This window comes from Actinoplanes sp. NPDC049316, assembly GCF_040677315.1.
In the GTDB taxonomy this organism is placed as follows: Bacteria; Actinomycetota; Actinomycetes; order Mycobacteriales; family Micromonosporaceae; genus Actinoplanes.
Genome location: NZ_JBFAQM010000002.1, coordinates 283530 through 508201 on the forward strand (window position 1 = coordinate 283530; position 224672 = coordinate 508201).

The window sequence follows — 224672 nt, forward strand, 5'->3', positions numbered from 1 at the left end:
CCGGCTCAGTGCCGGCGGCTATCTCGTCGTCCTGGAATCCCCAGGCGCGCAGGATCCGGGCGACGTCGCCGGAGGCTCGGAGTCTTTCGGCGGCGCTGGTGTAGGCCTCGATGAGGCTGCGATCGCCGGGGTCGAACGCCATCGCGCCGCGCTCCAGGCGGGGTTCGCCGTCGACGACGGGGGCGAAGGCGGGCGTGGCCTCGAGGGCCCCGGGCGCCGCGGTGCCCACCAGGCGGCGGGCCGACAGGCTGGTCAGCCCGAAGGCGGTGATGTCACCGGTGATCAGCGCCGTGGTGAGATCGTCGGCACGCCGGAAGGCCACGATCCGCTCCGCGGGGACACCCGCCGCCGCGGCGTAGCGGGCTTCCACGGCGCCGGCCAGGACCCCCAGCCTGGCCTCGGGCCGGGCGGCGACGGAGCGGTAGTCGGACAGCTGCAGCGGGTTTCCGCTCCGAACGGCCAGCGCTTGCCGCAGCACGAAGTCGGGCCGGGCGAAGGCTGCCTGCCGGCACCGTTGAGCGGTGATCGACATGCCGGCGGCGACGATGTCGGCGGTGCCGGAACGGACGGTGTCGATGAGGCTGTCGAAGTTCATCACCAGCGGTTCGACCCGCGGGATGCCGATGGCGTCCAGCACCACCCGGGCGATCTGCGGCATGGCTCCGGTGAGGTCGCCGTTGCCGTCGACGAAGCCGAACGGTTCCTCGCCGGCGACCGCGAGCCGGGCCACGCCGGCCCTGCGGAGCCGGGCCAGCCGATCGGACTGCGCGGATGACCCGGGCCCGGAGCAGCCGGTCGCCAGGGTTGTGGCGGTCAGCGCCGCCGCGCTCAGGAGGGAGCGGCGGGTGAGGCCGGTACGCCGGTCAGCGGGCATCCGCGAGCGCCTCCGCGACGGTACGGGTCAGGTCGGCGGCCGGGAACGGCTTCGTCAGCAGCGTGGTGCCGGCGGGGACCTGTCCCCGATGGGTGAGCTCGCCGTCGGCGTACCCCGACATGAAGACGGTCGGGAGGGCGGGGTCGAGTTCCGCGATGGCGCGGGCCAGGTCGGGACCGCTCCGGCCGGGAAGCATCACGTCGGTCAGCAGAATCGAGATCGAGGACCGTTCCTCGGTGTAGCGCTTCTCGGCTTCCTCGGCGGAGCCGCACGCGACCACCCGGTAGCCGTTGCGCTGCAGGATGCGCTGCGCGAGCTGGCGTACCTGCGGGTCGTCCTCCACCAGCAGGACGGTCCGGTCGTCCGTGCACGGCGGCGGAGCGGCGGCCGTGGACTCGGCGGCCGGGACCGACGGCGGGGCGGCGCTGGGCTCCAGCGCGACGGTGAACGTGGAACCCCGGCCGGTCGCGCTGCTGACGCTGATCTCGCCGCCGGCGCCCTCGACGATGGCGTGCACGGTGGCGAGGCCGAGGCCGGTGCCGCCGTGGTCGCGTTTGGTGGAGAAGAACGGATCGAAGACCCGGCCCAGCGTCTCCTCGTCCATCCCCGCGCCGGTGTCGCCGACGCTGACGAGGACCCGCTTGTCGCCGGCCACGGTGACGGTGATCCGGCCCCCCGCGGGGGTCGCGTCGCGGGCGTTGGTGACCAGGTTGACCAGGATCTGCTCGAGCGCGGTGGGTTCGATCGCCGCGCACAGCCGCTCGTCACCGCCGGACGGCAGATTCACCGCGAGGTCGATGTCCGGCCCGGCGATCCGCCGGAGCAGTCCGGTCAGGGCGGACACCGTGCCGGCGACGTCCACGACCACGCCGGCGTCGCTGTGCTGCTGGCGGCTGATGGCGAGGATCTGATCGACGAGGGCGGCGGCGCGTTCGGTCGCGCGCAGGCACTCGTCGAGGGCCTCGCGGTCCTCCTCGGCGAGGTCGTTGCCGCCGGTGAGCACCAGGTCGACGTACCCGCCGATGGGGGTGAGCAGATTGTTGAAGTCGTGGGCGACGCGGGCGGCGAGCCGGCCCAGGGCCTCCATGCGGTGCGCCTGGGCGAGCTGGGTCTGCAGTTCGTGCCGCTGGGTCTCGTCGGAGAGCAGCAGGAGCCGGCCGCGGCCCCGGAAGGTGTCCGTGCAGTACGCGATGACCCAGCGGGGCCCGCCACTGGTCTCGATGGTCATCGGCTCGCCGTCCAGGTCCTCGTCGGCGTCGAGCGTGATGGTCTCACCGTCGTCGCGGTGGGCGACGAGGTGCAGCGGACGGCCCAGGACGGAGTCGCGTTCGTGGCCCAGCAGTCGGGCGGCCGCGGAGTTCTCGTATTCCACCGTTCCGTCCGGGCCGACCTCGAGGATCGGGATCGGCGACGTGTCGATCAGGCGGTTGCGGCGGTCCTCGCTCTCGGCCAGCCGCTCGGCCATGATCACCGCCCGGCGCCGCGAGCGGGCCTGCACGAAGACGGTGACGAGCAGCACCGCGCACACGAGGGCGGCGGCGGTCAGCAGGAGCGCGCGATAGGTCTGCTCCCCCGCGCTGAGGACCGGGTTGGTGGGGGTGTAGGCGATCTGCCAGCGACGCCCGTACGCCGCCAGCTCCGCCGTGCGCTCGGCCGTCCAGTCGCCGCCCACCGACTCGGCGAGCCGGGTGGGCGGGCCGGAGATGTCGGTGATCCGGACCTTGCCGGTGACCTCGGACCGCCCGTACAGGCCGTCGAGGAAGCGCTGCGGGTCGAAGTGCAGCCCGACGTAGCGCCCGCTTCCGACGGCGCGGACCAGCAGCATGGTGCCGGGATTGTCGCCGGTGCCGGTGACCGGACCGCTCAGCGCCGGCTTCTTCGCCTGGGTGGCGACGTCCAGGGCCGTCGCCACCTGCGGTGACGCGCTCACGTCGGTACCGGCCGGATACGTACGGGTGGATCGTGGCTGGGCCGCACGGATGACGGCGGACGGGCCCGTACGATCGATCACCACGATGCTGAGGACACCCGGATACCGGCGCGGGAGATCGAAACCGCCGGACACCGCGGCGAGGGCGGGACCGGTCTCCTGCCCTGCGGCGAGCGCCGCGCTCCCGGCGGCCAGGACATCCGCGTAACGGGCCAGCTCGTTGTCCACGGCACCGGCGTCCGCGCTCATCGCGGCGTCCACGGCGGCGGCCTCACCGTGCCGAGCCACTGCACCGGACCAGAACCAGACACCGACCATCATCGCCACCGCGGCGGCGCCGCCGATCCACGGCAGAGCCCGCTGCCCTCGGCGCAGTGCCTGCAACCGGCGCGGACCCATCGCGACATCACCTCCGACAGGAGGTATATCCCAGCAAAACGCTCAAACCAGCCGAACCATAAAATATGGGCCGGTCGGCCGAAAAGTATGAGGATACGTATACCGCCGACGGCCTCTTGTCACTCCGTCGGGCTATCGGATCTGCGCGCATTCGCGCGTAAGTTCGGCAGTCGTCACCATGGCTGGAGTTGAGAGGATGTGGCCGGGTTGGCGCTTCTCGAAAGTCTCGCTCTCGGTGATCACATCTGCTGGACCGTCGGCGACGGCGACGTACGACTGGACTCGCTGACCGCTCTGGTCGAGGCCGGTCTCGGCCTGGGGCACCGCGTCCTCTACTGCGGCGACGACGGCGGCGAGGTCTTCGGCGCGTTCGAGCGCCGCGGGGTGGCCGCCGGCGAGGCCGTGGCGGCCGGCGATCTGCGGGTGGCACCCATCGGGTCGTCCTATCTGGCCCGTGGCGTCTTCGACCACGGGGCGGCGCTGGGTTTCCTCCGGCGGGAGATCGATGATGCTCGCCGGTCGGGCTACCCGGGCCTGCGGCTCATCAGCGACATGTCGTGGGCCGGCCGGCCCGTGCCGGGGGCCGAGCGGCTACCCGGCTGGGAGGCCCAGGCGAACATGATCTTCGCCGAGGGCTACGCGCTGGGCGTCTGTGCGTACGATCCTCAGGCTTTTGCCGCGGCACGGCTGCGGGAGCTCGCCCGGGCCCATCCCGGCACCGCCGGGGCCGATGCGCCGTTCGACCCCGATTCCATTCTGCGGATGCGGCGCACCGGGCAACCGTTCGGGATGCGTCTGGAAGGCGAGGCGGACCTGTCCAACGCACCGGCGCTGAGCGCCGTCATCGACCATCTGCTGGACAGCCCGCCGGGCCCGGACGCGACGGTGACCATCAACGTGGACGGCCTCCGTTTCGTCGACACGGCGGCGGCCCGGATCCTGTTGACGGCGGCCGACCGGGCCGCGGGCCGGCTGCGGATCGCCGGCCGCTCGCCCGCGCTCGGCAGGATCCTCGACGTGCACGGCAAGCGTCGCACGGCAGCCGCCAGATGAGGGAAAGCCGCCCAGCGTGCTGAGAGAGAAGCGCTGAATGACCGTCGAAGCCCGGAACTTCCACCACCCGGCTCTGCTGTATCACGGAAGCGCGGAATACGTCGCGGGCGTGAGCGATTTCGTCCGTTCCGCCGTGCACGACGGCGATCCCGTCCTGGTCGCCGTCCCCGGGACGAACCTCGAGCTGCTGCGCGACGCCCTGGGTGACCTCGGCGACCGCGTCACCCTGGCCGACATGACGGTGGCCGGCCGCAACCCGGGCCGGATCATCCCCGGCGTGCTGCTCCGGTTCGCCGCCGATCACGCCGGCCGCCGGTTCTCGGTCGTCGGCGAGCCGATCTGGCCGGAGCGCACGGAGCTGGAGTACGCGGCCTGCGCCATCCACGAGGCGCTGATCAACGCGGTGTTCGCCGGCCGGGACGCCGCGATCCTGTGCCCGTACGACGTGAGCCGGCTCGATCCCGCGGTGGTCGCGGACGCATGGTCCACCCACCCCACGCTGATCGAGGACGGCACCCTGCTCGACAGCGACCGCTTCCTCGATCCGGAGGTGACGGCCGCCGGCTTCAACCGGCCGCTCCCCCCGCCCCCGCCGGACGCGGAGACCCTGGTCTACGAGGAGACGATCGCCGCCGTGCGCTGCTTCGTGCGGCGGCTCGCTGCCGTGCATCTGCCGGAGGCTTCCGTGGAGGATCTGGTGCTCGCCGCGAGCGAGGTGGCCGCGAACACGGTGGACCACACGTCCGGTCCCGGCAAGGTCACGGTCTGGACCGAACCCGGCGTCGTCGTCTGCCAGCTTCAGGACACCGGCCACCTGACCGATCCGCTCGCCGGCCGCATCAGGCCGCCGCACATCCGCCACCGCGGCTTCGGACTGGTTCTGGCGAACGAATTGTGCGACCTGGTGCGGATCCATTCGGGCCCGTCCGGCACGACGGTCCGGTTGCACAAGCTGCGCTGAGCCAGGTGGGGACTTACGTCTCTACCCGGTGGCGGCGGCCCGTCACTAGCGTCCTTGACGAACCAGCAAGCCGACGGCTTGAGGAGGTCGCCATGGCCGCTCCTGTCGTGCATTGGGAGATCGGTGGCCCGGACATCGCCGCCCTCCGGGAGTTCTACGCGAAGGCTTTCGGTTGGACGATCACCGACGCGGGACCCTCCTACTGCCTTGTGGACGCCGCCGACGGCGGGGTGGGCGGCGGCCTGATGCGCACCGCCGGGGAGATGCCGCCGTACGTGACCGTCTACGTGCAGGTCGAGGATCTCGCCGGGGCCCTGGCCGACGTGGGTGCTCTCGGGGGGACGACCGTCGTCCCGCCCACCCGGATCAATGACGCGGCGTCGTTCGCCGTGTTCCGCGATCCGCAGGGCAACGTGGTCGGGCTGCTCGAGGCGACCGGTCCGATCGCCGGGTGACGCGATGGGTACGGCGCTGCGCATCGATCAGCTGCGCAAGGCGTACGGGGCGACGACGGCGGTCGACGGGCTCGATCTGCACGTGGACGAGGGCCAGATAGTCGGCATTCTCGGGCCCAACGGCTCGGGCAAGACGACGACCGTCGAGTGCGCGTACGGCCTGCGCAAGGCCGACTCCGGCACGATCCGGGTGTTCGGCGTGGATTCGCGTGCCGAGCCCGACCGGGTCGCCCGGCTGGTCGGCACCCAGTTGCAGGACTCCGCCCTTCCCGACCGGATCAAGGTGTGGGAGGCGGTGCACCTGTTCGCGGCGCTGGCGCACCGGCCCGTGGACGAGGCGGAAGCGCTGCACCGGTGGGGTCTGACCGGTAAGCGCAACGCGAGCTTCGCGAGCCTCTCCGGCGGTCAGCGCCAGCGTCTGCTGGTGGCGCTGGCGCTGGTCGGAAAGCCACGACTGGTCTTCCTCGACGAGATGACCACGGGCCTCGATCCGCAGGCCCGCCGCGAGGTGTGGGATCTGGTGGCGGAGGTGCGCGGCGGCGGGACGACCGTCGTGCTGGTCACCCACTTCATGGACGAGGCGCAGCGGTTGTGCGACCGGGTGGTCGTGCTGTCCCGGGGGCGGAAGATCGCCGAGGGTACGCCGGCCGACCTGATCGACCGCTGCGGCGGCGGCACGGTGGCCCGTTTCCCGGTTCCCGCCCAGGGCCGCCTGCCGGGTCTCGAGGGGCTGCCCGGGGTGCGCACGGTCGCCCGGGTCGACGGCCGGGTCGAGGTGCGGGGCCAGGGCCCCTTCCTGGTCGCGCTCGGCCATGCCCTCACCCTTGCCGGGCAGCCGGGCGTACGCCTGGACGTGACGAGCCCGAGCCTCGAGGACGCCTACGTGCGGCTGATCGGGGAGCAGGAGACGCCATGAGGGCCGTACGCGCGCTGACGTGGATCGAGCTCAAGCTGTTCCTGCGGGAGCCGGTGACGGTGGTGTTCACGCTGGCGCTGCCGCCGCTGATCCTGTACGTCCTGTCCGAGGTGTTCGGCGACGTGCCCGATCCGGGCGGCACCACGTTCCGCGGTGTCGGCGGCGCGACCTATTACCTGCCGGCCTACATCGGGCTGGTGGTGGCCTCGCTCGGGCTGATCGGGCTGCCGGTGCACCTGGCCGCGTACCGCGAGCGTGGCGTGCTGCGCCGGTTCCAGGCGGCCCGGGTTCCGGTACGCGCGCTGCTGACGTCCCAGGTCGTCGTGCTGGCGGCCGGGGTGGTCGCGGGTGCGGTGCTGCTGATGGCCCTCGCAGCGGTGCTGTGGGACGTGCGGTGGCCGGCGTCCTGGCCCGGCGTCGCGATCGCCGCGGTGCTCGGCACGGTCGCGTTCACGGCGGTCGGGATGCTGCTGGGCGCGGTCATGCCGACGGCACGGGCGGCTCAGGGCATCGGTCTCCTGCTGTGGTTCACGATGATGATGGTGTGCGGCGCCGGGCCGCCGCCGGAGGTGCTCAGCCCGGTCCTCGCGCGGACCGGCGACGTGCTGCCGTTGAAGCATCTCGTCGTCGCGCTGCAGGATCCGTGGCTGGGCTTCGGCGTGAACTGGGTCGAGATGGCCGTACTCGTGGCGATCAGTGTGGCCGCCGCCGGGCTCGCGGCCCCCGCCCTGCGCCGGCGGACGTGATGGCCGTGCCGCACATCCCGCGTGACCCCGACGACGACCACACCGAGGCCATGGCCCGGCGACGCCGCGCGATGCTCACCGAGCTGACCGGGGCGAGCCTCGACGCCGTCGCCGGGGCGGCGTTCGACCCGGCCGCGGCGCGCGGCAACGTGGAGAACTTCATCGGCGTGGCGCAGGTGCCGATCGGCGTCGCCGGACCGCTGCGCATCCGCGGGGAGTACGCCCGCGGCGACTTCATCGTTCCGCTGGCCACGACCGAGGGAGCGCTGGTGGCCAGCTACAGCCGCGGCATGCGGCTGCTCACCGAGTGCGGCGGGGTGTCGACGGCCGTCGTCGAGGAGTCGATGCAGCGCGGTCCGGTGTTCTCCTTCGCGAGCGCCGCGCAGGCCCGCGACTTCGGCGCCTGGATCAGGCAGCGGTTCACCGAGATCAAACGGGTGGCCGAGGGCACGACCCGGCACGGACGGCTGCAGGACATCGGCCAGTTCCAGGTCGGCCCGCTGCGCTACCTGCGTTTCGACTTCACCACCGGCGACGCGGCCGGGCAGAACATGACCAGCCGGGCGACCGCGGCGGCGTGTGAGTGGATCGCGGCGACGCATCCGGCGCATCCGGTGTACCTGCTGTCGGGCAACATCGACACCGACAAGAAGCATTCGCACATCAACACGCTGCTCACCCGGGGCCGCCGCGTCGTGGCGGAGGCGGTGCTGCCGCGTACGGCGCTGCTCGACGCCATGGGCGTGGACACGGCGGATCTGTTCCGGTGGCGGCAGGCGAGCGCGACCGGCACGCTGCTGGCGGGCGCCGCCGGCAACGGCGCGCACGCGGCCAACGGGCTGGCCGCGCTGTTCATCGCCACCGGGCAGGACGCCGCGAACGTCGCGGAGTCGCACGCCTCGCTGACCTACACCCAGCTGCTCGATACGGGCGACTACTACTGGTCCGTGACGCTGCCCTCGCTGATCATCGCGACCCGCGGCGGCGGCACCGGCCTGCCCACCCAGCGCGAGTGCCTCGAGCTGCTCGGCTGCCACGGCTCCGGCAAGGCTCGCAAGCTCGCCGAGATCTGCGCGGCCACCGTGCTGGCCGGGGAGGTGTCCCTGGCCGCGGCGGTGATCCACGGCGACTGGGTCTCGGCACACGAACGGCTGGGCCGCAACCGCCCCGCGGCCCGGCCCTGAGGCCCGAGGAGGAGCGATGGCCGTACGTGAAACGCAGGCGCGCCCGGTGCAGGCCGACCGGGGCTGGGGTCTGCTCTTCCGCGCCGGGGCCGTCTCGGCGGGCCTGGCCGTCCTCGCGTACGCCGCGGCGCTGGTGATCATGTCCGTGTCGAGCTCGCCGCCCACCTCCGGTGGCGCCGGCATGCTGGAGTTCGTGCACGCGCATCGGACTGTCTACATCGTCCGCCAGCTGCTGTGGCTGTCACCCAGCCTGTTCCTGATGGTGGTCTTCCTGGCCCTGACCGTGGCGGTGTGGCCGAGGGGCAAGAGCCTCGCGGCCCTGGCCGGGCTGATCGCGATCACGTCCTGGGCGGTGTCGTTCGCCTGGCCCACCACCGGTGACGGCTCGCTGGCCATGGTCGTGCTCAGCGACAAGTACGCCGACGCGGCCACCGCCGGAGCGCGCGCTCCCTTCGCCGCCGGCGCGGAGGTCCTGATCGCCCTCAACGACGTGCCGGCGGTGATCGGGGTGCTGCAGACGCTCGGCATCCTGCTGATCTCGCTGCTGATGCTCAGCGGCCCGTTCGGCGCGGGGGTCGCCTGGTTCGGCACGGCCACCGGCGCGATCGGCGTGCTCTCCGAGGTGCTGCGGCCGGTGCTCGGCTGGGCGTACGCCATCTACGGCCTGATGCTGTTCGCCTGGCTGATCTGGATCGCCGTCGTCCTGTGGGTCAGCCCCCGCGGCTCAGGATGATCGGCGGATGCGCCGGGGCGAACGTCCCTGGCCCCGAGTCGCCGGCGCAAAACACCCTGAAGTCACGACGATTGATTTCGGGAGGGCGTCATGAGTCCCAGCGGCGACCGACCGGCGATCGGGCAGGCATCGGTGACCCTCGTCCGGTCGCAGCCGTGGTGGAAGCGCGGCGGCAGGAAGCTCTTCGCAACGGTGATCGCCGCCGGCGCGCTGGTGGGGGCGATCACCACCGTCCTGACCTTCCGCCTGCCGCACGACGTGGAGGACGCCGCGGCGTTCACCGGCATCACCGTCGTGGAGGGAGTTCCGTTCAGCGAGTACAAGCAGAGCCTGGTGGCACCGCATCCGCCCGCGCAGGGACTCGGTGCGCTCACCGTGGTCGCCCGGGCGCAGGCCCAACCCACCCCTGAGGTTTCGGCGTCGACGGAGACGGCCGCGCCTCCCGACGGCACGACAACGACGGGGACCGTTGAGCCGCCGGCCACCACGGGTGCCCCTCAACCGGGCGACGACCAGGTCGTCCCTCTTTTCGGTCCGACCACGACATCTCCGCACACTCCGGCCGCGACCGTCGCGATGGAGACCCCTCGCATGGGAGTCGCGCGGAGCGCCATGCTCCGGGTGCACAGGGAAGTGCAGGCCGCGTGCAGCGAACGGCTCGACCCGCGATTCTGCGACACCACCATGAGAGCGATCACCGAGCTGGACATGGCCAATGGAAACAACGCGGATGAGGCCGTGGCGCGTCAAGTCGCGATGGTGAAGAACCTGCGCACCACGCGGCCGTCGAGGGGGGCGAAACCCGAGCCGGTCGGAGCCGTCGTGACGGCTGGCGTCGATCTCAGGGGACTGCGCGGACGGCCCGTTCACCTGACCTGGTCACTCTGGGAGAAGAACAAAGACACGCAGCTGTACCGGCAGTGGCTCAACGACCGGCTCGCCTACCGGATGACCGCGTCATCGGACCACGACACCGCAAGCCTGGATTTCTGGATCCCGCTGCCGGATTCCCGCGGCTCGTTCGTCGTGCGCTCCCGGCTCGTCTCGGGAGAGTCAACGCTTGCCGACGTCGCCAGCCGGTCGTTCCACTGACTCCCGGCCGCAGGTGAAGCGGGCCGCGCCCGCGGCCATCTCGATGCCGCCGAGGATGTGGGCGCGCAGCAGCGGCTCGGAGTAGTACTCCGCTTTGTGGCCCATCGCGGTGTAGAAGGCGCGGCCGCCGTCGTACGGGTGGCACCAGGAGATCGGGTGGTGCGGGCCCATGCCGGGTGAGCCGCCCGGGACGCTGTAGCCGCGCGGGTCGTAGGTGCTCTCGTCCACCTCGGCGAGGACGCGGACGGTGCCGCGCGGGTTGGTGCGGAAGTTGTACCACTCCTCCTCGCGCTGCCAGCGGCGTGGCAGCGGCCAGGTGGCGGCGGTGCCGCGGGTGAGCACCTCGACCGTGGCGACCTGGAACTGGTCGTTGACCGCGCCGGGGTGGTCGCGGAAGTACGCGCCGACGAGCCCGCCGTACCAGGGCCAGTCGTATTCGGTGTCCGAGGCGGCGTGGATGCCCGCGTAGCCGCCGCCGGCGCGGATGTAGCGCTCGAAGGCGCCCTGCTGCGCCTCGTCGAGGACGTCGCCGGTGGTGCTGAGCCAGATGACCACGTCGTAGCGGGCGAGGTTGGCGTCGGTGAACGCGGCGGCGTCCTCGGTGGCGTCGACCCGGAAGTGGTGCCGTGCGCCGAGCTGCCGGATCGCGGCCACCGCGGCCGGGATCGAGTCGTGCCGGAACGCCGCCGTCTTGGAGAAGACGAGCGCGCTGAACCGGGGGTGCCCGGACGTGGCCCCGGCCGGTCCCGCCGGGCCCGCGACGGCCAGCCCCACGACCACGGCGAGCAGAGACCTCAGCAACCGCTTCATGAACCCTCCCGAGCGCAGGCATGGGCGTGTCATCGAAGCTTATGACTACGCGTACGGTCGTGCCATGGACGAACTGGGCAGACTGCTGCGCCGGGCCGCCGAGGAGGCCGCCGGATACCGTGCCTCGCTGGCGGATCGGCCCGTACGCGCGGCCCGTGACGTCGCCGACGTCCGGGCTGCGTTCGGGGGCCCGCTGCCGGCGTACGGATCATCGGCGGACGAGGTCCTCACCGACCTGCTGGCGGCGGCCGACGGAGGTCTCGTGGCCACGGCCGGGCCGCGGTTCTTCGGGTTCGTCATCGGCGGCGCGCTGCCGGCCGCCACCGCGGCGGACATCCTCGCGGCCGGCTGGGACCAGTGCGCGTTCAACGCCGTGCTGTCGCCGGCCGCCATCGCGGCCGAGGAGGTGGCCGGCGGCTGGCTCAAGGAGCTGCTCGGCCTGCCCGCCACGGCGTCGGCCGGGTTCGTCACCGGGGCGCAGGCGGCCAACACGGTGGGCCTGGCCGCGGCCCGGCATCACCTGCTGGCCGAGGCCGGCTGGGACGTGGAACGGCGGGGGCTGCCGGGAGCGCCGCGGCTGCGGGTGATCGCGAGCGTCGAGCGGCACGCCACGGTGGACCGGTCGCTGCGGCTTCTCGGTCTCGGTTCGGACGTCGTCGAGCCGGTCGCGGCGGACGCCGGCGGCGCCGTCGACGTCGGCGATCTGGCGCGGGTGCTGGCCGCCGGGCCGGGCGGGCCCGCCATCGTGTGCCTGCAGGCGGGCAACGTCAACACCGGCGCCTGCGACGACCTGCGCGCGGCCTGCGAGCTCGTGCACCGGTACGGCGGGTGGGCGCACGTCGACGGCGCGTTCGGGCTGTGGGCGGCCGCGTACCCGGGCACCCGGCATCTGGTCGACGGCGTGGAGCTGGCCGACTCGTGGGGCTGCGACGGGCACAAGTGGCTCAACGTGCCGTACGACAGCGCGTTCGCGTTCTGCTCGCGTCCCGCCGTGCAGGTGGCGGCGATGTCGTACGCGGCCGCGTACCTGGTCGGCTCGGGAGCCGGCTCCGGTGGCGCCGACTACACCGCGGAGTCGTCGCGCCGGGCGCGCGGCTTCGCCGTCTGGGCCGCGCTGCGGGAGCTGGGCGCCGACGGGGTGAGCGAGCTGGTGGAGCGGTGCTGCCGGCTGGCTCGCCGGTTCGCCGAGGGGCTGGCCGCGGCCGGGTTCGAGATCGTCAACGACGTGGTGCTCAACCAGGTGCTGGTCGGCTTCGGCGACGACGCGCGTACCGACCGGATCATCGCGGCCGTGCAGCGCGACGGCACCTGCTGGCTCGGCGGCACGACGTGGCGGGGCCGGCGCTTGATGCGGATCTCGGTGTCCGGCCACGCCACGACCGAGGCGGACGTGGACCTGTCGGTGGCGGCGATCAGCCGGATCGCCGCGCAGGAGCGCGCCTGACGGCCGGCGTCACGCCTTCTTGGTGACCACCCCGGTGACGCCGAGGCGCTCGGCGCGGGCGTGGGCCGCCTCGGTGTCGACCGACCAGGCCAGGACCAGGTCCGTGGCCCGGAGCAGCTCGGCCACCACGGGCGCGGTCAGCAGCCGCAGCCGGATCGAGACGCCGTCCACCCGTTCCCGGCGCAGGCGGGTCCGCAGCCGGGCCAGCTGCGGCGAGTTCGCGACGGACAGGATGCGGCGTACGTTCGCGTCCCCGGCGAACGCGTCCAGCATCGGCCACACTTTCGTGCACACCGCCACCGGTACGCCGGGACGGCGGGTCCGCAGCGTCTCGGCGACGCGGGCCGCGACCGTGCGGGACCGGCCCTTCAGGTCCAGCAGCAGCCGTGGATCCCCGCCGGCAACGGCGAGGATCTCGTCGAGCTCCGGCACCACGACGTCGCGCCGCCGGGTCACGCCGCTCGCCCTGTCCCAGTAGAGGTGCGGCCCCAGCGTGCGGCTGTGGCGCATCTCCAGGGCGCCGCGGTAGAGGTGCACGTCCGCTTCGACGAGGTCGGCCCCGGACGCGAGCGCGGACCGCAGGCCGGCCACGGTGTTGCCGGCTCGGTGGGCGACGACGAGCATCCGGTGATCAGGCATGCCCGTACGCTATCCGCGGCCTCCCACCCGCCGGGCGCGACCGGACCTATGCCCGCCCTCCGCGGCCAGGATGTCGGCGACCAGCGTGGCGTACGCGTCGTCGGTCGTCGCGCGGTTGTGCCGCTCGGCGTAGGCGCGGGCACTGCGTCCCAGCCGGTCGCGGCGTGCGTCGTCGCACGACAGCTCCTCGATGGCCCGGGTCAGCTCCGCGACGTCGAACGGCGTGACCTTCACCCCGCAGTCGTCCGGTATCCACGACAACTCGTGAAGTCCGAAGTGGACGACGGGCTTCCCGTACGCCATCGCCTCGAGAGCGACGAGACCGAACGCCTCCTCGCGCGACGGCATCACGACGAACGCCGCGTCGTGCAGCAGTTCCGCCTTGCGCCGGCCGTGCACGTAGCCCACCAGGCGTACCCGGTCGGCGAGCGGCCGGACGAGCTTCGCCAGGCGGATCTCGTCGGTCCGGATGCCGGCGCCGGCGACGACCAGCGGCAACGTCCGGGCGCCGGCCGCGCGGTATGCGTCCACCAGCAGGTCCAGTCCCTTCCCGGTGACGTCCAGCCGGCCCAGGTACAGGCAGAACGAGCCGGTCGCCGGACGGTCGGCGGGCGGGCCGGCGGCGGTGACGGTGTTCGGGATCAGGCTGACGGCGGCCGCCGGATTGGACGTCCGGACCAGGTCGCCGTCGCGCGGGTTGAGGACGATCACGTAGCGGTACAACCCCAGCGCGAAGCGCTCGATGGGCACCAGGATCGGCATCCGGTACTTGCGGGCCATCCCCCGCGCCGAGAGCGTCTGCGCGAGGGCGATCACCGGCCGCCGCGTCACCAGCGGCAGGAAGCTGGACGAGAACGGCGGGGTGAGGCTCTCGATCCACAGGTCGTGGCGGATCAGCAGAGCCGCGAGCATGAGCAGCGGATGGTAGAGCAGCTGACCGAGACGCGGCCCGGCCCAGCGGACCGGCAGGGTGACCGACCGGATCCCCGCGCGCAGACCGTCGGGATCCACCGGCGAATCGGTGGTCACGAGGACGACCTCGTAGTCCCGGCTCAGCCGGTCGATGATGCGCCGCACCACGAGCTGGCCGCCGCCGCGATAGGCGGCGTGGTCGAAGACGGAGACGACGATCCGCGGCCGGCGCGGGTCCGGGTCGCCGTTCACGGTACGGCCACCGCGTCGTGACTCCGCCCGGCCGGCACGAAGTAGCGCTCGGGCAGGCGCGGGATCGTCCCGTCCGGGAACAGCGACGTGAGCTGCGACCGGTAGCCCCGGATCAGCCTTTCCTTGGCGCCGACACCCTCGCGCCGTTCGACCGGCACGAGGCCGTGCTCCCGGATGAAGGCGTCGTCCACCGCGTTCCGCGTCGAGTACGGGAAATCGGCGTAGTACACCGCCAGGCCGGGACAGCGCTCCCCCACCGACCGGGCGATGACGTGGTCCACGTGGCCGCCCAGTCCCAGCGGGAGGAAGACCGTGCCCGGCCGCCGGGCCGCCACGAGCGCCATGACCTCGTCCGCGGCCCGGCGGACCAGGGCTGCGTCGGCCGCCGCCGGCTTGCCGCCCACGACGTGCAGCCGGTACGTCGGATAGGCCAGAGCGAGCTCCGGCAGCCGGCGCGCGGCCGCCCGGCGTACCCGCGTCAACGGTTCCCGGGGGCGGAAGAGGGCATCGGGCAGCCCGAGATGCACCACCTCCACGCCGAGCCCGGTCAGCACGGCCAGGTCCTCTTCCCGCCGGAGCCGGTACAGCGCGTCGGCGTCGGCCGCCCCGCACTGGCGGACGTACCGGCGGGCGGACAGTGAAAGCGGCCCGGCGCCCGGCGTGGTGAACAGCGTCGCCACGGTGACGTCGTGCCCCTGCTCCCGCAGAGCCGTCAGCAGAGCGCCGCACGACAGCACGCAGTCGTCCAGGTGCGGTGAGACGAAGAGGAACGGCGGAGACAGGTCCATCCGGAAGTTCTCGGCGGGAGCCGGTTCCCGCGCCGGACGGTGTGCCCGCAGCAGCACGTACGCGCAACAGATGCCGGCGGTGCCCGCCGCGACCAGCCAGGCGATCGGGTGCGGCCGCAGGAGCAGCAGGACCGGGATCAGCAGGGCCGCGAAGCCCAGCGAGCTGACGGGTACGGGGTTCCAGCGCCGCCACGACCCGTGGGCGAGCGCCTGCAGCACGATCGCGGTGGCCGCCGCCGCCAGGGCCGCTCCCACGGCGACACCGGCCGGCCCGCCGAGCCGCCACCCGGCCGCGATGGCCGCCCCCGACGCCAGCAGCCCGGCCGCCTGCGCCGGGATGGCGAGCTTGTACTGCTGCCGCGCCTGCAGGTACGCGGTGACCAGGCCGACGACGCCGACGCTCGCACCCACCACGGCGAGCAACGGGACCAGCGTCGCCGAACCGGTGAAGGATCCGGGGATGACGATCGAGACGAGCTCGGCCGGCGCGGTGCACAGCGCCACCACGACACACGCAGCGATCGCCGCGTACGTCCCCATGGCCGCGCGCAGCACCCCCAGCCGGTCCCGGGCCTCGGTGAGCAGCGGGAACATGACCACCGCCAGTCCGGTCGACACGAACACCGGGATCCGGCCCAGCACCGCGGCGGCCTGGTATCCGGCCGCCTCGGCGACCGGCACCGGCAGCACGGCGACCAGCAGCACGTCCAGGTTCGCCTGCGCGGCCAGCAGGCCCTGCATCGAGGTCATCGCCACCGTGGTGCGCAGCGACCGCCGCAGGTGCTCCATCGCCAGCACCGGGCGCAGATCGCGCCGCATGCAGACCAGTCCGAACAGGACGGCGAACAGGGCACCGGCGCCGAACCCGGCCAGCGCCCCGGCGCCACCGAAGCCGGCCGCGGTGAGCGCCAGACCGACCACGATCTTGACGACGACCTCGCCGGCCACGACCGCGGCGAGCAGCCCGAACCGGCGTTCGCCCTGCAGCCAGCCGATCGTGGTGTTCGAGACGAAAATGGTGATGACCGAGACACCGATGACCAGTTCGGCCGGCCCGGAAGCGAAGCGGCTCGCGATGGCGACGGTGATCACGGCCCCGGCCAGTCCGGCCACGGTGTTGGCCAGCACGGCGAACGACACCGCGGCCCGGCGCCGCCTCCGGTCGGAGCGCGCGGTGGTCAGCTCGTGAGCCAGCACCCACGGCACCGCGCACTGCGCCACCGCGCCCACCGCCAGCAGGAGAGCCTGGCCGGCCGCGAAGGTGGCGTACTCGGCCGTGTGCAGCATGCGCAGCAGGATGAGGGCGTACCCGTAATTGAGCGCGCCGACCACGACGGTGGACGACATCAGCCATCCGGAGCCCGACCGGAGCCGGTCCACGTCGGTTCGCGGCGTCACGACGCCTCCCGTACATGTTCCGGACGCGGGACCGGGGCCACGCCCGGTGGGGTCCGCGGCAGGGCGAGCGGGGCCCGTCCGACGACGACCCCTTTGGCGCGTTCCGGCACCGGTACGCGAAGCCCGCTGTCCCGGTGTGCCGACGGAAGCGCCACCGCGCACCCGCGCAGCAGGATGACGGCGTGGATGAGGGCGAACGCGACGCCGTTCAGGACGCCGGGGGTCGGGTTGTGCACCAGCCCCCAGGCGGACACGGCGAGCAGGAGCCCCGCCACCACGAGCGCCGGCGCGACGACGCGCGGCTGCCATCCGCCGTACCCCTGCTTGGGGGTGACCACGAACGCGGCGGGACGGCGCAGCACCGCCCGGATCGTGGACACGATGCCCACCCAGAAGTTCGCAGCGGGGAGCGCGAAGGCGCCGAAGGTGTACGCCCCGAGCCCGGCCCGCGCCACGCAGGCGATCGACAGCACGAAGTACGGCGCGAAGTGCAGCAGGAAGCCGGCCGCACTGGTCGAGGCCAGCGGTTGCGCGCCGAAGAGGATCCGCAGGAGCGGCATGAGCATGTAGACGACCAGGGTCCAGCCGTACAGGAAGTAGGACGCCGACAGCAGGTACTGCAGCCGGACCCGCAGCGGCAGGCGTGCGCCCAGCACCTGCGGGATCGCGGAGATGCACCCCCGCGCCCAGCGCAGCTGCTGGCTCACGTAGGAGGCCGCGTCCTCCGGACCGAGTCCCTGCGCCAGCACCTCGGGGACATAGACCGACCGCCATCCGGTGGCGTGCATGCGCACCGACAGCTCGAAGTCCTCGGTCAGTGAGGTCTCCGGGAAGCCGCCGGCGGCTTCGAGCGCCGCCCGCCGGAAGACGACGTTGGTGCCGCAGCAGAACATCGAGTCGTGCGCGGCCTTGCCCGTCGCGATGCTGCCGAAGAACAGCGCCTGCTGCGACCAGGCGAGGGCGGCCGTGCCGTTCTGCGCGGCGTTCGCGTAGTACTGCGGTGTCTGAACGAAGCCGACGCCGGGCGCGGCGAAATGGCCGACGGTCGCCTCGAGGAACCGGGGGCCGGGCACGTGATCGCAGTCGAGCACCGCGACGAGCGGCGCGGACGTACGGGCCAGCGCGTCGTTGATGTTCCCCGCCTTGGCGCCCCGGTGCGTGGACCGGTGCAGGTATGCCGCTCCGTGGCGCAGAGCGAGCGAGCGCATCTCCGAACGGTCCCCGTCGTCCAGGAGCGCCACCCGCACCCGCGCGCCCCGCAGCGCCACGGCGGCCCGCACCACCGGCTCGACCACCACGGCCGGCTCGTCGTACACCGGGATGAACAGGTCCACGTCCCAGCGGTGGCCGGTCGCCGGCGCGGCTGACCACGGGTGCGGACGCCTCGCACAGGTCCACCAGAAACCGATCGCCTGCGCCAGGTTGAACAGCTCGGCGAGGACCAGCAGGCCGTACAGAGCGGGGTTGCCGATGCGGTGGGGCTGCAACAACCACACGAAGTACCACAGCGACGCGGCGGCGGAGAGCGCCACGAGCAGCCGGAATCGCAGGATGTCTCGGCCGCTCGGCTGAGGAGGCTGCCAGGCCGGTGTCGCGGTGCGTGGATCGGTGGCGGTCATGACAGGACCCACAGCGTCACGTTCGCCCAGTGCTTGGTCTGCTGCAGAGTCCTGCCGTCGCGCAGCAGGGTCTGCCGGGTGTCGTCGGTCAGCTCCGTGGTGGCGGGCTCGTTCAGGAAGCTGGCGAGCAGCAGGACGCGGCCGGGCGCGGGCGGCAGCGGCGCGCCGGGCCGGATCGGGGCCGAGGGCTGCCCGGGGTCGTAGTACTCGACGACCGGGGTGAGGTACTCGGGGGCGTACAGGATGAGGTCGCCGGGCCGGGCTTGGGTCTGCACGTACTGGAACGCGCTCCGATAGTCGTAGAGCCTCGGATTGTTCTGATCGAACTGCTCGTCCCCGAGACCGGCCAGCAGCGTGAGTGTGACGACGGCGGCCGCGGCGACGCGGGTGCCCGTGCGCGACAGCCAGCCGGTGACCGCCCGGGCCGCGAGCAGCAGCAGGGCGGGTAGCACGGAGATGAAGTAGCGAACCTCGAAGAACGTCCGGACCTGCAGGCTGATCAGGAAGGCGCCGAGCAGCGGGACGACCACCGCGGCCGTCAGCAGGCTCGTCGCCCACGACCGGCCCTTGCCCAGCAAAGCCAGGACGAGCAGCATGGCCGCCGGCCACAACGCGACGAGTCTCGTCATGAGCTCGTCCGAGTGGTAGCCGAAGACGCTCCAGACGAGGTTCGCCGCGACGACGTACGGCGAGACCACCGCGGTCGCCGGGGCCCCGCCGGGCCGGCCGCCGTTCGCGAGCTGCTGGAGCACGTACGGCAGCAGCGGCAGGCACAGGACGGCGGTCGCCGCCATCGACAGCAGCCAGGGACGCAGCAGAGGATCGACGCGCCGGCCGCCGAGGCGTCCCCGGAACGCGGCCACGGCGAAGATCAGATGCTGGGCGAGGAGCTGCAGCACGGAGAAGTACTGGGTGTGGAACATCCCGGCGGAACCCACCACGAACAGCACCCACCCGGTCCGGTCGCCGCGCCTGAGGACCCGCGCCTGACCGAGCAGCGCCAGGATGGACCAGAACAGGTACAGCACGTACATCCGTGCCTCGCCCGAGTACCAGACGGCGAGCGGCGCGACGGCCATGAGCACCGCGGCGAGCAGGCCGGCCCGGCGGTCGTAGAGCTCCCGGCCGAGCAGGTACATGAGCGGGATGCAGGCCGTCCCGGCGAGCACGGCGGGGATCCGGACGGCCAGTGGGCCGTCGCCCAGCACCCGCACGTCCAGCCACAGCAGGGTCGCCCACAGCGGAGGGTGCAGGTCGTCGTTCATGAGCTGCTGCACCATCCGGCTGTACGGCAGCCGCGCCTGCGTGACGCTGATCGCCTCGTCGAGCCAGATGCTGCGCAGCGGATACAACCGCAGGAGGGCGCCGAGGACGGTCACGGCGGCCAGCAGCGCGGGGTCGCGGAAACGGCTCCGGGAGCGGCTCACCTCGTCCACCGGGACGCGGCCGACGGCGACGGCGGTCATGCGTACCTCAGCAGGTCGTACGGGCGCGCCAGGCGTACGCGGATCTCGATGCCGGGCCGGGTGGACAGCCCGAGGCGGCGGGCCACGGTCAGCGCGTCGACCTCGTCGGCGTTGCGCAGCAGCCCCACGACGGTCTCCCCCCGCCGGGACCAGCTGTCGGTGCGCCGGGTCAGGCGTTGCAGCTCCGCCACGTCCGGAACCGCCCCCGTCAGCTCGATGACCGTCGCCACGTCCCCGGCCGTACGCCGCTCCGTCGCGCCCGGGCCGTGGTGGGTGCTCGCCTCCAGCACGTACCGGATCTGGGCCGCCGTGCGCCGCCAGTGGAACCCGGCGGCCCACGCCCGGGCACGCAGCCGCCAGCGTTCCGCCTCGGCGTCGTCGGCCAGCAGCTCGGCCATGTCCGCGATCGCCCCCGCGAAGTGGGCCTCGTCGACGAGGATCCCCGTCGAGCCGTCGCGCACCGCGTCCCGGACTCCGGGTACGCGTACGGCCACGACCGGCACGCCGAGCGCGCTCGCCTCCACGAGGCTCAGCCCCCAGCCCTCGCAGACCGAGGCGCTGACCGTGAACCACGCCGTACGCAACAGCTCGGTCTTCTCGGCTTCATCGACCCACCCGTGGACGGTGACGCAGTCCGCCAGGCCGAGCCGCTCGATCTCCCGCACCAGGACCGGACGATGCGGGCCGTCGCCGACGATGTGCAGTTCGAGGTCCGGGACCCGGCGACGCGCCTGCGCCACCGCTTGCAGCACCAGCTCGATCCGCTTGTACCGGACGAGCCGGGTGACCAGGACGATCCGCGGGAACGGCGCCCGCGCGGACGGGCCGGGGGCGGCCGGCAGATCCGTTCCGCACGGCGCGATCACCACGGGCCCTTTCAGGCCCAGCTGCTGCCGGATGGCGTGCCGGGAGGACGGGGACACGGTCACGATGGGACCGCGGCGGTAGATCAGCGCCGTCCCGCGCCGTTCCAGGAGCCGGCCCACGGCGGACATCGGCCACCGGAAGTAGAGCGGGAACTGTCGCTGGTGGACGTGGTGGATGAGCAGTACGACCGGCACCCGCCGGCCGACGACCAGCGGGGAGAAGAACGGTATCCCGTTCTGTGAGTCCACCACGCCGTCGATCTCCCGGCGGTGCCGCCAGAGCCAGAGCAGCGCGGCCGGGTACACGCCGAGGACGCCACCGCGGCGGACGATCCGGAAGCCGTCGCGCTCCTCGACCGGCGGGTGCCCGGCCGCCGCGGCGGTCACATAGGTGACGGTCGCGCCCTGATCCACCAGTTCGGCGGCGACACGCTCGCAGTACAGCTCGGCACCGCCGGCGCGGGGATGGTCGCGGTCGCGCCAATTCAGGACCGCGATGTGCTTGAGGCTCATCCTGCGCCTCCGCCGTCGCCCTCCGCGGGAGGCGGAAGAAGGGCCGGGGCCGGCTGGAGGACGTCGATCGGCTCGGGCCCGAGAATGTGGAGCCGCCACAATTCCCGGTGGGCCCGGAAACGGTCGCCGACGGTACGCAGGGTCGAGCCGTGCCGGTCGTGCCACCGCACCGGAAGCTCGACGACCGGCACGTCGGCGTTGCGCGCGAGCGCGAGCAGTTCCAGGTCGAAGGCCGGTCCGGTCAGGTGCGACCGGGTGACGATGCGGCGGGCCTGCTCGGCGTGGAAGAACTCGAATCCCACGTCCCTGCGGAACCACCGGGGAAGCGAGCGATACGACCCGATCACGACGGGGTGTCCGGCCGCCAGCAGGTGCACGGCGGGGACGATCAGCTTCGCCAGGGCGGCGCCGTCGGCGTCGCAGTACCCGACCCAGCGGGCCGGTGAGGTGAGGAATCCCCGCCGTACCGCCGCGCCCTTGCCCTGCCGCGAGCAGCCGATCACCTGGACCCGGAAGCGGTCACCCCACCGGTCGGCCAGTTCGGACGTACCGTCGGTGCTGCCGTTGTCGACGACCACGACCCGGCTGCTCCACGGCTGCGGCGAGAGCGCGCCGACGATGCCCGACATCGTCGCCTCCAGCCGGTCCTCCTCGTCGAAGGCCGGGATGACCACCTCCAGGTCGACGGGCGACCGGCTGACGTCGGTGACCACCGAGACGCGGCCGCGCGGCGCCGGTCCGGCCACCTCGGTGTGCTGCAGCAGGTCCATGGCTCTCCCTCCCCGTTTCCCGCCTCCGGCTACGGAACGCCGGCCGACGGCAGATCCCCTCGATGTCGCAGGCCCGCCCGGTACGTCGCGATGCGGCGCACAGCGGCGTCCCGCGGGCTCGCCTCGTTGATGTAGTCGTCGGCCATGAAGCCCCAGGCGAACAGCCCGTCGCGGACCAGGTCCCGCAGCGACGCGGCGGTGAAGACGTCGGCGGTGAACCGCTCGAACGCCTCCCGCTGGCAGCGCTCGTCGCCCCACAGCTTGAAGTGCGAGATCATCACCGGTTTGCCGTAGCGGCCGAGCTGGCGCACCGACGTGCGCACCCGGGCCGCGGCGTCGTCCTGGCCGGTGAGCAGTCCCTCGCACGGCTGCATCTGCTGGACGGTGACGAAGTCGCTGACGGCGATCGCGTCCCGGTACGCGGTGAGATCGCGGTCGTGCACCCCGTCCCAGCCGTAGCCGCCGAACCCCAGCGCCACCCGCGCCCCGCTGTACTCCTCGTGGATCGCCACGACGGCGCGGCGGTACGCGTCCAGCAACGCGGTCCGATACGCCGGGTCGCCCCCGCTGTACGTCTCCAGCTCGGTGAACAGCACCACGTACAGCGGCCCGTAGTCCGGACCGGATCCCTTGTGCAGCCTCGTCAGCAGGCGGATGTCCGACTGGAAGCGGGTGCTGATCGCGTACTGCGGGTCGTCGTCCAGCCAGACCACCAGCTCGACGGCCCCGCCCGCCGCGTAGATCCCGGCGGCCGCCGAGCCGTCGGTCTCGCTCATCCAGTCCAGGTCGCCGGGCCCGTTGAACCACGCGGTCACCATGTGGGCGACGCCGTGGCGGTACAGGGAGCTTCCGAGCGCCGGCCCCAGCTGGTCACCGATCCCCCACAGAATCCGTGGCGGGGCTGTCGTGCCGTTGGTCCCGTCCGTCCCGGGACCTGCGGCGGCGGTGCCGACGGCCGCCGCCAGGATCACCACGGCACCGGCCGCCACCGCTTGCCGCAAGGCGGGGAGTCGCATCGATCCCCTCCTTCCACGGCGCCGGCACACGCGCCTCGCCCTCGGCCCTCAGCACAACCCCGCGCCGTGAGCACCTAACAGGGTCGAAAGTCCGTCTAGACGAGCTCCATGAGTCCCATGAGGACGTCTGTCCGATCGGGAAACGCTGAACGGGCCTGGGCGACCATTGCTGACGAATTGAGGCCTATCGACTCTTGAGGCGGCTCGGGCGCCGGGGAAAGGCTGCGGATAACCACTAGGAGGCGAGAGATGGCCTCACGCACCAGATTCCTCCGACGCTCCCTGACCTTCTGGCTCGCCGTGGCGACCGCGCTGACGACGGCCGGGGCTCTGGCGACACCCTCGGCCGCGGCGCCCGCGGCCTCGACACGGGTGGTGGCGCAGGTGAGCCTCGCCGCGCGGCCCACGATCCGCTACGGCGACAAGGGCGCCAACGTCACCTACCTGCAGCAGCGGCTGACCGCGCTGCACTACGACGTCGGCACCGTCGACGGCGACTTCGGGTCGAACACGCTGCACGGCGTGTACGCCTTCCAGAAGGTTCAGAAGATCACCATCGACGGCGTGGTCGGCCCCGTGACCTGGTCGAAGCTCGCCAGTCCGTACCGGCCCACGGCGAAGTACCGGCACAGCGCGGCCGCCGTCGAGGTGAACCTCACGCGCCGGGTCGTCTACCTGACCCGCAACGGCGCGGTCACCCGGATCATGGACAGCTCGCCCGGCAAGGCCGCGACGCCCACGCCGAGGGGCAACTTCACCATCTACCGCCGGATCAACGGCTGGCGGCAGAGTTCGCTCGGGCTGCTGTGGCGGCCGAACTACTTCTACAAGGGGTACGCGCTGCACGGGTCCACCTCGGTGCCGACGTACGCCGCGAGTCACGGCTGCGTCCGGCTCACCGTCCCGGCGATGAACCGCGCGTGGTCCCAGCTGTTCATCGGGGAGCACGTCCACGTCTACCGGTGACCGGACAGCACGATGCCGCAGGCCGGGTCCGCGCGACCCGGCCTGCGGCGTGGGCGTCCCCTCAGGGTGCGATGGACCAGAGCTGGCAGGTGTTGTTGAGCCACATCCACAGCTGCGCCTTGGTGCCGTTGGCGGTGCCGCAGTTCTGGTCGTCGAGGACCATGCCGCTGTTCTCGACGACGAGCTCGTAGCGGCCGTTGCCGGCGGGGATGACCGCCCACTGCTGGCAGGTGTTGCCGAGCGGCTGCCACAGGTTGACCGCCGTGCCGAGGGCCTGGCCGCAGTTGACCGCGTCGAGCACCTTGCCCGCGTTCACGTTGGTGATCGTCCACTTGTTGGGGCCCACGTTGGTGAAGCGCCACTGCTGGCAGGTGTTGCCCAGGGACTGCCAGACGTCGATCTGGGTGCCGTTGGCGGTGCCGCAGTTGACGGCGTCCAGCACCTTTCCGCTCACCAGGTTCGTGAGCCGGTACGTCGCCCCGTTCACCGGGAACGTGACGCTCTTGCCGTACCCGACGGAGACGATGTTCGCCTGGACGGCGTTCTCCGTGGCGTCGGTCGGGTAGCCGCTGGTCATGACGCCCTCGAAGAACGAACCGACCGAGCCGTTGCTGTTGTCCCCGCCGATGCCCAGGATGATCGCGCCCTGCTTCGTCATCGGCCGGTAGCCCGCCTGGCTCGGCAACGCGCCGTTGTACCGGGTCGCGAGCCCGCCGGACTGGGCGTTGCCGTCCTTGATCGCGTACGTCGAGGTGCCGTTGTTCTTCAGCACCGCGGTCACGAAGGCGCTGTTGCGTCCGGTGTTCGCGGTCCAGGAGCCGTTGCCGCCGGCGAACAACCCGTTCTCGAGGTCCGCCGCGACGCGCGGGCCGGCCGAGCAGGGCGAGAACCAGCAGAGGTTGCCGAAGTAGATGGCGTCCATGTCGCCGTTCCCGGTGTCCATGTTGTTCGTCTCGGCGTTGCCGTAGTCGAAGCAGCAGCGGTCGTTGACGTGGGTGCCCTCGGTGACCATGTACATGCCCTCGGGCTGGCTGCCGGTGGCGACGCCGTTGGTGGCGTTGTTGCGGTAGCCGTTGCCCGCCGAGATGTAGACGCCGTACACCTTGTGGCCGCCGGCGGTCACGGGCAGCGCCGCCGCGTTGGCGCCCTGGTCGGCAGTCGGGTTGGCGCCGCCGCCGGGCGCGATCGTGAGGTCGTTGTGTCGCGACGTCTGGTCGTAGATGCGCACGATCGTGCAGTACGTCCCCGAGCAGAACAAGTCCTGCGCCGCCGCATTCGCGTACCCGCCCGCGCTGAGCACGCCGATGTTAGCGGTCGCATTGTCCGACCAGCGCCGCACTTGATAGAGCGATCCGGAGTAGGAGCCGAACAGCGCGCGGGTGGTGCTGTGCGCGGCGACGCACGGCGTGCCGCCGCTCGCGTAGATGTCGCACGGGAGCGTGCCAGCCGCTTTCGCGGAGGTGGGCGACAGGACGAGGGCCGCTGCGGTGGCGGCCGCGGCGAGGAATGTTCGCCACGATGACGGAGAACCCATGGTCTGCCTTTCGCTGCCGGGGCACCGCCGATGTGAACGGTAACATAGCTATACTTCTATGTTTCTGGCTTGTCAACAGAATGGCTTCCGAACCGCGAATGGAAGTTTCGGCCTTTCTCGGCAACAAAACTGCCTCGATGATCCCGCTTAGATATTGACGAAAGCAGTTACCTCTGCTTAGCGTACGAAAGTCTTTCGGAGTTTGACTGAAACTTCCGGCGCTTCCTCAAGGAGTGACCTTGTCCAAGGCTCATCGCGTCGCCGTGGCCGTCCTCGCCGCCTCGGCGCTTCTCGTACCCGGGGCGCAGCCGGCCCAGGCCGACGCCTCCCGGCAGACCGCCGCCGGACCGGCCGCCACCGACCGCTCCGGCTACCACGTCCTCACCCTGCGCCGGGCCGCCCCGCGCGACCTGCGCATCGGCTCGGCTGCGGCCGGCGGCGGCCACCACCTCGACCAGCCGTACCCCGACCCGTTCACCTACGACCAGCCGTACCGGAAGGTGCTCGCGCAGGAGTTCAACTCCGTCTCGCCCGAGAACCAGATGAAGTGGGAGTTCATCCATCCGGAGCGACACACGTACAACTTCGGGCCGGCCGACGCGATCGTGAAATTCGCGCGGCAGAACGGCCAGGTCGTTCGCGGGCACACGCTGCTGTGGCACAGCCAGAACCCGGCCTGGCTGCAGGACGGCCAGTTCACCAAGGCGCAGCTGCGCGCCATCCTGAAGGAGCACATCTTCACCGTCGTGGGCCACTACCGCGGGAAGATCCAGCAGTGGGACGTCGCCAACGAGATCTTCAATGAGAACGGCGAATACCGGCAGGAGAACATCTTCATCCGCGAGCTCGGCCCGGGCATCGTGGCGGACGCCTTCCGGTGGGCGCACCAGGCCGACCCCAAGGCCCAGCTGTTCCTCAACGACTACGGCGTGGAATGGCCGGGGGTCAAGGTCGACGCGTACGAGGCCCTCGCCGAGCAGTTCCTCGCCGACCGGGTCCCGCTGAACGGCTTCGCGTCGCAGGCCCACCTGAGCATGCGGTACGGCGCCCCGGACCAGCTGGCCGCCGTCCTGAAGCGGTTCGACGCGCTGGGCCTGCACACCGCGATCACCGAGCTCGACGTCCGCATGGACCTGCCCGAGAGCGGCGTGCCGACCGCCGACCAGCTGCAGACGCAGGCCACGTACTACAAGACCGTGCTCGACGCCTGCCTGGCCGTGGCCGGCTGCAACTCCTTCACCATCTGGGGCTTCACCGACAAGTACTCGTGGGTGCCGGTGTTCTTCCCCAGCGAGGGCGCCGCGACGGTGATGTGGGACGACTTCGGGCGCAAGCCCGCGTACTACGCACTGCGAAACACCCTCGCCGCGGCCCACTGGGGTCGCTGACGCCCGGGGCGCCCCGGGACCTCACGCCCGGGGCGCCTCCAGAACCGCCCGCAGCGACGTGGCCGGACGCCCGAGCAGTTTCTCCAGCTCGGGGTCCGTGGCCGCGAACTCCCCGCGCCGGGAGGCGTGGAACATGCCGAGCAGCATCGCGGCCTGCTCCTGCGGCACCCCGTGCCCGACCAGGCCGGCCACCCATTCCTCGTCGTCCACGACGACGCGCCGGACGCTCCGGCCGGTGATCTCGCCGAGGATCGCCGCGGCGTCCGCCAGGTCGAGCGCCTCCGGCGCGGTCAGCGGCGGCGTCGGACCGTCGAAGCGCCCCTCGTCGGCCAGGATGACCGCCGCGGCCTCGGCGAGGTCGGCGTGCGCCGTCCAGGAGACCGGCCCGTCGGCCGGCGCGGCCAGCTCGCCGGTCTCCAGCGCCCGGCCGAGCAGCCGCGGGACCGTGCCGGTGTAGAAGCCGTTGCGCAGCGACGTGTACGGGATGCCCGCCGCAGCCAGATGGCGCTCGGTCGCGGCGTGGTCGGGCATGGGCTCGAAGAGCGAGTGCTCCCCCGCGCCCTGATGGCTCGTGTAGAGCACGCGGCGCGCGCCGGCCGCGACCGCCGCGTCGATCGCCGCGGTGTGCTGGGCGACCGCCGCCGCGCCCGTCTGGTTCGCCGAGACGATGAGCACCTGCGTCGCGCCCTCGAACGCCTCCGCGAGGGACCCGGGATCGGTGAAGTCGCCACGCCGTACCCGGACGCCCCGGGCCGCCAGACCGGCCGCCCGCGCGGGATCCCGGACGCTGACGCCGACGGTCTCCGCGGGGACGCGCTCCAGCAGCCGGTCGACTGTCTGCGACCCGAGCAGGCCGGTGGCGCCGGTAACGATGATCATGTCGAACCCCCTGCTAACGATGTGTACGTCAGAATGCTACCAGCGTTAGCAACAGTGATAGCAAGAGCCGGTTAACATCGGAAGCATGGCGGAGGTCAGACCCAGGACGCGGACCCACATCGTGGAGGCGGCGGCGCAGCTGCTGCGGGAGCAGGGCGCGGCGGCGCTCACCACGCGCGCGGTCGCCCAAGCGGCCGGGATGCAGGCGCCGACGATCTACCGCTTCTTCGAGGACAAAGACGCACTGCTGGACGCGGTCGCCGAGCACGTCTTCGCCACGTACGTCGCCACCAAGTCAGCGGCCGGGGACGTCGGCGACCCGATCGCCGACCTGCGGGCCGGTTGGGACCGGCACATCGCGTTCGGCCTCGCCAACGCGGCCCTCTTCGGCCTGCTGACCGATCCCACCCGGGGCGGCCCGTCACCGGCCGCGGCCGCGGGCCTGGAGGTGCTGCGCGCCCGGGTGCACCGCATCGCGGCCATGGGCCGGCTGCGGGTGCCGGAACGCCGCGCCGTCGAGCTCGTCCACGCCGCCGGCACGGGCGCGGTGCTCACGCTGCTCGCCACGCCACCGGAGCACCGCGACCCCGGCCTCGCCGATGAGATGTACGCGGCCGTGATGCGCGCGATCCTCACCGACGCGCCGGCCCTTCCCACCGCCGACGCCACCGCGGCCGCCGTCGCTTTCCGGGCGTACGTACCGGAATTGCCGAAGCTCACCGGGGCCGAGCGGGCGCTGCTCGCCGAATGGCTGGACCGGACGTAGGGTGCGTCGCATGAAGCGCACCGCTCTGGTGACCGGAGCTTCGTCGGGCATCGGCCGGGCCACCGCCGCCGCGCTGGCCGCACGCGGCTACCGCGTGTTCGGCACCAGCCGCCATCCGGACACGCTCGCCCCCGCACAGCGCGCGGCCGATGTGGAGTATCTGCCGCTGGACCTCGGCTCGGAGGAGTCCGTCGAGGCGCTCGCGGCCCGGCTTCCCGACGTCGACGTACTGGTCAACAACGCCGGTGAGAGCCAGTCCGGGCCGTTCGAGGAGCTGCCCGGCGACGCGCTGCGCCGGCTGTTCCAGGTCAACGTGCTCGGGCCCGTACGCCTCAGCCAGCTGGTGCTGCCCGGCATGCGCGAGCGGGGGTACGGCCGGGTCGTCATGGTGGGCTCGATGCTCGCGTCGTTCCCGCTGGCGTACCGCTCCTCGTACGTCGCGACGAAGGCGGCCCTGAAGGGGTTCAGCAACGGCGCCCGGCACGAGTTCTCGCCGTTCGGTGTCTGGTTGACCACTGTGGAACCCGGTTCGATCAACACCGGCATCAGCGAGCGCCGCACCCGCTACACGACGCCGGACTCCCCGCACCGCCGCGACTTCGAGACGATGCTGGCCGCCCTGGACCGCAACCACCACGCCGGCGTGAGCCCCGAGCGGGTGGCGCAGACCGTCGTGCGGGCGATCGAGGCGCCGCGGCCGAAACCGCTGTACGCCGTGGGCAGCAACGCGCCGGTCGTCTTCACGCTGCGCCGGCTGCTGCCCGCGACCCTGGTGGAGAAGGCGGTCCAGCGGCGGCACGGCCTGCGCCGCTGAACCCCGTCAGCCGGATCAGCGACAGCGCCGCCGATCACCGGCGTGTCATCATGTCGCCGTGCCGGAGGGGCATCCCCAACTCATTCGCATCGCGGTCGTTCAGGATGCGCCGCTGTACCGCGGCGCCCTGGCTGCCGCGTTCCGTGGCGAGGACGACCTGGACGTCGTGGCCGAGCTGCCGGCCTGGACGCCCGCGGCGGCGCTGCCGGTACGCCCCGACGTGACCGTGCTCGACCTCGACGGCGCCGAGGAGGACCCGCTGGTGACCGCGCGGGCGGTGCGCCGGGCCGTACCGGAGTCGAAGGTCCTGGTGTTGCTCGCGGCCGACCGGCACGACGTGCTGGCGCGGATCGACCCGGCCGGCCTCGACGGGGTGGGGTTCGTGACGAAGCGCGCCTCCCTCGACCACCTACTGTCGGCGCTGCGCAGCCTCGCGAACGGCAGCGCGGTGATCGACCCGGAGCTGATCGCGTCCTTGCTGGACCGGCCGCCGAACCCGCTGACCGGACGGGAGCGGGAGATCCTGGTCCTGGCCGCCGAGGGGATGCCGCCGGAGGAGATCGCGCGCAAGCTGTTCCTGTCAGCGGGTACGGTGCGCAACCGGCTCACCCGCATCGCGGCGAAGATCGGCGCGGACGGCCGGATCGACGCCATCAACCGGGCCCGGCGCGCCGGCTGGCTCTGACGCCCCGGTCCAGTAGCCGGTCAGCTCCCGGTAGCGGGCGCTGGTCAGCTGCAGGGTGTGGTGATCGCCGAGCGTCGGCTCGTCGCCGTCGAGCAGCAGCACCCGCCGGGACCGCATCGCCGAGCTGATCCGGTGCGCGATGACCACGAGGCCGCCCCGGGCGGCGAACGCGTGCTCGACGCGCTCCTCGGCCGCGGGGTCGAGGTGGCAGGTCGCCTCGTCCAGGACGGCCACGGGCGCGGGTGCCACGTACGCCCGCACCAGCGTGAGCAGCTGCCGCTGCCCGGCGGACAGCTCGCCGGGGCGCACCTCGCCGGCGAGACCGCCGAGCCGGGCCACCAGCGACTCGGCGCCGAGCAGGCCGGCCGCGTCCAGCAACTCCCGTTCCCCGGCCTCCGGGTTCAGATAGCGCAGGTTCTCAGCCACGGTGCCGGGGAAGACGTACGCCTCCTGCGGGATCAGCACGCGATGCCTCGCCCGGGTCGCGCCGTCCACCTCCCCGACCGGTACGCCGCCGAGCAGCACGGTGCCGTCGTCCGGCCGGATCGTCCCGCAGAGCAGACCGGCCAGCGTGGACTTCCCCGCGCCGCTGGGCCCGACGACGGCGAGGTGGTCGCGTTCGGACACCGTGAGGTCGAAGTCGCGCAGCACGGGCCGGGCGGCAGCGCCGTAGCGGAACGTCACCCCGCGCAGCTCCAGGCGCGAACCCACCGGCCGGCAAGCAGCGTCGCGTCGCCCTGCGAGGGGTACGGCGCCGGGCCGCGCGATCCGGCGTACGAGGCGATCGAGGGTGATCACGAACCGGAGGCCGGCGCTGCCGACGGTCTGCACGAACATGTCCAGCGTCGGCACCACGACCTGCGCCAGGTACGTCAGCACGCCGATCAGCGCACCCGTGCTCAGCCCGTGCCCGGTGACCCAGTTCGCCCCGGCGAGCACGGCCAGCAACGGCAGCCACCCGCCCACGGCCACGGTGAGGGAACGCACGGCGGCGAGCCGGGCCAGCGCCCGTTCGGCGCGGGCCTGCGCGGCGATCGCCTCGTCGGCGTACCGGGCGGCGCGCTCCGCGGCACGGCAGGCAGCCACGTCGCGGGCGGCGGCGGTCACGGCGGCCGTACGGTCGGCGAGCTGCTCGCCGGCGTCCAGGAAGTCGCGCTGCCACCGGACTCCGTTGCGCAGCGCCACGGCGAACATGGCGATGCTGCCCAGCAGCGGCGGGGCCACCAGGAGCAGCAGCGAGGGCGCGAGGGAGGCGGTGCCGAGCAGGGCGGCGAGGACGGTCACCACGAAGCCGCGCGAGACGAGGATGAGCCCGGCGAAGGAGTCCCGTACGCCCTCGACCTGGTTGGTCAGGCGCGCGACCGCGCCGTCCGCGGCCGGCGTCCCGGCGTGCCCGGCCGCCCGCGTCACCCCGGCGGTCACCACGCGCCGGGTCAGGTCGTCGCGGAACGGCTCGACCACCCCGGCCACCGCCCGGTGCGTGTTCCGGGCGCCCCACGCGCCGAGCACCGCGGCCGCCACCAGCAGCGCCAGCCAGGAGGTGCCCGTCCACGGGCGGCCGGCGGAGAAGCCCTGGTCGATCGCGCGGGCGACGACGAAACCGGTGAGCATCGCCGGCGCGGCCTCCGGTACGGACCACGCCAGCAGGCTCAGCACGGCACGCCGGTGGCGGCGCAGGACAGCCGTCGCCTCGCGCCCGGCGACCCGCACCGTGGAGTCGGTGTCCGCGCTCACGGCGCCGCACCGCCGAAGACGGCCCGGTAGTCCAGGTCGTGCCACAGCTGCCGGTGCGGCGCGACCGCGCGGATCCGTCCTTCGTCCAGCCACACCACGCTCGCGCAACGCGCCGCCGTGCCCGCGCGGTGCGCCACGATCAGATGCGTACGCCGCGACCGGCCGGTCAGCAGCCGCAGGATCTCCGCCTCGGTCGCCGTGTCCAGGCTGGACGTGGCGTCGTCGAGCACCAGCAACCGCCGGGCGTGCCACGCGCGGGCCAGCCCCAGCCGTTGCGCCTCGCCCCCGGACAGGGGGGTCTCCGCGAGCGGCGTACGCATGCCCTGCGGCAGCCGGAACACGAACGTGTCGGCGCGGGCGGCCCGCAGCGCGGCACCGACCGTGGCCGGCTGCGGGCGCTCCTGTCCGAGCGCCACGGCGGCGCCGACCGTGGCACCGACCAGCACCGGCCGTTCGAAGGCGACGCCGATCTCGCGGCGCAGCGACTCGGCGGTCACCTCGGTCAGCGGCACGCCGTCCAGGCGGACCCGGCCCTCGTCGGGATCGGTCAGCCGGGCGGCGAGCGCCGCGAGCAGCGACTTGCCGGAGCCCGAGCGGCCCACGACGGCGACCGGGCGGCCACCGGGGACGGTCAGGCAGACGTCACGCAGCACCGGCTCCCCCGCCACGCGGGCCGTGACGCCCTCGAAGGTCAAGGTGCCAGGACCGGGCGGCAGCGGACGCGGGCCGTATCGGGGCACCGGGCGGCTCAGGATCTCGGCCACGCGGCGGGACCCGGCCCGGGCGCGCGCCACTCGGCTGAACCCGGCGACCAGCCCGCCGATGCCCGCGCCGAGGGCGCCGTACTGGACGGCCGCCAGCAGGTCGCCGGGGGTGAGCCGGCCGGCCGCGAGCAGCCAGCCGCCGATGGCCACCACGGACAGCTGCAACAGTGGGCCGGTGAGCGCGCCCTGACCGGCCGAGCGGGCGAGCACGTGCCACGTCCGTACGCCCGCGGCGGACAGCTCCGGCAGCGGGCGCAGGCAGCGGCGGACCTCGGCGGGGACCGTCGCGGCGGCGGCGATCGTCCGGCTGCCGGCCAGCGCCTCGGACAGCCGGTCGGCGATCTCGGCCTGGGCCCGCTGGTAGCGCAGGACCGTGCCGGAGGTGTCGCGGACATGCCGCCGCAGCAGGGCCGTGATGACGACGGCGCCGGCGAGATAGCCGGTGACGAGCCGCCAGTCCAGGTACGCCAGCGCGGCGACCGCCCCCACGACGGGCACCGTGCTCACCACCGCGAGAACCACGGCCACGCCGCCCTGCCCGGCGTCGGCGGCTCCCGTCATCACGCGGCTCACCACGTCCCCCGGCGACCCGGCGCGGCCCCCGAGGCTCAGCGCGTGGCGTACGACCCGGCGGCGCAGCTCGGCCGTCCGGTACGCCGGCGCGAGCCCCGCCGCGAGGTCGCGCACCGGGTCGGCCACCACCAGGACGGCGACCAGCAGCACCGACGCGACGAGCCACGGCCCGGCCCCCCGATGCGCGACGACCTCGTCGACCGTACGGCCGATGGCCAGCGGCAGGGCCAGCTCCGCGACGGCGCAGAGGCCCGCGGTCACGGCAAGCAGCGCCAAGGTGGACCGGCGCGGCCTCGCGGGAACCATCGGAGCCTCCTTGAGCGGTGCGGAACCGGCGGCGGCACCACGCGGCCCCGGGCGGGCTCGTGGCCGGCACCCGGGGCGCGTGCGTCGCGATCGATCGATCGACCTCAGTTACAGGTGGTCACGCTGAGCGAGCTGTCGCCGCACAGCAGCAGGGACGCCCGGCTTCCGCCGCCGCCGCCGCGCTGCTCGGTGGTCAGCTCCATGCCCTGCAGGTCCAGAAGTGCCATGATCCTTCTCCTTCGCGTGCTGTGGTCGTACGGTGATCGGGGGTGCAGGCGCCGGCCATGGGACCGGCCCGTTCATCAGTTACAGGTGGTCACGCTGAGCGAGCTGTCGCCGCACAGCAGCAGCGAGGCCCGGCTGCCACCGCCACCACCGTTGCGCTCGGCGGAGAGCTCCATGCCCTGCAGATCCAGAAGCGCCATGTCCGTTCACCTCCTCCCGTCCACGTCGTCGTTCTCCACGCGCTCCGCGTGGACGTCTTCGGCCCGCCCCAGCAGCGGCAGCGACGCGCGCTGTCCGGGGTGGGCGAGGGCCAGCGAGAGCAGCACGCCGGCCGTTCCGGTCGCGAGATCCATCGACAGCCGCAGCAGCTGCTCGCCCGGGAAGGCCAGGCCGCCGCCGTACGGCAATGCGTGCCACGCCAACCGGCTCACCTGCGCGGACACCATCTCCCGGTCGGGCTCGGGCCGCAGCGCCAGGTACGCCACGATGCCGGCGCGTCCGGCGAACAGGCCGGGCTGCACGTACAGCGGCGAGCGGGCGGCACGGGCGATCCCGTCGGCGGCGCGCGCGAAGTCCCCGTCGCCGGGCCGGTGCCGCAGATACCGGTCGAGCACCAGGCCGATGCCGGCGCTGCCCTCGCCGAGGTACGGCATGGTCCGCCAGTCCTCGTTCACCTCGAGGGCGCCGTCCGGCCGGGTCACGCAGCGCCGCAGGTCCTGCCGCAACGCGGTGGCCGCCAGGTCGAGGAACTCCGCGTCCGCGGTCTCCTCGTACATCCGCAGGAACAGCAGCGCCACGCCGCTCGATCCGCGGGTCAGGCCGGCGTACGGGTGCCGTCCGCCGCTGATCTCGGGCACGGACTCCGGGCCGCCGAGCCGGTCCCGGCTGATCTGCGCGGCCCGGAACGCCGCCGCGCGCAGGCCCGTCTCGCCCGTACGCCCCGCCAGGTGCAGCAGGTTGAGCCCGATACCGGCGATGCCGCTGCCCAGGTCGGGGCCGAGGCCCTCCCACCGGTCCGTCAGGCACCGCTCGACCACGTCCAGCGCGGCGCGGCGTTCCCCGAGGTGGTCCAGGACGTACGCGACCCCGTGCAGCCCGTCGAGGAACCCGTGCCGGGGGTCGAACCCGGGATCCGCGGCCCGCTTGAGCAGCCAGTCGCGGTGCTCCGGCGGGATCTCCGCGCCCGCCTCCGCCAGCGCGAAGAGCACTCCGGCGGCGCCGTACGCGATCCCGAGCCCTCCGACCCGGAACTGTTCGATGTCGCCCGGGTACAGCCGGTCCTCGCGTTCGGGTGTGGCACTGGCCAGGATCGCCCGGACCAGCGTGTCGCGCGCTCGCGGCCAGGCGGCGGGTCCCGGGTCGAGGACCGACCAGTCCCGTCCGCCGGTCCGGCGCAGCCGGTCGGAGTACGGGCCCTCGATCCGCTTGACGGCCTCGTCGAGCAACGCGCGCGGGACGGGGAAGTGTGCGGCGATGACGTCCGCGAGGTGCCGGGACTTGGCGAGGTCCAGCCGCAGCAGCGGGGTCAGCGGCAGGAAGAGGGCGAGGGCCAGGCAGGCGAGGGCGTACTCGTCGACGGCCGGGCCGACCCGGTCGCGCGGCGCCGCGAAGCCCTGATTGCGCAGACCGGGACGGCGGCGCTCGGTGACCGGCGCGGCGACCTCGAAGTCGAGCAGCGCGATGCGCCCGTCCGGCCGCACCATGATGTTGAACATGTGCAGGTCGCCGTAGACCACCCCGCGCTCGTGCAGCGCACGCACCGCGCGGTCCACCTGGTCGTAGACCCCCAGAGCCCAATCGGTGTACGCGCGCAGCGCGGCATCGTCGGCATCCGGGTCGGTCAGCGGGTACTTCTGCACGATGAGCCGGTTCAGCGGGTCGCCCTCGACGAACTCGAGCGCCAGGAACTCGTGCTCGCCCAGCGTGAACGTGTCGTGCACGCGGGGCGTGAAGCCGGCGTCCGCGACGCGGTCCAGCATCTCCCGTTCCCGGCGCAGCCGCGTGATCGCGTCGTCGCCGCGACCGTCGAGGCCGGCGTACGGGCGGGCCTCCTTGAGCACGACCCGCTCGCCGGTACGCGTGTCCTGCGCGGCGTACAACCCGCCGGCGTTGCTGTAGTGCAGCACCTCGGTGATCCGGTACGGCAGGTCGTGCGTGGTCACGGAGTTGCGGGCGTCCAGGTGCGGCTTCAGGAACGACGGGAGCTCCACCCAGGACGGGGTGCTGAAGGTCGCCTGCCGCCGATCGGGTTCCAGGACGCCGCCCGGTCCTTCGAGCGCGGGGACGAGGTCGCCGTTGTCGCCGACGCAGTACAGGTGCGCGAAGGCGCCGTACCGCACGTGCAGCGGGCCGCCGGCCCAGCGCAGGTCGCTGAGGACGTACGGGCCCGGCTCGCCGGCCAGCTCCGCGCCGAGCTCGGTGAGGATCGTGTGCAGCGCTTCTTCGCCGTCCGGATAAATGGTCACGAGCTTGCCGCTGGAGGCGCGCGGAGAATACTTCGAGTTGCGCATGAACAGCACCTGCGAAGAACGCAGGAACTTGAACGAAATTCCGCGCGGTACGCAGTAGTCCCACACCTTGTCCACGATCTTCTGCGCGTTATCCGGACAGCCCGAAGAATGGATCTTCCAGCCCTGCCGAGGCAGGAGCGCGCCGACCGGACCGGCGATCAGCCAGTCGTCGTGCGCCTGGATCCGCCACCCCTGCGGAAGCGGCCGGCGCGCCGCCGGGAAGTCACCGGCCGAGCGCTCGGCGGTCGCCAGGGAGTCGTAGAACAGCGGGTCAGCGGCGCAATAGGCGTCGTATCGGCGGTCCATGCCCGGCTCCTTTCCTGTCCCCACCGATGCTGCCGCCGCGGGCGTCGCGGCCCCAGTCGCCGATGTCAGAAGGTGCCTGCCGACCACTCACCAAGGATTTATGACAAACGCAGGGTTTGAACGAACCGGACCGGGGAAAAGAGGCGCTCCCGCGTTGTGCGATCACCGCGGGCCGGTGTTACGGTCGCGAGTGGACGGCCGAATTCGCGCGAGAGGAATGGAGCTGCGGTGTCGATGTCAGCAGCGCCCGGACACCTGCCGCGACGCATTATCCGGACCGCTATTCGTCTGATGATTCTGACCGGGCTGGCCGTCGTCGCCTATCTGCTGCTCAGCAGCGGCTCAGCGCGGGCGGACGGGCGCTCGCCGGCCGCCCCGCTCGCCGCCGTGACCGGTTCCGGCGAGCCTGTCCGGGCGGTGGTCCGCACCGCCGGCCGGACGGTCCGAGAGGCGAAGCCGGCGCGCGCGGCCACCGGCGCCGTGCGGCAGACGGTCCGCACGCCCGGCAGCTCAGCCCAGCGCGCCCAGCCGGTCCGCAAGACGGTCCGGACCACCGGCTCAACGGCCCGGAAGACAATCGGCGCCACGGCTCGCGAGGCGACCCGGTCGGCGCCTGTCGTGCGGGAGCGGACCATCCGGTCGGCGCCTGTCGTGCGGGAGCGGACCATCCGGTCGGCGATGCGCCGGCATGCCGGGGGTCCGGTCGCGAAGATTCGCCGGTCAGCTCCGCTGCGGTCCACGGTGGACCGGCACCCGGTCAAGCGGGTCACCGCGGTCGTGAAGCCGGTGCTCGACAGGCCCGAGCGGCTGCTCAGGACGGTCGAGCCGGTGGTGAAGCGAGCGGTCCGGCCGGTGGCCGATCGGGTGGTCCGGCCGGCTGTCGACCTCGTCGTGCGGCCGGCGACCGAAACCGTGGTCCAGCCGGCTATCGACGTGGTCCTCCAGCCGCTGGCCCGGACCGTCGTCGAGCCCTCGGTCCGCAGCGCCGTCCAGCCCGTCCCCGTCAGCCATGCCGTGGTGGCTGCTCCTCCCGGCACCGCCGGAGTCGTCCGCGGCTGCACGCGCACCGCTCCCCCCGCCCGTGCTTTCCACCCGCGAACACCTGAGCTGCCGGCGGCTCCGGCGCCGGCCCGAAAGCCGGAAGCCCGGATCGCACCCGCCGCCGGGACGCCCGCCGTCGTGCAGCAGCCACCGGCTGCCGGGATCGGCGATGCCGCCGAGGTCGCCGGCGCCGCCGGAACGGCACGAGCCCGGTCGGGGCCGCGCGGCGACCGTACCGGAGAACCCGGCCGGGTCCCGGCGCCGCCGCACGGTCCCGGCACGCCCTCACCCGCCATGAGCCCGGTCTCCGCGACCGGCGCCCCGCAGGGCGGCGCGGGCGGCTGGGCCACCACGTCCTGCGCCTGGCGCCCGGCGTTGCGCCCCGGGGGTGTGCTGGCACCCGTCTCCCAGGGCGGCCACGGCCGCCGTCTCACCCTCTCGCTTCCCCCCGGCTGAATCCTTCCCGCGCCCGCCGCGCCACCGTCGAGGTGGCGTACGGGCGTACCCGAACCTGTCCGTCGCCGGTCCGCACCGTGACGTGCCCGGACGGAACCGGCAGGCACTTCCCGGGAAGGAATCAGCCGTGATCCGCATTCTGCTGGTCGCCGACGCCATCCTGCTCAGAACCGCTCTGAGCACGGCCCTGTCGCACCACCCCGACCTCGACGTGGTCGCCGAGGCGGCGAGCGCCGAGGTGACCGCCGCCCTGCTCGACACCTGGGATCCGGCGCTCGTCGTCGTCGACCTGGACACGCTCAGCCCGTCCGTCACGTACGCCCTCGACACCGTCACCGGCCACGAGAAGGCCGGCGCCGTCCTGGCGCTCACCACCGGCTCCGCCTCCGGCGCGCTGCGGCACGCCCTGGGCCGGCGGGTGCAGGCCTTCCTCAGCAAGGACTGCCGCGTGCAGGACCTGGTGGACGCGGTCCGCCGGGTCGCCGCCGGGGAACGGTTCATCGAGCCCTGCCTCGCCGCCGCGATGCTGCAGCGGCACGCCAACCCGCTCACCGCCCGGGAACGCGACGTGCTGCGGCTGGCGGCCGAGGGCATGTCCGTACGGGAGATCTCCAGCACCCTGTTCCTCACCGCCGGCACCGTCCGCACGTACCTGTCGACGATCATCCACAAGACGGGTGCGCGCAGCCGTGTGGAGGCGATCCGCACGGCCACCGAGGCGGACTGGCTGTGACCGGCTGAGCGGAGACCCCGCCGGTCACAGCGGTCAGCGGGGGCAGGCGCCGACGTGCGTGGGCCCCCGCAGGCGCAGCAACCGGGTGGCGAGGACCTCGCCGGCCACGCCGTGGCCGATCGCGAGGCCCGCCTGGTCGCTGAACTCGAAGTGCTGGCCGCCGTACACGCGGGACCGGCCGGCCTCGGCCGCGGCCGCCGCGAAGCCGGGGTACGCCCGCGGCACGCCACCCGGCGCGGAGTCGGTGGCGTGGCTGAACGGGACGGCGTCGGTGCAGAAGTAGCCGGCGAGCACGGCAGCCGCCGCGCCGCTGTAGGAGCTGTGCCCGGACACGTACTCCGGTGTCCCACCGACCCCGCCGGCCCGCGCGGTCCAGGTGGGATCGGGCTGCGTGAGCGGGTTGCCGTCGGTGTCCGCCTCGCGGATCGCAGTGGTGGGACGCCAGTGCCGATAGGTCGCCTTGGTGTCGACGGTGGCGATCGTGGTGTCGGCGAGCGCCATCGTGAGCAGCGCGGTCAGCCGTGCCTGCCCGGCCAGGGGCAGCCGCCGGTCGTGGGCCACCGTGAGGGCGATCGCGAGCCACTCGCCGGGCGGCTGGCTCGACCCGGCCGGCAGCGACCAGAATTGGAACGTTGCCTGCAGCTCGGGATCCGGCAGCGCTGCGTCGCCCAGCAAGGCCACCTCGGCGAAGGCCGCGGCGTACGGCAGGCTGCCGAGCGCCGGCGGCGGCCCCGGCACGTACCGGTGGGCGTCGGCGACCGCGAACGGGCGGACGTTGCGGTACTGCACGCCGGACCACTGCGCGCGGAACACGCCGGGGCCGGTGCCCGCCGGTTGGGTCTCCACGGGTGTCGAGCCGTCGTCCGCCCGAGCCGCGACGACCGCTTCGCCGACGTGCGTGCCCCAGGTCGCGCCGCTGTCCACGCCGTGCCCGTCGCCAAGCCGGTCCAGGTCGGCGCGGAGGCGCTCGTCGTATGCGGCGGCCCGGGCCGGGTCGAGGCGGATCAGCACGGCGTGCGCGGCGGCGACTGCGGCCGCCTGCGGATCACCGCCACCCGGCCCGGCGCCCGGCACGAGGGCGTACGCCCGGTCCGCGTGCGCGTGCCCGGCGGCGAGACCGTTGACCGCGTCGTACATCGCGACGTCGACCATCGCGTAGAGGCGCGCGGCGTCGGCGTCCGTGGCCCGGGTGGCCCGTACCGCGTCGAGCGCGAGAGTGTTCCAGACCCGCACGCCGTCGATGTCCGGACGGGCCGGACCGGCGGCCGCGGCGGCCCCCGGGCCGGCGGCGACGAGGGCGAGCACAAGCGCGAACAGAGGCTTCCTCACACCCCCGTACCTTCGTCCGGCTCGACCCGGCAGGCACCCGCTCGGTCGTTGATCGGACTCTCCGGGCCACCGGGCGCAGATCAAGAAGTGCTCAAGGTTTCGCGTACGGGGCCGATAGGGCTGCCCACGCGTCACTGGAAAGGACTCCCGGATGCGCCTGACGTCCCGCACCCTGGCCCGCGGCTGGCTGCTCCTCGCCTCCGCGGTCATCACCGCGCTGCCCGTGACCGTCTCCGCGACCGCGGCGGAAGCCTCCGGTGGCCGCCCGTCCACCCTGCCGCACGCCGTCGGGGGGCTGCTGCCGAGCGCCGGGCGCACCCCGGCGCGGGTCCGTGGCGGCGCCCACGCTCTCGATGTCCTGCCCACCAGCGTCGACCTGCGCTCGTACGCGCCGGCTCCCGGCGACCAGGGTCAGATCGGCGCGTGTGTGGCCTGGTCCATCGGCTACAGCATCATGGGTTACTACGCGACCCGCACGGGCGGCTCCGGGGCCCCGTACGCACCGCTGTTCCTGTACATGCGCAACGTCGTGGCGGGCGGCGCGCCCAATGCCGGGCTGAACCCGGACGCCGTCCTCGCGAACGCGCAGACCGCCGGCATCGACACCCAGGCCGACTACTGGCAGGGCACGACGAACTGGAAGAGCGCGCCGACCGCGGCGCAGATCGCCAACGCCCGCAACTACCGGGTGAGCGGCTGGACCCGGCTGTTCAACGGGGCCGGGCAGGGCGCCACGGCCCGGACCGCGATCATGCAGGCGCTGGCCTCGGGCAGCCCGGTAGCCCTGGGCATCCCGGTCTTCCAGGACTTCATGTACCTGCGCAGCCACACCGTCTACTCGACGCTGACCGGCACGAACCTCGGCGGCCACATGATCGCCGTCTACGGGTACGACGCCCAGGGCGTCCTGATCCGCAACTCGTGGGGGACCGGCTGGGGCAACGGCGGCGACGCGAAGATCTCCTGGGACTTCGTGACCCGGCAGGCGTCGGCCGCGTACACGGTCAACGGGATCAGCACCCCGGCCGCGCCGATCGCGGTGGCGCCGACCGTCGCGTCGCTGTCGGTCGCCAAGGGCGCCGCGGGCACCTCGGTGACCATCACCGGGGCCGGCCTGGCCGGAGCCACCGCGGTCCGGTTCGGGGCCACCACGGCGTCGTTCCAGCCGGTCACCGCGAACGGCGTGACGAAGCTGGTGGCCGTCGCACCCGCGCACGCCGCCGAGACCGTCGACGTCACCGTCTCGAACGACGCCGGGACCAGCGCGGTCAGCGCCGCCGGCAAGTTCACGTACCTGCCGCCGGCGCCCGGCATCACCGCCCTGTCGACCACGACCGTGAGCGTCTTCGGCGGTCAGACGGTCACGCTCACCGGCACGGACCTGACCGGCGTCACGGCCGTGAAGATCGGCACCTCGGTCGCGACCGCGAAGGCCGTCACCGCGAGGTCGCTCAGCTTCGTCGCGCCGGCGCGGACCGCCGGCACCTACCCGGTCACCGTCACCAACAAGTACGGCACCAGCGCCGCCGGGCAGCTCACGTACGAGAACCCGCCGCCGCCCACGGTCACCGGGCTGACGCCGGGTAGCGGGCCGACGTACAAGCCGACGTCCGTCGTGGTCGCGGGCACGTACCTGACCGGCGCCACGAAGGTCACGCTGGACGGCAAGGTCGTCTCCTTCGCCAAGGTCTCGGACAGCCAGCTGAAGGTCACGCTGCCCGGGCACGCCGCGGGACCGGCGGCCCTGCGGGTCACCACGCCCGGTGGGGAGAGCACGGTCGGGTCCTTCACGTACGTCGCCCCGCCGGCGCCCGCGATCACGTCCGTCGCGCCGGGCAGCGGTCTCACGTACGCCCGGACGTCCGTCGTCGTGACCGGGGTGAACTTCGCCGAGTCCGGCAGGCTGACGATCGGCGGCGTGGTCGCGGCGTACACGAAGGTCTCCGACACCCAGATCAAGGTGACCCTGCCGGTGCACGCGGCCGGCACGTTCCAGCTGCGGCTGACCACCCCGGGCGGCACGACCGCCGAGGTGCCGGGCGCGGCGTTCACCTGGATCGCCCCGCCGGTCCCGGTGGTGACCGCGCTGAGCACCAAGACGGGCTCCACCCGGACGGCCACCACGGTCACGGTCACGGGTACGACCCTGACCGCGGCCACCAAGGTGACGGCCGGCACGCTCACCGTGCCGTTCGTCAGGATCTCGGACACCGCGCTGCGGCTCACCGTGCCGCCGCGCGCCGCGGGCTCGGCGAACATCGTGGTCACCACCCCGGGCGGCGCGAGCCGGCCGGCCTCGTTCGCCTTCGTCGCCCCGGCGGCGCTCTCAGCCCGATCCCTCACAGTCCCGGGTGGCACGGGAACGCCGGCCCAGCTCGTCCTGAGCTGAGCCGGCGCCGGGCGGGCCGGGGCGGCGACGAGCCACCCCGGCCCGCCTCGGCGCGCCCGCGGACGGGTAGCGGCATCCTGGGCGCATGACGCTCACGAGCCGGCCCGCCACCCGGGCCGACCTGCCCGCCCTCCGGCCGCTGATCGACGCGGCGATCGCCCGCCTGCAGCGCGACTTCCTCGACCCGGACCAGATCGCGTCGAGCCGCGCCATCATGGGCCTCGACACCCAGCTCATCGACGACGGCACGTATTTCGTGGCCGAAATGGACGGCGTGCTCGCCGGCTGCGGCGGCTGGAGCCGGCGCGCCACCCTCTACGGCGGGGACCACTCCACCGGCCGCGACCCCGCCCGGCTCGACCCGGCCCGCGACCCGGCCAAGATCCGCGCCATGTACACCCACCCGGCGTACGCCCGTCGCGGCGTCGGCCGGCTGATCCTGGCCACCTGCGAGGCGGCCGCCGCGGCCGAGGGCTTCACGGTCCTGGAGCTGATGGGCACCCTGTCCGGCCGTCCCCTGTACGAGGCCGCCGGCTACCGGGTGGTCGAGCACCTGACGGACGCGGCGGGCGGTGTCCCGGTCCCCCTGGTCCGCATGCGCAAGGAGCTCGCCGGAAGTGTCGTGATACCCCCGCGGCAGGGTGCGGGGCATGACTGAGCACCGCACCGCCGTGGTCACCGGCGCCAGCCACGGCACCGGCCGGGGAGTCGCCGGAATTCACCGGCCGCGCGGTGGTTGCGCTGAAGCCGCGCCCGGCGCGAGGCGCGTCGGCCGGGCCGGATTTCTCGGCGGGCGCGTGCAACCCGGATCGGTTCCGGTCTCGTGCTTATCGGGACCGAACGGATAGGGGTGGGGATGAGCGATCGGGACGGGGCGTTCGCCGAGTACTTCGCGGCCCGGTCCGGGGCGATGCGCGGGACGGCGTACCTGCTGTGCGGGGACTGGCACCGGGCCGAGGACCTCGTGCAGGCCGCCTTCACGAAGCTCTACGTGAACTGGAACCGGGTGGGGCGGCACGACGCGCTGGACCCGTACGTCCGCAAGGTGTTGATCCGGACCTTCATCGACGACGGGCGGCGCGGCTGGTGGCGGCGGGAACGGCTGCAGGAGCCGCCGGTCGAGGCGCCGGCGGCCGAGCATTCCGCCGACGACCGCGTCGATCTGGTGCGGGCGCTGGCCGCGGTGCCGCCACGGCAGCGAGCCGTCCTGGTCCTCCGGTATTGGGAGGACATGTCGGTGGACGACGTGGCCGCCGCGCTGCACTGCTCGCCGGGGACGGTCAAGAGCCAGGCGGCGCGCGGGCTGGACGCGTTGCGCTCGCTGATCTCCCACCCCGTGACAGCCGAGTGAGAAGAGGCAGCGTGAACGGGAACGACCTGCGGGAGGCCCTGCGCGCCACGATGACCGCCACCCGTACGCCCCCGCCCATGGAGTCGGCGGCCGCAGTGGCATCCGGGCGCCGTGCCGTGCGCCGCCGGACCTGGACCGGCGCGGGAGCGACCGCCGCCCTGGTGGCCGCCGTGCTGGTGGCCGGGCCGCTGATCGCCGGTGACCGGAGCGGCGATCCGGTGCAGGCGGGCGCGCCACCCCAGCCGACGCCGCCCGCCTCCACGCCCGGGGTCACCACCACGCCCTCCGGCGCGGAGACGAAGCCGTCGTGGCCGCTCGACGGCGACGGTCAGCCGCAGGAGGACGCCACCGCGCGGTCCGGCGAGCGCTACGAGAAGGGCCGGCAGCTCTTGGACGAGCTGCTCAACGTCGTACCCGAGGGTTACACGAAGCCGGAGGGCACGGCGCGCGACGGGATCCCGTTGCGCGAGCACCAGGCCGCGGTCGAGGCCCACGACTCATGGGGCTACCTGGCCTCCACCGCGGTCTCGGACGGCAAGGGCACCGGCCGGCTGCTGGCTGAGGTCCACACGCCGGGGAACGGTCTGTCCACCGAGCCGTGCAAGCTGGCGGCCGAGTTCTGGGGGCTGGGCGGCGACTGCCACGTGGTCCGCGTCGGCGGGGCCAGGGTCGGGGTCGCGTCGGCCTCCGGCTCGGACCAGCGCATCGACCAGTGGGCGGCGTACCGCCACCCGGACGGCATCGTGGTGTACGTGGCGCAGTCCCGCACGGCCACCAACGACGACCCGGGCCTCGCGCCGCTGAAGAAGCTTCCGCTGAACGCCACCGACCTCGCGGCGCTGACGGTGGACCCGCGTTTCCACCTGAATTAGGACGGTCAGCAGAAGCGGCGCAGGTGCTTGGCCAGCTGAGCGCGCCACGACGGCCAGTCGTGCGGGATCTCCGGGCCCCACAGGTCCAGCTCGTGCCGGATCCCCTTGTCGGCCAGCAGGTGGGCCATCCGCAGGGTCGCCGGGAGCGCGCCGGTCGTGTCCTCCCAGCGTCCCTGGCCGCACACCAGCAGCACGGTCAGCCGGTCGCGCAGCCACGCGAGGTGGTCGCCGTGCAGGTGGGCGACGTAGTCCGCGGGGTTGTTGAAGTAGACCGCGTCGCCGCGGTCGCCCCAGCTCTTCCACGTGCCCGGGTCGTAGTTGCCGGAGAAGCACAGGGCCGCCGGGAAGAGATCGGCGCGCTTGAAGGCGAAGTTCACCGCGTGGTACGCCCCCAGCGAGCACCCCAGCGTGGCGATCTCCGAGCCCGGCCCGGTGTCGTCGCGGATGTGCGGCACGACCGCGTCGAGGATCCACGTCTCGTACGCGGCGTGCCGCCACGCCCGTTCCTCGAGCGGCAGATGGTGGGCCGACCACGTCTCCGCGTCGAAGGAGTCGACGCAGTACAGCTTCACCCGGCCGGCCTCGATCAGCCCCTCGGCCGCCCCGACCATGCCGTTGCGGGCGAACTCCCAGGCGTCGCCGCCCTCGCTGGGGAACACCAGCACCGGCCGGCCCCAGTGCCCGTAGACGGCGACGGTGCCCCGGCGCCCGCCCGAGGGCGCAGCCAGGTCGACGGAGTAGTGGCGCACTCCCCCACGCTAGAGCGACGCCGCGGTGGCCGCGCGATAGCGTGGGCCGGATGTGGAGACGCCCGGGATACGCAGCCGCCGCCCTCTGCCTCGTCGCCGGCGGTGCGAGCTGCTCGGACCGGCCCCCGGCCGCCGCGCCGGCGTCGGTCGCCGCTCCCCCGGCCGCGCCCGCGTCCTCCGCACCGGCGCCCTCCGCCTCCGCCTCCGCCTCGGCCTCGGCCCCGGCCGACTGTGTGACCGGGACGCTCGGCGGGATGTCCGTGGAGGAACGGGCCGGTCAGGCCCTGATGATCGGTACGCCGGTCGGGTCGCCGCGGCAGCTCGAGGCGTCCGTGCGCCGCTACCGCCTCGGCGGGGTGTTCCTGGCCGGCCGCAGCACCCGGCCGGCGTCGGCGTTGCGCGCCGACATCGCCGCGCTGCGCGGGGCCTCGCCCGTGCCTCCGCTGGTCGCCATCGACCAGGAGGGCGGCAACGTGCAGACCCTCAAGGGCGACGACTTCCCCCGGATGCCCACGGCCGAGCGGCTGGGCCGCGGCCCGCAGGACGGGCTGCGCGATGCCGTACGCGACAGCGCGCAGCGCCTGCACGGCATCGGTGTCACCGTCAACCTCGCCCCGGTCGCCGACACCGTGCCGGCGAGCATCGGCGTGGGCAACCCGCCGATCGGGGCGTTCCACCGCCAGTACGGCTCCAACCCGGCCGAGGTCGCCGGGGACGTCGGGACGGCGGTGACCGCGTCGCAGGGCGAGGGCGTGCTGACCGTCCTCAAGCACTTCCCCGGGCTGGGGCGCGTACGCGCGAACACCGACGTGTCCCGCGACGCCGTCGACGCCACGACGACCGCCACCGACCCGTACCTGCAGCCGTTCGCGGCCGGCATCCGGGCGGGCTCGGCCGGCGTCATGGTGTCGTCGGCCCGGTATCCGCGGCTGGACCGGGGCAGCATCGCCACGTACTCGAAGCCGATCATCACCGGCCTGCTCCGGGAGCGGCTCGGCTACGACGGCCTGGTCATGTCGGACGACGTCGGCGCGGCCGACGCGGCGGCAATCATGCCGGTCGGCGAGCGGGCCGTCCGGTTCGTGGCGGCCGGCGGCGACATGGTGCTGACGATCCGGCCGCAGGACGCCGGCCCGATGGCCGAGGCCCTGGCCGCCGAGGCCCGCCGGACGCCGGCGTTCGACGCCCGGCTGAGCGACGCCGCCCGGCACGTGCTGGCCGCGAAGGACCGCGCCGGCCTGCTGCCGTGCTCGAAGACACAGTCCTTGCCTTGACGCCGGTGGCAAGGCCTAGCTTGGGTCGCATGCTGATCGGGGAGTTGGCCGAGCGGGCCGGCACCAGCGCCCGCACGCTGCGGTACTACGAGGAGCACGGCCTGGTCGAGCCGCGCCGCGACGCCAACGGCTACCGGCGGTACGACGAGGGCGAGTTGCGCGTCGTGCACGAGATCCGGGCGCTGCTGGCGGCCGGCTTCGGGCTGGACGACATCCGGCCGTTCGTGGCGTGCCTGCGCGCCGGCAACGCCGCCGGGCCAAATGTGGCCTTCAGTCCGGTTGTGGGCGGCGGTGGGGTGGTTGGATGGGGCCCGACTCGGTTGCGGTGCTGCGCCGCAAGCTCGCCGAGGTCGAGGGGTGTCTCGATCAGCTGTCCGCGGTCCGGGACCGGTTGCGCGCCCAGCTGGCCCAGGCCATCGAGGAACGGGAGACCCGATGCCTGAAGATTCGCTGATCACCGTCACCGACGCGACGTTCGCCGAGGTCGTGCTGGGTGCGCGGCTGCCTGTGCTGGTCGACTTCTGGGCGGAGTGGTGCCCGCCGTGCCGCCCTGTCGCGGTGACCCTGGCGGAGCTCGCCGGCGAGTTCGCCGGGCGGGTCCGGCTCGCCAAGATCAACGCCGACGAGAACCCGGAGACCACGCGGGCGTACCGGGTCCTGTCGATGCCGACGCTGATGGTGTTCCGCGCCGGGATCGTGGTGAACACCATCGTGGGGGCGCGGCCGAAGGGGATGCTGCGGTCGGCGCTCACCGCGGCCGTGGAGCCGTACGCGAACCGCTGACTCAGCCCGGCGCGCCGGAGACGGGTACGCCGTGGTCGAGCACCTTGGCCGAGACGGTGAGGGTCTTGTGCTTCTGCGGGCCGCCGCCGACGGTGTAGATCGCGTACGTGTGGGTCTCGGTGGTGCCGACCGCGCCGCCGCAGGAGAAGGTGAATTCCTGGGTGCCGTGCTTGCTCACCGGCCCGTACGTGCCCGGGGTGCCGGTCGGGTCGTCGACGGACAGCGCCCCCGAGTCCGCGCCGCTGATCTTCCAGCTGATGATCAGCGGGACGGCCTTCGTCTCGTAGGCCGTCGTGCCCTCCGGGCACCTGGGCTTCTGCACGACCTTGAACGAGACGATGCGCGGGCCGTCGGGCTGCGGCTCGGTGGCCGGGCGCGTGGTGGTGGCGTGGGTCGGGGTGGTCTTCGGCGTCACGACGTTCTCGGTGGTGACGCCGGCTCCGGCCGCCTTGTCGCCCCCGGAGCCGCCGAGCCCGGCGACGGCGCCGGGAGCGGCGGAAGAGCCCGGAGCGGCGGACGGGTCGGATGAGCCGCCGCAGCCGGCCAGAGCGGTCATCGCGGCGGTGAGGACGATAACGGTCGGGACGATGGGTCGGACGGACATTGCCGGACCTCCTGAGCTGCTCCTGCACCCGCATCGGGCGTGGCACCGACAGTAGAAGCCCGGTGCCGCGAGGTAATCCCGGAAACGTGCCGTCCGCGGAAATGGTCGTACCGTTTCACTCAACCGGGGCGCGTTCCCGGCGATTTTCGACACATGACCGGCAGCACCCTCGTCGAGGCCCCGCGTACCGCGGCGGCCGTGCAGGTGGCCGCGCTGCTGGACCAGGCGGAGGGTCGCCGGCTGGCCGGCGACTACCGGGCCGGTTCGGAGCTGGCCCGGCAGGCCGCCGAGCTGGCCGGTTCCGCGGGCGACGGCAGCGGGCAGGCCCGGGCGCTGCGGTCGATGGCGAACCAGCTGCTGCGTCTCGGCGAGCAGGAGGCCGCGGTCGCCGCCTGCCGCGAGGCCGTCGCGGTGCTGGAGACCTGCGGCGACGAGGCGGCGATCTGCGAGGTGCTCACCGTCCTCGCGATGCCGCTGAACGAGCTGGGCATGCACGAGGAGGCTCTGGAGGAGCTGGCCCGCGGCCGGGAGATCGCCCAGCGGCTCGGCGACCGGAGCCTGCTGTACTGGGTGCACAACCGCACCGGCGTGGTGCACGGCAGCATGGGCGATCACGAGCTCAGCACCGAGTACCTGATGCGCGCCCTGACCATGGTCGACGGCATGGACGCCGAGGCGCGCTTCTGCATCCTCAACAACGTCGGCGACAACGCGGTCCACCAGGTGCCCAAGCTGCGGGCAGCCGGCGCCGACGTGCGGGCGCAGGCGATGTTGCACGACGCCCTCGGGTACGTGGACGAGGCGCTCCGGCTGGCGCGCCTGGCCGGCAACCCGTTCCGGGAGGCGATCTGCCTCGACAACTACGGGATGCTGCGCGCGCTCGACGGCGACTTCGAGGCCGCGGACCGCATGATCGACGACTCCCGGGCGATCGCGGTGATCCACGGGTACCGGTCGCTGGAGTCGGGGGCCCTGCAGCACCAGGCACGCGTACGGCTCATGCGCGGCGAGTGCGCGGCGGCGATCGAGGGCCTGCTCGCCGCCCTGGACCGCGCGATGGACGCCGGCGAGAAGCCGATGGCCATGGAGATCCACCGGGAGCTGTCCGGGGCGTACGAGCTGGTCGACGATTTCGCGGCGGCGCTGCGGCACTACCGGGCGTACCACGGGCTGGAACGGGCCGCGCACAACGACGTGGCCGCCGCCCGGGCCCGGGTGGCGGTGCACCAGTTCGAGCTGGACAACGCGCGGCTCGAGGCGGAGCTGGCCCGCGTCCGCAGCGCCGAGCTGGAGGCGGCGAGCGTGTCCTGGCAGCGGCAGGCGACCGAGGACTCGCTGACCGGGCTGCCGAACCGGCGCGGCGCGGAGCTGCGGCTGCCGGAGATGACCGGCGGTCCGCTGTGCCTGGCGATCGCCGACGTCGACCACTTCAAGGGCGTCAACGACCGCTTCGGCCATCCCGTCGGCGACGAGGTGCTGCGCCGGCTCGCCGCGGTGCTGCGGGACAACGTCCGCGAGCTGGACCTGGTGGCGCGGCTCGGCGGCGAGGAGTTCCTCATCGGACTCGACGGGGCCGACCTCGCCGATGCGCGGGCCCGGTGCGAGCTGTTGCGGGCGCAGGTGGCCGCGTACCCGTGGGAGAGCCTGGAACCCGGCCTCAGCGTGACGATCAGCTTCGGCGTGGCCGCGGTCCCGCCCGGCGGTGACCTGAGCGACGCGATGGCCCGCGCCGACCAGTGGCTCTACGAGGCGAAGCGCGCGGGGCGCAACCGGGTCGAGGCCGGATAGCGCGGCGGGGCGGGAGCCACGGCGCCTCGGCCGCGCCGCGTGTCCTCAGGCGTCCGGGGCCGTGTCGCCCAGCGGGGCGAGCAGCTCCTTACGTCCCTTTCGCCGCACCGGGACGCCGCCCGCCCGCGGTACGCCGGCGGGCGGCGGGACACGTCCCCCTCGGCCATGTCCGAGGGAAAGATCCGCACGGGCGTCCCGCTGATACCGCCGTGCGCCCGATGTCGGGTTGCCGACCTCGACGACCACCTTGCGTACCCGGACGATGACGCGCTGGTGGTGACGGTCGGTCACCGCCGCGCGTCTGCCATCATGGCCGGATGCTTGTCGTTGGTCGCCTGCTCCGAGGTGTCGTCGCGGTCGTCGCCGCCGCCGGGTTCGCCGGGTGTTCCTCGGACGACCCGAAGCCGGACCGGAACACGATCAGCGTCGACACGCTGCGCAACGCGCTGCTCAAGCCGGCCGACGTGGGACCGACGTGGAAGGTGCCCACCGAGTCCGCAGCGCCGGAGCAGCTGGTCAGCATCTGCGGCGCGGACACCGCACCCGCGGCCGTGCCGGGCAAGCCGTCCGTCGTCTCGGCGCCGCTCTCCGACGAGGGCACCGAGGGCGTGCAGAGCCTGACCCAGATCGGCCTCGTCTACGAGGACGCCGTCTCCTCCGCGACCGCGCTGGCCACGCTGCGTACGGTCGCCGACGCCTGCCCGCCCAGCGCGCAGCGGCCGGCCAAGACGGGCGACCGCGAGGAGCCCGCCTACACGGAGACCGCCACCACGTCCCCGCTGGAGGAGGGCGCGTGGACCGGCTTCGTCACCATCCGCAACAAGCAGTACGACAAGGCGCACCCGGCCACGGCCGACGTCGCGGTGGTGGCGCTGTCCCGCGGCAACGTCGTCCTCGTCGAGCAGTACGCGATCTACCGCCTCGGCAAGTCGGACGCGAGCGCCAACCCGCAGTTCTCCTCCGACTGGCAGAAGCTCGTCGGCACGACGCTGAGCCGCATCACCTGATCAGCGGGGTTTTCCCGCGCTGATCAGGTGATGCGACGACCTCGTCGCCGACCCGGAAGCCGGTGGTCGGGCCACCGGTGGCCCGCAGCTCACCCCGAAATCTCATGCGGCCGAGAATAATCCCAGCTCAGCGCACAGGGTCCAGATCGCGGCCGGCCGTGTCCGGGGTCAGCGGCGTGGGTTCGGGAACGTCGCGGACCCCGGCGAGCCGGCTGGGCCACCACATCCACCGGCCGACGTCCAGGGTCAGCGCGGTCACCAGCACCGAGCGCACCACCAGGGTGTCCAGCAGCACGCCGAACGCCACCGCGAAGCCGATCTCGGCGAACGCGGTCAGCGGCAGGCTGCCCAGCGCGGCGAACGTGCCCGCCAGCACGATGCCCGCCGAGGTGATGACGCCGCCGGTGGCCGCGAGGCCGACGCGCGCGCCGCGCCGAGTGCCGAGCCGCTGTGCCTCCTCGCGGACCCGGGTCATGAGGAAGATGTTGTAGTCGATGCCGAGCGCCACCAGGAAGACGAACACGTAGAGCGGGAACGACGTGTCCTCGCCGGCGAAGCCGAACACGTGCCGGAACACCAGGGCGCTGACTCCGAGCGCGGCCGCGAACGACAGCACGACCGTGGCGATCAGGATCAGCGGCGCGACCACCGCGCGCAGCAGCAGGCCCAGGATCACCAACACGACGAGCAGGACCAGCGGGATGATCAGCCGGTTGTCGTGGTCGTTGGCGTCGTTGATGTCCAGCGTCATGGCCGTCATGCCGCCGACCTGCGCGCCGCCGACCGGGTGGACGGCGTCGCGGACCCTCGTGATGGTCGCCATGGCCGCGGCGCTGTCCGGCGCCGAGTCGAGCACGGCCTCGAACTTCACCAGGTCGCCGTCGACCACCGGCTCGCCGACGGAGCTGATGCCCGGCGTCGCGGCCACCGCGGCCCGGATCTGCGCGGCCGCGGAGTTCTGTCCGATCACGACCACCGGCTGACCCTGGCCGGCCGGGAAGTGCCGGGCCAGCGCCTGCTCGCCGGCCACCGACGGCTGCTCGCTGGTGAACTGGTCGGCCTGCGTGAGGCCGTCGGCCTTCAGCTGCAGCAGGCCCAGCGACATCACGCCGAGCACCATCGCGGTCACCGTCCACACGATGCGCGGCCGGCGCGCGATGCGCCCGCCCAGCCGCGCCCACACGCCGGTCGCGGTCGGCTCGGCCGTGCCGTACCTGGGGCGTACGGGCCAGAAAAGCCAGCGCCCGCAGATGACCAGCAACGCGGGCAGAAGGCTGATCATCGCCAGCAGACCGACCACGATGCCCAGGGCGGCCACCGGGCCGAGGCCGCTGGTCGAGTTGAGCTCCGCCAGCGTCAGGCAGGACATGCCGACCGCGACGGTCGCCGCGCTGGCGATGATCGCCGGACCGGCCCGGTGCAGCGCGAGCGCCATCGCCTCGTGCCGGTCCTCGTGCCGGCGCAGCTCCTCCCGATAGCGGGCGACCAGCAGCAACGCGTAGTCGGTGCCGGCGCCGAAGACGAGCACGGTGAGGATGCCCGCGCTCTGGGCGTTGACGACCAGCCCGGCGTGCTCGGCGAGCAGGTAGATCACGGCCTGGGAGGTGGTCAGCGCGACGCCCGCCGAGACGATCGGCAGCAGCCACAGCACCGGGCTCCGGTACGTGATCAGCAGGATGATCGTCACGACGGCGAGCGTGGTGTAGAGCAGGGTGCCGTCGATGCCCTCGAACGCGCCGGCGGAGTCCGCCGCGGTCGCCGCCGGGCCGGCCAGGGAGATCGCGAGCCCGTCCGACGGCTTGCCGGTCACCGCCTTGATGCCGTCCACGACGTCGACGATCTTCTGCCAGCCGTCCTCGTCGACCTTGATCGGCACGATCGTCTGCAGCGCCTGCCCGTCCTTCGCCGGCACGGGACCGGCCACCTGACCGGCGACCCCGGGAACCCGCTGCAGCCCGGTGACGTCGGCCGTGGCCTTCGCCCGGTCGGCGGCGGTGACGCCGCCGCTGCGCTCGTACACGATGACGGCCGGCACGATGTCGTCCGGACCGAACCGGGCCTGCAGGTCGGCGACCTCGGTCGCCTCCGCGCTGCCCGGCAGCCAGGCCGAGTTGTCGTTCTTCTCGACCCCGGTCAGCTTCCCGGCCAGCGGCCCGGCGACCGCGAGCACCACCACCCACAGCCCGAGGACGATCCACTTCGTCCACCGGCCACAGACCAGCCACGCCATGACGTATCCCCCCGATCACGTTCGACCGTGCCGGAGCGTAGGCCTGCCCGGTCCGCACCAGAAGCGGTAAACCGACAGCTCAGGGGTTAATCAGGGGCGTTGATCACGGGGTCGGCCCGAACGTCCGATGCGGCCGGTCGGGCAACAGGTCAGCGGCCCACCCCAGGCGTGGTGGGCCGGACGGTCAGGCGGCCGCCGCGGCGCCGGCGGATTCCACCGCGGCGCGGATGCACTGCGCCAGCCCGATCGCCTGGACGGCGGACAGCACCGGCGCCCTCAGCTCGAACGCCAGGCTGCCGGGACGCAGCGAGAGCAGCCGGCTCGTGGTCTGCAGCTGCGCGACCGGCGTGCCGGCGCCGTCGGTCAGCGTGAACTCCCGGGCGCTCCAGTTGCCCTTGGTGGCCAGCGTCCGACCATCGGGCAGGGACACCACGCCGCGCCCGGTCGGCCCGGTCCAGCCGCTGAACTTCAGCGACAGCAGGAACTGCGACTCGGGGCCCATCACCTCGTACTTGTTGCCCCAGAAGCCGGCCTGGGCGCCGGTGGCGAGCAGCGTCGTCCCGGTCGCGTCCAGGATCTCGAAGCGGCCGCGCGCGGAGAGCTTACGGCGGCGGACGGTCGCGACAGGCAGGCCGTCGCCCGTGGTCACGGCGGAGGTCGTGCCGAAGACGGAGGTGTCCGGCAGCAGGAGGACACCGACGAAGGGTGCGTTCATCGTCACATTCTCGCTACCGTGCGCAAGCCCGGGATTGGCTCGCGCTCCGGCGGGCAGCCAGAAATGAGGACGCGGACGCCGGCTGTGGCCGTCCTGGAAACGGGTGTGATGGGCGGCGCGATGGCGCGCCGGATCGCCGCGACCGGCATGCCGACGGCCGCCTGGAACCGGCGGCGGGCGGGCGCCGAGCCGCTCGCCGAGGTGGGCGCGACCGGGCAGGCGTCCCGGGTGAAGCTGGTCGACAACCTGCTGGCAGGCGCAGAAGCTCGCCCGGGTCCGCGAGGACGACTTCAGCCCCGAGTACGCGCTCGGTGATCGTCCGCGCCCTGGACCGGTAAATCCGTCGCCGCGATTCGGCGATCTCCGTACCCTTCTGCCGTATCACCGCGACCGGAGGGGAGACGACCATGCGCTACCGCATCGACGTCGTCATTCCCGCGTCGCTCTTCGAGCTGATCCTCGTGTCTGGCGTGCCCGGTCCCGGCCGCGCCACCGGGGCTGGACGTTCCTGACCGTTGCGCGTCTGTCGCGGCGGCCGGGTGGGCGCTGTCCACCGTCGGATCATCTCGGAAGACGAACGACCATGCGCATCCGCAACCTCGGCATCCTCGCCCACGTCGATGCCGGCAAGACCACCCTGACCGAACGAATCCTGTACGCCACCGGCGCCACGTACAAGCGCGGCGAGGTGCACGACGGGACGACCGTGACCGACTTCGACCCGCAGGAGCGCGACCGTGGCATCACGATCTTCGCGGCCGCGGTCAGCTGCGACTGGGCCGGGCACCGGCTGAACCTCATCGACACCCCCGGGCACGTCGACTTCTCCGCCGAGGTCGAGCGCTCGCTGCGGGTGCTCGACGGAGCGGTCGCGGTGTTCGACGGGGTCGCGGGGGTCGAGCCGCAGAGCGAATCCGTGTGGCGCCAGGCCGACCGGTACGGCGTCCCCCGCATCGCCTTCGTCAACAAGCTGGACCGGGCGGGCGCGGACCTCGGCGCCGCGGTCGGCTCCATCCGGGAGCGGCTCGGCGTCGAGCCGCTCGTGGTGCAGCTCCCGATCGGGCGCGAGGACGGCTTCCGCGGCGTCGTCGACCTGGTCGGCATGCGGCAGCTGTCCTGGGCGGACGGCGAGCTGCACGAGGCTCCGGCGACGGGTCCGGAGGCCGTGGCAGCGCGCCGGCGGCTCGAGGAGGCGGTGGCCGAGCGGCACGCCGGCGCCCTCGACGCCCTGGCGGACATGTCCGACGCGACGCTGCGCGCGGCGCTGCGGGACCTGACGCTCAGCGGGGACGGGGTCGTGGTGCTGTGCGGGTCCGCGTACCGGAACCGGGGTGTGGAACCGCTTCTCGACGCGGTGGTCGACTACCTGCCGGGTCCGGCGGGCGATCCGGCCGCCGACCCGGCAGCCCTGGTGTTCAAGGTGCACGCCGCGCGCACCGGGCGGCTCACCTATGTGCGGGTGTACGAGGGCACGCTGCGCAAGGGCGACGTCGTGTGGGACGCGGGCGCCGGGCGTACCGAACGGATCGCGCGGGTCCTGCGGGTGCAGGCCGACCGGCACACCGAGGTGGACCGGGCGGCAGCGGGCGACATCGTCGCTCTCGCCGGGATCAAGGCGTCCCGGGCGGGGGCCACGCTGTCGAGCCGGGCCGCACCGGTCCTGCTGGAGGCGCCGGCCACGGCGGAGCCGCTGGTGTCCGTGGCGGTCGAGGCGCGCCGGTCCGCCGATGCGCCCAAGCTGCCGGCCGTGCTCGCGGCGCTGGTCGACGAGGACCCGTCGCTGACCGTGCGCACGGATCAGGAGACCGGCCAGACGCTGCTGTCGGGGCTGGGCGAACTGCACCTGGAGGTGGCGGTGGAGAAGATGCGGCAAGCCTCCGGCCTCGCCGTGACCGTGGGCCGGCCGCAGGTCGCGTACCGCGAGACCGTCGTGCGCGGCGTGACCGGAATGCTGTACCGGCACGTCAAGCAAGTCGGCGGCGCCGGGCAGTTCGCCCACGTCGTGCTGGACGTGGAGCCGCTGCCGGGCACCGGTTTCGAGTTCGCGTCGGCGGTTACCGGGGGGCGGGTGCCGCGCGAGTACGTGCGCGCGGTCGAGGCCGGGTGCCGGGAAGCGCTCGCCGAAGGTCCGATGTGCGGGCACCGGGTGGTGGGGCTGCGGGTCACGCTCACCGACGGGCTCACGCACCCGAAGGACTCCTCGGAGTTGGCGTTCCGCGCTGCCGGCCGGTTCGGCCTGCGGGCTGCGCTGCGCGCTTGCGGGATGGCGCTGCTCGAGCCGGTCGCGGAAGTCACGGTCAGCGCGCCTGCCGACGCGCTCGGCGGGATGCTCGGCGACCTCGCGGCGCGGCGCGGACAGGTCACGGCCTCGACGGTACGGGCGGTCACCGCGGTGGTGCCGCTGGCGGAACTGTTCGGGTACGCGACGCAGCTGCGCAGCCGGACCCGCGGGCGGGGCACGTTCACCTCCCGTCCGGCCGGATACCGTCCCGCGGCGTGAGCGGTGGTACGGGCTCGGTACGTGTCGTACCCGGCCCGTACGATGCCGTGCCGTGGGTAGCAGCTATCAGACGGTTCTCGCCACGGGCGAGCTGACGGACGTACGCGCGGCCGTGGCCGCCTCGGGCCAGCGGGCGGCGGTCATCCCGGCCGGCCCGGCGCGGTGGGCCGTGGTGCCGTTCCAGCAGGACGGGTATGCCGAGACCGCGGAGCTGGCGCGGCTCCTGAGCCGGCCGGCGGGCGCGATCGCGGCGTCCTTCAACGTGTTCGACTCCGACGTCATGGCGGTCGGGCTGTATCGCGACGGCCGCAACTACCACGACTACCTGTCCGACCAGGAGTACGTCACCGAGGCCTGGGACGACGACGACAACGAGATCCAGGTGGACTTCCTCGGCCGCGAGTATCCCGAGGCCGCCGCGCTGCCCGCCGGGCCGTACGGCGCCGACCCGGCCGCGTTCACACCGCTGGCGGTCGGCGAGGTGGACGAGCGGGCCCTCACGACCGTGCTGACCGGCGAGTACCTGTTCACCGAGGAGCAGCACGCCGAGATGCTGCAGCTGCTCGGCATCGACGCGCGCCCGTTGCAGTTCACGTACGACGAGGCGGTCGCGTCGGGCCTGGCCGTCTGACGGGCGCCGTCACGACTGGGCGGCGAGCCAGCCGCAGTCGGAGCACACGTCGAAACCGCGGAACTGCGCGAGGCGGCGGCGTGCGCACACCGGGCAGACCACCCGGTACAGCTCGTGGTCGCCCGCGCGGCGGCGGGCCGGGTGCACGACGGTGAAGTGCAGGCGGCGCTGCCACCGCCCGTCGCCGGGGTCGACGGCCAGCACGCCGCTGCGGCGGGCCACGTCGATGCGGGCGAGCAGCCGGGTGTCGGCGCCGGCCGCCGGCGGCACGAGCAGCAGCGGCGCCACGTCCGCGGGCTTCACGTCCTCCACGCCGGAGATGACCGCGGCGTCGCGGCGTACGCCGTCCCCGCCGAGCGGGCCGACCGGCAGGTCCGTGCACCAGTCCGGGCGCGGGCCGGGGTCGAACTGGCCGAGCCGGGTCCGGAAGAGCACCCAGAGGCCGAGGTTCTCCGAGCCGGCCAGGCCGATCTTGACGTCGGCGCCGCGCTCGTCGTTGAGGCCGTAGAGCTGCGGTCCCCACTTGGTGGCCCGCTGGGCGGCCGCGACGGCGACGCCGATGCCCGGGTGGAGCACGTCGGCGACCACCTCGGTGAACCGCCAGAGCCCGCCGCGCACGACGTCGCCGGCGATCTCCGCGCAGGAGGCGGCCGCCCAGTCCGACACCCGGCGCTGCTGCGGCCGGTCCGGCAGCTCGGGCCGGCGAGGCCCGGGGACGCGGGAGTCCGGGTCGAACCACGACGGTCGTTCGCCGGGGAGATGAGGGTGGCCGGAACGCATTGACACATGCTGACACCGCGCCTCCGCGGCGACCACCCGGCGCGACCCTCCCCGGGGGCCGGAAAAGCCCGGCTGACCTGCGATGTCAGGGTCATGGCGGCGAGCCGCGGACAACCCTTTCGAGGGATTCGCGGCCCGCCGCCTTGACGGTGCTCAGAACGCGCCGGTGTAGAGAAGCCGGTTGGGTGAGCCGGAGCCCGGGTTCGTCACGACGCCGGTCGTCGCGTTCGACACGATCGCCGCGTGCACCTCCGCCGCGCTCGCCGCCGGGTGCGTGGCCAGGTAGAGCGCGGCCGCTCCGGCCACGTGCGGCGTCGCCATGGACGTACCGCTGATGGTGTTCGTGGCGGTGTCGCCCGTGCCCCACGCGGAGGTGATGTCGATGCCCGGCGCGAACACGTCGACGCACGTGCCGCGGTTGGGCCAGCTGGGCTTGCGGTCGCTGTCGTCCACGGCCGACACGGTGATGGCGGCCGGCACCCGGGCCGGGGACTGGGTGCAGGCGTCGAGGGCGATGAGGCCGAACAGCCCGTTGCCCGCGGCGATCGAGTAGCTGACGCCGGAGGCGATCGACCGGCCGACCGCGTCGTCGAGCGCGGTGTCGGCGCCGCCGCCGAGGCTCATGTTGGCGACCGCGGGCTTCACCGCGTTCGCGGTCACCCAGTCGATGCCGGCGACGACCTGCGCGGTGGTGCCGCTGCCCTGGCAGTTGAGCACGCGGACGGCGACGAGCTGCACGCCCTTCGCGACCCCGTACGAGGTCCCGCCGACCGTCCCGGCGACGTGTGTGCCGTGGCCGTTGCAGTCGTCCGCCGCGCCCCCGTCGACGGCGTCGAAGCCGCTCGTGGCCCGTCCGCCGAAGTCCTGGTGGGTGGTGCGGATGCCGGTGTCCACGATGTAAGCGTGCACGTTCGAGGCGGTGGTCGAGTACGTGTACGCCGAGTTCAGCGGCCTGCTGCGCTGGTCGATGCGGTCGAGGCCCCACGAGGGCGGGCCGGCCTGGGTGTCACTGGCCCGGTGCACGACGTTCGGCTGCACGTAGGCGACAGCCGGGTCGGCGGCCATCCGGCGGGCCTGCTGCGCGCCCATGGTGGCGGCGAACCCGCGCAGGGCGTGCGAGTACGTCCGCTGCACGGTGGCGCCGTGCCGCCTGGCGAGCGTGCGCGCCTGCCCGGCGACCACCGGCCCGCCCTGTTTGAGGACGACGACGTAGCTGTCCGGCACCACCTCGGCGCCGGCGACGGAGAGGACGGCTTTCTCGGCGGGCGCCGCGGTGGCGGGTCCCGCAGTGCCGAGCATTGTCAGGGTCACGGCGGCTGTGGCCGCGACCGTCCACCGGATCGACCTGTGCATGTACGCCTCCGGGGTCAAAGGGGTCAGGACCACCCCATCGACGCCTGAGAATATTCAGTCGGCCTCCGCGGGCGCTTCCAGCCCGGCTTTCTCGTCGCGATCTGCCCATTCGAGCAACGGCCGCAAGTCGTACGCGAGGTCGTCGATCGTCGCGTGCAGATCACCGAGCTCGGCGAAGCGCGCGGGCACCGTCTGCAGGGTGAAGTCGTCCGGCTCCACGTCGTCGACCTCCGCCCACCGGATCGGGGTGGAGACCGTCCCCCGCTGGTTGCCGCGCACCGAGTACGCGCTGGCGATCGTGTGGTCGCGCGCATTCTGGTTGAAGTCGACGAACAGCTTCCGCGGGTCCCGGTCCTTGCGCCACCACGTCGTCGTGACGTCGTCGGGGGCCCGGCGTTCCACCTCGCGCGCGAAGGCGAGCGCGGCCCGGCGTACGTCGCCGAAGCCGTGCTCGGGCTTGATGCGGACGTACACGTGCAGGCCCCGGCCGCCCGAGGTCTTCGGGTAGCCCGTGATGCCCAGCTCGTCGAGGACCTCGCGGGCCACGTGCGCGACGCGGCGTACGGTGGCGAAGTCGCACTCGGGCATCGGGTCGAGGTCGATGCGCCACTCGTCCGGCCGCTCGGTGTCGGCGCGGCGCGAGTTCCACGGGTGGAACTCCACGGTCGACATCTGCACGGCCCAGATCACGTCGCCGAGCTGCGTCACGCACAGCTCGTCGGCGTGCCGGTTGTAGCGCGGGAACGTGACCCGGACGGTCTGCAGCCAGGGCGGCGCGCCGTGCGGCACCCGCTTCTGATGGACCTTCTCGCCGGCCAGGCCGTCGGGGAAGCGGTGCAGCATGCACGGCCGTTCCCGCAGCGCGCGGACGATGCCGTCGCCGACGCTCCGGTAGTAGTTGACGAGGTCCAGCTTGGTCAGGCCGAGCTCGGGGAAGTACACCCGGTCCGGGTTCGAGACCCGTACGGTGTGCTCCCCCGCCTCCACCTCGATCGCGGGCGGCTTCGTGGCCATGGATCTCAACGTAGCCGGTCAGTCGTCCGCGCGGTGCCGTCCCACGTGGATCGGATCGCGCTGCTCGGGGATCGCTGCGGCCCGGCCGCCACCGCGGTGCTTGACCGCGTACATGGCGTGGTCGGCGGCGCGCAGTGCCTGGTCGGGGTCGTCCGCCGCGCCGGCCAGGTGCACGCCGACGCTGGCGCCGATGGTGACCTCGTTGCCCAGCACGAGGAACGGGCGCTCCACGCACAGCCGGACCCGCTCGCTCATCGCGTCGGCGTCGGACCGGTCGGTGATGCCCGGCATGAGCACGACGAACTCGTCGCCGCCGACGCGGGACAAAACGTCGTTGGCGCGGACACAGGCGCTCAGCCGCTCGGCGACCTGGCGCAGCAGCTCGTCGCCGGCCTCGTGGCCGTACGCGTCGTTGACCGGCTTGAAGCCGTCCAGGTCCACGAAGAGCACCCCGACCGACTCCTGCCGCAGCGACGAGCTCAGCGCGTCCTGCATGCGGCGGCGGTTCGGCAGCCCGGTCAGCGCGTCGTGCTGCGCCTCGTGCGCCAGCCGCTCCTGGAACGCGCGGTTCTCGGAGACGTCGCGGGCGTTGATGACGATGCCGGTGAGGGCCGGGTTGTGCATCTGGTTGGACGCGGTGAACTCGAACCAGGTCGCCTTGCCGGTGGAGTTGAGGATACGGGTCTGCAGCCGCAGCACCCCGTTGCGCTCGCCGAGCAGGCGCTCGAAGGCGCTCATCATCCGCTGCCGGTCCTCGGGGTGCACCAGCTCGAAGACGCTGCTGCCCTGCAGCGAGCCCGCCGGGAAGTGCAGCACCGACGCGGCACTCGGGCTGGAGTAGGCGACCCGCCCGTCGGCGTCGAGCACGGCGACCATGTCGGGGGCGTGCTGGAACAACGCCTGGAACTTCTCGTCCGCGCGCCGGCGCTGCACCTGGGTGCGGTAACCCAGGATCGAGATCCCGACCGCGCCGATCAGCAGCATCGCGAGCAGCGTCACGTTGATGGTCTGGCTGCGGCTGTGCACCGCGCCGTCGAACGACGCCATCGTCTGGATCCGGACGTACGCCCAGCCGCCCGGCAGCACGTCCCCGGTGACCACGATGGCGATCATGTCGGTCTTGCCCGAGCGGTACTCGACGAACGTCGAGCCGGCCGGGTTGGCCTTGGCCGCCGCCACGACGGCCGGGTTGATCTTCGTCCCGATCAGGGACGCCTCGCTGGCGAACAGGGCGGCGCCCGCGCTGTCGATGACGATGGTCCGGTGCGCGTCGGACTTCAGCCGCGCCGTGTACGCCTGCAGCGTCGTGTCCGCGAGCTTGTTGAAGCCGACGAGGACCGCGGCCACGGCCCCGCCGACCCGGATGGGGACGGCGACCGCCTCGACGGCGACCTTGTGGCCGCTGCCGTCGTACACGCTCATCAGCGAGGAGAAGCCCGGCTTGCCGCTGAGCAGCAGTCCGCGCATGACCTGGTAGCCGGGGTCGCTCGGGTCGGGCAGCGGGTTCGTCCGGGTGGCGTTGAGCACGGTGCCGTCCAGGCCGGTGATCGCCGCCCCGTACGGGAACTGCGCCGACTTGCGCACGTACGCCTCGAGGGCCCGCAGGTCGCCGGCGTGCCCGGCGCCGAGGTCGAAGGTCCGGGTCTGGGCGAACTCGCTGAGCTCCTTGGCGGAGAGCAGCTGCATCTGCCCGGCGAGGGTCGCGTTGTTGACCGCGAGCGCCTGTGAGTCGGCGCGGTGCACCGTGTCCGCCGCCCGCAGCGCCGACCGGTTCACGACCACGCCGACGATGCCGACGGCCACCAGCAACAGCACGCTGACGACCACGGCGATCCAGTTGCGCAGCCGCATCGATTGGCCTCCTCTCCAGGAGACCATCGGGCGCCTCCGGGCCGACCTGAGAAGTCCCCGGTCACCGTCGCCACGGCGCCGGGCGGCCCTGCAGCCACCACTGCAGGGAGCCGGTGACCCGGGGCAGGACGACGTACGTCATCAGCGGCGTCAGCGCGAGGGTGGAGGCCAGCGTGCGCACCACGACGTGCTGCCCGGCGAGCAGGTGCCCGAGCGTCACCGCCGACAGCAGGCTCAGCGGGAAGAACCCCACCCAGATGGTGACCGCCTGCTTCCAGCGGGGCGGGGCGGCGGGGGCCGGCTCGGCCACGGAGTGCTCGCGCGGCGGGTCGAACCAGCCTTCGATGCCCGTACGCTTCTCGACCCGGGTGTGCTCGACCATGCCCTGCGCGGACGACAGCCACCAGCGCCGCTGCGACGACTCCTCCCAGACCCGCAGCGCCTCCGCGTCGGCGAAGCGGTACAGCATGTGCCAGTCCGTCGAGCCGGGCCCCGGACGGATCCAGCCGACCCCGAGGAAGCCGGGGAAATCCTCGGCCAGCGCCGCGCCGGCGCGGACCCACGCGAGCATCTCCGCGGTGCGGGACGGGTCGGCCCGGCGGGTGATCGCCACGGTGACGGGAAGCTGGTGGATCGCGGTCTGCATACCCCTATCGTCGGTCGCCGGTGTTACGAACGGGCAGCCTCCGGCTGTGACGAAGAGCGCGTCCGAGCCCGGCGAGGAGTAGGTTCCGGGCATGATTCGAAAGCTCTCGATGGCCGCGCTCGGCCTGGTCACCCTCGCCGCCGCGGGCGGCTTCACCACGGGCGCCCCGGCCCCGGCGTGGCGGCTCTCCGACACGGGCGTCACGGCCCGCTTCCGCGGGCTCGCGCCGGTCAGCGACCGGGTCGCCTGGGTGGCCGGTTCCGGCGGCACGATTCTGCGTACGGTCGACGGCGCGCGCTCCTGGCAGCGGGTGGATCCCCCGGGTACGGCGGAGCTGCAGTTCCGCGACATCGAGGCGTTCGACGCCGGCCACGCCGTCGCGCTGACCATCGGTGAGGGCGACCAGTCCCGCCTGTACGCCACCTCCGACGGCGGCCGCACCTGGGCGGAGACGTTCCGCAACGACGACCCGGCGGCGTTCTACGACTGCGTCGCGTTCCTGGACCGCCGCCACGGCCTGGCCCTGTCGGACCCCGTCGGCGGCAAGTTCCGCATCCTCGCCACGGCCGACGGCGGCCGCTCCTGGTCGGTGCGGCCCACCGCCGGCATGCCGGACGCGCTGCCCGGCGAGTTCGCGTTCGCCGCGAGCGGCACCTGCCTGGTGACGGCGGGACACGGCGGCGCCGGCCGGGCCTGGTTCGCCACCGGCGGCGGTGCGCGCGCCCGGGTCTTCACCACGGCGGACGGCGGCCGCACCTGGCAGGTCACCGACAGCGGCATCCCGAGCGGCCCGAGCGCGGGCGTCTACAGCCTCGCCTTCCGCGACCCGCGCCACGGCATCGCGGTCGGCGGTGACTACGCCGTGCCGGAGACCGCTCCGGACGCCGCCGCGACCACCCGTGACGGCGGCCGCACCTGGAGCCCCGCGGCCGAGGAGCCCGGCGAATACCGCTCGGGCGCGGCCTGGCTGAGTTCGCGTACGGCCCTCGCGGCCGGGCCCACCGGCAGCGACATCAGCCGCGACGGAGGCCGCACGTGGACGGAGTTCGACAGCGGCAGCTTCGACGCGGTGCGATGCGTGCGGGGAGCGTGCTGGGCATCCGGCGAACAGGGCCGCGTGGCGACGCTGACCTGGCGTCGATAGGCGACGTTCGGTGGACTGTGTCAGCCGAAGAGGGCGCCGGGGATGTCGGCGTAGAAGAGGGCGGGGTCCTGGGAGAGGGATGCCTTGACGTTGGCGGTGGGCCGGTCAGCGATCACCTCGAGCTTGCCCGCTTCCAGCCCGTCCAGGGCCATGCCGACCACCTCGTGGGGCGGGAGTTTGGGGATGTCGTAGCCGGCCATCATGTCGGTGTCGGCGATCGCCAGGGCCAGGGCGGTGACCTGGGTCTTCTGGTCGGCCAGCTCGAGCCGGACGCCGTTGGTGAGTGACCATTCCGCGGCCTTGGAGGCGGCGTAGCCGTTGCTGCTGGGGGCGAAGGCGTACCAGCTCAGCGCCGAGATGACGTTGAGGATGGCGCCGCCGGCGAGCCGGGGGGCGAAGGCGCGGGTGACGGCCAGCGTGCCCCAGAAGTTGGTCTCGAACTCGCGGCGGATGTCGTCGATCGACGGGCCGAGCAGCGGGGCGTCGGTGGAGATGCCGGCGTTGTTGACCAGGATGTCGAGATCGCCCACCTCGGCTGCCGCGGCGTCGATGGACGCCGGGTCGGTGATGTCCAGCTGCAGGGGGACGACGCCGGGGATGTCGATGCGGTCGGGGCGGCGGGCGGTGGCGTACACGGTGGCCGCGCCGCGGGCGAGGAGCGCCTCGGCGAAGGCCTTGCCGAGACCGCGGTTGGCGCCGGTGACGAGAGCTTTCGTGCCGTTGATCTGCATGCCGCCACGCTAAAACCTCACGTTGACGTCAGAGGCAAGGGTTGCGAGGTAGATCACTGTGCGTATCGGGGATCTGCGACTGCGCATGAGCGGCCGGCCGGTCACGCGTTGAGATAGGCGAGGACGGCGAGCACCCGGCGGTTGTCGTCGTCGGAGGGCGGCATCGACAGCTTGGTGAAGATGTTGTTGATGTGCTTGCTGATCGCCTTCTCGGTGATGAACAGCTTCGCCGCGATCGCCGCGTTGGAGCGGCCCTCGGCCATCTGGCCGAGCACCTCGCGTTCGCGCGGGGTGAGCGCGGCGAGCGGCGGGCGCCGGGCGAGCAGCTGCGACACGACCTCCGGGTCCATCGCGGTGCCGCCCGCCGCGACCCGGCGTACGGCGTCGACGAACTGGGCCACGTCGGAGACGCGGTCCTTGAGGAGGTAGCCGACGCCGCCGCGGCGGTCGGTCAGCAGCTCCCGCGCGTACAGCGGCTCGACGTGCTGGGAGAGGACGAGCACGGGCAGCCCGGGCACCTCGGCGCGGGCGGCGATCGCGGCCTGCAGGCCCTCGTCGGTGAACGTGGGCGGCAGCCGTACGTCCACCACGGCGACGTCGGGCCGGTGCCGCAGCAGGGCGGGCAGCAGCGCCGGCCCGGTGTCGACCGCCTCGACGACCTCGAGATCGAACGCCGTGAGGATCCGCGTCAGGCCCTCACGGAGGAGTGCGAGGTCTTCGGCGATGACAACGCGCACGGGAGCTCCATGGTGACGACGGTCGGCCCGCCGGGCGGCGAGGACAGCGTCATCGTGCCATCGAACGCCGCGAGCCGGCGTCCGATGCCGCGCAGCCCGGTGCCGGAGTCCGGATCGGCGCCGCCGCGTCCGTCGTCCAGCACGACCATCGTGAGCCCGCCGTCGGCGTACCGGAGGGAGACCGCGGCGGTGTGCGCGCCGCTGTGCCGGACCACATTGGTCAGGGCCTCCGCGACGGCGAAGTAGGCGGCCGACTCCACCGGGGTCTCGGGCCGGCCCGGCAGGTCGGCCTCGACCCCGACCGGGATCGGCAGGCCGAGGGCGAACGCGCGCACGGCGCCGGCCAGGCCGCGTTCCGCGAGCACCGGAGGGTGGATGCCGCGGACGAGGTGACGCAGCTCGACCAGCGCGGAACCACTGGCCTCGCGCGCCTCGGCAAGCAGCTTGCGCGCGGCCTCCGGGTCGCGCTCCAGCATCTCCTCGGCGAGCCCGATCGTCATGCCGAGCGAGACCAGCCGGGCCTGCGCACCGTCGTGCAGGTCGCGTTCGATGCGGCGCAGCTCGGCCGCCTGGGCGTCCACAGTGTCCGCTCGCGTCTCGGTCAGCTGCGCCACGCGCAGCCGGAGCTCGGCGGCCTTCGTCGGAGCGAGGAACAGCTTGGTGAACCTCGCGTCGACCCAGCGCAGCCCGGGCGCGACGGCGACACCGGCCGCCAGGATCAGCACACCCTGCGGCAGCGACATCATGCCCTCGCCGAGGCTCTGAATGGGCCAGTAGAGCCCGTAGCCGTACGAGTCCAGCCCGAGGGAGAGCCACAGCGGCAGCAGGGTGATGCCCTCGATGCCGTACAGGGGCAGGGCGAGGGTCAGGACTCCGAGGACCAGACCGGCGACGCCACCCGGGAGCAGCCAGGCCAGGTCCCGCCAGGTCGCCGGGTCGGTGAGGATCCACCGGTACCGCCGCCAGCCGCCGGGCAGCGCCTTCTCCGGCCGCGGCGCGTACGGCCGGGCGATCACCACGCCGGCCCGGGCGGCCAGCCGGCGCGCCAGGTCGGCCCGGCCGCGTACGAGCCAGGTGACGAACGGCAACGCCACCATGCCGATGCCGGCGACCGGGGTGAGCGCGAGCGCCACGACCCAGAGCACCAGCAGGGGGAAGTTGGTCAGCGCCAGCGCCACGGCCGCCACGCCGTCGGCCACGGCGCGCAGCCCGTCGCGTACCCAAGCCCGCGTCTCCATCCCGTCATTCTCGGCCGACCGCACCGGGTGAGGCGGTAGTGCTGGCACCCCTCTTCCACGGGGGTCTGCACTCCTGACCGCGCCCGCCGCCGCCGCGAGGCTGGACCCATGACAACGATCGAGCGACCCCGGGCCGCGACCGGCAGCGATTTCGCGGAGCTGGCCCGCCGGATCACCGACGCGGGCCTGCTGGCCCGCAAGCCCGGCTATTACGCCGTACGGCTGAGCGTCGTGGCGCTGATGCTCGCCGGCGGGTGGACCGCCTTCCTGGTCGTCGGCTCGTCCTGGTGGACACTGGCCGTCGCGGCGTTCCTGGCGGTGACCTTCGCGCAGGTGGCGCTGGTGGCTCACGACCTCGCGCACCGGCAGGTGTTCCGCACCAACGAGCCCAGCGCCCGTGCCGGGCGGATCGCCGGGAACCTGGCCATCGGCATGAGCTACGGCTACTGGATGGACAAGCACACCAAGCACCACGCCAACCCCAACCACGACGACCTCGACCCGGACGTCACGCCGGCGGTGCTGGTGTGGTCCACCGAGGCGGCCGGCAACCGGCGCGGACGGTTCAACCGCCGGCTCACCCGCCACCAGGCGTGGCTGTTCTTCCCCCTGCTGACCCTGCTGGGCCTCAGCCTCAAACGGGACAGCATCAACGCCCTGCGCGCGGGTGGCATCAAGCGCCGCGGGCTCGAGACGGGGCTGCTCGCGCTTCATCTCATCGCGTACGTGACGGCGCTGCTGGTCGTGCTCAGCCCGCTGCAGGCGCTCGCCTTCGCCGCGGTGCACCAGGCCCTGTTCGGCGTCTACCTGGGAATGACCTTCGCACCCAACCACAAGGGCATGCCACATCCGACCGGCTCCGAGGACTTCCTGCGCAAGCAGGTGCTCACGTCCCGCAACGTCCGGGGCGGCCGAATCGTCGACATCGCGCTGGGCGGCCTCAACTACCAGATCGAGCACCACCTGTTCCCGGCGATGCCCACGCCGAACCTGCGCCGGGCGCAGCCGATCGTGCAGGCGTACTGCGCGGAGATCGGGGTGCCCTACGAGGTGACCGGGCTGCTCGAGTCGTACGGCATCGCCCTGCGTCACCTGCACGAGGTCGGCGCGCCGCTGCGGTGACCGCCGTTTCGTGCGACGGTGCTTGCACGGACCGGCCCGGGAGGCGCCATGGATCTTCAGCTCAGGGACAAGGTCGCCGTGGTCACCGGCGGCAGCGTCGGCATCGGCCTGGCGGTCGCCCGCGGCCTCGCGGCCGAGGGCGCCCACCTCGCGCTGTGCGCCCGCGACGAGCAACGCCTGCGGTCCGTGGTGGAGGCGATCGCCACGGACTTCGGCGTACGGGCGATCGCCGTCCCCGCCGACGTCGCCCGCCCCGACGGCGTGGCGGCCCTCGCCACGGCGGTGGCCGAGGAGTTCGGCGGGGCCGACATCCTCGTCAACAACGCCGGCACCGGCAGCGAGGAGACCATCCTCGAGGCGCCCGACGACCGCTGGCAGGCGTACTGGGAGCTGCACGTCATGGCGGCAGTCCGCTTGGCCCGCGCCCTGGCGCCGGGCATGAAGGCCCGCGGCGGCGGGGTGATCCTGCACAACGCCTCGATCTGCGCGACGCAGCCGCTGGGCTACGAGCCCATCTACAACGTCACCAAGGCCGCGCTGGTGATGTTCTCGAAGTGCCTCGCCAACGAGCTGATCGGCGACGGCATTCGGGTCAACGCCGTCAACCCGGGGCTGGTGATGACGCCGGACTGGCAGAAGACGGCGAAGCTCCTCACGGCCGGCACGGACACGACGTGGGAGGCGTACCTGCAGAAGGTCGCGGACGACAACGCGCCGATCGGCCGGTTCGCCGCCCCGAAGGAGATCGCCGATCTGTTCGTGTTCCTGTGCTCGCCGCGGGCGAGCTACACGGTCGGCTCGACCTACTACATCGACGGCGGATGGCTCCGTACGACCACATAGGACGATCGTCAACCGCTGAACAGTCAGGGATCTCGGCACCATCGGCGGCCGATGACCCTCCAGCCTCCCTTCGTAGAGTCGCCTCATGCGTCACCAAGAGTGACGCACAACTCACGGGGAGGTCTGAAACGATGCTGTCTGCCCGAAAACCCTTCGCGACGCGCCTGCGACGGCTCGGCGCGCTCCTGGCGGCCGGGGCGCTGTCCGCAACGACGCTGCAGGCGGTCGCCGCCGGCCCGGCGGCCGCCGCCGGGCCCGCCGACCACGTCAACTACTGGAACGGCGTGCTGCTGCAGACGTTCCGGGAGACCGAGGACATCGGCCCAGGCCCGCTCGCCCGCTCCGCGGCCATCATGTACGTGTCCATGTACGACGCCGCGAACTCCGTGCTCTGCGCGCAGCGGGCGGCGGACTGTCTCGGTCAGCCGTACACGTCGAAGGTCGCCGGCGGCGGTGACTTCAACACCGCCATCGACTACGCCGCGCACGACGCGCTCACCGGTGTCTTCGGCCCGCTCGGCTTCGACTTCGACGACGAGCTGACCACGGCGCAAGCCGACATCCCGGCCTCCGCCCAGCAGACCGCGGGCCAGTCGGTCGGGCAGCAGACCGCGGCGGCCACGCTGCAGCGCCGCGCCGACGACCACGCCGGCGACGCGATGACCTACACGCCGGACACCGCCGTCGGCGCCTGGCAGCCGGCCACACCCTCCGGCCCCGTCGTCACGCCGAACTGGGGCAATGTCACCCCGTTCGTCATGGCGAGCGGATCCCAGTTCCGCCCGGACGTGCCCGGCGGCTACCAGACGTACGCCCAGTTGCTGGCCAGCCCCGAATACGCCGAGCAGTTCAACGAGGTCAAGGCGTACGGCGCGGCGAACTCCACCGTACGCACCGCCGACCAGAAGAAGGCAGCCTTCTTCTGGGCGAACGACGGGAACGGCACGTACAAGCCGCCGGGCCAGCTGCTGCAGCACACCCAGATCGTCGCCGACGGCCAGCAGGTGCCGGTCACCTCGAAGGTGAAGCTGTTCGCCCAGGTCGCGACGGCCCTCGCGGACGCCTCGATCCTCGCCTGGGACCGCAAGTTCCTCGGCGCCATCGACCTGTGGCGCCCCGACATGGCCATCCACCAGGCGGACCGCGACGGCAACCCGGACACCGAGGCCGACCCGAACTGGGAGCCCCTGTCGATCGACGCGCAGGGCCGCCACTTCTCCCCGCCGTTCCCGGCGTACGTCTCCGGCCACGCGACGTTCGCCTACACCTGGGCCGAGGTCATGAAGCACTGGTTCGGCCGGGACGACATCACCTACACCGGCACGACCGACGACCCGATGGCCAGCGGCCCCCGCACCTTCACCAGCTTCTCCGCGGCGGCCGACGAGAACGCGCACAGCCGGCTCTGGCTCGGCGTGCACTGGCACTTCGACGCGGACAACGTCCTCAACCCGGGCATCGAACTGGGCGAGTACGCGGTCGACAACGCCATGTACTACAACCGCTCCGACTCAGAACTGCTGTACCTGCACAAGACCGGCGTCACCAACCGGAACGAGTGTGACAACACGGGACGCCAGCTCTCCAACGAACACCGCTGGGAGTTCTACCGCTGCGTCCACAGCAACAACCGCACGGTCTTCGACCTGTACGTCCACTAGTCGGCGAGGGTGGCGCCCGATCGCAGCCGGGCGCCACCTCCCGTCACAGGGGCGTGACGTGGGGCGGCGTCGCGAACCCGGGGGAAATCGTCGATCTGTTGGTGCTCCTGTGGTCGCCGCGGGCGAGCCACATCGCCGGCGGCCGGCTCCGTACGACCACATAGGACAGGACCGCCGCTCGCCAGGGTGATGCAGATCGCAGAGGTACGCGAGATAGCCGACGATATTGATATCAGGCGTTATCTTCCGTTCCATACGTTGTGCCCGTCATGCTTCCCCAACCCATGAGGGCACCCATGAAGACGCGCAAGGCGATCACCGTCGCGACCGCGATCGCGATCCTGGCCGGGATGTTCGGCCTGTCGGCCACCGCCGCCCAGGCAGCACCCGTCCGGCCCGTCACGGCGAGTGCGTCGCCGACCGACAGCGGGCCCTGGCCGATCACCGACGAGAACGGCGTGCAGCGGAGCACGCTGAGCATCGACTGGTCCACCGGCTACGCCATCGCCTGCTACGGCGGCGAGGCCGGGGATGTCCGTATCGAGCTGCGGTTCGAGTCCGGATACATCCAGCGGCGGATCGTTCCCCAGTTCGGTTGTGCCGTCGCGGGGCCGCCCGGTGCCCCCGCGGACGCCGGGCCCCCCGTCGCGGTGCGCGGCGTCGTCGGCGACTTCGCCAACCCCTGGCACGAGAACGTCTGACCACCATCGGACGGAGGCGCCCCCAGCAGGAGTCGAACCTGCGGCCTCGACGTTCGTAGCGTCGCGCGCTGTCCAGCTGCGCCATGGGGGCGTTACGGGGAGAAGGGTTCCGAGGGGGCGGTGAGCCTGCGCGTTGGCCGGGTAGCGCAAGTGTTCCCTGCCGGCGAGCCCGGCGGTCGTCCTACCCGCCGTGGCCGGCCCGCACCGGCCACCGCCCCTCGAGGTCTGCGAAGCGGACCGGTCCCGAGGGCGGCGACCGCGGTGATCAGCCGCGTCGTCGCTCGGGCCGGGCCCGGCACATCCGCAGACCGGGTGTTCGCTTCGCGGTACTACCGTGCATGCCAACTCCCTCCGGTCCGATCTCCCGTGCGCGACGGGGCATACGTTAGGGCGCCCGGTCGAGCGCCCTCAACGCATTTACCTCGGCGCGCCCAGGTCGTCGAGGGCCTTGACCGCGCCGCGGTGCAGGGTCACCGGTTCGGTCCTGCGGGCCTTGTCGAGGGTGATCTCCTTGCCGGCCGCGTTGGCCTGGGCGAGCTGGGGCTGCTTCTCGAACAGCGTCCTGGCCAGCACGCAGGCGACGTTCGCGTCCAGGTTCTCGCGGACCAGCAAAAGGTTCGGGACCACGATGGTGTTCACGTCCGCCGCCGACTTGTACGTGGCCGCGGGGATCGTGCCCTGCTCGTACACCGGATTGATCTTCTTGAGGTCCGCGAGGACCGGCGTCACGTCGAGGAACTGGACCTGGTCGCCCGCCGTGGTCAGCAGGTCCGTGATGCCGGGGGTGGGCAGGCCGCCGGACCAGAACAGCGCGTCGATCGAGCCCTCCTTCATGCCGTCGACGGTCTTGGCGAGGTCGAGCCGCTGCGCCTGGACGTCCTTGGCCGGGTCGAGGCCCGCCGCGGTCAGCACGCGGTTGGCGATGACCTCGGTGCCGGATTTCGGGGAGCCGGTGGAGACACGTTTGCCGCGCATTCCCGCGACGTCCTTGATGCCGGCCGCTTTCCGGACGATGACCTGGGTGTAGTTGGTGTGGATGCGGGCCAGCGCCTGCACGGGTTGCTTCGCGGTGAAGCTGTTGGTGCCGTTGACCGCGTCGGCCGCGCTGTCGGCGAGCGAGAACGCCACGTCGAACTCGCCCGCGACGAGCTGCTGGATGTTCTGCACGGAGGCGCCGGTCTCCGAGGCGGTCGCCTTCAGCTTGCCGCCGGTGGCGCCGATCTGTTCCGCGTACGCGTTGCCCAGCGCGAAGTAGACGCCGGTGGAGTTGCCGGTGGCGATGCCGACGCGGGTCTCCTTGGCGACGTCACAGGTGATCGCCCCGCCGGTGTCGGTGTCGGCCGCGTCCTGTTTGCCCCCGCACCCGGTGAGCGCCAGCGTGGCGACCGCCGCCCAGGCCCATGCCTTCTTCATGCTCGAGTCCTCCCCGTCAGCTGCGAACGATCTTCTTGTGGCCGCCGGACGTACGCGATGCCGGCGGCCAGAGCCAGCGCCACTGCGCCGGTCGCGATGGTCCACGGCGCCAGGTAGAGCAGGAGCAGTCCCGCGAGGCCGCCGAGGATGCGGCTGGGCGTACCCGCGGGCCCGATGCCCGACACCCAGGCCCCGGTCGCCACCGCGAGCCCGGCCACCGCGAGGGCCGCGACGGCGGTGGCCCACAGGATCCCGGTGATCGGGCCGCGGGCCAGCAGGTACTCCCCCGGATCCGTGAGCACGAAGGCGATCGGCGCCAGGAAGGCCGGCAGCGCGTACTTGAGGGCCTGCCACATCGTGGGCACCGCCCGGCCGCCCGTGATCGCGCTCGCGCCGACCGCCGCCAGGGCCGTCGGGGGCGTGACCTCGGAGAGCACCGAGTAGTAGAAGACGAACATGGCGGCGGCCGGCGCGGACACCCCGAGGCCGAGCAGGGCCGGGCCGATGATGACCCAGCCGATGATGAAGCTGGCGGTCACCGGCACGGCGAGGCCGAGCAGGGCGAGCGCGACAGCGGCCAGGACCACCGTGAGCGCCAGCACCGCCACCGGGTTCTCGGTGATCGCGCGGGCGCCGCTGACCAGCAGCGATGCCAGCTGCGCGCCGAGGCCGGTCTTCGTCGTGGTCGCGGTGATGATGCCGGCCGCGGTGCAGACGGCCACGACGGGCAGGACTCCGCGTACGCCCGCGGACAGCGCCGCGAACAGCCGCTGCGGCGTCAGCCACGCCTTGCGGTCGAGGAAGGACAGGGCCGCCGCCAGCACGGTCGCGTACACCACCGCGCGGGTGGCGCTCTGCCCGAGGGCGAGCAGCACGACGATGAGCACGAGCGACGAGAAGTGGTATCCGAAGCGGGCCAGCAGCCGCAGCGCGCCGAGCGTGGGCGCCTCGACGGCCCGTACCCCGAAGCGCCGCACGTCGATCTCGACGGCGAGCAGGATGCCCAGGTAGTAGAGGACCGTGGGGATCATCGCCCAGCCGAGCACGGTCAGGTAGGAGACGTCGAGGTACTCCGCGACGATGAACGCCGCGGCCCCGAGCGTCGGCGGCGACAGGATCGCGCCGACGCCCGCCGCGGCGAGCATCCCGCCGGCCTGCTCCGGCGGGTAGCCGGCCCGGCGCAGCATCGGCCAGGTCACCGCGCCGACGCTGACGGCGGTCGCGGTCCCGGATCCGGACACGGTGCCGAGCAGGAAGCCCGCGGCGACAGCCGTACGGCCGGCCGCGCCGCGCGACTTGCGGAAGGCGGCGACGGACAGGTCGACGAAGAAGCGGCTCGCCCCGGACAGGTCCAGCACCGCCCCGTAGATCGTGAACAGCACGATGTAGGTGGCCGCGACGTCCAGCGGAGTGCCGTAGAAGCCGCTCGCCGAGTTGTAGAGCGCGTCGACGATCTGGGCGAAGTCGAGCCCCGAGTGCGCGATGGTCCAGCTCTGCGGCAGCAGACCGCCGTAGTAGCCGTACGCCAGGAAGCCGAGGCACACGATCGGCAGGGCGAGCCCGGTCGTCCGCCGGCACGCCTCGACGACGAGCACCAGCAGCACCGCGCCGGCGATGACGTCGGAGGTGTCGAGCAGGCCCTGGCGGTCGAGGAAGCCGTTGTAACCGCCGGTGAGCGGGTTGAGCGGGTACAGGCAGACGAGCAGGGTGGCCACGGCCAGGATCCAGTCGCCGGCGGTGGGCCGGTTCGGGTGTCTGCGGGCGGCGCCGGGCAGGCCGCTGCGGTAGACGAGGAAGGCGAGCGGCAGCGTGCCGGCGAGGAAGACGATCAGGTAGTACTGGCTGCCCTGCGCCAGGGGCCGGAAGACCTGCCACAGCACGAGCAGCGCGACGGCGAAGGCGACGGTCGCGACCCCGGCGCCGACTTTGCCGCCGAGGGCCCGGGCCGGGCGCTCCTCCTCGTCGTAGTGGACGGCCGGCGGCTCGTGGTCGGCGTCGGCGGGGGCGGCCGTGGCCGCCGTGGACACCGGTCCGACGGGCTCGCCGGGGGCCGTCGCACGGTCGACCGGACATCGACGGTTGACCATGGAAGGACGCTACTATGCAGGGCGCTTCTTGTAACGTGACATTTCCGCGGCGGCGGATGACGGCTGTACGGACAGAGTCACAAAAAGGGCAAAAGTAGTTTCCGGGAACCCGATCGCCGCGTTGATTGGGGTTATGGTGCGACGTTCATCGCTGCAGGAGATCCGCGAGCAGACCTACAAGGACCGCGACGCGTGGTGGACGGTGCTGCTCGTCGATCCCGTGGCGGTCCGGCTCGTCCGGCTCGTCTCGCCGTACCGCCGGATCACCCCGAACCTGCTCACCGGGGTGGCCACGCTCTTCGGCCTCGGCGCGGCCGCCTGCTTCGCGATGCAGGACCGCTGGTGGCTCGTCGCGGGCGCGCTGCTGTTCCACGTGAGCTTCATCGTCGACTGCATGGACGGCAAGATCGCCCGGCTGAACGGCACGGGCTCCCTGTTCGGCACGTGGTTCGACTTCATGTTCGACCGTCTGCGCGTCTTCGGCTGCGCGCTGGCCCTGTTCGGCGGCCAGTACGCGAGGACCGGCTCGAGCGCGTACATGTGGGTCCTGGCGGTCGTGGTCTTCCTGGACCTGTCCCGCTACCTGAACTCGCAGCAGATGGCGAAGGTCCGCCAGAGCATGCGCGACCAGCTCGTCGAGGCCCGCGGCCCGGTCCCGCCGCCGGGCCCGGACGACCCCGCCGCCCAGGTGATCCCGCACGGCCCCCGCGCCCGCGTGCGTCACCTGCTGCACTCGCACCGGATCCGGACGCACCTGGTCAGCGGCATCGAGTTCGAGATGGCCGTGTTCATCGTCGGCCCGCTGACCGGCTGGGTGATCCAGACGCCGATCGTGGCGGGCGCGCTCCTGCTCGCCTTCGAGCTGTTCCTCGTCTTCCGGCTCTGGCAGGCGACCCGGGCGTTCCCGGTGGCCCTCGCCCGGGAACACGCGGCGGCCGCGGTGAGCGCGGCGGCCCCGGCGCAGCCGCAGGACGCGGACCGCAAGCTCAGCCCGGCCCCCCACCGGTAGTGCCGTTGGTCCTGATCGGCCACCCCCATGTGGGGGTGGCGGAGCCCCGGTCGCGGGAGCAGCCTGGAGCACATGGCGGCGACAGAGAGCACGGCGGCGTTCCGTGCGGCCCGGGACTTCCTGCTGGAGCACCGCGAGGACTACGCCGGCGCCTACGCCGGCTTCGAGTGGCCGCGGCTGGGTGAGTTCAACTGGGCGCTCGACTGGTTCGACGTCATCGCCGAGGGCAACGACGACCCGGCGCTGTGGATCGTCGAGGAGGACGGCTCCGAGCGGCGCTTCTCGTTCGCCGAGATGGCGCAGCGCTCCAACCGGGTGGCGAACTGGCTCCGCGCGCGCGGTGTGCGCCGCGGCGACCGCGTCGTGCTCATGCTCGGTAACCAGGTGGAGCTCTGGGACGCCATCCTCGCCATGATGAAGCTGGGCGCGGTCATCATCCCGGCGACGCCGCTGCTCGGGGCCGCGGACGCCCGCGACCGGGTGGCCCGGGGCGAGGCTCAGCACGTCATCGCGCTGTCGTCCGCGACGGACCGGTTCGCCGACGTCGACGCGGCGGTCACCCGCATCGCCGTGGGCCCGCCCGCCGAGGGCTGGCACACGTTCCACGACGCGTACGCCGGGAGCGCGGACTTCAGCCCAGACGGCGTCACGAAGGCCACGGACACGCTGCTGCTGTACTTCACCTCCGGCACGACGGCCCGCCCGAAGCTGGTGGAGCACACCCACGCCTCGTACCCGGCCGGGCACATCTCCACGATGTACTGGATCGGTCTGCGGCCGGGCGACGTGCACCTGAACATCTCGTCGCCGGGGTGGGCCAAGCACGCGTGGAGCAACGTGTTCGCGCCGTGGAACGCGCAGGCGTGCGTCTTCATCTACAACTATTCGCGCTTCGACGGTGTCCGGCTGCTGCGGGAGATGCAGCGGTGCGGTGTCACGAGCTTCTGCGCGCCGCCGACCGTCTGGCGCATGCTCATCCAGTCGGATCTCAGCGTGCTCAGCACGCCGCCGCGCGAGGTGGTCGGCGCCGGCGAGCCGCTCAACCCCGAGGTCATCGAGCAGGTGCAGAAGGCTTGGGGCGTCACCATCCGCGACGGGTTCGGCCAGACCGAGACGACGCTGCAGATCGCGAACACCCCGGGTCAGCCGGTGCGGCCCGGATCGATGGGGCGGCCCGTTCCGGGCTACCGCGTGGTGCTGATCGATCCGCCCACCGGCGAACAGGCGGAGCAGGGCGAGATCTGCCTCGAGCTCGATCCCCGGCCGCTCGGCCTGATGGTCGGCTACCACGGCGACGACGAGCTCACCGCGAACGCCATGGCCGGCGGTTACTACCACACCGGCGACATCGGCTCGCGGGATGCGGACGGCTACATCACGTACGTCGGGCGGACCGATGACGTCTTCAAGGCCTCCGACTACCAGATCTCACCGTTCGAGCTGGAGAGCGTGCTGATCGAGCACGAGGCCGTGGTGGAGGCGGCCGTCGTGCCGTCGCCGGACGCGCTGCGGCTCTATGTGCCCAAGGCGTACGTGGTGCTGGCCGAGGGGTGGGCCGCCGACGACGCCACGGCTCAGTCGATCTTCGCGCACTGCCGCGCGCATCTGTCGCCGTACCAGCGGATCCGCCGGCTCGAGTTCACCGAGCTGCCCAAGACGATCTCCGGCAAGATCCGGCGGGTCCAGCTGCGCGAGGCCGAACGGGTCAAGTACGCCGCCCCGGGCGCGGCCCCGGCCACCGAGTTCCGGGACACGGGAGCCCGCGGCGGATCACCGGAGTGACCCGCCGCGGGACGCCGCCGGTCAGCAGCGACCGAGGTCCTCCCACTGCTGGGTCCAGCCCGGCTCCGAGCCCTGCGTCCAGTACCGGGCCCGCCACAGGTGCTTGCCCTCACCGGAGGCCGGCCCGCTCGGGTCGCCGTACTTGCTCTTCTCGTGCTTGACCGTCTGGCCCGCCGTGTAGACCGTGCCGAAGGCCCACTCCGGCGCGGTCGAGCAGTTGCCCGCCGGCGGCGGCGTGCCGGGCGACGAGGGCGGGGTGGTCGGCGTCGACGGCGGGTTTGTGGGTGGCGTGGTCGAGCATCCGCTGCCGGACGAGTCCACCGTGTCCGTGAAGGCCGTGCCCGACGACCGGTATCCGGCCGCCCGCGAGGAGACCTGGGCCGGCGTCAGCGCCTGGTTCTTCGCGAACAGCACCCAGTCGACCTGCTGGATGTACGTGGACAGCCCACCCGTGTGCGCCGCCGTGTCGATGAACCACAGGTTCCAGTTGATGGTCATCGTCTGGCGCGGGTAGTACTTGCCCGAGTGGTCGCCGACCTGCACCCCGTCGATGTAGTAGATGACGTGGCCGTTCGCGACGGTGACCACGAGGTCGTGCCAGCCGTTGAGCGAGCTGCGCTGCTCCGAGTGCACGTTGTCGGCGTACCAGGGATCGGCGCGGTACGTGTACCAGGTGGTCTGGTAGTTGATCGGGCCGGTCTCGCCCCAACCCCCGTTCGGCAGGTACTCGGAGACGTCCAGCTCGCTGTACGTCGGGTCGAGGTCGCCGTTGAGCGGGCTGATCGTGAAGAACGTCTCGTTGATGTGGTCGCCGTCGTTGCCGCCGACCGGGGTGTCGGTGAAGCGGACGCGGCTGGCGTACGTGCCCTCGAAGAAGCGCTTCTGGGTGCTGTAGAGCTCGGCCTGGTTGGTGCCGGCGCCGGTGCCGTCGGTGGACGCGGTGAGCTGCATGACCTTCTGGCCGTCCGCGGTGGGGAAGGTGATGCTGTTCGGCGACCAGGTGGCGCCGGGGACGCCGGGTCCGCCGGAGTAGCTGCGCGGGGTCCAGCCGTGCGCCGACAGGTTGGCGTCGCTCGACGACGAGTAGGCGAAGTCGTCGAACAGGTAGCCGCAGTCGGCAGCCGAGGCGCTGGTCGCGGTCGCGAGGACCGCGGCGGCGCCGAACGCGCCCACCACGGCGACCGCGGCCAGCGCGGACATTGATTTACGTCTGTCGATGGACATGAGCGGGGTCCTCCAGTACGGGGGAAAGGGGATGGACCTACCTGACCGCGCCGGCGGTCATTCCGGCTCGGATGTGGCGCTGGAAGGCGACGTAGGCGATCAGTACCGGCAGCATGGCGATCGTCAGGCCGGCGAACAGACCGCTCCAGTCGCTGCGGTAGCCCTGGCTGACCGACAGGGCGGCCAGACCCTGCGCCAGGACGTACCGGTCCGGGTCGGGGTTGAGAACCAGCGGCAGCAGGTACTGGTTCCAGAGCCCGAGGAAATTGAAGATGCCGACCGCCACGAGCCCCGGCCGGGCCATCGGCAGCATGACGCGGAAGAACACCGCGCCGTGCGAGCAGCCGTCGAGGAAAGCCGCCTCCGCCACCTCGGCCGGCAGGTTGCGGAAGAACGCGTGCAGGAAGAAGACCGTGAACGGCACGGCGTACGCGGCGTACACGAGGATCAGCCCCTGGTACGTGCCCAGCAGCCCCAGTTGCTGCACGACGAAGAACAGCGGCACCAGGGCCAGGAACACCGGGAAGAACATGGCCGCGACGAACGTGTAGTAGATGATCCGGTTGCCGCGGAACTCGTAGCGGGCGAGGGCGTACGCGACCAGCGAGCCGAGCAGCATCGTCAGGGCCAGCGCCCCGCCGACGACGACGAGGCTGTTGAAGAAGTAGCGGCCGATGCTGGCCTCGGTCCACGCCCGGGCCCAGTTGCCGGGCTGCGGGGAGGACGGCAGCGACCACGGGTCGTTGAGGATCTCGTCGTCGGTCTTGAACGAGCTGACCACCGCCCACAGCAGCGGCAGCGCGGTGACCACGGCCCAGGCGAGCATCGCCAGGTGCACCGGGACCGTTCGCAGCGAGCGCGGCGGCCGGGCCGGCCTGCCACCCGGTTCGGGTACGGGCGGCGACGGGCTGGACCGGGGCGGGGAGACGGAGAGCGTCATGTTGCCTCCACTGTGGACCGGCGGCCGCCGCGCAGGGCGAGCACCGCGAGCGTCAGCGTGGCGAAGAACAACGTGACCCCCATGGCCGACGCGTAGCCGAACTTCCCGTACTGGAAGGCGTTGCGGTAGAGGGAGAGCCCGATGACCTCCGTGGCGCCGTCGGGCCCTCCCGGTCCCACCGTCATCACCTGGACCACCGCGAACGCGTCCAGCGCCGCGATGCCCAGATAGACGAACGCGACCTGCACGGTGTCGCGGACCAGCGGCAGGGTCACGTTGCGGAACGTCGCCCAGCCGCCGGCGCCGTCGAGGACCGCCGCCTCGAACAGCTCGTGCGGGATGCCGTCGATGGCCGCACTGAACAGCACCACGTAGAAGCCCACCGACGACCAGATGAGCACCGCCATCACGGCCGGCAGGGCCAGCGACGGCGAGGCCAGCCACGAGGCGGCCAGCCCGCCCAGCCCCACCGCCCGCAGCGCGCCGTTGAGCAGGCCGGTGTTGGGGTTGTAGACGAAGCTCCACAGCACCGCCACCACGACGAGCGAGAGCAACTGCGGGAAGAAATAGATGATCTGGTACGCGCCCGCGCCGGGCACCGAGCGCCGGCCACCACGGCCGCCGAGGTGGAGCATGCTGGCGAGGAACAGGCCGATGGCGACCGTGACGAGCGGGACCACGACGAGCAGCAACGCGTTGTTGCGTACCGCGTCCACGAAGAGCGAGTCCTCGGTGAGGCGGCGGTAGTTGTCCGCCCCGACGAAACGCGCCTCGCCGGCCACACCGGTCCAGTCCGTGAGCGACAGGTAGAACGCCTGCGCGTACGGCGACAGCACGAAGACGACGTGCAGGACCAGCGCGGGGATCAGCGCCCCGGCGAGGAACCGCCACCGGCCGTGCCTCATCAGCGCGTGTACTTCTGCACGGACGAGTCCTTGGCGATGCCGTCGGCCGCCTTCTGGATGCGGTCCGACCACTGCGCCGCGGTGATGCGCTTGTTCACCAGTTCGCCTGTGGCGTCGTCCACCGCCTTGGCGAGCGGGGCGTACCACGTCCGGAAGCGGTAGGTGAAGGTCTCGGGTCCCGCGGCCGTCACCGCGTCGCGGACCGAGGAGAGGCCGCTGCTCAGCGTCAGTCCGTCGGTCGCGCCGGCGACCGCGGGCAGCGTGCCGGCGGACTGCGCGAAGGCCTTCGCCGACTGCTTCGAGAACAGGATCCGCAGGTACTCCATGCCGCCGGCCGGGTTCTTCGCCTTGGCCGGCACCAGGAACGACTCGCTGCTCGCCGCCTGCACGGCGGTCTGCTTGAGCTGGTCCGCGGTCGTCCGCGACGGCACCGCGCCCATCACCATGTCGAAGCCGTCCGGGGTGACACCCTTCTGCTCGCTCTCCAGCCACGAGCCGCACGGGATGAACGCGGCCTTGCCCTGGCACCACGCGGCCTGCGCCTCGGTGTGCGACAGCGCCTCCGAGCCCGACATGATGTAGCCCTTGGCGGCCAGCTCGGCGAACGCCTCCGCCGCGCTGACGAGTCCGGGGGCCTTCCACGCGTCGGGCTCGAGGTTGTCCACGGCCTTGACCAGCGCGAGGCCGCCGGTCTTCGCGGCCATCGACAGCAGCGGGTCGTTGATGTACTCCGGGTACTTGCCCTGGTACGTCCACGGCGCGATGCCCGCGGCCTTGATGGTCGCGCACAGCGCGAGCATGTCGTCCCAGGTCTTCGGGTACGCCCAGCCCTTGGCCGCGAACAGCTTCTTCGAGTACCAGAGCCCCCACACGGTGTACGTGAAGTTGAGCGTCCGCGGCACCTTGTCGAACGTGCCGTCCTCCACCACGCCGGGCAGCAGCGTGTCGCGCACCTTCTTCGACGGGTCGTCGAACGCCGGGGCGTCCAGCAGCGCGGTCAGGTCGGAGACCTGCTTGGCCCCCACGAGAGTGGCGATGTCGAGGCGGTCGGCGCCGGTGTTGTCCACGACGTCCGGGGGCGTGTTCGCGACGAACCGGGGCTGCAGCGCGACGCCGACCTTCTGCAGTCCCTTGTGGTCGATCTTCGCGCCGGCGTACTTCTGGCTGTAGAGGGCCTCGGCGTGCTTGGCGTAGTCGTCGCCGTACCCGCCCTTGAAGATGACGACCTCGAGCGGGGCGTCGGCCTTGACGCCCAGCGGATTGTCGGCACTCTTCGTGCCGGTGTTGCCGGCGGCGGGGTCGTCGCCGCCGCCTCCACCGGTCACGCACGCGCTGAGCAGGGGTACGGCGGCACCGGCGGTGAGCGCGGTGCGTATCAGGGTTCGTCTCGTCGGGGACATCGGGCCACGCCCTTTCTATGCGGTACGCCGGATGCGCCCGGCGTACCGCTCCTCGAGCTGTTTGTTGTGTTCACGCCCGCCCGGCACGTTGTCGGACAGGTAGACCGGCGGCGTCTCGCCCAGCGCCAGCAGCCGGGCCACCACCTCGGTGACGATCTGCTGGGCCAGCAGCGCCGCGGTGATCGAGGAGACCCCGCCGACGGCGCCGTCGCCGTAGGACAGGGCCGCGTCGCCGTACGGGGCACCGTTGTCCAGCACGACGTCCGCGAGATCGGTGAGCTTGAGCCCGCTCTCGTGCCGCGACTCCACCCGTGCCGAGTGCTCCAGCGAGGTGATCGCGACGAGGGCGTGGCCGCGCTGCTTGACCAGCTGGGCCATCTCGACGACCGCGCCGTTGACGCCGGAGTTGCTGGCGATGACGAACGCGTCGTCGGGCTTAATCGGGGCGAGCTCGTAGAGCCGGTGCGCCACCCGCGGGGTGCGTTCCAGCTGCGGGTCGGCGAGCACGCTCGCAGGCTCGCCGCCGTACAGGACGATGTCCCGCAAGGCGATCTTGTTGGTCGGCACCAGGCCGCCGGCCCGGCCGGCGATCTCCATGGCGAGCGCCTCGGAGTGGCCGCAGCCGAACGCCTGGATCACCCCGCCGGCCTGCAGGGTCGCGGTGAACAGGTCGGCGGCGCGGGCCACCAGGTCGCCCTGGGTGGTGCCGACCCGGTCGATCGCAGCCCGGATCGTCTCGACGTAGTCGGCGCTCGTGATGGTCACAGCGGCTTGTCCCTCCGTGCTCGCTTGCGGTTGGCGGGGGTGTCCGGCACGCGGTGGGCGTCCACGGCGCGCACGGTGAGCTCGAGCGCCTCGGCGGTGCGCTCGTACGTGCGCTGGGCGACAGCCACGTAGATCAGGTCGAGGATGAGCAGCTGGGAGTGCAGCGCGGAGAGCGCCGCCAGCCGGAACGTGGTCTCGTGCACCGAGGTGGTGAAGACGACGTCGGCGACCTCGGCGAGCGGGGACCGGCCGAACGACGTGACCGCCACGGTCAGCGCCCCGTGGTCGGCGGCCTCCGCGAGCATCTCGATCGCCTCCCGGGTGCGCCCCGAGTGGGACAGGGCGATCGCCACGTCACCCGGGCCGAGCAGCGCCGCGTTGGTGAGCGCGGTGTGCGTGTCCGCCCGGTACCGCACCGGAATCCGGATGCGCTCCAGGCGGAAGGCCATCTCACTGCCCGCCGTACCGCTGCTGCCCAGGCCGAAGATCTCCACCCGGCCGGCGCCGGCTATCGCGGCGGCGACCCGCTCGATCGCGTCGGTGTCGAGCCCGGCGGCGGTGGCCTGGATGGCGCGGGTGTCGGCCGCGGTGATGATGTCGAGGACCTTCTCGGTCTGGTCGCCCGGGTTGATGTCGCCGCTGATGTCGGTCTCCCAGCGGGCCTGCTCGGCGCGGCCGGTCTCGGTGGCCACGGCGACGCGCAGGTTCGCGTACCCCTTGAAGCCGAGGGCCCGCGAGAAGCGGGTGACCGTCGCGGTGGAGGTCCCGGACCGCTCGGCCAGGTCCACGATGCTGGCGTGGGCGGCCGTCTCGGGGTCGGCGAGGATCGTCTCGGCGATCTTCGCCAGCGCCTCGGGCATGGTCGGTCCCTCGATGCGCAGCCGCACCAGCAGCCCGCCGCTCTCACCCGTCATTGTGGTCCTCGTTTTCATCGAACAGCTATGCCGATGAAAATTACGACCACTTCGGCGTCTGGTCAACAACAAGTTTCTATGTTTCGATCGGCGCCATGATGCTCGTAGTGGGCGTGGACGCCGGCGGCACGGCCTCGCGGGCGGTCGTCGCGACGACCGACGGCACGATCGTCGGCCGCGGGTCGGCCGGGCCGGGCAACCCCACCTCCGTGGGTGGTCCCGCCGCTGCCGAAGCCATAAGTACGGCGATACGCACAGCACTAGGGATTCACGGACCGGCCTCCGTGATCGCGGGCGTGGCCGGAGTCGCAGGCGTCGCCGTGCTGTCCGACCCCACGGTCGCCGCCACGTTCGACGACGCATGGGCCGCCCTCGGGCTGACCTGCCCCTTCACCGTCACCGGCGACGCGGTCACCGCCTTCGCCGCGGGTGTCTCGGCGCCCGGCGGCGCGGTGCTCATCGCGGGCACCGGCGCGGTCGCCGCCCGCATCGAGAACTGGCACATCCAGCGCACCGCCGACGGCCTCGGCTGGCTCCTCGGCGACGAGGGCTCCGGCCACTGGCTCGGCCTCCAGGCGGTCCGCGCCACCGCCCGCGCCTGGCCCGCCACGGCCACCACCCCGCCACCCGGCCTCGCCACCGCCGTCGCCGCCCACGCCGGCGCGGCCACCTGCGACGACCTCGTCACCTGGGCCGTACGCCAGCCCCCGTCGGCGTTCGCCGCGCTCGCCCCGCTGGTCTGCGGCTGCGACGACCCGCTCGCGGTCCGCCTCACCACCGAGGCGGCCACCCGCCTGCTCGCGACCCTGAGCGACCTCGGCCCGCCGGACGGCCCGGTGGTGCTGGCGGGCGGCCTGCTGACCGGCGCCACCCGGATCCGCGCCGAGCTCCTGACCGCCCTCCCGGACGCCGCGACGGCCCGCGACCCGGCGGCCGCGGCGGCGTGGCTGGCCCTGCGCCGCACCCTCGAGCTGGACGCCGGCTCAGCCGCCGACCTCCACCGCCGGATGCTCGCTCAGGCTCCGCTCAGCGCAGGGCGGTGAGGTCGGGGGCGATCAGGACCTTGATGTGGTTGCCGCTGTCCGCGTCGGCGAACGCCGCGGCCGCCTGGTCCAGCGGCCGGATCGCCGTCACGAAGTCGGAGGACGTGACGACGCCCTTCTGCAGGAGCGTGATCGCGTCCGCGAAGTCCTCCGGCAGGTAGGTGGCGCTGCCCTGAATGCGCAGCTGGCTGTCCTGCACCAGCGCGAGCGGCAGGCGTACGTCGCCCGGCGGGACGCCGACCACGACCACCGTCCCGCCCTTGTTCGCGATGGCCAGGGCCTGGTGCAGGGTCGGCTCCTCGGCCACGCAGTCGAAGACCACGTCCGCGCTCTCGCCCAGCTCGTCGCGTACCCGATCGGCCGCGTCCGGCAGGGAGGCGTCCACGACGGCGTCCGCGCCGAAGGCCGTGGCCCGGTCCCGGCGCTGCGCCGAGCGGGCCGTCATCACGATGCGCCGGGCGCCCTGTTCCCGCGCGACGCGCAGCGTGAGCAGGCCGATCGTGCCCGCGCCGAGGATGGCGACCGCGCGGCCGTCGAGCGGGCCGGCCAGCCGCGCCGCGTGCACCGGGGTGGCGAGCGGTTCGATGAGCGCGGCCGTCGCGTCGTCCAGGTCCTCCGGGATCACGTGGATGCGGCGGGCGTCGACGGTGAACAGGTCCGCCATGCCGCCCTGCTCCGAGCCGCAGCCGAAGAAGCCGAGGTTCTCACAGAGGTTCTCGCGGCCGGCGCGGCACTGCTTGCACGCCCAGCACGGCAGGTCGGGCTCGACCGTGACGCGCTTGCCCGGCTGCACGGTGGTCACGTCGGGGGCGACGGCCGTCACCAGCCCGACCACCTCGTGGCCGGGGGCGTACGGCGGTGTCACGTTGGGGTGGCGGCCGTGCAGCGTGTGCGTGTCCGAGCCGCAGACGCCGGAGACCGCGGTCCGCACCAGGACCTCCCCCGGTCCGGGCGCCGGCTCGGGGGCATCGACGACCTGCACGCCGTCCGGGGTGACGACCACCTTGCGGATCATTGAACTTTTTTCAACGTGGCGGGGCCGGCAATACCCGCCGGCGACCGACGGCCTGCACGGTCAGGCTCGATGCCAGGTTGAAAAAGGTTCATTCCCGGAGGATAGTCCGCCGTCGCGGACCCGGCCGGGCGAAGCACTACGGTAGGGAGGTGCGTGCAGCGACGATGGCCGACATCGCCCGGCGCGCCGGCGTGTCACGCATCGCGGTGTCGTACGCGCTCAACGGTCGTCCCGGCGTCTCCGCCGACCTGCGCGAGCGCATCCTGGACATCGCACGCGAGCTCGGCTACCGGGCCAACGGTCCGGCGCTGGCGTTGCACGGCGCCGCCGCGCGGGCGGTCGGTTTCGTGCTGCTGCGCTCGTCGGCCGCGCTGACCGTCGAGGTCTTCCGGCGGCAGCTCATCGCCGGGATCCAGGCCGAGCTGTCCGGGCACGGCTTCGCGCTGGCGCTGCAGATGGTGACCGACCTCGACGAGGAAACCCGGGTGCACCGGCGGTGGGCCGCCGAACGCCGGGTCGACGGCGTGCTCATCTGCGATCCGCGCCCCGACGATCCGCGCATCGCCGCGGTACGCGCGCTGCGGCTGCCGGCGGCGCTCATCGGCGTCACGCCGGACGAACGGCTGCCCGGCGCCTGGTGCGACGACGTGCCGTGGTCCCGGGAGCTGGCCGATCACCTCGCCGGCTTGGGCCACCGGCACATCGCCCGGGTCAGCGGCCCGGACGGCATGCTGCACACCGCCGTCCGCGACGAGGCGCTGCGAACGGCCGCCGGCGCGCACGGCGTACGGACCACGATCGTCCGCGGCGACTACACGGGCGAATCGGGGGCACGGCTCACCCGGCAGCTGCTGCAGGACCCGCGACGGCCGACCGCGATCGTGTACGACAACGACGTCATGGCCATCGCCGGGCTGGGCGTCGCGGGCGAGCTCGGGCTGACCGTGCCGGGCGATTTGTCCATCGTGGCATGTGAGGATTCCCCGCTGTGCCAGGTCGTCGGGCCGCCGCTGACCGTCGTACGCCGGGACATCGCCGCGTACGGGGCCTTGGCGACGGCGCAGCTCTTCGTGGCGCTGGAGGGTACGGGCGGCCCGCCGGTGCAGGCCCGCGGCGGCCACCTGGAGATCCGCCGCAGCACCGGCCCCGCGCCAGGGACGGATCGGGGCGATCCGCTCGATCCGGGGCTGGGGACGGATCGGGGCGATCCGCTGGATTCCGGGCCCAATGGCACTGGGCGACAGTGGCGACCGTGAGTTAACGTCGGCCGACGTGCGGGAAGTCGATCTCCTCCAGGCGGCGACGAAAACTCTGCGTGAGGGCTACACCTCACGCCGTCAGGTGCTGCGAATGCTCCCGGCCGGGCTGGGCGCGCTTTTGCTGAGCGCGTCGGACGTACCGGCAGCCGATGAGCATCAGCCGCGGGCCATCGCGACGCCGCGCGCGCCCGGAGCGCCGAAGCCGGCGCCGCCGCGGCATGGCGGCGCGCCCGATCAGCACGGCCGCGCCGCGTTGAGCCGTCCCGTGTTCACGCTGCGTGAGTACCGCAGGGCGGTGCCCGGCCCGGCCTTCCCCCGCGACGCGGTCGCGCTGACCATCGACGACGGGCCGCATCCGGTGTGGACACCGAAGATCCTCCGGCTGCTGGCCCACCACCACGTGCCGGCCACCTTCTGCATGATCGGCAACCAGGTGCTCGGGCACGAGGCGACCGCCCGCGACGTCGTCCGCGACGGCCACCAGGTCGCCAACCACACGTGGAGCCACCCCACCCACCTCGCCCGCAAGCACGGCGCCAAGGTCAGCAAGGAGATCGAACGCGCCCAGGACAAGATCTACAGCACGACCGGGCACACCCCGGCGGTGTTCCGCTCCCCCGGCGGCGACTGGTCGTCCACTGTGCTCGGCGCGGCGGCGAACGCGGGCATGGTGCCGCTGGACTGGAGCGACGACCCCCGCGACTGGTCCCGCCCCGGCACGGCCGCCATCCGCCGGCGCCTGCTGGCCGCCCGCCCGGGTCAGATCCTGCTGTGCCACGACGGCGGCGGGGACCGCTCCCAGACGTACGCGGCGCTCAAGACCGTCGTCCCGGCCCTGAAGGCGCGGGGCTACCGCTTCATCGCCCTCGACGGCCGCCGGTAGCCCGCCAAGCGCTCTATGCGGGCGGCGGGGCGGTGCTGCCGCGGGCGACCAGCCTGGCCGGCTCGTCCAGGCGCGGGCCCGGCCGCTCCCCCGCGATCACCGACAGCAGCAGCCGGGCGGCGTGCGCGCCGTACGCGGCGATGTCGCGGGTCAGCGCGGTCAGCGGCGGGTGGACCAGCCCGCACATCGGCGAGTCGTCCCAGGCCACGATGGACAGATCGGCGGGCACGGACAGGCCCAGCTCCTGCGCCGCGGCGAGACCGGCGATCGCCATGACGTCGTTGTCGTACACGATCGCGGTCGGCCGCTGCGGACCGCGCAGCAGGTCGCGGGTCGCCCGCGCGCCCGCCTCGCCGGTGTAGTCGGTGAACACCGTCATCGCCTCGGTCAGGCCGCGGCCGGCGAAGGCGCTCGTCCGCGCGGCCGTGTGCGCGAGACCGGGCAGGCCGGCGACCCGGGCGATGCGGGTGTGCCCGAGGCCGGTCAGGTGGTCGACCGCCTCGGCCACCGAGACCGCGTCGTCGGACCAGAGGGTGGCGAGCCGGCCGCCCGCCGACGGGGGTCCCACCGCGACCGCGGGCATCCCGATGCGGTCGACGGCCGGCACCCGCGGGTCGCCGGGGCGCAGATCGCACAGGAGCACCCCGTCGACCCGGCCCTCGATCCACCACTGCCGGTAGACCTCGATCTCCGCCCCCGCGTCCGCCTCGTCGTCGACCATCTGCAGCAGCAGCGCGTACGAGCGGGTGGACAGCTCCGCCTCGAGGCCGCTGATCAGCTCCATGAAGAACGGCTCCACCCCGAGCGTGCTGGCCGGGCGGCGCAGGGCCAGCCCCACCACGTACGCGGGTGCGCCGGCGAGCGCGCGGGCGGCGGCGCTGGCCCGGAACCCCAGGCGGTCGGCGATCGCGAGGATCCGGGCGCGGGTCTCCTCGGACACGCCGGGGCGGTTGTTGAGCGCGTACGAGACCGCGCCCTTGGACACGCCGGCCTCACGCGCGATATCGGCGATCGTCGGTCTCTTCATCGGGCTCAGACTAGGGCAGGAAACCCAGTCGCCGCGCGGTCACCACGGTCTCCATGCGACCGTGCGTACCCAGCTTGCGCATGACGTTGCGCAGATAGCTCTTCACGGTCTCCGGCAGCACGCCGAGCCGCCGGGCGGTCTCGGCGTTGCTGCAGCCGACCGCCACCATCGCCAGCACGTCGAGCTCGCGCGGCGACAACGGATTGACCGGCTTGCCGGGGCCCCCGCCGGAACGCGACAGCAGCGAACACACCTGCTGCAGGCGCGAGCGCAGGACCGGATCGGCGACCTCCTGCGCGATGGTGAGCAGGTCGGCGTGGGCCTGGCGGACGTCCTCCCACTCCCGGCCCGCCGGGACCTCCCGGTTCAGGGCGGCGGCCGCCTCCAGCTCGGTGAGGCGGCGCTGGACTTCCCGGCGTACGGTGGCCTCCGTCCCCAGCCGGACCGCCACCTGGCCCATCGCGTCCAACGCCCGCGCGCCCACCGACAGGGGTTCGCGCGTGCCGGCGTAGAGCACGGCGAGCACCGAGGAGCCCATCGCGACCGGTACGGCGGCGATCGCCCGCAGCCCCTCGGCCGTGACCGGCTTGTCGTACTCGTGGGAGATGCGCGGGTCGGCGGCGTAGTCCTCCACCGTGGCGGCCCGCGCGGTGGCCAGCACCCGGCCGCCCAGCCCGCTGCCGGCCCCGACCACCAGTCCGTGCAGCGCCGGGGTGGTCGTACCCGCGAAGTCGGACAGCCGCACGGCCCGCCCGGCGGCGGACGCCGCGCCGCCGAACGCCACCGGCAGCCCGGTCACCCGGCGGATCCGGCCGAGCGCGGCGGTCAGGTCGGCTGTTTCGAGCACGTGAACAGCATGTCGCCCGCCCCGCGTCCCGGTCCACCCCCGATCGGGGGTGGCAGCCCGCGGCCCACCGGCCCATGCTGCTGAAATGCTCTCCTACGCCTCCGGGACCTCCGACGTGCCGCTGCTCGGCGAGACCATCGGCGCGAACCTCGAACGCACCGTCGCGGCGTTCGGCGACCGCGAGGCGCTGGTCGACGTGCCGACGGGCCGGCGCTGGACGTACGCGGAATTCGACGCCGCCGTGAACGACGTGGCCCGCGGCCTGCTCGCCCGCGAGATCGCCAAGGGCGACCGGGTCGGCATCTGGGCGCCGAACTGCGCGGAATGGGTGATCCTGCAGTACGCGACCGCGAAGATCGGCGCCATCCTGGTCAACGTCAACCCGGCATACCGGACCCACGAGCTGGACTATGTAGTCAAGCAGTCCGGCATGCGCCTGCTGGTCAGCGCGGTCGGTTTCAAGACCAGCGACTACCGCGCGATGATCGGCGAGATCGGCTTCACCGAGACCGTCTTCATCGGCACCGCGGACTGGGACTCCCTGGCCACCGCCGGCACCGGCCTCGACCTGGCCGAACGCGCGGCGACGCTGTCCTTCGACGACCCGATCAACATCCAGTACACGTCGGGCACGACCGGCTTCCCCAAGGGCGCGACGCTGTCGCACCACAACATCCTCAACAACGGCTACTTCGTCGGCGAACTCGTCGGCTACACGGAACGGGACCGCATCTGCATCCCCGTACCGCTCTACCACTGCTTCGGCATGGTGATGGGCAACCTCGCCGCGACCTCGCACGGCGCGGCGATGGTGCTGCCGGCGCAGGGCTTCGACCCGGCGGCGGCCCTGCGGGCGGTCGCCGAGGAGAAATGCACGTCCCTGTACGGCGTCCCGACCATGTTCATCGCCGAACTGGGCCTGGCCGGCTTCCCCACGTACGACCTGTCCAGCCTGCGTACGGGCATCATGGCGGGCTCGCCCTGCCCGGTCGAGGTGATGAAACGCGTGGTCGCCGAGATGAACATGGCCGAGGTGGCCATCTGCTACGGCATGACGGAGACGTCGCCGGTCTCCACGATGACCCGCCGCGACGACGGCCTGGACCGGCGCACCGGAACGGTCGGCCGCGTCATGCCCCACCTGGAGTCCAAGGTCGTCGACCCGGCGACCGGCCGGGCCGTCCCCCGAGGCGAACCGGGCGAACTCTGCACCCGCGGCTACGCGGTCATGCTCGGCTACTGGGACCAGCCCGACGCCACGGCGGCCGCGATCGACGAGGCCCGCTGGATGCACACCGGCGACCTCGCGACGATGGACGCCGACGGCTACGTCAACATCGTCGGCCGCATCAAGGACCTGGTCATCCGGGGCGGCGAGAACGTCTACCCCCGCGAGGTCGAGGAATTCCTCTACACCCACCCCGACATCGCCGACGTCCAGGTCATCGGCGTCCCGGACGCGAAGTACGGCGAAGAGCTGATGGCCTGGATCGTCATGCGCCCGCAGTCGGAACCCCTCACGGCCGAAGCGGTCCGCGAGTTCTGCACCGGCCGGCTGGCGCACTACAAGGTTCCCCGCTACGTCCACATCGTGGAGGGCTTCCCGATGACGGTGACCGGCAAGGTCCGCAAGGTCGAGATGCGCGAGCAGGCGGTGGACATCCTCGACCTGCACGACGCGTCCCGCATCAGAAACGCCTGACCCCCGCCCGGGCATGTCGCCGTCGCGGTTCCCGGTGTCGCGCGGGATCCGTTTCGTCGGCCGGGCGATCGCTTGCAGCTCGGCGCTTTCGAGACGCGCGGCCCAGCACCGCCGCCTTAGGCGAAGACGCGGCGTTCGCGGCGGCGGAACATCGGCGGGAGCACCTTCAGCATCACGGCGACCGGGACGCCGCCGTCCGCGCGCATGGCGGCGAGCTCCTCGGGGGTGCTGACCGCCAGCATCCGCGGCACCTCGAAGGACATCTTGGCGCCGCGCTTACGGATCGTCGCCTCGACCCGGTCCCAGTCGGCGCGGGTCACGTACCGGCGGATCAGCGGGACGATCGAGCGTTCCTCGTCCTCGATGTGCTCGCGCAGCGTCTCCCGCAGGTCCGCGAGGTCGGCGGCGAGCGCGGCCGGGAAGATCCCGGAGGTGCGCAGCGACCCGGCGCCGTCGCGGATCCGGGCGAGCTTACGGTCGGTTCGGTCTCGGTGGTGATCGCGTTGTCGGTCATGCCGGTGACTGCGCGGGTTCTTTCGGCGGACCTAACGCCGGCTGAACGCGGGCCTGGTGCGAACCGATCTCACGTGGTGGAGTGGGGCCATGACGGACTACGACATCGTCGTCGTGGGCAGCGGGTTCGGCGGCAGCGTCACGGCGCTGCGCCTCGCCGAGAAGGGGTACCGCGTCGGCGTGCTCGAAGCCGGCCGGCGCTACACCCCGCAGACGCTGCCCAAGACGTCCTGGGACCTGCGCGCCTTCCTGTGGGCGCCGGCGCTGGGGCTGCGCGGCATCCAGCGGATCACGCTGCTCAAGGACATCATCGTGCTGTCCGCCGCGGGCGTCGGCGGCGGCTCGCTGGTCTACGCGAACACGCTGTACCAGCCGCCGGCACCGTTCTTCGCCGACGAGACCTGGGCCGGGATCACCGACTGGGCCGGCGAGCTGGAACCCCACTACGACCAGGCGTCCCGGATGCTCGGCGTCACGCTGCAGCCGTCGACGACGCCGTCCGACCGGGTGGTCGAGGCGGTCGCCAAGGACATGGGCGTGGGCGGGACGTTCCGCCGTACGCCGGTCGGTGTCTTCTTCGGCGAGCCGGGCAGGACGGTGCCGGACCCGTACTTCGGCGGCGCCGGGCCGGACCGTACGGGCTGCACCGAGTGCGGGGACTGCATGATCGGCTGCCGCGTCGGCGCCAAGAACCGCCTGGACCTGAACTACCTGCACCTGGCCGAACGGGCCGGCGCGACCGTGCATCCCGACACCGAGGTGACCGCCCTGCGGCCGGTGCACGGCGGCTGGCGGGTGGAGACGAAGAAGCGCGTCTACACCGCACAGCAGGTGGTGCTCTCCGCGGGCGCGCTCGGCACCCAACGGCTGCTGCACGCGATGAAGGACACCGGTGTGCTGCCCGCGCTCTCCGACCGGCTGGGGTCGCTGACCCGGACCAACTCCGAGGCGCTGCTCGGCGCGCAGGCGAAACGCGTTCCCCCGGAGCCGTTCTCCCGGGGTGTCGCCATCACGTCGTCGTTCCACCCGGACGAGAACACCCACATCGAGCCGGTACGCTACGGCCCCGGCAGCAACGCCATGGGCCTGCTGACCACGCTGCTGGTGGACGGCGGCGGCCGCGTGCCGCGGCCGGTGCGGTTCCTCGGGCAGGCGCTGCGTCACCCCGGGCTGCTGCTGCGCTCGCTGTCCAACCGGCGGTGGAGCGACCGGACGATCATCGCCCTGGTCATGCAGACCCTGGACAACTCGCTGACGGTACGCCGGACCCGGCGCGGCCGGCTCACCACGGGCCCGGGGCACGGGCCGGCGAACCCGACGTGGATCCCGGTCGGCCATGAGGCGGTACGCCGGATGGCCACGGCGATCGACGGCCAGCCCGGCGGCTCGGTCGGCGACATCTTCGACATCCCCATGACAGCCCACATTCTCGGCGGCGCGACGATCGGCGACTCCCCGGCGACCGGCGTGGTCGACGCCTACCAGCGCGTGTACGGCTACCCGGGCCTGCACGTGGTGGACGGCTCGGTGATCCCGGCGAACCTCGGGGTGAACCCGTCGCTCACGATCACCGCGCTGGCCGAGCGGGCCATGTCGTTCTGGCCCAACAAGGGCGAGGCGGATCCGCGGCCGGAGCTCGGGGCGGCGTACGAGCGGGTCGAGCCGGTGCCGCCGCGCTCGCCCGCGGTTCCGGCGCGGGCGCCGGCGGTGCTGCGCTGGACCCGCCGCCCGGCCCCGGCAGCCGCGGCGAGCGAGCCGGCCCCCGCGGCCCTGGCAAGCGAGCCGGATCCCGCAACCCCGGCAGCCGAGCCGGCCCCCGATCGCGCCGCCACCGGCTGACCGGGCCGCGGCACGCCGGCCGCCCCGCCACCGGGCTGATCGGTGACGGGGCGGGGCAGTCGCTGCCCGGCCCGCGGGGCGGGCCGGGACGGGTGGCTCAGGCCCGGGTGCAGGCCGTGCCGTTGAGGGTGAAGGTGGACGGTGTGCTGAACGTGCCGCTGTAGGTGCCCTGGAAGCCGAACGAGGTGCTGCCGCCCGCCGGGATGGCGCCGTTGAACGACACGTTGCGGGCCGTCACCGCGCCGCTCGATCCGGTCAGCGTGGCGTTCCAGGAGTTCGTGACGGCCTGGCCGTTCGGCAGGGTGAACGCGAGCGCCCAGCCGTTGACCGCGCTGCTGCCGGTGTTGGCCACCGTCACGTCGGCCGTGAAGCCGTTGCTCCAGGCGTTGGTGCCGTACGTGACCCGGCAGGCCGTGCTGCCGCCCGGCGGCGGGGTGGTCGGGCCGGTGGGCGGGGTGCCGCTGTTGACCTGGGCCGAGAAGTTGGTGACCGCCAGGCCGGCGCCGCCGATCCACGGTTCGAAGCCCGCCTGGATGCTGGTCAGGTACCAGGAGTTGGTCACCGAGGTGCGGGTCTTCGTGTCGTTGACGAAGTCCAGCACGTTGAAGCTCCAGCTGGACAGCGGGGACGGCGCCACGTACGACACGACGTTGTTGGAGCCGTTGCTGCCCTGCCACACCTGCCAGGTCCGGCCGCCGACCGTGGCGTTGCCGACGACCGAGCCGATCGGCTGGATGGAGCCCTGCCGGTTGAACCAGATCATGATTTCCATGGCGTTGACGCCGTCGCGCTTGGGCGTCGGGTCGAGCCAGATGTCGTACGCCGCGTCGTAGGTCGCGCCGCTGACGTAGTTGTACGAGATGCTGCTCGGCGCGCTGCTGATCGAGCTGAGCTGCATCGGCAGGTTCGTGCCCGGCGAACAGTTCGTGTAGTGGCAGCCGTAGTACACGGCGGGGTACGACACCGGAGCGCCGCTGGTGCTGCCGACGCCGTTCTGAGTGGTGATGGCGAATCCGGTGCTCGTGACGTTGATGCACTGCTGGGCGCTGGTGCCCCAACGGTTGTTCATCACCACGTACCGGCCGCCGATGGTGGTGGATCCGTACTGGTCGCAGATCTGCGTGTCGGCCTGCGCGGGGCCGGCTCCGACGAAGGCCGTGACACCGGCGCCGGCGAGCAGGACAGCGGCGGCGACAGCGCGGATGGCGCGTCTCATGACAGCTCCTTGGTGAGGGGATCCCGGGGGGACGGGGGTGCGTGGGAGCGCTCCCAGGCAACGTACAACACATTGACGAACCTGAGAAGTGTTGCGACGAAGTTTCCGGAGGTCGACCCCGCCGGGCGGCCCTTCGCCCGGCCCCGGGCGAGTCTTTCCGGGCCGGCGGATCGGAACGCGACATGCGCGGGTGCAATTTGCCTCGGACCCGCCCCGGCGACAGAATGAATTCGCGCGACAATTTCGACGACAAGCACCGCATACGACAATGACCGCTGTAGGAGCGACCACATCATGGCCAAGCAGGTAATCACCCTTCTGACCGACGACCTCGACGGCGGCGAGGCCGACCGCACGGTCGAATTCGGACTGGACGGGGTGAGCTACACGATCGACCTGTCGGAGAAGAACGCCGGCAAGCTGCGCAAGGCCCTGGACCCGTATCTGTCGGTCGCCACCCGGGTCGGCCGGGGCGGCGCAGAGGCCCGTTCCACCCGCCGTGGCGCCGCCGCGGCGAGCACCGGCCGGGCCACCCGCGACCAGAATCAGGCCATTCGCGAGTGGGCGAGCAAGAACGGTTACGAGGTCTCCGAGCGGGGCCGGATCCCGAGCTCCATCGTCGAGGCGTACCACAACAAGCGATAATCGTCCGCCGGCCGGGGAAACGGCGTCGCCGCATCGGCGACGCCGTTTCTCGTGAGAGAGCCCGGTCCCACCACCCCACCACCACCCACAAACGGACTGAAGGCGAAATGCAAGTCGTGATCGTGACCGGAGCATCCGGCGGAATCGGGCGGGCCGCCGCGCTGCGCCTCGGCCGCGCGGGCACCACCGTCGTCCTGGCCGCGCGCCGCGGTGACGAGCTGGCGGCCGTCGCGGCGCAGATCCGGGCCGCCGGCGGCGAGGCCGTGGCCGTCCCGGCGGACCTGCGCGACCCGGCGGCTGTCGAGGCGCTGACGGCGACGGCCCTCGGCGTCACCGGCCGGATCGACGTCCTGATCAACAACGCCGGCCTCGGCGGCCCCGCCACGGTCCGGCTCGACGACGCCGCGCTGACCGCGATGGTCGAGGTCAACCTGCTCGCGCCGATCCGGCTCATGCGGTCGGTGCTGCCCGCGATGCTCGCCGCCGGCGCCGGGTCCATCGTGAACATCGGCTCGGTCGCCGGCGAGGTCGGCATCAGCGGCGTCTACTCGGCGACGAAGTTCGGGCTGCGCGGCATCACCGACTCCGTCCGGCGCGAGGTCGCCGGCACCGGCGTGCGGGTGACGCTGATCGAACCCGGTCGCATCGGCACCGAGATGAACGCGCGCGACGCCGACAGGCTGCCCGGCCCCGGCGTGGTCGTGGACGCGATCGAGCGGGCCCTGCGCCGGCCCCGCCGCCGCATCGTCGTCCCGTGGCGCTACCGCCTCTCCATGCTCGCGGCCGCGGCCCTGCCCGGCATCGCCGACCGCATGTACGCCGGCAAGGCCGCCCGCTCCCGGTAGGAAAGGGGCCAGGGTTCAACCCCGGCTGCCCGGGTAGGGCTTGCAGCATGCGAGTCGTCATCGTGGGAGCGAGCGGTAACGCGGGCACGGCGCTGCTGCGCCGGTTGCGCAACGAGCCCGGGATGGATCTGGCCGGTGTCGTGCGGCGGCTGCCCGGTACGGACACCGTGCCGTAAGACGCCGTCGAATGGCACCCCTGCGACATCGGTACGCCGCAAGCGCCCCGGCGGCTGGCCGAGATCTTCCGGGGCGCCGACGCGGTGGTGCACCTGGCGTGGCAGATCCAGCCCAGCCACGACCAGCGGCGGCTGTTCCGGACCAACGTGCTGGGCAGCCACGCGGTCGTCGAGGGCGTCCTGCGGGCGGGCGTCCCCTCGCTCGTGTACGCGTCCTCCGTCGGCACCTACGCGCCCGGCCCCAAGGACGCGTACGTCACGGAGGCGTATCCGAGGACCGGGGTGAAGGGTTCCTCGTACAGCCGGCACAAGGCGCTCGTCGAGGCGCTGCTGGACCGCGCCGAGTCGGACCACCCCACGCTGCGGATCGTGCGGCTGCGCCCCGGGCTCATCTTCCAGCGCGACGTCGGTACGGAGATCGGCCGCTACTTCGCCGGCCCGCTGCTGCCCGCGCGGCTGCTGCGGTTCGGCCGGATCCCGGTCGTCCCGTCGCACCCGGGGCTGCGGGTGCAGGCGGTGCACGCCGACGACGTGGCCGACGCGTACGCCCGGGCGCTCGCCTCCGACGTGCGCGGCGCGTTCAACGTGGCCGCCGGTCCTGTGCTGGACCCGGCCGTGGCCGCCGAGGCGTTCCACGGCCGGGAGGTCCCCGTACCCGGGTTCCTGCTGCGCGGCGCCGCCGACCTGAGCTGGCGGCTGCGCCTACAACCCGTCGACGTCGGCTGGGTACGCCTGGGCCTGAAGGCGCCGCTCATGTCCTGCGACCGCATCGCCGCGGAACTGGGCTGGCGCCCGCTGACCGGCGCGGTGCACGCGCTCAAGGAACTGGTGGCCGGGATGGCCGACCGGGCGCACACCGACAGCCCGCCGCTCTCCGGGGCGCCGGATCTGCCCGGCCGCCTCGGTGGGGTGCTGCGCGGCAGGCTGCCGGGCTCCGGGAACCCGTACTGAGCGGCTGTCAGTCGCCGCACCTCCAGGTGATCACAGTCGAGCCGTCGTCGAAGGGCACGCCCAGCACGACGCCGGTGTCCGAGATCTGGAGCGGCTCCGCCTTCCCACCGCCCGGAGTGGTCAGCTGAACCTTGGCGTCGTCGCGCAGCACCGTGCCGTCCGAGGCGATCCACCCCTCGGCGTTGACGGCGTGCGCGGGGGCGTTGACCGGCAGCGCGGTCATCTCCCCGGTGCGCAGGTTCCACCGGGCCACCTGACCCGAGGGCCACAGGTTGCCCGTCGCCCAGTCGCCGTGGGCGTTGTTGACCGCACCCTGCTGTCCGGCCGGCGCCGTCAGCGCCCGCCCTCGGCCCTGCTCGTCCCACACGTACGAGGTGAGATCACCCTTCGACACGACGCTGCCCAGCACCGAGCCGTCGTCGAGGATGCTCGTGCCCTCGGCGTACGCGGGAAGCGGCAGTCTCGTGGCCGTCGCCGATCCGGCCTTCCACAGCAGTACGGCGTCGGTACGGTCCCCGGAGCCCTTCCGGCTGCCGTTGACGATGATGTCGCCCCGGGCGTTGATCGCGGCTTCGCGGAAGGTCCACTTCCCGGTCGGCGGGGTCATCTTCTCCGGGACGCCGGCGACGTAGCGGAGAACGGAATCGGCCCACTTGTCCTTGGGGCCCGCGACCGCTGCCACCACCCCGCCGGCGCTGACGGCCTCCGCCCGCACCCAATCACCGACCTTGGGCAGCACCTGGGGCATGCCGTCCGTCCACTGGATCGGCTGGGACTTCTCCACCCCGGCCAGCTTCCCCTCCGGCGTGCTGAGCTTGCTGGTGCGCAGGTCGTTCGCGATGACGTAGCGGCCGCCCGGATCGATCCCGGCAGCCTGAACGGCGTTCATGCCGTCGGGGATGGGCAGGCTGGTCGCCGCGCACTGCACCGTCCGCAGCGACGGACCGGCCGTCTCGTCGGGGCCCCCGCCGGGCCTCAGCAGCACCGAGGGAACGCCGACCAGCAGTCCCGTCGCGAGAGCCACCCCGCAGCCCGCCTGCACGGCGCGGCGGCGCAGAACCCGCTTGCGGCCGCCGGCGACCAGTGTCTCCACGCTCAGCCGGGTGCCGGGCACCTCGACCGCCTGCAAGCGTTCCCGTACGTCCTGCTCACCCATCATGATCCATCCCTCGATCCTTGCGTGGTACCGACGTGGGCCGGGTTGAGGGCGTCGCGCAGGGCGGCCAGCCCGCGGGAGCACTGGCTCTTGACGTTGCCGGCCGAGCAGCCGAGCACCTCCGCGGTGGCCTCCACCGACAGGTCGTCGAAGTAGCGCAGCACGATCACGGCCCGCTGCCCCTTCGGCAACGCCCGCAGCGCGGTGACCAGCGCGTCGCGCTCGACGATGCCGTGCTCGGCGGCGGCGGTCGAGACCGCGTGCGCCGGGACGCCGCCCAGCCGCACGCGGGACCACCGCAGCCGCCGCTCGTCGAGGTAGCGCCGCACGAGGATGCTCTGCACGTACGCGTCCACGTTGTCCGCCGCCGCGACCCGTTTCCAGTTCACGTAGAGGGCTGTCAGCGTGGCCTGGACGATGTCGTCGGCCCGGTGCGCGTCCCCGCAGAGCATGTACGCGGTCCGATGCAGGCGGGGCAGCCGCCCGGCCACGTACTCGGTGTACTCACGTTCCTGATCGGCCCGCATTCCGCTCCCTTCGGCGCGCCTTCACCCCTCCGTCGTCCGCGGCGCCGGAAACGGTTGCACGAGTGCGCCGGCTTTCAGCGCTTGCGGATCAGAGTGACCCCGTCGCGCACCGGCAGCATCACGCAGTCGACGCGTTCGTCGGCCGCCACCAGGTCGTTGATGCGGCGGATCGCCTCGTCCGCCGGATCGTTCGCGGCCGGGTCGAGGACCCGGCCGCCGCGGAGCACGTTGTCGAGCACGATGAGCCCGCCCGGCCGCAGCCGGGGCAGCAGTTCGGCGTAGTAGTCCGGATACCCGGTCTTGTCGGCGTCGATGAAGGCGAAGTCGACGACCGGGTCGGCGCTCAGGCCGCGCAGCGTCTCGACGGCCGGCGCGAGCCGCAGCTCGATCCGGTCGGCCACCCCGGCCCGCTGCCAGTAGGCGCGCGCGACCGCGGTCCACTCCGGGGACACGTCGCAGGCGAGCAGGCGGCCGTCCGGCGCCAGGCCCCGGGCGATGCAGATCGCCGAGTAACCGGTGAAGACGCCGACCTCGACGGCGAACCGGGCGCCGGTCAGCCGGACCAGCATGGTCAGGAGTTCGCCCTCGTCGTGGCTGATCTGCATGCCGGCGGCGGCGGGGAACGACCGGGCGGTCTCGGCCGCCAGGTCGCGCAGGACCGGGTCGGCGGCCGTGCTGTGGGTCAGGACGTAGTCGTTGATCGCGGAATCGATGATGTCTGCCACGAGGCCATCGTGCCGCATCGCCCACCCGCGGCCGCTCGCTACGGCAGGTTGCCGAGGACCACCCGCTCGGAGGTCAGCAGGTAGTCGCGGAGCATGTCGGCGGCGCGGTCCCGATCGCCGGCCTCGTACAGCGCGGCGATGTCGTCGTTCATCGCCACGAACGGCCGGTGCAGGACCGCCGGGTCGGGCGCCGCCGCGAACGCCAGGCGCAGCTCGGCGGTGAGCTGGCGCATCCAGCCGTCCAGGCGGGGGCTCCCGGCGAGCGCCACGATCTGCTCGTGGAAATGCATGTTGGCCGTGCCCACGCCGCGCCAGTCACCCGCCTCGGCCGCGGCGCGGGCCTCGGTGACGGCCGCGCGCAGGCCCTGCGCCCGCGGCGGGTCGATCGGCGCCTGCGCGAGGGCGGTGCATTCGAGCAGCACGCGTACGCGGTAGATGTCGGCGATCTGCGCCGGGCTGAGCGTGGCCACGAAGACGCCGCGGTTGGGCTCGCGGACCAGCAGGCCTTCCTCGATCAGCGTGGAGAACGCCTCGCGCAGGGTGTTGCGGGAGACGCCGAGCGGCCCGGTGAGCGAGGTCTCGGCGAGCCGGGTGCCCGGCGCCAGCTCGCCGTTGATCATCGAGTTGCGCAGCTGCTCCACCGCCCGCGCGGCGGAGCCCGGCCTCTCCACGGTCGTCACAGCTCCCAGTCAACCAGCTCTCCGCGGGCACCCGTCAGCCGGGCGCGCGGCTGAAGCGCACGGTGGCGCCCGGGCGCAGTTGCGCGGCGCGGTCGGCGGATTCCGGGGTCAGCACGGCGATGACCGGATACCCGCCGGTCACCGGATGGTCGGCCTGGAACACGATGGGCCGGCCGTCCGGCGGCACCTGCACCGAGCCGCGGACGACGCCCTCGCTGGGCAGCTCGGCGGTGTGCGAGCGGGTCAGCGCCGGGCCGTCGAGGCGCAGGCCCACCGAGTTGCTCGCCGGCGTCACCGTGTAGGGGCTGCTCAGGAACGTCTCGATCGCCTCAGCGGTGAACCAGTCGTCGCGCGGGCCGAGGTCGACTTCGAGCGGGCCGTCGCCCGGCCGCTCGACCGTCACGGGGACCGGCGGCGCGGAGGGCGGGGGGCCGATCCGCAGGACGTCGCCGGGCGCCGGCCGGCCCGGGCCCATCCCGAGCTGATCGGTCGAGCGCGAGCCCAGCACGGGCGGTACGTCGAAGCCGCCCCGTACGGCGAGATAGCTGCGCAGCCCCCGCCGCGGCATGGTGACCCCGACCGTCGCGCCGGCGGGCACCTCGACGACCTCCTCCACCCCGGTCCGCTCGCCGTCGACGGTGAGCACGGCGTCCGTGCCCGTCAGCACGACCACCGCCGGCTCGTCGAAGCGGACCCGCAGGCCACCCAGCGTGCACTCCAGGACGGCCGCGCCGGGCGGGTTGCCGGCCAGCGCGTTCGCGCGGGCGTAGGCGGCCCGGTCCACGGCGCCCGACGGCGCCACACCCCGGTGCGCGTGACCCGGCCGGCCCGCGTCCTTCAGCACGGCCAGCGGGCCGGTCCGCAGCACGGTCATCATGACCGCACCGCCTTGAAGGTCACCCGTACGCCGGGCAGCAGCACCGCGGGCTCGCGCCGATCCAGGTCCCACATGCGTTCGGTGGTGCTGCCGATCAGCTGCCAGCCGCCCGGGCTGTCGCCGGGGTAGACGCCGGAGAACCGGCCCGCCAGGCCCACCGAGCCGGCCGGGATCCGGGTCCGCGGCGTCGGCCGCCGGGGCACGTCGAAGCTCGGGTGGCCGCCGGTCAGGTAGCCGAAGCCGGGGGCGAACCCGGCGAACGCCACGGTCCACGGGTCCCGGGTGTGCCGGGCGACCACCTCGTCCGGCGTGACTCCCAGGTGCTCGGCGACGTCGGCGAGGTCGGGGCCGTCGTAGACCACCGGGATCTCGACCGTCCCGGCGGACGCGGGCGCGCCGCCGTCCGGCTCGAGGGCCGCGGCCGCCTCCCGGACCGCCGCCGGGGACGTCATCTCCGGGTGGAGCCGGATCAGCACCGTACGGGCCGCCGGCACCAGGTCGGTGACCCCGGGAAGGTCGGCCGCGCGCAGGGCGGCGTACAGGGCGAGGGCCGCGTCGAGGTCGTCCACCTCGGCGAGCACGGCCTCCCGCCCGCACTGCAGGAATCTGGTCATGCCTCGTATTCCGTGTCGGGCACGTCGGTCACGAACATGTGGCCGGGTGCGTGGGTGATCGCGTACGGCACCCGCGAGGCCATCACAGCCGCCTGCGGGGTGACGCCGCACGCCCAGAAGACCGGTATCTCGCCCGGCCGGATCTCCACCGGGTCGCCGAAGTCGGGCCTGCCGAGGTCGCCGATGCCCAGCCCGGCCGGATCGCCGACGTGCACCGGCGCGCCGTGCACCGCGGGGAACCGGCCGCTGATCGTCACCGCCTGCGCGACCCGGTCCGCCGGCACGGGCCGCATCGAGACGACCAGTTCGCCGCGCATCCGCCCGGCCGGCCGGCAGTCGCGGGTGGTGCGGTACATCGGCACGTTGCTGCCGGCGGAGATGTGCCGGACCTCGATGCCCGCCTCGATGAGGGAGGCCTCGAAGCTGAAGCTGCAGCCGATGAGGAACGCGACCAGGTCGTCGCGCCAGGCGGCGGTCGCGTCCGGGACCTCCTCGACGAGGTCGCCGTCGCGCCAGACCCGGTAGAGCGGCAGGTCGGTGCGCAGGTCGGCGCCGGGCGCCAGGACGGTGGCCGGCGAGCCCGGGTCGGTCACGTCGAGCACCGGGCACGGCTTGGGGTTGCGCTGGGCGTACAGGAGCATGTCCCAGGCCCAGTCGCGGGGCACGGCGATGAGGTTGGCCTGGGCCACGCCGGGCGCGAGACCGGCCGTCGGCCGGACCAGGCCGGCCCGGAACCGCTCACGCAGGGCGGCCGGGGCGCTCATGCGCCGCCTCCGGCGAAGGCGGTGATGGGTACGCCCGCGGCCGTGAGCCCGTCGTACACGGCTTGCGCCGTCTCCACCGCGCCCGGCGAGTCGCCGTGCACGCAGATGGAGTCGGCCTCCACCTTGATCACCGAGCCGTCGACGGCCACCAGCGTGCGGTCGGTGACCAGCCGCACCATGCGCTCGGCGATCTCGTCGGGGTCGTGCAGCACCGCACCGGGCAGGCGCCGGGAGACCAGCGTGCCGTCGGGGTTGTAGGCGCGGTCGGCGAACGCCTCGCGGACGGTCCGCAGCCCGGCGTCCTCGGCGAGCCGCAGCAGCTCCGAGCCGGGCAGGCCGACCACGGGCAGGTCGGGGTCGTACCGGCGGACCGCGTCGACCACCGCGGCGGCCTGCTGCTCGTGGTGCACGACCGCGTTGTAGAGCGCGCCGTGCGGCTTGACGTAGAGCACCCGGTCACCGGCCGCGCGGGCCAGGCCGTCCAGGGCGCCGATCTGGTAGATCAGCTCGGCGACCAGGTCGTCGTTCTCGTAGTCGATGAAGCGCCGGCCGAAGCCGGAGAGATCCCGGTAGCCGACCTGGGCCCCGATGACCACGCCGCTCGACACGGCCTGCTCGCAGGTGGCGAGCAGCGTACGCGGGTCGCCGGCGTGGAAGCCGCAGGCCACGTTGGCGCTGCTGACGATCCCGAGCATCGCCGCGTCGTCGCCGAGGCTCCAGGTGCCGAAGCCCTCGCCGAGGTCGCTGTTGAGGTCCATGTCTCCTCCTGCTCTCGCCCGTCAGCCGGCCAGGTAGTCGAAGATCGTGCGCGCCGACGTGATGCCCATGTACCACGTGAGGGCGGCAGCGGCGACGCCGAGCACGAGCAACCACACCGGGTACGCGTACCCCTTGAGCAGTTCCCGCCGGCGCCACGCCGCGTACAGCAGGATCGTGAAGCCGATCGGCAGGATCAGGCCGTTGAAGCCGCCGGCGAAGACCAGCAGGGCCGCGGGCGGCGTCCCGATCAGCAGGTAGACGACGGCGCTGACAACGATGAAGCCGACCGTCGCCCAGGACCGCGGGCGGCCTGCGGTGAGCTTGGCCGAGAACGCGTTGAAGAACGACACCGAGGTGAACGCCGCGCCGACCACGGAGGTGATGGCCGCCGCCCAGAGGACGATGCCGAAGGCCCGCTCGCCGAACTCGCCGGCCGCCGAGCGGAACGCCTGCGCGGTCGCGTTGCCGGAGGTGTCGAGGGCGACGCCGCCGGCCACCACGCCGAGGATCGCCAGGAACAGCACGAACCGCATGAGCCCGGTGACGGCGATGCCGGTGAGCGCGCCCCGGGTCACCTCGCGGACGTGCTCGGGCCCCGCGGTGCCGCTGTCCAGCAACCGGTGCGCCCCGGAGTACGTGATGTAGCCGCCGACCGTGCCACCGATGATCGTGGTGATCGCGGCGAAGTCGATGTCGTCGGGCAGCACCGTCTGCTTCAGGGCGGTCCCGACCGGCGGCCCGGACACGATCGCGACGTGGACGGTCAGCACGATCATGACCAGGCCCAGCACGATGAGCAGCCGGTCCATGGCCATGCCCGCGCGCTTCACGGCGAAGATGACCACGGCGATGAGCGCGCTGATCGCGCCGCCGAGCTTGGGGTCGAGGCCGAGCGCGGCGTTGAGGCCCAGCCCGGAGCCGGCCACGTTGCCGATGTTGAACACCAGCCCGCCGAGGATGACCAGCACGGCGAGCAGGTGGCCGGCGCCGGGGACGACCGCGTTGGCGATCTCGTGCGCGCGCCGGCCGCTGATCGAGACGATGCGCCAGATGTTCATCTGGACGACGAAGTCCACCAGGACCGACATGAGGATGCCGAAGGCGAACGCGGCGCCCAGCTTCGCGGTGAAGGTGGTGGTCTGGGTGATGAAGCCGGGTCCGATGGCGCTGGTGGCCATGAGGAAGATCGCCCCGATGAGGGCGGTCCGGCGGGTCTTGGCGGGGGCGGTCACGTCCACGGACATCGGCACTCCTCGATCGGGATGGGACGAACGGAGGCACCGCTGACGCTAGGGATTGTTGAACGATCGCACAAGAGTTGTTCAACAATCTGCTCCTACCGGTACGTGAAATGCCCCTGCCAGACGCTCGTACGGCGCATCGGCACGCTCTCCAGCGCCTCGTTCACCGGCACGTCGTACGTCGCCCGGCGGACCATGCCCTGCGTCGGCAGGTACGCCCGCCCCGGGTCTCCCACCAGCACCAACGCGCCCCGCCCGGCCGCCGCGCGCAGGAACGGCAGCACCCGGGCGGCCATCTCGCGGCTGTAGAACACGTCGCCGGCGAGCACGACCCCGGCGTCGGCGTACCCGGTCTCCAGCAGGTCTCCCTCGATCAGCGCGACCTTCACGCCATTTGCACAAGCGTTGGCCTGCGCCGCGGCCAGCGACCGCGGATCGATGTCGTTGGCGGTCACCGACCGCGCGCCCGCCCTGGCCGCGGCCACCGCGACCAGGCCCGATCCGGTCGCCAGGTCCAGCACGTCGCGGCCCGCGACCAGCGCGGGGTCGTCCAGCACGTGCCGGGCCAGCGCCTGGCCGCCCGCCCACGCGAACGCCCAGAACGGCGGAGGCTGCTCCGCGCCGCCCGCCTCGGTCAGCTCCCAGAGCTCGATCGGTTCCTCGGCCTGGTGCAGCACGAGCTCGGGGACGAAGGGTACGGGCGCGAGCCGCGTGTGCGCGCGGACGAACTCAGCTGAGGTGGACACCCTGCGATTCTGCTCAGCTGACGCGGCGCGGGACCGATCAGGGGGCCAGCGTCGTCGTCCAGAGCCGCCGGAGGGAGCAGCATGCCGACACGGCTCACAGCCGCCGTCTTCGGCGCCCTGATGCTCGCTCTCGCCGTGGTGCAGGTCGCCGAGCCGGGCTGGCACACGCCCGTACGCCTCGCCGCCGGCCTCGCCGCCACGCTCGCCGTCACGCTCGGCCTCCGCCGGTACAGACCGGTCGCGCGCGCTCCCTGGCACGTTCTCGCCGCCGCCGTCGCCCTCTCGGCACTCGGCGGCGCGGCCCGGACCGATCCCGCCGTACCGGTGCTCCCGGCCGTGGGCACCGCCCTGCTCCTGACCGTCTACCCGATGCTGGCGGTCGCTCTTCTGCTGTTCGTGCGTCACCGCATCGGCGGGCGCCGCGACCGCGGCGGGCTGCTGGACACCCTCACCCTCGCCTGCGGCGTGACGCTGCTGGCCTGGACGTTGGTGATCGATCCGCAGATCCGCGACGCCGGCCTGGCCGCCGCGGACCGCTGGGTGTCGCTGGCGTACCCGATCGGCGATCTGCTCTGCCTCGCCCTGCTCGTCCGGCTGCTCACCGCCTGCGGCCGTCGACTGCCCGCCGCGGGACTGCTGGCCGCCGGGCTGCTGGCGCTGGTGGTCACCGACGTGGCCGGTTACCGGGACGGGTTCGGCCACCTGACCACGCTCGGCCCCCTCCCCTGGTACGCCGCCGCAGGTCTGGCCGCGTTGCACCCGTCGATGACCGAGCTGACCCACGCCGCGCCGTGGCCGACCACCGAGCTGGGCCGGACCCGGCTGGCGCTGCTGGGCCTGGCCTCGCTGATCGCGCCGGCGGTGCTCGTGCTCCAGGTCGCGCACGACGGGCAGGTCCGGAACCCGTACGTGATCACCGGGCTCAGCGCCTGCACGTTCCTGCTGGTGCTGGCCCGGATGGCCGGGCTCATGGGCAGCCACCGGCTGGCCCTGGCCCGCGAGCGCGGCCTGCGCGAGGCCTCCGCGGCGCTGGTCTCGGCGGCCGACGCCGACGAGGTCGCCGGTGCCGTCCGCAAGGCCGTCGCACAGCTGCTCCCCGCCGACGTGCCGCACCGGGTGGTGCTGGCCATGGCGTTCACCGAGCCGGAACAGCCGATCTCGGCCGAGGCCGCGGCCCAGTCGGAGCTCGACCGCGCCACCGGCACCGCCGCGCGCCTGGTCGCCACCCGCGAGGTCGACTGGGCGGTGGCCGTCCGCCTGACCCAGTTCAACAAGGTGCTGCGCTGCCCGCTCGTGCTGGCCGACCGCCCCACCGGCGACCCGCTGGTCGGCGTGCTGCACGTCGGCGGCCCGACGTCGGCGCTGCTGGGGCTGCAGCGCGCGCTCGAGGTGCTCGCCACCCAGGTCGCGCTGGCGCTGGAACGGATCGCGCTCAGCCAGGAGGTGATCCGGCGCAACAGCGAGGCGTACTTCCGCACGCTCGTGCTCAACACCTCCGACGTCATCCTCATCGTCGACGAGGAGGACCGGGTCCGGTACGCGAGCCCCTCCGCGGTCCAGGTGCTCGGCGCCGACCCGGTGGGCGTACGGCTGCCCGAGATCATCCACCCGGGTGACCGCGTCCGCCTCGCCGGCGTGCTGACCGGGGTCCGGGCCGGCGACTCGACGCCGGAAGGGCTCGACTTCCGGGCGGTCGGGCGGCGGCGTACCGAGGTGCTCCTCGAGATGCACCTGCGCGACCTGCGCGCCGACCAGACCGTCGCCGGGCTGGTCGTGACGCTGCGCGACGTCACCGAGCGGCGGCGGCTCGAACGCGAGCTCACCCACCAGGCCTTCCACGACTCGCTCACCGGCCTGGCGAACCGGGTCCTGTTCGCCGACCGGCTGCAGCACGCCCTGGCCCGCGGCGCCCGCGACGGCTCGGTGGTCGGCGTGCTCTTCATCGACCTCGACGACTTCAAGATCGTCAACGACACGCTCGGGCACGCCGTCGGCGACCAGCTGCTCATCGCGGTCGCCGAACGCATCTCCGGGGCGCTGCGCGCCGACGACACCGCGGCGCGCATCGGCGGCGACGAGTTCGCCGCGCTGGTCGAGAACGTCCAGGACCCCGGCGCGGTCGAGGAGACCGCCTCGCGCATCCTCGCCGCGCTGGCCGCCCCCATCGTCGTCGACGGCGAGATGCTGCAGGCGGTCGCGAGCATCGGCATCACCACCACCCCCGAGGCCGACAACGCCGACGAGCTGCTGCGCCAGGCCGACCTCGCGCTGTACGTCGCCAAGGGCGCCGGCAAGAACCGGTGGCGGCGCTACCAGAGCCACCTGCACAGCGCGATGGTGGAACGCCTCGAGCTGCGCTCCGCGCTGGACCACGCGGTCAACGAGGGCCACTTCGTGCTGCAGTACCAGCCCATCGTCGACCTGGTCACCGACGAGGCCGTGGGCTTCGAGGCGCTCGTCCGCTGGCACCACCCGGTCCGCGGGCTCATCGCGCCCGACCAGTTCATCGAGGTCGCCGAGGAGAGCGGGCTCATCGTGCCGATGGGACGCTGGGTGCTCGACCAGGCCCTGCACACGGTCGCGCAGTGGCGGCGGATCCTGCCGCGTACGCGCCAGCCGTACGTCAGCGTGAACGTCTCCGTCCGGCAGTTCCGGCAGTCCGGCTTCGTCGAGCAGGTCCGCGCCTCGCTCGACTACGCGGGCGTACCGCCGCAGGCACTGATGCTGGAGATCACCGAGACGCTGCTGATGGGCGACGACGAGCGGATCTGGTCCGACCTGGCGGTCCTGCAGGAGATGGGCGTCCGGATCGCCATCGACGACTTCGGCACGGGCTACTCGTCGCTGGGCTACCTGCGCCAGCGTCCCATCGACGTGCTGAAGATCGACAAGATGTTCATCGACGACATGGTCGGCGACGACCAGCAGCTCGCGCTGGTCCGCGGCATCGTCAGCCTGGCCCAGACACTCAACCTCACGGTGGTCGCCGAGGGCATCGAGGACGCGACGCACCGGCGGATCCTGGCCCAGCTCGGCTGCCCGCTCGGCCAGGGCTACTACTACTCGTCGCCGCTGGACGCCACCGAGGCGCTGACCTGGTTGCGCAACCCGCAACCCATCGCCGCGTAGCTTTTTCGGGCAGACCCGGCGCGCGGTTCGTCATCCGCCGCTCCGACCTCGCCGCCGGGGACTTCAGCCGCGTCGTCTCCGCCTCCGAGTTCACCGAGTAGGCGGGTCGCCCGCGCCGTACGGCAACAGGTCGCGCAACCCGAAGCCGTCGTCCACCACCACGTCCGGCACCGGGTCGGCGTCCTCGGTGGCCGTACGCGGCGAGCGCATGAGGATCGCCACGGCAGTCTCCGCGCGCCGGGCACAGACGATGTCACGCCGGTAACTGTCGCCCACGTACCAGCACTCCTCGGTGGGCACGCCTAGCCGGCGGGTGGCATGCCAGATCATCTCCGGGTTCGGTTTGCGTACGCCCACCTCGTCGCTGTAGATCTGCGCGGCGAACAGCCCACCGACGCCGGCCTTCGCGAGGAAGTCCCGGTGCGCCGCCCCGCACAACGTGTTGCTGACCACGGCCATCGGCAGCTCGGCCGCCCGGGCCGCCCGCAACGCCTCGGGCACGCCGGGACGCAGCGCCCACGCCGGCCGCCAGGTCCAGTCGTAGCTGAGCTTGGCGGCGTTGACGCGTACGGCCTCCTGCGCGCGCTGCGGCCAGCCGGTGGTGACGAAGCGCCGCCACACCTCCGCGTGCGCCAGCTCGTCCGGCTCGTCACGGTCACGCCATCGCGCGTACGCCTGAGCGCCCTCGACCAGCGCACGGTTGATCTCCCCCGGCGACAGCACGCCGTCCGTCAGGTTGTACAGCCGCAGCACCAGCCCCGGCGGCGCGGGATCGGGCCGGGGCGCCTCGGCCAGCACGCCACCGAAGTCGAGGAGCAACGCGACCGGGGAGGGCAGCATCTCAGCGGGCGTTGAGCGTCCAGGCGCGCACGCCCCCGACGATGCCCGCGGTGTTCGGCACCACGACCACGTCGTCGCCCATCCGGGCCAGCTGCGTCGGCGTGATCAGGCGCGAGTTGCCACCGCCCAGATACAGCCGGTCCCACAGGAACACCGGCCGCAGCCCTTCCACGACGTTGCGCACCCGGCGCGACCAGAGCGCGTCCCCCAGCCGCCGGCGCTCGTGCTCCCCGATGTACGTGTCGTAGCTCATCCCCCACCGCACCGGCGCCTGCGACATCTCCAGGTGCGGGGCGAGCGCGCCGCCGTCGAAGAGCGCGCAGCCCAGGCCCGTACCCAAGGTCAGGACGAGCTCGCACCCGGTCCCCGCCACGACCCCGGCGCCGTGCACCTCGGCGTCGTTGAGCACCAGCGTCGGCAGCCCGAACGCCTCGGCCAGCGCCGTGCGCGCGTCGTACCCCTGCCAGGCCTCGACCAGCTCGGGATCGACCTTCGTCCGCGGCCCGCTGCGCGTGACGTAGTGCGGCGTCGCCACGACGACGCCGTGCCGCAGCATGCCCGGCATGCCGACCGTCACCCGGTCGGCCGTCGGCAACCGCTCACCGAGCCCGACCAGCGTCTTCACGAACAGATCCGGAGGCAACGGGTACGGCGTGGGCACGCGCAACGGGTGCGCGCGCATCGTGCCGGCCTCGTCGAGCACCGACCCCTTGATCCCGCCGCCGCCGCAGTCGATCGTCAACGTGAAAGCCACACCTGCAGTCTGCCAGCTCCGGCCTCGCCGGAAACGGGGCTCTTCGCGGCATTCCGCCGCCGCGGCCCCCGGGTTTCGCGCGCTCCTTCGCGCGCTCCTTCGCGCTCCTCAGAAGCGGGCGAAGGAGCGGATCGGCATGCGGGGGCCGAAGCGCGGCGCCATGATGCCGCCCGCCGCGAGCAGCTCGCAGACCCGGCCCCGATGCCCCGCGTACGGCTCCAGCAGCTCGAGCATCCGCGCGTCCGTGCCGCGCGCCTCGCCGGCCAGCGCCCACGCCACGGTGTTCGGGATGTGGTAGTCGCCCACGCTGACGGCGTCCGGGTCGCCGTACGCCGTGCGCACCACCTCGGCCGCCGTCCACGGTCCGATGCCCGGGATCGAGGTCAGCCGGCGGGTCGCCTCGGCGCTGTCCCCGCACCGTTCCAGCCGGGCCGCCTCGACCGCGCAGCGCAGCAAGGCCTGGGTGCGTTTCTGCTCGACGCCGAACGGATGGAACACCCAGTACGGCGTCGCGGCCACCGCCTCCGGATCGGGCGGCAGCAGCAGCCCGGCCGGCCCGGGCGCGGGCTCCCCGAAGTGCCGCACCATGGCCCGGTACGCCCGGTGCGCCTCGATACCGGTCACCTTCTGCTCCAGCACCGCCCGGATCAGGCGGTGGAACACCAGGCCGGTGGCGGGGAACCGTACCCCGGAGAAGGTCTTGGCCAGCCGCGCGACCAGCGGATGCCCGGCCGCCATGGCCGGGAAGTCGCCCAGGTCGTCCCGCAGCCCGGCGACGGCGTCGGCCCGCTCGGCGATCCAGCCCGCGCCGGGCCCGTGCCCGGTCGCCCTCAGCTCCGCGCCCTCGCGCGCGAGGCACAGGGTCGCCGGCCCGTCCGGGGTACGCGCAGCGAGCCAGAACTCGCCGTCGGCCAGCTTGCCGCAGGGGTCGTGCCGGACGACGAGCAACGACCGCAGCGTCCTCGAGAAGAGGTATCCCTCCGGCGGCCGCAGCCGGCGGTTCACCGTCGTCGTCACCCGCGCCACTATACGGACCTGCCAGGTCGTGCTGCCCGGCTCGTTTCCCGGGCATGCCGATGGCCCTGACCGCGCTCCCGGTCAGGGCCATCGGGGAGGGTGGGCGGACACCCGAGTCGGTCCGCGTCACCCGGCGGCGGAGCTGGTAGCTCGGCCCGAGCGGTTCCCGCGCCTCCTTTCGTCAGCCGATTACCTACTCGGACCGCCTGCCGCGGGTGCCGTCCTCAGGGGGATGGACGGCGTCCGGGTTCCGACGGGGGGTCCCCGGCGGGGCGGCGCCATGTCAGAGGTGGCGCGGCCCCGCGGGGTTCGGTTCCCGGGTGCGGCAGGGCTCCGTACCTAGTTGTTGTTGCCGTTGCGACCGCCGTTGCGGCCACCGTTCTGGTCCTGCTGCTGGTTCTGGTCCTGCTGCTGGCCGCCCTGCTGCTGGTCCTGCTGCTGGCCGCCCTGCTGCTGGCCCTGGTCCTGGCCGCCCTGCTGCTGACCCTGGTCCTGGCCACCGTTGTTCTGGCCGCCCTGGTCGCCGTTGCCGCCGCCGCCGACCTCGATGCGGACCGCGTCGAAGGCGGGGGTCTGGTTGGCGCGCTGCATCATCGGGATGCGGTGCGAGCCGTCACCGGCCCACGAGGCGCACTGGGCGGTGCCCTGCTGCGGCAGGCCCGGGACCTGGATCGTCACGGTGTCGGGGGCCCGGCCGCCCTGCCGGTCCTCGGTCGCGACGAAGAACGCGGGGACCGGAGCGGGGTCCGGGGCCTCGTTGGTGCTGTCCAGCATGCGGCAGGCGGTGTGGAAGTGGCCGCGGACGATGCCGTCCTGCAGCACGGCGGACTCGACGTAGTAGCCACCCTGGCCGGCCGCGAGGAACCGGTCGCGGATCAGGTTGCGGGTGCTCACCTTGAGGGTGAACGGCGTGTTCGGCTGAACCTGGGCCGGCGCCTCGGTGATGAGCAGCGACGGGTTGTTCTCCTGCGCGCCGACCTCACCGAACGCGGTGGAGACGCAGCGGTTGCCGTTCTGGAAGCCGTCGTGCGGCGTCAGCCGGCTGGTGGCGCAGCTGTTGGTCAGGATGCCCAGACCAGCGCCCGGGGGCGGGGTCGCGGCGCCGCCACCGTTGTTACCACCGTTGTTACCACCGTTGTTACCACCGTTGTCGCCGCCGTTCTGGCCGCCGTTCTGGCCGCCGTTCTGGCCGCCACCGTTCTGGCCACCGTTCTGGCCGCCGGCCGCGGTGCTGTTCGACGGGGCCGGGTTCGCACCGCCGCCACCCTGGTTGTTACCACCCTGGTTGTTGCCGGCGTTCTGCATCACCCACTGGCGGCAGCGGGCACGCATCTGCTCGGTGGTCGGGACGTCGCCCGAGCCGTCGTCGGCGTGCTGGGTCACCCGGCCCTTGTTCGTGGTGTAGGTGCCCCGCCGCGTCTCGGTCGAGAGCTTCGACTTCTTCGGCGCCTGGATGTTGTTGCAAGCGGCCAGAGCGCGCTGGGTCGAACGCTTCGTGCTCGCGTCCGACACCTGCGTGACGGTGACGATGCCGCCGAAGGCAACCAAGGTGGCTACCGCGGCGATGATCCGGCGCCGACCGGTGAACCACTTGGAGTACTTGGATTCGCGCCGGTACTGCGACCTTCGCATTGCTGACACCTTTCTCTGTCCACACGTGGCGGGCGGTGGAGCCGCCTGGAGGTACTGCCGTACGGCCTGGTCGGCTGGCCAGGTCGGGAACCGTTCGCGGGGCTACCGCGCCCGGAAGATGCGCATGGTGGTCACCACGCCGGCCACGAGCGCGCCGGCGAGGACGAGCAGGATGACCGAGGTACTCACGCCCGGTACGCCACCCGAGCTGCTCGCCGCGGCGAGCATCGCGTTGTCGACCGGGACCGGCCCATTGGCGGCGGCCGGCGGCGGAAGCGTCGGCAGCTGGGAGTAGTCGACGACGCCGGTGCTCTCCAGCAGGGTCATGTGCGTCATGACGAACTGGTTGGCCTGCTGCGCCAGCCTGCGCACCGAGTCGTTGCGGGTGCTGGACCGGATCGTCGCGATCGCCGGGAAGATCTTGCCGTGCGCCGCGCGGAGCCGGTCGACGTAGATCTGGTCGAACTGCCGGCTCGTGGGCGCGTTGCGCATCTCGTTGAGCCAGCCCTGCTGATCGCCGTTCGGCTGATTCGGCAGCGCGACGCCCAGCTTCTTGGCGACCGCGATGTCGAGCTTGTCGAGCACGACGTGCTGGGCCGAGATGGCGCGGCCGATCTCCTGGATCTTCGGGTTCTCCGACTTCTCGGCGGCCATGTTGCCGGCCGGGATCTCCCACAGGCCGGCGAGCCGGACCTTGATGACGAAGTCCCGGTCCGCCGGGGTGACCGTGCCGGCTCCGTTGTCGGTCAGCCCGTCGTTCGGCGGGACCGGCACCGGCGTCGCATCGGCTGCCCGGGCAGCGCCGGCGGGAGCCAGCAGGAACGCCAGGGTCATTGCCGAGACGCCCACCAGCCAGCGCTGAAGCCGGCGAGAAGAGCGAGCGGCAATCATGTATCACACCTCCGACGACGGTGGGGAAACGATTCCGGCGAACCGCGGTGGAACGCCGGAAACGCTATGAGCAGGTGTTGCGGTGTCGCAATGGAAAATGAACTTCTTACGCCCGACTTAAAGAGAACTTATGGGCGGTGATTCGTCATGGGTACGGCCGCCGGCGCCGATGGGAAAGCGCCGGCCGGCCGGGTTGACACTCAGTAGCTGTAGTCCGACCCGGAGCTGTCGGAACCGGCGTCGCCGCCGCTGTCCTGCGAGTCGCCGTTCTCCTCGTCGCCGGCCGGCGGGGCGACGGCCTTCGACGGCGGCGGGAGGCAGGTCAGGTTCTTCTTGCCTTCCGGCGTCACGACGAACCAGGAGCCGGCCACGTTCTGGCCCTTCCACTGGCCGGGCTTCTTGTCGCCGATGTACGTGTACAGCGGCCACTTGTCGAGGGTCAGCTGCAGGGTGCCGTCCTTGCGCTCGACCGTGCCGACGAGGTCCGAGTCGACGCCCTCGAGCTTCGGCTCCTCGCCCTTGTTGATGACCGCGGGCGGCCAGACCTTCTCGCACTCGTCGTTGCAGTTCGAGACGACCTCGGGCTTCACCTTGTCCTTGTCGAAGCGGTAGAGCACGAAGCCGTCCTCGTTCTGGACGGTCTCGCCCATGCGCTTGACCTTGGCGGCCTTGAGCTCCGTGGTGACCTCGTCCTCACTGAGCTCCGGGGCGTCGGACGCCTCGTCGGCGCCGTCCTCGGTCTCCGCGCCCGGCGTGGCGCCGGCGGTCGGCTCGGCCGTGGCGCCGGGGGTGGCGTCGACCGCGTTGGCGGCCGGCTGGGCGCCATAGTCGCTGCCGCTGTAGCCGGCGGGAGCGCAACCGGGCAGCGCGAACGCCGCCGCGATCGCGGCGCTGACGACGATCAACTTTCGCTTCTCCGGTACCACGAGAGCCCTCCAACCGATCTCTTCATCTCCGTGTTCCGCGCAGTAGTACGCGCCGGCCGCCGCAGCGGTTGAAGAATCGGGTGAATCAATTTCCCGGAAAATTCTTTGAACCGATCGCGGCCCGCGTCCGTGAATGACAGGCCCTCGCGATCATCCGTTGCACCGCGTAATGACGTCGCCGACAATGCGTACGGGCGCGAAAAAGCCCGGCCGCGTGGCGGCCGGGCTTTTGTCGACGGTGACGTCAGGGCACCCGCACGAGCGTCTCGGTGGCACCCTTCGGGTCGATCGACTGCACCTGGATGTGCGCGATGTCGGCGCGCGGCAGGGCGGTGACGGCCTGGAGCAGCAGCGGCTCCGGCTGGGCGGCGGTGCCCCAGCCCTTCTCCCCCACGGTCCAGGTCGACAGCACCTCCGAGTTGCCGTCCGTACGGACGGCGACGAGCCGGCAGGTCAGCGGGCCCTTGACGTTGGAGACGGCGAACGACACCTGGGTGCCCCAGTCCTTCGGCTCGAAGCCCACCGAGGCGGTCACGTTGGTCCGCGAGTCCGTGTTGGTGAGCACCTCGCCGGCCAGCGGCGTACCGCCGAGACCGCCCTTGGCCAGCGGCAGCGGGTCGAGGTTCTTGCTGGACCGCGGCGGCGCCGCCTGCGGGCTCTGCTGGTCGGGGGCCATCCACTGCGCCCCGGCGAAGAGCGCGCCGATGGACAGCATGGCGAAGACCACGACCGCCGCGGCCAGCGAATAGAGCCGTCGGCTGTTGGCCCGCCGCCGCTCCTGCCGCACCTCGCCGATCATCTTCTTCAGGACCATGCCGTCGCGGCGCGACTGCTCGGTGGCCACCAGAGCGTCGGCGTCGACATCCGAGAGGATGTCCACCACCGGCAGCAGGGACTCCAGCTCGATCGCGCACGCCGGGCAGTCGATCAGATGGTCCTCGAAGCGGGCGGCGTCGCGCTCGTCGAGCACGCCCAGGGCGTACGCGGCGACGTCGAAGTGCTGTTCCTGTGTCATTACTCCGTCACCCCCCGCTGCTGCAGAGCCGTACGCAGGGCCCGCAGGGCGTAGTACACACGCGACTTCGCCGTACCCAGAGGCAGGCCGAGAACCTCGGCGGCCTCCGGAACGGTGCGGCCGCGGAAGTACGTCTCGACGAGGATCTCCCGGTGCGACTGGCTCAGCGTACGCAGGGCATCCGTGACCGTCATCAGCTGCAGGACCCGATCCGTGTCGTCGGCCGTACTGGGGAAGCTCTCCAGCTCCCGGTCGTACGTCTCCGGCGGGCGGGCGCTGACGCTGCGGTGGTCGTCGATCGCGATCCGCCGGGCCACCGTGACCAGCCAGGGCCGCAGCGACTGCTGCCCCTGGGCGCCGAGGCGGTGGGCATTGCGCCACGCCCGCAGCAGCGTCTCCTGCACGATGTCCTCGGCCCGCTGCCGGTCCCCGCCGGTGAGGCGGAGCACGAACATCAGCAGCGGTCCCGCATGCTCCTCGTAGAGCATCCGGACGAGTGTGTCCTCGTGACTCGCGGTCGCGGACCCGGCCTCATGGCGGGCCTGTCGCGGCATCACGGCGTCATCATTGTCCGCACCACGGCCTCCGTCGAGCGCCTGCCACCGGCCCCCGGAACGCTGCTGCGTCATGACGCGCTCCCCAGCCGGCGCGAGCCGCTCCATGACCGTCGCATGCATCGATTCCTCCTGCCGGTGCTTTCCCCGTCGCCTGTCATACGGCCGGGGGCACCCGCCGGGATCAAAGCGTGCGGGAAAAATTCCGGGATCCTGGGAGGCGGGGCGGCATCGACACGCAGTCGCAAGAGGGTCCTCCGGTTCCAGGGACGTCAGGCACACCGGACCACCGCCGGAGCGGGCAGGCCGGGGCGCGCATGGGGGGCGCAACATCCATCCATAGGTCCCGATATGGGCCTAGGGGCACGCGAATAATACTCAGCGTCGAGCCGGAGTCGACAGACGCGCGGTGCGCACTCTCCGCGCTCGATGGATCCATTGTCGGCGGGGCGTCATGCCGCGATCACCGAAGGTCGTGGATCACGGTTCAGAGCTTCGCTAGGAGTAGTACGGCGGCGACGGTGAGCAGGTCCGCCACTTACCGCCGAAAGGGATGAAAGCTTCATATCGCCCCTCCGCAGGGTGGTGCTGCGGTGTGGCGTCGGCCGACCCGCCGCCTTCCGCTGGGCCGACCGGCGGTCCGAACCGGCCGGGCGGCGGTCCGAACGGTCGACCGCGGCGGGTCCGGCCAGGCGAACCCGCCAGCGGCCCACGATGCGGACACCGCGCACCACCCGCCCGCCAGCCGCCGCTCCATTGACCAACCCCGCCGGCCGCCCGCTTCGCCGACCAACCATGCCGGCCGCCGCTTCGCCGACCAACCACGCCGGCCGCCGCTTCGCCGACCAACCACCACCTCACCCGCCGGCCGCCACTCCGCCGACCAACCACCGCCTCGCCCGCCGACGCGCCGCAGCTCGGCCGTGACGGCTCGGCCGTCAGCGGTTGCGGGCCGTGGCCAGCGTCAGAGCCCGGTGCAGCACCCGCGCGTCCCCCAGCATCCCGCGCAGCCGCCGCTCCAGCCCGGCGATCGGCACCAGGTTCTGCGGGGCCCGCGGGTCCTTGTACGCCGACGACGCGAACCGCGGCAGCGTCGCCACGGACAGCTCGGCCAGCTCGATGGCCTCGTCGGGGGTCAGGTCCGGCGAGCATTCCACCCGGACGATGCCCGACCACGGGGCTCCGGAGGCCCCGGGCAGGCGCAGGTACCACGACCAGCCGCCCCAGACCGTGCCGAGCGCGAACACCGGGGTGCGCTGGCCCGGGCGCAACGCCGTGACCACCTGGGTCAGCTGGGCCGGCAGGTACTGCTTCTGCTGCGTCTTGACGTAGCCGATGGTGCGGGGCAGCTGGCGGCGGTTGCGCAGCGGGCCGTCGACCACCAGGAGGTCCGCGCCGTCGGAGCCGTGGTGGCGGGCCTCGCCGGAGATCTCGATCTCGAGGGCGGTGAGCGGGGCCTGGACGGCCGCGGGGAGTTTGCTCGCCTCGCCGGTGCCGCCGACCCGGTGGATCTCGTAGCGCACGGAGCCCGCCTGGACGTCGCCGGCCGACGGGCTGGCGGTGAACAGGCCGCGGGCGACCCGCGCGCCGGCCAGCTCGGCCACGCCGTTGCGCAGGTCGCAGCGGACGACGCCGGCCGCGTACGAGGCGGCGAGGCCGGCGTACGACTGGCCGTCCTCCTCGGCGGTCCAGAGGCCGGCGTCGTTGCGGCGTACGCCGTCGACGAGGAACACCACGTCAGGGCAGCGCACCCGCGGCGACACGTCGATCGGCGCCCACTGGGCCGCGGGCACCTCCACGTCCGCGTCGACCTGGGCGCTGCTGGGCGAGGCGGGGCCGTCGGAGCCGTCGCCACCCTCGAACGACGCCCCGTACGCCGGGTCCCACGCGTCGACGAACATCCTGGTCACAGGCCCACCCGCTCGACGTGCGCCGTACGCGCGTCCTTGTGCACCTCGAAGCGCACCGGCACCCGTTCCGCCAAGGCGTGCACGTGGGTGACCACCCCGACCATCCGGTCGCCGCGGGCGGCGAGGTTCTCCAGCGTCGCCGCCACGACGTCGAGGGTCGCGGCGTCGAGGGTGCCGAACCCCTCGTCCAGCACGATGGACTCGAGGCTCGCCGCCGTGGTGGACATGCCGGCGAGCTGCTCGGACAGCGCGAGGGCCAGGGCCAGCGACGCCTGGAACGTCTCGCCGCCGGACAGCGTGCGGACGCCCCGGCGCAAGCCCGCGTCGTGGTGGTCGATCACGTAGAACTCGCCCTTGTCGTGCATGAGGTCGTACTGGCCGCCGGTGAGCTCGCGCAGGATCCGGGAGGCGCCGTCCACGAGCAGGTCGAGCGCCTCCTCGAGCAGCCAGCGCTCGAAGTTGTTGGCGCGCAGGTGCCCGGCGAGGGACTTGGCGACCCGGCCGTCGCGGACGAGCGCGGCACGCTGTTCGGCGTACCGCTGCGCTTCCTCGCGGCGGTCCACCAGCCGCTGCCAGGCGGCCTGGGCGCGCTCCGCGGCGACCGCGGCGGCCCGGATGAGGTCGGCGTCGGAGCCGCTCCGCGGGGCCGGGACACCGGTGTCGGCGAAGAGCGCGACGACGGCGGCCCTTTCCCGCTGGGTGTCGGCGTGCGCCGCCTCCACCGCGGCGACCGCCGCCGCGCGTGCGGTCTCCCGCTGAGCGGCCGAGCCGCGCGCCCAGCCGACCAGCGCCGTCCAGGCTCCGGTGAGGTCGTCGCGATCGGCCGGCGGCGGGGAGAACCGGGCCACGGCGTCGCGGACGGTGTCGAAGGAGCGCCACGCCGTCCGCTGCTGCTCCTCGGCGGCCGCCACCGCGGCCTGGGCGCGACGCTGGGCCTCGCGGGCCGCACGCACGTCGGCGCCCGCGTCGTCGAGCTTGCGCTGCAGCTTCGTCAGCTCGGCGAGCCGGGCCCGCAGCGCGTCGGCGCCGGGCGAGCCGGCCAGCCCGGCCTGCACCTCGGCGAGCCGGGCCTTGTGCTGCTCGAACTGGGCCCGCTTGCGGTCGAGGCCGCGCTCCAGCTCGCGGGCCACGGCGTCGCGCTGCTTCCACGCCGTGGAGGCGACGTCCGCGGCCGCGCGGGCCGCCTTGCCCTGCTGCTCGGCGACCTTCACCGCGGAGCCCTCGGACATCGGGGGTACGGTCGCGACCGGCTGGGTGCACACCGGACAGTCGTCGCCGGCCTTCAGGTGGGCGCGCAGCGCGGCGGCGCGGTCCACGGTCTGCGCTTCGGCGTAGTCCAGCCGGGCCTGTTCGAGCAGCTGCTCGGCTCCGAGGCGGGCGGCGTGGGCCAGCTCGGCGGCGGCGATCGCGTCCTTGTACTCCACCTCGGCGACCGAGACCTCACCGGCGAACCACTCGGCCTGGCCGGTCAGCCGGTCGAACTCGACGTGACGGTCCAGCAGCAGCCCGAGCGAGCCCGCGTCACCGGCCGCCGCGAGCTCACCGCGTACCTTCTCCTCGTGTTCCTCGGCGGCCCGCACGGCCGTGGCCGCCTCCGCGGCCCGGTCCCGCGCGGCGGCCGCGGCCTCGGCGATCTTCGCGCTGCCGGCCGGCATGGTGACCCGGCTCAGGACGGCGAGCTCCTCGGCGATCGCGTCGCGCGCGGCGGCCAGCTCGGTCTCGCGCTCGCGTACGGCGCGCAGCCGCGGCACCGCCGCCTCGACGGCCGCCGTGAGCTGCCGCATCGCCGCGACCCGCTCGGCCGCGGCCGCCACCGCCTCCTCATCGGCGTCGGCGAGGCCGGCCAGGGCTTGGTCCACGACGGCGAGCTGGGCCTCCGCCTTCGTGGCGCGAGTGGAGGCACGGGTCTGCACCTCCTCGTAGACGTGCAGGCCGAGCAGGTTCACCAGGATCTGCTGCCGGGTCGCCGGCTTGGCGTGCAGGAAGTCGGCGAACTGGCCCTGCGGCAGCACGACACAGCTGGTGAACTGCTCGTACGGCAGCCCCACCGCCTCCACGACCGCGCGGTCCATCTCGGCCGGCGTGCCCGCGAGCACGTCGCCGAGGTCGTCGAGGCTCATGCCGGTGTCGAGCCGGGTGACGTCGAAGCCGGGCGGCATCAGCTGCAGGCCCGCGCCGGCCGTCTTGACGCTGCCGCGGCCGTCGCGGCGCACCACCCGGGTCGCGACGTATCGCGAGCCGGCCGACTCGAAGACGAGCCGGACCCGGGCCTCGGTCGCCGACGGTGCGAGCGCGTTGACGATGCCGCGGCTGCCGCCCCACCGCGGCACGGTGCCGTAGAGGGCGAAGCAGATGCCGTCGAGCACTGTGGACTTGCCCGAGCCGGTCGGGCCGACCAGCGCGAAGTAGTCGGCGTCGGTGAAGTCCACGGTGGTCTCGTCGCGGAAGACCGTGAACCCGGCCATGTCGAGCCGCAAAGGCCTCATTGCTGGGTGCTCACCTCGTCATACAGCTCGTCGAAGAGTTCGCGGACGCCTTCCTCGGCGTTGCCGCGGCTGTCCAGGTAGTCGCCGAAGAGTTGCCGCGGCGAGCGGCCGGCACGTTGTGCCGTCTGCTTGCCGGGCTCGGGAACCATGTCCGGGTCGATGCGCACCTCGAGCGCGTTGGGCAGGAGCTCCTGCACGTCCTCGCGCAGGCCCACCCGCGGTGTCTCACGGACGTAGACACGCAGCCACGCCTCCGGAAGGTTCACCGTGGCGAGCTGATCGAGGCTGCCCCGGACGGTTCGCAGGGTCCGCGCCGAGGTCAGCGGCACGTCGCGCACCTGGGCCGCCTTCTCGGTGGAGACGTCGACGATCGCGACCGAGCAGACGTTCTCCTCCTCGCCGAAGTCGACGGCGAGCGGGCTGCCGCTGTAGCGCACCGGGCACGGGCCGATGACCCGCTGCGATCGGTGCAGGTGACCCAGCGCCACGTAATGCGCGTTCGCCGGGAAGACCGTGGCCGGCACGGCGTAGCCCATCACCGTGTGCGCCTCGCGCTCGCCGCCGCCCGCGCTGGCGCCGACGATCGTGAGGTGGGCGGTGAGCAGGTTGACCACGCCGGGCTCGTCGAAGCCCTCGGCGAGGCGGGCGATCAGCCGGGCGATGTGGTCCGCGTACGTCTGGTTGGCCTCGGCCGCGGTCAGGTCGTACATCTCCACGGCGCGGATCGCGTAGCGCTGGGAGAGGAACGGCAGCGCCGCCAGCTGCCAGCGCTCGCCGGACGCCGTCTCACCACGGATGATCAGGTCCTCGGGCTTGTCCCGCACCGAGCCGCGCAGCTCGATGCCGGCCGCGTCGGCCCACGGCCGCAGCGCGTCGAGCGCCGGCCCGTTGTCGTGGTTGCCCCCGATGGCGACGACCCGGGCGCCGGTCTGCCGCAGCGCCGACAGGGCCCGGGTGACCACCCGGGTCGAGTCCGGCGACGGCGCGGCCGTGTCGTACAGGTCGCCGGCCACGATGACCAGGTCGGGCCGCTCCGCCCGGGCGATCTCGACGAGCTGGGCGAGCACCTTGATGTGCTCCTCGTGGCGGGGCCGCCCTTTGAGGACCTTTCCGACATGCCAGTCGGACGTGTGCAGGATGCGCATCGCGAAACCCTAGAACGGAATGTCGTCGTCCGGCGAACCGCCGCGGCCACCGACCACCGCGAACGGGTCGACGCCCTGGACGATCGAGCGGAGACTGCCCGCGGGCGGCGGGCCGGACTCGGACTTGCGGGTGGCCCAGGCCGGGAACGGGAACTCCACGCAGAGCGGCACCGGGATGTCCGGCTGGTTGACGAACATCGTGCCGGGCCGGGCCAGCAGCGCGCGCTGGCGCATGGCCGGGGGCAGGAAGCCGTACTCCGGGCGGGAGGCCTCGGCGGGGTCGAGGCGGCCGACGACGCGGATCGCCGAGTTGGTGACGATGCGGCGCTCGACCTCACTGGCGGTCTGCTGGGCCCCGATGAGGATGACGCCCAGGGACCGGCCGCGCTCGGCGATGTCGAGCAGCACCTCCTTGATCGGCGAGGAGCCCTCGCGAGGCGCGTACTTGTTGAGCTCGTCGAGGACGACGAAGAGCAGCGGCCGGCCGGTGCCCGACTTCTCCTTGTCGTCGAACTCGGTCTTCAGCGTTACGCCGACCACGAAGCGCTGCGCGCGGTCGGGCAGGTTGTGCAGGTCGACGACGGTGACCTGGGCGCTCTCGGCGGTCTTGATCTGGTGCGGCCGGCGGGCGGCGAGGTCGCCGCGGATCAGCCGGGACAGGTCCCGCTTGCTGCCGATGAGCCGGCGGGCGAACGCGTTGACCGTGCCCATGTTGACCGCGCTGCCGGCCCAGGTGGACCGGGTCTCGTCATCGGTGAGCTGGTCCACCACGTGGTCGACGAGGTCGCCGTACGACCCGAGGCGGCGCCCGTCGATGCTGATGCCGCCCTCCGCGGCGACCGCGTGCCGGGCCAGGTGCGCGGTCACCGAGTGCACGACCATCGTGTACTGCTGGCGCTCGTCGTCGGCGTCGGCGAACACGTACGGCAGGAGCCGGTTGGCGCAGAACTCCTCGAGCGTCCAGTAGAAGCTGTCGACGCCGGTGAGCCGGCTGTTGACGTCGGGCGCGCCCGAGGAGTCGCCGGCCCGGGGCGGCGCGTACACCCGCACGTCGGGGAAAGCGGTCGCGGGCAGGTCGAGCAGCTTGTACGCCGAGGTGGTGACATCGTCCAGCTTGGTGTTGCCGTGGTCGAGGAAGAGCAGGTCCTCGCCCTTGACGTTGAAGATCAGCGCCCGCGCGTTGGTGCCGTCGGCGCCCAGCGCCCCGGACCGGAAGACCGAGTAGAGCAGGAACGTCGCGAAGCTGGTCTTGGTCGCCACGCCCGAGATGCCGGAGATCGACACGTGCGCGCCGCGGGTGCCGTCGAGGAAGTCGGCGTTGAGGAACACCGGGACGCCGTCGCGGCCGGTGCCCATCGGCACCCGGCGCTCCATCCGGTCGAAGTGCAGCGCCGCGTCCCGCGCGGAGCCGGAGGCCCGCCGCACGACCGCTCCGGGGGCGGGTGGCACATACAGCTCCGGGTCGACGCGGGTGGTGGTGACCTCCGCGGCCTCCTGGACGAGCGCGGGCAGGGTGCCCTCGGCGATGGCGAAGACGTCCGAGTCGAACTGGGCGCCCTCGTGCCGCGCGCGGACCTGGGTGACCACGCCGGCGATCGTCACCGGCTCCCGGTCCGGCAGGTCGCGGGTGGTCACGACCACGTCGTCGAGCTGCAGGTAGCTGCCCGGCGTCACGGCCGTCCAGAACTGCAACGGGGTGGCGTCGGCGGTGCCGAGCACCCGCCCGACCGGCTCGCTCGCTTCGGTTGCTTCGTCAGACACGCCGATCATGTTGCACCAGAGGTACGACACTTGTCGGACGCCCGGTGGGTTGGCACGCCGTGTCCACAACTTCTAGGGGTCATCCACAGGTTTGTCCACAAGAACTAGGTGCTGCGGGCGTACCTCAGGAAGAGCTCGTCGTCCTCGGAGAGGATGCTGCGCAGCGCCAGGCGCCGCGCCGGGCCGTCGGTCCCGGCCGCGATGCGGCCCGCGGTGCCGCCGGCGAGCAGCGGCGAGACGGTCAGGCACACCTCGTCGACGAGGTCCGCTTCGATGAGCGAGCCGAACAACCGGGGGCCGCCCTCGCAGAGCAGCTGGGTGGCGCCGCGGCGGTGCAGCTCGGCCACCATCGCGGCGAGGTCGACCTTCTCGTCACCGAGCGGCAGGATCTCCGTGACGTCGGCGAGGCCGGCCGGCGGCACCGCGCGTGAGGTGGTGACGACCAGGGGCCGGATCGGGGCGTCGGAGAAGATCAGCTGGCCGGGGTCGAGGTCGAGCGAGCCGGAGACCACCACCATCAGCGGGAATTCGGGTAGCCCCTGCGAACGCCGCCAGGCCCGGCCCGCCTCGTCCAGGCGCAGCGCGTCGTACTTCTCGGCGCGTACGGTGCCGGCCGCGGCGATCAGCGCGTCGCAGGTCATCCGCAACATGTCGAAGATCTGTTTGTCGCCCGGACCGCCCAGCGCGCCGGACTTGCCGTCCACGGTCACGGCTCCGTCGACGCTGGCGACGAAGTTGACGCGCAGAGTCGGTTCCCCGCCACGCGGGTAGCGCGCGAGCAGGTCTTCGAGGATCATGGCGAGGCCGGGCCGGTGACGGGCGGCGTCGGCTCGACGGGCCGGTGCTGGCAGTCACACCAGGACCCGCCCCGGCAGTCCTCATGCCGTCGATCGCGGCACGCGCGGCAGATCATGTCGCAAGCCTAAGCGCGACGGGGCAGGACAGGGACCGTACGGCAGGAGAATAATGCGCCCATGACCAGGCAACCCGTCCGTTCGCCGGGACGACCCACGCTCGACGCCGTCGCGGCGCGCGCCGGTGTCGGCCGCGGCACGGCATCCCGCGTCCTGAACGGGTCCTCGCAGGTCAGCCCGCAGGCCAAGGCAGCCGTCGAGGCGGCCATCGTCGAACTGGGGTACGTGCCCAACCGGGCCGCGCGCTCGCTGGTCACCCAGCGCACCGACTCGGTGGCCCTGGTCGTGTCCGAGTCGCAGGAGCGCGTCTTCGGCGAGCCGTTCTTCGCCGGCGTGCTGCGCGGCATCAACGCCGCTCTGCTGGAGACGCCGCTGCAGCTGTGGCTGGCCATGGCCGCCTCGCCCGAGCAGCGCGAGCGCGTCGAGACGCACCTGACCACCGCCCACGTCGACGGCGTGCTGCTGCTGTCCCTGCACGACGAGGACCCGCTTCCCCGGGTCCTGCGCGAGCGGGGCATGCCGTTCGTGCTCGGCGGCCGGCCGGCCAGCCCGCACCCCGACGACTTCTTCGTCGACGTGGACAACGCCGCCGGCGCGCGCAAGGCGGTCGAGTATCTGATCGCCGGCGGCGCCCGCCGCGTCGCGACGGTCGCCGGCCCGCAGGACATGGAGGTGGGCCGGGCCCGGCTCGCCGGTTACCGCGAGGCGGTGCGCGGGCCGGAGCTCATCGGGTACGGCGACTTCAGCGAGGAGGGCGGGGCGGCCGCCATGCGGTCCCTGCTCGCCCGCGAGCCGGGCCTGGACGCCGTCTTCGCCGCCTCCGACCTCATGGCCAGCGGCGCCCTGCGCGCTCTGCGGGAGGCGGGCCTGCGCGTGCCGCAGGACGTGACGCTGGTCGGCTTCGAGGACGCCCCGGTCGCCCGGCAGTGCGAGCCGCCGCTGACCACGGTCCACCAGCCGGTCGAGGAGATGGGCCGGCGCATGGCGCACCTGCTCGTGAGCCGCATCGCCGGTGATCCCGCCGGCGATTCCCACGTTCTGCTCGACACCCATCTGGTCCGTCGCGCCTCCGCCTGACCCGTCATACCCTCGGTGTGATTCACGGCATACGAGCGCCCCTTGACGGCCGGGACACGGCGCCGCAACCGGTGCGAAACGCCGCTCGGGCACGCTGAGGCCAGCTCAGACGGCACCGCCGTGCCGTCTGTCAGACGGGAGGAGTCGCATGTTGCTGCGCGTACGGGTCACTCTGCCGGACCGCCCGGGCGCCCTCGGCCAGGTAGCGCGCACGCTGGGCGTCGCCGGCGCCGACATCGTCCAGGTGGTGGTGCTGGAGCGGCTCGGCGGACGGGCCGTCGACGACTTCACCGTCGTGTGGCCGGGCGCCTCCCGCGTCGAGCGGCTCCTCGCCGGGCTCGCCGCGATCCCGGGCGTACAGGTCGACGGGGTGTGGAAGGCCATCGGCGCGCCCGTCTCCGGCGGCCACGACGCCGAGCTGCTCGCCCAGGTGGCCGCCAACCCCGGCGACGGGCTCGCCACCCTGGTCGACGCGGTGCCCGGGCTGCTCGCCGCCGACTGGGCCGCCGCCGCGGTGGTGCCGGCCGACTGGGCCGCCCGTACGGCCGCGCCGCGTCCCGCCCCACCCGGCGAGCCGTCGCTGCGCCTGTCCACCGGGAGCGAGCCGACGGTGGCGTACGCGAGCTGGCGCGCTCCCGCGCCGCTGCGCCTGCCCGAGGTCACCCCGCTGCGGGCCCGTCCGCTGACCGGCCCCGACGGCACCCGGTACGCCGTGGCCCCGTTCGGCCGCGCGGGGCTGGTGCTGCTCATCGCGCGTACGGACGACGACGACCTGCCCGCGGCCGCCTTCCACGTCACCGAGGTGGACCGGATCGCGCAGCTCGTCCGCGCCGCCGCCGTGATCCTGGGCGACCGCCTCGACCGCGCCGGTGTGCCGCCGGTCGCATCGGCTGTGACTGACCCCTCATAGTTTCCCCAGCTCAGGCAATGCGCAGGTAACACCGCAGAGGCAGGCTTACAGTCGGTTCAGGGTGCTTCGATCTGCGAAGGGACGTGCCTACCCGTGGCGCTGTGGCGGATCCGGGCGACGGTCGACGATCGGCCGGGCTACCTCTCCGTGCTGACCGCCAGCCTGGCGCTGCGGTCGGTCAACATCCTCGCCGTCCAGGTCCACACGACCGAGGAGGGCGCGGTCGACGACTTCCTCGTCGACGCTCCGGACACCATGTCGGAGCAGGAGCTGCACGCGGCGATCACCCGCGGCCGCGGCCGCGACGCCTTCGTCACCCGCGCCGAGGCGCAGGGCCTCGCCGACCAGCCGACCCGCGCGCTGGCCCTGGCCGGCCGTCTCGTGCACGACCCGGAGGCCCTGGGCGAGGCGCTCGTCGCCCTGCTCGACGCCGCCGAGGTGCGCTGGCGCCCGGCCGGCTCGGTGGTCCTGCACGGCTACGACGAGCAGCACATGACGCTGATCGACCCGGCCGGCGGGACCTACGAGGTGCTCCGGCCGGCCCCGGCGTTCACCCCGGCCGAATACGCCCGGGCCCAGGCCCTGGTCGAGGTGAGCAGCTCGGTGCTGCGCCGCTCGGCCGAGCAGACCACGCTGCTGCTGCCCGACGGCGCCGAGCTGCTGGTGCGCGAGGCCACCGCCGAAGACCTCGAGGGCGTACGCCGCCTGCACGGCTGGAGTGACGGCCGCCTGCGCCGGCTGCTGGAGCCGGCGAACGGGCTCACCCTGCTCGCGACGCACACCGACCCGGCCACCGGCGAGGAGCGCGTCGTGGCGACGGCCACCGTACGCACCGAGGGCGACCTCGGCGAGGTGGCCGTGCTCGTCGGGGCCGCGTGGCAGCGGCGGGGCATCGGGACGACGCTGCTGCGCCGCCTGATCGCGTGGGCGGCCCGCGCCGATCTCGAGGCGGTCGTCGCCCACGTCGGCGCGGAGAACGTGGCGATGCTGCGGACGTTGCGGCGGCTCGGCGCGGCCGGCCCGGCGCACCGCGACGGCGCGATGCTGAGCGTGACGCTGCCGGTCGGTGGCCGACGGCCCGCGCCGGATGAGACTCCTGCCACCTCCGGGTGACGGGTGAGAGCGGCGACGGTGGGCCCTTGCGGGTCCACCGTCGCCGAAGGGTCCGCTACCGGACCAACTCGGCGCCCAGCAGGTCCATCAGCAGCCCGTCGTGCCACGTGCCGTCGGCGCCGCGCTCGTACTGCCGCATGATCCCCACCGGGCGGAAGCCCACCTTGGCGTAACACCGGATCGCCGGCTCGTTGTCCGCCGCGGGGTCGATGACCAGCCGGTGGAACCCCTCGACGTCGATCAGGTGGGCGGCCAGCGTACGGACCGCGTCCGTGCCCATGCCCCGGCCGTGCACCGCCGGGTCGAGATAGATGTCGACGCTCGCGTGCCGGTAGTCCGGATCCTCCTCGGCCGACCACTGGATCACCCCGGCGACCCGGCCGTCCACCAGGATCGCCAGGTGGCGGTCGCCCATCTCGGCGATCGATTCGCGGATCTCGGCGGACGCGTCGTCGTCGCCGCGCCACCGCGCCCGCACCTCGGGGGTCGCCCGGATGGCGGCCAGCGCCGGCACATCGTCCTCGGTGGCCGGCCTGAGCACGACGAGCGCGCCCGTCAGCACCGGCCCGGCGGGCGCCGGCCCGCCGGAAGCCGGCCCGGCCGGAGCGGGATCGGCGCTTTCAGGAACGGCGGACACCGTGTTCCACGCAGGTCGCCGTCCAGCCGGCGGGGACCACCTGCACCTTCATCCGGCGCCGGCAGTCCGGGCAGTAGCGGGGCGGCTCCAGCTGCCGGGCCGCCGCGCACGCCGTGTGGTCGCCCTCGGCGGTCGCCTCTCCGCAGCGGTCGCAGTACACCAGGACCGTCACAGGGTCGCCGACAGCGCCTTGACCGGCATCTTGAGCTCCTGGAGCAGCTCGAGGTCCGCGGTGGCCGGGCGGCCGAGCGTCGTCAGGTAGTTGCCGACGATCACCGCGTTGATGCCGCCGAGCAGGCCGTCGCGGGTGCCCAGGTCGCCGAGCGTGATCTCGCGGCCGCCCGCGTACCGGAGGATCGTCCGCGGCATGGCCAGCCGGAACGCGGCGATGGCGCGCAGCGCGTCCTTGCCCTCCACCACCGGGCGGTCGCCGAGCGGGGTGCCCGGCCGCGGGTTGAGGAAGTTCAGCGGGACCTCGTGCGGGTCCAGCTCGGCGAGCTGCGCCGCGAACTCGGCGCGCTGCTCGACCGTCTCGCCGAGGCCCAGGATGCCGCCGCAGCAGACCTCCATGCCGGAGTCGCGGACCATCTTCAACGTGCCCCAGCGCTCCTCCCACGAATGGGTGGTGACCACGTTGGGGAAGTACGACCGGCAGGTCTCGAGGTTGTGGTTGTAGCGGTGCACGCCCATCTCGACCAGCTCGTCGACCTGCTCCTGGGTGAGCATGCCGAGGCTCGCCGCGACCTGGATGTCGACCGCGGCCTTGATCGCCGCGACGCCCTCACGCATCTGCGCCATGAGCCGCTCGTCCGGCCCGCGCACCGCCGCGACGATGCAGAACTCGGTCGCGCCGGTCGCCGCGGTCTGCTTGGCGGCCTCCACGAGGGCCGGGATGTCCAGCCAGACCGCCCGCACGGGCGAGGTGAACAGCCCCGACTGGGAGCAGAAGTGGCAGTCCTCGGGGCAGCCGCCGGTCTTGAGCGAGACGATGCCCTCGACCTCGACCTCCGGGCCGCACCACGCCATGCGCACCTCGTGCGCGAGCTGGAGCAGCTGCGGCAGATCCTCGTCGGGCAGTCGCAGCACTTCGAGGATGCCCGCCTCGTCGAGGCCGACGCCGTCAGTTAGCACCTGGGCGCGCGCCCGGTCGAGGATGTCTGGCATGGCCCGTACCCTACAAGGCCGTTCCGGCCCGCGGGGTTGTCGGTGGTGAGTGATAGTTTCCCCGGCGAACGACTCGGATCGGCGAAGAGCGAGGATGCGGTGACGGGCTGGCAGGAGGAGCTGGAACGGCAGGCCCGCACGCGGGCGAAGGCCGGGCTCACCCGGACGCTGCGCCCCCGCGCCGCCGGCGACGCCGTCGTCGACCTGGCCGGCAACGACTATCTCGGCCTGGCGGTCCATCCCGAGGTGGTGCGGGCCGCGGTCGAGGCCCTGCAGGCGTACGGGCTGGGCGCCACCGGTTCGCGCCTGGTCCGCGGCTCCACGACGGCGCACCAGGAGCTCGAGTCGGATCTCGCGGCGTGGCTCGGCTTCCCCCGCGCGCTGGTCTATTCGTCCGGCTTCCTCGCCAACCTCGGCGCGATCCGGGCGCTGGCCGGCCCGGGCACGCTGCTCGTCTCGGACCGCTACAACCACGCCTCGCTCATCGACGGCTGCAAGGCCTCGGGCGCCGAGGTCGTGGTCGCCCCGCACGCGGACCCGGCGGCCCTGGCGGAGATCCTCGCGGCCCACCCCGGCCGACCGGCCGTCTTCGTGACGGAGTCGGTCTTCTCGGTCGACGGCGACCTGGCTCCGCTCGCCGGCCTGCACGCGGTGACGTCCGCGCACGGCGCGCTGATGCTGGTCGACGACGCGCACGCCCTCGGCGTCCTCGGCCCCGAGGGCGCCGGCGGGGTCGCGGCGGCCGGGCTCGCCGGAGCACCCGACGTGGTGGTGACGGCGACGCTGTCGAAGTCGCTGGGCGGCGCGGGCGGCGTCATCGCCGGCCCGGAGGCACTCATCCGCCACCTGGTCGACACCGGCCGCACGTTCATCTACGACACCGCCCCGCCACCCGCCGTCGTGGCCGGGGTCCGTGCGGCGGTCCGGGTCGCCCGGTCGGCCGACGACCGCCGCCGGCTTCTCGCGGAGCGGGCCGCGACGACGGTACGCCGGCTGAGCGCGGCCGGCTTCGACGTCTCCACCCCCGCGGCGGGCGTGCTGTCCGTGCCGGCGCCCGGCCCCGAGGCAGCCCTGGCCTGGGCGACGGACTGCCGCGACCGCGACGTGGCCGTGGGCTGCTTCCGCCCACCGTCCACCCCGGACGGTTCCTCCCGCCTGCGCCTGACCCTGAACGCGGGCGTCAGCCAGGCCGACTTCGACCGCGCCCTGACCGTGATCGTGGAGTGCGCCCCGTGACGAGCGAGCAGCAGACCGCCCCGCCGCAGACCCCGGAGGAGAACCCGCCCCCGGTCTCCCCCGTGCCCATCTCCCCCGCACCGGGCCTCCCGGACGCGCCCATCTCCCCCGCACCGGTCCTTCCCGGCACGCCCGCTTCGCCCGCGCCGCTCCTGCCGGACTCGCCGGATCTCCCCGAGGCCCCCGTCTCGCCGGGGGTCGGCCCCGCGGACCCGGCCGACGCCGACCTGCCCCCGCTCACCGTCCCGGCACCCGCCCCGGCCGAGGCCGCCGCACCACCCGAGGCCCGGCCGGAGCCACGTCCCGCGCAGCACGGCGAGTGGCGCGGCATCGTGCTGATCACCGGCACGGACACCGGCGTGGGCAAGACCGTGGTCACCGCGGCCGTCGCCGCCGCCGCGCAGGCCGCCGGGTTGCGCGTGGCCGTCCTCAAGCCCGGGCAGACCGGCACGGCCGAGGGCGGCCCGACCGACATCGAGGTGGTCACCCGCCTCGCGTCCCCGCACACCACCCGCACGCTGGCCTCCTACCCGGAGCCGCTGGCCCCGCTCGCCGCGGCCCGGGTCGCCGGCCTGCCGCCGCTCGAGCTGTACGAGGTCGTCGACGCCGTACGCGCCGAGGCCGAGAAACACGACCTGGTCCTGGTGGAGGGGGCGGGCGGCCTGCTCGTGCCGATGGGGGTACGCCCGTCCGGCGAGGCGTGGACGGTCGCCGACCTGGCCACCGCGCTCGGCGCCCAGACGATCGTCGTGTCCCGCGCGGGCCTCGGCACGCTCAACCACACGGCGCTGACCCTGGAGGCCCTGGACCGCCGCGGCGTGCCCGCGAAGGTGGTGCTCGGCGCCTGGCCGGCCGAGCCGGAACTCGTCCACTGGGCCAACCTCACCGAGCTGGTCCCGCACCTGGTCGGCGCCCTCCCGGACGGCGCGGGCCAGATGGAGCCGGGCGTCTTCCAGCGCTCGGCGCCGGGCTGGCTGACCCCGGAGCTCTACGGCGTCCTGGACGACTGGCGCGTCTGGGCCGACGAAGCCGGCTGACCGCCACCCGCCCGCGACCCCACCACCGGCGCACGCGAACACGGCCACGCAAGGCCCGCCACCCCCGGCACGCGAACACGGCCACGCAAAGCCCGCCACCCCCGGCACGCGAACACGGCCACGCAAGGCCCGCCACCCCCGGCACGCGAGCCCGCCACCCGCCGGGCGGCATCCGTACGCCCGGCGGAGCGGCACGAGAAGGCGCCGGCTCGGCCCGTACCCTGATGAGCGGGTTTTGCCCCGCGCCCACGCGGCCGCCCTCCCCGGTCGTTAGCGTGTGGGGCTCGTGATCCATTCGCCGAGGGGCTGAGGCTGTCGTGGATGGCATAGGCGGGCAGATCGTGCTCGTGCTGGTGCTCGTACTGGTCAACGCGGCCTTCTCCGGCAGCGAGATGGCGCTGGTCTCGCTGCGGGACAGCCAGCTGCACAAGCTGGAGCGCACCTCCCGGTCCGGGCGGGTGCTGGGCCGGCTGACGCGCGACCCGAACCGGTTCCTCGCCACCATCCAGATCGGGATCACGCTGGCCGGCTTCCTGGCGTCCGCGGCGGCTGCCGTGTCGCTGTCGGAGCCGCTGGTGGAGCCGCTGGGGTTTCTGGGCGCGGCCGCGCGGCCGACCGCGATCGTGCTGGTCACCGTCGTGCTGACCTTCGTCACGCTGGTGATCGGTGAGCTGGCGCCGAAGCGGATCGCGATGCAGCGTACGGAGGGCTGGGCGCTGCTGGTGGCCCGGCCGCTGGACCTGCTCTCGACGATCTCGCGGCCGGCGGTGTGGCTGCTCAGCGCCGCCACCGACCTGGTCGTCCGGCTGGCCGGCGGGGATCCGCGGGCGCAGCGGGAGGAGGTGAGCACCGAGGAGATCCGCGACATGGTGGCCGCGCAGCGGGACTTCTCCGTCGAGCAGCGGACGATCATCTCGGGCGCCTTCGAGATCGCGGACCGGAACCTGCGGGAGATCCTCGTCCCGCGCCGGGACGTGTTGTCGCTGCCCACCGGGCTGCCCGCGAGGGAGGCCCTGGCCCAGCTGATCAAGGGTGGCCATTCGCGGGCGCCGGTGGTGGGTCCGGCGGGGCTGGACGACGTCATCGGGGTCGTGCATCTGCGGGAGCTGGTCGGCGCCGACGGCCCGGTCGACGCGGTGGCGCGGCAGGGGCTGTTCCTGCCGGAGACGCTGCGGGTGTCCGACGCGCTGCGGCAGATGCGGCTGGAGCGGGAGCAGCTGGCGATGGTCGTGGACGAGCGCGGCGCGATCGACGGGATCGTCACCATGGAGGACCTGGTCGAGGAGATCGTCGGGGAGATCTACGACGAGACGGACCGGGACGTGCAGGCGGTCGTCACCGAGCCCGACGGCGCGCTGCTGATGCCCGGGTCGTTCCCGATCCACGACCTGCCGGACATCGGCTTCGCCGGCGAGGCGCCGGACGAGGGTGACTACACGACCATCGCCGGCATGGTCCTCGCCTCGCTGGGCCACATCCCGACCGCGCCCGGCGAGATCGTCACGCTGCCGCAGTTCACGGCCGAGGTCGTCGAGGTGACCGGCCGCGCGATCACCCGGGTGAGGCTGCGCGCCCTCCCCCGCGAAGACGACTAGGACGGGTCCAGCGCGTCGCGCCTGCGGACCGGTGGCCGCGGTGACGGCGGAGCGGGACGGTTCTCGACCGGCTCCAGCGCGATCGTCGTCGCCTCTCCGTCCGCCAGGGTCACCGGGGACTCGTAGTGGCGGAACGTCACCTCGTCCCCCGTGTTCTCGTACGTCACCGAGGCCGGGGTGACAGTGACGCGGAGGCGGCTGCCCCGCCAGCGCAGGCAGAACCGCATGCGGGGCAGATGCGACGGCAGCCGGGGTGCGAACGACGCCCGCCCGCCGTGGTCCCGGAAGCCGCCGAAGCCTTGGACCAGCGCGATCCATGCCCCCGCGCAGGCGGCGATGTGCAGCCCGTCGCCGCTGGATTCGCCGCCGGCGCGCAGGTCGAGCAGGGCCGCCTCGGCGAGGTAGTCGTGGGCGAGGTCGAGGTGGCCGGTCTCCGCGGCGAGGACCGCCTGGACCGGCGCGGACAGCGAGGAGTCGCGGACCGTACGGGCCTCGTAGTAGGCGAAGTTGCGCCGCTTCTGCTCCGGTGTGAACGCGTCCGCGTGCAGCATCATGGCCAGCACCAGGTCGGCCTGCTTGACCACCTGGCGGCGGTACAGGTCGAGGTACGGGTAGTGCAGCATCAGCGGGTAGTCGTCGTCCTTCGTCTCGTCGAAGTCCCACTCCTCCAGCCGCGTGAAGCCGGCGTGCTGCTCGTGCACCTGACGCTGGTCGGCGTACGGGACGAAGAGCCGCTCGGCCGCCTCCCGCCACGCGCTCACCTCGTCGGCGGTGCCGGCGGAGCAGGACGCCGCGCCGAGCAGGTTCTGCCGGGCCATGAGGTTGGTGAAGACGTTGTCGTCGACCAGGGCCGTGTACTCGTCGGGCCCGGTCACCCCCGAGATGTGGACCACGCCGTCGTCGTCGGCGTGGGTGATGCGGCTCCACAGGCGCGCCGTCTCGGCGAGGATCTCCAGCCCGGCCTCGCGCAGGAACTCCTCGTCGCCGGTGGCCGCGACGTAGCGCAGCACCGCCGCCGCGATGTCCGCGTTGACGTGCAGCGCCGCCGTCCCGGCCGGCCAGTAGCCGGAGCACTCGGTGCCGCCGATCGTGCGCCACGGGTACGCCGCCCCGGCCAGCCGCAGCTCCCGCGCCCGGTCGCGGGCCGCGCCGAGCGTCCGGTGCCGCCAGCGCAGCGCCATCCCGACGCACGCCGGATGCGTGTACGTGAGCACGGGCAGCACGAACGTCTCGGTGTCCCAGAGCACGTGGCCGTCGTACCCGTTGCCGGTCAGCCCTTTGGCCGCGATGGGGTGGGGGCCGGCCTGGGCGCCGGCCTGCAGCACGTGGAAAAGGCCGAACCGGACGCCCTGCTGCACTTCGGGGTCGCCGTCGAGTTCGACGTCCGCGCTCTCCCAGAACTCGTCGAGGTACTCCCGCTGCCGGTGCAGCAGGGTGTCGAAGCCCAGCTCGACGGCCTCGTCGCGGTCGGCGAGCGCCTTGGTGACGGGGTCGGCCTCGTGCCACGCGTACGCGAGGAATTTCTCCAACCGCAGCGGCTCGCCGGGCCGCAGCGTCGTGCTGACGACGGCCCGGATGCGGTCCGGTTCGCTGGACGTGGTGACCGGGGCCCCGGTGTGCGCGACCGCGGACGCCACCTCGATGCCGCTGCGCGCGGTGCGGTGCAGCAGCACGTCCCGCGAGTGCGAGACCGGTCGCAGCGGCGCCTCCAGGGTGGCCGAGGCGCGCGGGTCGTCGCGCTGGTCGGGCTGTTCCTCGTTGGCGAGCAGGTCGGAGTCGATCCGGATGCGCACCGGGCGGTCCAGCGCCTCCACCTCGTACCGGATCGCCGCGATCGCCGGGTGCGGGAACGACACCAGCCGGGTGCTGCGGATCCGCACGGCGGCGCCGGCGCCCGACACCCATTCGACGTCCCGCTGCAGGGTGCCCGCGCGCAGGTCCAGGCAGCGTTCGTGCCGGCGCAGTGTGCCGGTACGCACGTCGAACGGCTCATCGTCCACGGTGAGCGCGATGAGCTTGCCGTTCGGCGCGTCCACAATGGTCTGCGTCGTCTCCGGGAAGCCGTACCCGGCCTCGGGGTAGACGAGGTCGCGTTCCTCGAACAGCGAGTTGAGATACGTGCCCGGCATGCCGTCGGGCGTGCCCTCGTCGAGGTTGCCGCGCAGGCCGATGTGCCCGTTGGCGAGGGCGAAGACGGATTCGGACTGGCGCAGCTGTGCGGTGGTGAGCGTCTCGTCGGTCAGGCCGGTCTCCCGGACGGCCCACGGCTCGGCGGGCCCGATCTCACCCACCGGCGATCTCCTTCACGCGCTTCTCCAGTTCCCCGGTGCTCAGGTCCGGCCGTCCGCCCGGGTGCCCGACGGTCGCGCCGGACGCCGCCACCGCCCACCGCGCGGCCGTCGCCGGGTCGTCGCCGCGCAGCAGCGACGCCGTCAGCGCGGCCGTGAACGCGTCACCTCCGCCGGTCGTGTCCACGACCTTCTCGTCGGTCAGCGGCAGGCGCACGTCCCCGTCCCGCCAGACGAACAGGTTGCCGTCCTCGACCCCGAGCGCCAGCAGGCGCGGTCCTTTCTCCAGCAGCGCCCGCGCACGCTCGACGGTCGCTTTCCCGCCGAGCAGCAACTCGGTCTCCTGCTCGTCGGCCCGGACCACGTCGGCCGCCGCGAGCAGGTCGTCCGCCCGCTCCTGCGGAGCGCCGTCCAGCACGACCAGCCGGCCCGCGTCGTGGCCGATCCGGGCGGCGGCCAGCGCGGCCGTCGCGGGCTGCTGCAACTGCACGAGTACGGCGTCAGCACCGGCGATGACCGTACGCGCCGCCTCGACGTCACGATCGGTGAGCAGCACGGCCTCGGGCAGATGCTGCACGTACCGCCACCGGCCTTCGGCGTCGAGCACCTCGACGATCAGCCCGGTGAGCGCGCCGCGGCGGCGGACGACCGCGGTGACGTCGATGCCGTCGCGCCGCGCCTGGTCGAGCAGCACGTCGCCGATGACGTCCTCGCCGGCCACGGCCACGAGCCGGGGCCGTACGCCCAGCTGCGCGAGCGAGACGGCCTGGTTGGCGCCCTTCCCGCCCAGCTGTTCCCGGCGGTCGAGCGCATCGGCGGCGCTTCCCGCGCCGGGGACGGCGTCGACGGACAGGACGAGGTCACGGGCGAGTTGCCCGACTACGGCCGCTACCGGTGGGTTCACGCTGATCTACTACCCCGACAGTTTGTGCGACATTCTTCCGCCGGGGCGCCCGTGCCTGGCAATTACCTGGACGTGGGCATTGCGGCACCCCCCGCAACTTTCACTACGCTCACAGTCACCACGGACGATCACTGTGTGAGGGGCCTCATCGTGACGAACAGCAGCCCGATCTCGGGCGGAGCCTACGAATACCTGGACACCGTAGGGCAGCAGGAGCAGCAGCGGCTCGAGGCCGTCCGCCGCTACCGGCTCGTCGACCAGCCGGTGGAGGACGCGTACGACCGCATCGCTTTCGTGGCCGGCGCCATCTTCGACACCCCCATCGCCACGGTGTCGCTGGTGGAGCAGGACCGCGTCTGGCTCGCCGCCTGCCAGGGCCTGACCGGGGTCCGCGAGGTCGGCAAGGAGCCGGGCCTGTGCGCCTCGGTCATCGCCCAGGACGACGTGTACGTCATCAACAACGCGGCCGTGGACCCCCGTACGCTCGAGCACCCGCTGGTGCGCGGCGAGCTGGGCCTGCGCTTCTACGCGGCGGCACCCATCCGTACGCACGACGGCTACCGCCTCGGCACGGTCAACGTGATCGACAACCGGCCCCGCGAGGCGACGCCCCGCCAGCTCAAGGCGCTGGAGCACCTCGCCTCGATGGTCTCCGACGAGCTGGAGCTTCGCCTGATGGTGATCCGCAGCGCCGCAGCGGAACAGCGCATGCGCGAGACCGTCCACTGAGCGGGGACGCTTGAAAAATCCGGGGTTCGGGTAACGGCGGTCGCATGCGTACTCCCCGGAAGGTCGCCGTGGTGGCCCACCAGCGCAAGACGCTCGGCGGCGGGCTCGACGAGCTGCGGCGGCTCGTCACCGACGAAGGCGTCGATGATCTGCTCTGGTACGAGGTGCCGAAGAGCAAGAAGGCCCCCAAGCAGGTGCGCAAGGCCGTCAAGGAGAAGCCCGACCTGCTGATCGTCTGGGGCGGTGACGGCATGGTGCAGCGGACGCTCGACGCGCTGGCCGGCGCGAAGGGCGGGTCGCGGATCCCGGTGGGCATCATCCCCGCCGGTACGGCCAACCTGCTCGCCACGAACCTCGGCATCCCCGGTGACGTGGCCGGCGCCGTGCAGACCGCCTTCCACGGCCGGCGGCACCGGCTGGATCTCGGGGTGCTCAACGGCGAGCACTTCGCGGTCATGGCCGGCATCGGCTTCGACGGCGCGATGATCCATGACGCGGACGGCGAGCTGAAGGACCGCATGGGCAAGATGGCGTACGTCTGGACCGGCCTGCGCCACCTCGACGACGCCGCCCCCAAAGCGAAGATCAAGGTGGACGGCACCGACTGGTTCTCCGACGAGGCGACCTGCGTGCTGGTCGGCAACGTCAGCATGATCACCGGCGGCATCACCGCGTTCGACGACGCGAAGCCGGACGACGGCTGGCTGGACGTGGGCGTGGCCACCGCGCGTGGCGCGACGCAGTGGGCCCGGACGATGGGCCGGATGGCGGTCGGCCGGTCCGAGGAGTCGCCGTTCGTGCACATGACCCGCGCGCGCCGTATCGACGTCAAGCTGCAGGAGCCACTGACGTACGAGCTGGACGGCGGCTCCCGGGACAAGGTCAAGAAGATCCGCGTCGAGGTGGCACCGGCCGCTGTCAAGGTCTGCGTACCGCGGCAACGATCGGATAGCTGACACTGCCGTCCGTACCCGGGAATCGGTTTTATGCGGTTTTAACGCTCTCAATCCCCTGGAATCGGTCGGATTACCGCCCCACACTGGGTCGCGACCGGCACCGCCACGCAACCTCCAGGGGGGTCGCATGACAGCGAGCGTCGCCACCATGATCACCGCCGCCACCGTGCTCGTGATCGGCTACCGGGCCGGACGGGCCCACGCGGCCTGGCGGGACCTGCGCGCAGCGAAGCGCGACGTCCCGGCCAAGCGCAAGATCGCCTGGGGCCACCTGCGGCCTCTCCTGCTGGGCGCGGCGTTCCTGCTCGCCACTCTCATCGCCGCGGCCTACAACGCCGCGCCATGAGCTGTCCGTTCGCGCCGCCGGCCCGGCGTCACCCCACCTGCTCCTGCCGCCAGGACCGGCGCGAATCACATCGCTACGGCCGCCAGATGACCAGCTCCGTCTCGCGTCGCCGTTCGGCGAACAGGCCGTCCGGCGACACCTGCGCCAGCAGCGACCGCAGATCCGCCTCGAACTCGCCGACCCGATCCCCGAAGAGGTGCGGCGTCGCGTACGACAGCGAGAACACCGCCGACACGATCTCGTCCGCCGAGCGCGTGACCGTCTCGCCCCCGCCCACGAGGATCCGGACCGGCCCGTCGTAGCCGGCCGCCCGCATGACGTCCTCCTCGCCGCCGCGGGTGCCGCCGGGCAGGGTCCCCCGGCCGGCGCGCCGCACCGGGCCGAGGTACGAGGCCACCAGCGCGTCGACCCGGTCCCAGGGCGGCCGGGGCCAGGTGAGCGGCTCCGGTCCGTCCACGCCGCGGTGGGTCGTGGCGCCCACGTGCACCCAGGCCCCACCCGGCACGATCATCGGACGGACCGCGCGGGCCACGGCGGGCTGGTCCATCCAGTGGAAGGACTGGGCGAAGCTCACCACCCGGAACTCGCCCAGCCCGGCGGGCAGTTCCTCGGCGCGCAGGCAGTGCCACGACAGGGCCGGGGCCCGGCGGCGGGCCTCCTCGATCATGCCGGCGTCCGCGTCGACGCCGACCGCCTCGGCGAACAGCGGGGCGAGCAGCACGGTGAGCGACCCGGGGCCGCATCCCACGTCGAGCAGCCGTCCGGTGCCGTCCAAACCCAAAGCCTCCCGGAGGACATCGGTGAGCGCGGGCGGATAGGGCATACGCCCCACGGGATAGTGCGGGGCGGCGCCGGTGAAGAGGGTGTCGTCGGGCACTACAGCTGCTGCCACCAGCCGTCGACCGCCGGCGGGTTGTCGACGTCGACCCGCTCCCCCGGCCGCGGGACGGCCAGCTTGACGTCACGGGCCTTGGCCTCGCGCCAGGCGCGGTCGGCCGGCTCGGCCCAGTCGTGCAGCGCCAGGTTGAAGGTGGCCCAGTGCACCGGGATCATCAGGCCGCCGCACACGTCCACGTGGGTGGCGACGCCGTCCTCCGGCACCATGTGGATGTCCGGCCACTCGTCGCCGTACGCCCCGATCTGCACCAGGGTCACGTCGAACGGGCCGTGCTCGGCGCCGATCTCCGCGAAGCCCGGGAAGTAGCCGGTGTCGCCGGAGTAGAACGCCTTGCGGGTCGGCCCGGCGATCACCCAGGAGGCCCAGAGCGTCTCGTCGCGGGAGAAGCCGCGGCCGGAGAAGTGCCGGGCCGCCGTGGCGACGAACTCGATGCCGGCGACCGTGGCGCGCTCGTTCCAGTCGAGCTCGATGATGCGGGTGGCCGGCACGCCCCAGCGCTCCAGGTGCGCGCCGATGCCGAGCGGCACGAGGAACGGCGCCGCCTGCAGGTCCACGAGGTTGCGGATGGACTCCATGTCGAGGTGGTCGTAGTGGTCGTGCGAGATGACCACGGCGTCGATCGGCGGCAGCGAACGCAGCGGGACCGGCGGCTCGTGCAGGCGCTTCGGGCCCTGCAGGCGCGAGGGCGAGCAGCGGTCGCTCCACACCGGGTCGAGCAGCACCCGGCGTCCCTCGATCTCGACGAGCGCCGAGGAGTGGCCGTACCAGGTGACGTAGAGCCCGTCGCCGCCGGTCTCGGGCGTGACCACCGGGATCGGCGAGGCGGGGTAGCGGCGTTCGCGGCCGGTGAGGCTGGCGGCGAGGAGGCGGGGCATCGCGGCCATGGCGAGCTGGGTCCCCGGGACGGTGTTGCGGAACTTGCCGTCGCTGAACTGCGGGGAACGCCGGTAGCGTTCGCCGCGCTCGCCCTCGGCCCGTTCACCGATCTTGCGGGAGCCGATCTGCAGCGGGATGTCCCGGCCGGCCCACACCGCCGCCGCGCCGAGCGCGAGGGCGATCCATCCCCCCATGCGACCCCGACGGCCGTCTGCCTGATTCGCCATGCGCCGTTCCTCCGTGTCAAGTCCGTCCCCGAGTGCCAAGTCTGACCGCCGGTGGCTTCCCCGCGCCACCGAGGTGCTGTGGATCTCCTCAGCGGGCGATGTGTGTCACACTGCCGCCGTGACTGTGGAAACCCTTCAGAACCAGCAGCAATTCATCGTGCGTCAGCGCGTGCGTTTGATGGTCAACCAATACGAGATCCACGCCGTCGCCCCCGACGGCTCGGAGGCCGGGGTGCTCGCGTTCGCGCAGCAGAAGCGGATGGCCTTCAAGGAGCAGGTGACCCTGTACTCCGACGACACCAAGACGACCCCGGTGCTCGGCTTCAAGGCCCGCCAGGTGATCGACCTCGGCGCGACGTACGACGTCACGGACGCCGCCGGCACCCCGATCGGGCTGTTCCGCAAGAACTTCAAGGAGTCGCTGCTGCGCTCGACGTGGCACCTCGAGCAGCCCGGGTACGGCGAGATGATCGGCCGCGAGTCGAACCTCACCGTGGCGATCCTGCGCCGCTTCGTGGACTCGCTGTCCTGGCTGCCGTACCACTTCGAGTTCCTCCTGGGCGAGCGCCCGGCGTTCTCCGTGGTCAAGAAGTGGGGCCTGCGCGACAAGTACGTCGTGACGATCCACGACCCGCAGCTGGACCGCCGGCTCATCGCGGCGATGGCCGTGGCCCTCGACGCGCTGCAGGCGCGCTGAGCCGGGCACGGACACCGATGTAATAGCGTCGGGCGCATGGATGATCCCCGCGCCCGGCGCCTCTTCGGCGACGGTCTCGTCGCCCCCGGCGATCTCGCCGCCAGCCCGTTCCGCGTGGACCGGGACCGGATCGTCAGCTCGCCGTTCTTCGCCCGCCTGGGCGGGGTCACCCAGGTGATCAGCCCGGGCGGCGCGGGGCTGCTGGTGCACAACCGGCTCACCCACAGCCTCAAGGTCGCGTCGGTCGGCCGCGCGATCGCCGAGCGTCTGCTCTCCCGGTACGCCGACACCCTCGACAAGCTCGGCGGCTGCGACCCGGACGTGGTGGAGGCGGCCGCGCTGGCCCACGACCTGGGGCATCCGCCGTTCGGGCATCTCGGCGAGCGGGTGCTCGACCACGTGGCCCGGCAGCGGCTGCGGCTGCGCGACGGCTTCGAGGGCAACGCGCAGTCGTACCGGATCGTCACGAGCACGGAGATCCGCGGCCAGGCGACGATCGGGCTCAACCTGACGGCCGCCACCCGCGCCGCGATCCTCAAGTACCCGTGGACCCGGCGTACGCATCCCGCCCCGCACCCGCGGCACATGGATCCGCCGCCGCGGGGCGCCTCGGCGCCGGCGGACGACCCGGACGGGGGTTCGCTGAAGTTCGGCGCGTACTCCACCGAGGTCGAGGACATGGCGCAGGCACGGCTGCCGTTCGACGGCCGGGTCGCGCCGTGGCAGCAGACCCCCGAGGCCTCGGTGATGGACACCGCCGACGACATCGCGTACGCGATCCACGACCTGGAGGACGTGCACCGCGTCGGCGTGCTGCAGCAGGGTTCGGTGGCCGCGGAGCTGATGGCCTGGCAGCGGATGTCGTTCGCCGACGTGCCGGACGACGAGCTGTTGCCGCGCCGCCCGGGTACGTCCATCGAGGCGCTGCGCCGCCAGCTGCACCGCAAGGACGGCTGGGTGGCCGACGACGAGGCGTTCGCGGCGGCGGTGGAACGGGTCCGCGCGGAGCTGGTCGACGGGCTGCTCAGCGTGCCGTTCGACGGCTCGCTGGAGGCCGAGGCGCAGGTCGCCGCGTTCTCGGCGGCGTGGACGAAGCGGCTGGTGGACGCGATCGAGGTGACCGTGTCGCCGGCGGTGCGCTCGGGGCACGTGCAGCTCGCGCCGGCGCAGTGGCACGAGGTGCAGGTCCTCAAGTTCGTGCAGAACAGGTTCGTGCTGGCGCGACCCGACCTGGCGCTGCACCAGCGCGGCCAGGCCCGGCTGCTGGAGCAGCTGGTCGACGCGCTGGTCGCGTGGCTGTCGGACCGGGACGAGGCGGAACGCCTGCCGCGCCGGCTGCGGGACCTGGTGGAGCTGGCCGAGCTCGAGCTGCCGGACAGTACGCCGGACCGGCTGGCACGGGCCCGGGGCCGCGCGGTGATCGACTTCGTGGCCGCGCTGACCGACAGCCAGGCGGTGGCGTTCATGGACGCGCTGACCGGGCGGTCGCGTCAGCTGTGGACCGATGCCTTTGTCCTCTGAGAGCTGAACGCGGGACCATGGCGAAGCCGGTGCAACGGTGTAAGCATGTAATCAAAGCTTGCACTGGGAGGTAGTCATGCGCTTCCGTCCACCCGCCGGCACCCGTACCGAGCCGCCACCGGCCGACGACGCCGCCGCCTGGATCACCGGCGCCAGCCCCGACGGCTGGTTCACCGAGCCCCCGGAGGTCGTCGTCGACCGCGACGAGATCCTCATCTGGGGCCGGGTCCCCACCCCCGAGCTGTCCGCCGAGGCGAGCGACGCCGACCGCGCCGCCGCGCAGGCCGGGCGGATCCACCAGTTCCGCGAGGACACCCGCGACGACCGGATCAAGGTCGCCCGTCAGGTCGAGCACCGCTACCAGCGCAAGGTCAGCTGGGGCGTGCGCTGCGGCGACACCTCGGAGCTGTTCACCCACCTCTCCGCGCCGGTGATGACCCGGCTGCGCCAGCCCGAACGGCAGGTGCTCGACACGCTCGTCGACGCCGGCGTGGCCCGCAGCCGCTCCGAGGCGCTGGCGTGGTGCGTACGCCTCGTCGGCGAGCACACCGAGGACTGGCTGGGCGAGCTGCGGGAGGCGATGACCCGGGTGGCGGACCTGCGCCGGCAGGGTCCGACCACCGTCTAGGGTGGGGCGGTGCTGCCCGAGGTCACCGCCATCCGATACGTCACGCCCCTGCGCGAGGGCGGATCGCTGCCCGGCATCGTCGAGGCCGGCAACCTCGGCACGTACGTGGTCAAGTTCCGCGGCGCCGGCCAGGGCCCCAAGGCGCTGGTCGCCGAGGTCGTCTCCGGTGAGCTGGCCCGGCGGCTGGGCCTGCCCGTCCCCGAGCTGGTCGTCGTCGAGCTCGATCCGGTCGTGGCCCGGGCCGAGCCCGACGAGGAGGTGCAGGAGCTGATCAAGGCCAGCGCCGGCGCCAACCTCGGCATGGACTACCTGCCGGGCGCGCTCGGGTACGACCCGGTCGCGTACCCGGTCGACGCCGAGCTGGCCTCCCGGGTGCTCGTCTTCGACGCGTTCGTGGAGAACGTCGACCGCAGCTGGCGCAATCCCAACCTGCTGATGTGGCACGGCGACCTGTGGCTCATCGACCACGGCGCCACGCTGTACTTCCACCACAACTGGCCGCGTGCCGCGACGGTGGTGCGCAGACCGTACAAGTGGGACGACCACGTGCTGAAGCCGTACGCGACCGCGCTCCCGGAGGCCGCCGCGACGGTGCTGCCCCAGCTCACCGGCGACGTGCTCGACGAGGTGCTGGCGTTGGTGCCCGGCGACTGGCTCGCCGAGTTCGACTTCGACACCGCCGAGGCGGCGCGGGCGGCGTACCGCGACCACCTGCTCGCCCGCGCGGCCGACCCGGCGGCTTGGATGCCCTCATGAGCGTCCCGTACGAGTACGCGATCATCCGAGCCGTTCCCCGGGTCGAGCGCGGCGAGCTGATCAACGTCGGCGTGGTCCTCTACTGCCAGCGGCGCGACTTCCTCTGCGCCCGTACGCACCTGCACGAGCAACGACTGCTGGCGCTGGACCCGAACGCCGACCTGGACGACATCCGGGCCGCGCTGCAGTCCTGGGAGATCGTCTGCGCGGGCGGGGCCGACGGCGGGGCGGCCCGCGAGATGAAGCAGGGCGAGCGCTTCCGCTGGATGGTCGCGCCGCGCAGCACGATCCTGCAGGCCGGCCCGGTCCACATGGGCCTCACCGAGGACCCGTCCGCCGAGCTGGACCGCCTCGTCGAACTCCTGGTCCGCTAGCCACCGATCCACCGGGTCCGCGGGACCGCGCGTGACTAGGTAGTGGTGCTACCTTGTCCGCGTGGATCGGCGGACTCAGTGGTTGCGCGGCGTGCTCGACCTCTGCGTGCTCGGCGCTCTCGCACGCGGCGAGTCCTACGGCTACGAGATCGCGCAGCGGCTGGAGGCCGGCGGCCTCGGGTCGATCGCCGGCGGCACGCTCTATCCCGCCCTGCTACGCCTGGAACGGCTCGGCCTGGTCGTCGCCGACTGGCGGGCCGGCGACGGCGGTCCCGCGCGCAAGTACTACCGGCTCAGCCCCGACGGCACGACGGCGCTCAGCTCCGCCGCCGCCGACTGGGCCGTGTTCGTGGACAACGTCACCGCAATGATGGAGGTCCCGTGACCGTCGATGACTGGCTCGCCGCGTTCGCCGCCGAGCTGTGCCGCCGCCGGGTCGACCCGGCCGCCCTCGTGGCCGAGGCGGCCACCCACCTTCGCGACAGCGGGCGGCCCCCGCTGCAGGTCTTCGGCCCGCCGACCGCGTACGCCGTCAGCCTGGTGGACAGCCTGCGCGGCGCGACCTCGGAGCTGCGCCGGCCACCGTCCGGCGAGCCGCGGCTGGCGGCGGTCAAGATCGTCAAACGGTACGGCCGCAGCACCGTCCTGGACGGCGTCGACCTGACCGTCCACGCCGGCGAGGTCGTCGCGATCATCGGCGCCAACGGCTCGGGCAAGAGCACCCTGCTGCGCATCTGCGCCGGCCTGCTCGCACCCGACGAAGGTCAGGTCCGGATCCGCGGCACGCTCGGCTACTGCCCGCAGGACGGCGGCACCGCCGACTACCTCACCCCCGACGAGCATTTCGTCCTCATCGGCGCGGGGCGCGGCAAGTCCCGGGGCGCCGCCACGGCGCAGGGCCGAGCCGCCGCGGCCACACTCGACTGGCCCCGCTCCGCCGCGGCCGGCACGGCCCGGCACCTCTCCGGTGGCACCCGGCAGAAGCTCAACCTCGTGCTCGCCGGGCTCGGGGATCCGGACGTGCTGCTGCTCGACGAGCCGTACCAGGGCTTCGACAACGGCAGCTATCTCGACTTCTGGCAGCAGGTGTGGCGCTGGCGCGACGCCGGTAAGGCCGTGGTCGTGGTGACCCACCGGCTCGGCGAGCTCGACCGCGCCGACGCCGTGCTCGACCTGACCCCGAGGAGCGCGCGATGAGCCGGACGCTGACCGTGGCCGAGATGGCCCTGCGTGAGATCTCCCGCCGCCGCGGCGTGCTGATCCTGCTGGCGCTGCTGCCGCTGGCGTTCTACTACAGCCGGCGCGGGGAGGCGTACTGGCAGTCGGTGCGGTTCGTGTCGCTGGGCATCGGGTGGACGCTGAGCACGGCGGCGCTCTTCGCCGGCAGCGCTGCGCGCGCGGTGGAGCCCCGGCTGCGGTTGTCCGGGTACGCCACCCACCAGCTCTACCTCGGCCGGCTCGCGGCGCTGTGGGCGGTCGGTCTGGCCCTGATCGTGCCGTACTTTCTGCTGATCCTCGTCGACCTGGACGAGGTCCGGCACGGCCCGGTGGCGCTGATCCTGCTGCTGACCGTGGCGGTGGCCGCGCCCTTCGGGCTGGCGCTGAGCGCGCTGCTCCCGCGTGAGCTGGAGGGCATGCTCGTCCTGCTCACGGTCGTCGCCATGCAGATGATGCTGGACCCCGACAAGACGGTGGCGCACGCGCTGCCGTTCTGGTTCTCCCGCGAGATCGGCACGTACGCGGTCGAGCCCGGCGCCGGCCCCGATCACGTCGTCCGCGGCCTGGTGCACGCGCTGATCACGCTGGCGCTGTTCCTCGTGCTGGTCGCGGTCACTTCCGCCGTACGCCTGCGCCGCCGCCCGCACGTCTCCATGGCGTAGGCGCACCCCGGCGCAGAGCCAGCGCGGCCACACCGGTGAGCGCCACCGCCCCGGCCGCCGCGGCGCCCACCGCGGCCCGGCCGAACCGGGCCGGCCCGCCCTCGACGCGCGGCCGGCTGGCGAACACGTTGCCGGTGCCCGGCGGGGTCCGGCGCTGCGACAGCCCCAGCCGGCCCATCAGCGGCCCGACCAGCAGGTCGTAGACCGGCGGCAGCGCGACGAAGCCGAACTCGATGAACCGGTTGGTCGCGCCGACCGACAGCTCCCGCCTCGGCCGGTCGGCGAGCCGGACGATCGCCGCGCCCATCCGCTCGGCGGTGTCCACCGGCGGCGGCGGACGGCCCACGAAACCGGCGTAGTTCGCCGCGCTGGTGTAGATCGGGGTGTCCACGCTGCCGGGAACCAGCTGACACACGTGGATGTCCGGGGCGTCGCGTGTCTCCTGCCGCAGCGTCCGCGACAGCGCTCGCAGGCCCCACTTCGCGGTCGAATAGGCGCTCATGTTCGGCGCGGTGATGTGCCCGACCAGCGAACTACAGGTGATCAGCGTGCCACGCTCCTGCGACCGGAACACCCGCAGCGCGGCCCGGGCCACGTTGGCGGGCCCGAGCAGGTCCGCGGTGACCACCCGGTCGAACACGTGCGGCGGCACGTCCTCGAAGCGGCCGTACGCCATCACCGCCGCGGTGTCGGCCCACACGTCGATGCGGCCGAAGCGGTCCAGCGCCGCCCGGGCGAGCGCGTCGACCTCCTCGCGTACGGTCACATCGGTCGGCACGACCAGCGGGTCACCGCCGCACTGAGCGGCCACCTTCTCCAGGTCGGCGAGGCCCCGGGCGGCGAGCACGACCTTGTCCCCGCGCTCGGCGAAGGCGAGCGCGGCGGCCCGTCCGATCCCGCTCGACGCACCCGTCAGCACCACGACCCGAGATCCCATGGCGCTCTGATACCCGGCGCCGTGGCCGCCGAACGGCCTCGTCGGGCTTTCTTTTCGCCTCGGAGCAGGGACACTGACGGCATGGACCTGCCGATCAACCCGCCCGTCAAGCCGATGCTCGCCAAGCCGGTCGCCGACATCCCGCCGGGGCAGCTCTACGAGCCCAAGTGGGACGGCTTCCGCTCGATCATCTTCCGCGACGGCGCCGAGGTCGAGATCGGCAGCCGCAACGAGAAGCCGATGACGCGCTACTTCCCCGAGGTGGTCGAGGCGGTCCTGGCGAACTTCCCGGAGCGCTCGGTGATCGACGGCGAGATCATCGTCGCCGACACCGGGCGCAACACGCTCGACTTCGAGGCGCTGCAGCAGCGCATCCACCCCGCGGCGAGCCGGGTCAAGCTGCTGTCGGAGCAGACCCCGGCCGGCTTCGTCGCGTTCGACCTGCTGGCCCTCGGCGACGAGGACCTCACCACGCGGCCGTTCGCCGAGCGCCGGGCCCGCCTCGTCGAGTGCCTGGCGGACGCGAAGCCGCCGGTCTACGTCACCCCGGCCACGGACGACCTGGAGACCGCGCGGCGCTGGTTCGCCGAGTTCGAGGGCGCCGGGCTCGACGGGCTCATCGCCAAGGGCAAGGACCTGGGGTACGAGCCCGACAAGCGGGTCATGACCAAGATCAAGCACAAGCGTACGGCGGACTGCGTGGTGGCCGGCTACCGGCTGCACAAGTCCGGCGACAACCGCATCGGCTCGCTCCTGCTCGGCCTCTACGACGAGCGGGACGTGCTGGTCTCGGTCGGGGTGATCGGCTCGTTCCCGATGAGCGTGCGCGAGGAGCTCTTCACCGAGCTGCAGCACCTGGTCACCACGTTCGAGGGGCACCCGTGGAACTGGGCGGCGCACGAGGCCGGCGAGCGTACGCCGCGCAAGAACGAGGTGAGCCGCTGGAACGCCGGCAAGGACCTGTCGTTCGTGCCGCTGCGCCCGGAACGCGTGGTGGAGGTCCGCTACGACTACATGGAGGGCCAGCGGTTCCGGCACACCGCCCAGTTCGAACGGTGGCGTCCCGACCGGGAGCCGCACTCGTGCACGTACGACCAGCTGGAACGGCCCGTGCGCTTCAACCTCGCCGACGTGCTGACGAGCCGCTGACCCACGGGCACAGGCGCAACGCGTAGCCTCGTGCGCGGAACAATCGCACGACGAAAGGCCGCGCACCGTGCCGCGTACCTCCCGTCCGGTCCTCGCCGCCCTGGTCGCCGCGGTCGTGGCGACCGCCGGCTGCACCCTGCCGGTCTTCGCCCCCGGGGACTCCGACGGCGCCGCACCCAGGCCCTCCGCCGGCAGCAAGGCGCCGCCCGCCGTGCCCGGCACGCAGGCGCAGTGGACCCCGTGTCCCGAGGTGCCGCGGGAGCTGGTCGGGCGGGGCGCGCAGAACATGGCGTACGACTGCGCGTCGGTCGCCGTGCCCCGCGACTGGAACGCCCCGCAGAGCGGCGGCACCTACGACGTGGCGATGATCCGCATCCGCTCCAACGCGCAGGGCGACCGGATCGGCTCGCTGCTCATCAACCCCGGCGGCCCGGGTGGCTCCGGCATCGACACCGCCGTCTACCTGTCGTTCGGCCAGGCGCTCGGCGGGCTGCCCACCGAGGTGACGAACCGGTTCGACATCGTCGGCTTCGACCCGCGCGGCGTCGGCCGGTCCAGCCCGGTCAAATGCATCAGCGACAAGGACCAGGACGCGACGTTCGCCGCGTCGCCCGACCCGAGGACCGACGCCGAGTTCCAGGAGATCGTCGCGCTCAACAAGCGGGTCGCGCAGGCCTGCGGCCAGAAGTACGGCGACCAGCTCGGCGATTTCAGCACCGAGCAGGCGGCCCGCGACATGGACGCCATCCGCTCGGCGGTCGGCGACGCGAAGACCACCTACCTCGGCTTCTCGTACGGGACGCTGCTCGGCGCCACGTACGCCCAGCTGTTCCCCGGCAAGGTCCGCGCGCTGGTGCTCGACGGCGCGATCAACCCGGAGCAGGACTTCGTCGCCGGGTCGGAGTCGCAGGCCAAGGGCTTCGAACGCGCCTTCACGAACTTCACCTCGTGGTGCCGGGCCACCCCGGACAAGTGCCCGATCGCGCCGGACGCCCGCAAGGCGGTGACCGACGCGCTCGCCAAGGCGGAGGTCTCCCCGGTGCAGGGCGACGACGGCCGGGAGGCCACCGCCGGCTGGATCTTCGTCGCGGTGATCTCCTCGCTCTACACCGAGTCGGGCTGGCAGCAGCTCGCCAAGGCCGTCGACGACCTGCAGGGCGGTGACGCGGGCGGCATCTTCGACCTCGCCGACCAGTACGCCGACCGCAAACCCGACGGCAGCTACTCCAACCTCTTCGACGCCAACCTCGCGGTGAACTGCGCGGACACCGACGACGCGCCGTCGGTCGAGCGCATCCGCCAGCTGCAGGGCGAGTGGCGCGCGAAGTACCCGCTGTTCGGCGCCTCGCTGGCGCTGGGCATGATGCCGTGCACGTTCTGGCCGGGCAAGCGGGACCCGTACCCTGCCGGGCCGGCCGCCGGCGCCCCGCCGATCGTGGTCGTGGGCACGACCGGGGACCCGGCCACGCCGTACGAGAACACCGCGCAGCTGGCCGGCATGCTGGGCACCGGGCACGTCCTGACCTGGGAGGGCGAGGGCCACACGGCGTACCCGAGCACGCCCTGCATCGTGACCGCCGTGGACCGCTATCTCATCGATCTGACGGTGCCGCGAGAGGGTCAGCGCTGTCCGGCGCGGTGATCCCCTCCCGCTCGGCGAGCTCCTCCAGGAGCCGGCGGACCACCCGCAGGTTGTTCTTCAACTCCTCCTGCTCCTCGTGCCGGAACGCGTCGGTGTCCACGATCAGCTTGCTGGCGAAGTGCGCCGTGATCAGCGGCACGACGATCAGCACCATGATCGAGATCAGCAGCGCCGCCATCACCCGGGCTTCGGTCGTCTTCGGCGAGATGTCGCCGTAGCCGACGGTGGACGCGGTGACCACACCCCACCAGAGTGCGTCGCCGATGCTCACGTCGTGCTCGAAGTGCCGGTACAGCGCGGCGCAGATCAGGATGAGCAGCAGGTACGAAAGGATCAGCGTGCGGGGCGAGTTCGCCAGCCAGACCAGTCCCCGGTAGATCTGCCGGAACGGCAGGAGCAGCAACCGCATGGCGTCATCGTGCCCCGGCAGGGCCACCGGGCGGCTCAGCCCGACGGGCGTGTCAGGATGGCCACGTGGCCCAGACGATCTTCCGTACCGCCCGCCGCGCGGAGGTCCCCGCGATCCTCGAGCTGCTCGCCGACGACGAGATCTCTCGCTCCCGGGAGTCGGCGCCCACGCCGGAGTCGGTGGACGCGGCCTACTGGGCCGCTTTCGAGGCGATCGACGCGGACCCGCGCAACGAGCTGATCGTCGCCGACGCCGACGGCGAGATCGTCGGCACCTGCCAGCTCACGTTCATCCCGTCGCTGAGCCGCCGCGGCGCCGAGCGGATGACGATCGAGGCCGTCCGCATCCGCGGCGATCAGCGCGGTCGCGGCCTCGGCCGGCAGATGATGCTCTGGTCCCTGGACCGCGCCCGCGAGCGCGGTTGCCGCCTGGCCCAGCTCACCACCGACAAACGCCGCACGGACGCGCACCGCTTCTACGCCTCGCTGGGCTTCGAGGCGACCCACGAAGGCTTCAAGCTCGCCCTCTAGCGCTTCTCCTTCAGGTCGCGGTCCTTGGACGGCTGCACCCGTTTGGGCTCCCCGGGCATCTTCGGATGGTCCGGCGGATAGGGCAGGTCGCCGGCGCCGGCCTTCTCGTCGCGCTCGGACCACTCCAGCAGCGGCGTGATGTCGTGGGCGACGTCGTCGATCGTCGCGTGCGGGTCGCCGAGCTCAGCGATCCGCTTCGGCACTGTGCGCAGGTCGAAGTCGTCCGGCTCGACCTCGCTCAGCTCCGCCCAGGTCACCGGCGTCGACACGGTGGCCCGGGCGTTGGCGCGCAGCGAGTACGCGCAGGCGATCATGCGGTCCCGCGCCATCTGGTTGTAGTCGATGAAGACCCGGTCGCCGCGCTCCTCCTTCCACCAGGAGGTGGTGATCCGCTGCGGGCTGCGCCGCTCGACCTCCCGCGCGAGGGCGATCGCAGCACGGCGGACCTGCACGAACGACCACTTCGGCTCGATGCGGACGTACACGTGCACGCCGCGCCCGCCGGAGGTCTTCGGGTAGCCGGTCCAGCCGAGGTCGCCGAGCACCTCGCGGACCACCCCGGCCGCGGCCACCACGTCGCCGAAGTCCAGGCCGGGCTGCGGGTCGAGGTCGATGCGCAGCTCGTCGGGGTTGTCCGGGGCGCCGCGACGCACCGGCCAGGGGTGGAACACGATCGTGCCCATCTGCGCGGCCCACGCCACGTGCGCCAGGTCGGCGGGGCAGAGCTCGTCGGCCGTACGCCCGCTGGGGAACGTGATCGTCGCCGACTGCACCCAGGGCGGGACACCACGGGTCGCGATGCGCTTCTGGAAGAACATCTCCCCCTCGATGCCGTCGGGGAAGCGCTGCAGCGTGGTGGGCCGCTCCCGCAGGGCCCGCATGATCCCGTCGCCCACGGCGAGGTAGTAGTCGAACACGTCGCGCTTGGTGTAGCCCTTGCGCGGGAAGCACACCTTGTCGGGGCTGGTCAGCCGTACGGAATGACCGGCGACCTCGACCTCTTCGGCGGGCGACTGGGAAGCTGCCATGACCCCGACCTTAGGCCCCGGGTACGACAGCGGCCGTCTCCTCGATCGAGGAGACGGCCGTGTCGAGCCGGGAGGCGGGCTCAGGCGTTGCGACGCCGGCGGCTGTAGAGGACCGCGGCCGCGCCACCGGCGACGAGCAGGGCGCCGACGCCCATGGTCAGGCCCATCGGCGCGCCGGTGACCGGCAGGGTGCCTCCGGCGCTGACGCCGCCACCGGTGCTGCGGCTCGGGCTCGGCGACACCGCGGGCGACGTGGCCGGCAGCTCGCCGCCCGGCGGAACGGTGTTGACGACGCCGGTCGGCGTGGTGCTGACGCCCGGGGCCGGCGTGGTGGTGGTCCGCGAGGGGGTGGGCGAGGTGGTGGGCTTCTCGCTGCCGTATCCGTCGTTGCCGCGGGTGGGGCCGCCGGCGGTGTCGCCGTTGCCGTACCCGCAGTCCTCGTCGCGCTCCCCCGTCGCGCAGGGCGTCGTCATCACGGCGGGCTGCTGCGCGCGAGCCGCGACCTCGTCAGCCGTCGCGGCGGCGGGCCCTGCGGTGAGGGCCAGGGCGGCGACGGCGGTGACGCCGGCCGCGGGCAGTACGGCGGCCAGTCGGCGCGTCAACTTCATGAAGGGAATCCGTTCTGTTGCTGTGGGTCCGTCTTGGTCCGCTGGGAGTTTAGCGCCTTCTGCCCGAATTGCACGGAAGGTGTCTCTTATGAGGGAAGTCCGCCGATTCGGTGGCTGCGCCACAGATGCGCCAGCGCGGAGACCTTCATCTCGAACCGCGGGTCGGCGGCGAACATCCCGCCGTCGTACGGCGCCAGCAACTGCATGCTCGCGCCCGAGTCGAGATAGACCGAGACGACCGTACGGGCACCCCGCCGCTCGGCCCGCAGGTCGACGACGCGGCTCCACGGCTGCACCCCGGCGCCGAACGGCGTGACCGTACGGATCCCGTCCGACCCCGCCTCGATGCGCAACCGGCGGCGCAGCAGCACACCCGCGAGCACCCCGGCCACCGGAGGACCGGCCACCACGAGCAGCCAGAGCCAGGGCGGCGCCGTCACCCCGCCCGCCAGGGCCAGCCCGGCGAGGACGCTCAGACCCCCGGCACAGAGAAGAACGCCGAGGCACAGCCCCCGGCCGAGCGCCTGCCGCCACGTGGGCCGGAATCGCGCAGCTCCCATGGCAGGCCCAACGCCGGGGGTACGCCGCGACGCCGCACTGCGGGTGCGCCCCGACGTACCGTGGAGCCATGGCACCTGACGAGACCACCCTGCCCACCACCGAGGACGAGTGGCGGGTCCGCCTCAGCCCCGACGAGTTCCGCGTCCTGCGCCAGGCGGGCACGGAGGCGCCCTGGTCCGGCGAGTACGTGAACACCAAGACCGAGGGCATGTACCAGTGCCGGGCCTGCGGCGCCGAGCTCTACCCCAGCGACACCAAGTTCGACTCGCACTGCGGCTGGCCGTCCTTCGACGACGCCATCCCGGGCGCCGTCAAGGAGATCGAGGACCGCAGCCACGGCATGGTCCGCACGGAGATCCGCTGCGCCCGCTGCGACAGCCACCTCGGCCACGTGTTCCGCGGCGAGATGATGACGGCGAAGAACACCCGCCACTGCGTGAACAGCCTGTCCATCAGGCTGGACCCGAAGTGAGCTCCTCCACCCGGTAACGCACGCCGGCGTCCGACTCCTGCCAGTCGGCGCCGGCGGCGGCCCGCCACTGCGGGCCGAGTTCGGGCGCGAACGTGTCGCCCTCGACCTCGAGATCCACCACCGTCCGCACGATGTGCCGGGCGTACGGCAGCAGCGCGCGATAGACCGCCTCGCCGCCGATCACCCAGAAGTCGTCGTGCTTCGCCAGCAGCTCCTCGACCGACGCCGCGGCCTCGGCCCCCTCGGCGGACCAGCCGGGCTGCCGGGTGAGCACCACGTTGCGCCGCCCGGGCAACGGCCGGACCCGTGCGGGCAGCGAATCCCAGGTGGCGCGGCCCATGACCACGGTCGAGCCCATGGTCCGTTCCTTGAACATCTTCTGCTCGCCGGGGATCCGCCACGGGATCTGCCCGCCGGCCCCGATGACGCCGTTCCGGGCCTGCGCCCAGATCATGTGGATCATCGGCATCAGACGGCGACCGGAGCCCGCAGGGCCGGGTGGTGCTTGTAGTCCACCACGGTGAAGTCCTCGTAGCGGTAGTCGAAGAGCGACGGCGCCGGCGCCAGCTCGAGCCGGGGGAAGTCGTACGCCTCCCGCGCCAGCTGCTCGCGCACCTGGTCGACGTGGTTGGAGTAGACGTGGCAGTCGCCGCCGACCCAGATGAAGTCGCCCGGGGTCAGCCCGGTCTGCGCGGCGATCATGTGCGTGAGCAGCGCGTAGCTGGCGATGTTGAACGGCACGCCGAGGAACATGTCGGCGCTGCGCTGATACAGCTGGCAGGACAGCCGCCCGTCCGCCACGTAGAACTGGAACATCGCATGGCAGGGCGCCAGCGCCATCTCGGGCAGCTGGCCGACGTTCCAGGCCGAGACGATCATCCGCCGCGAGTCGGGGTCGCGGCGCAGCGTGGCCAGCAGATCGGAGATCTGATCGGCGTGGCCGCCGTCCGGCGTGGGCCAGGAGCGCCACTGCTTGCCGTAGACCGGGCCGAGCTCGCCGTTCTCGTCGGCCCACTCGTCCCAGATGGTGACGCCGTGCTCGCGCAGCCACTGCACGTTGCTGTCGCCGCGCAGGAACCAGAGAAGCTCGACCGCCACGGACTTGAAGTGCACCCGCTTCGTGGTGATCAGCGGGAAGCCCTGCGACAGGTCGTACCGCAGGCGCTCACCGAACAGGCTGACCGTCCCCGTGCCGGTGCGGTCCGCCTTCGGCACTCCGGTCTCGAGGACGCGGCGCAGCAGCTCTTCGTACTGGGTGTCGGCCATGGCCGACACGGTAGCGCCTCCGCGGGCCCGGGGCGGCGTACGCCCCGGGCGTCGCGGGTCACATCGGGCGTCAGCGCGACCAGGACTCGCTCATCGCCGAGATCTGCTGGTTGAGCTGGGCGAGGTCCCGGTTCGGTTCCTCGCTCTTGCCCGGCTTCTCGGCCTTGAAGCCGAGCTGGGTGCCGAGCTGCTGCCAGCGGTCGAACAGGATGTCCTGGATGAGCACGGACTTGACGTCCTCGTGGGCGGCCTTGAGCTCCGTCACGGCAGCCTCGTACCGCTCCACCTTCTTCAGCAGGTCAGAACCCTCGTAGTTGGTCATATCCGCACAGTAGCCAGAAGTGAACAGCCTTCGGGTTGATACACAAAAACCCGCCTACAGATCAAATTCCCCATCTTTAGCGCCGCCCACGAAGGCGTCCCACTCCGCCGGCGTGAAGAAGAGCACGTCGCCGTCCGGGCGCCGCGAGTCGCGCACGGCCACCCCCTCGTCCAGCAGGGCGACCTCCACGGCCGCGTCCCCGGACGTTGCACTGCGGCGCCACTGCGCGCCGCTCAGATCCGCCTCGAACTTCTTGACCACGGCGGACAGTGTGCCACCCCCGGGGCGATGCATTCGTGCAGGTCGCCCGTGCCGGATCGGGCGTCAGGACCGCAGCCTCTCGGCGATCCGGACGATCCGCGTGGCCATGTGGTCGAGCGCGGCGTACTGGACGTCGGTCAGCGGGGCGTCGTTGCCGCCACCGGTGACGTGCGAGACGCCGTACGGGTTGCCGTCGGCGAACTTCAGCGGGTCGGTGTATCCGGGCGCGACCACGACGCCGCCGAAGTGATAGATCGTGTTGTAGAGCGCGAGCAGTGTCGACTCCTGGCCGCCGTGCGCGGTCATCGTCGAGGTGAAGCCCGCGTACGCCTTGTCGGCGAGCAGTCCCTGCTGCCACTGCGGGCCCAGCGTGTCGAGGAACTGCTTGAGCTGGCTCGCGATGTTGCCGTACCGGGTCGGGCTGCCGAAGAGCACCGCATCGGCCCAGACCACGTCGTCCGCGGCGGCCTTGGGCTCGTCCTTGGTCCGGTCGAAGTGCTGGCTCCAGGCCGCGTTGGACGCGATGGCCTCCTGCGGCGCGAGCTCCGACACCTGGCGCAGGCGCACCTCGGCGCCGGCCTTCTCACCCGCTTGCTGCAGCCGCTCGGCCATGGCGTGGACCGTGCCGGTGGACGAGTAGTAGATGACCGCCAGCTTCACGTTCGCCATGAGGGCCCCTCCCTAGTTGTTTGCACCGTCAACTAAAGAGGCGTTCCCCGGGCCGCACGGGCGAAACGTCAGAGGCGCAACTCGCTGCCGTGCGGGCCCACCTCGTCGGCGTGCTCGTCGTCCAGCCACACACCGTCCGAGGCGAGGTAGCGGAAGCGGTAGTGGCCGGGATCCAGGCGCAGCGTCACCGTACGCATCCCGTCGCGCCGCAGCTTGAGCTCGTGCAGACCGGGCTCCCAGTCGTTGAACGTGCCGACCACGCTGACCGGGCCCGCCGGGGAGTCCTTGGGCAGACAGAACGTCACCCGGGTCTTGTTGCCGAACAACTTGCTGCGCTTGATCATCTCAACTCCTGGAATGCGGGCCTCCCCGTTGATCAACGGCGGAGGTGCGCCGCGGTGACGCATACTATCGGCGAATGCATCCGGAGCCCCGCGACGAGATCCGGGTGGCGTCGTTCCGAGACCTGGACAACACCACCCTGTACGCGATCCTGAAGCTGCGCGTCGACGTCTTCGTCGTCGAGCAGAAGTGCCCGTACCCGGAGCTCGACGGCCGCGACGCCGAGCCCGCCACCCGGCACGTGTGGCTCCAGCGCGGCGACGACGTCCTGGCGTACCTGCGCATTCTCGACGACGGCGGTGGCATCGAGCGGATCGGCCGGGTCGTGACCGCGCCGGGCGCACGCCAGGACGGCTACGCGAGCCGGCTCATGGAACACGCGCTGACCGTCGTCGGCAACCGGCCGGCGGTGCTCGGCGCGCAGGCCCACCTGGCGGGTTTCTACGCGCGATTCGGCTTCGAGGTCGCGGGAGAACGGTACGTGGAGGACGGCATCCCCCACGTACCGATGAAGCGCTCCGGACCGCTCAGCACCGCACCCAGCTGAAGTTGAACAGGGTGTCGACGTCGCCCTCGCTGGTCGTCATCGACATGCTGCTCCGGGGTGCCGTCGCGGCGGCGTCCACCCGCAGCTCGGTGTTGATGTTCAGCACCTTCTGCTCGGAGCAGGGCACGTACACCAGCACCGGGGCGACGTCTTCGGTCGACCAGTAGCCGCTGTACGGGCCGGCGAACGCCTCCTCGGTCCGGTTGTTCTCCGACGATCCCTGCCAGTAGTAGTTGGTGCGCTGCAGGCCGGTCGCCCCGCCGGCGAGCCGGGCCCGGCCGCGGTAGTCGGCCTCGGCGATCGCGAACGTCCACCCGGCCGGCACGGTGACGAGCACGCCGACCTGGCAGTTCTTGCGCTTGTCCGTCGGATCGGCGCCGGCGCCGGCCTGCGCGACGAAGTCGTGGTACTTGATCCGGAAGCCGCTCTTGTCGGGGGCCGCGACGACCGTGGCGGTGCCGGGCGCGCAGCCGGAGCCGTTGGCCGCGATGACCTCGACCGTGACCGCACCCTCCGGGGCGGTCGCCGCGGTGGCGCGGGCGGGCGTGGAGGCGGACAGCGCGAGAACCGTACCGAGTACGGCGATAATCGCGTGCCTCGCACCGACGAGCCTTTGTTTCATAGCATTCCCCTCGGTTCACGGGCTCAATATCCACTGAATTGGCGCGTGCAGCGTCGCCGCAATATCGCGGGCTTCCTCGCCCACGGGAGGTGACCTCGGCACACCCCGCGAAGGAATGTAAGGCAGCACACATGCCGGACACAAGTATTGACTGTAGTCAATCTGACTCGGCGCGGCCGGACGACACCTCCGCCCTGCTCGCACCCTTCTATGCCGCCGACCATAGGTAACGCAACACGGACGATTCGGACGTCGCTGATGCATTTGATGTCCCACTTTGGCCGGAAGGTGCGTGTGTGCTTTCTCCAGGGGCGGCCGACCAACCGAGCCGCCGTATCAGCTATTCGTTTCATTGACTTCCATCGATTTCTATTTTTAGCATCGAGCGGCGCGCGCGTTGTCGCACCACATTCGGAAGGAGTCCCATGCGTAAATTGCTGGCTCGTGCAGGTGTCGTCCTGGCACTGTTCGCCTCGTCGGCCTGGGTGAGCTCACCCGCCGCCGCCCGCAGCATCCTGGACGATCCGCCGTCCGATCACATCGTCATCGACCTGGTGGCCATGGCCGGCTCGGGCTGCAGGCCCGGAACGGCCGACGTCGCGGTCTCCCCGGACAACACGGCCTTCACCGCCATCTACAGCGAATATCTGGCCCAGGCCGGTCCGGGCATCTCCAGCACCGAGGGCCGCAAGAACTGCCAGCTCAACGTGCTCGTCCACGTGCCGCAGGGGTTCACCTTCGCGATCGCCAAGGTCGACTACCGCGGGTACGGGCTCCTGAACCCGGGAGCCTCAGCGACCCAGCGGGCGAACTACTACTTCCAGGGCATGAGCCAGGGCACCTACACCAGCCACCCGCTCACCGCGCCGCTCGACGACAACTGGATGGTCAGCGACGACGTGCCGGTGGCCGCCATGGTGTGGCACCCCTGCGGCGAGATGCGCAACCTCAACATCAACACCGAGCTGCGGGTCAGCAAGGGAACGTCGACGGACACCAGCTTCGTGACGATGGACTCCACCGACGGCAGCATCGCCACCACGTACCACTTCGCGTGGCAGCAGTGCCACTGACCTGACCTGTGGTGACGTCGGCGGAGGACCCGACCGGTCCTCCGCCGGCATCGCGACGGTCAGGGCAGAGCGGCGACGATCTCGGCGACCGAGCGGCGGCGCCCGGTGTAGAACGGCACCTCCTCGCGCACGTGCCGGCGGGCGCTCGCGGCGCGCAGATCCCGCATCAGGTCCACGATCCGGTACAGCTCGTCGGCCTCGAACGCGAGCATCCACTCGTAGTCGCCCAGCGCGAACGACGCGACCGTGTTCGCCCGCACGTCCGGATAGCCGCGGGCCATCCGGCCGTGCTCGGCGAGCATCGCGCGCCGCTCCTCGTCGGGCAGCAGGTACCACTCGTACGAACGCACGAACGGGTACACGCAGATGTAGGGACGCGCCTCCTCGCCGGCCAGGAACGCGGGCAGGTGGCTCTTGTTGAACTCCGCGGGGCGGTGCAGCGCCATCTGCGACCACACCGGCGTCAGGTGCCGGCCCAGCGCCGTACGCCGGAACAACCCGTACGCCTCCTGCAGCGCGTCCGGCGACGAGGAGTGCCACCAGATCATCACGTCCGCGTCGGCGCGCAGCCCGGAGACGTCGTACGTGCCACGGATCGTGACGTCCTTGCCGTCCAGCTGCTCGAACAGCGCATCCACCTCGCCCGACAGCTCGTCACGCAGGGCGGGCAGCGGGGCGGTGGCCCGGAAGACCGACCACATCGTGTAGCGGATCGTCGCGTTCAGCTCGTTGATCCGGGCGGCGTTCGTCTGCGCCTCGCTCATCGCTCCTCCAGATATTTCAAGACGTCGTCGGCGGCTTTCTCGCCGCTGGCCACGCAGGCCGGGATGCCGACACCGTCGTACGCCGCGCCGGCCAGCGCGAGGCCGGACCGGTCGCTGAGCGCGGCCCGGGCCAGCGCCACCCGGTCGAGGTGGCCCGGTGTGTACTGGGGCAGCCCGCCGCCCCAGCGCTGAACCCACGAGGCGACCGGCGCGGGCAGCGGCGCCCCGAGCAGGCGCCCGAGCTCGGCGTGCGCGATCTCGAGCAGGACGGCGTCGTCGTGCTGCAGCCGCTCCTCCTCACCGGCCCGGCCCAGCGAGGCGCGCACGATCACGGGCCCGTCCGGGCGGCTCAGGTGCGGCCACTTGCTGGTGAAGAACGTCGCCGCCTTCACCAGCGTGCCCTCGGTCGGCGGCACGAGGAAACCGGACAGCTCGGGCAGCGGCGTGCCCGGCGGCAAAGCGAAGGCGGCCAGCGCAACGCTCGCGTAGTCCAGGGCCTCGACCGCCGCAGCGGCGGAGAGATCGACCCCGGCCAGCATGCGCGCGGCCGGCCGGGCGGGCACCGCGAGCACCACCGCGTCCACGTCGTCGGTCCGCGGCGCGGGCACCGGGCCGAGCAGCAGCCGCCAGCCGTGCGCCGTGCGGGTCAGCTCCCGCACCGGCAGGCCGAGGCTGATCCGCGCGCCGCTCGCGGTGGCGGCGGCCGCGATCAGGCTGCTCATGCCCCCGCGCACGGCGGCGAAGATCGGGCGGCCCGGCACCCGGACCGAGGCGGCCTGCGCGGCCCGGACAGCGCCTGCGAGGGTGTGCTCCGTGCGGGCCGTACGGGCGAGCGCGGGCATCGTGGTGGCCAGGGACAGCTCGTCGGCGCGGCCGGCGTACACCCCGCCGAGCATCGGGTCGACCAGGCGGTCGGCGATCTCGTCGCCGTAGCGGGACCGGACCAGCGCACCCACCGCGACGTCCTCGCCCGGCTCGAGCAACGGCCGGCCCTCGTCGCGGTCGGCGTCCACGGCCGGCGTCGCCACCGTGCCGAGCGAGCTCAGATCCCCGGGTACGCCCACGAGCGTGCCGCCGGGCACCTTCTCCAGCCGGCCGCCGACGGCCAGGGCGGCCGGGATCGGCGCGGGATGCACCAGCGACTCGCCCAGCCCGACCCGGCGCGCGAAGCGCACCGCCGCGGACTCGCCACCGTCGGGGGCGCCCATGAGGAACGACTCCGCGCCGCGCTCGACCGTCGCGCCCGCGAGCTCGCCGGTGTGCAGCTTGCCGCCGAGCCGGCCGGCCTGCTCGTAGACGATGATCTCGGTGTCGGCCGGCGCGCGATCCCGGATCCGCACAGCGGCAGCCAGCGCGGCTATGCCGCCGCCGACGATCGCCACCCGCTTCCGCACGCCTTCCACACTGTCAGGTCCCGTCGTTCCCCGGCCAGCGGGGTCATCCGATGTGAGCGGCACGGCACCACCCTGCCCGGCGGAGTGGATCATCGCCCAGGGCCGAAGGTCCCTACGCGCCGGCGGTGTGGATCAGCTCGACGAGGCGGGTCAGCACGTCGGGGTCGGTCTCCGGCATGACGCCGTGGCCCAGGTTGAACACATGACCGCGGGCCGCACGGCCCTCCCGGAGCACGCGGCGGGCCTCGCGCTCCACCACGGGCCACGGCGCGAACAGCACCGCCGGGTCGAGGTTGCCCTGCACGGACCGGTCCGGACCGACCAGTCCGGCCGCGCGTTCTAGCGGCGTCCGCCAGTCCACCCCCACCACGTCCGCTCCGGCCTCCCCCATCGCGGGAAGCAGCACGGCGGTGCCGACACCGAAATGGATCCGCGGCACACCCGCGTCGGCCAGCCCGGTGAGCACCTTCGCCGAGTGCGGCAGGACGTACTCGCGGTAGTCCGCCTCGGACAGCGCGCCGGCCCACGAGTCGAACAGCTGCACCGCGCTCACCCCGGCGTCCACCTGGACGCGCAGGAAGGCGAGGGTGATGTCGGCGAGGCGGGAGCAGAGCTTGTGCCAGAGCTCCGGGTCGCCGTACATCATCGCCTTGGTCTTCACGTACGTGCGCGACGGCCCGCCCTCGATCAGATAGCTGGCCAGGGTGAACGGCGCCCCGGCGAAGCCGATCAGCGGGGTGGCACCGAGCTCGGGCACGAGCAGGCGCACCGCCTCGGCGACGTAGTCCACCGCGCCGGGCTCCAGCGGGCGCACGCGCTCGACGGCGGCGGCCGTACGGATCGGCTCCGCCACCACCGGCCCGGTGCCGGCCACGATGTCCAGGTCGATCCCGGCGGCCGCGAGCGGCACCACGATGTCGCTGAACAGGATCGCCGCGTCGACGCCGTGCCGGCGCACCGGCTGCAGCGTGATCTCGGTGACCAGCTCCGGCCGGCGGCACGACTCGAGCATGCCGACACCCTCGCGGATCTTGCGGTACTCCGGCAGGGACCGGCCGGCCTGGCGCATGAACCAGACGGGGGTGTGCGGCACATCCAGGCCGCGGCAGGCACGCACGAGCGCGGAATCCGCGAGAGAGTTGGTCACCCGCGACATCGTGCCACGTGAGTGAACCGGGCCCTGCGGCGCGCCGCGCGCGGACGGACGGCAGTGATCGGCATAGGCTTCCTCCCATGGCGCCCACGTCCGCTGCACCCGAGGCGTTCACCCGCGCCGTGGCCGGGCTGCGCGCCTCCGCGCCGCGCGAGGAGATCCTGCTGGAGGAGATCGCCGCGCCGCAGCGGCTCGCCCCGTGGGGGTTCGCGCTGAGCGCCACGGTGCTGCGCGACGGCGAGGAGGTGGCCAGCGGCCGGCTGATCCTGCTGCACGACCCGGAGGGGCACGACGCCTGGCGCGGCAACCTGCGCCTCGTCACGCTGATCACCGCCGAGCTGGAGTCCGACCTGGCCGGCGACCCGCTGCTGCCGGCGGTGGCCTGGACGTGGCTGACCGACGGCCTGGACCAGCACGGGGCCGCGTACACCGCGATCGGCGGCACGATCACGCAGACCACGTCGACCCGCTTCGGCGAGCTGGCCGGCCCGGCGCCGACGGCCGACCTGGAGATCCGCGCGTCCTGGACGCCGACCTCCGAGGACCTCGGCGATCACCTGCAGGGCTGGTGCACGATGCTCGCCTCCACCGCGGGTCTGCCCCCGCCGGGCGTCACCGCCCTCAACCACCAGCGCGCGTCCGCCACCTAACAGACATCGAAGGCATCACAAGCGGTCTTGATCGGTACGGCGAGACCGATGCCCTCCGCGTCCCGGGCCTTGGCCGTGGCGAGCCCGATGACCTGATCGTCGCTGTTCACCACGGGCCCGCCGGAGTTGCCCGGGTTGATCGGCGCGTCGAACTGGATCGAGGGCCCGTCGGCGTCGCCGGGCCGGTACGCGCTCACCACGCCGGTCGTGACCGTGTCCTCGAGGCCCAGCGGCGCGCCGACCACGACGACCTGCTGGCCCGGCTTGACCGTCCCCGGCGCGGTCTCCAGCCCGGCGATCTTCCGGGACGCCCGCAGCAGCGCGAGATCCTTACCCTTGCTGACCTTCACGATCGTCGCGGAGACCTCGTCGTTGCCGCGCTCGAGGAAGACCTTGCGGTCGCCGCCCTCCCACACCGACTCGACCACGTGGTAGTTCGTCAGCAGGCTGGACTGCTTGTCGCCGCCCTCGCCGACCGCGAACGCCGTACCCGTGAAGTTGCCGGCCCGGACCCGGAAGACGCTGGGCAGCACCGACGACGAGATGGCCTCGGGGTCGAAGACCCCGGCCAGCTGCTTCTCCAGGCGCGCGGCCCGGTCGGCCAGCTCACCCTGCCGCTGCTGCGCCGCGGCGAGCTGCGCGGTCAGCCGGCTGTCGGCCCGCTCCAGCCGCCACGCCACGAATCCCCCACCGGCGAGCAGCACGAACGCGAGCACCGCGGGGACCAGCCGGCCGCGGCGGCGGACCTCGATCGGCTCGGCGACCACCGGGTACGGCGCTCCCCCGGCCGGCGAGGCCAGGTACGGGCCGGAGTCGCGGCGCGCCGGACGGGGATGCCCTATCCGCGGCGGCGGCGTGGCGGTCCGGGCCGTCGCCCACTCGCCGGACGGATGGTCGGGCAGGCTGAGCAGGGGGTCCTGCGGCAGCCGGCGCGGGCCGGGCGCCCCGAAGGGGTCGTACGCGGTGGTCACGGCCGGTAGTACGGACGGAAGTGCCCCCGCGGACGGGTCCGGCGGCGCCTTTTCCGACGGTTCCTGGAGGATGCGGACTGCATCGCATTCGACGCGCCGGTACCCGGCTGCACACGCCCGGGTAGGTGCCCCCGTACGGTTACGGTGTGACCGACGAAGCATTTCTGCGCCGTCGGGACGCGCCGGACCACGCAACCGACGGACCGCACGACGTGCCGCCCGACCCGACGTCTGGCGGTCCCGACGAGCCTGCCCGCGCCGCCGTACCGCTGACCGCGCCCCGCGACGGCACGCCCCGTCCGCTGGAGACCGCCGAGGAACTCGCCGAGATCGTCGAGCGGCTCGCCGCCGGCTCCGGCCCGGTCGCGGTGGACGCCGAGCGGGCCTCCGGCTACCGCTACACGCAGCGCGCCTACCTGGTGCAGCTGCGCCGCGAGGGCGCGGGCACGGTGCTCGTCGACCCGATGCCGCTCGACGACCTGCGGACGCTCGACGCCGCGCTCGCCGACACCGAGTGGGTGCTGCACGCGGCCAGCCAGGACCTGCCGTGCCTGGCCGAGCTCGGCATGAAGCCGCGCCGGCTGTTCGACACCGAACTGGCCGCACGCCTCGCCGGGTTCGAACGCGTGGGCCTGGCCGCGCTGACCGAGCAGCTCCTCGGCTACTCGCTCGAGAAGCACCACTCCGCGGCGGACTGGTCGACCCGCCCGCTGCCGGAGTCCTGGCTGACGTACGCGGCCCTCGACGTGGAACTGCTCACCGACCTGCGCGACCTGCTCGCCGCCGAGCTGGAGAGCCAGGGCAAGGCGGAGTGGGCGGCCGAGGAGTTCGCCGCCCTGGTCGCGAGCGCCGACCGTCCGCCGCGCGTACGCCCCGACCCGTGGCGCCGCACCTCGGGCATCCACCGGGTCCGCGGCGCCCGCGCCCAGTCCCGCGTCCGCGCCCTCTGGTACGCCCGCGACGGCGTGGCGGCCCGCCGCGACTCGGCGCCGGGCCGGGTGCTGCCGGACTCGGCCATCATCGCCGCGGCGGAGCTGGATCCCAAGGACGAGCGCACGCTGCTGGGTCTGCCCGGCTTCGGCGGCCGCTCGGTGCGCCGCCTGGCCCGGGTGTGGCTGGACGCGCTGGACGCGGCCCGGGCCCTGCCCGACGACGAGCTGCCGGTCAACCAGCCGGTCGAGGGCCCGCCCCCGCCGCACCGCTGGGCCGAGCGCGACCCGGTGGCGGCCGCCCGCCTGCAGCGCTGCCGCCAGGTCGTCATCGCGACGGCGGAGGCGCACACCCTGCCGCCGGAGAACCTGATCAGCCCGGACTTCATCCGCCGCCTGGCCTGGTCCCCGCCGGACGAGGTCACGCCGGCGACGGTCGGCGACATCCTCCGCGGCTTCGGCGCCCGCAACTGGCAGATCGGCCTGCTCGCCGACGGACTCGCCAAGGTCCTTCCCGATCCCGCACCCGCAACGGGCTGACACCGTCCGCCGACTCCGGCAGCGTGTCCCCAGGGACTTGTCACACCGACTGGTCCGGCTACTTACCGACGAGTAACATCGGCGGTGTCACAGCCCTGGGTTCACGCCTGCAAGGAGGCTCGTTGTGCCCCGAGTAAGTCGCGAGGTCGTCTTCGTCGACGGCGTCCGCACCCCGTTCGGCAAGGCCGGCGGTATGTACGCCGAGACCCGCGCCGACGATCTGGTGATCCGGTGCATCCGGGAGTTGATGCGCCGCAACCCCCAGCTTCCGCCCGAGCGGGTGGACGAGGTCGCGATCGCGGCCACCACGCAGATCGGCGACCAGGGCCTGACCATCGGACGCGTGGCCGCGCTGCTGTCCGGCCTGCCGAAGACCGTCCCCGGCTACGCGATCGACCGGATGTGCGCCGGCGCCATGACCGCGGTGACCAACGTCGCCGGCGGCATCGCCATGGGCGCGTACGACGTGGCCATCGCCGGCGGTGTCGAGCACATGGGCCGGCACCCGATGGGCGAGGGCGTCGACCCCAACCCGCGCATCCTCGCCGAGAAGCTGGTCGACCCGTCCGCGCTGGTCATGGGCGCGACGGCGGAGAACCTGCACGACCGTCTCCCGGGCGTCACCAAGGAGCGGGCCGACGCGTTCGGCCTGGCCTCGCAGGAGAAGACCGCGAAGGCGTACGCGAACGGCAAGCTGCAGCCCGACATGGTGCCGGTGGCGATCCGCAGCGCCGAGGAGGGCTGGGGCCTGGCCACGGCCGACGAGGCGCCCCGCGAGACCTCGATGGAGAAGCTCGCCACGCTCAAGACCCCGTTCCGCCCGCACGGCCGGGTCACCGCCGGCAACGCGGCCGGCCTCAACGACGGCGCCACCGCCGCGCTGCTCGCCAGCGAGGACACCGCCCGCGAGCTGGGCCTGCCGGTCGCGATGCGGCTGGTCTCGTACGGCTTCGTCGGCGTCGAGCCCGAGGTCATGGGCTACGGCCCGATCCCGTCGACGGAGAAAGCCCTGCGCCTGGCCGGCCTGACCATCGACGACATCGGCCTGTTCGAGCTGAACGAGGCGTTCGCGGTGCAGGTGCTCGCGTTCCTCGACCACTTCGGCATCGCCGACGACGACCCGCGGGTGAACCCGTGGGGCGGCGCCATCGCCATCGGCCACCCGCTCGCCTCCTCCGGCGTACGGCTGATGACGCAGCTGGCCCGCCACTTCGCCGAGCACCCCGAGGTCCGCTACGGCCTCACCGCGATGTGCATCGGCATCGGCATGGGCGGAACGGTCATCTGGGAGAACCCGAACTGGGAAGGTGCGGACAAGTGACGGCTCTGCCTGAATACCCCAACGAGGTCGTGACCAAGGCGCTCGTACGCCTGGTCAAGGTGCCCGGGCTGGACAAGCCAGCCGCGCTCATCACCCTCGACAACGGGTTCGACTACAAGAAGCCCAACAGCTTCGGTCCCGCCGGGCTGCGCTCGCTCGACGAGGCGATCACCAAGGCCACCGAGGCGGAGCCGGCGTTCATCGCAGTGACCGGCAAGCCGTACATCTTCTGCGTCGGCGCCGACATCACCGGCATGCCGTTCATCACCGAGCGGGACCAGGCCGTGGCCCTCGGCGAGCTGGGGCACCGGGTCTTCGCCCGGCTCAAGAACTCCAGCATCCCGACCTTCGCGTTCATCAACGGCGCCGCGCTGGGTGGCGGCCTCGAGGTGTCGCTGCACTGCCACTACCGCACGGTCTCCGGCGGCGCGGCGGCGCTGGGCCTGCCCGAGGTCGCGATCGGCCTCGTCCCCGGCTGGGGCGGCAGCCAGCTCCTGCCCAACCTCATCGGCGTGCCGGGCGCGGCGCAGGTCATCCTGCAGAACCCGCTCACCCAGAAGGTGCTCCGGCCGAAGCAGGCCGCCGAGCTGGGCGTCGCCGACGTGCTGTTCGAGCCGGCCGACTTCCTGGAGCGCTCGCTGGAGTGGGCGGCCGGCGTGGTCAAGGGCGAGATCGAGGTGCAGCGCCCCGAGGTCGACAAGGACATGTGGGAGGGCGTGCTGTTCTTCGCCAAGCAGCAGCTCGACGAGAAGCTGCACGGCGCGGTCCCGTCCGCCAACAAGGCCCTGGAACTGCTCGCGCTGGCGAAGGACGCCTCGTTCGAGGACGGTACGGCGGCCGAGACGCAGGCCCTCGCCGACCTCATCATGGGCGACGAGTCGCGGGCCAGCCTGTACGCGTTCGACCTGGTCCAGCGGCGCGCGAAGCGCCCGGTGGGCGTACCGGACAAGGAACTGGCCCGCAAGGTCACCAAGGTCGGCATCGTCGGCGCCGGTCTCATGGCCTCCCAGCTCGCGCTGCTCTTCGCGCGGCGCCTGCAGGTGCCGGTCGTGCTCACCGACCTCGACCAGACCCGGGTGGACAAGGGCGTCGACTACGTCCGCGGCCAGATCGACAAGATGGTCGGCAAGGGCCGGATGGACGAGGGTACGGCGGCCAAGCTGCGCGGCCTGGTCAGCGGCTCGGTCGACAAGTCCGTGTTCGCCGACGCCGACTTCGTGATCGAGGCGGTGTTCGAGAACCTCGAGCTCAAGAAGCAGATCTGGGCCGAGCTCGAGAAGATCGTCGGACCGGAGACCGTGCTCGCCACCAACACCTCCTCGCTGTCGGTGACCGAGATGGCCGCCGACCTCGAGCACCCCGAGCGGGTCGTCGGCTTCCACTTCTTCAACCCGGTCGCCGTGCTGCCGCTGCTGGAGATCATCAAGGGCGAGCGGACCGACGACGCCACACTGGCCACGGCGTTCGCGGTCGGCAAGGAGATCAAGAAGAGCTGCGTGCTCGTCAAGGACGCCCCGGCGTTCGTGGTGAACCGCCTGCTCACCCGGTTCACCAGCGAGGTGTTCAAGGCGGTCGACGCCGGCACGCCGCTGGCCACGGTCGACACCGCGCTCGACCCGCTGGGCCTGCCGATGCGTCCGATCGCGCTGCTGCAGCTGGTCGGCCCGGCGGTCGCGTACCACGTGGGCGAGACGCTGCACGAGGCGTTCCCGGACCGCTTCGGCGACAGCCCCAACCTCAAGAAGATCGTCGACGCCGGCCTGCCGCTGATGGCCGACGACGAGATCAACCCCGAGGTGGTGGCGCTGATCGAGGGCGGTTCCGCCCCGCTGACCGGCGACGAGGTACGCCAGAAGGCGCTGGACGCCCTCGCCGAGGAGATCCGGCTGATGCTGGACGAGGGCGTCGTCGCCGAGGCGCAGGACATCGACCTGTGCATGATCCTCGGCGCCGGCTGGCCGTTCCACCTGGGCGGCGTCACGCCGTACCTGGACCGCAGCGGCACCTCGGAGCGGGTCACCGGCAAGCGCTTCCTGCCGAAGGGCGTCGCCAGCCTGCCCGCCTGATCCGGCCGTACGAACCGACGCCCCCGCGCTTGTCCCTGGCGCGGGGGCGTCTTCGCGAGTCCCTCGCGACCAGGGCGGCGCTGTCGGGTGCCAACAGGGCCGGAGTCTGCCGGTGGGGCCGGCGATGCTACCGGTGCGGCCGGTCGGCTGATGTGTGGCCGGCCCGCACCTGCGCACGGCGCCGGCGTTTGTTCTCGTACATCGCCGCGTCAGCCCGGGCGATCAGCGCCGTCGAATCGGCGGCGGGGTCGTCCGACCAGGCCACGCCGACGCTGGCACCCGGCCGGACCGGCCCGCTGCCGAGGTTCATCGGCCGCCGGACCGCCCGGCCCAGGCGCCGTCCGAGCTGCTCGGCCTGCTGTGGCGACGACACGCCCGAAGCGACGATGAGGAATTCGTCACCGCCCAGACGCCCGACGGCCGCAGCACGGCTGTTGCGGCGCAGCCGGTCGGCGACCGCCGCCAGCAGGCGATCGCCGGCGCTGTGGCCGTACGTGTCATTGATCTCCTTGAACCGATCCAGATCGACGAAGATCACCGCGACACCTGCACCGCCCGGCACGCCTGCGCCGACCGCCTCCTGCAGCACCTCGTGAATGCCGGCCCGGTTCAGGCAGCCGGTCAAGCTGTCGTGCGCGGCGCGGCGTGCGATCTCGGCCCGCTCGCGCACGTCCTCGGTGATATCGCTGACGCAGAGCAGGGCGCCGGTCGTGCCGTAACCGGAGCGCCCAGTGAGGGCGCTGAGGATCATGTTGCAGCGGCGCACACCTCGCCCCGGGTGGGTCAGCGAGACCTCGATCTCGGTGTCGTCGCCGGCCAGCACCGAGCTGACCGCCCCCTCCAGGGCAGGCAGATCGGCGGGCAGCAGATCGGCGAGCAGGTCGGACAGCGACTCACCACCTTCGTGGCCGGTCACCTCCTTGAGCTTGCCGTTGCGGAACACGATGCGCCGGTCACTGTCGATCTGGGCGATGCCGAACGGCAGTGCCTCGGCAAGGTGGCGCAGCAGATGACTGCTCACCGACGTCCGGTCGTCCACCGGCCGGTCGATCAGCGTCAGCTCGGTGAGCACCGACTCGGGATCGGCCCGGTCGGCGACGTTGGTCACCTCCAGCCACAGCCAGCGCCCGGCGGCGTTGCGGTGCCGCACCTGTGTCGTACAGGGCACGTGAGGCTGCGCCAGCAGCCGCACCCAGGACGAGAACGCCTGTTCGTGGTCTTCCGGATGCAGGAACTCGGTGGAGCGGCGCCCGAGCATGTCCTCGCGGGCGAATCCGAGGACGCCGAGGACGAGTTCGTCCACCTCGACTATCACACCGGTGAGGTTCTTGCGCATCCGTCCCGGAACCACGGTCACAGGCTTGTCCTTCGGCAGGCTCACCGAGAATCTGACCACACCGTGCCGTTCAACTGACGGATACGGGACCCATGACGTCGGCGCAGGTGGGTAGGCTCCTGCGGCTGACGTTCTTAGTTCTGGAGTTCTCATGTCTCAGCCGCCGTACCCGCCCCACCCCGGCCAGCCCGGCCCCGAATCAGGCGGCGGCTACCAGCCGCCGGCGGCACCCGGTTCGTACCCGCCGCCGTCCTCGGGGGCCGGTGGCTACCCGGCGCCCTCCTCCGGCGCCGGCTCGTACCCGCCGCCCTCGGGCCAGGGTTCGTACCCGCCGCCGGCCGGTCAGGGCTCGTACCCGCCGCCCGGCCAGGGCTCGTACCCGCCGCCGGCCGGCCAGGGCTCGTACCCGCCGCCGGCCGGCCAGGGGGCGTACCCGCCGCCCGGTGACGGCTCCTACCCGCCGCCCGGTGGCGCCGTGCCGCCGTACGGTTCGGCGCCCGCGCCGAAGAAGAAGTCGGCGCTGAAGATCGTGCTCATCGTGGCCGCCGTGGTGGCGGTGCTCTGCGTCGCCGGCATCGGCATCGCCGTGTTCGCGGCCAAGGACAAGGTCGAGCAGGTCGTCGACGCCACGAAGATCACCGTGGTGGAGCCGCAGACCCTCGGCGGCCGGGAGAAGGCCAGCGACCCGAGCCTGCAGAGCAGCGTCGAGGGCCTGGACAGCGAGATGGCCAAGATCCCCGGCTCGACCGGCTCGGTCGGCGCGATCTACGGCGACATCCAGAAGCAGGACATCGTCATGGTCGCCGCGGCCTCCTCGATCAACGGCTCCCCGCAGAGCCGCTACGACGAGTTCACCCAGGGCCTCGGTCAGGGTGGCATCAAGCTCGACAACCTCACCGACACCGACCCGGGCCCGCTGGGCGGCATCGCCAAGTGCGGCGACAGCAACACCTCGGGCGTGCCGATGGCCGTCTGCGTCTGGTCCGACAACGGCAGCGTCGGCATGATCGCGATGATGTTCAAGGGCAAGGCGGACCTCGAGAAGGAGTTCGTCGCGATGCGCGGCGAGATCGAGCAGAAGTCCTGAGCGTCCTCCGCGAGCCCCGATCATCCGGCCTTTCGGTGCATCGGGGCTCGCGGAACAGGGGAAGCTTTCCCGGTACTCCGGCGGCTAAGCTCCTGCGAGCAGTCGGCCGATCCCTGGAGCGTTGATGTCGCAGCCGCCCTACCCGGGCCCGCCGTCCCCCGAGCAGCCCGGTGGTGGGCAGCCGCAGCAGCCCTACGGCAGCCCTCCCGGCTACCCGCCGCCCCCGAACCCGGACGTGCCGGCGTCGGTGCCGCCCGGTTATCCGCCGCAGCCGCCGTACGCGCAGCAGCCGCCGTACCCGCAGCCCGACCCGACCCGGGTCGACCCCCAGCCCGGCTACCCGCAGCCCGGGCCCGCCGGCTACCCGCAGTCCGCGCCGCCGACGCCCGGCTATCCCCAGTCCGGGCCGCCGATGGCCGGCTACCCGCAGTCCGGGCCGCCGATGGCCGGTGGCTTCCCGCCGCCCGCGCCCCCGTCGAAGTCGCGGGCCCTGCCGATCACGCTGGTCTCCATCGCGGTCTTCCTGGTCCTCTGCGTAGGCGGCGGCACGGCCGTCTACCTCGCAGGGCGCAACACCGCCGACGACATCGCGGACGCCGTCGCCACCACCGCCCCGACGCCGTGGGACGCCGAGGCGCCGGACCCGACCCTGCCGACCTTCCCGACCGAGGACCCCACCGAGGCGCCCGCAGCCACGATCACCGTCGTGGAGCCCAAGAAGCTGGGCGGCCGGCCGAAGCTGACCGACCCGCAGTTCGCCGGCGCCGCCAAGCAGCTGGAGGAGGGCCTCAAGGAGGTTCCCAACGCCACGGCGACGGTCGGCGCGCTGTACGGCACCCCCGGCCGGCGGAACATCATCATCGTCGCCGCGGCGGCCGCGAAGGTCTCCAACCCCGAGCGGGAGCTCAACGGCACGTTCCTCGGCGCCGGGGTCGGCGGCCTCAAGCTGACCGGCATCACCAAGACGTCCCCCGGCCCGCTGGGCGGCGCCGCCCAGTGCGGCCGCGGCGAGGCCGGCGGCGCCCCGCTGATCATGTGCGGCTGGGCCGATGAGGGCAGCGTCGGCTGGGTGATCTGGTACTACAAGTCGATGAGCAGCGCGAAGGCGGAGTTCCCCGAGCTGCGCGGGCAGGTCGAGAAGAAGTCAAACTGACACGCCGAGGGACCGCGTCACACGTTCGTCTCACCTTCGACACGAACGCGACGCGGTCGGAGTGGGTTCCGTCACTCGATGCCGTACCGAAACATCGAGCGGCCAGGATGGTTCGCCGGGCCCGCCCGGGCCCGTAGTCACCCGACTCGACTGGCAGAGGAGCGCACGGTGGTCCTCCCGCAACTTCGCCGCGTCCGCTGGGCCGTACGAGCGACCCTCGTGCTGGGCGTCGCGGCCTCCGTGGTCGCCAACATCCTGCACGCCCTGGACAACCCGATCAGCCAGGCCATCGCCGCCTGGCCGCCGCTCGCGCTGCTGCTGACCGTCGAGCTGATCTCCCGGGTCCCGGTGCACCGCCGCTCGCTGGCCGCCGCACGCCTCGTCGCCACCGCCACCATCGCGGGCATCGCGGCGTGGGTGTCGTACTGGCACATGGCCGGCGTCGCGGCCCGGTACGGCGAGACCGGTGCGTCGCCGTACCTGCTGCCGCTGTCGGTGGACGGGCTGATCGTGGTGGCCAGCATCTGCCTGGTCGAGCTGAGCGGCCGGATCAACGCGGTCGAACGACAGGACCGGGAGGGTACGGCGGCCACGCAGCCGGTACCGGGCCTGATCCCGGTCCCCGCCGCAACGACCGCACCGGCCGCTGCGCCGCAGGTGCCGGCCGTGACGACGACGGCGCAGACACCGGCCGTGACGAAGGCGGCGGTGCCGGCCGCCCGGACGGCCACCACGGCACCGGCGGTCACGAAGACGGCGCCGGTGACGGGCCGGGCCGAGGGCGCGACGGCGTTGCGCCGGACGACGGCGGCGGCGCTGGCCGAGGTCGCGGCGACCCTCCCCAAGGCCGGCCTGCCCAAGACCCGCGGCGCCGAGACATCCGCCTTCACGCCGGTCCTGACGCGGGCGAAGGCGGCCCCGGCCCGAAGCGGACCGGTGAGCCCGGCCAAGCCCAAGGTCCGCCGCTCCCCCGCCGAGACCGTGGCCGCGGCCGCGAAGATCAAGGCGTCCCGCCCGGACCTCACGGACGCGCAGCTGGCGGCCGAGCTGGGCATCAGCACGTCCCGCTGGCGCACGATCCGCCGCGAGACCGGCGCCGACGACGACCTGCGCCTGGCCGCCTGACCGGACGCCGCACCGGCAGCCGCCGACGAGCGGCCGCGAGCCCGGCGAGCCGCGAGCCCGGCGGCCGGCGTGACCCAGGCCCGGCGGGCGCGTGACCCCCGGCCGCGGCCTGGCAGCCGCCGTGAGCCCGGGCCGCCCGGCCCGACGGCCGTGCGGCCGCCTGGCGAGGCACGTCAGCCGTGGGCGATGCCGAGGCCCTTGGTCTTCGGCACGGTGGCCGTCGCCGCGACCACCGGGGTCGTGTCGGCGGCCGGCAGGCTCACCGTGACCTCGAGCCCGCCGCCCGGCTGGGCCACCGCCGACACCGTCCCGCCGTGGGCGTCACACACCGCGCGGACGATCGACAATCCCAGCCCGGAGCCGCGCGACCCCGTACGCTCCCAGCCCCCGCGCCGGAACGGCTCGAACAGCCCCGGAACGTCCCCCGGGTCCACCTCGTAGCCGGTGTTGCCGACCACCAGCCGGGCCTGGCCGCCCACGTTCTCCGTACGCAGCCAGAGCTTGCCCATCAGGTGGTTGTACCGGATCGCGTTCTCGATGAGGTTGCCGGCGAGCCGGTCCAGCAGGCTGGGGTCGCCGACCACGTTGGCGGCCTGCAGGTCGGAGGTCGCCTCGAGTTTCAACCGCTCGGCCTCGGCGCGTACCGCGGAGAGCGCGTTGTAGACGCAGGTGGCCAGGTCGGCCGGGACCTTGCGGACCAGGCGGCGGCCGGACTGCGCCTCGCTGCGGGCCAGCACGAGCAGCGCGTCGACGAGGCCGTTGGCGCGTTCCGAGGCGTTGCGGACGACCTTGGCCATGCGGCGGTACTCGGCGACGTCGGCCTCGTCGTCGCTGAGCGTCACGTCGATCTCCGTACGCATCACCGCGAGCGGCGTCCTCAGCTCGTGCGACGCGTTCGCGACGAAGCGTTTCTGGGATTCGAAGGCGCCGGCGAGGCGGTCGAGCATCGCGTCGAAGGTGCGGGCCAGCTCGGCGACCTCGTCGTCCGCGCCGGAGTAGCGGATGCGCTCGTCGAGGGTCTCCTCGCCGAGGCGGCGCGCCGTCGCGGTCACGTTGTGCAGCGGCCGCAGCGCCCGGCCGGCCACCGCGTACGCGCCGGCGATGCCGATGATGCCGATGGCGAAAAGCGCGACCAGGCCCTTGACCAGCAACTCCTGCGAGGCGCGTTCGACGAGCTGGGTCTGCCAGGTGAGCGCGTCGAGGCGTTCGCCGTTGGAGAGCACGACCTGGGTGCCGGGCTGCAGCTCGTCCGCCGGGTGCAGCGCGTCGCCGACGAGCAGCCAGGCCAGCAGCACGAGGATGGCGCCGGCGCCGACGAGGAGGATGCCGTTGAGCAGGGTGAGCCGCAGCCGCAGCGTGGGCCGCAGCCCCAGCCGTTCCTGGCGGCCGGCGTACACGGTCACGCGGGACCGCCGGCGGGCGTGACGATGACCGGCTCGGGCACGCGGTATCCGGCGCCCACCACGGTCTCGATCAGCGGCGGATCCCCGACTTTCTTGCGCAGGGTCATGACGGTGACCCGGACGGTCGTCGTGAACGGGTCCGTGTTGGCGTCCCAGACGCGTTCCAGCAGCTCCTCGCTGGACACCACGCCCCCGCGGGCCTTGAGCAGCTCCTCGAGGACGCCGAACTCCTTGTTCGTCAGCTCGATCGGGGCGCCGCCGCGGGTGACCACCCGGCGGGTCTGGTCGAGGACGAGGTCGCCGGCGGTGAGCACGGGCGGGGCCGCCGGGGTGGCGCGCCGGCCGAGCGCCTGCACGCGCGCGACCAGCTCGTCGAAGGCGAACGGCTTGGGCAGGTAGTCGTCGGCGCCGAGCTGCAGGCCCTCCACCCGGTCGGCGACCGTGCCGCTGGCGGTCAGCATCAGCACCCGGGTCAGCGCGCCCGACTCGACCAGGGCCGCGCATATCTCGTCGCCGTGCATGCCGGGCAGGTCCCGGTCCAGCACGACCACGTCGTAGCGGGTCACGTACGCCATCTCGTGACCGGTCAGACCGTCGTACGCGACGTCGACCGCCATCCCCTTGCGCCGCAGCCCCCGCGCGATCGCGTCGCAGAGGTTGCGTTCGTCTTCCACCACCAGCACGCGCACCCGCGGCTCCTGTCGAAATCGTGTCAGCCCGGCGCCCAGCTTCGTCGCTGCCGCGTTAAGAGGCCGTAAGTGCAGGCTACCGGGGAGTCACCGGATCGGTCAGGGGCCAGATGCCGACGGACGCGTCGAGGCGCCGGCAGACCAGGACCGCACCGGCGCCCTGGCAGTCGCCGGAGACCCCGGTGGCCTTGCCGAGCACGCGTACGGTCAGCGTCCCCGGGTCGAGCGCGGCGTACCAGACGACGTCGTCGCCGATCCGCTGCCGCAACCCGATGACCGTGCCGTCGGGGCGCACCTCCCCGGCGGAGCGCCACGCGCCGAAGTCGCCGTGCACCTCACCGGTCACCGGGTCGACGACCGCGAGCGGGTACCGCGCCTCCAGCCCTTCGCCGCCGGTGACGAGCAGGTAGCGGCCGGTGGGTTCGGCCGACGTCCACCGATCGCTGGACCACCGGAAGGCGCCGGTCAGCGCGTCGATGACCTGGACGCCGCCGCGATAGCCGAACAGGCAGATGGCCCCCGCGCACTCCGGCTGCACCCACCGGCCGGACAGGTCGAGGTTGTTGCGCCAGCGTTCCCGCAGATCGCCGAGGGCGTACGCGGTGACCCCGCCCAGCCCGCCGACGAGCACGAGGTCGCCCGCGGGCCAGACCGTGATGCCCCGCCGCGACCAGGTGGGCGGCGCGGGCACGTCGAGGGTGGCGGTGACCCGGCCGGTGACGGTGTCGCGCGCCTCGAGGTGACCGGTGACGGTGGCGGTCACGAGGCGGCCCGGGAAGCCGTCGGCGTAGCCGGCCTCCGTGGTGTAGCCGAGGATCGGCTGGCGCAGCACCCAGCGGTTGCGGCCGGTGGTGAGGTCGACGCCGTACCAGTCGAGGTGGCCGGACTGGGGCGTGTTCTCCCGCAGCAGCGCCACGTCGCCGTCCCGGGACACGCTCAGCAGCCGGGCGGGCACCCGCCACCGGGCCCGGTCGGTGCCGGCCTCGACCGCGACGGTGGCCTCCGAGCCGAGCGTGTCCACCTGGTACGACACCAGGATCGCGCCGCCGGCCTCGGTGACGCTGAGGACCCCGCCGGTCACCGTGGCCGTCGTGCGGGACAGCAGGGTGCCCTCGGGCAGCGCGTACGTGCTGACGACCCGGCTCTGCTCCGCGGTGACCCAGCCGACCGCCGGGGCGCTGACCAGGTGCAGCCGGTCCTTCTCGACGAACATGGTGTCGCCGAGGCGGGCGGGCAGGATGGTGGGCGTGGCCGGCGGCAGCCGCGGGACCGAGCCGGAGACGAGCAGGAGCAGCACGGCCCCGGCGACGGCCAGCGCGGCGCGGAAGGGGAACGGGCGGCGGCGCACGGGCGCGGGCGGCGACGGCTGCTGGTCGTGCAGGTCGCCGAGGTCGATGACCACGTCCCCCACGCCGTCATTGTGCGCCACGTCACGTCCGGCGGCGACCGTCGCGGTCGTCGTCAGGCGCGGTAGTGGAACACGTCCACCGCTTCGCCCACCCGGCACGCGACGAACTCGTCGTCGGCCTGGCACTGCCCGGTGGGTTGCCGGACGCGTCCGAGCGGCTGCACAGCCGTACGACCCGCGCGCAGCATGCCGACGCTGGTGCTGCCGTCCGTCTCGGTCCGGGTCAGCACGTACGCCTCGTCGTGGACCGCGACGTATCCGCGCCACCGGCCCAGGTCGGCCAGCACCCGCCCGGTGGCCCGGTCGACGGAGCGCATCGGGCTGGTCTGGCCGCGGACCACCAGCACCGACCCGGGGCCGAAGGCGAGCAGGTCGGTGTCCGGGTCGGCCCGCCACAGCAGCCGGCCCGTCCTCGGGTCCACCACGCTCACCTCGGTGCGGCTGCGTACGCACGGCAGCCCGGCACACGCGGCGGCGCTGCCCTGCGGGTCCGGCTGGTACTGCTGCCAGAGCGCGTCCAGCGTGTCCACGGCGTACGCGACAACCGGCCCGCCCTCCCCGAAGCCGCCGTAGTGCACGAGCAGGATGTCGCCGACGGCCTCGCCCCACACCGGGCCGTGACCGCCGACCCGCGGCACGACCCGCTCGCGCAGCACGGCGCCGTCCCGGGGCGACCGTACGCTCAGCCGGTCCGCGGAGAGCACGACTATCTTCCCGCCGATGAAGGCGGTGGAGATCGACCCGGGCACCGAGGCGGACCAGATGCGCCGGCCGGTGCGCAGGTCCACCCCGTCCAGCGAGGTGCTGCGGGCCGGCTCGGTGTGCAGCTCCTCGGTGGTGCTGCCGTACAGCCGGCCGGGGGCGCCGGTGTCGACGTCGTACTCGGTGCCGGGACGGAAGTCCTCCCGCAGCACCAGCCCGGTCCGGTCGTCGAGACGCTGCAGCGGCGTGTCCGAGCGCCACCGCACCGACCCGGTCCGGGCGTCCAGCACGGTCGTCGACCGGCGGACGTTGATCATCACCACGTCCGTTGTCGCCGCGGAGAGGAAGTACGGCTCCTCCTCGGTGCCCGCCGGGCCGGGCGTGCTCCAGAGCCGTCGCACCGGGTCCGCCGACCACGCGGTGACGACCGGCGGCTGCTGCTGGAAGTCGAGCGAGTAGAGCCGCCCGCCCATCAGTTGCAGATCCGTGCCGACCGGCGTCGGCACGCGGCCGGTGCGCTGCCAGAGCAGCGAGGAGGCGGGGGCCGCGCCGCCGAGGGCGAGGGTCAGCAGGACGGCCAGGGCGAGACCGAAGCGGCGGTAGACGTACGCCGGCGGTGCGGCGGGCGGGTCGGGCGGAGCCGGCGTCTCGGGGCTCAGCTCGATCAGCGCCACGCCTATCCCTTCCGCTGGTAGGCCCACACCGTGAGGTCACCCGACGTCGACCGGCAGACCAGCCGGGCGGGCACGGCCTGGCAGTCCCCGGTGCCCGGCGGGAGGTCGGCCAGGAGCTCCGGTTCCGCGCCGTCCGGGGCGGCGACCGCGACCATGGTACGGGCACCCGCGTTCACCGTTCGCGTCACGAGAAGATGATCGCCGCCGCCCGCACCGGCGACCGGGCGCCAGCCGTCCAGATCGGTGCGTACCTCGCCGGTGTCCGGGTCGATCAGGCCCACGGGATCGTTGTCGCCGTCCGGGCTGCCGTACGCGAGCACCAGGCCGCCGCGCTGCTCGACACTGCGCCACGCCGGGCGGTACCAGCGCAGCGTGCCGTCGGCGGGTTCGATCGCGCGGACGCCGTCCGGGCCGGCGAGGCAGGCCAGGGCGCCGCAGCCGGTCACGCCGAACGCGTACCCGGCCGGGCGGGTCCAGCGGCGCTGCAACGTCACCGGGTCGAACGCGGACACCATGCGGCCGCCCAGGGTGGGGTGCCGCAGCAGCAGGAGGCCGCCCGAGAGCACCGGGTTGTCCGGCCCGTAATCGGCGGCCGGCAACTGCACGCGGGCGAGCTCGGCGCCCGTGGCCAGGTCGTGCACCGCGGCGGTGCGGTCGTCGTGGACCAGCAGCATCCGCCACGGGTACTCGGCCGGTCCGGGCACGCCCGTCAGCACGGCGGTGGACGGCACCGGAACCGTCCACGAGCTGCGGCCGGTGGCCGGGTCGACGGCCTCGACCGAGCCCTGGACGCGCCGGCCGGGGCCGGAGAAGCTGCGGACGTTGGAGACGGCGAGCAGGGTGGAGGATCCGGCGACCGTGACGATGCTGCCGGAGCGCCGCCACCGGGAGGAGCCGTTGTCCAGCGAGATCGCCGTGGTGCCCGGGTCGATGCGGGGGTTGCCGGAGAAGGGGCGCAGCAGGACCAGCCCGTGCCCCGTCCGCAGCCGGAACGTGGGCATCGCCGAGCCGGCCTGCCACCGCAGGTGCCCGTCGCCCAGGTCGTACGACGCCAGCACCCCGAGGCTCTGCGCGAGCAGGGTGCCGTCGCCGGTGAGCGTGTACGGATCCGCCGGCCCCACCCGCATCGACAGAACCGGGGTCAGCGCGGGCGGCGGCGGGGCGGCCGAGGCGGTGGAGCCGAACAGCACCAGGACGGCGACCATGACGGGCGCGAACCAGTCCGGAACCGTGGACCGGGTGGGTGCGGCGTACTCGTCCGGCTCGCCGCGCGCGAGTCCCAGGTCGATGACTACCGTCGGACCCTGAACCGTCTCCGCCGCCATACCCTCAAAGGTAACGGCTTTATAACGAAAACGCGCGCCCGGCGGCGGCTACGACGCCGGCTGGCGCTCGCCCGAGGCCTCCTCGAGCTTCGACACCCATTCCGTCACGTCGCGCGCGACGTCCTGCGCCGTCAGCCCCAGTGAGGCCAGGATCTCGGCCCGGGTGCCGTGCGGGTGGAAGCCGGTCGGCACGCCGAAGCTGCGCAGCGGCACGTCGGCGCCGGCGTCGCGCAGGGTGGCGGCCACGGCCTCGCCCACGCCGCCGGCCCGTACGCCGTCCTCCAGCGTCACCACGAGGCGATGCCGGTCGGCCAGCCCGACGAGCTCGATCGGGACCGGGCGCACCCAGCGCGGGTCGACGACCGTGACGCCGTACCCCTGCTCGGCTAGCCGCTCGGCGACGTCCATGCCCAGCTTGGCGAACGCGCCGACCGCGACCAGCAGCACGTCCTTGCGCTCGCCCTCGTGCAGCACGTCCACCGGGCCGGCGCGGCGCACGGCCGGCAGGTCGGCGGCGACCGAACCGGTCGGGAACCGCACGATCGTCGGGCCGTCGTCCACGGCGACCGCCTCGCGCAGCTCCTCGCGCAGCGTGGCGGCATCGCGCGGGGCGGCGATGCGCAGCCCGGGAACGACGCCGAAGACGCTCATGTCCCAGATGCCGTAGTGGCTCGGGCCGTCGGGGCCGGTGACGCCCGCGCGGTCCAGGACGAACGTGACCGGCAGCTCGTGCATCGCCACGTCGAGCAGGACCTGGTCGAACGCGCGGTTCAGGAAGGTCGCGTACACGGCGACGACCGGGTGCAGGCCGCCCATCGCGAGGCCGGCCGCGGACGTGGCCGCGTGCTGCTCGGCGATGCCCACGTCGTACGCCCGGGCCGGGTACTTCTTCGCGAGCGCGGCGATGCCGGTGGGCTCCGCCATGGCGGCGGTGATGCCGACGACGTCCGGGCGCTCGTCGGCGATGGCGACCAGCTCCTCGGCGAACACGTGCGTCCACTTCACCGACGGCTTCGCGGTCAGCGCGCCGGTCTGCGGGTCGAAGGCACCCGGGCCGTGCAGGCAGTCGGCCTCGTCGTCCTCGGCGGGCCGGTAGCCGTAGCCCTTGCGGGTCACCGCGTGCACGATGACCGGCGCGTTGAAGCCCTTGGCGCGCCGCAGCGCGGACTCCATGGCCTGGTGGTCGTGGCCGTCGACCGGGCCGATGTACTTGATCCCCAGGTCCTCGAACATGGGCTGCGGGCTGACCGCGTCCTTGATGCCCTTCTTGACCGCGTGCAGCACCTCGTACGCCGGCTTGCCGACCACCGGCGTCGAGCCGAGCGCGTTCTTGACCAGGTCGAGCACGCGCTCGTAGCCCGGGTTGAGGCGCAGCGTGGAGAGGTGGTCGGCCAGGCCGCCGATCGTCGGTGCGTACGAGCGGCCGTTGTCGTTGACGACGATGACCAGCTTGTTCTTCGCCGCGGCGATGTTGTTGAGCGCCTCCCAGCACATGCCGCCGGTCAACGCGCCGTCGCCGACCACCGCCACCACGTGCCGGTCCTCGCCGCGCAGCGTGAACGCCTTGGCGAGCCCGTCGGCGTAGGAGAGCGCGGTGGAGGCGTGCGAGTTCTCGATGAGGTCGTGCTCGCTCTCGGCCCGGCTCGGGTACCCCGAGAGGCCGCCACGCTGGCGCAGCAGGTCGAAGCCGTCCTGCCGGCCGGTCACGATCTTGTGCACGTACGCCTGGTGCCCGGTGTCGAACAGGATCCGGTCCCGCGGCGAGTCGAAGACCCGGTGCAGCGCCAGGGTCGTCTCCACCACGCCCAGGTTGGGGCCGAGGTGCCCGCCGGTGCGCGAGACCTTGGCCACCAGGAAGTCACGGATCTCGGCGGCGAGCAGGGTGAGCTGCTCAGGGCTCAAACGCTTGAGGTCGCCCGGCGTGGCGATCGTGCCGAGGATGCCGGTCGTCGTCTGATCACTGCGCTCGCTCATGAGGAGTCAGTCTATCGGCGCGGAGCCCGTACGCATCCGGCGCGAACGGCTACTGCGACCTCCTCCACAAAACCTGCACATTCGCTGGATCGCGACCCGGGTCACAGCATGCGGCAGAGGAGTCATGACCATCGATGCACCACCCGCCACCCTCAGCGCTCCAGCAGCGCCACGCACTCCACGTGCTGCGTCATCGGGAAACAGTCGTACGCCCGCAGCGCCGCCACCCGGAACCCCAGCTCCGCGAACGTCTTGACGTCCCGCGCCAGGGCGGCCGGGTCGCAGGCCACGTACGCCACCGCCCGCGGACCGGCCGCCGCGACCGCCCGTACCACCTTGGCGCCGGCCCCCGTCCGGGGCGGATCGAGCACGACCACGTCGACCGGGCCCGCGACCCGCCGGCGGGCCAGGGCGACGTCCACCTTCGCGGCGACGACCTCCACCTGCCGCAGCTCCGCGAGGTTGCGGCGGGCCGCGGCGACGCCGATGGGGGACGACTCCACCACCGTCGTCCGGGCCCCGGTGCGCTCGGCGAGGGCGGCGGCGAACAGCCCCGCGCCGCCGTAGAGGTCCCACGAGACCTCGCCGGGCGCCGGGCGCAGCATCTCCAGGACGGCGGTGACCAGGGTGTCCGCGGCGGCCGGGTGAATCTGCCAGAAGCCCTCGGCCGGCACATGCCATTCCCGGCCGCCGGCCAGCTCGCGCACCTCGGCGGACCCGTCGAGCAGCGCCCGGTCGCCGCCGTGCACCTCGTCCAGCAGCCAGTCGCCCGTCGCCGGAGCAGCCTCGCCGGCGGACCGCGTGGCCACCACCGAGCCCGTCCGCCGGGCCAGCACGCTCACATCGCCGCCGGTGGACGCCACCGCCTCCACCGCGGCCACCTCGGGCCAGCGCCGTGCGGTCACGTCGAGCTCCTGCAGGCGCGGGTGCGCGATGCGGCACCGGTCGATCGGCACGACCTCATGGGAGCGGTGCTTGAGCAGGCCGGGCCGGTCGGCGGCGTCGACTGCGTACCGGATGCGCGAGCGCCACCCGAGCGGGCCGCCGGGCAGCGGCTCCACCCGTACCCCCAGGGCGTCGAGCTCGGTCGCGCTCAGGCCGCCCATGCGGCCGAGCAGCTCCCGCACGACCGCGGCCTTCCACTCCAGCTGCGCGGCCGGGGCGACATGCTGCAGGTCGCAGCCCCCGCAACCACCGGGCCGGGCGTACGGGCAGGGCGGCGTGACCCGGTCCGGCGACGCCTGCTGTACGGCCACCGCCTCCGCGCGCAGGTATCCGCGGTGCAGCTCGGTGATCTCGGCCGTGACCCGCTCGCCCGGCAACGCGTGCCGTACGAACACCACCCGGCCGTGCTCGTCGCCGATCCGGGCCACACAGTGCCCACCGTGCGCCGGCGCGCCGACGACGAGCTCGACACGGTCACCCTCGACCAGGTCCTCGATGCCGTACGGGGAGCTCACCGGGCCTCGTCCGCCCCGGTGGCGGCGGGCTCGGTGTGCGTCTCGGCCGCGGGGGCGCCACCCGGCGCGGCGGCCGACGAGTTCATGTCGGTCCGCCGGGTCCGCGGCCCCCGCGCGGGCGCCCGGCTCAGGTCCCGGTCCAGCCGCTCGAGGTCACGGTCCTGGCTGGAGCGCAGCTGCCACGGCACGCTCGTCACCATCACGCCCGGCTCGAACAGCAGCCGTCCCTTGATCCGCAACGCGCTCTGGTTGTGCAGCAGGTTCTCCCACCAGCGGCCGACGACGTACTCGGGGACGAAGACGGTGACCACGTCGCGCGGCGACCCGCGCCGCACGCTCTTGACGAAGTCGATGATCGGGCGGGTGATCTCCCGGTACGGCGAGTCCACGACGGTCAGCGGCACCGGGATCTGCCGCCGCTCCCACTCCGCCTGGATCTTGCGGGTGTCCTTGTCGTCCACGTTGACCGTCACGGCCGTCAGCGTGTCCGGACGGGTGGCCTGCGCGTACGCCACCGCCCGCAGGGTCGGCATGTGCACCTTGCTGACCAGCACGATCGCGTGGTTCCGGGACGGCAGCACCGGGCGTTCCTCGGTGGGCTGCAACTCCTCGGCGACCCGGACGTAGTGCTTGCGGATGGCGAGCATCAGCACGTAGATGACCATCATCCCGGCGATGGCGATCCACGCGCCGAGCAGGAACTTGGTGATCAGCACGACGATCAGCACCGCGCCGGTCATGGCCATGCCGAAGGTGTTGATCGCCCGCGAGCGGAACATCTGCCGGCGTTTCAGCGGATCGCGCTGGGTCCGCAACAGCCGGTTCCAGTGCCTGATCATGCCGGCCTGCGACAACGTGAACGACACGAAGACGCCGACGATGTAGAGCTGGATCAGCCGGGTGACCTCCGCGTCGAACGCCACGATGAGCACGATGGCGGCCACGGACAGGAAGATGATGCCGTTGCTGAAGGCGAGCCGGTCGCCTCGGGTGTGCAGCTGGCGCGGCAGGTACCGGTCCTGAGCCAGGATCGAGCCGAGCACCGGGAAGCCGTTGAAGGCGGTGTTCGCGGCCAGGAACAGGATCAGGGCGGTGACCGCGCCGACCAGGTAGAGCAGGATCGACCCGCTGCCGAAGACCGTTTCCGCCAGCTGCGTCGTCACCGTCTTCTGCACGTAGTCGGGCGGACCGGTGAGGATCTGGGAGACGTCCTCGACGTACTGCAGGTGGGTTGCCCTGGCCAGCATGATGATGCCCACGAGCATCATGATCGCGATGCCGCCGAGCATGAGCAGCGTGGTGGCGGCGTTCTTGCTCTTCGGCGGCTTGAACGCGGGAACTCCGTTGGAGATCGCCTCCACGCCGGTCAGTGCGGCACACCCGGACGAGAAGGTACGCAGCAGCAGGAACACGAACGCGAAGCTGGTCAGGTGATGCGCCTCGGCGTCGATGGCGAGATCGGCGCTGGGCGCCCGCAGATCCTGGCCGAGGACGAAGACCCGGATCAGGCCGGTGAGGATCATGCCGACGATGACGATGATGAACGCGTACGTCGGGATCGCGAACGCCGTGCCCGACTCCCGCAGCCCGCGCAGGTTCAGCGAGGCCAGCAGTGCCACCGCCGCAATAGCGATGCCGATCTTGTGTTCGGCGACGAACGGCACGACCGAGCCCAGGTTCGACACGCCGGCGCTGACCGACACCGCGACCGTGAGGATGTAGTCCACCAGCAGCGCGCTGGCCACCGCCACGCCGAAGCGCGGCCCGAGATTGACCGTGGCCACCTCGTAGTCGCCGCCACCGGACGGGTACGCGTGCACGTTCTGCCGGTAGCTGGCCACGACCGTGACCATCACCACCGCGACGGCCAGCGTGATCCACGGTGAGTAGACGAACGCGCCCGCGCCGGCGATCGACAGCGTCAGAAGGATCTCGTCGGGCGCGTACGCGACGCTCGAGAGCGCGTCCGACGCGAACACGGGCAGCGCGATGCGCTTGGGCAGCAGCGTGTGCTGCAGCCTGTCGGACCGGAAGGGCCGGCCGAGCAGCAGGCGCTTGGCTAGGGACGTCGAACTTGCCACAAGCGCCAAGCGTACGGCGGTATCCGCCACGCCGTCGGCCGCCCCGGCCAGCGCCGGTCGCGCGGGCATGGGACGCTCTGCACGTACGCAATCAGCGGGAAGGCTGGGAACCTTGCACGTGGTGATCATGGGCTGCGGCCGGCTCGGCTCGACGCTGGCCCACAAACTCGACGCCCGCGGCCACTCGGTCGCGATCATCGACCAGAATTCCGACGCCTTCCGCAGGCTGGGGGCGGAGTTCGGCGGCATCACGGTGACCGGCATCGGCTTCGACCGCGACGTGCTGCGCCAGGCCGGCATCGAGCGCGCGGACGCCTTCGCGGCGGTCTCCAGCGGCGACAACTCCAACATCATCTCGGCCCGGCTGGCCCGCGAGACGTACGGCGTCTCCCGCGTGGTGGCCCGCATCTACGACGCGCGGCGCGCGCTGGTCTACGAGCGGCTCGGCATCCCGACCGTGGCGACGATCCGCTGGGCCGCCGACCGGATGGTGCGCCACCTCGTGCCCGAGGGCACCGTCGAGGTGTTCCGCGACCCGACGAGCGCCGTCTCCATCGTCGAGGCGCCACTGCACCGCGACTGGGTGGGCCGCACGGTCAAGGCGCTGGAGGACGTCACCGGCGCCCGGGTGGCGTACCTGATGCGGTTCGGCATCGGCTCGCTGGCCACGCCCTCGACCGTCATCCAGGACGGCGACCAGGTGTTCGTGCTGGTCACCGACGACATCGTCGACGACGTGCTCGCGGCCGCCGCGAGCGCCGGGGTGGGGGGTCACTGAGATGCGGATCGCCATCGCGGGCGCCGGCAACGTCGGCCGGTCGATCGCCCAGGAGCTGATCGGCAACGGTCACCAGGTGATGCTGATCGAGCGGCAGCCCCGCCAGCTGCGCCCCGAACGGGTGCCCGAGGCCGAGTGGGTGCTCGCGGACGCGTGCGAGGTCAGCAGCCTCGAGGAGGCCGACGTGGCCGGCTGCGACGTGGTCATCGCCGCCACCGGCGACGACAAGGCCAACCTGGTCGTGTCGCTGCTCGCCAAGACCGAGTTCGCCGTGAACCGGGTCGTGGCCCGGGTCAACCGCGCCGAGAACGAGTGGCTCTTCACCGAGCAGTGGGGTGTGGACGTCGCGGTGAGCAAGCCGCGGCTGATGGCGGCGCTGGTCGAGGAGGCCGTGACGGTCGGCGACCTGGTCCGGATCATGACGTTCCGCCAGGGCGAGGCCAATCTCGTGGAGATCACCCTGCCGGCCGACGCGCCGTACGTGGGCCAGCCGGTCCGCTCGGTGCCGATGCCCCGGGACTCGGCGCTGGTGGCGGTGCTGCGCGGCAAGCGCGTGCTGGTGCCCACCCCGGACGACCCGCTGGAGGCGGGCGACGAGCTGATCTTCGTGTGTACGACCGAGGTGGAGGACGCCGTCCGCGCGGTCGTCCTCGGCAAGACCGGCGACCTCGGTTAGGGCCTGTCCTGGGCGCGGCTCAAGCCGCCGGCCGGGGCCGTCAGGCGGCTTCGGCCGCCGTCTCCTGCTCGGCCGCCTGGGCCGAGGTCACCCGGTGCACGGCCCAGGCGGTGAAGGCGAACGTCGCGGCGTAGATGGGCCAGCTGATCAGCACGCGCACGATGCCGATCGCGTTGGCCTGGTCGGCGAGGTAGAGCCAGCCCTGCACGCCGGCGCGGACGAACAGCGACGCGGCCCAGACCAGGGTCAGCCACTGGAACGTACGGAACAGCCGCGGGTTGTCGAACCAGTCGTGCTTGCCGCCGTTGGCCAGCACGCCCCACACGTACCCGATGATCGGCCGGCGGACCGCGACCGAGGCGATCAGCAGCACCACCTGGCCCAGCGTGAGCAGGATGCCCGGCAGGTAGAAGTTCTTCGCGTCGCCGGTGCGCCACGCCAGGAATGCGCCCACCGCGATGCCGAAGATGCCGTTGACCGCGTGCCTGATCGGCTCCTTGCGGCTCAGCCGGTAGGCCCCGATGGCCAGCGCGGAGCCGACGCTGCCGCCGATCGCCCAGTACAGGGCGGTCTTCTTCGGCAGATCGAGCCCGGCGTCACCGAGCACCACGTTGAGCACCACGAAGGCCAGCACCGGGACGCTCGACTCGATGAGCCCGCGCACCCCGCCCAGCTGTTCGGAGATCTGCTCGCTCATCGAGGGCAGGGGCTCGTCCGCGTCCTCCGGCTCCGGCACCGGGTGCAGATCGAGTTCCTCGACAACCTCCTCGGCGACCCGCTCCTCGACCGTTTCGTGCGCGGCGTGACGGGGCTCGCTGCCGGGTGTCACCGGGGCGCCTCCAGCTCGTAGTACGGGTTGTAGATGACCTTGCGGTCGTCCCGGATCGCGATCCGGCCGCGCGCGGTGAGCTGCCGTCCCGGCTCGATGCCCACGATCGAGCGCCGGCCCAGGAAGACGAGCGTGACCACGTCACTGCCGTCCCAGAGGTCCGCCTCGAGCGTCGGCAGGTTGGTGCGGGGAGTGTACGCCACCGTGCGCAGCCGCCCCGACACGGAGACGACCTGGCCCCGGCGGCACTGCCCGGCCGGCATCGCTCCGCACTTGGCGCTGTCGCGTTGCAGCTCCTCGGCGTCCAGCTCCTCCTCGGAGGCGGTCAGCCGTTCGAAGAACCGGCGCAGGCCGGTGCGTTGATCGGTCGTCATGACCCTCTGCCACCTCTGTCGGCCAGCAACGGGGAACCCGTCGGCGGGGGTACCGGCGGACGGCCCCAGTGTGGGCAGGGACCGCAACTCCACGGTACGCCGGAAGCGCCCCGGTGACCTAGGTCACCGGGGACGGAGTCGATCGCCGAGCGCCCGGTCAGCGCGCGTGGCGCCCGTTCGTGCCGGGCATCTGCTGGTTGCGCGCCACGTCCGGCGGCGTCGGGTCCTCGTGCTCGTGGACGTGCTCCTCGGCGGCCTGCGCCATCTCCCGCGGCAGCCGCAGCGGCAGAGCCTCACGCACCGGGCGCGCCTCGTTGTCCCGGACGACGACCAGGCCGCGCAGGCACTCGCCGAGCACGCCCTCCTGGCTCGGGTCCGCGGCTGCCAGCCCCTGGAACAGCGCCCGGACCATCCAGCGCGGCCCGTCGACGCCCACGAAGCGGACGTCCGCCGGGCCCTCGGGCGTGTTGACCCGCGCGGCCAGCTCGACGCCGTACGGCCCCTCCAGCTCGAGCGGCGCGGCGCCGTCGGCCTTCATCGCCGCGGCGATCTCCTCGCGGACCTCGTCCCAGATCCCCTCCGTACGCGGCGCCGCGAACGCGCCCACCTGCAGCGCGCTGTTGCCGTGCACGAGCACGACCTGCTCGACCCCGCCGTCCGGGTTGGCCTGCACCCGCACCTCGACCCCCTCGACCGCGGGGATCAGCAGGCTGCCGAGGTCGAGACGCTGGACCCCCTCGGGCGCCTGCGCGCCGTCCCAGGGGCCGAACTCGGGCGCCGGCGGCAGGTCACCCATGCTCTGGGCGAGGGCCGCCGTCTGGGGCGCGTCGTCCGGGCGTACGTGCCGCGGGCCTCCGCGCTTGCGGGAGAACATCTGCTTGCCACCTTCCCGATCTTCAAGCTTCTGCTGCGCCGGGCCGTCGCCGGGCCCGGCCTGCGGGATCCGTCAGCGGGCTCCGGGCACGGCCGGGGCCTCGGCGGATCCCTTCCCCTGCTCCGGCAGCGCCTCGTGGCCGCCGGTGGAGCCGTGGCCGCCCGCGCCGCGCACCGTGCCGGGGAGCTCCTCGACGACGCGGAACACGGCCCGCTCGACCCGCTGGACGACCAGCTGGGCGATGCGGTCACCCCGGGAGATCTTGACGGTGTTCTCCCGGTCGTGGTTGATCAGATTCACCAGGATCTCGCCGCGGTAACCGGCGTCGACCGTACCGGGCGCGTTGAGGACCGTCACGCCCAGGCGGGCGGCCAGCCCTGAGCGCGGGTGCACCAGCCCGACGCAGCCCTCGGGGAGCGCGATCGCGACCCCGGTCGGCACGAGCTTCCACTCCCCCGGGGCCAGTTCCACGCTCTCGGCCGCGTACAGGTCGGCGCCGGCGTCACCGGGGTGCGCGTACGCCGGCAGCGGCAGGCCGGGGTCGAGGAGTCGGACCTGGATGTCCACGGCGGAAGTCCTCACGTCGAGCGGATCGGGGCGGCGTGGTGCTGCCGGTCGCCGCAGCGGCCGGGCGCACCCACCCTGCCATCCTGCCGTCGGCGCGGACGGAGGCGCGCCGTACCCTCACCAGCGTGACACCCGAGCCCTCCGCGCGCACGGTCACGCCCACGGCGTACGCCGAACGGCTGCACGCCCCGTGGTGGATGTGGCCGGCCGCGCTCGGTGTCGCTTCCCTGCTGGCGGCCGAGATCTGGATGGGCAGCGACGGCGTGCGGGCCTGGCTGCCGTTCGTCGTGCTGCTCTCGCTCTCCGCCCTGCTGCCGTGGTGGCTGGGGCGCATCAAGGTGGCGGTGACGGCGACGGAGTTCCAGGTGGACGACGCGCGGCTGCCGCTGGCGGTCATCGCCGACGTGGTCGCCCTGGACGCGGACGGCAAGCGCGAGGTGCTGGGCGTCGGCTCGCACCCGCTGGCGTTCGTGGTGCAGCGCCCCTGGATCAAGGGAGCGGTGCAGGTGGTGCTCGACGATCCGGCCGACCCCACGCCGTTCTGGGTGGTCAGCACGCGCGACCCCGTACGCCTGGCCACCGCGCTGCTGGCGGCCCGCGGCAGTTAGCGGCGGCGGAGGTCCTTCATGAGCTTCTCGCCGAGACTCTGGGTGGCCCGGCGGTTCAGATAGCCCGCCACGGCCGCGCCGGTGAGCATCGGTCCCATCGTGGTCAGGTTGCGCCCGAAGCGGCGCAGCAGCGATGCCTGGAGTTCCTTGCGGGCCGCCGTGCCCAGCACGGTCGCGACCCCGACGCCCGGCACGAGCGGGTTCACCCCGCGCCCGCCGGACCAGGACTGGATCAGCGCGGCCGCCTTCTGCCCGGCGGTGCCGTCGAGCGGCCGGCCGTACACCTCGTGCAGCTCGCCGATCAGCTTCAGCTCGATGGCGACCACGGCGACCGTCTCGGCGGCGAGCAGGACGGGCGCCGAGAGCAGTGTGGGCGTCACGACCCATTCCAGCGAGGCCACACCGCCGCCGGCCGCACCCACCCCGGCCGTTGCCCGGGCAGCGTTGCGGACGAGGCGTTCGGCGAGGTCGTCGCCGTCGAGGCCGTCGAAGTGGCGGAGCAGGGTGGCACGGTCGCGGATCGGCACGTGCGGCGCCACATCGGCCACGACGTCGGCCATCCAGCGGATCGCCGCCTTCGGCCGGAACATCTGCCCCAGCCCGCGGCGGCGGACGTCGCCGACCAGCCGGCCGAGCAGGCGCCGGCGCTTCTCCGGCTCCAGATCGTCGGCGGTCAGCGCTGCCACCGTGGCGCCGATGTCGGCATCTGCCGCCTCCTGCGGCGTCGATGCCGGGTCGACCTTCATGAGCTCACGCCCCGGCTCTGCGGTCGGTGCCGAGTTCTCTTCTGGGCGGCTCATGGTGGTCGACCTCCCCGTTCGTCTGCCGTCAGTGACCCTTTACCCCGCCGGACCGGCGGGCACACGGGTCACACGCCGCGCGTAAGCCACATCGGCATCCGTTCGGCGCCCGGCCGTCGGCGACGACCGGGTGGGTGTCTCCTGCGACGGGTGCGCGGGTCAGGCGCACTCGCGGCAGATCAGTTCCCCGTTGCGCTCGACCGCCAGCTGGCTGCGGTGATGCACGAGGAAACAACGGGCGCAGCGGAACTCGTCGGTCTGCATCGGCAGGACCTTGACGGTCAGTTCCTCGTCGGCCAGGTCGGCGCCGGGGAGCTCGAAGCTCTCCGCCACCTCGACCTCGTCGACGTCCACTGCGCCCGACTGGGAGTCGGCGCGGCGGGCCTTGAGTTCCTCGAGGCTGTCCTCGCCGAGGTCGACCTCGTCGCGACGCGGAGCGTCGTAGTCGGTGGCCATCGGTGTTCACTCTCCTGTATCGATGTGTCACTTGGCGTAAGTAACGCCGGCGACGACGTATCGGTTCCCGTTCTGACGGACTTTTCTCCCTGACCTGAACCGCAGGGAAACGACCATCCGCCGAGGTGCCCCCACCCTCTCGTGAAACTGCCCCGGCAAACGCGGCACCTTACCGCCCTCGTGGGACGCTTGTACGTCCGTGGGCGGCCAATTGTTCCCGATGTGACTGAGGCGACATCAAGGTAGGGGCCCAGCAGCGTCGATCATCGTCGCCGCGCCGGAGACATTCCCTCTTTCCGCGCGCGTGGCGCAGATCTTTCCGCGCGCGTGGCGGGCAGACGCCGCGGGCGTGGCGAGCAGACGCTAACCTCACCGCAGACCGTGGCGTCATCGAGGACGACGCACACCCGAGGCGGGAGTACTGCACCCATGAGCTTTGCGCGCGTCCGAGCGCTCGTCGTGGTCGGCGTCCTCGCCGTCGCGGCGGTGGTCTTCGTCGTCGTGGCGCTGGTCCGCGACACCCAGGGTGACGCCGTGGCCGGCGGCGGATGCCCCGAGGGCTCGGTGATGGCGAACGTGAAGCTGCCGGACGACCCGCAGGAGGTCACGGTCAGGATCTTCAACGGCACCGACCAGGCCGGCCTCGCCGACCGGGTCACCAACGACTTCAAGAACCGGCGCTTCCAGACCCAGAAGCCGGCCGAGAACAACAAGAAGTTCGACGGCGTCGCCATCCTGCGGTACGGCCCCGACGCGGTCGGCTCGGCGTGGCTGCTGCGGGCGTACTTCCTCAACCAGGCCGACCCGCAGTACAGCGCCAAGCGCAAGGGCGCGGTCGTGGACATCGTCATCGGCGCCCGGTTCCAGCAGCTCGCGACCACGACAGAGGTCAACCAGTCGCTTGTCGAGCTGAGCGAGCCGCAGGTCCCGCCGGGCGCGTGCCCCGCTCCGGTCAAGAAGGACTCCTGACCCCGCCACGCCGGCCCTCAGACGCCCTCTGAGGGCCGCGACCCGACCTGCCGCGGTACGGGGGCACCCCGCCGGCCCCGGGCCGTCAGGGGCCGCCTGCGGCGTCCAGCTCCACCAGCACGTCGTGCAGCGCCGGGAAGATCGCCGGCGGGGCGGCCACGAGCATGTCCTTGCCGGCCGGACGTCCGTCGAGTCCGGACACCCGCAGCCCCGCCTCGGTCGCGACCAGCCCGCCCGCGGCGTGGTCCCACGGGTTGAGTCCCTTCTCGAAGTACGCGTCGAGGCTGCCCTCCGCCGCCATGCAGAGATCCAGCGACGCCGCGCCAAACCGCCGGATGTCACGCACTCGGGTGATCAACTGGGCCACCACCGCGCCCTGATGCGCCCGGCGCGCCGGGTCGTACCCGAACCCGGTCCCCACCAGTGCCTGGTCGAGGGTCGTACGCGCCGAGCCGTGCAACCGTCGTCCCGCGCGCCAGGCGCCGCCGCCCGCGGTCGCCGTCCACTCGTCCCCGGTGGCGGCGTTGTGCACCACGCCGGCGACCACTGTGCCCTCGACCTCCGCGGCGAGGGACACGGCGTACTGCGGGAGGCCGTACAGGTAGTTCACCGTGCCGTCGATCGGGTCGAGGATCCAGCGGACCGCACCGGTGGACGCGGTGCTGTCGCCGTACTCCTCGCCCAGCACGCCGTCGCCCGGCCGCTCGCGCCGCAGCGCCTCCACGACCTGGCGCTCCACGGCCTTGTCCGCCGCCGTCACGACGTCCGTGTCGGTGCTCTTGGTCTGCACGTCGGTGATGGCCTCGGCGCGCATGCGCCGGGCCGTGCCGGCCGCCTCCCGTGCGATCCGTACGGCCACCGCGAGCAGGTCCTCCGGCGTCGATGATCCGGGGTTCTCAGCCACTCCACACCGCCCTTTCAGCGGCTACCATTCTCCCGCCCCGCGCCCACAACGAGGTCGGCGACCCCCCGCGGCGTGCTGCGGCGGGAGGATCTCGCTGGACGGCGCTACAATTCACCCCTGCCCACGCTTCACGGACACCCGCTCGACAGGCCCGTCCGCGACCCGGGGGCTCCCACACCCACCGGCCAGCCTCGTTTCGCCGCGTGCTGCGCTGGGCCCATGGCCGTGCTCCATCGCCCTCCGGAAGGTCATTCGTGACAGAAGCCCACCAGACCGGTGCCGACGTTCGCTCTCTCACCGAGGCCCTGATCGCCCACGCGCAGGGTGCGGGTGGGCAGATCACGTCGGCCGAGGTCGTGCAGACGGTCGAGTCCGCCGAGGTGACACCGGCCCAGGCCAAGAAGATCCTCCGCGCCCTCGTGGACGCGGGCGTGACGGTTGTCGTCGACGGCTCGGCCAGCACCCGCCGCCGGGTCGCCGCCGCCCGCTCCGCGACACCCGCCTCCAAGGCGACCACCGCCAAGGCGACCCGTGCGCCGGCCGCCAAGAAGGCCGCACCCGCGCCGAAGCAGGTCTCCGACGGCGACGCCGCGGCCGCCGCCGAGGCCCCTGCCAAGAAGGCGGCCGCCAAGAAGGCCGCTCCGGCGAAGAAGGCCGCCGCCGGACCGACGAAGGCCACCAAGGCCACGAAGGCCGCCGCTCCCGGCGAGGGCGAGCCCGAGGGTGCCGAGGACATCGATCCCGAGGAGCTCGCCGCCGACATCGAGGACGTCGTCGTGGAGGAGCCGGCCGCCCTGGTCCAGGCCGCCGCGACCGACGCCGCCAGCTCGGCCACCGACGGCGACTTCGAGTGGGACGACGAGGAGTCCGAGGCGCTCAAGCAGGCCCGGCGCGACGCCGAGCTGACCGCCTCCGCCGACTCCGTGCGGGCCTACCTCAAGCAGATCGGCAAGGTCCCCCTGCTGAACGCGGAGCAGGAGGTCGAGCTCGCCAAGCGCATCGAGGCGGGCCTGTACGCGGCCGAGCGCCTGCGCGCCTGCGAGGAGGGCGAGGAGAAGCTCGACCGCAACTTCGAGCGCGACCTGCGCTGGATCGGCCGCGACGGCGAACGCGCCAAGAACCACCTCCTCGAGGCCAACCTGCGCCTCGTGGTCTCGCTGGCCAAGCGCTACACCGGCCGCGGCATGGCGTTCCTGGACCTCATCCAGGAAGGCAACCTGGGCCTGATCCGCGCGGTCGAGAAGTTCGACTACACCAAGGGCTACAAGTTCTCCACGTACGCCACCTGGTGGATCCGCCAGGCCATCACCCGCGCCATGGCCGACCAGGCCCGCACCATCCGCATCCCGGTGCACATGGTCGAGGTCATCAACAAGCTCGGCCGCATCCAGCGCGAGCTGCTCCAGGACCTGGGCCGCGAGCCCACCCCGGAGGAGCTGGCCAAGGAGATGGACATCACCCCGGAGAAGGTGCTGGAGATCCAGCAGTACGCCCGGGAGCCCATCTCGCTCGACCAGACCATCGGCGACGAGGGCGACAGCCAGCTCGGTGACTTCATCGAGGACTCCGAGGCGGTCGTCGCGGTCGACGCGGTCTCGTTCTCGCTGCTGCAGGACCAGCTCCAGCAGGTGCTGCAGACCCTCTCCGAGCGTGAGGCGGGCGTCGTACGGCTGCGCTTCGGCCTGACCGACGGCCAGCCCCGCACGCTCGACGAGATCGGCCAGGTCTACGGCGTGACGCGCGAGCGCATCCGCCAGATCGAGTCGAAGACGATGTCGAAGCTGCGGCACCCGTCGCGGTCCCAGGTCCTCCGCGACTACCTGGACTGAGCATTCCCGCGATCTGTGAAGTCATCCCGCCGGCGGCCACCACGGCCCCGGCGGGATCGATTTTCGCGCCCGGCGAACCCGCTCCCGGGCCCGGCCGGCGTCCAAGATCAGCATTTGGGGTACAGGCACGGACAGCTTGATCAGTACGCGACGATCGGCCCTTCCGTCAACATCCGGTGCCCTTTTGGTCACTACCCGTACATCATCGGGTGGTCATCAGACCGTTGTGCAGAAGTGATCGTTGACGTGGCACCCTTGGGGCACGGCACACTAGCCGGACCACGTGTGACTTGGGTCCCCCCGGGGCACTGTGGGAAGGCTGCAACGGCCAAGGGTGTTGCACGATGGGTGAGCAGTAGCCGAGGAACATGTTCATCGGTGACGACCAGAGGAGGAAGGCGATGACCCCGACTCTCACGCCGCCGGCGGGAAGCGTGGCCGGAACAGCAGCCGATGAACGGTGCGACCGCTGCAATGCAGCCGGGAAGCTCCGTTTGACCCTGGCTGGTGGCGGCGAGCTGGTGTTCTGCGGACACCACGCCAACAGGTACGCCGAAGACCTGGTGAAGATCGCGGTGCAGTACGCGGCCGACCCGGAGTTCACGTGGCGCGGCGCGGACATGATGTCTAACTCCAACTAGATCCCCCAAAACAAGCAACGGAAGGGCGCCCCGGTGTGGGGGCGCCCTTTTTCCGTCTCGCGTCCCGGTCACGGCCCAGGACGCCGAGAACGGCGCCCTGCGTCCCGGCGACCCGCGCTCCACGCGAGCCGCTCCCAGGAACGGCGTCCCAGCCGCACCGGCCCCCTCAGCGGTCACCAACGCGGCCTCAATGACCACCCACGACGGCCGGCCGGCCCGAACCGCCGGCTTCCGCCACCCAGCCGACCCAGAACGCGGCTACCCGCACCGCAGGCCGGCCCATACCCGCCGCACCGCCGGCTCTCCGCTACGCAGCCCGCCCAGACCCCGCCGCACCGCCGACTCTCCGCTACACAGCCCGCCCAGACCCGCCGCACCGCCGGCTCTCCGCTACACAGCCCGCCCAGACCCCGCCAGACCGCCGACTCTCCGCTACGCAGCCCGCCCAGACCGGCGGCCATCGACCCACCGCTCAGCCGACTCAGAGCGGCCACCGCCACGCCACCCCGGGCCCGGCCATACCTCGGGCACTCGGCCCGCCGTGAGCGGCCGGCTGGGCCGCTCAGAGGGTCTGGATGGTGGCGATCCGCTCCTCGAGCTGCTCGATCGTCGCCTGCGCGCTCGGCGGCCCCCCGCACAGCCGTCGCAACTCCGCGTGGATCTTGCCGTGCGGAAGGTTGGTGCGGTGGTGGTGGGCGGCCACGAGCGTGTTCAGCTGCCGCCTCAGCGCCACGCGGCGTTCCGCTGCGCTCATCGTCCCCACCGGCTCACGCTGGGCCGGTACGGACTCCTTGGGGGCCGCCGCGGCCGCGCGTTTCTGCGCCGCCATCTGCTCGGACTGGCGCTTGTTCAGCAGGACCGAGACCTGGTCCGGGGTGAGCAGGCCCGGCAGGCCGAGATACTCCTCCTCCTCGGGGGTGCCCGTACGGGCCCCGGTGCCGAAGGAGGTGCCGTCGTAGATGACCTGGTCGAGCTCCGCCGTGGCCGACAACGCCTCGAAGCGTTTCTCGAGCTCGCCCTCCGCGTCCTCGGCCCGCTGGGCGCGTTCCAGGAGGGCGTCGTCGAGGCCGTCCGGGTCCTTGGGGGCGCCGAGGATGTGGTCGCGCTGGACCTCCATCTCGCTGGCGAGGCCGAGCAGGTGCGGGACGCTGGGTACGAACACCGTCGCGGTCTCGCCTGTACGGCGGGCGCGGACGAAGCGGCCGATGGCCTGGGCGAAGTAGAGCGGGGTCGAGGCGCTGGTGGCGTACACGCCGACCGCGAGGCGAGGGATGTCGACGCCTTCGGAGACCATCCGGACCGCGACGAGCCAGCGCTGCTCGGAACGGCTGAACTCGGCGATGCGCGCCGAGGCCCCCTGGTCGTCGGAGAGGACCACGACCGGCTTCTCGCCGGTGATCTCGCCGAGCAGCTTCGCGTACGCACGGGCCGACTGCTGGTCGCTGGCGATGACGAGGCCGCCGGCGTCGGTCATGCCGTGCGAGCGCAGCCGGGACAGGCGCGCGTCCGCGGCCCGCATGACCTGGGGCATCCAGTCGCCGCGGTGGTCCAGGGCCGTACGCCATGCCTGCGCGATCAGGTCCTTGGTCATCGGTTCGCCGAGGCGGGCCGCCAGCTCGTCGCCCGCGCTCGTGCGCCAGCGGGTCTCCCCCGAGTACGCGAGGAAGATGACCGGCCGGACGACGCCGTCGCGCAGGGCGTCGCTGTAGCCGTACACCGAGTCGGAGCGGGAGCGCTGGAGGCCGTCCTGGCCGCGCTCGTACTCCACGAACGGGATGGGGTTGTCGTCGGAGCGGAACGGTGTGCCGGTGAGCATCAGGCGCCGCTCGGCCTGGTCGAAGGCCTGCTTGACGCCGTCGCCCCAGGACCGGGAGTCGCCGGCGTGGTGGATCTCGTCGAGGATCACCATGGTCCGGCGGGTCATGGTGCGCCGGCGGTGCACGGCCGGCGCCATGCCGACCTGGGCGTACGTGAGGACCGCCCCGTGGAAGTCGCGGGAGCTGTGCACGTCGGAGTTGCGGAACGCCGAGTCGAGCTGGATGCCGACCCGGGCCGCGGCCTGCGACCACTGGGTCTTGAGGTGCTCGGTGGGGCAGACCACGGTGACCGCCTCGACGGTGCCGTCGCTGAGCAGCTCGGCCGCGATCCGCAGGGCGAACGTGGTCTTGCCGGCACCCGGGGTCGCGACCGCCATGAAGTCGGCGGAGCGGTTGCGCAGGTATTTCACCAGCGCCTTGCGCTGCCAGTCACGCAGCGGCGGGAAGGTCTCCAGGTTCGGCAACGGCGGACTCAAGCTGCGACGATCCCTTCCCCATCAGCAAAACGCCCCCGCGGAATGCCGCGGAGGCGAACCCCAGCATAGCGGCGGCGGCCACCACCGCACGGCACCGCGCCATCGACGGCGGCGGCCTACGGCACGGCCACCGGGGCGGACCAGCGGCGGTACAGGGCGAGCATCCGTACCGTCATCATCACGGCCGCGACGAGGGCCAGGGTGACCGGATCGGCGACGCCCAGGCGGCTCAGCACGGTGACCGTGACCGCGCCGCCGAGCGCGACGACCGCGTAGATGTCGCGTTGCAGCACCGCCGGGATCTCACCGGTGAGCAGGTCGCGGGCGAGGCCGCCGCCGATGCCGGTGAGCATGCCGATCAGGCAGGCGCCGACCGCGGGCATCCCGGCGTCGATGGCCTTGAGCGTGCCGGTGACCGTGAACAGCCCGAGACCGGCGGCGTCGAGCAGCAGCACCGTACGCCGGAGCCGGTTGAGCTGCGGGTGCAGCCAGAAGACGGCCATCGAGGCCAGCACGGCCGTGACCGCGTACCGCCAGTCGGCGAAGGCGAGCGGCGGCACTGCGTCGATCACCAGGTCGCGCAGGATGCCGCCGCCGAGCGCCGCCACGAAGCCGACGAAGGCCACGCCGAACAGGTCGAGACGCTTCGCGACCGCGGCGCTGGCACCGGAGGCCGCGAAGACCGCCACACCGATGAGGTCCGCGACGAGCAGGGTGTAGCTCGCCGTCACTCGTTCCCCCCGGTCAGACCTGCATCGCCTCGTAGATCTCCTTGCACTGCGGGCACACCGGCGAGCCGGGCTTCGGCGACTTGGTCACCGGGAACTTCTCCCCGCAGAGCGCCACCACGAAGGTGCCCATGACGGCGCTCTCCGCAATCTTCTCCTTGCGCACGTAGTGGAACATCTCCGGCCCGGTGTCGGCGTCCTTCGTCTCCGGGCGCTCGAGGATCTGCGTGCTCACGGCATCTGCCTCTCGTCAAGTCTGTGGTATTCGTCCGGTCTCGGGTGTCAAGCCATGTGATCTGGCCCACCGCGTGCCCCCCGGTCTCCGCGGCGGAAGCTCTCCAACCCGCAAGTCTGACAGCTCACGCCTGGTCGGTCCAACGACGATGACCCTCGGGAGGGCCGTACCGTTGCCATCGTGACCGATTCCACGCGGCCGGTGGGCCGCTTCTCCATCCGGTACGGCGACCACGTGACCCGGGCGCGCCGCGACGGACGACCGGTGGTGGCCCTGGAGAGCACGATCGTCTCCCACGGCCTGCCCCGGCCCGACAACCTGCGGGTCGCCCGCGAGATCGAGCAGACGGTCCGCGACAACGGCGCCGTTCCGGCCACCATCGGGATGATCGGTGGCGAGCTCGTGGTCGGGCTGGACGACGCCCAGATCGAGCACCTGGCCGGCGCGGACGGCGTGGCCAAGCTCTCCGTGCGGGATCTCGCCCTCGGCGCGGCGACCGGCGCGGACGGCGCCACGACCGTCGCGGCCACCAGCGCCGTGGCGGCGGCGGCCGGCATCGGCGTGTTCGCCACCGGCGGCCTCGGCGGCGTGCACCGCGAGGCCAGCACCACGTTCGACGAGTCGGCCGACCTGAGCACGCTGGCGCGTACGCCGATCGTCGTGGTGTGCGCCGGGGTGAAGTCGATCCTCGACGTGGGCGCGACCCTCGAGCGCCTGGAGACGCTGGGCGTGGCCGTCGCCGGGTACGGCACCCGCCGCTTCCCCGGCTTCTTCGTGACCGACGGCGGTTTCGACGTGGACTGGCAGCTGGACTCCCCCGCCCAGGTCGCGGCGGTCATGCAGGCGCGTGAGGACCACGGCGTCGGCGCGGGCGCGCTGGTGCTGGGCAACCCGCTGCCCGCCGACGAGCAGCTGGACCGGGAGCTGCACGACCGTACGCTCGCCGAGGGCCTGGCCATGCTCGCCCGCGACGGGGTGACCGGCAAGGCCGTGACGCCGTTCCTGCTGAGCCACTTCCACAGCAGCACCGAGGGCAAGAGCCTCGAGGTCAACGTCCGGATCATCCTGCGCAACGCCGCCCTCGCGGCGCAGATCGCGGCGGCGGCCACTCCGGCGCACACGGCGCTCGGTTTCTCCCTGCCGGCATGACCCGCCTGCTGGTCGTCGGCGATCTCGTCACCGACGTCCTGGTGCGGCACGCCGGGCCGCTGGCGGTCGGGTCGGACACGGACGCGCAGATCCGGGTGGGCGGCGGCGGCCAGGCGGCCAACACAGCCGCCTGGCTGGCCCACGCCGGCTGCGCGGTGACGCTGGTCGCGGCGGTGGGCGACGACCACGCCGGCCGGGAACGAGTCGCCGAGCTGGTCACGGCCGGTGTGCGGTGCGAGGTGCGCCACCACGCCGGTACGGCCACCGGCAGCGTCGTCGTGCTCAGCTCGGCCGGGGAACGCACCATGATCACCGACCGGGGTGCGGCGCTGCTGCTCGACCCGGCGGACGTCACGGCCGCGGTGGAGGGCGCCGCGGACGCGTCCCACCTGCACCTGTCGGGCTACCCGCTGCTGCACGAGGGGTCGCGGCCGGGCGGGCTGGCGGCGCTGGCGGCGGCGCGGGAGCGAGGGCTCACGACCAGCGTCGACGCGGCCTCGGCGGCGCCGTTGCGCGCGATGGGTGGCTTTCTGGATCTCGTACGGGGCACCGACCTGCTGCTCTGCAACGCGGACGAGGCAGCCGTGCTGGCCGGCCCCGGGACCGCGGAGGAGCAGGCGGCCGTGCTGAACGCGTACGCCCGCAACGTCGTCGTGAAAGGCGGTGCGGACGGTGCCGTCTGGAGATCCCGGGACGGGGTGTTGCGGTCGGTGCCGGGTGTCCGCGTACCGTCGATCGATCCGACCGGGGCCGGTGACGCCTTCGCGGCGGGCCTGCTCCGGGCATGGTGTTCCGGCGCGGAGCCGCAGGCCGCGCTGGCGGCCGGGGCCGCGCTCGGAGCCGTCGCCGTCACGACCGTCGGCGCCCGGCCCTAAGGCTCCACGTCGATGGTGCGGTGGGCGGTTCCCTCGGCCGTGCGCTGCTCGATCGCCGGCTGGAGCTTCTCGGTGCGTGGCGGCGGCGCCGCCTTGTGCTTGGGCGGGCGGTCGTTGGCGATCAGGACGGCGGCCCAGGGCAGGAACACCATGCCGGCCGCGCAGAGGGTCAGCCACAGCGGGAGCAGGGGCGGGCGCACGCTGATGAGGATCGCGCCCACGATCAGGCACGCGGCCCTCAGCGCCATCATCGTCACGTAGCGGATCTCGCGGCTGCGAAGCTGGTCGCTCTGGCTGCGGGCGGCGTCGGTGATCAGCACCGGCCGCTCCGGCTGCTTCTTCACCGGCTCATCCTTGCACTGCGGCGGGGAAGCTGCCCAGTATCGACGCAGCGCACCCGGCAAGCCTTCAGTCCGGCGGCCGGCGACCGATCAGGGAGTCCGTGCGCTCAGGCTCCCACGTCTCGAAGCGGCGCTGGGCCGGCGTCGCGCTCGTCGTCGTGGTCACGTTGCTCGGCACGACGGCCTCCTGGGCCGCCGCGCGCAGCGCCCGCGCGTCGGAACAGCGCTACGCCGCGCAGCTCATGGACCGCTACACCAGCGACCTGAGCCGGGCGATCACGACCGAGGTCCAGCGGTACGGCGACACGCTCACCGACGTGGCCATCGCGCTCGGCTCGCAGACCGACCTGACCGCCGACGACTTCGCGTGGATCACGACGAAGGTGAGCAACCGGCGGCTGCCCGGCGCGGCCTCGCTCGCGTTCGTGGCCTCGGCGCCGGACGACGGCGTCAAGGCGCTCGAGGACTACTGGCGCAGCAAGGGCGCCACCAGCCTGAGCCTGGATCCCGTCGGCCGCGGCGCCGAGCACGCGTTCATGGTGTTCACCCGGTCGTTCGACGGCAAGCCGATGGCCGCCGGCGAGGACATGAGCTCCTCCCCGGAGGCCGCCGAGACCCTCCACGACGCGCGGCTGACCGGCGGGCTCGCGGTGAGCCGGGCGTACGTGCTGCCGGCGGACCGCCCCCTGCCCGTGGCGCAGCAGCAGCTCGCGTTCACCTTCGCCGTACCCGTGTCGTTCATCGGGGGCACGTTCCGCGGATGGCTGACGATGGGCGTACACGGCGGTGACCTGCTGAACGAGACCCTGCGTACGCAGTCGCACGGTGCCGTCACCGCCGAGCTGGACGACCCCTTGGACGGCAGCGGCCGGACCGTGGCGCGAGCCGTCGGCGGCGACGCGCGGCCGTCACCGGCACTGGACCGGGTGTCGTTCATGGCCGCCGGCCTGCGCACCTGGAAACTCGAGGTGCACCCCACCAAGCGGCTGCTCGAGGAGACCGACCGGGGCATCGTGACCAGCACGTTCACGGTGGCCATGACGATCACGCTGCTGCTCGCCGCGCTGGTCGGTCTGCTCGCCGGCGCCCGCAACCGGGCCATGAGCAAGGTCGACGCGGCCACCGCCGCGCTGCGCCTCGACATCGAACGGCGGCAGGAGGTGGAGACCCGGCTGCGGCAACGGGAGAACGAGCTGCAGCTCATGGCGCTGCACGATCCGCTGACCGGGCTGGCCAACCGGGCCGGGCTGGACGCCCGGCTCGCCGCGACGGTCGGGCGTCGCGCGGACGTCGCGCTGCTGCTCATCGACCTGGACGACTTCAAGCTCGTCAACGACGCGTACGGGCACGCCGCCGGCGACACGATGCTGATGCAGTTCGCCGACGTGCTGCGCGGCTGCGTACGCTCCGAGGACGTGGCCGCCCGCATCGGCGGCGACGAGTTCGTGGTGCTGCTCACCGACATCGTCGACGCCGACAGCGCGATGACCGCCGCGCACCGGGTGCTGGCCGCGGCCGCCGACACGCCGGTGCGGCTGGGCGAGGACACGCTGCCCGTGCGGGCCAGCATCGGCGTCGCCACCAGCCGGACCGGCGACACCCCCAAGGACCTGCTCCGCCGCGCCGACGTCGCCATGTACCAGGCCAAGAACCTCGGCACCCACGGCGTGCAGCTGCACGACCCGTCGATGTCCGACCGCCGCGCCGCGGACGCCCAGCTCGGCGAGGACCTGTCCGGCGCCCTCGAACGCGACGAGCTCACCGTGCTCTACCAGCCGCTGGTCGACCTGTCCGACAGCCGCCCGATCGGCGTGGAGGCCCTGGTCCGCTGGCAGCACCCGCGGCTCGGGGTGGTCTCCCCCGGCCGGTTCATCCCCATCGCCGAACGCAGCGGCCTGATCAACGCGCTCGGCATGTACGTCCTCGAACAGGCCTGCCGCCAGGTCGTCGCCTGGTCCGGCGACATGTACGTGAGCGTCAACCTCTCCCCGCGCCAGCTGCAGGTGCCGACGCTGGTGCAGGACGTGCTGTCGGTGCTCGCCCGTACCGGCCTCGCCCCGGCCCGCCTGGTGCTGGAGATCACCGAGTCGGCCCTGGTGGACGACGCCGCGAGCATCTCGATGCTGGCCGCGTTCCGCTCGCACGGCATCCGGGTCGCGATCGACGACTTCGGTACGGGCTACTCGTCCCTGCACTACCTGACCCGCCTGCCGGTCGACATCCTCAAGATCGACCGGAGCTTCGTGGCGGAACTCAACGGCACCCCCGAGGGCGCGGGCATCACCGAGGCGATCCTGCGGCTCAGCCACGCGCTGCACCTGACCACGGTCGCCGAAGGCATCGAGACCACCGACCAGGCGGCCGAGCTGCAACTGCTCGGCTGCGGGGTGGGCCAGGGCTACCTCTTCGCGGCCCCGCTGCCGGCCGGCGAACTGGTCACCCTGCTGCGTTCTTCGCCGCGGCCTTCATCTCCTTCTTGAAAGCCCGTACGCGCGCCAGCGAATCCTCGTCGACGATGTCGGCCACCGACCGGTGCGAGCCGTCCTCGCCGTACGCACCCGCGGCCTCGCGCCAACCGGGCGGCTGCACGCCGTACTGCTTGCCGAGCAACGCGGTGAAGATCTGAGACTTCTGCTTCCCGAACCCGGGCAGCGAGGCGATCCGCTTGACCAGCTCCTTGCCGTCGGCCGCATCCCGCCACAGGTTCGCGGCCTCGCCGTCGTAGCCGGCGACCAGCACCCGGCACACCTCCTGCACCCGCGCGGCCATCGCCTTCGGGAAACGGTGCAGGGCGGGCGGCTCGGCGAAGATCGCGACCAGGGCCTCCGGATCGAAGGCGGCCAGCTCGTGCGCGGTGGGTGCGTGACCGAGGCGCTGGTTGAGGACGTACGGGGAGCTGAACGCCTTCTCCAGCGGGATCTGCTGGTCGAGCACCATGCCGATGAGCAGCGCCAGCGGGTCGCTGGACAGCAGCTTGTTGGCCTCGGCGTCGATGGGCAGCGAGAGCGTCATGGCGCACATCCTATGGACTTTCCGCGCCCGAGCGAGCAATCTCTAGGTTGTCTAGACGACCTGGAGGACTTGTGGCCAAGACCCCGCTCTATGTGCGGATCGAGCGCGCTCTGCGGGCCAGGCTCGAGAGCGCCCGCCCCGGCGACCTCGTGCCCGCCGAGTCCGCGCTGGCCGAGGAGTTCGGGGTGGCGCGGATGACCGTGCGGGCCGCGCTCAACGCCCTGGAGGCCGATGGGCTCGTCGAGCGGATCCAGGGACGTGGCACCTTCGTGCGCCAGCGGCCCGCGCCGCGGGCCGCTGCGACGCTGATGAGCTTTCACGATCAGGTGCGCAGCTGGGGACGCCGGCCGTCGTCGCGGCTGGTGGAGGCCGAGGTGCGGGCCGCGGCCGCCGAGGAGGCGGCCGCGCTGCAGTTGACCGCCGCAGCCGCGCGGGTGGTGTCGATCGTGCGGGTACGCCTCGCCGACGACGTCCCGCTGGCCGTGGAGTACGCGTGTTTCCCGCCGCACCTGACGGCCCTGCTCGACGTCGACCTGGAGGCCGGTTCCCTGCACCGGGCGCTGCACGACCTGGGCCTGCGCCCGACCCTCGGCTCGTCCACCTTGACCGCACGGGCAGCCGGGCCGGACGGCGCTCACCTGCAGGTGCCGCCCGAGGAGCCGCTGCTCGTGGAGAGCCGGCTCATCGTCGACCAGCACTCCGCACCGCTCGAACACACCGTCAGCCGCTACGTCGGCTCTCGCTACGCCCTGCACGTCGCCTTCGATGTGCAGCCGCCCCGGACAGGAGACCTCCGATGAACGTCGCCAAGATGATCGACCACTCGCTGTTGCGCCCCGAGCTGACCACCGCCGAGGTCCGGCTGGGCTGCGAGATCGCCGCGCGGCGGGAGACCGCGTCGGTGTGCGTACGGCCCTCGGACGTCGGTCTCGCCGCCGCGGCGCTCGCGGGAACGGGCGTGCTCGTCGGCACGGTCACCGGCTTCCCGCACGGCAGCACGACCACCGCCGCCAAGGTCGCCGAGACTCGTGAGCTGGTGGAGGCCGGCGCGGACGAGATCGACATGGTGCTGCACATCGGCCGGCTGCGTGGGGGCGAGGAGAGCTACGTGCAGGACGACATCGCCGCCGTGGTGGCCGCCGCGCAGGGCCGGGTCGTCAAGGTGATCCTGGAGAACGCGTACCTGGACGACGAGCAGAAGGTCACCGGCTGCCTGCTGGCGGAGCGTGCCGGCGCGGCGTTCGTGAAGACCAGCACCGGCTTCGCGCCGGGCGGCGCGACCCTTGCCGACATCCGGTTGATGCGGGCGACGGTCTCACCCTCCGTGCAGGTCAAGGCCGCGGGCGGCGTCCGTACGCTGGACACGCTGCTGACCCTGCACGAGGCGGGAGCGACCCGGTTCGGCGCGACCGCGACCGAGGCGATCCTGGACGACTGGGCGGCCCGGCAGCGCGGCGACCGTACGACCGCCGCGGCCCCCGCGGACAGCGGCGGCTACTGACCGAGCGCCCGGTGCACCCGTGCCGCAAGCGCCCGGTCCTCGGCGAGCACCTCGTGGATCCCCTCCTCACCGGCCGGCTCGGCAACCGTGATCCAGACCAGCCGCTCCGGGAGATGCTCCCTCAGCTCGTGCAGCGCGACGGCGACCCGGAGCCGGTCGCGGAGCCCCAGGAGCAGCCCTCGCAGGTCCATCCCGTCGATCACGTCGGCCACCCCGCTGCCCGGCGGTGCGTTGAGCGCCGCCAGGCAATCGAAGACCTCGGGTACGGAACGCCGGAAGTAGCCGCTCGCCGAGACCGACCGCAGCCAGGACAGCACGTCGGTCACGGGGAGCCGACCGGCGTCCCGCGCCAGCATGCCGAGCAGCAGCCGCGCCGCCCGCCCGAAGTGAAGCTGCCGGCCCGACTGTTCCGGCCCGCCACCGAACAGGACGGACACGGCCCGGGCGTAGTCCGCGACGAGCGTGTCCGCGCGCTGCGAGGAGGCGATCCATACCCGGGCGAGGCAGTGCGCCACGGTGTCGGCGTCCGCTCCGCCGAGCGGCACGACGGTCGTCACGGTGTCCGGCATCCAGCGCCCGAGTGGTTCGACGGCCAGCCGCAGCAGGTCCGCGCCGGTGTCCCCGGTGAGCTGAAGCCGGTTCGCCACCCTGTCGAAGGACATCGTGCCCCAGGCCGACCCGTGGGTGCTCCAGTTGACGTCGACCTGCGGGAACCGTCGCTCGGAGGTGGCGTCGAGCACGAGGTCGCGCCGCTCGCCGTCCCAGGCGCGGATCGCCGTGATCGTCTCGACCAGGTCGCTCCAGATGCCGGACGGCACCGCGGCTTCCCACTGCAGGGCGGCAACGCGGAGCCAGTGAGCCGGGTCGGCCGCGTGGAGAAAGACCTCCGACGCGCGCAGCGGCTCGCCACAGGCCAGCGTCAGCAGCGCCAGGTTCAGCGAGTACGTCGCCATCAGATGGTCCACCCGTTTGTCGGCGGGCCGGTACTCGCGCTGCGGGAACTCCGGGCGGAGCAGCGCCGTCCGCAGCCCTTCCAGCAGCCACGCCCGGACCGCGGTCCGGTCGTGCTCGGCCAGCAGCTCGGTCACGAACGGCAAGACCGTGCTGCGCGCCGCGAGCGGCACATAGCCGAGCAGGGTCTGCAGCAAGCCGTCGTCGCGGCCGCCCCCGCCCAGCGACAGCGTCGAGACCGCGGCCCGCGCCGCGTTGTCACGGACCAGCCGGACCACGAGACGCGCCACCAGATACTCGCCGAAGGTCGCGTGCAGGAACTCGTACGTCTGCAAGGTCTGGCCGTCGCGCAGAGCTTGAGCGCGCTGGATGAAGAAGAACCGCCCGATCAGCTCCTCCGCGCCGGTCAACGGCCGCCGGAAGGCCTCACCGCCACCCGGGCGCACCGGGCCGACGCCCAACGCCCGCAGGTCCGCGTCGAGCTGCCGCTCGGTCACCGACTGCCGCAGCCGGTTGAACATCGCGAACGCGACCACTGACAGCCGGACCAGCTCCTCGTCCACCAGCGCCGGTACGGCGTGCTCCGGCGCGCCCGGATGCAGCCGCCGCACCTCCCGCTCGGCGAAGCTGCCGAGCAGCCGCTCGTAGAGCTGGGTGGTGCTGAACGAGGCATCGCCCTGCAGCCCGTGCGTCGTGGCGTCGTACAGCGCCAGCATCAGCAACAGCAGCGGCTGCTCGCAGAAGTCGGGGAAGCGGCCGACGTGCTCGGGCAGGAGATCCCGGTGACCGGGCCGCCCGGCGTTCGCCGCGTTCCAGCCGAGCAGCCAGCGCGCCACCTGGGCGTCGTCGAAGCCCTCCAGGCGTACGGCGAGACAGCCGGCCGGCACCCGCGCCCGGTCGCCGACCGCCACCCTGCTCGTGACCACCACCGCCACCGGGCGGCCCTGCACCGCCTCGCGCCGCTGGAACTCGGCCACCCGGTGCAGATAGTCCGACTGGTGGATGCCGGTGGCCTGCAACAGCTCGTCGAAGCCGTCGAGCAGGATCAGCGGCATCGCGTCGCCGGCGTCGCGGGCCAGCTCCGCCCACGCGACGCTCTCGCCGATCGTCGCCCGTACGGCGATCTCGATCTGGTCCTGGATCTCGGCCTCCGCCGGGACCTCGCGCAACACCACCCGGACCGCGAGGAAGTCCGCCGCGGGCAGCCGGGCGGCGAGCACCCGGGTGAGCACCGACTTCCCGGCACCCGGCTGGCCGAGCAGCAGCAAGGGCGCCTCCGCCGCCTGCGGCGTCGTCAGATATCGCGCCAGGAAACCGGCGAGGTCGGCGCGGACGTCGCCGTCCCACCAGGAGTCGGTCGCCACCGGGTCCCCCGGGCCGGCGGCTTTCACCCGGAACCGCGGATCCAGGTACGCGTCGCCCAAGGCGGGCGCCACGAGATCACCGGTGGCGTCGCCGGCCACGGGACGGTCCAGATCCGCCCGGTACGCCGCCGCCAGCCCCGCCCGCCGCGCCGAGGGGTCCCGGCCCGACGTGGCACGTTCCAGCAGCTCCCGCAGCTCGGTGAGGCTCTGCCCGAGCCGGTGCCGGTCGGTGGCCGCCACCCACAACCCGAATTCGGGTACGTCCAGCGCGAGCTGCCGGTGGACCTCCTCGTAGCGGCGCAGCGCCAGCGCCGGCACCCGGTCGTCGATCAGCTCGGCCGCACGGCGCTGCTCGGTCTCGCTCGCCCGTTCCCAGACCGCCAGCCCCTCCAGGTACGCCCGGACCCGCCGCGCCATGCCCCGGTACCAGCCGTCGAGGGCGGCGATCAGCTCCGCGTACGAGGACTCGGGCGCCGGCACGGGCAGGTCGGCGTGGAACAGCATGTGCAGCCAGGTGCCGTCGACGCGGGTGTCCGAGGCGAGCATCACCTGGTCGGCGCGGGTCAGCTCGGGCGGCTCGACCGCGCTCGCCCGCACCGTCTCGTCCAGCGCTTCGAAGAAGCTCGACACCACGAGCACGCCATGCGCAGCCTGGAGCCGGCTGCTGCGGTCGTAGCGCCCCAGGACCCGTACCGAATCCTGGATCTTCCCGGCCACGACGTGGCCGAGCCGGATCACCTCGGCCTTCGCGTCGAACAGGCTGAGCGCCACCTCCGACCCGCCGCCGGTCGCGACGGCGAGCGCCCCGCCCAGCAGGTCGTCCATCGTCCGCAGGACGGGACCGGCCCCGCCGAGAAGCTTGACGGCATCGGCGTAGCGCAGACCGTGAGCCATCCGCCCATGATGTCGGCCCTGCGCCACGCCCTTCGACCCGGGGTTGCGGTCTTCGTCGATGGACCGGCCTTTCACGGGCGGCTTCGCCGGCCCTGCCGGGGCCGGGCCCTCTCGGCCGGGCCGGGCCCGGGCGGGTCGGGTCGGGTCCGGGCGGGTCGGGCCGGGCGGGTCCGGGCGGGTCCGGGCCGGGCCCTGGCGGGTCGGGCCGGGCCCTGGCGGGTCCGGGCGGGTCGGGTCGGGCCCTGGCGGGTCGGGCCGGGCCCTGGCGGGTCGGGCCGCTCACGCTCGGGTCCGGTTTGCCGGACCTCTGTTCGGGCAACCACCCTCACCATGAGCGACCACGACGAGATCGGCCACGGCGAATACGGCGACATCGACCAGGTCCGCGATGTGCCCAGCACCTCGCGAGCGGAGACTGGCGCCGACGACCCGGGCCTGACCAGCACGTACGCCGCCGGCACGGACCCCGAGCAGCTGCGCAACGGCGGCCCCGGCCCGGCCGACGGCGGCATCATGACCACCACCGGCGGTACGGCGGGACCGAACAGCTTCCGCCCGCAGGCCCGGCACGGCCAGGGCGTCGCGCCGACCACCACAGGCGATGCCACCACGGGTGGCATGGACGCCCCGGCCGAAAGCACGTACCACAGCGACAACAGCACCACGTCCGTCGACTGACAGCGTTCCGGCGCCGGGCCGCGCTTCGTCGGCTGTTCGTGCGCCGTAGGACCGTCCCTGCGCCGTCCCGCGCCTCTACTCGGCCAGGCGGCGCCGTCCCGCGTTTTGTCCTCGGCGGCGCCGTTCAGTGCTTCGTCGTCGGCCGGGGCGGCTCCGGTATCTTGCGTCGGGTGACCGGCCCGTTGCTCGCCTCCGGCCGGGAGGCCGACGTGTACGCGCTCGACGCCACCCGCGTCCTGCGCCGTTACCGCCGTGACGCGGACGTCACCGGTGAGGTCGAGGCGATGCGCTACGTCGGCGGGCTCGGCTATCCCGTGCCCGTCGTCCACGAGGCCTCGGGCCGGGACATGGTGCTGGAACGCCTCGACGGCCCGACCATGGTCCAGGCCTGCGCCGCGGGAGATCTCTCGCCCGCTGAGGGTGCCGTGCAACTGGCCGAGCTGCTCCGCCGGCTGCACGAGCTCCCGCCCTGGCCCGGCGCGCCGGCCGGCACCCGCATCGTGCACCTCGATCTGCACCCGGACAACGTTCTGCTGACCGCGCGCGGCCCGGTGGTCATCGACTGGTGCAACGTCCGGCCGGGCGAGGCCGACCTGGACACCGCGATGTCGGCGTTGATCCTCGCCCAGGTGTCGCTCTGGGACCACCCGATGGCGGCGACCGCGCGGGAGTTCCTCGACGCCTTCCTCGTCGTCGCGCCCGGCGACCCGGACCGGCTCCTCGACGAAGCCGTGGCGCTGCGCCGCGGACAGCGCACCCTCACCGCCGACGAGATCGGCCACCTCGAGACCGCAGCGGAGCTGGTACGCCGATGAGAGCACTCGTGCAGACCGTCAGCCGGGCGAGCGTCACGGTCGGCGACGAGGTCGTGGGCAAGATCGAGGATGGGCTCCTCGTGCTGCTCGGCGTCACCCACACCGACACCGCGGCCACCGCCGAGACCATGGCCCGCAAGGTGTACGAGCTGCGCATCCTCGACGACGAGCAGTCCGCCGCCGACGCCGGAGCCCCGCTGCTCGTCGTCAGCCAGTTCACCCTGTACGGCGACGCCCGCAAGGGGCGCCGCCCCACGTGGTCCGCCGCCGCGCCCGCCGAGGTCGCCGAGCCGCTGGTCACGGCGTTCGTCGAGGCGCTGCGGGGCCGCGGGGCGGTCGTGGAGACCGGGCGGTTCCGGGCCCACATGCTCGTCGAGAGCGTGAACGTGGGCCCGCGAACCGTCTGGCTCGAGCTGTGAACGGCCTGTTCGAGGTGTGCAGGCCTAGAAGAAGCCGCGGCGCTGGGCCGACTGCTGCAGCCACCCGTTGAGCTGTGACGTCCAGTCGACCTGGTCGACCGTGTGGTAGTCGACGTCGAAGCGGCCGAACGCGTCGTGCCCCTCGGTGAACAGGCCGCCGCGCTTGTCGATCTCCAGCACCACCTGCAGCTGGTGCGGCGTCGGGATGAACGTGACCTCGAGCTGGTTGATGCCGTGCGCGAACTGGGCCGGCGGGTAGAACTCGATCTCCTGGTAGAACGGGAGCGTCTGCTGCACCCCGTACACCCGGCCGCGCTCGACGTCGGCCCGGCTGAAGCGGAAGCCCAGCCGCAGGAACGCGTCGAGGATCCGCTCCTGGGCCGGCAGCGGGTGCACGGCCACGGCGTCCAGGTCACCCTTGTCGACGGCCCGGGCCACCTCGAGCTCCGTCCGCAGCCCCATGGTCATGCCGTGCAGGTGCTGGCCGTACACCTCGGTGATCGGCGTCTCCCAGGGCACGTCGAAGCGGAACGGGACGTCGTAGCGCGCGCCCGGGTCGAGCTTGAACGAGCCGGTGAGGCGCTGCCGGTGGAATTCCTGATCGGTGTTGTACTCGCTGTCGCCGCTCTCCACCTCCACGCGGGTGATCAGCCCGACGGCGACGTATTCGATGTCGACGGCGTGCTCGCCGCCCATGACGTGCACCTGGCCCTCGAGGTAACCGCCGGGGCGGCAGTTGGGGTTGGCGAGCACCGTCTCGACGGACGGCCCGCCCACGCCCATCGCCTGCAACATCCGCTTGAAAACCACCGAACCTCCTCGTGGCGAAACGTTCCAGCTGCAGGTTACCGGGCCCGGCCAAGGTGTTCGGAGTTGTCCACAGGTCCGGAATGTCCCACCGTTCCGGGCGTCCTGTCGCCTACGCGACTCAGGGTTCTCCCTGATTCATGCCACCCGTACGCCTGCCTCACCTCCGCTTAACGCCCCACCGGGAAGACTTCCGATCACACAGCACGAAGCGGCTGAGCAGCACGACATCGGTGAACGCGGGGAGGGGACTGAAAGGTGGTCCTGCAGATGAAGGCGACGGAGTCCACGGTGGTTACCGCCGAGAACATCATGACTGACGGTGTCGAGCCCCTGGCCGACCTGGACGCCACCGACGAGCGCGGCGTCTCCGCGGACCTCGTCCGGGCGTACCTGAACGGCATCGGCCGCACCCGCCTCCTCACGGCCGTCGAGGAGGTCACCCTCTCCAAGCGGATCGAGGCGGGCCTCTTCGCCGAGGAGAAGCTTCCCGAGGCCGGCAACGACCTGGCCCCGCTGCTCGAGATCATCATCGCCGAGGGCCGGGCCGCGAAGAACCACCTCCTCGAGGCCAACCTGCGCCTCGTCGTGAGCATCGCGAAGCGCTACACCGGCCGCGGCATGGCGTTCCTGGACCTCATCCAGGAAGGCAACCTGGGCCTGATCCGCGCGGTCGAGAAGTTCGACTACACCAAGGGCTACAAGTTCTCCACGTACGCCACCTGGTGGATCCGCCAGGCCATCACCCGCGCCATGGCCGACCAGGCCCGCACCATCCGCATCCCGGTGCACATGGTCGAGCAGGTCAACCGCATGGTCCGGGCTCGCCGCGACCTCGCCGCCACGCTGGGCCGCGAGCCGAGCGTCGGGGAGATCGCCACGGCGATGGGCGTGCCGGAGTTCCAGATCATCGAGCTCATCTCGTACGACCGGGAGCCGGTCAGCCTCGACCAGGCCGTCGGCGAGGACGGCGAGAGCGCCCTCGGTGACTTCGTCGCCGCCGTCGACCCCAACGCCGAGCCGGGCAGCACGGTCACCCAGGGCGAACTGCGCAGCGAGGTCGAGATCGTGCTGGCCACCCTCTCCGAGCGCGAGTCCGCGGTCATCCGTCTCCGCTTCGGCCTGGACGACGGCCGCCAGCGCACCCTCGACGAGGTCGGCCGCGAGTTCGGCCTGAGCCGCGAACGGATCCGCCAGATCGAGAAGGTGACGATGTCGAAGCTCCGCGACCCGGAGCGCGCGTCCCGGCTCGAGGCTTACGCCGGCTGAGTCCCCACAAGTAGTTGAGAGGCCGGTCGCGGTGCGCGACCGGCCTCCGCCATGTCACCACTCTTCCCGGCCTTCGGGGACGCGCCCGCCGTTGCCGGTCCGGCCTTTCGGAGGGCGCGCCGACGGAGGGCCGGCTGACATGATCCGTAGCGTGGTCGTCCGGTTGTTCAGAGGTCTGAATCTGCTCCTGCGGTTCGCGCTGGAGCTCGCGGCGCTGGTGGCGCTCGGCTACGGCGGTTGGCACGTTCCCGGGCCGCTGTGGGTACGCCTGCTCGCCGCGGCCGCTCTTCCGGCAGCGGGCATCGCGGTCTGGGCGCAGTGGGTGGCGCCGCACGCCCGGCGGCCGGTCGCGGATCCGCTGCGGCTCGTACCGGAGTGGGTGGTCTTCGGGGGTGCGACCGTGGCGCTGCTCGCAACGGGACGTTCGTGGCAGGCGATCCTGCTGGCGGTGCTTGCGGCGGCGAACCGGCTGGCTCTGCACCTGCTCGGCACGACGACCGGTGGAGAGTCCGAGGAGGACAGCCACGCACGCCGTCCGGCGTGACAGCGCCCGGACGCAGCCCCACCGCCGGCCGGGCTCACCGGACCCGGCCGGCATCGCCCGACCCGAGCGGATCGCCAGACAGGCCGGGCGGATGGTCAGACCGTGTGGAGGCGGCGGGGGCCGGTGTCGGGACGGGTGCCCGGGTCGCCGTACTCGACGGAGGCGTGCAGGACCGCGTACCCGTCCGGGCGGGCCAGGACCGGGTTCAGGGACAGGGCGCGGACGCGGGGGTGTTCGTCGGCGAGGCGGCCCACGCGCAGCAGGAGGTCGATCAGGGCTTCGCGGTCGACCGGTTCGGAGCCACGGTAGCCGTGCAGCAGCGGCGCCGCGCGGGGCTCGTCGACGAGGGCGGCCGCCGCGCGGTCGGTGAGCGGGGCCGCACGCCAGGCGAGGTCGCCGAGGAGTTCGCTGGCGACGCCGCCGAGGCCGAAGCCCACGACCGGGCCGAACGCCGGGTCCTCCACCACGTCGATGGTGCAGGCGACGCCGGCCGGCACCATCGACTGGACGAGCACGCCGGGGCCGAACGCCGTCGACAGCTCGCCGTACGCGGCGCGGACGTCGTCCTCGTCGGCCAGGGCGAGGCGTACGGCGCCCAGGTCGATGCGGTGGCGCAACGATCCGCGGGCCGCCTTCAACGCCACCGGGTAGCCCAGTGCCGCGGCGGCCGCGACGGCCTCGTCGACGGAGGACGCGGACGACGACGGTTCGACCTTGATGCCGTACGCGGCGAGCAGGGCGGACGGCGGCCCGTCGACCTCGGCCGCCTCGGGGTCCACTCCGGACAGTACGGGCAGCACCCCGGGCGGACGGCGTAGCCAGTCGGCGTACGTGGCCACGCGGCCCAGCGCGCGCACCGCCTCCTCGACGGACGGGTACGACGGCACCTTCGCCGGCAGCTGCCCGAGCAGGAACGTGGCCACGGTCGGCTTCTCCCCCGCGAGCGCGACGCTGCCGAGCGCGGCGGCGAAGTCGGCGTCCTCGTCCGGCAGCTGGCCGGGCAGCGGCGGCGCGAACACCACGACCAGCGCGTCCACCCGGTCGTCGACGGCCGCGTCGGCGAGGGCGTCGGCGAAGTCGTGCGCGCCGGCCTGCGGGCTGATGTCGTGCGGATACCCCTGGGCCACGGTGAGACCGTTGGCGCGGCACGCCGCCACGGCCAGGCCGGACAGCGCCGACGAGTTGCCGACCACGGCGACGCGACGACCCGCCGGAAGCGGCTGGCTGGCGAGCAGCACACCCACGTCGAACAGCTCGGCGACGGTGTCGACCCGGATGACGCCCGAGCGGGCGAACAGCGCGGTGACCGCCCTCGTGTCGGGACCGGGCAGATCACCCGCCAGCCCCGGCGGACGCGTCGCCGAGGCCACCGCCACGACCGGTTTGACCCGGCTCATCCGCCGGGCGAGACGGGCGAACTTGCGCGGGTTGCCGAACGTCTCCAGGTACAGCATGACCACGTCGGTGCCGGGATCGTCCTGCCAGTACTGCAGCAGGTCGTTGCCGGAGACGTCGGCGCGGTTGCCGGCGGAGACGAAGCTGGACAGGCCCAGCCCGCGGCGGTCCGCCTCGGCCAGCAGCGCCACCCCGAGCGCGCCGGACTGGCTGAAGAAGCCCACCCGCCCCGCTGCCGGCAGCGTCGGCGCAAGCGTCGCGTTGAGGCGTACGGAAGGGTCGGTGTTGGCGATCCCCAGGCAGTTGGGGCCGACCACGCGCATGCCCGCCGCGAAGGCCGCGTCGACCAGCGCCCGCTGGGCGACCGCGCCGTCCGGCCCGGCCTCGGCGAAGCCGGCCGAGACGACGACCAGGCCCCCCGCGCCGGCTGCGGCCGCGTCCGCCACGGCCGAGGAAACCCCGTCGGGGGGTACGGCGATCAGGGCCAGATCAACCGCAACACCGGGCTGGGAGGCCGACCGGTAGGCCGGGAGCCCCGCCACCCGTTCCGCGCTGGGATGCACGGGCACGATCGTCCCGGTGTAGCCGCCGTCGCGGATGTGCCCGAGGATCGCGGCGCCGATGCCCTGCCCGCTGCGGCTCGCGCCGTACACGGCGACGGCCCGGGGATGCAGGAGCCGCGCGATGGACTTGGCCTCCGTACGCTGCTCGCGGCTTTCCTGCACCTCCCGCGACTTCTCGGTCGGCGCGATCGGGAAGCTCAGATGCACGACCCCGTCGGCGTATTTGCGCTGGATCTGGTAGCCGAAGTCGCTGAAGACCCGCAGCATGCCGGCGTTCTGCGGGAGCACTTCGGCGACGAACCGCAGGATGCCGTTCTCCTGCGCGGCATCGGCGAGATGCTCGAGAAGGACCGACCCGATCCCCCGCCCCTGGTACGCGTCCTCGACGACGAACGCCACCTCGGCCTCGGGCGAATCGGGCCCGAGCCGCTCGTACCGGCCGACGGCCATGATGCGCCTGCCCGAGACGATGACGAACGCCTCGCGGTCGCGATGGTCGACGTTCACGAACCGCTCGAGATCCCGCTCGGGAATCCGCGGGTACGGCGAGAAGTAGCGCAGGTAGCGGGTGCGGTCGCTCATGCGCGAGTGGAACTCCACAATGGCCGGCGCGTCGTCGGGACGGATCGGCCGCAGATGCACGGCGCTGCCGTCGGAGAGCAGCACGTCCGCGTCTCTGGTCATCGCTGTCACCTCCCCACTCGGGCCGGTCAGTCGCGGGGGTCGTGGGGGTCGAGGCCGTGCTGGGGGAACACCGCCATGCGGGTCGCCATGATGGCCTTGTCGACCGGGTCGTGGGCGGTGCCCGGCTCCCAGGTCTCGACCGGCGGTGGCACGCCGTCCGTGAGGGTCTCCGGGACCATCCGCCGGGGGCAGCGCTCGGCTGCGAGCCTGCGCCAGCCCGGCGGGGTGGGTGTCGCCGGGTCGAGCGGCTCGCCGGTCGCCACCGCGAGCAGGTGCGTCCAGGCCCGGGGCACCACCTCGACCAGGGCGTACCCGCCGCCGCCCGTGGCGACCCAGCGGCCGTCGCACACCTCCTCGGCGAGCGCGCGCAACGCTATGTACGCCGTGCGCTGGCCGTCCACGCTCAAGCGCAGGTCGGCGAGCGGGTCGAGGCGGTGGGCGTCCGCCCCGCACTGGGTGAACAGAAGCTGCGGCCGAAACGCGCGGACCACCGACGGCACGATCGCATGGAACGCCCGCAACCAGCCGCCGTCGCTCGTGCCGGGCGGGAGGGCGATGTTCACCGCCGTACCGTCGGCTTCGGGTCCTCCGGTCTCCGAGGGATAGCCCGTGCCGGGGAAGAGCGCCAGGGGCGACTCGTGCAGGCTCACGGTGAGCACGCGGGGATCGTCGTAGAAGGCGGCCTGCACACCGTCGCCGTGATGCACGTCGATGTCGACGTAGGCGACCCGCTCGGCGCCGAGGTCGAGCAGCCGGGCGATGGCCACGGCCGGGTCGTTGTAGACGCAGAAGCCCGAGGCCCGCGCGGCCATCGCGTGATGCAGGCCACCGGAGACGTTGACGGCCCGCGCCGCGTCGCCCGACCAGACGGCCTCGACCGCCGCGATCGTGGCGCCGCAGATGCGCGCGGACGCCTCGTGCATGCCCTCGAACACAGGATTGTCGGGGGTGTTGAGACCCCAGCCCCGGAAGAACGGGTCGTGCGGCGCGAACCGGACCGCCTCCAGGTAGTCCGCCCGATGGATGCGGGTCAGGGCCGCCTCGCCGGCCGGCGTGGGCGTCACCATCCGCACCCCGGGGCGGTCGAGAACGCCCAGCTCCCGCGCGAGCGCCATGGTGAGCTCCACCCGCACGGGATTGAGGGGATGATCACCCATGTCGTAGGCGAGCAACGCCTCGTCCCACACCACCGCCGTCGTCCCGTCCGCCATGGCAGTCACTCTGCCACGCGGGTCCGACAGAATCCCCGCTGACGGCCGGCCGTTCTCGCCGGGCCGTGCGACGGGCCCCGCTGCCCGGCGACATCGACGAGGGTGGCCTGCGGGGTCAGCCGGCCGCGCCGTGCGGACGAAGTGTGGCAGGGTGGCGATCGTGCGCGGCCCGGCGGCTCGGTGCGGGGGATTTGTCCCGTACGGACAGCGGCCGGGGCGGTTCGGTAAGGTCTCCCCCACCACCTCGTCGGCACGAAGTCAACCCCCGGCTGCGAGGTAACATCGCTGCTGGGAGGGCCGCACTGTGAATGATCTCGTCGACACCACCGAGATGTACCTGCGCACGATCCTCGAGCTCGAGGAAGAGGGCGTCCCGCCGCTGCGGGCACGCATCGCCGAGCGCCTGCACCAGAGCGGTCCGACGGTCAGCCAGACGGTCGCACGGATGGAACGCGACGGCCTGCTGACCGTCGAGAACGACCGGCACCTGCTGCTCACCGACAAGGGCCGGGTCGCCGCGGTCGCCGTCATGCGTAAGCACCGCCTCGCCGAGCTGCTGCTGGTCAATGTCATCGGCATGCCGTACGAGGAGGCGCACGAAGAGGCGTGCCGCTGGGAGCACGTGATGAGCGACTCGGTCGAGCGCAAGGTGTACGAGCTGCTCAACCGGCCGACCCGCTCGCCGTACGGCAACCCGATCCCGGGCCTCGAGGTGCTCGGCGTCCCGCCGGAGGAGCCGCTGGACAGCAGCGCCACCGTGGTCAACGCGGGTGAGCGCAACCTGGCGTTCCCGGGGCTGAGCGGCAGCGTCGTGGTGCGGCGCATCTGCGAGAGCGTCCAGACGAACGCCGGCGTGCTCCGCCAGTTGCACGCGGCCGGCATCGACCCGGGCGCGACGGTGACGGTCGCGCAGGAGCGGGACGGCGTCACGATCGACCGGTCGGGCGACAAGATCCGGCTGCCCCGCGAGGTGGCGTCGCGGGTCTTCGTCGACGCCCACTGACCTGAGGGACATGCGGGGCCCGGCCGACGCGGCCGGGCCCTCTGCCGTTTCGGATCCGGGCGGGTCAGGGCCCGTCGACGTACGGGCAGTGCCGGCACCCGCGCCCGCAGCAGGTGCCGCGGTCGGCGAGGAACCCGGCGGTGAGCACGAACAGGCCGGTTCCAGGATCGAGATAGCCGGCCTCACCCGCCTCGAGCGCCGCGGCGTGGGCGGTCAGGATCTCCGCACGCTGTGGGTGATCGGGGGCCAGCCGGGACGGATGCGGTTCCGTGAGCGGGCGTGGCGCCAGAGGGCCGGTCCCGGAGGGAGAAGAGCGCCGCGTCACGGGTACGAGGCTACGGCCGCGCCGCTTGACAGCCGATGTCAAGTAGCTGAGGATGGCCGGGTGCCCACCGAACGCGAGCTCGTCGAGCAGATCGTGCGGCTGCTCGACGTACGGCTGCTCGATCCGCTGGAGATCCTGCTGGACGGGGACGACTCGGTGGCCGCCATGCGGGAGGTCGTACGCGCCCGGGCGCGCCGGTGGGCCGACGTCATGCGCAACGGTGACGATCAGGCCGCCACCCGTACGGTGGTCCGCCTCGTCGCCACGCTGTATCCGGGTGATCGGGCGTTCGACCCGCCGCTGGAGTGGTGGCGCACGCCGCTGGGGCAGGTCGTGGCGGTGCGGGTCGGGCATCCGGCGGCGGCGTCCGTGTCGCTGGCCACCGCGGGCGCGATGCTGGGGATCACCCGGCAGGGGGTGCACGACCTGGTACGCCGCGGGAAGCTGCCCCGGCATCCGGACGGGGGCGTGCCGTCGGCCGCGATCCGTGACCGGCTACGGGCGGCGAGCGCATGACGAAACAGGGGGACGGCGGCCGGCTCACCACGCCGGCGCCGGCACGAGGTCCGCGAGCGACCGACCAGCGAAAGAGGGATGACCGTGATCAATGACCGTCTGGTCGACGCCGGGACGCTACCCGTGGCCGTCCGGGACTTCGGCGGGGACCAGCCTCCCCTGCTTCTCCTGCACGGCGCCGGCGGGAATCTGGCCATGATGACGACGCTGGCGCGCTCGCTCCGGCCCCGGTTCCGCGTGATCACCATGGACCTGCGCGGGCACGGGCGCTCCGGGGACGGGCCGTGGACCTGGGATGACGCTCTCGGAGACATCGCCGCTGTGGCCGTACACATGGAATTGGATCGTCCTGCGGTTGTCGGGCATTCGCTCGGCGGAATGCTCGCGGTCTTGTGGGGGCAACGGCATCCGGAGTCGCCGGGTGTGGTGAGTCTCGACGGGAATCCGCCACCGTCGCGTGTGGAGCAGTTGCCGGGATTGGATCCGGAGCGGGCCGCCGCGGAATTGGCGCGGTTGCGGTCGATTTTCGACGGGATGCAGGCGCGGATGGGGCAGACCATTCCGGCTACGGATCTGCCCGATCTGGTGGAACGGCAACGGATGGCGGCCCGGGACATGGGAGCCAACGAGAAGGTGTGGATCGAGGGCTTCCGGCGCAATCTCGCGCATCGCGACGGGGAGACGTCGCTGCGGCCTTCCGCCGAGACGTCCGCTTCTTTGCGTACGCTGATGAGCGAGCTCGATCTCGGCCCGGTGTACGCCTCGACTCCCGCGCCGACGCTCGCCGTTCTCGCCACCCGGGATCTGCCGGAGCAGGAGCCGCTCGCCGACCTTTATGCCGCGCACCGGCGTTATCTGGTGGAGCAGGCCGCCGCGGGGGCGAAGGCGAACCCGCGCATGCGGTATCTGCAATTGGAGGACGCGTCGCACGCGATGGTCATCGAGCAGCCGGAATTGCTAGCCTCGCTGATCGGCGATTTCCTGCAGCGCGGGTGATGCTCAGGATCGCGGCAATGGGCGGGACGCGGCGGATCCGATGAGGCCCAGCCCGATCGCCACGACGACGACCAGAAGCGCGCTCAGCACGCCGACGTGTTCGGCCAGCAATCCGATCAGCGGCGGGCCGGCGAGGAAAGCGCCGTACCCGATGGAGCCCGCGACCGATACGCGGATCGCGGCGCGCAGCGGGTCGTCGGCCGCCGCGCTCATGCCGATCGGGAAGCCGAGCGACGCGCCCGCGCCCCACAGCAGCGCGCCGGCCAGGACGGCCGGGACGCCGATGCCGGAGACCACGATCAGCAGGCCCGCCAGCGCCGACACGGCCGTCAGGCGCAGCGTCGTCACCCGGCCCCAGCGTTCGATCGCGGAGCCGCCGAAGAGCCGGCCCAGCGTCATCGCCGTCACGAAGAAGCCGAAGCCGACCGCGCCGACCGCCTCCGAGGCGCCGTAGCCGTCGACGAGGCCGATCGCCAGCCAGTCGTTCGCGGCGCCCTCGGTGAAGCCGAAGCCGAGCATGATGACGCCGATGAGCAGGGTGCGAGGCTCGCGCCAGGCGTCGCGGACGCGGCCGCGCGGCGCCGGCTCGCCGTGCTCCTGCGGCACCGGGAGGAACCGGCGGACCGTGGCCAGCATGACCGCCGCCGCCACCGCAGCCGTGAGCAGGACCTGCACGGTCACGCTGACCCCCGAGGCCGCCGCGGCCGCGCTCACCCCCGCTCCCCCGACCGTGCCCAGGCTGAACCCGGCATGAAAGCGCGGCATCAGGGTGCGGCCGAGCCGCCGCTCCACGTCCGCGCCCTCGACGTTCATCGCGACGTCCCAGGTGCTGTTGCCCATGCCGATCAGCACCAGCCCGAAGCCCGCGAGCGGCACCGAGCCGGCGGCCGCGCCTACGCCGAGACCGACCAGCCCCACGACCACGGACATGCTGCCGAACAACACCGCGCGGGCCGGGCCGAGGCGCTGCACGAGCGGCCCGGCGAGCGGGATCGCGGCCACGGCCGCGCCGGACAGGCACAGCAGCAGAAGGCCGAAGCCGGCCGGGGAAAGACCGAGATCATCGCGTACGGCGGGGGCCCGCGCGAGCCAGCCACCGAAGGCCAGCCCGTTCGTGGCGAAGGTGACGCCGACGGCGACCTTGGCGCGCTCGAGGCGGGGAGGGTCGAGAAGGTCAGCGCTCACCATCCGAACTTAACCGTTAAAGCGGCGCGATGCCCGCCGAGGAGCAGTCTGTGAACAGGGACACGGACGCGCGAACGCGCCGGGAATCTGCCCCTCTGACCTCGACATGGCCGGAAAAAGCGTCCGAAGGGAAGGTCCTCATCAGTTCCTGATATGCCGCCGCCAGACTTTCCACCACTTCGTGACCCGACGCCGCTCCCACGACAGCGACGCACGAAGCCGGGGTGGTGACGAGGATGATGCAACGACAAGGCGGCAGCCGGCGGGTATTCCTCGCCCTCGGCGGTCTCACACTGCTCAGCGCCTGCGCGAAGGAACAGCCGCCCGCGCCCGGTCCCAGTGCGCAGGCGCTGCTCCAGTCGTCTCCGCCACCATCGCCGCCATCGCCGCCTCCCACACCGTCCGGCATTCCGGTACAGCGCGAGCCGCGATACGTCGTGCCCGCCTCGTCCGCCCGGAAGGGGTCGAAGGTGGTGGCCCTGACCCTCGACGACGGTCCGGACCCGAGGTACACCCCCGAGGTTCTGGCGATCCTGCGGAAACACCACATCACCGCGACGTTCTTCGTCATCGGCCAGAGCGCGGCGGCTCATCCCGACCTCATCCGGTCCGTCGCGGACGCCGGGCACGCCGTCGGCACCCACACCTGGTCGCACGCGAACCTGAGAAAACTCCCCGCCGGGAAGGTGAAGACGGAGATAGGACGTGCCGTCGAGACCGTCACCGCCACGACCGGCCGGACGCCGACCCTGTTCCGCGCCCCCTACGGCAACTGGTCCCGCACCGTGTTCACCGAATGCGCGGCGATGGGCCAGACCTCCATAGCGTGGGATGTCGACCCGCGGGACTGGGACAACCCGGGCAGCGCACACATCAGCTCGACGGTGCTGGACCAGGTGGGGAACCGGTCGATCGTGCTCACCCACGACGGGGGCGGCGACCGGTCCCAGACGGTACGGGGACTGCGGCACTTCATCCCCGTGCTCCTCGACTCCGGCTACACGTTCGTGGGAGTGTGACGGCATGGCGGTACGCCCTCGTCCGAGGCGCCGCTGGCGCCTGGTGCTCGCCGTCGTCGTCGCCGTTGTCGCCACCGGATCGGTGGCGGCCGTGGCCGGCCTCAACGCCCTCTCGGGCCGTTACGAAAACCGGGTCAACCGGGCCGATCTGCTTCCGGCACCGACCCGGTCCGGCGGCAGGACGGAACCGCCGAAGGTACGCGGTCCGTTGAATCTGCTGCTCATCGGATCAGACAGTCGCACGAAGGGCGAACCTGGGGACGGTCGCAGCGATGTCGTCATTCTCGTTCACATCCCCGCGGGGACCCGCCACGCATATGTGATCTCCATTCCCCGTGACACCTACCTCCCGATCGCGACGGCCGACGGCGAGCCGGGAAGACGGGACAAGGTGAATGCGGCATTCGCCCGGGGCGGTGCACCCCGGCTCGTGCAGACGCTCGACCACTTCACCGGCAGCACGGTCGACTGGCCGGTCATCGTGGACTTCGCCGGAGTCCGGAAGCTCACCGATCTGGTCGGCGGCGTCGACGTCGTCGTCGACAAGACGGCCGTCGACAGGTACCGCTTCCTGCCGGAGGACAGCCCGTACCCGTCAGCGCCGTGCACCGACCCGCAGGGGCGGTCCCGCCGCTGTGTGCTCTTCACCGCGGGCAAGGTGCATCTCGACGGCAAGCTCGCGGAGTACTACGTTCGCCAGCGCAGGGGCCTCCCCAACGACGACTTCGACCGGGCCAAGCGGCATCAGCAGTATCTGCGGGCGCTCGCCGGGAAAGTCGCCGACCGGAACGTGCTCACCGATCCGCGTGCCTTGGACCGACTGGTAGGGGCCGCAGCCGGCATGCTCACCGTGGACCGCAGCATGCCCGTGCAACGCCTGGCGTACACGCTCCGAAGCCTGCGCCCGAAGGACTTGACCTTCATGACGCTGCCCATCGCCGAGAACCGGGACGTACCCGGGGTCGGTGCGGTGATGGTCCCCGACGCCGAGCGCTGCGGGGAACTGTTCGCAGCGCTGCGCGCCGACCGGCTGGACCGCTACGTGACCAAGTACCCCCCGAACGACGTCAGTCACGGCCGCTGAGCCCGCTGTCCGGGCATGGGATAGCGCTGGGCGTACGCGGTGGGGGACTCGCCCACCATCGCGGTGAAGTCGCGGATCAGGTGCGGCTGGTCGGCGTACCCGAGCTCCGCCGCCACCCCGGCCCAGTCGACGCCGCCGGCGGCGAGACGTTCGCTCACCTCGTGCAGGCGGTAACGGCGGATGACCCATTTCGGGCCGAGGCCCACGTACTCGTGGAAGAGGCGCTGCAGCCGGCGCAGGCCCATGCCGTGCGCGCGGGCGAGCTGGTCCGCTCGGGTGATCCGCGGCTCGCGCCGTACGTGCTCGACGACGGCGGCCACCGTACCGGCGAGCGGGTCCGGCCGGAGCCGTTCACACAGGAAATCCTCGGCCTCGTCCTCCCGCGGCACCGCCCCGAAGATCTCCGCCGCGGGCACCGAGCGACCCACGAGCGTCGCGGCGGCAGCGCCCGCGAACGGCCGGAAGCACCCGGGCCGGAACGCCACGCCGAACACCCGCCCCCGCCCCTCCAGCACCCGCACGACATGCCGCCGCGCCGGGCCGGTGACCAGCGCCTCGCCGTCCCGGAAGGTCAGGTGCACGCAGGGATAGGGCACGACCTTCTGAAGGTACGGGGGCTGCCCGCGAAGATCCCACTCCACGCCCCAGTAGTGGTCCACGAACGGCGCCAGATCGGGCGGCGGGTCGGCGTACCGGATGCTCTGGAACGAAGCCCAGGCACCGCGCAGCTCCCGGGCGTCCCTCGGCACAGCCACCCCCCGGCGTCGCGTTTGTTCAAGACCGCGGCCGCCCGCTCACCGTATCGTCGACGGCCATGCGGGAACACGACCTTCTCAAGCCGGCCCTCGGGCCGACGCTGGCGGTGCTGCGGGCCATCGGCCCGGACCAGCTCGATCTGCCCACCCCGTGCACGGATCTCACGGTACGGGGACTCCTCGATCACCTGGCCGAATGGGCGCCGATCCTCGCAGCGGCAGCCGGATCCCCGGCCGCCCCGGCCGCATCACTCCGCCTCCGGGACGAGCCGACCGAGCTCGCGGAGGCCCTGACCCGGCTTGCGGACGCCTGGTCGCAGCCGTCCGCCTGGGCGGGCACGACGACGATGGGCGGTGGCGACCCGCTGCCCGCGGCGATGGTCGGCGGGATGGCGCTGGGCGAGATCGTGCTGCACGGCTGGGACCTCGCCCGGGCCACCGGCCGCTCCCCCGTGTGGGACGCCGAGGTGGTGGCGTTCCTGCACCGCGAGGTGGAGCGGACTGCCGAGCTGGGACGGCAGGTCAAGGCGTACGGTCCGGAATTCCCGGTGCCGGAGACGGCGCCGGCGCTGGACCGGGCACTGGGATTGTCGGGCCGCGATCCGAACTGGACACCCGCGGCCTGAGAACGACAATGCCTCCCACCCCGGGACCGGGGTGGGAGGCATTCAGCGTGTCAGCTGCAGCCGGACGTCGAGCCGCAGCCCTCGCAGACGTAGCAGCTGCCCGCGGGCCGCATCTTCGTGCCGCAGGTGAAGCAGAGCGGCGCGTCCGCCGACGTGCCGAGGACCTTCTCCAGCAGCTCCGTCGAGGAGTGCGGGGACTTCTCGGGCTCCGCTGCGGTGCCCTCCACCGCGGCCGACACCGGGGCCGGGGCCGCCGGGGTCGTGGCCGCGCCGACCGGGGCGGAGACGGGGGCCGAGGCCGCCATGCCCGCCAGGTCGACGCCGGCCGCCTCCGCCGCCTCGGCCGCGACCTGGGCCGCGCGCTCCTTGGCGGTGAAGATGCCCAGCTCGGCGCGGGTGTCGTACGGCAGGAAGTCCAGCGCGAGGCGGCGGAAGATGTAGTCCATCACCGACGCGGCCATGCGCACGTCCGGGTCGTCGGTCATGCCGGCCGGCTCGAAGCGCATGTTCGTGAACTTGCTGACGTACGTCTCGAGCGGGACGCCGTACTGCAGTCCTATCGAGATCGCCACCGAGAAGGCGTCCATGACGCCGGCCAGGGTGGAGCCCTGCTTCG

The 224672-nt window shown here is 72.8% G+C and carries 215 protein-coding genes, 1 tRNA gene and 4 pseudogenes (2 of these 220 cut by a window edge); 98 read left to right on the top strand and 122 right to left on the bottom strand.

Features of this window, described 5'->3' with window-relative positions:
- Positions 1-874, bottom strand: the 5' portion of a protein-coding gene (locus AB0K03_RS03855; protein WP_364680046.1) for a transporter substrate-binding domain-containing protein. 8 nt of this gene lie to the left of the window's left edge; the window shows 874 of its 882 coding nt (coding positions 1-874); it begins with the start codon at positions 872-874; its stop codon lies beyond the left edge, outside the window.
- On the bottom strand, positions 864-3203 hold the full coding sequence (locus AB0K03_RS03860; protein ID WP_364680049.1) for an ATP-binding protein: 2340 nt from the start codon (positions 3201-3203) through the stop codon (positions 864-866). Before AB0K03_RS03860 ends, AB0K03_RS03855 begins: the two co-directional genes overlap by 11 nt.
- A 207-nt stretch (positions 3204-3410) precedes the next feature.
- On the opposite strand from AB0K03_RS03860, the gene AB0K03_RS03865 reads away from it, so the two are divergent.
- The 8 genes from AB0K03_RS03865 (at position 3411) to AB0K03_RS03900 (ending at position 10343) form a co-directional block, all read left to right on the top strand.
- A complete protein-coding gene (locus AB0K03_RS03865; protein WP_364680051.1) occupies positions 3411-4256 on the top strand; it encodes an MEDS domain-containing protein in 846 nt (281 codons plus the stop codon).
- A 37-nt stretch (positions 4257-4293) separates the two neighbouring features.
- Positions 4294-5217, top strand: a complete 924-nt coding sequence (locus AB0K03_RS03870) for a sensor histidine kinase (protein ID WP_364680053.1) — start codon at positions 4294-4296, stop codon at positions 5215-5217.
- A 92-nt stretch (positions 5218-5309) separates the two neighbouring features.
- Entirely contained in the window at positions 5310-5672 is a 363-nt protein-coding gene (locus AB0K03_RS03875; RefSeq protein WP_364680055.1) for a VOC family protein, read from the top strand.
- Between the two features lie 4 nt (positions 5673-5676).
- Positions 5677-6588 carry an ABC transporter ATP-binding protein gene (locus AB0K03_RS03880; RefSeq protein WP_364680058.1) on the top strand — a complete coding sequence of 304 codons (912 nt, stop codon included), beginning with the start codon at positions 5677-5679 and terminating at the stop codon, positions 6586-6588.
- Positions 6585-7334 (top strand): ABC transporter permease, encoded by a 750-nt coding sequence (locus AB0K03_RS03885; RefSeq protein WP_364680060.1) that lies wholly within the window; start codon positions 6585-6587, stop codon positions 7332-7334. The genes AB0K03_RS03880 and AB0K03_RS03885 overlap by 4 nt, the downstream gene beginning before the upstream one ends.
- 5 nt (positions 7335-7339) lie before the next feature.
- Positions 7340-8518 (top strand): hydroxymethylglutaryl-CoA reductase, encoded by a 1179-nt coding sequence (locus AB0K03_RS03890; protein ID WP_364680063.1) that lies wholly within the window; start codon positions 7340-7342, stop codon positions 8516-8518.
- A gap of 16 nt (positions 8519-8534) precedes the next feature.
- Positions 8535-9251: a hypothetical protein gene (locus AB0K03_RS03895; RefSeq protein ID WP_364680065.1), complete on the top strand. Its 717-nt coding sequence runs from the start codon at positions 8535-8537 to the stop codon at positions 9249-9251.
- A gap of 90 nt (positions 9252-9341) precedes the next feature.
- A complete protein-coding gene (locus AB0K03_RS03900; protein WP_364680068.1) occupies positions 9342-10343 on the top strand; it encodes a hypothetical protein in 1002 nt (333 codons plus the stop codon).
- Here the strand turns inward: AB0K03_RS03900 and AB0K03_RS03905 are convergent.
- On the bottom strand, positions 10305-11153 hold the full coding sequence (locus AB0K03_RS03905; protein ID WP_364680070.1) for a ThuA domain-containing protein: 849 nt from the start codon (positions 11151-11153) through the stop codon (positions 10305-10307). The two genes, AB0K03_RS03900 and AB0K03_RS03905, sit on opposite strands and share 39 nt — an antisense overlap.
- A 64-nt stretch (positions 11154-11217) precedes the next feature.
- Here AB0K03_RS03905 and AB0K03_RS03910 point away from each other — a divergent pair, with 64 nt between their 5' ends.
- Positions 11218-12597 carry a pyridoxal-dependent decarboxylase gene (locus AB0K03_RS03910; protein WP_364680073.1) on the top strand — a complete coding sequence of 460 codons (1380 nt, stop codon included), beginning with the start codon at positions 11218-11220 and terminating at the stop codon, positions 12595-12597.
- A 9-nt stretch (positions 12598-12606) separates the two neighbouring features.
- Here the strand turns inward: AB0K03_RS03910 and AB0K03_RS03915 are convergent, their stop codons facing one another.
- The 8 genes from AB0K03_RS03915 to AB0K03_RS03950 are packed head-to-tail and all read right to left on the bottom strand — an operon-like array spanning position 12607 to position 22836.
- A complete protein-coding gene (locus AB0K03_RS03915; protein WP_364680076.1) occupies positions 12607-13236 on the bottom strand; it encodes a glycerophosphodiester phosphodiesterase in 630 nt (209 codons plus the stop codon).
- A gap of 9 nt (positions 13237-13245) precedes the next feature.
- The gene (locus AB0K03_RS03920) at positions 13246-14400 is read right to left on the bottom strand and encodes a glycosyltransferase family 4 protein (RefSeq protein ID WP_364680082.1); all 1155 of its coding nucleotides are present in this window, start codon (positions 14398-14400) and stop codon (positions 13246-13248) included.
- Positions 14397-16586 (bottom strand): PIG-L family deacetylase, encoded by a 2190-nt coding sequence (locus AB0K03_RS03925; RefSeq protein WP_364680085.1) that lies wholly within the window; start codon positions 16584-16586, stop codon positions 14397-14399. The genes AB0K03_RS03920 and AB0K03_RS03925 overlap by 4 nt, the downstream gene beginning before the upstream one ends.
- The gene (locus tag AB0K03_RS03930) at positions 16583-18205 is read right to left on the bottom strand and encodes a glycosyltransferase family 2 protein (RefSeq protein ID WP_364680088.1); all 1623 of its coding nucleotides are present in this window, start codon (positions 18203-18205) and stop codon (positions 16583-16585) included. Before AB0K03_RS03930 ends, AB0K03_RS03925 begins: the two co-directional genes overlap by 4 nt.
- Positions 18202-19671, bottom strand: a complete 1470-nt coding sequence (locus AB0K03_RS03935; RefSeq protein ID WP_364680091.1) for a glycosyltransferase family 39 protein — start codon at positions 19669-19671, stop codon at positions 18202-18204. The genes AB0K03_RS03930 and AB0K03_RS03935 overlap by 4 nt, the downstream gene beginning before the upstream one ends.
- Entirely contained in the window at positions 19668-21050 is a 1383-nt protein-coding gene (locus AB0K03_RS03940) for a glycosyltransferase family 4 protein (protein ID WP_364680094.1), read from the bottom strand. Before AB0K03_RS03940 ends, AB0K03_RS03935 begins: the two co-directional genes overlap by 4 nt.
- The gene (locus AB0K03_RS03945; RefSeq protein WP_364680096.1) at positions 21047-21820 is read right to left on the bottom strand and encodes a glycosyltransferase; all 774 of its coding nucleotides are present in this window, start codon (positions 21818-21820) and stop codon (positions 21047-21049) included. Before AB0K03_RS03945 ends, AB0K03_RS03940 begins: the two co-directional genes overlap by 4 nt.
- Before the next feature lie 29 nt (positions 21821-21849).
- On the bottom strand, positions 21850-22836 hold the full coding sequence (locus AB0K03_RS03950; RefSeq protein WP_364680099.1) for a hypothetical protein: 987 nt from the start codon (positions 22834-22836) through the stop codon (positions 21850-21852).
- A gap of 249 nt (positions 22837-23085) precedes the next feature.
- Here AB0K03_RS03950 and AB0K03_RS03955 point away from each other — a divergent pair, with 249 nt between their 5' ends.
- The gene (locus AB0K03_RS03955; protein WP_364680102.1) at positions 23086-23802 is read left to right on the top strand and encodes a L,D-transpeptidase family protein; all 717 of its coding nucleotides are present in this window, start codon (positions 23086-23088) and stop codon (positions 23800-23802) included.
- A gap of 61 nt (positions 23803-23863) precedes the next feature.
- Here the strand turns inward: AB0K03_RS03955 and AB0K03_RS03960 are convergent, their stop codons facing one another.
- Positions 23864-25336: an arabinofuranosidase catalytic domain-containing protein gene (locus tag AB0K03_RS03960; protein WP_364680105.1), complete on the bottom strand. Its 1473-nt coding sequence runs from the start codon at positions 25334-25336 to the stop codon at positions 23864-23866.
- Between the two features lie 233 nt (positions 25337-25569).
- Between AB0K03_RS03960 and AB0K03_RS03965 the strand changes: the two genes are divergently transcribed.
- Positions 25570-26724 (top strand): endo-1,4-beta-xylanase, encoded by a 1155-nt coding sequence (locus AB0K03_RS03965; RefSeq protein ID WP_364680108.1) that lies wholly within the window; start codon positions 25570-25572, stop codon positions 26722-26724.
- Positions 26725-26745: 21 nt separating this feature from the next.
- Here AB0K03_RS03965 and AB0K03_RS03970 read toward each other — a convergent pair whose 3' ends face one another.
- On the bottom strand, positions 26746-27603 hold the full coding sequence (locus tag AB0K03_RS03970) for an NAD(P)H-binding protein (RefSeq protein WP_364680110.1): 858 nt from the start codon (positions 27601-27603) through the stop codon (positions 26746-26748).
- 85 nt (positions 27604-27688) lie between these two features.
- Between AB0K03_RS03970 and AB0K03_RS03975 the strand changes: the two genes are divergently transcribed.
- Genes AB0K03_RS03975 through AB0K03_RS03985 form a run of 3 tightly spaced genes read left to right on the top strand, consistent with a single transcriptional unit; the run spans position 27689 to position 29868 of the window.
- Positions 27689-28369, top strand: coding sequence for a helix-turn-helix domain-containing protein (locus tag AB0K03_RS03975; RefSeq protein ID WP_364680112.1), 681 nt, complete (start codon positions 27689-27691; stop codon positions 28367-28369).
- 10 nt (positions 28370-28379) lie between these two features.
- Positions 28380-29183, top strand: coding sequence for an SDR family oxidoreductase (locus AB0K03_RS03980; protein ID WP_364680115.1), 804 nt, complete (start codon positions 28380-28382; stop codon positions 29181-29183).
- A 58-nt stretch (positions 29184-29241) separates the two neighbouring features.
- A complete protein-coding gene (locus tag AB0K03_RS03985) occupies positions 29242-29868 on the top strand; it encodes a response regulator transcription factor (RefSeq protein ID WP_364680117.1) in 627 nt (208 codons plus the stop codon).
- On the opposite strand, the gene AB0K03_RS03990 is transcribed toward AB0K03_RS03985, so the two are convergent.
- From AB0K03_RS03990 to lanKC, 5 genes are all read right to left on the bottom strand, one after another.
- A complete protein-coding gene (locus AB0K03_RS03990; RefSeq protein WP_364680120.1) occupies positions 29764-31602 on the bottom strand; it encodes an ABC transporter ATP-binding protein in 1839 nt (612 codons plus the stop codon). The two genes, AB0K03_RS03985 and AB0K03_RS03990, sit on opposite strands and share 105 nt — an antisense overlap.
- A complete protein-coding gene (locus tag AB0K03_RS03995; protein ID WP_364680122.1) occupies positions 31599-33245 on the bottom strand; it encodes an ABC transporter ATP-binding protein in 1647 nt (548 codons plus the stop codon). Before AB0K03_RS03995 ends, AB0K03_RS03990 begins: the two co-directional genes overlap by 4 nt.
- A gap of 104 nt (positions 33246-33349) precedes the next feature.
- Positions 33350-33472, bottom strand: coding sequence for a SapB/AmfS family lanthipeptide (locus AB0K03_RS04000; RefSeq protein ID WP_364680125.1), 123 nt, complete (start codon positions 33470-33472; stop codon positions 33350-33352).
- Positions 33473-33547: 75 nt separating this feature from the next.
- A complete protein-coding gene (locus tag AB0K03_RS04005; protein ID WP_364680128.1) occupies positions 33548-33670 on the bottom strand; it encodes a SapB/AmfS family lanthipeptide in 123 nt (40 codons plus the stop codon).
- Between the two features lie 6 nt (positions 33671-33676).
- The gene (lanKC, locus tag AB0K03_RS04010; protein ID WP_364680131.1) at positions 33677-36286 is read right to left on the bottom strand and encodes a class III lanthionine synthetase LanKC; all 2610 of its coding nucleotides are present in this window, start codon (positions 36284-36286) and stop codon (positions 33677-33679) included.
- A gap of 291 nt (positions 36287-36577) precedes the next feature.
- On the opposite strand from lanKC, the gene AB0K03_RS04015 reads away from it, so the two are divergent.
- Positions 36578-37783, top strand: coding sequence for a hypothetical protein (locus tag AB0K03_RS04015; protein ID WP_364680133.1), 1206 nt, complete (start codon positions 36578-36580; stop codon positions 37781-37783).
- 127 nt (positions 37784-37910) lie between these two features.
- Positions 37911-38516, top strand: a complete 606-nt coding sequence (locus AB0K03_RS04020) for a response regulator transcription factor (RefSeq protein ID WP_364680136.1) — start codon at positions 37911-37913, stop codon at positions 38514-38516.
- A gap of 33 nt (positions 38517-38549) precedes the next feature.
- On the opposite strand, the gene AB0K03_RS04025 is transcribed toward AB0K03_RS04020, so the two are convergent.
- Entirely contained in the window at positions 38550-39845 is a 1296-nt protein-coding gene (locus tag AB0K03_RS04025; protein WP_364680139.1) for a vanadium-dependent haloperoxidase, read from the bottom strand.
- Between the two features lie 151 nt (positions 39846-39996).
- Between AB0K03_RS04025 and AB0K03_RS04030 the strand changes: the two genes are divergently transcribed.
- From AB0K03_RS04030 to AB0K03_RS04045, 4 genes are all read left to right on the top strand, one after another.
- Entirely contained in the window at positions 39997-42234 is a 2238-nt protein-coding gene (locus AB0K03_RS04030) for an IPT/TIG domain-containing protein (RefSeq protein WP_364680142.1), read from the top strand.
- 85 nt (positions 42235-42319) lie between these two features.
- Complete coding sequence (locus tag AB0K03_RS04035; RefSeq protein ID WP_364680144.1) at positions 42320-42892, top strand: GNAT family N-acetyltransferase; 573 nt, start codon at positions 42320-42322, stop codon at positions 42890-42892.
- Positions 42893-43090: 198 nt separating this feature from the next.
- Positions 43091-43585, top strand: coding sequence for a SigE family RNA polymerase sigma factor (locus tag AB0K03_RS04040; RefSeq protein WP_364680146.1), 495 nt, complete (start codon positions 43091-43093; stop codon positions 43583-43585).
- An 11-nt stretch (positions 43586-43596) separates the two neighbouring features.
- Positions 43597-44457 (top strand): hypothetical protein, encoded by an 861-nt coding sequence (locus AB0K03_RS04045; protein WP_364680147.1) that lies wholly within the window; start codon positions 43597-43599, stop codon positions 44455-44457.
- A 5-nt stretch (positions 44458-44462) separates the two neighbouring features.
- Here the strand turns inward: AB0K03_RS04045 and AB0K03_RS04050 are convergent, their stop codons facing one another.
- Positions 44463-45206: an alpha/beta hydrolase-fold protein gene (locus AB0K03_RS04050; RefSeq protein WP_364680150.1), complete on the bottom strand. Its 744-nt coding sequence runs from the start codon at positions 45204-45206 to the stop codon at positions 44463-44465.
- Between the two features lie 50 nt (positions 45207-45256).
- Here AB0K03_RS04050 and AB0K03_RS04055 point away from each other — a divergent pair, with 50 nt between their 5' ends.
- From AB0K03_RS04055 to trxA, 4 genes and pseudogenes are all read left to right on the top strand, one after another.
- Positions 45257-46480: a glycoside hydrolase family 3 N-terminal domain-containing protein gene (locus AB0K03_RS04055; RefSeq protein ID WP_364680152.1), complete on the top strand. Its 1224-nt coding sequence runs from the start codon at positions 45257-45259 to the stop codon at positions 46478-46480.
- Between the two features lie 29 nt (positions 46481-46509).
- Positions 46510-46638 (top strand): annotated as a pseudogene (locus tag AB0K03_RS04060) (MerR family DNA-binding transcriptional regulator); the annotation flags it as partial.
- 146 nt (positions 46639-46784) lie between these two features.
- Positions 46785-46934, top strand: coding sequence for a hypothetical protein (locus AB0K03_RS04065; RefSeq protein ID WP_364680763.1), 150 nt, complete (start codon positions 46785-46787; stop codon positions 46932-46934).
- Positions 46916-47263, top strand: a complete 348-nt coding sequence (gene trxA, locus AB0K03_RS04070) for a thioredoxin (RefSeq protein WP_364680155.1) — start codon at positions 46916-46918, stop codon at positions 47261-47263. The genes AB0K03_RS04065 and trxA overlap by 19 nt, the downstream gene beginning before the upstream one ends.
- Before the next feature lies 1 nt (position 47264).
- Here trxA and AB0K03_RS04075 read toward each other — a convergent pair whose 3' ends face one another.
- Positions 47265-47867 (bottom strand): hypothetical protein, encoded by a 603-nt coding sequence (locus tag AB0K03_RS04075; RefSeq protein ID WP_364680157.1) that lies wholly within the window; start codon positions 47865-47867, stop codon positions 47265-47267.
- Between the two features lie 153 nt (positions 47868-48020).
- Between AB0K03_RS04075 and AB0K03_RS04080 the strand changes: the two genes are divergently transcribed.
- Positions 48021-49655, top strand: coding sequence for a diguanylate cyclase (locus tag AB0K03_RS04080; protein WP_364680159.1), 1635 nt, complete (start codon positions 48021-48023; stop codon positions 49653-49655).
- A gap of 45 nt (positions 49656-49700) precedes the next feature.
- On the opposite strand, the gene AB0K03_RS04085 is transcribed toward AB0K03_RS04080, so the two are convergent.
- The gene (locus AB0K03_RS04085; RefSeq protein WP_364680162.1) at positions 49701-49946 is read right to left on the bottom strand and encodes a hypothetical protein; all 246 of its coding nucleotides are present in this window, start codon (positions 49944-49946) and stop codon (positions 49701-49703) included.
- A gap of 26 nt (positions 49947-49972) precedes the next feature.
- On the opposite strand from AB0K03_RS04085, the gene AB0K03_RS04090 reads away from it, so the two are divergent.
- Entirely contained in the window at positions 49973-50662 is a 690-nt protein-coding gene (locus AB0K03_RS04090) for a hypothetical protein (RefSeq protein ID WP_364680165.1), read from the top strand.
- A gap of 127 nt (positions 50663-50789) precedes the next feature.
- Here AB0K03_RS04090 and AB0K03_RS04095 read toward each other — a convergent pair whose 3' ends face one another.
- Together AB0K03_RS04095 and AB0K03_RS04100 are read right to left on the bottom strand one after the other, a co-directional pair.
- A complete protein-coding gene (locus tag AB0K03_RS04095; RefSeq protein WP_364680168.1) occupies positions 50790-52892 on the bottom strand; it encodes an MMPL family transporter in 2103 nt (700 codons plus the stop codon).
- A gap of 184 nt (positions 52893-53076) precedes the next feature.
- Positions 53077-53607, bottom strand: a complete 531-nt coding sequence (locus AB0K03_RS04100; RefSeq protein ID WP_364680169.1) for a hypothetical protein — start codon at positions 53605-53607, stop codon at positions 53077-53079.
- A gap of 63 nt (positions 53608-53670) precedes the next feature.
- Between AB0K03_RS04100 and AB0K03_RS04105 the strand changes: the two genes are divergently transcribed.
- The 3 genes from AB0K03_RS04105 (at position 53671) to AB0K03_RS04115 (ending at position 56738) form a co-directional block, all read left to right on the top strand.
- Entirely contained in the window at positions 53671-53922 is a 252-nt protein-coding gene (locus AB0K03_RS04105) for an NAD(P)-binding domain-containing protein (RefSeq protein WP_364680172.1), read from the top strand.
- A 268-nt stretch (positions 53923-54190) separates the two neighbouring features.
- A complete protein-coding gene (gene fusA, locus AB0K03_RS04110) occupies positions 54191-56107 on the top strand; it encodes an elongation factor G (RefSeq protein ID WP_364680175.1) in 1917 nt (638 codons plus the stop codon).
- 52 nt (positions 56108-56159) lie between these two features.
- A complete protein-coding gene (locus tag AB0K03_RS04115) occupies positions 56160-56738 on the top strand; it encodes a hypothetical protein (protein ID WP_364680178.1) in 579 nt (192 codons plus the stop codon).
- A 9-nt stretch (positions 56739-56747) separates the two neighbouring features.
- On the opposite strand, the gene AB0K03_RS04120 is transcribed toward AB0K03_RS04115, so the two are convergent.
- The 5 genes from AB0K03_RS04120 to AB0K03_RS04140 form a co-directional block, all read right to left on the bottom strand.
- The gene (locus AB0K03_RS04120; protein ID WP_364680180.1) at positions 56748-57518 is read right to left on the bottom strand and encodes a hypothetical protein; all 771 of its coding nucleotides are present in this window, start codon (positions 57516-57518) and stop codon (positions 56748-56750) included.
- 153 nt (positions 57519-57671) lie between these two features.
- Positions 57672-58871: a S8 family peptidase gene (locus AB0K03_RS04125; RefSeq protein ID WP_364680183.1), complete on the bottom strand. Its 1200-nt coding sequence runs from the start codon at positions 58869-58871 to the stop codon at positions 57672-57674.
- Between the two features lie 54 nt (positions 58872-58925).
- On the bottom strand, positions 58926-59885 hold the full coding sequence (gene ligD / locus AB0K03_RS04130; protein ID WP_364680185.1) for a non-homologous end-joining DNA ligase: 960 nt from the start codon (positions 59883-59885) through the stop codon (positions 58926-58928).
- Between the two features lie 18 nt (positions 59886-59903).
- Positions 59904-61736 carry a sensor domain-containing diguanylate cyclase gene (locus AB0K03_RS04135; protein ID WP_364680188.1) on the bottom strand — a complete coding sequence of 611 codons (1833 nt, stop codon included), beginning with the start codon at positions 61734-61736 and terminating at the stop codon, positions 59904-59906.
- Between the two features lie 61 nt (positions 61737-61797).
- The gene (locus tag AB0K03_RS04140; protein WP_364680189.1) at positions 61798-62382 is read right to left on the bottom strand and encodes an antibiotic biosynthesis monooxygenase; all 585 of its coding nucleotides are present in this window, start codon (positions 62380-62382) and stop codon (positions 61798-61800) included.
- 91 nt (positions 62383-62473) lie between these two features.
- On the opposite strand from AB0K03_RS04140, the gene AB0K03_RS04145 reads away from it, so the two are divergent.
- Complete coding sequence (locus AB0K03_RS04145; protein WP_364680191.1) at positions 62474-63526, top strand: oxidoreductase; 1053 nt, start codon at positions 62474-62476, stop codon at positions 63524-63526.
- Between the two features lie 20 nt (positions 63527-63546).
- On the opposite strand, the gene AB0K03_RS04150 is transcribed toward AB0K03_RS04145, so the two are convergent.
- From AB0K03_RS04150 to AB0K03_RS04160, 3 genes are all read right to left on the bottom strand, one after another.
- The gene (locus AB0K03_RS04150) at positions 63547-64257 is read right to left on the bottom strand and encodes an SDR family oxidoreductase (RefSeq protein WP_364680194.1); all 711 of its coding nucleotides are present in this window, start codon (positions 64255-64257) and stop codon (positions 63547-63549) included.
- Positions 64258-64358: 101 nt separating this feature from the next.
- Positions 64359-64994, bottom strand: coding sequence for a response regulator transcription factor (locus tag AB0K03_RS04155; RefSeq protein ID WP_364680197.1), 636 nt, complete (start codon positions 64992-64994; stop codon positions 64359-64361).
- Positions 64946-66232 (bottom strand): sensor histidine kinase, encoded by a 1287-nt coding sequence (locus AB0K03_RS04160; RefSeq protein ID WP_364680200.1) that lies wholly within the window; start codon positions 66230-66232, stop codon positions 64946-64948. Before AB0K03_RS04160 ends, AB0K03_RS04155 begins: the two co-directional genes overlap by 49 nt.
- A gap of 108 nt (positions 66233-66340) precedes the next feature.
- Here AB0K03_RS04160 and AB0K03_RS04165 point away from each other — a divergent pair, with 108 nt between their 5' ends.
- The 4 genes from AB0K03_RS04165 (at position 66341) to AB0K03_RS04180 (ending at position 70559) form a co-directional block, all read left to right on the top strand.
- On the top strand, positions 66341-67354 hold the full coding sequence (locus tag AB0K03_RS04165; RefSeq protein ID WP_364680202.1) for an acyl-CoA desaturase: 1014 nt from the start codon (positions 66341-66343) through the stop codon (positions 67352-67354).
- A gap of 48 nt (positions 67355-67402) precedes the next feature.
- Positions 67403-68197, top strand: coding sequence for an SDR family oxidoreductase (locus AB0K03_RS04170; protein WP_364680205.1), 795 nt, complete (start codon positions 67403-67405; stop codon positions 68195-68197).
- Positions 68198-68328: 131 nt separating this feature from the next.
- Complete coding sequence (locus AB0K03_RS04175) at positions 68329-69858, top strand: vanadium-dependent haloperoxidase (RefSeq protein ID WP_364680207.1); 1530 nt, start codon at positions 68329-68331, stop codon at positions 69856-69858.
- 296 nt (positions 69859-70154) lie between these two features.
- Positions 70155-70559: a hypothetical protein gene (locus AB0K03_RS04180; protein ID WP_364680209.1), complete on the top strand. Its 405-nt coding sequence runs from the start codon at positions 70155-70157 to the stop codon at positions 70557-70559.
- 17 nt (positions 70560-70576) lie between these two features.
- On the opposite strand, the gene AB0K03_RS04185 is transcribed toward AB0K03_RS04180, so the two are convergent.
- The 3 genes from AB0K03_RS04185 to AB0K03_RS04195 form a co-directional block, all read right to left on the bottom strand.
- A tRNA-Arg gene (locus tag AB0K03_RS04185) sits at positions 70577-70650 on the bottom strand.
- 326 nt (positions 70651-70976) lie between these two features.
- Positions 70977-71972: a TAXI family TRAP transporter solute-binding subunit gene (locus tag AB0K03_RS04190; RefSeq protein WP_364680212.1), complete on the bottom strand. Its 996-nt coding sequence runs from the start codon at positions 71970-71972 to the stop codon at positions 70977-70979.
- The gene (locus tag AB0K03_RS04195) at positions 71969-74059 is read right to left on the bottom strand and encodes a TRAP transporter fused permease subunit (RefSeq protein WP_364680215.1); all 2091 of its coding nucleotides are present in this window, start codon (positions 74057-74059) and stop codon (positions 71969-71971) included. The genes AB0K03_RS04190 and AB0K03_RS04195 overlap by 4 nt, the downstream gene beginning before the upstream one ends.
- Positions 74060-74192: 133 nt before the next feature.
- Between AB0K03_RS04195 and AB0K03_RS04200 the strand changes: the two genes are divergently transcribed.
- Both AB0K03_RS04200 and AB0K03_RS04205 read left to right on the top strand, forming a co-directional pair.
- Positions 74193-75068 (top strand): CDP-alcohol phosphatidyltransferase family protein, encoded by an 876-nt coding sequence (locus tag AB0K03_RS04200; protein ID WP_364680218.1) that lies wholly within the window; start codon positions 74193-74195, stop codon positions 75066-75068.
- Between the two features lie 72 nt (positions 75069-75140).
- The gene (locus AB0K03_RS04205) at positions 75141-76850 is read left to right on the top strand and encodes an AMP-binding protein (RefSeq protein WP_364680220.1); all 1710 of its coding nucleotides are present in this window, start codon (positions 75141-75143) and stop codon (positions 76848-76850) included.
- Positions 76851-76871: 21 nt separating this feature from the next.
- Here the strand turns inward: AB0K03_RS04205 and AB0K03_RS04210 are convergent, their stop codons facing one another.
- From AB0K03_RS04210 to AB0K03_RS04235, 6 genes are all read right to left on the bottom strand, one after another.
- Complete coding sequence (locus tag AB0K03_RS04210; RefSeq protein ID WP_364680222.1) at positions 76872-78074, bottom strand: glycosyl hydrolase; 1203 nt, start codon at positions 78072-78074, stop codon at positions 76872-76874.
- Between the two features lie 37 nt (positions 78075-78111).
- On the bottom strand, positions 78112-78900 hold the full coding sequence (locus AB0K03_RS04215) for a carbohydrate ABC transporter permease (protein WP_364680722.1): 789 nt from the start codon (positions 78898-78900) through the stop codon (positions 78112-78114).
- A gap of 110 nt (positions 78901-79010) precedes the next feature.
- Entirely contained in the window at positions 79011-79919 is a 909-nt protein-coding gene (locus tag AB0K03_RS04220) for a sugar ABC transporter permease (protein WP_364680223.1), read from the bottom strand.
- The gene (ngcE, locus tag AB0K03_RS04225; RefSeq protein WP_364680226.1) at positions 79919-81319 is read right to left on the bottom strand and encodes an N-acetylglucosamine/diacetylchitobiose ABC transporter substrate-binding protein; all 1401 of its coding nucleotides are present in this window, start codon (positions 81317-81319) and stop codon (positions 79919-79921) included. The genes AB0K03_RS04220 and ngcE overlap by 1 nt, the downstream gene beginning before the upstream one ends.
- Positions 81320-81334: 15 nt before the next feature.
- Positions 81335-82084, bottom strand: a complete 750-nt coding sequence (locus AB0K03_RS04230; protein ID WP_364680228.1) for an SIS domain-containing protein — start codon at positions 82082-82084, stop codon at positions 81335-81337.
- Complete coding sequence (locus tag AB0K03_RS04235) at positions 82081-82998, bottom strand: MurR/RpiR family transcriptional regulator (RefSeq protein WP_364680229.1); 918 nt, start codon at positions 82996-82998, stop codon at positions 82081-82083. Before AB0K03_RS04235 ends, AB0K03_RS04230 begins: the two co-directional genes overlap by 4 nt.
- 95 nt (positions 82999-83093) lie before the next feature.
- Between AB0K03_RS04235 and AB0K03_RS04240 the strand changes: the two genes are divergently transcribed.
- Positions 83094-84041, top strand: coding sequence for a BadF/BadG/BcrA/BcrD ATPase family protein (locus AB0K03_RS04240; RefSeq protein ID WP_364680232.1), 948 nt, complete (start codon positions 83094-83096; stop codon positions 84039-84041).
- Here the strand turns inward: AB0K03_RS04240 and AB0K03_RS04245 are convergent.
- Positions 84025-85056 carry a zinc-binding dehydrogenase gene (locus AB0K03_RS04245; protein WP_364680235.1) on the bottom strand — a complete coding sequence of 344 codons (1032 nt, stop codon included), beginning with the start codon at positions 85054-85056 and terminating at the stop codon, positions 84025-84027. The two genes, AB0K03_RS04240 and AB0K03_RS04245, sit on opposite strands and share 17 nt — an antisense overlap.
- Before the next feature lie 149 nt (positions 85057-85205).
- Here AB0K03_RS04245 and AB0K03_RS04250 point away from each other — a divergent pair, with 149 nt between their 5' ends.
- Both AB0K03_RS04250 and AB0K03_RS04255 read left to right on the top strand, forming a co-directional pair.
- The gene (locus AB0K03_RS04250) at positions 85206-86312 is read left to right on the top strand and encodes a LacI family DNA-binding transcriptional regulator (RefSeq protein ID WP_364680238.1); all 1107 of its coding nucleotides are present in this window, start codon (positions 85206-85208) and stop codon (positions 86310-86312) included.
- Between the two features lie 16 nt (positions 86313-86328).
- Entirely contained in the window at positions 86329-87198 is an 870-nt protein-coding gene (locus tag AB0K03_RS04255; RefSeq protein WP_364680240.1) for a polysaccharide deacetylase family protein, read from the top strand.
- Positions 87199-87211: 13 nt separating this feature from the next.
- Here the strand turns inward: AB0K03_RS04255 and AB0K03_RS04260 are convergent, their stop codons facing one another.
- Positions 87212-88225, bottom strand: coding sequence for a LacI family DNA-binding transcriptional regulator (locus AB0K03_RS04260; protein WP_364680243.1), 1014 nt, complete (start codon positions 88223-88225; stop codon positions 87212-87214).
- 10 nt (positions 88226-88235) lie between these two features.
- On the bottom strand, positions 88236-89072 hold the full coding sequence (locus tag AB0K03_RS04265; RefSeq protein WP_364680246.1) for a LuxR C-terminal-related transcriptional regulator: 837 nt from the start codon (positions 89070-89072) through the stop codon (positions 88236-88238).
- Positions 89073-89157: 85 nt separating this feature from the next.
- On the opposite strand from AB0K03_RS04265, the gene AB0K03_RS04270 reads away from it, so the two are divergent.
- The gene (locus AB0K03_RS04270) at positions 89158-90774 is read left to right on the top strand and encodes an AMP-binding protein (RefSeq protein ID WP_364680248.1); all 1617 of its coding nucleotides are present in this window, start codon (positions 89158-89160) and stop codon (positions 90772-90774) included.
- 116 nt (positions 90775-90890) lie between these two features.
- Here AB0K03_RS04270 and AB0K03_RS04275 read toward each other — a convergent pair whose 3' ends face one another.
- Positions 90891-91094 (bottom strand): hypothetical protein, encoded by a 204-nt coding sequence (locus tag AB0K03_RS04275; RefSeq protein WP_364680250.1) that lies wholly within the window; start codon positions 91092-91094, stop codon positions 90891-90893.
- Between the two features lie 283 nt (positions 91095-91377).
- Between AB0K03_RS04275 and AB0K03_RS04280 the strand changes: the two are divergent.
- Positions 91378-93003 (top strand): annotated as a pseudogene (locus AB0K03_RS04280) (GMC family oxidoreductase); the annotation flags it as partial.
- Between the two features lie 220 nt (positions 93004-93223).
- Here AB0K03_RS04280 and AB0K03_RS04285 read toward each other — a convergent pair.
- Positions 93224-94342, bottom strand: coding sequence for a GH12 family glycosyl hydrolase domain-containing protein (locus AB0K03_RS04285; protein WP_364680253.1), 1119 nt, complete (start codon positions 94340-94342; stop codon positions 93224-93226).
- A 294-nt stretch (positions 94343-94636) separates the two neighbouring features.
- On the opposite strand from AB0K03_RS04285, the gene AB0K03_RS04290 reads away from it, so the two are divergent.
- The 4 genes and pseudogenes from AB0K03_RS04290 to AB0K03_RS04305 all read left to right on the top strand — a co-directional run.
- The gene (locus AB0K03_RS04290; RefSeq protein ID WP_364680256.1) at positions 94637-94987 is read left to right on the top strand and encodes an Lsr2 family protein; all 351 of its coding nucleotides are present in this window, start codon (positions 94637-94639) and stop codon (positions 94985-94987) included.
- A 107-nt stretch (positions 94988-95094) separates the two neighbouring features.
- Complete coding sequence (locus tag AB0K03_RS04295; RefSeq protein ID WP_364680258.1) at positions 95095-95832, top strand: SDR family oxidoreductase; 738 nt, start codon at positions 95095-95097, stop codon at positions 95830-95832.
- 47 nt (positions 95833-95879) lie between these two features.
- Positions 95880-96008: a hypothetical protein gene (locus AB0K03_RS04300; protein ID WP_364680260.1), complete on the top strand. Its 129-nt coding sequence runs from the start codon at positions 95880-95882 to the stop codon at positions 96006-96008.
- A 21-nt stretch (positions 96009-96029) separates the two neighbouring features.
- Positions 96030-96959, top strand: a pseudogene (locus AB0K03_RS04305) (NAD-dependent epimerase/dehydratase family protein); the annotation flags it as partial.
- Between the two features lie 7 nt (positions 96960-96966).
- Here AB0K03_RS04305 and AB0K03_RS04310 read toward each other — a convergent pair.
- The 10 genes from AB0K03_RS04310 to AB0K03_RS04355 form a co-directional block, all read right to left on the bottom strand.
- Positions 96967-98118, bottom strand: coding sequence for a hypothetical protein (locus AB0K03_RS04310; RefSeq protein ID WP_364680262.1), 1152 nt, complete (start codon positions 98116-98118; stop codon positions 96967-96969).
- Entirely contained in the window at positions 98115-98642 is a 528-nt protein-coding gene (locus AB0K03_RS04315; protein ID WP_364680264.1) for a SigE family RNA polymerase sigma factor, read from the bottom strand. Before AB0K03_RS04315 ends, AB0K03_RS04310 begins: the two co-directional genes overlap by 4 nt.
- A gap of 74 nt (positions 98643-98716) precedes the next feature.
- On the bottom strand, positions 98717-99385 hold the full coding sequence (locus AB0K03_RS04320; protein WP_364680265.1) for a class I SAM-dependent methyltransferase: 669 nt from the start codon (positions 99383-99385) through the stop codon (positions 98717-98719).
- Between the two features lie 20 nt (positions 99386-99405).
- On the bottom strand, positions 99406-100047 hold the full coding sequence (locus tag AB0K03_RS04325; RefSeq protein WP_364680268.1) for a GntR family transcriptional regulator: 642 nt from the start codon (positions 100045-100047) through the stop codon (positions 99406-99408).
- 34 nt (positions 100048-100081) lie between these two features.
- The gene (locus AB0K03_RS04330; RefSeq protein WP_364680271.1) at positions 100082-100924 is read right to left on the bottom strand and encodes a biotin-dependent carboxyltransferase family protein; all 843 of its coding nucleotides are present in this window, start codon (positions 100922-100924) and stop codon (positions 100082-100084) included.
- Positions 100921-101538 carry an allophanate hydrolase subunit 1 gene (locus tag AB0K03_RS04335; RefSeq protein ID WP_364680273.1) on the bottom strand — a complete coding sequence of 206 codons (618 nt, stop codon included), beginning with the start codon at positions 101536-101538 and terminating at the stop codon, positions 100921-100923. Before AB0K03_RS04335 ends, AB0K03_RS04330 begins: the two co-directional genes overlap by 4 nt.
- A complete protein-coding gene (locus AB0K03_RS04340) occupies positions 101535-102302 on the bottom strand; it encodes a putative hydro-lyase (RefSeq protein ID WP_364680276.1) in 768 nt (255 codons plus the stop codon). Before AB0K03_RS04340 ends, AB0K03_RS04335 begins: the two co-directional genes overlap by 4 nt.
- On the bottom strand, positions 102299-103060 hold the full coding sequence (locus tag AB0K03_RS04345; protein ID WP_364680279.1) for a 5-oxoprolinase subunit PxpA: 762 nt from the start codon (positions 103058-103060) through the stop codon (positions 102299-102301). The genes AB0K03_RS04340 and AB0K03_RS04345 overlap by 4 nt, the downstream gene beginning before the upstream one ends.
- A gap of 21 nt (positions 103061-103081) precedes the next feature.
- Positions 103082-104305 carry an NRAMP family divalent metal transporter gene (locus AB0K03_RS04350; RefSeq protein ID WP_364680282.1) on the bottom strand — a complete coding sequence of 408 codons (1224 nt, stop codon included), beginning with the start codon at positions 104303-104305 and terminating at the stop codon, positions 103082-103084.
- 92 nt (positions 104306-104397) lie between these two features.
- Positions 104398-105048 carry a 50S ribosomal protein L11 methyltransferase gene (locus tag AB0K03_RS04355; protein ID WP_364680285.1) on the bottom strand — a complete coding sequence of 217 codons (651 nt, stop codon included), beginning with the start codon at positions 105046-105048 and terminating at the stop codon, positions 104398-104400.
- An 81-nt stretch (positions 105049-105129) separates the two neighbouring features.
- Here AB0K03_RS04355 and AB0K03_RS04360 point away from each other — a divergent pair, with 81 nt between their 5' ends.
- The gene (locus AB0K03_RS04360) at positions 105130-108177 is read left to right on the top strand and encodes an EAL domain-containing protein (protein ID WP_364680287.1); all 3048 of its coding nucleotides are present in this window, start codon (positions 105130-105132) and stop codon (positions 108175-108177) included.
- A gap of 90 nt (positions 108178-108267) precedes the next feature.
- Here AB0K03_RS04360 and AB0K03_RS04365 read toward each other — a convergent pair whose 3' ends face one another.
- From AB0K03_RS04365 to AB0K03_RS04425, 13 genes are all read right to left on the bottom strand, one after another.
- Positions 108268-109017 carry an HAD family hydrolase gene (locus AB0K03_RS04365; RefSeq protein ID WP_364680290.1) on the bottom strand — a complete coding sequence of 250 codons (750 nt, stop codon included), beginning with the start codon at positions 109015-109017 and terminating at the stop codon, positions 108268-108270.
- Position 109018: 1 nt separating this feature from the next.
- Positions 109019-109771 (bottom strand): ROK family protein, encoded by a 753-nt coding sequence (locus tag AB0K03_RS04370; RefSeq protein ID WP_364680292.1) that lies wholly within the window; start codon positions 109769-109771, stop codon positions 109019-109021.
- Between the two features lie 108 nt (positions 109772-109879).
- Positions 109880-110788, bottom strand: coding sequence for a DNA-3-methyladenine glycosylase 2 family protein (locus AB0K03_RS04375; protein ID WP_364680294.1), 909 nt, complete (start codon positions 110786-110788; stop codon positions 109880-109882).
- 339 nt (positions 110789-111127) lie between these two features.
- On the bottom strand, positions 111128-112420 hold the full coding sequence (locus AB0K03_RS04380; protein WP_364680296.1) for a Pecanex-like protein 1: 1293 nt from the start codon (positions 112418-112420) through the stop codon (positions 111128-111130).
- Positions 112421-112522: 102 nt separating this feature from the next.
- A complete protein-coding gene (locus AB0K03_RS04385; protein WP_364680299.1) occupies positions 112523-113311 on the bottom strand; it encodes a DUF4142 domain-containing protein in 789 nt (262 codons plus the stop codon).
- A gap of 200 nt (positions 113312-113511) precedes the next feature.
- Entirely contained in the window at positions 113512-114216 is a 705-nt protein-coding gene (locus AB0K03_RS04390) for a hypothetical protein (protein WP_364680302.1), read from the bottom strand.
- Positions 114217-114481: 265 nt separating this feature from the next.
- A complete protein-coding gene (locus AB0K03_RS04395; protein ID WP_364680305.1) occupies positions 114482-115252 on the bottom strand; it encodes a zf-HC2 domain-containing protein in 771 nt (256 codons plus the stop codon).
- Positions 115252-115929: a sigma-70 family RNA polymerase sigma factor gene (locus tag AB0K03_RS04400; RefSeq protein ID WP_364680307.1), complete on the bottom strand. Its 678-nt coding sequence runs from the start codon at positions 115927-115929 to the stop codon at positions 115252-115254. Before AB0K03_RS04400 ends, AB0K03_RS04395 begins: the two co-directional genes overlap by 1 nt.
- Positions 115930-116744: 815 nt before the next feature.
- Positions 116745-117716 carry a hypothetical protein gene (locus AB0K03_RS04405; RefSeq protein WP_364680309.1) on the bottom strand — a complete coding sequence of 324 codons (972 nt, stop codon included), beginning with the start codon at positions 117714-117716 and terminating at the stop codon, positions 116745-116747.
- Positions 117713-120202: an SMC family ATPase gene (locus AB0K03_RS04410; protein ID WP_364680312.1), complete on the bottom strand. Its 2490-nt coding sequence runs from the start codon at positions 120200-120202 to the stop codon at positions 117713-117715. The genes AB0K03_RS04405 and AB0K03_RS04410 overlap by 4 nt, the downstream gene beginning before the upstream one ends.
- Positions 120199-121347: an exonuclease SbcCD subunit D gene (locus tag AB0K03_RS04415; protein WP_364680315.1), complete on the bottom strand. Its 1149-nt coding sequence runs from the start codon at positions 121345-121347 to the stop codon at positions 120199-120201. The genes AB0K03_RS04410 and AB0K03_RS04415 overlap by 4 nt, the downstream gene beginning before the upstream one ends.
- A 9-nt stretch (positions 121348-121356) precedes the next feature.
- Positions 121357-123108 (bottom strand): ATP-binding protein, encoded by a 1752-nt coding sequence (locus AB0K03_RS04420; RefSeq protein ID WP_364680317.1) that lies wholly within the window; start codon positions 123106-123108, stop codon positions 121357-121359.
- Between the two features lie 104 nt (positions 123109-123212).
- Positions 123213-123905 (bottom strand): pyrimidine reductase family protein, encoded by a 693-nt coding sequence (locus AB0K03_RS04425; protein ID WP_364680320.1) that lies wholly within the window; start codon positions 123903-123905, stop codon positions 123213-123215.
- Between the two features lie 177 nt (positions 123906-124082).
- Between AB0K03_RS04425 and AB0K03_RS04430 the strand changes: the two genes are divergently transcribed.
- From AB0K03_RS04430 to AB0K03_RS04440, 3 genes are all read left to right on the top strand, one after another.
- Positions 124083-125099 carry a LacI family DNA-binding transcriptional regulator gene (locus AB0K03_RS04430; protein ID WP_364680323.1) on the top strand — a complete coding sequence of 339 codons (1017 nt, stop codon included), beginning with the start codon at positions 124083-124085 and terminating at the stop codon, positions 125097-125099.
- A gap of 148 nt (positions 125100-125247) precedes the next feature.
- Complete coding sequence (locus AB0K03_RS04435) at positions 125248-126009, top strand: amino acid-binding protein (protein WP_364680326.1); 762 nt, start codon at positions 125248-125250, stop codon at positions 126007-126009.
- Positions 126010-126102: 93 nt separating this feature from the next.
- Positions 126103-127122: a GNAT family N-acetyltransferase gene (locus AB0K03_RS04440; RefSeq protein WP_364680328.1), complete on the top strand. Its 1020-nt coding sequence runs from the start codon at positions 126103-126105 to the stop codon at positions 127120-127122.
- Positions 127123-127177: 55 nt separating this feature from the next.
- Here the strand turns inward: AB0K03_RS04440 and AB0K03_RS04445 are convergent, their stop codons facing one another.
- Genes AB0K03_RS04445 through bioB form a run of 3 tightly spaced genes read right to left on the bottom strand, consistent with a single transcriptional unit; the run spans position 127178 to position 128923 of the window.
- Positions 127178-127684, bottom strand: a complete 507-nt coding sequence (locus AB0K03_RS04445) for a GNAT family protein (protein WP_364680725.1) — start codon at positions 127682-127684, stop codon at positions 127178-127180.
- A gap of 58 nt (positions 127685-127742) precedes the next feature.
- Complete coding sequence (locus tag AB0K03_RS04450) at positions 127743-127931, bottom strand: hypothetical protein (protein ID WP_364680331.1); 189 nt, start codon at positions 127929-127931, stop codon at positions 127743-127745.
- The gene (bioB, locus tag AB0K03_RS04455; protein WP_364680334.1) at positions 127928-128923 is read right to left on the bottom strand and encodes a biotin synthase BioB; all 996 of its coding nucleotides are present in this window, start codon (positions 128921-128923) and stop codon (positions 127928-127930) included. The genes AB0K03_RS04450 and bioB overlap by 4 nt, the downstream gene beginning before the upstream one ends.
- A gap of 99 nt (positions 128924-129022) precedes the next feature.
- Here bioB and AB0K03_RS04460 point away from each other — a divergent pair, with 99 nt between their 5' ends.
- From AB0K03_RS04460 to AB0K03_RS04470, 3 genes are all read left to right on the top strand, one after another.
- On the top strand, positions 129023-130159 hold the full coding sequence (locus AB0K03_RS04460; protein ID WP_364680728.1) for an 8-amino-7-oxononanoate synthase: 1137 nt from the start codon (positions 129023-129025) through the stop codon (positions 130157-130159).
- 329 nt (positions 130160-130488) lie between these two features.
- Entirely contained in the window at positions 130489-131196 is a 708-nt protein-coding gene (gene bioD, locus AB0K03_RS04465; protein ID WP_364680731.1) for a dethiobiotin synthase, read from the top strand.
- 317 nt (positions 131197-131513) lie between these two features.
- Positions 131514-132791 (top strand): hemolysin family protein, encoded by a 1278-nt coding sequence (locus AB0K03_RS04470; protein ID WP_364680337.1) that lies wholly within the window; start codon positions 131514-131516, stop codon positions 132789-132791.
- Here the strand turns inward: AB0K03_RS04470 and AB0K03_RS04475 are convergent.
- A complete protein-coding gene (locus tag AB0K03_RS04475; RefSeq protein ID WP_364680339.1) occupies positions 132788-135082 on the bottom strand; it encodes a glycosyl hydrolase family 65 protein in 2295 nt (764 codons plus the stop codon). The genes AB0K03_RS04470 and AB0K03_RS04475 overlap by 4 nt on opposite strands.
- The gene (locus AB0K03_RS04480) at positions 135075-135983 is read right to left on the bottom strand and encodes a PfkB family carbohydrate kinase (RefSeq protein WP_364680342.1); all 909 of its coding nucleotides are present in this window, start codon (positions 135981-135983) and stop codon (positions 135075-135077) included. The genes AB0K03_RS04475 and AB0K03_RS04480 overlap by 8 nt, the downstream gene beginning before the upstream one ends.
- 150 nt (positions 135984-136133) lie before the next feature.
- Between AB0K03_RS04480 and AB0K03_RS04485 the strand changes: the two genes are divergently transcribed.
- From AB0K03_RS04485 to AB0K03_RS04495, 3 genes are all read left to right on the top strand, one after another.
- The gene (locus tag AB0K03_RS04485; protein WP_364680345.1) at positions 136134-136712 is read left to right on the top strand and encodes a GAF domain-containing protein; all 579 of its coding nucleotides are present in this window, start codon (positions 136134-136136) and stop codon (positions 136710-136712) included.
- Positions 136713-136756: 44 nt separating this feature from the next.
- A complete protein-coding gene (locus AB0K03_RS04490; RefSeq protein WP_364680348.1) occupies positions 136757-137668 on the top strand; it encodes a YegS/Rv2252/BmrU family lipid kinase in 912 nt (303 codons plus the stop codon).
- A gap of 127 nt (positions 137669-137795) precedes the next feature.
- Positions 137796-138014, top strand: coding sequence for a hypothetical protein (locus tag AB0K03_RS04495; protein ID WP_364680351.1), 219 nt, complete (start codon positions 137796-137798; stop codon positions 138012-138014).
- A gap of 73 nt (positions 138015-138087) precedes the next feature.
- Here AB0K03_RS04495 and AB0K03_RS04500 read toward each other — a convergent pair whose 3' ends face one another.
- Together AB0K03_RS04500 and AB0K03_RS04505 are read right to left on the bottom strand one after the other, a co-directional pair.
- Entirely contained in the window at positions 138088-138891 is an 804-nt protein-coding gene (locus AB0K03_RS04500; protein WP_364680353.1) for a class I SAM-dependent methyltransferase, read from the bottom strand.
- Positions 138891-139982 (bottom strand): MBL fold metallo-hydrolase, encoded by a 1092-nt coding sequence (locus tag AB0K03_RS04505; RefSeq protein ID WP_364680734.1) that lies wholly within the window; start codon positions 139980-139982, stop codon positions 138891-138893. The genes AB0K03_RS04500 and AB0K03_RS04505 overlap by 1 nt, the downstream gene beginning before the upstream one ends.
- A 151-nt stretch (positions 139983-140133) precedes the next feature.
- Here AB0K03_RS04505 and AB0K03_RS04510 point away from each other — a divergent pair, with 151 nt between their 5' ends.
- From AB0K03_RS04510 to AB0K03_RS04545, 8 genes are all read left to right on the top strand, one after another.
- A complete protein-coding gene (locus tag AB0K03_RS04510; RefSeq protein ID WP_364680355.1) occupies positions 140134-140712 on the top strand; it encodes a hypothetical protein in 579 nt (192 codons plus the stop codon).
- Positions 140713-140748: 36 nt separating this feature from the next.
- Positions 140749-142233: a dGTP triphosphohydrolase gene (gene dgt, locus AB0K03_RS04515; protein ID WP_364680357.1), complete on the top strand. Its 1485-nt coding sequence runs from the start codon at positions 140749-140751 to the stop codon at positions 142231-142233.
- 76 nt (positions 142234-142309) lie between these two features.
- Positions 142310-142861: a hypothetical protein gene (locus AB0K03_RS04520; RefSeq protein ID WP_364680360.1), complete on the top strand. Its 552-nt coding sequence runs from the start codon at positions 142310-142312 to the stop codon at positions 142859-142861.
- Between the two features lie 9 nt (positions 142862-142870).
- Positions 142871-143617, top strand: a complete 747-nt coding sequence (locus tag AB0K03_RS04525) for a HipA family kinase (protein WP_364680362.1) — start codon at positions 142871-142873, stop codon at positions 143615-143617.
- Positions 143614-143991 (top strand): DUF3037 domain-containing protein, encoded by a 378-nt coding sequence (locus AB0K03_RS04530; RefSeq protein ID WP_364680365.1) that lies wholly within the window; start codon positions 143614-143616, stop codon positions 143989-143991. The genes AB0K03_RS04525 and AB0K03_RS04530 overlap by 4 nt, the downstream gene beginning before the upstream one ends.
- Before the next feature lie 61 nt (positions 143992-144052).
- Entirely contained in the window at positions 144053-144376 is a 324-nt protein-coding gene (locus tag AB0K03_RS04535) for a PadR family transcriptional regulator (protein WP_364680368.1), read from the top strand.
- On the top strand, positions 144373-145188 hold the full coding sequence (locus tag AB0K03_RS04540) for an ATP-binding cassette domain-containing protein (RefSeq protein ID WP_364680370.1): 816 nt from the start codon (positions 144373-144375) through the stop codon (positions 145186-145188). Before AB0K03_RS04535 ends, AB0K03_RS04540 begins: the two co-directional genes overlap by 4 nt.
- Positions 145185-145871, top strand: coding sequence for a hypothetical protein (locus AB0K03_RS04545; protein ID WP_364680373.1), 687 nt, complete (start codon positions 145185-145187; stop codon positions 145869-145871). The genes AB0K03_RS04540 and AB0K03_RS04545 overlap by 4 nt, the downstream gene beginning before the upstream one ends.
- Here the strand turns inward: AB0K03_RS04545 and AB0K03_RS04550 are convergent.
- Positions 145822-146808, bottom strand: coding sequence for an SDR family NAD(P)-dependent oxidoreductase (locus tag AB0K03_RS04550; RefSeq protein WP_364680376.1), 987 nt, complete (start codon positions 146806-146808; stop codon positions 145822-145824). The two genes, AB0K03_RS04545 and AB0K03_RS04550, sit on opposite strands and share 50 nt — an antisense overlap.
- An 81-nt stretch (positions 146809-146889) precedes the next feature.
- Here AB0K03_RS04550 and AB0K03_RS04555 point away from each other — a divergent pair, with 81 nt between their 5' ends.
- Positions 146890-147957 (top strand): ATP-dependent DNA ligase, encoded by a 1068-nt coding sequence (locus AB0K03_RS04555; RefSeq protein WP_364680379.1) that lies wholly within the window; start codon positions 146890-146892, stop codon positions 147955-147957.
- Positions 147958-148024: 67 nt separating this feature from the next.
- Positions 148025-149599: an alpha/beta hydrolase gene (locus AB0K03_RS04560; RefSeq protein ID WP_364680382.1), complete on the top strand. Its 1575-nt coding sequence runs from the start codon at positions 148025-148027 to the stop codon at positions 149597-149599.
- On the opposite strand, the gene AB0K03_RS04565 is transcribed toward AB0K03_RS04560, so the two are convergent.
- The gene (locus AB0K03_RS04565) at positions 149550-150008 is read right to left on the bottom strand and encodes a potassium channel family protein (RefSeq protein ID WP_364680384.1); all 459 of its coding nucleotides are present in this window, start codon (positions 150006-150008) and stop codon (positions 149550-149552) included. The genes AB0K03_RS04560 and AB0K03_RS04565 overlap by 50 nt on opposite strands.
- Before the next feature lie 65 nt (positions 150009-150073).
- Between AB0K03_RS04565 and AB0K03_RS04570 the strand changes: the two genes are divergently transcribed.
- Entirely contained in the window at positions 150074-150538 is a 465-nt protein-coding gene (locus tag AB0K03_RS04570; RefSeq protein WP_364680387.1) for a GNAT family N-acetyltransferase, read from the top strand.
- Here the strand turns inward: AB0K03_RS04570 and ligD (AB0K03_RS04575) are convergent.
- The 3 genes from ligD (AB0K03_RS04575) to AB0K03_RS04585 form a co-directional block, all read right to left on the bottom strand.
- Positions 150535-151566 (bottom strand): non-homologous end-joining DNA ligase, encoded by a 1032-nt coding sequence (gene ligD / locus AB0K03_RS04575; RefSeq protein ID WP_364680389.1) that lies wholly within the window; start codon positions 151564-151566, stop codon positions 150535-150537. The genes AB0K03_RS04570 and ligD (AB0K03_RS04575) overlap by 4 nt on opposite strands.
- 80 nt (positions 151567-151646) lie before the next feature.
- Positions 151647-152174, bottom strand: coding sequence for an LPXTG cell wall anchor domain-containing protein (locus AB0K03_RS04580; RefSeq protein ID WP_364680392.1), 528 nt, complete (start codon positions 152172-152174; stop codon positions 151647-151649).
- Between the two features lie 86 nt (positions 152175-152260).
- Positions 152261-152734 (bottom strand): PH domain-containing protein, encoded by a 474-nt coding sequence (locus AB0K03_RS04585; RefSeq protein WP_364680395.1) that lies wholly within the window; start codon positions 152732-152734, stop codon positions 152261-152263.
- Positions 152735-152802: 68 nt separating this feature from the next.
- Here AB0K03_RS04585 and msrB point away from each other — a divergent pair, with 68 nt between their 5' ends.
- Positions 152803-153207 (top strand): peptide-methionine (R)-S-oxide reductase MsrB, encoded by a 405-nt coding sequence (msrB, locus tag AB0K03_RS04590; protein ID WP_364680398.1) that lies wholly within the window; start codon positions 152803-152805, stop codon positions 153205-153207.
- Here msrB and AB0K03_RS04595 read toward each other — a convergent pair.
- The 6 genes from AB0K03_RS04595 to AB0K03_RS04620 all read right to left on the bottom strand — a co-directional run bounded on the left by AB0K03_RS04595 (position 153188) and on the right by AB0K03_RS04620 (position 156069).
- Entirely contained in the window at positions 153188-153676 is a 489-nt protein-coding gene (locus AB0K03_RS04595) for a dihydrofolate reductase (RefSeq protein WP_364680401.1), read from the bottom strand. The two genes, msrB and AB0K03_RS04595, sit on opposite strands and share 20 nt — an antisense overlap.
- Positions 153676-154473 (bottom strand): thymidylate synthase, encoded by a 798-nt coding sequence (locus tag AB0K03_RS04600; protein ID WP_364680403.1) that lies wholly within the window; start codon positions 154471-154473, stop codon positions 153676-153678. The genes AB0K03_RS04595 and AB0K03_RS04600 overlap by 1 nt, the downstream gene beginning before the upstream one ends.
- A gap of 70 nt (positions 154474-154543) precedes the next feature.
- Positions 154544-154795, bottom strand: a complete 252-nt coding sequence (locus AB0K03_RS04605) for a hypothetical protein (protein ID WP_364680405.1) — start codon at positions 154793-154795, stop codon at positions 154544-154546.
- Between the two features lie 54 nt (positions 154796-154849).
- Positions 154850-155056 carry a DUF397 domain-containing protein gene (locus tag AB0K03_RS04610; protein ID WP_364680408.1) on the bottom strand — a complete coding sequence of 69 codons (207 nt, stop codon included), beginning with the start codon at positions 155054-155056 and terminating at the stop codon, positions 154850-154852.
- Between the two features lie 63 nt (positions 155057-155119).
- Positions 155120-155725: an NAD(P)H:quinone oxidoreductase gene (gene wrbA, locus AB0K03_RS04615; protein ID WP_364680410.1), complete on the bottom strand. Its 606-nt coding sequence runs from the start codon at positions 155723-155725 to the stop codon at positions 155120-155122.
- Positions 155726-155793: 68 nt separating this feature from the next.
- Entirely contained in the window at positions 155794-156069 is a 276-nt protein-coding gene (locus AB0K03_RS04620; protein ID WP_364680413.1) for an isoamylase early set domain-containing protein, read from the bottom strand.
- 74 nt (positions 156070-156143) lie between these two features.
- On the opposite strand from AB0K03_RS04620, the gene AB0K03_RS04625 reads away from it, so the two are divergent.
- On the top strand, positions 156144-156614 hold the full coding sequence (locus AB0K03_RS04625) for a GNAT family N-acetyltransferase (protein ID WP_364680415.1): 471 nt from the start codon (positions 156144-156146) through the stop codon (positions 156612-156614).
- Here AB0K03_RS04625 and AB0K03_RS04630 read toward each other — a convergent pair.
- Positions 156595-157236, bottom strand: a complete 642-nt coding sequence (locus AB0K03_RS04630; protein WP_364680418.1) for a DUF4360 domain-containing protein — start codon at positions 157234-157236, stop codon at positions 156595-156597. The genes AB0K03_RS04625 and AB0K03_RS04630 overlap by 20 nt on opposite strands.
- Positions 157237-157661: 425 nt before the next feature.
- Between AB0K03_RS04630 and AB0K03_RS04635 the strand changes: the two genes are divergently transcribed.
- On the top strand, positions 157662-158309 hold the full coding sequence (locus AB0K03_RS04635; RefSeq protein ID WP_364680421.1) for a DUF4360 domain-containing protein: 648 nt from the start codon (positions 157662-157664) through the stop codon (positions 158307-158309).
- A gap of 59 nt (positions 158310-158368) precedes the next feature.
- On the opposite strand, the gene hemQ is transcribed toward AB0K03_RS04635, so the two are convergent.
- The 3 genes from hemQ to hemE form a co-directional block, all read right to left on the bottom strand.
- A complete protein-coding gene (gene hemQ / locus AB0K03_RS04640) occupies positions 158369-159073 on the bottom strand; it encodes a hydrogen peroxide-dependent heme synthase (protein ID WP_364680423.1) in 705 nt (234 codons plus the stop codon).
- Entirely contained in the window at positions 159070-160476 is a 1407-nt protein-coding gene (gene hemG, locus AB0K03_RS04645) for a protoporphyrinogen oxidase (RefSeq protein WP_364680426.1), read from the bottom strand. The genes hemQ and hemG overlap by 4 nt, the downstream gene beginning before the upstream one ends.
- Positions 160477-160579: 103 nt before the next feature.
- A complete protein-coding gene (hemE, locus tag AB0K03_RS04650) occupies positions 160580-161614 on the bottom strand; it encodes a uroporphyrinogen decarboxylase (RefSeq protein WP_364680428.1) in 1035 nt (344 codons plus the stop codon).
- Positions 161615-161700: 86 nt separating this feature from the next.
- On the opposite strand from hemE, the gene AB0K03_RS04655 reads away from it, so the two are divergent.
- Positions 161701-162270 (top strand): DUF3000 domain-containing protein, encoded by a 570-nt coding sequence (locus AB0K03_RS04655; RefSeq protein WP_364680431.1) that lies wholly within the window; start codon positions 161701-161703, stop codon positions 162268-162270.
- Here the strand turns inward: AB0K03_RS04655 and AB0K03_RS04660 are convergent.
- On the bottom strand, positions 162267-163241 hold the full coding sequence (locus AB0K03_RS04660; protein WP_364680434.1) for a S1C family serine protease: 975 nt from the start codon (positions 163239-163241) through the stop codon (positions 162267-162269). The two genes, AB0K03_RS04655 and AB0K03_RS04660, sit on opposite strands and share 4 nt — an antisense overlap.
- Before the next feature lie 146 nt (positions 163242-163387).
- Here AB0K03_RS04660 and AB0K03_RS04665 point away from each other — a divergent pair, with 146 nt between their 5' ends.
- The 3 genes from AB0K03_RS04665 to AB0K03_RS04675 all read left to right on the top strand — a co-directional run bounded on the left by AB0K03_RS04665 (position 163388) and on the right by AB0K03_RS04675 (position 168097).
- Complete coding sequence (locus tag AB0K03_RS04665; RefSeq protein ID WP_364680436.1) at positions 163388-164710, top strand: HRDC domain-containing protein; 1323 nt, start codon at positions 163388-163390, stop codon at positions 164708-164710.
- A 124-nt stretch (positions 164711-164834) separates the two neighbouring features.
- Positions 164835-166031, top strand: coding sequence for a thiolase family protein (locus AB0K03_RS04670; protein WP_364680438.1), 1197 nt, complete (start codon positions 164835-164837; stop codon positions 166029-166031).
- Between the two features lie 5 nt (positions 166032-166036).
- Positions 166037-168097 (top strand): 3-hydroxyacyl-CoA dehydrogenase NAD-binding domain-containing protein, encoded by a 2061-nt coding sequence (locus AB0K03_RS04675; protein WP_364680736.1) that lies wholly within the window; start codon positions 166037-166039, stop codon positions 168095-168097.
- Positions 168098-168224: 127 nt separating this feature from the next.
- Here the strand turns inward: AB0K03_RS04675 and AB0K03_RS04680 are convergent, their stop codons facing one another.
- Positions 168225-169169 carry a sensor domain-containing diguanylate cyclase gene (locus tag AB0K03_RS04680; RefSeq protein WP_364680738.1) on the bottom strand — a complete coding sequence of 315 codons (945 nt, stop codon included), beginning with the start codon at positions 169167-169169 and terminating at the stop codon, positions 168225-168227.
- 84 nt (positions 169170-169253) lie between these two features.
- A pseudogene (locus AB0K03_RS04685) lies at positions 169254-169586 on the bottom strand (PAS domain-containing protein); the annotation flags it as partial.
- On the opposite strand from AB0K03_RS04685, the gene AB0K03_RS04690 reads away from it, so the two are divergent.
- The 3 genes from AB0K03_RS04690 to AB0K03_RS04700 all read left to right on the top strand — a co-directional run bounded on the left by AB0K03_RS04690 (position 169585) and on the right by AB0K03_RS04700 (position 172798).
- On the top strand, positions 169585-170520 hold the full coding sequence (locus AB0K03_RS04690; protein WP_364680440.1) for a hypothetical protein: 936 nt from the start codon (positions 169585-169587) through the stop codon (positions 170518-170520). The pseudogene AB0K03_RS04685 and the gene AB0K03_RS04690 sit on opposite strands and share 2 nt — an antisense overlap.
- Before the next feature lie 124 nt (positions 170521-170644).
- The gene (locus AB0K03_RS04695; protein ID WP_364680442.1) at positions 170645-171673 is read left to right on the top strand and encodes a hypothetical protein; all 1029 of its coding nucleotides are present in this window, start codon (positions 170645-170647) and stop codon (positions 171671-171673) included.
- A gap of 168 nt (positions 171674-171841) precedes the next feature.
- Entirely contained in the window at positions 171842-172798 is a 957-nt protein-coding gene (locus tag AB0K03_RS04700) for a DUF2637 domain-containing protein (protein ID WP_364680444.1), read from the top strand.
- A 173-nt stretch (positions 172799-172971) separates the two neighbouring features.
- On the opposite strand, the gene AB0K03_RS04705 is transcribed toward AB0K03_RS04700, so the two are convergent.
- From AB0K03_RS04705 to AB0K03_RS04740, 8 genes are all read right to left on the bottom strand, one after another.
- A complete protein-coding gene (locus AB0K03_RS04705) occupies positions 172972-174201 on the bottom strand; it encodes a HAMP domain-containing sensor histidine kinase (protein ID WP_364680447.1) in 1230 nt (409 codons plus the stop codon).
- Positions 174198-174890 (bottom strand): response regulator transcription factor, encoded by a 693-nt coding sequence (locus tag AB0K03_RS04710; RefSeq protein ID WP_364680449.1) that lies wholly within the window; start codon positions 174888-174890, stop codon positions 174198-174200. Before AB0K03_RS04710 ends, AB0K03_RS04705 begins: the two co-directional genes overlap by 4 nt.
- Before the next feature lie 76 nt (positions 174891-174966).
- A complete protein-coding gene (locus tag AB0K03_RS04715; protein WP_364680451.1) occupies positions 174967-176301 on the bottom strand; it encodes a hypothetical protein in 1335 nt (444 codons plus the stop codon).
- A gap of 50 nt (positions 176302-176351) precedes the next feature.
- Entirely contained in the window at positions 176352-177674 is a 1323-nt protein-coding gene (locus tag AB0K03_RS04720) for a PQQ-binding-like beta-propeller repeat protein (RefSeq protein WP_364680454.1), read from the bottom strand.
- Positions 177675-177676: 2 nt separating this feature from the next.
- Positions 177677-178999, bottom strand: coding sequence for a PQQ-binding-like beta-propeller repeat protein (locus AB0K03_RS04725; RefSeq protein ID WP_364680456.1), 1323 nt, complete (start codon positions 178997-178999; stop codon positions 177677-177679).
- Between the two features lie 48 nt (positions 179000-179047).
- Positions 179048-180973: a 1-deoxy-D-xylulose-5-phosphate synthase gene (dxs, locus tag AB0K03_RS04730; protein ID WP_364680458.1), complete on the bottom strand. Its 1926-nt coding sequence runs from the start codon at positions 180971-180973 to the stop codon at positions 179048-179050.
- A gap of 152 nt (positions 180974-181125) precedes the next feature.
- Positions 181126-182433 carry a TRAM domain-containing protein gene (locus AB0K03_RS04735; RefSeq protein WP_364680461.1) on the bottom strand — a complete coding sequence of 436 codons (1308 nt, stop codon included), beginning with the start codon at positions 182431-182433 and terminating at the stop codon, positions 181126-181128.
- Positions 182430-184514, bottom strand: a complete 2085-nt coding sequence (locus tag AB0K03_RS04740; protein WP_364680464.1) for an APC family permease — start codon at positions 184512-184514, stop codon at positions 182430-182432. The genes AB0K03_RS04735 and AB0K03_RS04740 overlap by 4 nt, the downstream gene beginning before the upstream one ends.
- A gap of 112 nt (positions 184515-184626) precedes the next feature.
- Between AB0K03_RS04740 and AB0K03_RS04745 the strand changes: the two genes are divergently transcribed.
- Positions 184627-185292 (top strand): TrkA family potassium uptake protein, encoded by a 666-nt coding sequence (locus AB0K03_RS04745; protein WP_364680465.1) that lies wholly within the window; start codon positions 184627-184629, stop codon positions 185290-185292.
- A 1-nt stretch (position 185293) separates the two neighbouring features.
- Positions 185294-185968 carry a TrkA family potassium uptake protein gene (locus AB0K03_RS04750; RefSeq protein ID WP_364680468.1) on the top strand — a complete coding sequence of 225 codons (675 nt, stop codon included), beginning with the start codon at positions 185294-185296 and terminating at the stop codon, positions 185966-185968.
- A gap of 40 nt (positions 185969-186008) precedes the next feature.
- Here the strand turns inward: AB0K03_RS04750 and AB0K03_RS04755 are convergent, their stop codons facing one another.
- The 4 genes from AB0K03_RS04755 to dut form a co-directional block, all read right to left on the bottom strand.
- Positions 186009-186797, bottom strand: coding sequence for a DUF3159 domain-containing protein (locus AB0K03_RS04755; RefSeq protein ID WP_364680469.1), 789 nt, complete (start codon positions 186795-186797; stop codon positions 186009-186011).
- Complete coding sequence (locus AB0K03_RS04760) at positions 186794-187171, bottom strand: OB-fold nucleic acid binding domain-containing protein (protein ID WP_199511010.1); 378 nt, start codon at positions 187169-187171, stop codon at positions 186794-186796. The genes AB0K03_RS04755 and AB0K03_RS04760 overlap by 4 nt, the downstream gene beginning before the upstream one ends.
- A gap of 157 nt (positions 187172-187328) precedes the next feature.
- The gene (locus tag AB0K03_RS04765; protein WP_364680472.1) at positions 187329-188045 is read right to left on the bottom strand and encodes a DUF3710 domain-containing protein; all 717 of its coding nucleotides are present in this window, start codon (positions 188043-188045) and stop codon (positions 187329-187331) included.
- Positions 188046-188117: 72 nt separating this feature from the next.
- The gene (gene dut, locus AB0K03_RS04770; protein ID WP_364680475.1) at positions 188118-188612 is read right to left on the bottom strand and encodes a dUTP diphosphatase; all 495 of its coding nucleotides are present in this window, start codon (positions 188610-188612) and stop codon (positions 188118-188120) included.
- 125 nt (positions 188613-188737) lie between these two features.
- Between dut and AB0K03_RS04775 the strand changes: the two genes are divergently transcribed.
- Positions 188738-189220 carry a DUF3093 domain-containing protein gene (locus tag AB0K03_RS04775; RefSeq protein WP_364680478.1) on the top strand — a complete coding sequence of 161 codons (483 nt, stop codon included), beginning with the start codon at positions 188738-188740 and terminating at the stop codon, positions 189218-189220.
- On the opposite strand, the gene AB0K03_RS04780 is transcribed toward AB0K03_RS04775, so the two are convergent.
- The gene (locus AB0K03_RS04780) at positions 189217-189966 is read right to left on the bottom strand and encodes a hypothetical protein (RefSeq protein ID WP_364680741.1); all 750 of its coding nucleotides are present in this window, start codon (positions 189964-189966) and stop codon (positions 189217-189219) included. The two genes, AB0K03_RS04775 and AB0K03_RS04780, sit on opposite strands and share 4 nt — an antisense overlap.
- Before the next feature lie 213 nt (positions 189967-190179).
- Positions 190180-190476 carry a DUF4193 domain-containing protein gene (locus AB0K03_RS04785; RefSeq protein WP_023561654.1) on the bottom strand — a complete coding sequence of 99 codons (297 nt, stop codon included), beginning with the start codon at positions 190474-190476 and terminating at the stop codon, positions 190180-190182.
- A gap of 429 nt (positions 190477-190905) precedes the next feature.
- Between AB0K03_RS04785 and AB0K03_RS04790 the strand changes: the two genes are divergently transcribed.
- Entirely contained in the window at positions 190906-191445 is a 540-nt protein-coding gene (locus AB0K03_RS04790) for a LytR C-terminal domain-containing protein (RefSeq protein ID WP_364680481.1), read from the top strand.
- A gap of 85 nt (positions 191446-191530) precedes the next feature.
- On the opposite strand, the gene AB0K03_RS04795 is transcribed toward AB0K03_RS04790, so the two are convergent.
- The gene (locus tag AB0K03_RS04795) at positions 191531-192349 is read right to left on the bottom strand and encodes an inositol monophosphatase family protein (RefSeq protein ID WP_364680483.1); all 819 of its coding nucleotides are present in this window, start codon (positions 192347-192349) and stop codon (positions 191531-191533) included.
- 254 nt (positions 192350-192603) lie between these two features.
- Here AB0K03_RS04795 and AB0K03_RS04800 point away from each other — a divergent pair, with 254 nt between their 5' ends.
- Entirely contained in the window at positions 192604-194178 is a 1575-nt protein-coding gene (locus AB0K03_RS04800; protein WP_364680485.1) for an RNA polymerase sigma factor, read from the top strand.
- 401 nt (positions 194179-194579) lie between these two features.
- Entirely contained in the window at positions 194580-194819 is a 240-nt protein-coding gene (locus AB0K03_RS04805) for a DUF7455 domain-containing protein (RefSeq protein ID WP_026205883.1), read from the top strand.
- Positions 194820-195381: 562 nt separating this feature from the next.
- Here the strand turns inward: AB0K03_RS04805 and AB0K03_RS04810 are convergent.
- From AB0K03_RS04810 to AB0K03_RS04820, 3 genes are all read right to left on the bottom strand, one after another.
- Positions 195382-197112: a DEAD/DEAH box helicase gene (locus tag AB0K03_RS04810; protein WP_364680487.1), complete on the bottom strand. Its 1731-nt coding sequence runs from the start codon at positions 197110-197112 to the stop codon at positions 195382-195384.
- A 116-nt stretch (positions 197113-197228) separates the two neighbouring features.
- A complete protein-coding gene (locus AB0K03_RS04815) occupies positions 197229-197843 on the bottom strand; it encodes a TRIC cation channel family protein (protein ID WP_364680490.1) in 615 nt (204 codons plus the stop codon).
- Positions 197844-197856: 13 nt separating this feature from the next.
- The gene (locus tag AB0K03_RS04820) at positions 197857-198075 is read right to left on the bottom strand and encodes a DUF3039 domain-containing protein (RefSeq protein ID WP_249611600.1); all 219 of its coding nucleotides are present in this window, start codon (positions 198073-198075) and stop codon (positions 197857-197859) included.
- A 201-nt stretch (positions 198076-198276) separates the two neighbouring features.
- Here AB0K03_RS04820 and AB0K03_RS04825 point away from each other — a divergent pair, with 201 nt between their 5' ends.
- Together AB0K03_RS04825 and AB0K03_RS04830 are read left to right on the top strand one after the other, a co-directional pair.
- Positions 198277-199224 carry a pseudouridine-5'-phosphate glycosidase gene (locus AB0K03_RS04825; RefSeq protein WP_364680743.1) on the top strand — a complete coding sequence of 316 codons (948 nt, stop codon included), beginning with the start codon at positions 198277-198279 and terminating at the stop codon, positions 199222-199224.
- The gene (locus tag AB0K03_RS04830) at positions 199221-200099 is read left to right on the top strand and encodes a PfkB family carbohydrate kinase (protein ID WP_364680493.1); all 879 of its coding nucleotides are present in this window, start codon (positions 199221-199223) and stop codon (positions 200097-200099) included. Before AB0K03_RS04825 ends, AB0K03_RS04830 begins: the two co-directional genes overlap by 4 nt.
- Here the strand turns inward: AB0K03_RS04830 and AB0K03_RS04835 are convergent.
- Positions 200096-200443: a DUF3099 domain-containing protein gene (locus AB0K03_RS04835; RefSeq protein ID WP_364680495.1), complete on the bottom strand. Its 348-nt coding sequence runs from the start codon at positions 200441-200443 to the stop codon at positions 200096-200098. The genes AB0K03_RS04830 and AB0K03_RS04835 overlap by 4 nt on opposite strands.
- Positions 200444-200541: 98 nt before the next feature.
- On the opposite strand from AB0K03_RS04835, the gene AB0K03_RS04840 reads away from it, so the two are divergent.
- The gene (locus tag AB0K03_RS04840; RefSeq protein ID WP_364680498.1) at positions 200542-202920 is read left to right on the top strand and encodes a bifunctional diguanylate cyclase/phosphodiesterase; all 2379 of its coding nucleotides are present in this window, start codon (positions 200542-200544) and stop codon (positions 202918-202920) included.
- On the opposite strand, the gene AB0K03_RS04845 is transcribed toward AB0K03_RS04840, so the two are convergent.
- Positions 202877-203452 carry an HhH-GPD-type base excision DNA repair protein gene (locus AB0K03_RS04845; protein ID WP_364680501.1) on the bottom strand — a complete coding sequence of 192 codons (576 nt, stop codon included), beginning with the start codon at positions 203450-203452 and terminating at the stop codon, positions 202877-202879. The two genes, AB0K03_RS04840 and AB0K03_RS04845, sit on opposite strands and share 44 nt — an antisense overlap.
- Before the next feature lie 71 nt (positions 203453-203523).
- Here AB0K03_RS04845 and AB0K03_RS04850 point away from each other — a divergent pair, with 71 nt between their 5' ends.
- The gene (locus tag AB0K03_RS04850) at positions 203524-204252 is read left to right on the top strand and encodes a GntR family transcriptional regulator (protein ID WP_364680503.1); all 729 of its coding nucleotides are present in this window, start codon (positions 203524-203526) and stop codon (positions 204250-204252) included.
- On the top strand, positions 204249-204953 hold the full coding sequence (deoC, locus tag AB0K03_RS04855; RefSeq protein ID WP_364680506.1) for a deoxyribose-phosphate aldolase: 705 nt from the start codon (positions 204249-204251) through the stop codon (positions 204951-204953). Before AB0K03_RS04850 ends, deoC begins: the two co-directional genes overlap by 4 nt.
- On the opposite strand, the gene AB0K03_RS04860 is transcribed toward deoC, so the two are convergent.
- Entirely contained in the window at positions 204947-208162 is a 3216-nt protein-coding gene (locus AB0K03_RS04860) for a hypothetical protein (RefSeq protein ID WP_364680509.1), read from the bottom strand. The genes deoC and AB0K03_RS04860 overlap by 7 nt on opposite strands.
- Positions 208163-208492: 330 nt before the next feature.
- Between AB0K03_RS04860 and AB0K03_RS04865 the strand changes: the two genes are divergently transcribed.
- The 3 genes from AB0K03_RS04865 to dtd all read left to right on the top strand — a co-directional run bounded on the left by AB0K03_RS04865 (position 208493) and on the right by dtd (position 210074).
- Entirely contained in the window at positions 208493-208840 is a 348-nt protein-coding gene (locus AB0K03_RS04865; RefSeq protein ID WP_364680512.1) for a hypothetical protein, read from the top strand.
- A gap of 170 nt (positions 208841-209010) precedes the next feature.
- Complete coding sequence (locus tag AB0K03_RS04870) at positions 209011-209655, top strand: phosphotransferase (RefSeq protein WP_364680514.1); 645 nt, start codon at positions 209011-209013, stop codon at positions 209653-209655.
- The gene (gene dtd, locus AB0K03_RS04875; protein WP_364680517.1) at positions 209652-210074 is read left to right on the top strand and encodes a D-aminoacyl-tRNA deacylase; all 423 of its coding nucleotides are present in this window, start codon (positions 209652-209654) and stop codon (positions 210072-210074) included. Before AB0K03_RS04870 ends, dtd begins: the two co-directional genes overlap by 4 nt.
- 24 nt (positions 210075-210098) lie before the next feature.
- Here the strand turns inward: dtd and AB0K03_RS04880 are convergent, their stop codons facing one another.
- Positions 210099-210884 (bottom strand): sporulation protein, encoded by a 786-nt coding sequence (locus tag AB0K03_RS04880; protein ID WP_364680519.1) that lies wholly within the window; start codon positions 210882-210884, stop codon positions 210099-210101.
- A 309-nt stretch (positions 210885-211193) separates the two neighbouring features.
- Between AB0K03_RS04880 and sigB the strand changes: the two genes are divergently transcribed.
- Both sigB and AB0K03_RS04890 read left to right on the top strand, forming a co-directional pair.
- Positions 211194-212150, top strand: a complete 957-nt coding sequence (gene sigB / locus AB0K03_RS04885; protein WP_364680745.1) for an RNA polymerase sigma factor SigB — start codon at positions 211194-211196, stop codon at positions 212148-212150.
- A 139-nt stretch (positions 212151-212289) separates the two neighbouring features.
- Positions 212290-212694, top strand: a complete 405-nt coding sequence (locus AB0K03_RS04890; RefSeq protein WP_364680522.1) for a YrdB family protein — start codon at positions 212290-212292, stop codon at positions 212692-212694.
- A gap of 95 nt (positions 212695-212789) precedes the next feature.
- Here the strand turns inward: AB0K03_RS04890 and AB0K03_RS04895 are convergent, their stop codons facing one another.
- Together AB0K03_RS04895 and AB0K03_RS04900 are read right to left on the bottom strand one after the other, a co-directional pair.
- The gene (locus AB0K03_RS04895; RefSeq protein ID WP_364680525.1) at positions 212790-215336 is read right to left on the bottom strand and encodes a GNAT family N-acetyltransferase; all 2547 of its coding nucleotides are present in this window, start codon (positions 215334-215336) and stop codon (positions 212790-212792) included.
- Between the two features lie 26 nt (positions 215337-215362).
- A complete protein-coding gene (locus AB0K03_RS04900; protein WP_364680528.1) occupies positions 215363-216547 on the bottom strand; it encodes an acetoin utilization protein AcuC in 1185 nt (394 codons plus the stop codon).
- A 304-nt stretch (positions 216548-216851) separates the two neighbouring features.
- On the opposite strand from AB0K03_RS04900, the gene AB0K03_RS04905 reads away from it, so the two are divergent.
- A complete protein-coding gene (locus AB0K03_RS04905) occupies positions 216852-217550 on the top strand; it encodes a metal-dependent transcriptional regulator (RefSeq protein WP_364680530.1) in 699 nt (232 codons plus the stop codon).
- A gap of 64 nt (positions 217551-217614) precedes the next feature.
- Here the strand turns inward: AB0K03_RS04905 and AB0K03_RS04910 are convergent, their stop codons facing one another.
- A complete protein-coding gene (locus AB0K03_RS04910) occupies positions 217615-217875 on the bottom strand; it encodes a DUF5522 domain-containing protein (RefSeq protein WP_364680533.1) in 261 nt (86 codons plus the stop codon).
- A gap of 60 nt (positions 217876-217935) precedes the next feature.
- On the opposite strand from AB0K03_RS04910, the gene AB0K03_RS04915 reads away from it, so the two are divergent.
- Together AB0K03_RS04915 and AB0K03_RS04920 are read left to right on the top strand one after the other, a co-directional pair.
- A complete protein-coding gene (locus AB0K03_RS04915; protein WP_364680536.1) occupies positions 217936-218391 on the top strand; it encodes a hypothetical protein in 456 nt (151 codons plus the stop codon).
- Positions 218392-218469: 78 nt separating this feature from the next.
- Positions 218470-219387, top strand: a complete 918-nt coding sequence (locus AB0K03_RS04920) for an alpha/beta hydrolase (RefSeq protein WP_364680539.1) — start codon at positions 218470-218472, stop codon at positions 219385-219387.
- A 3-nt stretch (positions 219388-219390) separates the two neighbouring features.
- On the opposite strand, the gene AB0K03_RS04925 is transcribed toward AB0K03_RS04920, so the two are convergent.
- Complete coding sequence (locus tag AB0K03_RS04925) at positions 219391-220575, bottom strand: MFS transporter (protein ID WP_364680542.1); 1185 nt, start codon at positions 220573-220575, stop codon at positions 219391-219393.
- Positions 220576-221042: 467 nt separating this feature from the next.
- Here AB0K03_RS04925 and AB0K03_RS04930 point away from each other — a divergent pair, with 467 nt between their 5' ends.
- Entirely contained in the window at positions 221043-221591 is a 549-nt protein-coding gene (locus AB0K03_RS04930; protein ID WP_364680545.1) for a polysaccharide deacetylase family protein, read from the top strand.
- Positions 221592-221595: 4 nt separating this feature from the next.
- Positions 221596-222675, top strand: a complete 1080-nt coding sequence (locus AB0K03_RS04935; RefSeq protein WP_364680548.1) for an LCP family protein — start codon at positions 221596-221598, stop codon at positions 222673-222675.
- Here AB0K03_RS04935 and AB0K03_RS04940 read toward each other — a convergent pair.
- Complete coding sequence (locus AB0K03_RS04940) at positions 222663-223424, bottom strand: helix-turn-helix domain-containing protein (protein WP_364680550.1); 762 nt, start codon at positions 223422-223424, stop codon at positions 222663-222665. The two genes, AB0K03_RS04935 and AB0K03_RS04940, sit on opposite strands and share 13 nt — an antisense overlap.
- A gap of 65 nt (positions 223425-223489) precedes the next feature.
- Here AB0K03_RS04940 and AB0K03_RS04945 point away from each other — a divergent pair, with 65 nt between their 5' ends.
- Positions 223490-224056 (top strand): TIGR03086 family metal-binding protein, encoded by a 567-nt coding sequence (locus AB0K03_RS04945; RefSeq protein ID WP_364680553.1) that lies wholly within the window; start codon positions 223490-223492, stop codon positions 224054-224056.
- 50 nt (positions 224057-224106) lie between these two features.
- On the opposite strand, the gene AB0K03_RS04950 is transcribed toward AB0K03_RS04945, so the two are convergent.
- A protein-coding gene (locus AB0K03_RS04950; protein ID WP_364680556.1) for a vitamin B12-dependent ribonucleotide reductase crosses the window boundary here: on the bottom strand, positions 224107-224672 show its 3' portion. Its footprint extends 2338 nt past the window's final position; only the last 566 of its 2904 coding nucleotides appear in the window; its start codon lies beyond the right edge, outside the window — the gene reads right to left on this strand; it ends in the stop codon at positions 224107-224109.

What these genes read in the sequence shown, in the direction of transcription:
- AB0K03_RS03860 (WP_364680049.1), bottom strand. Translation starts at nt 3,203, where the DNA reads ATGGGTCCGCGCCGGTTGCAGGCACTGCGCCGAGGGCAGCGGGCTCTG.
- AB0K03_RS03870 (WP_364680053.1), top strand. Translation starts at nt 4,294, where the DNA reads ATGACCGTCGAAGCCCGGAACTTCCACCACCCGGCTCTGCTGTATCAC.
- AB0K03_RS03875 (WP_364680055.1), top strand. Translation starts at nt 5,310, where the DNA reads ATGGCCGCTCCTGTCGTGCATTGGGAGATCGGTGGCCCGGACATCGCC.
- AB0K03_RS03880 (WP_364680058.1), top strand. Translation starts at nt 5,677, where the DNA reads ATGGGTACGGCGCTGCGCATCGATCAGCTGCGCAAGGCGTACGGGGCG.
- AB0K03_RS03885 (WP_364680060.1), top strand. Translation starts at nt 6,585, where the DNA reads ATGAGGGCCGTACGCGCGCTGACGTGGATCGAGCTCAAGCTGTTCCTG.
- AB0K03_RS03895 (WP_364680065.1), top strand. Translation starts at nt 8,535, where the DNA reads ATGGCCGTACGTGAAACGCAGGCGCGCCCGGTGCAGGCCGACCGGGGC.
- AB0K03_RS03900 (WP_364680068.1), top strand. Translation starts at nt 9,342, where the DNA reads ATGAGTCCCAGCGGCGACCGACCGGCGATCGGGCAGGCATCGGTGACC.
- AB0K03_RS03905 (WP_364680070.1), bottom strand. Translation starts at nt 11,153, where the DNA reads ATGAAGCGGTTGCTGAGGTCTCTGCTCGCCGTGGTCGTGGGGCTGGCC.
- AB0K03_RS03910 (WP_364680073.1), top strand. Translation starts at nt 11,218, where the DNA reads ATGGACGAACTGGGCAGACTGCTGCGCCGGGCCGCCGAGGAGGCCGCC.
- AB0K03_RS03915 (WP_364680076.1), bottom strand. Translation starts at nt 13,236, where the DNA reads ATGCCTGATCACCGGATGCTCGTCGTCGCCCACCGAGCCGGCAACACC.
- AB0K03_RS03930 (WP_364680088.1), bottom strand. Translation starts at nt 18,205, where the DNA reads ATGACCGCCACCGATCCACGCACCGCGACACCGGCCTGGCAGCCTCCT.
- AB0K03_RS03935 (WP_364680091.1), bottom strand. Translation starts at nt 19,671, where the DNA reads ATGACCGCCGTCGCCGTCGGCCGCGTCCCGGTGGACGAGGTGAGCCGC.
- AB0K03_RS03940 (WP_364680094.1), bottom strand. Translation starts at nt 21,050, where the DNA reads ATGAGCCTCAAGCACATCGCGGTCCTGAATTGGCGCGACCGCGACCAT.
- AB0K03_RS03945 (WP_364680096.1), bottom strand. Translation starts at nt 21,820, where the DNA reads ATGGACCTGCTGCAGCACACCGAGGTGGCCGGACCGGCGCCGCGCGGC.
- AB0K03_RS03950 (WP_364680099.1), bottom strand. Translation starts at nt 22,836, where the DNA reads ATGCGACTCCCCGCCTTGCGGCAAGCGGTGGCGGCCGGTGCCGTGGTG.
- AB0K03_RS03955 (WP_364680102.1), top strand. Translation starts at nt 23,086, where the DNA reads ATGGCCTCACGCACCAGATTCCTCCGACGCTCCCTGACCTTCTGGCTC.
- AB0K03_RS03960 (WP_364680105.1), bottom strand. Translation starts at nt 25,336, where the DNA reads ATGGGTTCTCCGTCATCGTGGCGAACATTCCTCGCCGCGGCCGCCACC.
- AB0K03_RS03970 (WP_364680110.1), bottom strand. Translation starts at nt 27,603, where the DNA reads ATGATCATCGTTACCGGCGCCACCGGCCTGCTCGGGTCGCAGACAGTC.
- AB0K03_RS03975 (WP_364680112.1), top strand. Translation starts at nt 27,689, where the DNA reads ATGGCGGAGGTCAGACCCAGGACGCGGACCCACATCGTGGAGGCGGCG.
- AB0K03_RS03980 (WP_364680115.1), top strand. Translation starts at nt 28,380, where the DNA reads ATGAAGCGCACCGCTCTGGTGACCGGAGCTTCGTCGGGCATCGGCCGG.
- AB0K03_RS03995 (WP_364680122.1), bottom strand. Translation starts at nt 33,245, where the DNA reads ATGGTTCCCGCGAGGCCGCGCCGGTCCACCTTGGCGCTGCTTGCCGTG.
- AB0K03_RS04000 (WP_364680125.1), bottom strand. Translation starts at nt 33,472, where the DNA reads ATGGCACTTCTGGACCTGCAGGGCATGGAGCTGACCACCGAGCAGCGC.
- AB0K03_RS04005 (WP_364680128.1), bottom strand. Translation starts at nt 33,670, where the DNA reads ATGGCGCTTCTGGATCTGCAGGGCATGGAGCTCTCCGCCGAGCGCAAC.
- lanKC (WP_364680131.1), bottom strand. Translation starts at nt 36,286, where the DNA reads ATGGACCGCCGATACGACGCCTATTGCGCCGCTGACCCGCTGTTCTAC.
- AB0K03_RS04015 (WP_364680133.1), top strand. Translation starts at nt 36,578, where the DNA reads ATGATTCTGACCGGGCTGGCCGTCGTCGCCTATCTGCTGCTCAGCAGC.
- AB0K03_RS04030 (WP_364680142.1), top strand. Translation starts at nt 39,997, where the DNA reads ATGCGCCTGACGTCCCGCACCCTGGCCCGCGGCTGGCTGCTCCTCGCC.
- AB0K03_RS04035 (WP_364680144.1), top strand. Translation starts at nt 42,320, where the DNA reads ATGACGCTCACGAGCCGGCCCGCCACCCGGGCCGACCTGCCCGCCCTC.
- AB0K03_RS04040 (WP_364680146.1), top strand. Translation starts at nt 43,091, where the DNA reads ATGAGCGATCGGGACGGGGCGTTCGCCGAGTACTTCGCGGCCCGGTCC.
- AB0K03_RS04055 (WP_364680152.1), top strand. Translation starts at nt 45,257, where the DNA reads ATGTGGAGACGCCCGGGATACGCAGCCGCCGCCCTCTGCCTCGTCGCC.
- AB0K03_RS04065 (WP_364680763.1), top strand. Translation starts at nt 46,785, where the DNA reads ATGGGGCCCGACTCGGTTGCGGTGCTGCGCCGCAAGCTCGCCGAGGTC.
- trxA (WP_364680155.1), top strand. Translation starts at nt 46,916, where the DNA reads ATGCCTGAAGATTCGCTGATCACCGTCACCGACGCGACGTTCGCCGAG.
- AB0K03_RS04075 (WP_364680157.1), bottom strand. Translation starts at nt 47,867, where the DNA reads ATGTCCGTCCGACCCATCGTCCCGACCGTTATCGTCCTCACCGCCGCG.
- AB0K03_RS04080 (WP_364680159.1), top strand. Translation starts at nt 48,021, where the DNA reads ATGACCGGCAGCACCCTCGTCGAGGCCCCGCGTACCGCGGCGGCCGTG.
- AB0K03_RS04090 (WP_364680165.1), top strand. Translation starts at nt 49,973, where the DNA reads ATGCTTGTCGTTGGTCGCCTGCTCCGAGGTGTCGTCGCGGTCGTCGCC.
- AB0K03_RS04095 (WP_364680168.1), bottom strand. Translation starts at nt 52,892, where the DNA reads ATGGCGTGGCTGGTCTGTGGCCGGTGGACGAAGTGGATCGTCCTCGGG.
- AB0K03_RS04100 (WP_364680169.1), bottom strand. Translation starts at nt 53,607, where the DNA reads ATGAACGCACCCTTCGTCGGTGTCCTCCTGCTGCCGGACACCTCCGTC.
- AB0K03_RS04105 (WP_364680172.1), top strand. Translation starts at nt 53,671, where the DNA reads ATGAGGACGCGGACGCCGGCTGTGGCCGTCCTGGAAACGGGTGTGATG.
- fusA (WP_364680175.1), top strand. Translation starts at nt 54,191, where the DNA reads ATGCGCATCCGCAACCTCGGCATCCTCGCCCACGTCGATGCCGGCAAG.
- AB0K03_RS04120 (WP_364680180.1), bottom strand. Translation starts at nt 57,518, where the DNA reads ATGCGTTCCGGCCACCCTCATCTCCCCGGCGAACGACCGTCGTGGTTC.
- AB0K03_RS04125 (WP_364680183.1), bottom strand. Translation starts at nt 58,871, where the DNA reads ATGCACAGGTCGATCCGGTGGACGGTCGCGGCCACAGCCGCCGTGACC.
- ligD (WP_364680185.1), bottom strand. Translation starts at nt 59,885, where the DNA reads ATGGCCACGAAGCCGCCCGCGATCGAGGTGGAGGCGGGGGAGCACACC.
- AB0K03_RS04135 (WP_364680188.1), bottom strand. Translation starts at nt 61,736, where the DNA reads ATGCGGCTGCGCAACTGGATCGCCGTGGTCGTCAGCGTGCTGTTGCTG.
- AB0K03_RS04140 (WP_364680189.1), bottom strand. Translation starts at nt 62,382, where the DNA reads ATGCAGACCGCGATCCACCAGCTTCCCGTCACCGTGGCGATCACCCGC.
- AB0K03_RS04145 (WP_364680191.1), top strand. Translation starts at nt 62,474, where the DNA reads ATGATTCGAAAGCTCTCGATGGCCGCGCTCGGCCTGGTCACCCTCGCC.
- AB0K03_RS04150 (WP_364680194.1), bottom strand. Translation starts at nt 64,257, where the DNA reads ATGCAGATCAACGGCACGAAAGCTCTCGTCACCGGCGCCAACCGCGGT.
- AB0K03_RS04160 (WP_364680200.1), bottom strand. Translation starts at nt 66,232, where the DNA reads ATGGAGACGCGGGCTTGGGTACGCGACGGGCTGCGCGCCGTGGCCGAC.
- AB0K03_RS04165 (WP_364680202.1), top strand. Translation starts at nt 66,341, where the DNA reads ATGACAACGATCGAGCGACCCCGGGCCGCGACCGGCAGCGATTTCGCG.
- AB0K03_RS04170 (WP_364680205.1), top strand. Translation starts at nt 67,403, where the DNA reads ATGGATCTTCAGCTCAGGGACAAGGTCGCCGTGGTCACCGGCGGCAGC.
- AB0K03_RS04175 (WP_364680207.1), top strand. Translation starts at nt 68,329, where the DNA reads ATGCTGTCTGCCCGAAAACCCTTCGCGACGCGCCTGCGACGGCTCGGC.
- AB0K03_RS04180 (WP_364680209.1), top strand. Translation starts at nt 70,155, where the DNA reads ATGAAGACGCGCAAGGCGATCACCGTCGCGACCGCGATCGCGATCCTG.
- AB0K03_RS04190 (WP_364680212.1), bottom strand. Translation starts at nt 71,972, where the DNA reads ATGAAGAAGGCATGGGCCTGGGCGGCGGTCGCCACGCTGGCGCTCACC.
- AB0K03_RS04195 (WP_364680215.1), bottom strand. Translation starts at nt 74,059, where the DNA reads ATGGTCAACCGTCGATGTCCGGTCGACCGTGCGACGGCCCCCGGCGAG.
- AB0K03_RS04200 (WP_364680218.1), top strand. Translation starts at nt 74,193, where the DNA reads ATGGTGCGACGTTCATCGCTGCAGGAGATCCGCGAGCAGACCTACAAG.
- AB0K03_RS04205 (WP_364680220.1), top strand. Translation starts at nt 75,141, where the DNA reads ATGGCGGCGACAGAGAGCACGGCGGCGTTCCGTGCGGCCCGGGACTTC.
- AB0K03_RS04210 (WP_364680222.1), bottom strand. Translation starts at nt 78,074, where the DNA reads ATGTCCATCGACAGACGTAAATCAATGTCCGCGCTGGCCGCGGTCGCC.
- AB0K03_RS04215 (WP_364680722.1), bottom strand. Translation starts at nt 78,900, where the DNA reads ATGCTCGCCTGGGCCGTGGTCACCGCGCTGCCGCTGCTGTGGGCGGTG.
- AB0K03_RS04220 (WP_364680223.1), bottom strand. Translation starts at nt 79,919, where the DNA reads ATGAGGCACGGCCGGTGGCGGTTCCTCGCCGGGGCGCTGATCCCCGCG.
- ngcE (WP_364680226.1), bottom strand. Translation starts at nt 81,319, where the DNA reads ATGTCCCCGACGAGACGAACCCTGATACGCACCGCGCTCACCGCCGGT.
- AB0K03_RS04235 (WP_364680229.1), bottom strand. Translation starts at nt 82,998, where the DNA reads ATGACGGGTGAGAGCGGCGGGCTGCTGGTGCGGCTGCGCATCGAGGGA.
- AB0K03_RS04240 (WP_364680232.1), top strand. Translation starts at nt 83,094, where the DNA reads ATGATGCTCGTAGTGGGCGTGGACGCCGGCGGCACGGCCTCGCGGGCG.
- AB0K03_RS04245 (WP_364680235.1), bottom strand. Translation starts at nt 85,056, where the DNA reads ATGATCCGCAAGGTGGTCGTCACCCCGGACGGCGTGCAGGTCGTCGAT.
- AB0K03_RS04260 (WP_364680243.1), bottom strand. Translation starts at nt 88,225, where the DNA reads ATGAAGAGACCGACGATCGCCGATATCGCGCGTGAGGCCGGCGTGTCC.
- AB0K03_RS04270 (WP_364680248.1), top strand. Translation starts at nt 89,158, where the DNA reads ATGCTCTCCTACGCCTCCGGGACCTCCGACGTGCCGCTGCTCGGCGAG.
- AB0K03_RS04285 (WP_364680253.1), bottom strand. Translation starts at nt 94,342, where the DNA reads ATGAGACGCGCCATCCGCGCTGTCGCCGCCGCTGTCCTGCTCGCCGGC.
- AB0K03_RS04290 (WP_364680256.1), top strand. Translation starts at nt 94,637, where the DNA reads ATGGCCAAGCAGGTAATCACCCTTCTGACCGACGACCTCGACGGCGGC.
- AB0K03_RS04295 (WP_364680258.1), top strand. Translation starts at nt 95,095, where the DNA reads ATGCAAGTCGTGATCGTGACCGGAGCATCCGGCGGAATCGGGCGGGCC.
- AB0K03_RS04300 (WP_364680260.1), top strand. Translation starts at nt 95,880, where the DNA reads ATGCGAGTCGTCATCGTGGGAGCGAGCGGTAACGCGGGCACGGCGCTG.
- AB0K03_RS04310 (WP_364680262.1), bottom strand. Translation starts at nt 98,118, where the DNA reads ATGATGGGTGAGCAGGACGTACGGGAACGCTTGCAGGCGGTCGAGGTG.
- AB0K03_RS04315 (WP_364680264.1), bottom strand. Translation starts at nt 98,642, where the DNA reads ATGCGGGCCGATCAGGAACGTGAGTACACCGAGTACGTGGCCGGGCGG.
- AB0K03_RS04320 (WP_364680265.1), bottom strand. Translation starts at nt 99,385, where the DNA reads ATGCGGCACGATGGCCTCGTGGCAGACATCATCGATTCCGCGATCAAC.
- AB0K03_RS04330 (WP_364680271.1), bottom strand. Translation starts at nt 100,924, where the DNA reads ATGATGACCGTGCTGCGGACCGGCCCGCTGGCCGTGCTGAAGGACGCG.
- AB0K03_RS04335 (WP_364680273.1), bottom strand. Translation starts at nt 101,538, where the DNA reads ATGACCAGATTCCTGCAGTGCGGGCGGGAGGCCGTGCTCGCCGAGGTG.
- AB0K03_RS04340 (WP_364680276.1), bottom strand. Translation starts at nt 102,302, where the DNA reads ATGAGCGCCCCGGCCGCCCTGCGTGAGCGGTTCCGGGCCGGCCTGGTC.
- AB0K03_RS04345 (WP_364680279.1), bottom strand. Translation starts at nt 103,060, where the DNA reads ATGGACCTCAACAGCGACCTCGGCGAGGGCTTCGGCACCTGGAGCCTC.
- AB0K03_RS04350 (WP_364680282.1), bottom strand. Translation starts at nt 104,305, where the DNA reads ATGTCCGTGGACGTGACCGCCCCCGCCAAGACCCGCCGGACCGCCCTC.
- AB0K03_RS04360 (WP_364680287.1), top strand. Translation starts at nt 105,130, where the DNA reads ATGCCGACACGGCTCACAGCCGCCGTCTTCGGCGCCCTGATGCTCGCT.
- AB0K03_RS04365 (WP_364680290.1), bottom strand. Translation starts at nt 109,017, where the DNA reads ATGCTGCCCTCCCCGGTCGCGTTGCTCCTCGACTTCGGTGGCGTGCTG.
- AB0K03_RS04380 (WP_364680296.1), bottom strand. Translation starts at nt 112,420, where the DNA reads ATGCGAAGGTCGCAGTACCGGCGCGAATCCAAGTACTCCAAGTGGTTC.
- AB0K03_RS04385 (WP_364680299.1), bottom strand. Translation starts at nt 113,311, where the DNA reads ATGATTGCCGCTCGCTCTTCTCGCCGGCTTCAGCGCTGGCTGGTGGGC.
- AB0K03_RS04395 (WP_364680305.1), bottom strand. Translation starts at nt 115,252, where the DNA reads ATGACACAGGAACAGCACTTCGACGTCGCCGCGTACGCCCTGGGCGTG.
- AB0K03_RS04400 (WP_364680307.1), bottom strand. Translation starts at nt 115,929, where the DNA reads ATGCATGCGACGGTCATGGAGCGGCTCGCGCCGGCTGGGGAGCGCGTC.
- AB0K03_RS04410 (WP_364680312.1), bottom strand. Translation starts at nt 120,202, where the DNA reads ATGAGGCCTTTGCGGCTCGACATGGCCGGGTTCACGGTCTTCCGCGAC.
- AB0K03_RS04415 (WP_364680315.1), bottom strand. Translation starts at nt 121,347, where the DNA reads ATGCGCATCCTGCACACGTCCGACTGGCATGTCGGAAAGGTCCTCAAA.
- AB0K03_RS04425 (WP_364680320.1), bottom strand. Translation starts at nt 123,905, where the DNA reads ATGATCCTCGAAGACCTGCTCGCGCGCTACCCGCGTGGCGGGGAACCG.
- AB0K03_RS04430 (WP_364680323.1), top strand. Translation starts at nt 124,083, where the DNA reads ATGACCAGGCAACCCGTCCGTTCGCCGGGACGACCCACGCTCGACGCC.
- AB0K03_RS04435 (WP_364680326.1), top strand. Translation starts at nt 125,248, where the DNA reads ATGTTGCTGCGCGTACGGGTCACTCTGCCGGACCGCCCGGGCGCCCTC.
- bioB (WP_364680334.1), bottom strand. Translation starts at nt 128,923, where the DNA reads ATGCCAGACATCCTCGACCGGGCGCGCGCCCAGGTGCTAACTGACGGC.
- AB0K03_RS04490 (WP_364680348.1), top strand. Translation starts at nt 136,757, where the DNA reads ATGCGTACTCCCCGGAAGGTCGCCGTGGTGGCCCACCAGCGCAAGACG.
- AB0K03_RS04495 (WP_364680351.1), top strand. Translation starts at nt 137,796, where the DNA reads ATGACAGCGAGCGTCGCCACCATGATCACCGCCGCCACCGTGCTCGTG.
- AB0K03_RS04505 (WP_364680734.1), bottom strand. Translation starts at nt 139,982, where the DNA reads ATGGGGGGATGGATCGCCCTCGCGCTCGGCGCGGCGGCGGTGTGGGCC.
- dgt (WP_364680357.1), top strand. Translation starts at nt 140,749, where the DNA reads ATGGATGATCCCCGCGCCCGGCGCCTCTTCGGCGACGGTCTCGTCGCC.
- AB0K03_RS04520 (WP_364680360.1), top strand. Translation starts at nt 142,310, where the DNA reads ATGCGCTTCCGTCCACCCGCCGGCACCCGTACCGAGCCGCCACCGGCC.
- AB0K03_RS04530 (WP_364680365.1), top strand. Translation starts at nt 143,614, where the DNA reads ATGAGCGTCCCGTACGAGTACGCGATCATCCGAGCCGTTCCCCGGGTC.
- AB0K03_RS04545 (WP_364680373.1), top strand. Translation starts at nt 145,185, where the DNA reads ATGAGCCGGACGCTGACCGTGGCCGAGATGGCCCTGCGTGAGATCTCC.
- AB0K03_RS04550 (WP_364680376.1), bottom strand. Translation starts at nt 146,808, where the DNA reads ATGGGATCTCGGGTCGTGGTGCTGACGGGTGCGTCGAGCGGGATCGGA.
- AB0K03_RS04555 (WP_364680379.1), top strand. Translation starts at nt 146,890, where the DNA reads ATGGACCTGCCGATCAACCCGCCCGTCAAGCCGATGCTCGCCAAGCCG.
- AB0K03_RS04565 (WP_364680384.1), bottom strand. Translation starts at nt 150,008, where the DNA reads ATGCGGTTGCTGCTCCTGCCGTTCCGGCAGATCTACCGGGGACTGGTC.
- ligD (WP_364680389.1), bottom strand. Translation starts at nt 151,566, where the DNA reads ATGGCAGCTTCCCAGTCGCCCGCCGAAGAGGTCGAGGTCGCCGGTCAT.
- AB0K03_RS04580 (WP_364680392.1), bottom strand. Translation starts at nt 152,174, where the DNA reads ATGAAGTTGACGCGCCGACTGGCCGCCGTACTGCCCGCGGCCGGCGTC.
- AB0K03_RS04585 (WP_364680395.1), bottom strand. Translation starts at nt 152,734, where the DNA reads ATGGGAGCTGCGCGATTCCGGCCCACGTGGCGGCAGGCGCTCGGCCGG.
- msrB (WP_364680398.1), top strand. Translation starts at nt 152,803, where the DNA reads ATGGCACCTGACGAGACCACCCTGCCCACCACCGAGGACGAGTGGCGG.
- AB0K03_RS04595 (WP_364680401.1), bottom strand. Translation starts at nt 153,676, where the DNA reads ATGCCGATGATCCACATGATCTGGGCGCAGGCCCGGAACGGCGTCATC.
- AB0K03_RS04600 (WP_364680403.1), bottom strand. Translation starts at nt 154,473, where the DNA reads ATGGCCGACACCCAGTACGAAGAGCTGCTGCGCCGCGTCCTCGAGACC.
- AB0K03_RS04605 (WP_364680405.1), bottom strand. Translation starts at nt 154,795, where the DNA reads ATGACCAACTACGAGGGTTCTGACCTGCTGAAGAAGGTGGAGCGGTAC.
- wrbA (WP_364680410.1), bottom strand. Translation starts at nt 155,725, where the DNA reads ATGGCGAACGTGAAGCTGGCGGTCATCTACTACTCGTCCACCGGCACG.
- AB0K03_RS04620 (WP_364680413.1), bottom strand. Translation starts at nt 156,069, where the DNA reads ATGATCAAGCGCAGCAAGTTGTTCGGCAACAAGACCCGGGTGACGTTC.
- AB0K03_RS04625 (WP_364680415.1), top strand. Translation starts at nt 156,144, where the DNA reads ATGCATCCGGAGCCCCGCGACGAGATCCGGGTGGCGTCGTTCCGAGAC.
- AB0K03_RS04630 (WP_364680418.1), bottom strand. Translation starts at nt 157,236, where the DNA reads ATGAAACAAAGGCTCGTCGGTGCGAGGCACGCGATTATCGCCGTACTC.
- AB0K03_RS04635 (WP_364680421.1), top strand. Translation starts at nt 157,662, where the DNA reads ATGCGTAAATTGCTGGCTCGTGCAGGTGTCGTCCTGGCACTGTTCGCC.
- hemQ (WP_364680423.1), bottom strand. Translation starts at nt 159,073, where the DNA reads ATGAGCGAGGCGCAGACGAACGCCGCCCGGATCAACGAGCTGAACGCG.
- AB0K03_RS04655 (WP_364680431.1), top strand. Translation starts at nt 161,701, where the DNA reads ATGGCGCCCACGTCCGCTGCACCCGAGGCGTTCACCCGCGCCGTGGCC.
- AB0K03_RS04690 (WP_364680440.1), top strand. Translation starts at nt 169,585, where the DNA reads ATGTCTCAGCCGCCGTACCCGCCCCACCCCGGCCAGCCCGGCCCCGAA.
- AB0K03_RS04695 (WP_364680442.1), top strand. Translation starts at nt 170,645, where the DNA reads ATGTCGCAGCCGCCCTACCCGGGCCCGCCGTCCCCCGAGCAGCCCGGT.
- AB0K03_RS04725 (WP_364680456.1), bottom strand. Translation starts at nt 178,999, where the DNA reads ATGGCGGCGGAGACGGTTCAGGGTCCGACGGTAGTCATCGACCTGGGA.
- dxs (WP_364680458.1), bottom strand. Translation starts at nt 180,973, where the DNA reads ATGAGCGAGCGCAGTGATCAGACGACGACCGGCATCCTCGGCACGATC.
- AB0K03_RS04750 (WP_364680468.1), top strand. Translation starts at nt 185,294, where the DNA reads ATGCGGATCGCCATCGCGGGCGCCGGCAACGTCGGCCGGTCGATCGCC.
- AB0K03_RS04760 (WP_199511010.1), bottom strand. Translation starts at nt 187,171, where the DNA reads ATGACGACCGATCAACGCACCGGCCTGCGCCGGTTCTTCGAACGGCTG.
- AB0K03_RS04765 (WP_364680472.1), bottom strand. Translation starts at nt 188,045, where the DNA reads ATGTTCTCCCGCAAGCGCGGAGGCCCGCGGCACGTACGCCCGGACGAC.
- AB0K03_RS04780 (WP_364680741.1), bottom strand. Translation starts at nt 189,966, where the DNA reads ATGAAGGTCGACCCGGCATCGACGCCGCAGGAGGCGGCAGATGCCGAC.
- AB0K03_RS04785 (WP_023561654.1), bottom strand. Translation starts at nt 190,476, where the DNA reads ATGGCCACCGACTACGACGCTCCGCGTCGCGACGAGGTCGACCTCGGC.
- AB0K03_RS04790 (WP_364680481.1), top strand. Translation starts at nt 190,906, where the DNA reads ATGAGCTTTGCGCGCGTCCGAGCGCTCGTCGTGGTCGGCGTCCTCGCC.
- AB0K03_RS04805 (WP_026205883.1), top strand. Translation starts at nt 194,580, where the DNA reads ATGACCCCGACTCTCACGCCGCCGGCGGGAAGCGTGGCCGGAACAGCA.
- AB0K03_RS04830 (WP_364680493.1), top strand. Translation starts at nt 199,221, where the DNA reads ATGACCCGCCTGCTGGTCGTCGGCGATCTCGTCACCGACGTCCTGGTG.
- AB0K03_RS04845 (WP_364680501.1), bottom strand. Translation starts at nt 203,452, where the DNA reads ATGACGCTCTCGCTGCCCATCGACGCCGAGGCCAACAAGCTGCTGTCC.
- deoC (WP_364680506.1), top strand. Translation starts at nt 204,249, where the DNA reads ATGAACGTCGCCAAGATGATCGACCACTCGCTGTTGCGCCCCGAGCTG.
- AB0K03_RS04860 (WP_364680509.1), bottom strand. Translation starts at nt 208,162, where the DNA reads ATGGCTCACGGTCTGCGCTACGCCGATGCCGTCAAGCTTCTCGGCGGG.
- AB0K03_RS04865 (WP_364680512.1), top strand. Translation starts at nt 208,493, where the DNA reads ATGAGCGACCACGACGAGATCGGCCACGGCGAATACGGCGACATCGAC.
- dtd (WP_364680517.1), top strand. Translation starts at nt 209,652, where the DNA reads ATGAGAGCACTCGTGCAGACCGTCAGCCGGGCGAGCGTCACGGTCGGC.
- sigB (WP_364680745.1), top strand. Translation starts at nt 211,194, where the DNA reads ATGACTGACGGTGTCGAGCCCCTGGCCGACCTGGACGCCACCGACGAG.
- AB0K03_RS04890 (WP_364680522.1), top strand. Translation starts at nt 212,290, where the DNA reads ATGATCCGTAGCGTGGTCGTCCGGTTGTTCAGAGGTCTGAATCTGCTC.
- AB0K03_RS04895 (WP_364680525.1), bottom strand. Translation starts at nt 215,336, where the DNA reads ATGACCAGAGACGCGGACGTGCTGCTCTCCGACGGCAGCGCCGTGCAT.
- AB0K03_RS04900 (WP_364680528.1), bottom strand. Translation starts at nt 216,547, where the DNA reads ATGGCGGACGGGACGACGGCGGTGGTGTGGGACGAGGCGTTGCTCGCC.
- AB0K03_RS04920 (WP_364680539.1), top strand. Translation starts at nt 218,470, where the DNA reads ATGACCGTGATCAATGACCGTCTGGTCGACGCCGGGACGCTACCCGTG.
- AB0K03_RS04925 (WP_364680542.1), bottom strand. Translation starts at nt 220,575, where the DNA reads ATGGTGAGCGCTGACCTTCTCGACCCTCCCCGCCTCGAGCGCGCCAAG.
- AB0K03_RS04935 (WP_364680548.1), top strand. Translation starts at nt 221,596, where the DNA reads ATGGCGGTACGCCCTCGTCCGAGGCGCCGCTGGCGCCTGGTGCTCGCC.
- AB0K03_RS04945 (WP_364680553.1), top strand. Translation starts at nt 223,490, where the DNA reads ATGCGGGAACACGACCTTCTCAAGCCGGCCCTCGGGCCGACGCTGGCG.